We start from the raw sequence: 178,357 nt of genomic DNA, 5'->3' as shown, positions 1-178,357 counted from the left end.
ACGCTAAATCGATGAAATCGATTTATGCCTCACCTCATCAAAAATGAGGCTAACAATCTTCTCTGATCGAATAACGGCCCAGGCCGTGTTACAATAGGCCGCTCACAAGCGGCCTTTGTCGCTTCTGATAAGCAAGCAATTATCCCCTTGCCAACCTGAAATAACAGGCCAAGGGGACACACGACAAACCCCAAGGGTTTGCTCGGGCGCGATAAGCCGCAAAGCGGCTTACGCTGGTAACGCGGGGTGGAGCAGCCCGGTAGCTCGTCAGGCTCATAACCTGAAGGCCGCAGGTTCAAATCCTGCCCCCGCAACCAATTCCTACGCTACAGTATCCCATAATAGCCCAAAACTGCGATCCACTGCGCCAAAGCACTGCGAACAGTCGCTAAATTCCCGACATAAAACACAAATCCCGAGATCAACAGGTGCAAAGCGGGACGTTGTCTCAGCCCAGGCGGTGCATCGATGATGCCATCACCGGCACCAGTGATCGCTCCAAGGATGGGTTGCTCAGGTCTGTGTGGGCGGACCATCCGCTCCTCGTCGGCGCCCGCGCGCAATGAGCTGTGGCGTAGCCGAAGATCGTTGCGACACATACGGCGATGCCGTATCATGTAACGTGATTCGGACCACAGGTTCAGATTGTAAAAGGGGGGTGTCGTGATTGACGTACGTTCCGTCAGGCAGGAGCGCGGCATGACGCAGAAGGCGTTTGCCGATACGTTTGGCTTCACTGTCGCTGCTGTGAGGGACTGGGAGCAGGGACGAAGACAGCCGGATCGTGCCGCCAAGATCCTCCTGGCGGTAATTAAATCGTCTCCACGTGTTGCGGCAGATGCGGCTGCGTTCATCAGGGGTGCTGGCGAGCTATGAGCAGGACAATCTGATGGATATTGTTTCCTCCAGCAAGCGTTCCGAGATGATGGCCGGCATAAAGGGTCGCAATACGCGGCCCGAAATTGCTGTACGCCGTATTGCCCATCAGCTGGGTCTGCGCTTTCGCCTACACAGAAAAGACCTTCCCGGATCGCCCGATCTGGTTTTTCCCCGGCATAAGACAGCTGTATTCGTTCATGGTTGCTACTGGCATCGGCATCCCGGATGTCGACTAGCCTATTCACCGAAGTCAAATATCACATTCTGGACGGCAAAGTTCGAAGGAAATGTTGCCAGGGATATTCGGGATAGGCGCGAGCTTGAAGAAGATGGCTGGAAGGTAGTTATCATCTGGGAATGTCAAAGCAAAAACGTGGATGCGATCACATCGATACTGAAATGCGAGGTTTGTAATGGTGGCCAGTGAGAGATCGGAGCTCTGGCGTTCGAAGGCGCTGCGCCTCGGTACGGGTGCTGCCCCCAGGGTACTCGAGATCTGCTCGGGTTGTGGGGGGTTGTCCCTCGGGCTCGCGTCGGCCGGTTTTGAACTTTCGGCCCATGTCGAGATCGATCCTGAAGCGGCGGCAAGCTATGCTCTCAACTTTGGCGGTGATCGTGAGCCGGACGATCCATGGTCCCGGTCACGGGACATGGTTGATAGCTCTGCCGATGAAATAGTCAGTGAGCTGAAGCTCGGTACGCCCACTGGGGAATCTTTCGACATACTGGCAGCCGGTCTGCCCTGTCAGGCCTTTGCAAGGATTGGGCGGTCAAAGTTGCGTGCTGTAGCAGGCAAGGAAGATGCATTTCAGACAGACCCGCGTGCTGCTCTTTACCGCCGGTTTCTAGACTACGTGCGCGATACACAGCCCCTGGCGATCATCATCGAAAACGTGCCCGACATCCTGAATTTCGGCGGTCACAATGTGCCGGAGGAAATCTGCAGCACGCTCGATGAGGTCGGCTATCGCACCGCCTATACGATTCTCAATGCAGCATATTTCGGCGTCCCCCAAGTCCGCGAACGCCTGTTTATCATAGCGATTGCCGAGACACTGCAAGTCGATCCGCTTTTCCCCGACCCTACGCACTTTCTTGATCTTCCGCGTGGCTATGAGAGCTCTCGGCGTGTCGCGCTGAAGCACGTCGACACGGGCAGTCCGCATTTCCACGGTGTGCACAGACCATCCGAAACTCTGCCGTCGGCCGTTGGAGTACAGGTTGCTCTGGGAGACCTGCCCGAAATCCACGAACATCGGCACGCTCCGCGAGCAATGCGTCGGCGCCGGCTCGATGACATGTTGCCCTACCGCATGCCGGTGGATCGCCTGTCGGATTATGCGCGGCTCATGCGGCATTGGCCTGGTTTTTCGACCGGCAGCGCATCCGGAGGTCATCTTGTTCGCATTACTCCAAGGGATTTTCCGATTTTCGAGGCGCTGCCGCATGGTGCCGATTATCCACAAGCGCGGAAGCTTGCTGAATCCATGTTCCGATCAGCTGCTCTTCAGAAGGGATTTTCGAACATTGACGAAGGGTCTGAGCAATGGGAGGCTCTGTGGAACTCGATCGTGCCACCATATGACCCGGGCAAGTTTCCAAACAAGTGGTGGAAACTTGAGCCAGCGAAACCCAGCCGGACACTGACCGCGCATATCGGCAAGGATACTTATTCCCATATCCACTATGACAGTGGGCAGAGTCGGACAATCTCCGTTCGTGAGGCCGCGCGCCTGCAGTCTTTTCCGGATGGCTTCCGTTTTGCTGGAGCCATGAACGCAGCATTTCGACAGGTAGGAAATGCGGTACCGCCTCTCCTTGGAAAAGCCGTTGCAATGGCACTCAAGCAACAGATCGACAGTGGCCTGAAGCTAATCGACAAGGCAGCGGGGCGCGAAGCTGCCTGACATGACAGGACCGATCGCCGATGAACTGCCCTACGATCCAGCCCCCCCGGGAGCGAGCGCGATGCTTGAATCTCTCCGGGGAATTGGCTACTCGCCCGCCGCTGCGATCGCCGATCTGATCGACAACTGCATAGCAGCGGGAGCTAGACGAGTCCGCGTGGATTTCGAGTGGCGGGGCCCATCTTCAATTGTCCGCATCATCGACAATGGTCGGGGCATGGATCGTGCGGCTCTCATCGAGGCCATGCGTCCAGCCGGGCGCCATCCCCTTGCGCCAAGACCGCCTGATGACCTTGGCCGTTTCAGCCTGGGGCTGAAGTCTGCCTCTCTTTCTCAGGGCAGCCTTCTGGCCGTCGCCTCAAAGGTGGAGGGCGGCGGCCTGGAGGCTCGTTACTGGGATCTGAAATACATCGAAGATGTGGACAGCTGGAAACTGCTTCGCGGGATGCCGCCCGAAATCGCGAGCGACGCCGACATTCTCGGGAAGCAACGGCATGGGACCGTCGTCGTTATCGCCCGTCTGGACCGCATGCTCGCTGGGAAGCTGAATGATGATCCGATCGACCGGGACCGGTTTCTGAAGCTGGCCAGGACGGTAGAGCACCATCTGGCAATGACATTCCACCGTTACCTGGAGGGTGTCGACCCCCGCCTCATCATCACCATCAACGGCGAAGATGACGCACAGAAGATCCGGCCCTGGGATCCATTTATCTCGGATCACAGGGCAACAACGCCGACGCCCGTGGAAACCATCGAGCACAGTGGAGGATCTGTCGAGATTCAAGGTTTCGTTCTCCCCCATCGCGATCGAATGACGAGTGCGGAATTTGCGAAGGCAGAAGGGCCTGGCGGGTGGCAGGCTCACGAAGGATTTTTTGTCTATAGAGGCAGGCGGCTGCTGGTCGCAGGCGGGTGGCTGGGGCTTGGGCCGGGCCGTGGCTGGGCCCAGACCGGTGTCCATCGTCTTGCACGTATCCGGCTGGACCTTCCCACGAGTGGAGACCTGGACTGGAAGGTAGATATCCGCAAATCAATCGCCGTACCGCCGCCATCTCTGCGTGGTCGCCTTCAGTCGCTGGCTGAAAATGTGCGACGTGACGCGAGGGAAATTTTCGCGCACCGGGCCGGCGTGTCCAGGCGCAAGCCCGGACAGCCGGTTGTCCGAGCCTGGACCCCGATTCATACGAGCAGAGGAGTCACTTATCGCGTCGACCGTTCGCATCCATCCGTGCGCCATGCACTCGACGCAGTGGGCGACAGACGCCATCTCATCGAGGAGATGCTGGCCGTAATCGAGGCCACGGTGCCCGTGCAGCGGATCTGGATTGACGTCAGTGAAACGGCGGACTTTACTGCACCGAAAGCTGCCGCTACCCCTTCGGTTGAGGAGAACGCTGCTCTCACGTCGCTTTACCATCACATGCGCACAGAGTTGAAGCTTGGTGCGGATGAGGCCCGGGCAAGGTTGCTGGGGTTGGAGCCGTTCTCTTCCTACCCCGATGCGGTTCAGAAACTTCCTGACGAGATCGGGACCTGACATGCCCGTCAACCCGCATTTCCAGTCCGAACTCGTTCAGATGGCCCAGCTCCGTCTTTCGCAACGCGCCGGTGATACGCCGATTACCCGGCAGGAGATCGGCGAGACGATCGACCGGTTGCTGGCGGCCTTTCCGGAATGGCGCGAAGAAACTTCCCGGGATGCCGCCACCGCACATCTTGAAATGATCTTCAGCACATTCATCGGCAATGCTTCCATCCTTCTTGCGGAGGATGGTCATGTTCCCTGGCTCAATGACCGCCAGGAAAGCATAACCTGGAGATACTGGGAGCGGTATCGCGCTCTTCTCATACGTCAGCAGCTGCCACAGCCTGCAATCAACTTCCTCAACCGGATTACGGACCGGATTCTCGAGTTGTGTGGCAATCCGGCAGAGAAAGGAAAATTCGATCGGCGCGGAATGGTCGTAGGAGATGTCCAGTCTGGCAAGACCGGCAACTACACCGGTCTGATCTGTAAGGCCGCGGATGCCGGATACAAGGTGATCATTGTCCTCGCTGGACTTAACAACAACCTTCGAAGCCAGACTCAGATCCGCTTGGACGAAGGGTTCATCGGCAAGATCAGTGTCCCTATTGGAGAAAGCGGCTCGCGTGTCATCGGTGCCGGGCAGATTGATCCTTCTGCGGTGGTTGACTGGGCGACCAACAGAACCGAGAAAGGCGATTTCAACTGGAAGGTAATGTCGCAGTTCGGCGTGCATCCAGGTGGCCATCCGCTTCTTCTCGTCGTCAAGAAGAATGGCAGTGTCCTTGACAGCGTGCTCAAATGGATCGACGTGACAGCCAATTCCACCGAGGGTGGCCTGAAGCGATTCCATGCCATGCCGCTGCTTGTGATTGATGATGAGGCAGACAACGCGTCCGTGGATACCCGCCAGCAGAAATTCACCAACGGCATTGCTGACCCGAAACACAAGCCGACATCGATCAACGCGAAAATACGCCAGATCCTGCGCCGGTTTGATCAGGTTTCCTATGTCGCCTATACCGCGACCCCCTTTGCCAACATTTTCATCCATCCCGACGCTGAGACAAACGAGGAATTTCAGGATCTTTTTCCTCGCGACTTCATTGTGAACATGCCTGTTCCGGAAAACTATGTTGGCGCCTCCAAGATCTTTGGATACTCCGGCGAAGTCGAGGAAGAGGAAGTCTCCGGGCTTCCAGAACTTCTGGTAACCGTCACCGATCACGCGGACAGCCTGGCGAGGAAGGAAACGCAGGGCTGGATGCCGCCGGTACACAAAGTGGTCCATGTACCGCTGTTCAACGGCGAGGACGTTGTTCCCCCGTCACTCAGAAAGGCGATACAAAGCTTCATGCTGGTAGTTGCGGCCCGACGCGAACGTGGCCAGCTCCGTGTCCATAACAGCATGCTCATACATGTTACGCGGTATCAGGCCGTTCAGAAGCGGGTTATCGCGCAGATTCAGGAAGCTCTAGATCAACTCGTCAACGAAGTGCGCTATGGCGGTGAGGAAGGACTGAAGTCATTCAAGCATTTGTGGGAGAACGAGTTCGAACCCGTCACGCAGAACCTGGGGTTGGAGGATTGTCCGGAGGTTTCGTGGAGTGCTCTGGAAACCTCTCTCAGGTTGACTGCGAGCTCGATCAGCGTGCATGAGATCAATGGCAGCTCGGCCGATGTGCTTGACTATGAGCTCAACAGGGAACGGGGCCTGAACGTCATTGCTGTCGGAGGCGACAAGCTGGCTCGTGGGCTGACTCTCGAAGGCCTTTCCGTCACTTATTTTCTGCGGGGCTCTACCATGTATGACACGCTCATGCAGATGGGGCGCTGGTTTGGATACCGGCGCGGCTATCTCGATCTCTGCAGACTGTTTACGACTCAGGACCATGTGGACTGGTACGGTCATATTGCCCAGGCAAGCGACGAACTGCGTCGCGAGTTTGACCGCATGGAGGCAACCCATGCCACACCCGGTCAGTTCGGCCTTCGCGTGCGCAGACACCCGGCTCTCACCGTAACGTCGCGGGCCAAGATGCGGCACGGGACGGAACTCCAGGTGTCTTTCGCGGGAGACATTTCGGAAACAACCGTCTTCTCGGTCAATCCGGATGTCCTGCGGCAGAACCACAAGGCAGCGCTGGAATTCGTCCGCCAGCTGTCGGATATAGGCATCAGGCAGACTCCGGATCCTTCACAGCTGCGGCCCGGCGGACGAAGCCATCGCTGGAAGGGTTCGCATCTCTGGTCCGGTGTACCCGTCGACACTGTTCTCACGCTTCTCGACCGGTTTTCGACCCATGAGGACGCCGCGCGCGCCAACACGGCAATTCTCGCCAAGTACATAAGAACCCAGGTCAGGAAAGGCGAATTGCAGGAATGGGAGGTCCTGCTGGTTGGTGGTGAGGGCAGGGACAGGGTAACATTTGGCCCCATCTCGGTGAATACTGTTGTCCGTCAACCCAAGGGCGGTTACGGCCAGGATCCAAGAAAGCCGAGAGTGATTGGACCTGAAGATCGTTACGTCATACGTCGTCTTGTGAACCCACGCGATGAGGCTGTAGATCTTGATTCCGGAGCCTATGAATCTGCCTTCAGGAAGACTCTGGAGAACCCGTCCAAACGCCGGCGCAGGACGGACAAGGATCCAGAGGCACCAAGCGGCGTCTATCTTCGACAACATCGACCCGCGGAGCGTGGCCTGCTGATGCTCTACCCGCTGGCGCGCACTCAGGAGCTCGAACATCCGGATGGCGGAACGTTCCATCACACCTTTCTTCAGGTCGATACGGCTCCTCTGGGACTTGCCATCAGTTTTCCGCACAGCGGCAACGCAGGATCCGTGAGTTACATGGTCAACAGCATCTACGGTGTTGGCGACGACGACGAGGGAGACGCATGAACGTCGTCACCGAAGCCTGGGAGGCGCTTGCGGGTGAGAGACGGGATGAGGCGGGATGGCATCTGCGCCGGATTCTACGGGAAGCTCCGTGTGAAATTTTTGCCGGCCTTCATCAACCCGGCGCAACGCCTAGCCTGCTGATCGAAGCGCCAGTTGCGGCGATGCCCAGAGTTCAACGTCTGCCCGGATCACAGGGGTTTCGTGTGGAGGCCAGCCGGCCGGGGCTAAGTCAGACGGGTCGGGGCCGAATACTGCTATCCCTCGCCGACCGAGCGTATTCCACTGTCTTTGCGGTTCTCTGCCTGGATGTAGCTCAGATTGCTGCCACCCAGTCTGACCCTGCCTCCGCACTTTCGACGTTCATTGACCGTCTCCACGTGTGGCAGTCCTTCATGGCGCGCTTCGGGCCGGATGGTCTCTCCGAGGAGGCTGTAATCGGCCTGATGGGCGAATTGCTTGTCCTCAGCGAGTATCTGGCACCCCTCATCGGCCTGGAGAGGGCAGTCGGGGGGTGGTCGGGACCTCGCGGCGAGCCTAACGATTTCAGCCTCGATAACGGGTATCTCGAGATCAAGTCGACGATACGGCAGGCCCCCCAGAGCATGGCGATCGCCAACTCTGCACAGCTCGATCCGGCTCGTGGCCGAATTGTGCTTGCTCATCTTCAGTTGCACCAGTCAACTGTGGGAAGAACACTTCCGGACATCATCATGGCAATAAGGAATCGGCTGATGGACGAAGCGCCAGCCTCGCTTCCAGAGTTTACGGCACAGCTGCTGGCTGCCGGATATGTTGATGTCCACAGCGACAACTATATGCTCCGGCTGGAGCTGGCGGCTATTCAGTTCTTCGATGTGACCGCCGATTTTCCTCACATTGCCCGAAGCGAACTGCGAACGGGCATCCGTGAATGCACCTACAGCATTGATCTCGCCGCCTGTGCTCCCTGGTCGGTGCCAAGCACGATGCTGTCCATGCTTGCTGGAATTGTCGATGGCTGAAGATCAGGAACTCCAGAAGTTCGCAGACCACCTGAGATCGGAAATCGGAGATCGCGCTCTTGGCGATGCTGACGGTGGCGATTTCAGCGAGAACGCTTTCGTCAACGTCGTCGGCGAACACCTTGCCGAGATCGGCATCGTCGAGGACCCCGTCACATGTCACTTCCAAACGAAGGTTGGAAGCGGGGTTGCCCGGCTTTCAGGATTTGCAATTCCTGATGATGGTGAGCGCATCGACCTGATCGTTGCAAGTTTTGCCGGATCGCGGGAACCCGCCACCCTTCCGGCAGCCGACGTTACGCGCCTAGCCCGTCAGGCTGCGCGAGCGCTGCTGGCGGCAAAACGCGAAGTTCATCTGGAGCTCGAAACAGCCAGCGACCGTTACGCAATGATGGAGCGAATTCATGAAGTGCTTGCAGCCGGTACTGCACAGGCGCGAGTGGTTGTGATCACCGATGGGCTGAGCTTAGCCCGTACGATCGATCCTGAAACCATAGCCGGCGTCGAAGTAACGTTCGAAATCTATGATCTGCGCCGGCTGATGAGGACAATGCGCTCAGGGCAGACGCGGGAAACCATCGACGTCGAACTTTCTGTGCTAGGAATGCCTCCGATCCCCTGTGTCCCCATGCCATCCGGGCCGGAACCTTATGAAACCTACCTTGCAATCATTCCGGGGGACACGCTTTACGAACTCTACGAACGATATGGACCCAGCATTCTGGAATACAACGTGCGCGCCTTTCTTCAGGCGGCTGGCAAGGTTAACCGCGGGATCCGTGACACAATCCGGGATCGGCCCGGCTACTTCATGGCATACAACAACGGAATTTCCGTAACCGCTGACGAGGTCCGGACCCAGATACGTGACGGGACCACGGTGGTAACCGGAATCCGGGGGCTGCAGATCGTCAACGGAGGTCAGACAACTGCATCCATCCATCGCGCCCGCAAGAGAGACCGGCTCGATCTTTCGCGGGTTCACGTCTCTGCAAAAATTACGCGTTTGCCGCTGGAAAGTGTCGAGGAAATGGTCCCTCAGATCTCGCGTTTCGCGAACACACAGAACGTGATCCAGGAGGCTGACTTCTCATCGAATGAACCATTCCATATCGTCCTCGAACGCCTTTCGAAGGATGTCTGGGTGCCTGGAGAGCGGACGCGTTGGTTCTATGAGCGCTCACGGGGACAGTACCAGACCGCTCTGAACATAGAAGGGACCACTGACGCGCGCGTCCGCGCGTTTCGTGAGCGGACCCCTCCAGCAAACCGGATCTCCAAGACCGATCTTGCCCGTTACCTCAACAGCTGGAGCCGTTTCCCGTACGTCGTCAGCGGAGGCGTTCAGAAAAACTTCATCGCGTATATGAAGCGCATGCGCGATAATCGCGGCAACAGATGGGAGCCCGATGAGGCTTTTTATCGCGATGCGATCGCCCAGGCCATCCTGTTTCTTGCTGCGCAGCGGATTGTCAGGCGTGAGGGATTTCCGGCATATCGCATTAATATTGCTACCTATCTAGTATCATACTTGTCGCACAGGACAGGTGGCCGGCTGCGTCTGGATCACATCTGGCAGCGACAGTCGCTCTCGGAAGAACTCGAAGAGCTCCTGCGCGTCTGGTCCTACGCGATAGACAGACAGATTCAGACCAGTGCTGCAGGTCGAAATATTACGGAATGGGCCAAGAAGGAAGCCTGCTGGGCAGCCATGAAACAGCTGGACCTCCCGATCGAAGGAAGCCTTCCAGACGAGTGGGGCAGCGAAGACCTGGCGCCTTCCGGCGAATCTGCCGAACTGCCACGTGACAATCATGAATCTCTTGCAGTCTGCATGCGCCTTTCGGCAGAACAGTGGTTTGCCATTCATCTCTGGGGGACAAGGACGGGAAATCTTGCAACCTGGCAATGCGGAATAGCGCACACCCTCAGCAGTTACGCGGGGGCAGGATGGCAGCGTGTACCGACGATCAAGCAGGCCCAGCAAGGCATCAGGATTATCGAGCTTGCCGCGAACAAAGGCTTCGAGGGAAACATTGGGCCAGCTCAGACCTGATGTTTGATTAATCGAGTGAAGCGTTGAGCTCGAGAAGGCGGCCGAGGATTTGCAGGTCGCTGGCATCGACCGGAAGCTCGTAGGCCCCCAGGACGAATTCATCGAGATGATGCCAGCCGGCATTGTCCTGAGCAAGACGGTGGGCCTCGCGCCAGTTCTCCGGCGCAAGACCAGAGAGGACCCTTTCAACGTGCTGGTCGATCTGCTCCACGGCCTGGCGCAGTGATGATGGTGCCTGTTCGGCGACGAGCGCGGAAGTGTCTGCTCCCAGTCGGACAATGCGGAAGGGTTCCGGAATGGGAAAACCTCCGAACGTGCTGGTCACTGAGAACCGTGACATCCAGCTGCTTGCCGGAGGCAGTGTCGCCCGTGCCCACACCGCAAACACCCGCGATCGGAACAGTGCCGGGACAGCGACATCTCCATCTATCACGAACATTTCCTGAGACGGAATTTCCCCCGGCTGAAGCTCAAGAACGATGCCCGGGACGAGCCCGTCTATCAGGGCATATCGCTTGAACTCTCGAGGATGCGCCCAGCATTTTTCAAGATCAGAAGACCGTTTCATCGGGCGGGCGACCGGAAACCGGCTGGGGTGCGAACGCAGAATATCAATCAGCAACCGGGCGTCCTGTCGGTCACTCAGAACAAACTCGCGACGTAGAAGATGATCGCTCGATGCATCGCCATACGGACGGCTCCCGGTTCGCAGAGGTCGAACCTGTTCTCTCGCAAAGGCCCGATCGCTCTCCGGCAGCCTGTCCAGCCATTCGGAAAGGACGTCAAAGCTGACGCGGACGACGTCTCTGAGATCAACTCCCCGCGCGGCAAGATTCCTGTTCACTTCAACGGAACGGATGGATCCGATGTCGATCTCATCTGGAAAAGTTGAGGGGCCTGATGCGGTGAGAACGCGCCTGAGTGTCGGGGAATCCGTGTACCGAGCAATTTCCCATTCCGAGCGCTGTGCAAGGTGAACGGCCTCTAGTGTAGGCGTCTCGCCTGTAACCAGCAGGCTGACAACAGATCTCCCGGTCGAGATCTGCAGAGCCGCAACATGGTCCTGCGATCGAAGGAGACTGCCCACAGTAGTAGGAGGTGTGCGTCGCTCCTCTATGCCGATGCCGAAATCTGTTGTCCGCCGCCGGCCTCGATTGACGAGCGATGCGATCACCGCAATCGCAAACTCCGAAAATCTTGTCTCCGGCCGCCGTCCCTCCACAACGATCTGCTCGCTATCTAACGGACCGTCGAGTTCACCGGGGTTGAGACGAAGCGAAAACAAGATGGAACGATCGTTTCGCTTCGGATCGGCTGAAACCCAGCTTGCCTCCGATCCCAGCGGTAGTTCATCCATCTGATCAGGTCGCGATGTCTTTGGTCGCTGAGATGGAACCGTACCCACTGAAAGAACGACAGCCTTGCCACCGGATGACGCGAGTAGTAGTTCACGACGTACAGCCAGAGAGCGTCCAGCAGAGATCGCAAGTTGAATAACGTCTGAGACTCTCCGGTCAAGGGATCGTTTCGGGTTGCCCCACCAGAAGGGTGAGCGGGCTATCGAGGTATCAAGAACCGTGTGGCCGGAGGCCAGGCCCAGGATCCGATGTTGATGAAACAGTTCCGATGGGCGCTTCAGTGGAAGTGCGGGAACGATCATCACGAGCGCTCCTGTCGCGGCCTGTCTTTCGAGAAAGCGCCTCGCGTCTGCAGGCAGCTCGTGGCCGGGATTTTCATCTTCGTCCAGGACAAATGCAACTATAGACCTGACGCTGCTGTCGGCAATGTCGGGAAACTGTCCGGGACGTGTCGTGAGAATCTCTATGCCGGAAGCGGGATATGGGGTGGCAGTCTTCAGGTGGCGGACAATCTCTCTCGCACGCTTGCCGGATGCGACAATCAAAACCGGCCCGTCACCGCGAAAAGCAGTCTCTTCTGCCGGCGAGAACGAAGGCATGGCCGCCGTCGGCAACGGTTTCGGCTCCGCAGGCCTTGCCGCAGGTGCCAGGTCGATAGATGCACCCATGAAGGCGGCCAGCTGAGACAGGGCCGATATCGACGCATTTGTCGGGCTATTCGTCGACAAATTTCTCAGATCGGGCGCAAGAACAAGGGAAAGGACATTGGCTTCCTCTTCCTCAATGCGGATTTTCTGGAAGATTTCGTCCGCCAGTTTCTCGCTTTCAAAGTCGCGGCGGAATGCAGTCTCGGCCCGCTCACGCAAGAATTGACGCCGCCAGCTCCTGGCCCTTGCTTCTCCGAAGCGGTCGCGCAGGAACGACATGGCCTCGCCGCCGAGAACAGAAACTTCTCTGCGACGCGCATTGACTGCGAGATCAAGCAGACTGAGAGGTGCCCGCGACATGACGTCGGCGTGAAAAGGGATCAGTTCATCCCAGAGTTCGTTAGGAGTGCCCACATAGGCAGTGCCATTCCAGATGAATACATCCCGCCAGGGTTCACCGACAGCAACAGGCAGAGATTCTCCTGGCGGCAGGCGTCGCTGGTCATCGACATCGATCAGTTCGAAAGCAACGATAGGTGAAGAGTGATCACCCGGAACAGCGGGCTGCGCGACATAGAGCGTGTTCGCTCCTTCGCTTTGGCCATAAAGCGGAAGTGCGTAACCGTGGTCAACACAATGATAATAGGCTATCAACGATAGCCGCAGCTGTGCATCGTTCATATCTGACCGCACCCCGCGAGATGTTCGCGAACACGCCTGTTTATCTCTGTGTGGAAATCAGCAGGCGCGCGGTTCGGTCGCCATTGATACGTCTCCCAAGAAATTCCTGCAGCATTTAGCCGGTCGATCATGTCCTGATTGTTTCCATTGGGACTTTCGAGAAACTGTTGAGGCAAAATCGCAAATTTCACTTCCTCAAGCGGGATGTGCCGACTGTAGGCGAGTTCGACCGCTGACGCCCGCCGGTCTGGCTTGTTGCTTCCCTCCGACGCGAGCCTCGAAATTTTCGCGAAGGTTTTCGGACCCGTGTCCCAGTCGGGTATAGTGTTGCCAAAATCCCGCCGGACTTTGCCGTCGTAATAGCTTCCGGAGGAGCCAAACGCCCATTCAATGTGATCGTTAACGGCTTGGAGGGTTTCTTCGAGTGCATAGTCCTCTAGAAATACTGCCGGACTCGCGCCATCATCAAATGCGCCATCGAGAGCGCCGCCAGTGTCGAATGGATAAACATGATACGGCGCCCCGAGATTGCTGGTGTCCACCAGGAAAACGAAGGGAAAATAGTCGAGAATATCCTGCTTCTGATCAGCGCCTTTCAGCTTGTACGCTGGCCGCATGGCAAAAAAATAGACCAGATCGTGATTGAATACCTTGCAGAAGCGAGCTTCAATCTGGCCTTCCCGGATTATCTCCCTGGCAAAACCAACCCCCGTGACATGGACGAGATAAAATTCCCTGGTAGCGCCTTTGGCGCGGTTTTGAAGGGTTTTTGCGGGATGACCACTCTTGCGGCGGTTGATTATTGACATGCGGTATCTCCAAGGAACCGTCGCGGTGGCACTCGAAATTTATATTTTCGCGCCCTTCAGAGATTTCTACAACTATCACGTCAGTGACGATCAGACCAGTTGTTCCATTCCTGTATCTTGCGAAGTCAACAATGTTTACAATGGCATGAACGGATCTGCGACAATGAAGCGCCATGTCCACTTCGGCGAAGGCTTCGCACTCGTAGTTCTCAACCCCCAAAGTCTACGAGGTGGGCTAATATCAATTCCTGGCAGATCGCGACGCGGCAGTTCACCTGAGACGACTTTCGTTCTCCTTCGTGAAACATACCCCTCATAGCCTGTGGCGTCGTGCGCATAGGGCCGCGACATTTCAGGAGAACGATCATGACACAACAGCAGCAAATGCCGCTGGCTGGAAGCATTCGCACATGGCTCAACGACGGTTCTGCGATGCCGACCTGGGTTTGTGACAGAATAACGGAAAACAGATCACCCAATGGATCTTTCCTGATCCCGACACCTCTCGGCACAACTCGCGTTCACTCTGGCCATGTTGTCATCGAACATGGTGGCAAGTTATGGTGCCGTGAACCGGAGGAAGTTCCTGAACTTCTAGCAGGTTTCACTGCCGAAATCGTTCCGGAAATCACGGCTATCGGCCCAGGAAAGTCCGCTCAGTTCGGCACTAAAAGTAAAGCCGGTTCTGGCGGAAAGCGGGGAAGCGAACGGAAGATAGCCTTTGGTGCGCCGCGTGGCACCATGCCAAGTATCGAGTGGGTGCATGTTGCCGCCCTTACGGTCGACAGTTCTTATCAGCGATCTATCGACAACGACGGATCGCGCCGCCTTATCGCTAGTATCGCCGCAAACTTCGATTGGCGGCTTTGTGCGCCTCTGGTGGTATCGCGACGACCTGACGGTTCAAAGGTAATCATCGACGGACAGCATCGCTGGGCTGCAGCGACGCGTCGGGGAGATTTGCCGCAGTTGCCTTGCTGCCTCTTCACCTATGGCAGTCCGGAGGACGAGGCACGTATGTTTATTGTTGCGAACAGGGCGCGCAAAGCGATGAACCGTATGGATGACTTCCACGCGGCCCTTGCTGCCGGTGATGAGGATGCCCTGGATATTCGGCGGCTTGTGTCTGAGGCAGGATTGGCTATTGCCCGGAACACTTCGTCAACCGCATGGAAGCCAGGAGATGTCACTTTTACGTCTTCGATTGCCACTGCGCTTCGCAGACATGGTGATGCAGTCGTTTCCGCTGCTTTGACCTGCATGGCTGAAGCATACAAGGATGAACCACTTACACACGGCGCTTCGATTTTCGGTGCGCTCGTGCGCATTTTTGCCAATCCCCCCGAGGGTTTTGATTCTGACGACCTCGTACCAACGCTGAGGCGATTCCCCATGGCAGAATTGAGCGAGATGGTCCGAAATCAAAAGGGAGGTGATGCCCGAGCATTCGCCTTGTACAAGGCGCTGATCAAAACTTTGAACGGGACAGACGAATGATTGTTTAATGCTCATCTGCCGCGCTCAATGAAGAGCGTGGCAGATGGTTTCAAAGAGATAACATTTTATGTTGCCTGAGCGATTTTGTGCATGCACCGCATTCTGCGATCCGCAGAAAGTTTAATAAGTGGTCAGCAGCGATCATAACCCTTTGAGGACTTGCGGAATTTTGCTTCGCCATGTTCGTGTTGGCTTGGGGGTTCCCGAGGCGAATTAAGAGGATAAATCACTTCGATATTTCCTCTTGATATAGTTTGTATGCTGTCCGTCTTGCGAGAAGTCTGGCTAAAGTAGCCAAAGCCTGCTTCACCTCGGGTTTTGATGTATCCAGTGTCAGTTCTTGGATGTGCTCAAGTGAAAGGAAGCTGTCGGTTTCAGCGGGCATAGGTCCGTGAATGAAGTGCGGAGTTTTAATCATGATATTGCCAGTATGACTTTATGATAGAAACAGATAGGGAGGCCTTGTTGACTGCAAAAGATGACAGGAGTACCGCGATGCCTGTTGATCATATTCCGCATAAGACTGCTCTCGACTCCAATATGATCGCGTCTGACGCGGGAGAAATCGGAGATGGTGTGCAGCTCGATGTTGGCATCGTGGCTTCTGAGAGAATTCTGGTTGCTCTGCGTCGGTCGCCACTGGTTGGATCGAAACTGCGCATCGGGCGTAGTCGGGAAATAGGACGCTCGCTTAAGTTTTAGGAGCATATGGCAGGCGCAGGGGCGTTTGCAGCGAGCATTGCGAGCCGCACAATCTACTACGCTGCGCTGCGAAACAGGCCGCTTTTAGCCGCTATGGCCATCTGTCGTAGTAAGGGGTAACCATTTGTAAAATAACGCAAGTTTAGATAGTTGCATGCCCCCGCAACCAATACAAAAAGGCCCGCATCAAGCGGGCCTTTTTGTATTGGTAACGGGTCGAGGATTTAACGCCTCATCAGGGGCCTGCAAGGAGGCAAAGCCGACGCCGCGGGACAGAAAATAACAAATTCTGCCCCCGCAACCAATCCTTCCCACCACCAAACACAAATATCCCCCGCGCTAAGGCATAAGCCATCGCTGGTAATCGTAGCTCCTCGTTCGCTAGATCACCTTAACCAGAAGCCGAACGAAAGAAAATTCCCCAAGGAAATCAAAGGCAGCCGCACACGCCAGCTCAAACGCGAAAGGCTAGACTCTGAGCTATCGCGTGCCCCAACTCTGTCGGGCTAGGCCTTCTCACGCACTGGCCCCACTGACCCGTTCAGCGGTGATGATCCATGCGCGGGAGTCGAAGAGTACGCCTTCGGAGGTCATATGAGCTTCCAACAAATCACGCAGTCGCTGCAGTGCTTGATCGGGCGCCTCATCGGTGTGCGTCAGCGCGTCCTTGACCATATAGAGACCGCCAAGAGCATCGAGGGCGGCGTCGACATTGGCGCCATAGAACACCGGTTCGTCCACCTCGACAAAGTCGATTGAGGTGAAGCCGGCGGCGCTTAGCAGCTCTTTGGTTATGATGGGATCGCCAAGCGAGAACGGCTTGCCGGCATTTTCTGGAATTGCGCCTCCTGGAGCCAGCGCATGCCTGATGGCGCCGGACCATTCGTTGCGCTTCTGGCTTTGCCATACCATCCAGGCGAGGCGTCCGCGCGGGCGCATTGCATGGGCGATATTGGCAAATGCCGCCGGCGGATCGGCAAAGAACATAACGCCGAACCGGCTGATACATAGATCGAAACTGGCAGCTGGAAAGCTGTGGCTTTGTGCGTCGCCCAGTTCGAAGCCGACGTTGCGCAATCCCGCGTCAGCGCAACGTTGTCGCGCAATCTCGAGCATCTCGGCGGAAGTGTCCACACCGACCACGCCGCCTTCTATTGCGACTAGGCCTGCTTCCCGGGTAGTTTGTCCAGCGCCGCAGCCTATATCGAGCACCCGATCGCGCCTTCTGACGCCGGCGATTGCCCGCAAATGCCGGTTATGCCGTGAGAGTTCAGCGTCGTAAAAATCGGCACATTGCAACACTACAAGCCTCCCTCATCTTGTCTCAATCGCCATCGCGGTTCAGTTCTCGCGGAACTCCGAACAGCTCTAACTCATGTTCCTTACATGGTTCTGGATGGAACACCGCTGGGTGCTTTCTGGATTTGCTCTAATGGAAATCGGTTCCCGTATTGCACCTTCTTTATAAACTGATTGCATAACAGGATCGGTCATGCAATATGGATTCCAGTTGCAATTTGCAATCGGATGGATTTTATCATGGAACGAAAGGGATCATTCGTCGTCACCGAGACGTCAATCGAGGCCAAGGGAGCAAGACTGCAGACCCAGGCATTCGGTGATCCCTCCGGCCGGCCCATAATATTGATCATGGGAATGATGGCTTCGATGCTATGGTGGCCGGACAGGTTCTGTGAGGCGCTCGCCGCCCGCCAACGCTATGTGATCCGATACGACCAGCGCGACACGGGCCTCTCGACACATTATCCGCAAGGCGAACCCCGTTATTCGTTCAGCGACCTGGCCGACGATGCCATCGCCGTTCTTGACGGCTACGGATTGGAAACGGCGCATGTGGCGGCCATGTCGATGGGCGGCGCCGTTGCACAAGAAGTCGCGTTGCGCCATCCCCGGCGCGTGCGGACGCTCACGCTGATCAGCACATCACCACTCGGCGTCGAGGGCTTGCCCTCCTCGACAAAGGCCTATCAAGAGCATTCCAGGTCGGCTGAAGCAGTCGACTGGTCGAACCTCGAGGCCATTGCCGATTTCCTGCGTCGCGAGACGGCGATGCTTGCTGGCACCCGGCATCCGCACGATCCTGACGCTGCAAGTGCCTTGATCGCCCGCGACATGGCTCGGTCGCCATCATTTGCAAGTGCTACGAACCATTTCACGCTCGTGAGTGAGGAAAGGCCTGCAAGGCTTCAGGCCTCCGATATCAAACTGCCGGTCCTTGCGATCCACGGCACAGCCGATCCACTGTTTCCCATAGAGCACGGAGAGGCCTTCACCAAGGTCGTCCGAGATGCCCGGCTGCACCGGGTCGAAAGTGGAGGACACGAAATCCACGAGCGCGACATTGACGAGATCGCGCAGGCCATCATCGATCACACGGCCTGACAGACGACCGGAAAGCCAGGCATGACCTCGCTTTCCGGCCCGTGAGAGATCAGCTTCTCGGCTTCAGATTCTCCGCATCGTAGAGCGGCTTGTAGCCGACGCCTGCGACTTCGACCGGGTAGGTCTCGCCGAAATATTCGACCGTCAGCTTGCGACCCTCCTGGGCATAGGACCAGGGGAGGTAGGCGAGTGCGATATTCTTGCCGATCGTTGGGCCGTAAGCGATCGAGGTGGTGAAGGAGCGGCGGCCGAGGTCATCGACCAGGGTTTCGCCGGTTTCGGGATCCATGACCGGCAGGATGCCGACCGGGTAGCGGGCCACGCCGTTCGAGTCGATATTATCGGTCACAACGAGCGTGCAGAGCATGGCTGGCTGGTGCTCGCGGGCGCGATATTCGAGGTGCTTGGCCTTGCCGCGGAAATCGGCCTCCTTGACCTTCGGGCGGGCGAGATCGGCTTCGAGCAGATTATATTCCGTCAGCAGGTCGGCATTCTGCAGGCGCAGGCTCTTTTCCATGCGGCGGCTGTTGGCATAGGTTTCGACGCCGACGGCGATGGCGCCGGTCGAGCGCAGCGCGTCCCAGACCGCCAGCGCATCGCCATAGGCCATGTGCAGTTCCCAGCCCTGTTCGCCGACATAGGAGATGCGGAATGCCGTGACGTTCTTGCCGGCGATGCGGATCTGCTTGATCGCGGCGAAGGGGAAGTTCTCGTGCGAGAGATTTTCCGGATTCTCGACCACCTTTTGCAAGTTGACGCGGGCATTCGGTCCCCAGATGCCGATCGTGACATAACGCTCGGTGACGTCGGTAATGGTGACGTCGAAGCCCTTGTCCTCGGCGACGCGGCGCATGTAGTGGAAGTCGCGCGGGCCGGCATCGGCGCCGTCGATCAGGCGGCAGCGGTCGGCCATACGGATGACGGTGAAGTCGGCGCGCACCATGCCCTCGTCGTCGAGGAAGTGGGTGTAGATGCCCTTGCCGATATTGGCATCGCCGCCGATCTTGGCCGCGCAGAGCCATTCCAGCAGCTCGACATGATCAGGGCCTTCGATGTCGTACATGGCGAAATGCGAGAGGTTGATGATGCCGCAATCTTCGCTCAGCGCCAGATGCTCGGCATTGGAGACGCGCCAGAAGTGGCGGTTGTCCCATTCGTTTGCACGCACCGGGATACGGTCGCCGTATTTTTCCAGCAGGTGCTCATTGGCGGCATAGCCGTGGGCGCGCTCCCAGCCGCCGAGCTCCATGAAGTAGCCGCCAAGCTCCTTTTCACGCTCATAGAAGGGCGAGCGGCGGATGTTGCGGCCGGTCGCGTAGGGTTCGCGCGGATGGACGGCGGGATTGTAGATCTTCTGGGCAGCCTCGGTGCAGCGGCCTTCAATGAACTTCTCTTCCAGCATATGCGGGTAGAAGCGGGAATAATCGATCCTGTTGTGATCGATGGGCGTGCGGCCGTCGGTCATCCAGTCGGCGACGAGCTTGCCGAAGCCGGGGCCGTCCTTCACCCAGATGGCGACGCAATACCAGAGACCGCGAACCTTCTGGCTTTCGCCGACGGACGGGCCGCCATCTGTGGTGACCTGCAGCAGACCGTTGAAGGAATGGCCTTCATTGTAACCGAGTTCGCCGAGGATCGGCGTCAGTTCCATGGCGCGCTCGAGTGGCTCGATGATCTGCTCCATGTCGAGATCGCGCTGCGAGGGCGACAGACGTGCCTCATGCTTTTCGAGCAGGTCGCGCGGGTGGCAGAGGCGCGGGTTCTTCTCTTCGTAGTAACCCCATTCGATCTGCCCGCCTTCGGCCGTCTTCGGATCGCCGGTGTCGCGCATATAGGCTGAATTGCCTTGGTCGCGCATCAGCGGGAAGCCGATTTCCTTGCCGGTATTGGCAAACTCGTTGTAGGGGCCGAAGAAGGTCAGCGGGTGATCGACCGGCATGACCGGCAGGTCTTCGCCGACCATTTCGGCGATCAGGCGGCCCCAGAGACCGGCGCAGACGATGACATATTCGGCTTCGATCGTGCCGCGATGGGTGACGACGCCGGAGATGCGGCCGTCCTTGACGATCAGGGATTGGGCGGGCGTATTGGCGAAGGAGAGGAGTTTGCCGCTCTTTTCGCCTTCATCGATCAGCTTGCCGGCAACCGTCTGCGAGCGCGGGATGACGAGGCCGGCATCCGGGTCCCACATGCCGCCCTGCACCATGCTTTCCTCGATCAGCGGGAATTTTTCCTTGATCTCGGCTGCATCGACCAGGCTCACGCGCGTGCCGAAGGCCTTGCCCGAAGTCACCTTGCGCTTGATCTCGGCCATGCGGTCATCATCGCCGACGCGGGCAACTTCCAGGCCGCCGACGCGGGCGTAGTGACCGAGCTTCTCGTAGAAATCAATGGAGTAGAGGGTCGTCCAGCAGGAGAGGAAATCATGGCTGGTCGTATAGCAGAAATCTGATGCGTGCGCCGTCGAGCCGATATCCGTCGGGATGCCTGATTTGTCGATGCCGACAATATCGTCCCAGCCGCGCTCGATCAGATGGTGGGCGATCGATGCGCCGACGATACCGCCGAGACCGATGATGACGACCTTCGCCTTTTGAGGAAATACTGCCATTGCGTGCGACCCTGATTGATACTGGAAACGGATTTTATGATGTGTGCGTCGGCGACCAGAGCCTGTCTACGACATAATCAAGATGCTTGCACGACGACCGTCACGCTGTCCCATCCAGAAATGGTTGGGTTTGTTGCCGACATATACTCGGCGGAGATGTCGCAAAGGCGACTTTATGACAGCTGGTGAGCTGTCGCCGCATTATTGCGGGATGGATTGCATCATGATCTCGCGGCGCAGGATCGGGCTTTCCTCGCCGAAATAGGAGGTCAGCAACTTGTCGAAATCATCCGATTGATAGGTTGCAGTCAGTGTCTGGTCGACGAGCAGGCGGAAAGCGGAATCGTCCTGCCGGAGCGCGATGCCATAGGGTTCATGCGTGAAGAGGCGGTTGCCGATGACGAGTGTGGCGGGCTTGCGGGCATGCGAGGCGAGGTCGAAAAGCAGCGCGCGATCGGCGAAATAGGCATCGATCTTGTGGTCTTCGAGTGCGTTCAGGCCATCCTGATGGGTGGCGAAAGTCGCAATCCTCGTCTTCGGTATGTTGGGGCCTAGCGCTTCCCGCAGTGTCGCGTCCGTGGTCGTGTCGGCACGCACGCCGATGGCGCTCGTTGCGGGGGCAGGCTTGGCCGAGACCTGGGTCGTTATTCTGTCGAGGAAGAGCGCCCTTAGATAATCGGGCGAATCCTTGCGCAGCAGGGCGCTTGCACCGGTCAGGAAGATCGGCTGCGAGAAATCGACGCTTTGACGCCGAGCGAGATTGATGGTCAGGGCGCCGCAGAGAAGATCGATCTGGCCGCCCTTCACGGCATCGAAGCCATCGGCAAGCGTGGTCTCGACATAGTCGCGCTTCAGATTGGCGACCTTGGTCCCGACAGCATCGGCAATCTTGCCGCAGAGGTCGATGGCATATCCCGAGGGGGTGCCATCCTTTCTCTTGGAGGAGAAGGGTTCTTCGTCGCTGATGTAGCCGATGCGGATCGTACCCTTTTGCGCGATCGCATCGAGCGTCTGCGCGGCCACCGCCGTATAGGCGGATATGCCGAGGATAATGCCTGCCAGAACCAGTCGTCTCATGCAGTTTGCCGGCATGATCCTGCTCTCCAAAAGAAAATTGGGCAATCGCAAGGGCTTAGGCGCAGATTATGGGCTGGCAGGTTTTTGTCAACGACGGATTGTCCCCGATGGTTAGCGATCGAGCAGGAGTGGCGGAAAGCTCCTGCTCGAAAGCGGGAGCCTATCTGGTCAAGGCGTGACGATCCGCCCAGTCGGAAATCGCTGCTGCGATCATCTCTGGCTGATCTTCCGGCGCATTGTGCCTGGCCGGTCCGCAATTCCTGATCTCGAGATCGGCGATGTTTTCCCGGCACCATGCCGTCATCACCTCGCCAATCAGCAACGTCTCCGCCGGTCCTTCGAAAGTCAGCAGCAGCTTCGGGACGCCGGCGCTTTCCGCCAGCCAGGCGTCATAGACCTCAATGCGCTTGATCACATCGGCCGGTTCGCCCTCGATCGGCATCGAGCGCGGCCAGGCGAGCAGCGGCCGGCGGCTTTCGCGCGTCGGATAGGGCGCGGCATAAATGGTGTGATCCTTTTCGCTGAGGCCGTTGAGAACGGTGAGTTTAAGGGCCTGCTCGATGAAGAAATTTTCGTCCAGCACCTTTGTCTCACCGATACCGGGCGATCGCAGCGCTTCAAAGCGAGGGCGCGCGCCCGGGAAGTCGTCCCAGGTCATCGGCCGCACGATCGTTTCCATGAAGGCGATACCGCGCACACGTTCGGGATGGCGGGCTGCCCAGTCGAAGCCGAGGGCGCCGCCCCAATCATGGCCGACGAGCACGACGTCGTCCAGCGCCAGCGCGTCAAACCAGGCGTCGAGATAGCGGGAATGATCAGCAAATGTGTAGGCGATATCGGGCTTGCCGGACTGGCCCATACCGATGAGATCGGGCGCCAGCCGGCGGCCCGGCGTGGTGATGGCAGGCGACACATTTCGCCAGAGGTGAGATGAGGTGGGATTGCCATGCAGGAACACGAAAGGCGTTCCCGTTCCGGTGTCCTGATAGAAAATGGTTGAATCCAGCACGTTGAGCGAGGGCATGTGGGTATCCTTTCCTTGAGGAGAATGGTAAGGTACCTGTCTATCTATCATAATAGTCAGGTGCCTGTCTATATCCATGAAAGACTCTGTCACTCCCCATCTGTCGCTGGGTCTGCTGTTGCGGCTCGTTCATCAGCAATATGCACAGGCTGTCGATGCCGCGCTGGAGGAGGCGGGCTTCCGCGACATCCGCCCGCCGCATTCCAACGTCTTCACTTTCGCGCGTCCGGAGGGAATTCAGGTGAGCGAGCTCACCCGGCTTGCCCATGTGCGTAAGCAGACGATGACGCAGGCGGTGGAGGAGCTGGAGCGCCTGGGTTATGTCGAACGCCGGCCCGACCCAAACGATCGGCGTGCCCGGCTGGTATTTCTGACCGAGCGTGGCAAGGGCGTGCGCCCAGTCGCCATGGCCGCGGGCAAGATGGTGGAACAGCGCTGGTCCGACATGGCAGGCTCGAGCGAAATCGAGGTGATCAGGCAGGGATTGCAAAACTTGCTGGAGACCCTGCGTGGTGGCGAAAAAGGTAGCGAACAGCCGTCGAGCGATGCCGGCGCCTAGCGGCTCCATGTCGCCCGCTGGGATTTGGGCGGGTGGCGCATCACGAAGAGTTTCGATGCTCCGCCGGGATTTCTAGCCTATCTCTTTTCCACCACCGTCAACCCAAGGGGACGTCGATGCAGGAGAGGAACTCGATCAGAAACACAAGCGGCAGGGTTCGGAGGGCTGGCTTTGCCTTTGGAGCTGCATTTGCAGTCCTTTGCGCGATGCCTGGTCTGGCGCTGCCCACGCCCGCCGCCGCTCAGACGATCATCGAAGACTGGCAGAAGGTGAGGCCGCCGGCACCGCCGGAGCTGAAAGAGGCCACGGTCGATCCGAAGACGACGGCGCTTTTGGTCCTCGATTTCAATGGCGCGCAGGACCCGACCAAGGGGCCATGCAATGCAAAGACCAAGCCGCGCTGCCTTGCTTCCGTCCCCAAGGTCAAAACCTTGCTCGATCGGGCGCGCGCCAAGGAAATGCTCGTCGTCTTCAGTCTGGGCGGTGCTGGCGAGGCTCCGGATATCGCCACGGCGCTGGCGCCGCTGGCAAGCGAGCCGATTGTCAAATCGGGACCGGATAAATTCATCGGCACCAATCTGCGCAGCATTCTCTCCGACAAGGGCATCAAGACTGTCATCGTCACGGGTACTGCTTCGGAGGGAGCGGTGCTCGATACGGCAACGGATGCCGCATTGAATGGTATGAATATCGTGCTGCCCGTCGACGGCATGTCATCGACAGAGCTCTATGGCGAGCAATATGTGGCCTGGCACATGGTCAATGCACCCGGCGTCTCCCAGAAGACCACGCTGACCAGCATCGACAAGATCAAGTTCTGATCTCTGGATCGGATGGCGGCATCCCGCTTGTGATGGCAATGGGGTGCCGCCATCAATCGACTACACCAAGGCTTCTTCGAACAGGTTCAACAGCCGCTTCCAATGCCTTTCGGCGCCGATCTCGTCATAGACGCCGTGATCAGGCACCGTCCAGCCATGCGCCATGCCGACATAGTTTTCGATCGCGTGGTCGACGCCGCCGGTGCGGAGTGCCTCGGCAAGGCGCGCCGACTGCTCCGGCGGAAAGCTGTTGTCGATACCGGCGACGCCGACATAGACGCGCGCCTTGATATTGGCGGCGAGCCGGTGCGGGCTGTCTTCCGCCTCGCTTGCAAGATTGCCGCCGTGGAAGCTTGCGGCTGCCGCGATGCGATCGGGATAGGCGGCAGCGGCGGTCAGCGCGCGGCCGCCGCCCATGCAATAGCCGACTACGCCGGCCGCACCCCTGGCGCCGGCGGCCGAGAGAGCGTCGAGGAAGGCGGCACTATCGGCCTTGGTCATTTCCTGCGTCGTGCCGCGCAGCATCGCCATGATCGTTTCGCGGGAGGCCGGATTGCCGAAGGCGCTGCCGTCGAAGGGGCCATAGGCGCCGAAGCGATAGAAGAGATCGGGAAGCAGCACGACATAGCCGGCATCGGCCAGCCGTTGCGCCATACCATCCAGTGCTGCGCGGGGTCCCATGGCGTCCATATAGAGGATAACGCCATGCTCGGCAGCCGCGCCATTATCGGGGCGGAAGATGGCGGCTTTGGCGGTGCCGTCGGCCGTCTTGATTTCGATATCCTGTTTCATCGTCGTTCCCCTTGCGCTCTCTTTATCGGCTCATATCTCGATTCGGTACGGCACTTTGACAAAGCGGTCATGGGGCCTCAAGGCTTCTTCCGTCAAAGCGGCGCGGTCATCGATCAACATCTCTTGAGTTTGGATGCTCGTCGTCTGTGACATAGTACGGTCGCCGTTGACATCTATGTGATGAACCTTTGGAGCACGCGATTTCATGTCTTTTCGCAACATGGTTCCCGGCCTGGTGCTGGCCCTTTCGCTGATATCCGCAACGGCTTCGGCCGCGCCGCCCGAGCAGGCGCATGGTGGGTCCGGCGGCGGAGGTGGCGTGCTCTCGCTCCTGCCGCCTGATGCGGTGAGCGATCATGTGCTGAATGCTGATGGCAAGACCATTCCCTACACGGCGACAGCCGGGACGCTCGATCTCTTCGGTCAGGATGGTCAGCGCAGTGCTGCGATCTTCTACACCGCCTATGTCGCAAAGAACCGGGATGCGAACCGGCCCGTGACCTTCGTGTTCAATGGCGGGCCGGGCGCGGCTTCGGCCTTCCTCAACCTCGGGCTTGTCGGTCCGCGCATCGTCGATTTCGGCACAGATGGACGTGATGGCGCCAATGCCAAGCTGGTCGATAATCCGCAAAGCTGGCTCGAATTCACCGATCTCGTGCTGATCGATCCGATCGGCACCGGCTGGAGCCGCACTGCCAAGCCGGACGACCAGAATGATTTCTATAGCGTCGACAGCGACGCCGAAAGCCTCGCCAAAGCGATTGCCCTCTATGTCACCCACAGCAGCCGTGCTGCATCGCCAAAATATATTCTCGGGGAGAGCTATGGCGGCTTTCGCTCGGTCAAGGTTGCCAACAGCCTGCGCGAGGATCAGGGCATTCTGATTTCCGGCATCGTGATGCTATCTCCCCTGCTGGAGGGCCGGTTCGTCTTCGGTGGCGGTGAGGATGCGCTTGGCGCTGCCCTGCAGCTGCCGTCGCTGGCTGCGGCCGAGCTGGAACGTCGAAACGCCTTCAGCGAGAAGGCGGTCCAGGATGCGGAGGCTTTCGCTTTGAACGAATATTTGCCGACCCTTGCCGGGCCACCGCCCTCGGGAGATGCCGGTCGGGCCTTCTATGAGCGCGTGGCGAAGCTGACGGGCATACCGCAAGACGTCGTTGCCAAGAACCAGGGCTTTCTCGGCGGGGTCTATCGCAAGCATTCCGATGGCGATGGCGCGGATGTGGCGAGCGCCTATGATGCTTCCTTCCTGGCGCCCGACCCCTATCCGCAGTCGGAGGCCGAGCATGGCGGCGATCCGGTTTTGGATGGCTTCGTCCGCGCCTATGGCGGTGCCTTTTCAGGCTATGCCCGCGACGAGCTGGGCTTCCATACCGACATGACCTACACGCTGCTGTCGACATCGGTGAACAGAGAGTGGAAATGGGGTGGGCGCAATGGCGGCTCGCGCGGAACCGCAGGCGCCAGCGACGATCTCAAGGAGCTGCTGTCGCTGACGCCATCTTTCCGCGTGATGATCGGGCAGGGCTACAGCGATCTCGTCATTCCCTTCGGCGTCAATCAATATGTGCTCGATCATATGCCGCCCGCCTTTGCGGATCGCATGGAGATGAAGCTCTATCGCGGCGGCCATATGTTCTATACGCGGCCGGCATCGCGCGAGCAGTTCACGAGCGATGCCAAGGCGTTTTATGCCGGGCAGGTCAAGGCAGCGCCGTCAACGCAATCGAACTGACCGCCGTCCTCGAGGGCTCTACCTGGAATACGGCGGCGTTGCGAGACTGGCCTTCATCTGTTTCTCGCAACCATAGCCTTGATGGTTTCGAAGAGTTCGTCCTTTGCCTGCTGCGGACTGATGTCGCCCGTCGTCGCGGCATAGGACAGGGCTTCGGCCGCACCCAGCATCGCCCAGAGGCCGGCCGATGCAATCGAGCCGGTCGTGGCGAAGGGGGCAAGCAGCGCACGGCACTTCTCGATGAAGGCCGTCTCATATTCGCGCTTGGTCTTTTCAAGCTCCGGCGAGCCCGCGAGTGCGGCGATGATGCCGGGTATTTCGCGCCCCTGCAGCAGCACGCAATCGACATAGGAGGCTGCTATCACCTCCGCCCGGCCTGACAGCGTCGGGGTGCTTGTATCAAGCGCCTTGTCCATCACCTCCGTCTGCCTGATATCGAACTCACGATAGAGTGCGGCCAGCAGGCCGGAGCGGGTGATAAAATGGTCGTAGACGACGGGTTTCGTCACGCCGGCGCGCTCCGAAAGCCGTCCTAGCGTCAGGGCTTCCGTTCCTTCTTCTCCGACGATCTGCCAGGCAACCTCGATGAGCTGCCGGTATCGCTCCTCCCGCGTCAGACGGTTGCGGGACTCTGGTTTCTTTGTCTGCATGCTTGACATCGATATATACCAAAAGTAACTTACTAAAAGTATATAGGACTGAGCCGCCGCTCACAATGTGTCATCAGGAGTTTTTCACATGCATTCACTTATCGTCGTCACCAATCCGAATCCCGGTTCCTTTAGCCACAGCGTCGCGGCCGAAGTCGCTGAAGGTGTCACGGCTTCAGGGGCTACCTTCGAAATTGCCGATCTTGCGGCGGAAGGTTTTGATCCGAGGTTCAGCGCCGCCGACATTGCGGCTCATCTCAGAGAAGGACCATCGCCCGAAGATGTGGTTGCCGAGCAGGCGCGGATCGATCGTGCGGATGCACTGGTGCTCGTCTATCCCGTCTATTGGTGGTCCATGCCCGGGCTTCTCAAGGGATGGATCGACCGGGTGTTCAGCAATGGCTGGGCCTATGACGAAATGTCCGCGGAGAAGACGATCAAGAAGCTGAGCCGCCTTCCGATCCATCTGGTCGCTATCGGCGGCGCGACCATGCGCACCTATGCGCGCCACGGCTATTTCGGCGCCATGAGGACGCAGATCGATCATGGAATTTTCGGATATTGCGGCGCACCTGTCATGTCCTCCGAACTGCTTCTGACAGAAGCACAGGATATGGCCTCTCATCTCGATACCGCCCGCGGCATCGGACAAAATCTCTTTGCGGCTCCACCATCGCGAAAGACGGCGGATGCGGCCTAGTCATGCTGCTGCAGCTGAAAGAGATGCTTGATGCGCGAGCTTAGCGAGGTCACGTGAGCGCCATGGCCGAGCATATCGGCATTGGCGAAGAGATGCTGCTCCGCCTCGATGCGTTTCGCCAGGATGGCGCCGAGCTCTTCGGCAAGGGTCGGCCGGTCGTGCAGTAGCGGTGCGAGACATTCCTCGCCGATTTCGTAGGTGACGACGAAGGTCAGGGCGCGAACCGTACCGACCTCGCCCGACCCCATCAGCAACCCGTTTTCCCCGAAATAGTCCCCCGGCGCGAGGCGCGTCAGCTCGATCTGACGATGCCCTTCGCGGCGGGTGATGCTGACGACGCCCGAGCGGACGATCGTGAGCGCCCGGATGCGGGCATCCTGTTCGGCGATAACGGCATCCTTGCGATAGGTCCGACGTTGCATATGCGATGCCAGATGTTCTTTTTCATCCTCGGTCAGCGAAGAGAACAGAGGGATATTGCTGACAAGCCGCCAGGGCGTTCCGGGTGCATGTTGCTTCTCGTCGCCCGTCTCAGGCTTTTGCTCCATCGGAAGCATGATCGTGCCGGGAGGATCGGCGAATTTCAAGCTTGCCGCTTTGGCGTGACGAAATAGCAGATCGTAGATCTCGTTCTTTGCGGCTTGCGTCAGCGATATGTCGCGCACGCGAAAAGACAGCTGCAGTTCGATCGCCTGCCCATCGATGGAATTGATGGCGACACTGGGTTCCGGGTTCTTTTGGATCGAGTTACAGCTGATCAATACGTTTTGCATCACATCGGCGATGATGCGCGGTAGGGCGGTGGGCTGAATCCGAACGGTGACGGTGGCGCCGTGGCTCTCATCGGGCGCGGAAAGATTGGTCAGTCGCGTCTTGGCAAGGATGCTGTTCGGAATGACGACAAGATCGTTGGTGCCGCTCAGCAGTTGTGTGGCGCGCCAATTGGTTTCGACGACGCGGCCCTGAATATCATTTTCGAGGACGATCCAGTCGCCGACGGAATAGGGTCGGCCGAGATTGAGAGCGATGCCGGAGAAGACGTCGCTCAGCGTGCTCTGCAGAGCAAGACCGAGAATGATGGCGAAGACGCCCGATGTCGCGATCAGCGTGCCGATCGGGACGCTGAAGACATTACCGACGATGGAGAGAATGGCGCCGAGATAGATGACGCCGACGATCAGATCCTGCAGCAGCCGGCCTTCGCGGGGCTTGCGCTCGAAGATCAGGAACAGCCGCACGCAGGCGATCAACACCCAGGCACCATTAACCCACCAGACGATCTTGGCAAAGCCCGTGAAAGTGCGCAGCGTCACCGAGTCCTGCGGCGGACTCGGCTCATAGGGGACTATGCCGTGATAGAACAAAAGTGCGGTCAGGCAGACGAAGAAGGTGATCTGACCGATCAGACGGCCGGCCCGCTGACGACGCAGCATGACGCGGCTGACGAATGTGCCGACGACAACCAGAATGAAGAACTGGACGATCGGATCGCCAAGAAGTGCAATGGACATGGGGGACTTGGTCGCACTCGGTCTTTCGGATGGGCGCTAAATTGGCATGAAAGAGGCCGTAGCGCCATATGCAGATAAAGTATGATTAATTGACGCTGACGCCTTGATCTCAGGACTTGTACCTTGATAATTAGATGACGATTATCATCTTACATCTGTCATCCCATCCTGCTATCTGCTCTCGCAGCGCATCTCCTAGCGCTCCGACCTCATCAAGGAATACCCATGACACAGTCTTTCGAGATTCGCGGCGATCTGCTGATCGGCTCAGATTCCACCGGCGACAACAGAACCGTGCGTGCCGTCAACCCGGCAACCGGCGCAAACCTGGAACCGGCCTTTGCGATCGCCGGCGAGGCCGATGTGGCAAGGACCTGTGAGCTGGCAGCCGAGGCGTTCGACACCTATCGCGCCACCAGCCCGGAGCAGCGTGCTGCCTTTCTCGAAAAGATTGCCGACAACATCATGGAGATCGGCGATGCGCTGATCGAGCGGGCGACGGAAGAGACCGGCCTGCCGGTGGCACGTCTTCAGGGCGAGCGCGCCCGCACCGTCGGCCAGCTCAGGCTGTTCGCACAGGTGGTCCGCGCCGGCGAATGGCTCGATCTGCGCGTCGATCCGGCCTTGCCGGAGCGCAAGCCGCTGCCGCGGCCGGACCTGCGCCTGCGCCAGATACCGCTCGGCCCGGTCGCCGTCTTCGGCGCCAGCAATTTCCCGCTCGCCTTCTCGGTTGCCGGCGGTGATACGGCATCGGCGCTTGCCGCTGGCTGCCCGGTCGTCGTCAAGGGTCATCTTGCCCATCCGGGCACGGGCGAGCTTGTTGGCCGCGCCATCCGCGCAGCCGTTGCCGCATCCGGTCTTCCGGAAGGGACATTCTCGCTGCTGACCGGTGCCAATGAGACCGGTGCTGCGCTGGTGCGCGATCCCCGCATCAAGGCTGTTGGTTTCACCGGCTCGCGCGGCGGCGGCCTGGCGCTTGGCGCCATTGCCGCGGCCCGTCCGGAGCCGATCCCCGTCTATGCCGAGATGAGCAGCGTCAACCCAGTCTTCCTGTTCCCGGCAGCACTCGCGGCACGTGCCGAGGCGATCGGCACGGGCTTCATCGACTCGCTGACGCTCGGTGCCGGTCAGTTCTGCACCAATCCTGGCCTGCTTTTTGCGATCGAAAGCCCGGATCTCGACCGTTTCGTCCAGGCCGCCAGCGGTGCGCTGACCGGCCGCGCGCCCGCACCGATGCTGACGCCGGGCATTCACGCCGCCTTCGACAAGGGTGTTGCCGCATTGGCGGAGCATGAGGCGGTGAAGACCGTCGCCCACGGCGCGCCGGCCGAAGGCGTCAATCGCAGCCCCGGCATCTTCTTCGAGACCGATGTCGAACAGTTCCTGGCAGACGAGCGCCTGGGACACGAAGTTTTTGGCGCGGCAAGCCTTCTTGTACGCTGCAAGGATATCGACCAGATGATCGCCGTTGCGGAAAAGCTCGAGGGCCAGCTGACGGCTACGCTGCAGATCGAAGCGGAAGATTATTCGACGGCCGCCAAGCTGGTGCCGGTGCTGGAACGCAAGGCTGGCCGCATCCTCGCCAATGGCTGGCCGACCGGCGTCGAAGTTTCCCATGCCATGGTGCATGGCGGGCCTTTCCCGGCAACCTCGGACAGCCGCACGACCTCGGTCGGCACGCTTGCCATCCGCCGCTTCCTGCGTCCGGTTTCCTATCAGGATCTGCCGGAAGGTCTACTGCCGTCGGAGCTTCGCGACGATGGGGTGAAGTCGCTGCCGCATCTTCTCGACGGCGTGCGCAAAGGCAATTGAATGGGATAATATACGTCCGGAATCGAGAGAGATGTATTTTGGAAAGCGGGCCAAACGGCCCGCTTTTTTCGTATTGGGCACAATAGACTCCCTCTCCCCGCTTGCGGGGAGAGGGCTGGGGTGAGGGGCCGCGGGCTATCGATTTGATTGGGAGTCATGATTTTTATTGAGCAGGAGGAACTGTAGGCCGGATGCCTGCGCCACTTCTGCGAGTCCCCATTGCAATTGACAACGATGATTTCTGGAACCGACAGCAATGTTATTAAGGCAGCGATAGAACCGCGCAATTACCGTTTTCGAGAAAGCCCCTCGCCCTAACCCTCTCCCCGCAGGCGGGGAGAGGGAACTGTTCCGCGATTGCGGGAACTCCGGGGCAGGGAACACAACTCAAATTCAACGCATCTAGCCTTGACGCATGGCATTATTGCTTTCCTTTATCAGCCTATGCGGCCGCATCTTGCTGGCGCGCCTCGAGATGTGCCTTGTAGACCTGGAGCGATAGCTCCGCGCCGAGGTGGGAAAGCTCGGTTGCGACGGCTTCGGCGGCGTGTTCCGCCGGCTCGATGACGCGCTCGAACATCTCTAACTCATAGGCTTTGACGGCATTTTTCCAGTCGTCGTGTTCGAGAAGCAGACGGCCAAGCTCTGCAGCGTCCAGCATCGCCATGTTCACGCCTTCGCCGCCAAAGGGCGACATCACATGTGCAGCATCGCCCAGCAGTGTTATGCCGATGCGGTTCTGCCAGTGGTGGCCGACCGGCAATGCGTGGATCGGTCGGGAAACGATGTGGTCGTTGCTGGCTTCGATGAGGCGCAGGATCTCCGGTGCCCAGCCCTCGAACTCGACTATCAGCCGCGCGCGGGCTTTTGCCGGGACTACAAAGTCGAAGGTCTTGTCTGCCCAATCGGCCGGCACGCGGAAGATCGCGTAGCCTCTGAGATGAGCGTTGCCGTTGCGTTGGACGATCATGGCCCGCGCATCGGCCTCGACGCCGATCTTGCCGCGTCCGACGAGGGCGGCGAGATCGGGATGGCTCGTGTCGACATCGTCGATGCCGAATTCGATGAAGGTGATGCCGCTATATTGCGGTCGGTAGGAGGATACGAGCGGCCTGACCTTGGACCAGCTGCCGTCGGCGCCGACGACGAGATCGAAGGGGCCAGCCGTTCCGTTTTCGAAGACCAGATCGTATGTGCCGTCGTCACGCGGGCGAACTTCGCGCAGGCCATGATTCCAGCGGATGATGTCTTCCGGCAGGGAGGCGAACAGGATGTTGCGCAGCGCCGTGCGGTCGACCTCGGGCCGATCGGAATCGTCGGCGTCGTCATCGGCAAAGAGCAGCGTGCCGTGCTTGTCGTAGAGCCGGCTTCCCTGGTCTTCGTAGCGGGCGATCGTCAGGAATTCCTCGTAGAGGCCGGCTCGGCGCAGTGCGAGCTGGCCGGAGTCCACATGAAGATCGAGCGTGCCGCCTTGTGGCCGGGAAAGCGTATGTTCCTCACGTTCGAAGACGGTGGTCGGCACACTTGCCTGATGAAGGATGCGCGCCAGCGTCAAGCCTCCGGGGCCGGCGCCGATAATGGCGATGCGGGGGTAGGATGTCATGGACAGAGTTCTCATAGTTTTGTACATAGGTACCTATATAGATTAACATAGGTACCTATTCAAGCGATCAGAATATGACAGATTGGGATTTGTTCGATACGCCCATACCGCTCATCAACATGGCGTCGCGTGCCTTTTCGCGCCTCGGCGAGCGGCGGGTGAAGGCCCTGGGCTTCAACATCGGCCAGTTGCCGGTGCTGTACATGCTCCGGAATGGGGCGCAGATGTCGCAGAAGGATCTGGCGAAATTTGCCAAGATCGAGCAGCCGTCGATGGCGCAGATGCTGGCGCGCATGGAGCGGGATGGCCTGATCCGTCGCGTACCCGATCCGGCCGATGGCCGCAGCAGCCTCGTATCGTTGACGGAAGCCGCGATTGCGAAGCTGCCGGCCGCGCGACAGGCTCTGGAAGAGGGCCGGGAACGCGTTCTTTCGGGCTTCAGCACCGATGAAGTTCAGACGCTGGTTCAACTGATGCGTCGGCTGAATCAGAATCTGGATCGGATGGTGGCCGAGGAGGATGGATCTTAGGCGCGCTGGTGCGCGCCTAAGATCTCCAGCATTCAGATTTCGGCGTAAACAATCCCCGTGAACGAGCCGGCATGGTGCAGGAGTTCGCGCTCGCTCGAGCCATCGAGGCTGGCGGAGTAGAGATTGCCGCTGATGTCGGTGAAGAACATGCGATTGTTCGGCAGATCGAGCGAGAGGCCGATGCCTTCGTCCAGCCCTTCGAGGACGACTTTCGACGTTGCGGCGATATCGTCCATCTCTGCGCGGTTGACGGTATTGCCGCGCGGAAGATTGCCGCGATCGGTCCAGTAGATCGTGCGGGTCGCGAGATCCAGTTCGAGGTCGATCGGTTCCGGCAGCTTGTCGAGCAGGGTTTCGATGTCGCTGCGGTTGGTCGCTGTTTCGCCGGCCGGGATATCGATGCCGGCGCGGAAGATGCGGCCGAGGCCGGCATCCGGCGGTCCCTTCTGCGTCCAGTAGATCTGGCCACGCGGTAGGTCCAGCGCGATGCCGACGCACCAGCGCTCGATCTCGGCGCTGTCTTCCGGGCCTTCGCCGTTCTGCACCAGGGTTTCGATGTCGCTGCCGTCGATATTGGCGCGCATGACGCGCATGCCTTCGCGGTCGCACCAATAGAGCTTGCCGTTGTCGCGGTCGATCTGGATCTGCTTCGGCGTGACGAGCGTGCTGCCCGGCGGGATCAGGGTAACGTGATTGCCGCCGTCGAAATCCATGCGCTCGATCGAGCCGTCATGGGCGTTGTAGTCGTTGCCCATCTCGGTCCAGTAGATCCAGCCGTTCTCACTGTCGACGAGAATGCCGTCCGGGCTGCGGCCCGAGCGCTGGACGATGAGCTTCAAATCGGTGCCGTCGATGGCGGAGGAGAGAATTCGTCCGTCGTTGATGTCGAGGAAGAACAGTCTTTCGGTCTTGTCGGCGGAGGTGGCAGGCGTCCGTGCTTCTGCTTCAGACATGAGAGCATCCTTTCGAAAGGTCGGATCTGCGGATCACAGCGCGGCAATCATGGCATCGGTTGATGACAGCATCATTCGCCGCTGGGATCCCGTTGAACATCTGCTGCATCGCAGCAAAGTCAAGGGTGCGGATGTCGCAGGCAGATCGGAGCCTCGTCAAATAACTGTCATCGGTCTGATATAAATCCCGGCCATTCCCACAGGTGATGGTCAACCCCAGGTCCGAAGCCCCAAGTCGAAGGTGCATGAGATCGTGTCGACTCTCCAGCAAGTCGCTTTTCGGGCCGGTTGTTCGGTCGCAACCGCGAGCCGGGTGCTCAATCGCAACGGTCCGGTCAGCGATGAGATGGTGCGGCGCGTGCGGCGTGCGGCGGCAGAGCTTGGCTATCGCGTGGGTGGCCGGAGCGGCGGTAGCCGGCCGGCGATCGGCGTGCTTATTCCCAGCATCACCAACCCGGTGTTTGCGGCTTCGCTCTCCAGCATCCAGAACAGGGCGCTGCATGCCGGGCACAGCGTACTGATCGCGCAATCGAACTACGATCCCGCCCAGGAGGTCGATGCCGTCGCCTCCCTGCTTCAGCAGCAGCCGACCGGTCTCATCCTGACGCTTTGCGACCCCGAACGCAGCCTGGTTTCATCATCGAGCTTGCCGCCGACGGTGCTGCTCGGCAACCTGCCGACGGCCCGCTTTACGGCCGGTGTCGCGACGGACAATTTCGGTGCAGGGAGGGAGCTGACCGATCACCTCCTGTGCAAAGGGCATGATCGTATCCTGTTCATCTCCGGGCACTTCGCCGGGTCCGACCGGGCGAAGCTGCGCTATCTCGGCTATCTGAAAGCCATGGAAGCGGCAGGACGGCAGCCCCTTGATGCCCTGGAAATTTCCTTCGTGAACAGCCTGGAGCAGCTCGATCTTTCCGATGCCGTCTCGCGGTTCGCTCCGACGGCAATCATCGGCTCCAACGATCTGCTCGCGCTCGGTGTGATGGGAGCGCTTCGACGGCAGGGGCTTTCGATCCCCCGCGATATTTCGGTCGCGGGTTTCGACGGGATCTCTCTCGGCTTTCTGGGAGAGGTTCCTTTGACGACGGTGGAGATACCGGATGGAACCATGGGGGCGGCAGCAGCCTCGTTGCTGCTTGACATGGCCGAGAATGCCGCACCACCACGTCGTCTGATCGTGCCTTACCGGCTGCGCCCCGGTGGTACGGTGCGCAATCTCGCCGCTCAATCCTGATCCGCTTTCGCATAGAAAACGCCGCCTTCGTGAAGAAGGCGGCGCGAGTTCTTCAGGCCTGATCGAGAAATCAGCTGCGCGGCAGCAGGCCTTCGACGTCGGAAGCGGCGTCGTCGAGTGCTTCCTTCGGTGCAGCCGAGCCGTCGACGATGCGCGAGAGGTTGTCGACGATGGTCTGCGTGACCTTGACGCCGTTGGAGCCCGGGAAGGCGTACCAGGGAACCATGATCGACATCTGGCTGAGGCCAGCCTGGAACAGCGGGTTCTTCTTGTAGAAGTCACCGAGATATTCGGCCGACTTGGCGGCGAGTTCGTTGTTCGGAACATAGCCGGTGCCGGGAACGACAACCGAGGCGCCGTAAGGACCGGCGGCGAACTTGGCGAACTTCCAGGCGGCTTCTTCCTTGACCGGGTCATGCGTCAGGATGACGACGGCATTGCCGCCCGTCGGGAGGCGACCGTTGACCGGGTCGATCAGTGGCAGCTTGGCGGTGCGGAGATCGAACTTCGTGCCGACATTCTTGATGGTGTTGACGAGAGCGCCGGTGGTCTGGAATTCAAAGCCGACCTTGCCGGCTGCAAAGGCCTGTTCGCCAGCGGCCTTGGTGAAGACCGGCATGCCGCCTTCCTTGACGAAGCGCTGGATCATCTCGACGGCCTTCTGGCCTTCGGGACCGTTGAAGGCGACCTTGCTTTCGTCGTCGCTCAGCATCTTGCCGCCAGCGCCGAAGAGGAGGGCGGAGAACATCCAGTCGTCGCCCTGCCAGCGGAAGTCCATGCCATCGACGCCGTTGCCGAGCGCCTTGATCTTGCCGGCGAGCGCGATGACCTCATCCCAGGTCTTCGGCGGGTTGTCCGGGTTGCCGCCAGCAGCCTTCACCAGGTCGGCGTTGTAATACATGATCGGGTTCGAGGTCGCGAAAGCGAGGCCGACCTGCTTGCCCTTGACCTGGGCGAGCTTCAGGATCGTGTCCGAGAAGCCCTGCTCGGCCATGTTGCCCTCTTTCTTGACGAGGGGGCCGAGGTCGACGGCGACGTTGCGCTCGTCCATCATGCGCAGGCGGTTCAGACCGATGAAGGTGACATCGGGCATTTCGCTCGTGCCAGCCTGACGCAGGATGGTCTGAATGCCTTCCTCATAGGTGGCCGAAGGAGCGGCGAACTGGATCTTGATATCGGGATTTTCTTCCATGAACTTCTTCGAGATCGTGTCCATCACGTTCTTGAAGAAGCCGGGCATGGGATAGTGGACCGTCAAGGTGGTTTCGGCATAGGCCGGGACCGACACGACCATCGAAATGGCCGCGGCGGCGAGAATCTGGGTGATATGCTTCATCGCTCGTTCTCCGTTGTCGAACCGGTCAGCCCTTGAGACCGGTCATGGTGATGCCCTCGACGAAACGCTTCTGTGCCAGAAGGAATGCCGCGACGAGGGGAAGGGTAATGATGAGGGTCGCCGCCATCAGCGCGCCGTAGTCGTCGCCGGCTTCGGCGGCGCGGAAATACATGAGGCCCAGCGGCGGCGTGAAATATTCCTGCTTGCTGATGACGATCAGCGGCCAGTAGAGGTCGTTCCAATGCGCGACGACCGAGAAGATCGCAAAGGCTGTCACCGCCGGCCAGGCATTCGGCACGATGACGCGGGCAACGATGCCGATTTCCGACATGCCGTCGAGACGGGCGGCGTGGATCAGATCGTCTGGCATGGCGCGGAAGAACTGCAGGAACATGAAGATCGCGAAGACCGAGATCGAGAAGGGCGCGACCAGAGCGGCGTAGCTGTTCAGCAGCGACAGGCTGTTGAAGCCGACATAGAGCGGAAGCGCCGTCGCATGGATCGGGATCAGCAGCCCGAGCATGACGAGAACCATCATGATGCGTGCCGCCGGGAATTTCAGCTTCGCCATGGCATAGGCGCAGGGGATGGCGATCAGCACCTGGAAGAAGAAGATCAGGCCGCAGACGAGAACCCCGTTGAACAGCAGCGTTCCCATCGACACTTTGCTCAGCGCCTTGGCGACGTTCTCGACGTAATAGAAGTGCGTCGGGATCAGCTTCAGTGCCGATGTGAAGATATCGTCCTGCGCCTTGCCGGCGGTCGAGATCATGAAAATGTAGGGCGCCAGGAAGATGAGCGAGCCGAGGATCAGGATCGCGAGGCGCAGGATGCGGCCGGGAGTGAAGCCTGTCGAGGTCATGTGTAATGCACCTGCCGGTCTTGGACGCGATATTGCAGGAAGGTCAGCACCACCAGGATGGCGAGAAACACCGTCGTCATCGCCGAGGCATAGCCGACCCGGAGATAGACGAAGCCTTCCTGGTAGATGCTGAAAAGCAGCACCTCGGAGGCATGGTTCGGGCCGCCGTCGGTCAAAGCCTTGACGGTGTCGAAGACCTTCACTGCATTGATGATGCTGATCGTGGTGACGAAGAGCGTCGTCGGTCCGAGCATCGGCCAAGTAACGAGCCAGAAGCGGTCGAAGGACGATTTCGCGCCATCGACTTCGGCAGCGGCATAGAGTTCACGCGGAATGGCGGTGAGGCCGGCGAGGAACAGCACCATGTTGAAGCCGACCGACTGCCAGACGCCGATGATCGACAGGCTGTAGAGCGCGGTTGCCGAGGAACCGAGCCAGTTCGGGCCGCTGAGGCCGATCTCGCCGAGCAGCGCGTTGATCGGACCGATCGTCGGATGGAAGAGATATTGCCAGACGGTCGCCATCGCCACGATCAGCGATGCCACGGGAAGGAAGTAGGCCGTGCGGAAGAAGCTACGGCCGATGCCTTCGCTCTCGATCAGCAATGCGACGCCGAGGCCGAGTACGATCGAAACAGGCGCGACGATCGCGGTATAGACCGTCGTGTTCCAGAGCGACTTCTGGAAGGCGCGATCGCGCAGTAGATGTGCGTAGTTTTCGAAGGCGACGAAGCGCAGGCTCTTGTCGCCGAGCTGGAAGTCCGTGAAGCCGAGCACGACGACGGCAATGATCGGCACGATGATGAAGAGCACGATGAGGATGATGGCGGGCAGGGCGAAGAGGAGGGCTGTGCGGGCCTCGCTTCTTTCGCGCGCCGCCGCCGATTGCATCGGCAGGGATGTGGCGGCAACGCTAGCCATGCGCCTTCTCCCGTGTCGCGTCGACGGCCGTGGGGCTTGCGCGCAGGCGGCGGCCGTCTTCGGCGAAGACCATGGCCTGCTCCGGCGAGAGGCTTAGCGCCACAGGCATGCCCGACGAAAGGCCGGCGACTTCGGCCGGTGCGAGCTTGACGACCATGGTCTCGCCGATGGCGTCGAGCTTGGCATAGAGGATGACCTCGGAGCCGAGGAATTCCATGCGCTCGATGTGGGCGGCAAGCGCATCCTGGCGGCCCTGGGAGAGCTGCACGAATTCCGGACGGATGCCGATCGTGACATTCTTGCCGGTAAAGGCGCTGTCATCGAGTGCAAGCCGGATGCCGCCGAAGGCGACGATGCCGTTTTCGGCCAGTGCCGGCAGCAAGTTGATGCGCGGCTGGCCGACGAAGCGAGCGACCTCGATATGCGAGGGATCGTCATAGATCACCTGCGGCGAGGCCAGCTGCAGCAATTGCCCGCCGATCATGACGGCGACGCGGTCGGCCATCGATAGTGCCTCGGCCTGGTCATGGGTGACGTAAACTGTGGGAACGCCGGCGCGGCGATGCAGGTCGACGATTTCGCCACGGGCGTGGACGCGCAGGTTGGCGTCGAGATTGGAGAGTGGCTCGTCCATGAGGAAGACGCTTGGGCGGCGCACCATGGCGCGGGCAAGCGCCACGCGCTGGCGCTGACCGCCGGACATCTGGCCGGGCTTGCGGTCGAGCAGGTGGTCGATCTTCAGCGAGACAGCCATTTCGCGGACGTCGCGGATGATGGCGGTGCGGGTCGCGCGCTGGCCGGGGATCAGCGAGCCGATGAAGGGCAGGCGCTGGACGCGCGACAGGCGGCGCATGGCCAGCGGCACGGCGATGTTTTCCGAGGCCGTCAGATGCGGATAGAGCGCGTAGGACTGGAAGACCATGGCAATGTTGCGGTCCGCCGCTGCAACGCCTGACACGTCGCTGCCGCCGAGGACGATTTCGCCGCTATCGGCGTGGTCGAGGCCGGCGAGGATACGCAGAAGCGTGCTCTTGCCGCAGCCCGAAGGGCCGACGAGGGCGATGAATTCGCCCGGCTGGACATCGAGATCGACGCCCTTGAGGATGGCGTTGCCGCCGAAGGATTTGGCGATGCCGCGAAGCGAGAGTGCGCTCATTCAGTCGGCTCCTTCTGTGCCTTCGGTGCTGCCTGTGGGTAGACTTCCATGACGACGTCATCGAGGAAGTAGGCGGTCATGCCGGGGACAGCGACAAGTTCGGTCGTGACGCTCTCGCCGAGTTCATGGATCGCGGCGCCGATCAGCCGTTCGCCGGGCATTTCGCGTTCCATCTTGTCGAGGATGAAGGCGCCGGGCGGTGCCCAGACGAGGCTGGTGTCGTTGAAGCGGCCTTCCCAGGTCCAGTGCAGGTGGCCGCTGCCGAAGAGGGCGACGTCATGGGCCGCGATCAGATCGTAGAGCCGGCGGCGCTGGGCTGGGCGGACGCTCCAGTAGCCGGTATCGCCTTCGTCGGGCGCATCGACGAAGAGCGGCTTATGGGCGAAGAGGGCAATCCGACGATCGCCACGGCTTTCGAGCTTGTCCTGCAGCCAGTCGAACTGTTCCTGCTCTTCGGCATCCTCGAAGCCCATCAGCAGGCTGTTGAGGCCGATCAGCCGCCAATTGTCGACGTCCTTTGCCCAATAATCGGGACCGACGAGGCGGCGCCAGCGCTCCAGCCGCTCGGGATTGACGGGCTGATAGGAGCCGGGCAGATGGCCGACATCGTGATTGCCGGGTACGATCAGCATCGGCACGGAGACTTGCCGCATCATCTCCATGGAAAAGATCAGATCTTCATCCTTGTCGGCGCCATCGACGCTCAGATCGCCGGTATGGACGACGAGATCGGCGCCGCTTGTCTCGATCCATTTCACCAGCGGCTCCCAGTTGCCGTTGAAATGCGGCTTGTTGGGGCTCAAGTGGGTGTCGGTGATCTGGATGATCTTCACGGCGCTTCTCCGAAGTCTTCAGAATGGTGCGCCCTGCAGAGGGAATTGCCTTCCAATGGGCGCGTCTATGCGCTCTCTTTAGAAGGCCCCCATGTCAGTCAGGTAACAGGTCTTTTCAGCTGTTTTTCAGTTTTGTCATATCGCCGTCAAACGACGCAGGCCCCACGTTGCGCCGACATCAGGGACTATACGCAGCCGGTGCGGTATTATAGATCGTTGCGAAAGGGATCAGACATGTCAGACGAACAGAGCCGCATCACCAAACTCGAAGAGACGGTCGCGCATCAGGCGAAGACGATAGAGGAGCTTTCCGACCAGATCGCCGAGCAATGGAAGGTCGTCGAGATGGCGAGGCAGAAGCTTGACCGGCTGACCGAGCGGTTTCTGACGCTGGAGGAGCAATCGCTCGAAGCGCCCGCCATTACCAAGCCGCCCCATTACTGAATAAGACCCCACGTCGTTCACGTTTCGGTGTTACACGCGGCCGTGTGTAACATTGAGGCTTTCCTTCCCGTATCTCCTTGTGACCGAAAAGTTTAGAATGGCGGTCGAGAGGAGAGTGTCATGAAGACTTTATCGAAAGATATGATCCGCATTGGCTCCGCGCGGGTCGCGCGCCTTGCCGGCGTCACGGCGGCCGCGGTGCTGGTCGGCGCCGTTGCGCTGCAATTTGTCGGCCGTGCTTCTGCCGAGGATGCGCGCGTCATCCCGCCGCCGAGCGTGGACGAAAAGGCTCCTTCAGCTGGCACGGAGACAGCGGTGCTCGCCGGCGGCTGCTTCTGGGGCGTGCAGGGCGTCTTCCAGCATGTCAATGGCGTCATCAGCGCGACGTCAGGCTATACCGGCGGCAGCAAGGATGCGGCGCATTATGAAATGGTGAGCACAGGCGATACCGGCCATGCCGAATCCGTGCGCATCGTCTTCGATCCGCACAAGATCAGCTACGGGCACCTGCTGCAGATTTATTTTTCGGTGGCGCATGATCCGACGGAGCTGAACTATCAGGGGCCGGATAGCGGCACGCAATATCGTTCGGCCATCTTCCCGACCAGCCAGTCACAGGCCGATATCGCCAAGGCCTACATCGAGCAGCTCAACCATGCCAAGGCCTTCGATGCGACTGTCGTGACCAAGATCGAGCCGGCGCGGCAGTTTTATGCAGCCGAGGATTATCATCAGGATTTCCTGACGACGCATCCGACCTATCCCTATATCGTCATCAACGACCTGCCGAAGGTGAAGAACCTGCAGCATCTCTTTCCCAGGGATTATCGCGCCGACCCAGTTCTGGTGACGGCAAGCGCCAGCGCGAACTGATCGACGCCCGTTTAAACGACCGGCGAGCGATGCCCGCCGGTCAGATCGGCCTTGCAAGAAATGCTCGTTACTCCCGGCCTGTCTGGTGTATTGCTGCCGCACCAGATAGTCATCGAGAGTGCGTTTCGTCATGATCGTTCGCGACCGGCCGAATCTTTTCCAGCTGTTCTTCATCGTTCGCGGATCGATCATTCGGCGCATCCTGCCGCAGATCGTCGTCATCTTCCTGATGTCGGCCCTGATCGTCTGGGGTCACGAGGAGCGGCCGAACCTCGTCGTTTCCTTCAATGGCTCCTCGCTTTCACTGCTCGGCATCGCGCTTTCAATCTTCCTCGGCTTCCGCAACAATGCCGCCTATGACCGCTGGTGGGAGGGGCGCCGCGATTGGGGGCAGCTCGTCTATGTGGCGCGTGGTTTCGCCCGCCAGACGCAGGTCCTCGAGGTGGCCGGCGAGGCGGGTGTCGAGGCGCGCAAAAACCTGCTGCGCCTGACGATGGCTTTTGCGCAGGCGCTGGTCTGTCTCCTTCGGCCCGGCAGCGACGAGAAGAAGGTGCTGAGCTTGCTGACGCCAAGCGAGGCAGAGTTCTATCATGCGGCCCAGAACCGGCCGGATCTCATCCTGCGTCTGATGTCGGCCGATCTCGCTCGATCGAAGGCGTCAGGAGCGATTTCGGATATCCAATATCAGATGCTGGATATCAGCATCGGCCAGATGGGAGCTGTCCAGGCTGCCTGTGAGCGGCTCCGCAACACGCCGCTGCCCTTCGGCTACACGCTGCTTCTGCATCGTACTGCCTATCTCTTCTGTTTCCTGCTGCCTTTCGGCTATGTCGATACGCTCGGCTGGGGATCGCCTTTCGTGACTGCCCTCATCGCCTATACCTTCTTCGGTCTCGATGCGCTGGGCGACGAATTGGAAGACCCTTTCGGCCATCGCCCCAATGCGCTCGCCATCGGCGCCCTTGCCGATACGATCGAGATCAATCTGCGCGAAGCACTGGGCGAAACCGACCTGCCGCCGCTGCCGCAACCCAAGGATTTCGTGCTGATGTAAAAAAATCAGCAAAAAATTCGTTGGGCGATGGAATAGAATCCGCAGTGCTTCCGTATATAGGTGTATGGAACGCAAAGGACGCACATTCGATGTTTTGGGGCAGCTCGGCTCGCTGAGACGATACGCCCGCTCGCTCGTGCGCAATGCGGACGAGGCTGAGGATCTGGTGCATGACGCACTGGTCAAGGCCTATGAGCGCAAGTCATCTTTCCGCAACAGCGGCAATCTGCGCACCTGGCTGCTGTCGATCCTGCACAATGTGCATATCGACCGCCTGCGCCAGAAGAAGTCGCTGAACCGCCGCCATGAAGAAGCGGCGGCCGAGCTGGAAGTGGCGTTGCCGGCATCGCAAGACCATACGGTGCGTTTGAGCCAGGTCCGCGAAGCCTTCTTCAATCTGCCCGAGGAGCAGCGCGAGGCGCTGCATCTGGTGGCGATCGAGGACCTCTCCTATCAGGAGGCGGCATTGGCACTTGGCATTCCTGTCGGCACGCTGATGTCCCGCATTGCGCGGGCAAGGGCGAGCCTGCGCCATTTCGAGGAGGCTGCCTCCAAGGTTTCACATCTGCGTGTCATCGAGGGAGGCGGCAATGAAAATCGTTGATCCGATCATCGATACCGATCTCGACGCCTATGTCGATGGCGAGCTCACGCTCGCGCGCCGTGTCGAGGTGGAATCTTACCTCTCGGAGCATCCGGAAATCGCCGCCAAGGTGATGGCCGATATGAGCATCCGCGGCGAGTTGCGCATGGCGTTGGCCGGGGAAGGCCATGTGGTCCGGGCCGAAACGCGCGAAGCCGCACGGCGGCTGGAGCGCGGGCTGGTCTATGGCCGCATGCTGGGTTCCTTCCAGCGCGTTGCCGCCATCGCCGTTCTAGTCACGACCGGCTGGGTCGCGCATACGTCCTTCGGCGCCTTTACGGCGAGCGAGGTCAGTGCGTCCACGCGGCCGCCGGCCTTCGTCGACGATGCGGTGCGCGCCTATAAGACGACTGCCGTGCGCGAGGAGATCAAGCCGCAATCGGCGGCTGCGAGTTACAATCCGGAAGAAATCCGTGCTTCGACGGCAATCGTATTGCCGGAACTGCCGGGCGACTGGCGCGTCACCGATGCGCAGATCTATCCGTCCGAGTTCGGCCCAAGCATCGAAATGATGGTCGATGCCGGAGAAGATGGACATTTGTCACTTTTCGCCGTCCGCCCGGGCAATTTCGCCGTCCAGGACGTCAGTCACATCAAGCGTGACGATGTCCAGGCTGCCTATTGGCAGATCGGCGAAGTTGCCTATGCGCTGATCGGCAATGGCAAGGCAGGCCAGCTGGACGGCGATGCCGAAAAGCTTGCCCGCAGCCTCTACTAGTTTGGATTAAAGGAGAACGACCATGAACCCGACCAATCCGCGATACGGCTTCGGAGCCGCCGCCGGCTCTCAGGCGCTCTTCGACGAGGGACTGCGCCGGCATATGCTGCGCGTCTACAACTATATGGGCATCGGCCTTGTGGTGACGGGCATCGTCGCGCTGATCGTCGGCACGACGCCGGCGCTTTACGTGCCGATCTTCCAGAGCCCGCTGAAGTGGGTCGTCATGCTGGCGCCGCTCGCCTTCGTGTTCTTCTTCTCGTTCCGCATCCAGTCGATGTCGGCAAGCACGGCGCAGATGATGTTCTGGGCCTTCTGTGCGGTCATGGGCCTGTCGTTGGCCTCCGTCTTCCTGGTCTTCACCGGCACGAGCATCGCGCGTACCTTCTTCATCGCCGCGACCATGTTCGGCGCGACGAGCCTCTACGGCTATACGACGAAGCGTGATCTTTCCAACGTCGGCTCGTTCCTGATGATGGGTCTGTTCGGCGTCATCATCGCCAGCATCGTCAATATCTTCCTGGGTTCGAGCGCGCTGCAGTTCGCCATCTCGGTCATCGGTATCGTCGTCTTCGTCGGCCTGACCGCCTGGGACACGCAGAACATCAAGGAACAGTATGCCGAAAACCATGATCAGGAATCGCAGCAGAAGCTCGCCGTCTTCGGTGCCCTGTCGCTCTACCTGAACTTCGTCAACATCTTCCAGCTGCTGCTGAACTTCACCGGCGAGCGGGAGTAGTCTGAAATTGCCTGCTTGAGCATGGTCCGAGCTAAAGGGCACTCCACGCCTTTGGTGATCATGCTCCGGTAATGCGTCTCCCTGGGGGCTTGTTGAGACGCATGACGCGCCTGCAGTATCTGCGCCGATACTGCAGGCGCAACTTTTTTGGGCGATGCCTTGGTCCGAATCCGGAGCATCCAGCCGCCAGGATTGCCCCTTGCGATGTCAAAGTTGCCAATTCTTCCCGTCATGGTTTGATTTTCCCAGCCACCTTTGCCAAGTTGCGCTATCGACTTCGAATACGGACTTGAGCGGTGGCAAGATGGTGGCAACGACTATTTCTCGCATTGGGGATCGTCCGGTCCGTGGCGATGCAGTCCATGGCCAATGAAGCTCCCAAAGAGGTGGCCCGGCTGACGGAGGCCGTCAAAGCCATACCGGGCATCACGGACGTCGAGCTCGGCAAAGTCTATCTGCCCGATGTCGCTGTCTCGGATCTTTCTCTCCCCGGCGCCTATGCGGATCTGCCCGCCGCCGCCTTGCGCAGAACGAAAGGGGCTTTGCCGGACGAATTGCTGCTTTCGATCGGGTTCTCGATCGAAAGGGATGAGAAGGGCCTGAAAGCGCTGGAGTTTCTGGCGTGGTGGACGCGGGATCAGGCCCGTGGCGGCGAGAACATGCAGCTGCGCGCTCTGGCGCTGCCGCCGATGGCGGGAAATACCAAGCAGCTCGGCCAGACGCTGCGCTTTACCATCGACTGGTTCTACAGCAATCCGTCGCAGGATATCGGTGTGGTGATGAAAGCCCTCGATGAGACTGCGGCATCATTGGAGCTGGCAACACACCTATATCGCCCCGCCTTTCAGTAGGATCGCCCTTCGCCGGCTGCGTGTTCGGCAACTCATTGTTTCATGAACGCTCCAAAAAACGGCCGGCAACCGCGATGATGCGATTGCCGGCCGCTTTGGCTGGATTTGCCGTCCTTCGCCCTCAGGTAGCGAAGGCTATCATCTTACCATTCGGCGACGCTGCCGTCCTCGTGACGCCAGACCGGGTTGCGCCAGCGATGGCCTTCCTTGGCACGCTCGATGACATAGGCTTCGTCGACTTCGATGCCGAGGCCGGGTCCTTGCGGGATGGAGACGAAACCGTCGGCATACTGGAACACCTCCTTGTTGGAGATGTAGTCGAGGATGTCGTTGCCCTTGTTATAGTGAATACCGAGGCTCTGTTCCTGGATGAAGGCATTGTAGCTGACGGCGTCGACCTGAAGGCAGGCGGCAAGCGCGATCGGGCCGAGCGGGCAATGCGGGGCGAGCGCCACGTCATAGGCTTCGGCCATGGCCGCGATCTTGCGGCATTCGGTGATGCCGCCGGCATGGCTGAGGTCGGGCTGGAGGATGTCGACATAGCCGTCCGACAGGACCGACTTGAAATCCCAGCGCGAATAGAGGCGTTCGCCAAGCGCGATCGGGGTCGAGCAATGGTTGGCGATTTCCTTCAGCGCCTCGCGGTTTTCCGAAAGCACCGGCTCCTCGATGAAGAGCAGCTTGTAGGGTTCCAGCTCCTTGGCGAGAACCTTGGCCATCGGCCGGTGGACGCGGCCGTGGAAGTCGACGCCGATGCCGATATAGGGGCCGATCGCCTCGCGGATGGTGGCGATGGTTTCGACCGCCTTTTCCACCTTGTCGTAGGTGTCGACGATCTGCATTTCCTCGCAGCCATTGAGCTTGATCGCCTTGAAGCCACGCGCGACCACGTCCTTGGCGTTGTTGGCAACGTCGGAGGGGCGGTCGCCGCCGATCCAGGAATAGACCTTGATCTTGTCGCGCACCTGGCCGCCGAGCAGCGAATGGATCGGCTGGCCCAGCGCCTTGCCCTTGATGTCCCAGAGCGCCTGGTCGATGCCGGCCAGTGCCGACATGTGCACGGCGCCGCCGCGATAGAAGCCGGCGCGATACATGACGTTCCAGTGATCCTCGATGAGGAAGGGGTCCTTGCCGATCAGATAGTCTTCCAGCTCGTGCACGGCTGCCTGCACGGTCAGCGCACGCCCCTCGACCACGGGCTCACCCCAGCCGACGATGCCTTCATCGGTCTCGATCTTCAGGAACAGCCAGCGCGGGGGAACGATATAGGTCGTCAGCTTGGTGATTTTCATGGGAATGATTCCGTTTGGCTTTGGGTTGGGTCAGCGGCGCGAGGCCACGGATCTCGGGGTTTCGGGATTTGCTTTCCGGCCTTTGTCCAGCCGTCGTTCGACGGCAAGATCACGGGCGGCAAGATCGAGCATGCGGTGGGTACAGGCGCGCGCCGCATCGCGGTCGCGCATGCGCAGTGCTTCCACGAGCTCGCCGTGCACGGCGATCGCTTCGTCACGGCTGTGGGCGGCGACGTTGGAGGCGTGAAGCGCATATTTGAGGCCGGCATGCATGGCGCTGGAGAGGCGCCGGAACACCTGGTTGTGGCTGGCGCCGAGCAGCAGCTTGTGGAACGTCACGTCGGCCTCGGTAAAGCCCTCCGGATCATCGCCGCTGTCGCGCATCTGCTGCCATGCACTCTCCAGATCGGCAATTTCACGAGCCGTAGCGCGCTCGGCCGCATATTCCGCGGCGGCGGGTTCAATGGTGCGACGCGCTTCGAGGATGGAGCCGAGAATATCGAAATCGGCGATATAGGGCCCCATCCATGCCAGCACATCCTGGTCGAGAATGTTCCAGTCGTCCTTGTCGCAAACGGTGGTGCCGATGCGCGGCTTGCCACGCACGAGCCCCTTGGACTCCAGCACCTTGAGGGATTCGCGGATGACCGTACGGCTGACGCCGTACATTTCGCAGAGATCGTTTTCGCGCGGCAGCGTCGAGCCGGAAGGATAGCGTTCTGCGCAGATGTCTTCGGCGATGGATGCCGTCACGTTTCTGCGCACGCGCGGACGACGCCCGGGCTGAGCCGATGAGTCGTGCCCCTGTCTTTCGAGTGATTCCACCCTATCTCCCCCACACCGTTTCGCATGTTTTCCCGAATATCTCTCGATCAGAGACATGCGGGTCTTTCATGCAGGCGATGCCCGGCCGCGTTTCGTGACCATATTGAAATCATGATACGATAATCATCATACATTGGCAATATTCTTGTATGATGATTTGAAAGGCTGCGCAATCGCCTTTCGGGATCGACGCCGCTTCTGTTACCGCGGCGTCGTCTTCGGCGGATAGAAGAATTATGGTGACGGTGCAGGTGGCCAAGCCGCTTGCCGTCGATCATCAACGGGAGACGGTTCCGCTCCCGAAATTCATTCAACGACAAGGAGGACGACATGCAGATCAATCGCACAGGTTCGGCTCAATGGTCCGGTGGCTTGAAGGACGGCAAGGGTCAGATCTCGACGCAGAGCGGCGCGCTCAATCACTATCCTTACGGTTTTGCCAGCCGCTTCGAAGGCGTTGCCGGCACCAATCCGGAAGAGCTGATCGGCGCGGCGCATGCCGGCTGCTTCACCATGGCCCTGTCGCTGATCCTGAATGAAGCCGGCTTTACCGCCGAAAGCATGGAGACGACGGCCAAGGTGACGCTTGAAAGCGTCGAAGGTGGCTTCGCCATCACCGCAATCCATCTGACGCTGACCGGCAAGGTGCCCGGCGCCGATGAGGCCACCTTCACCGAGCTTGCCAACAAGGCGAAAGCCGGCTGCCCGGTTTCCAAGGCGCTTGCTTCCGTTCCGATCTCTCTGGAAGTTCACGCCGCTTAAGCGGCCTTTTGGGCCTTCGCGTCGCGCTGGCTGGCGCGGCGCGTTTCATATATATTCCGCATTCGGGCATTGGGCTGTCATTTCCATCGAAATGCAATGCCCACTTGGAGGGGCGAATGTCTGGAATTCTCTTGATTCATGTCGTCATCAGCTTGATCGCCATCATCAGCGGCATCGTGGTGGCCTACGGGTTCCTCACGGCCGACCGCCACAACCGGTCGACGCTGGTCTATATGCTGACAACGGCTCTCACGAGCCTGACAGGTTTCCTATTCCCGTTTCACGGCGTTACGCCCGCGATCATCGTCGGCATCATCTGTCTGCTGATCTTCATTCCGACGGCGCTGGCGCGTTACACATTTCACCTCGCCGGCATCTGGCGGTCGGTTTTCGTCGTCGGCGCACTGGTGCTGCTCTTCTTCAACTGTCTGGTGCTGATCATTCAATCGTTCCAGAAGATACCGGCTCTCAATGCGCTGGCGCCTACCGGTAACGAACCGCCGATTCTCGCGGCGCAGGTGGCGCTGCTGGTGGTCATTGTCTTCGTCGGCTTTTTCAGCCTTCGACGTTTTCATCCGACACTCTTGAGCGCCTGACAACGCAGCGGCGGCGTCGCGATAAAATTTCGGACACTTTCGGCTTCGTTCCGCGAGGCCGTTGTCGATCGTTTAACTCTTGCTTCAAGTAGTTCGGCGCATCCTCGGTTTATTCAATAGCATCTAAAAGCCGCCCAAGTTGTGGTCGGTTTCATTGACATCGGCGCTCTGATGGTTTACGAGTGACGAAAATTGAAAATCGTCACTCGTAAACCATCAGGCCTGCTTATGCTCGATCTTTCCGACGTTAGCGCCGATCCTGCCCGCCAGGAAAACATCACGCGCATTCTCGATGCCGCCGAAAAGCTGTTTCGCCACTATGGCTACAGCAAGACGAACGTGGCCGATATCGCCCGGGATCTCGGCATGTCGACGGCAAATATCTACCGGTTCTTCGGCTCCAAGACGGAAATTCATCAGGCTCTCTGTGGGCGCATGCTTGGCCAGAGCTACCAGATGGCGCTTGCCATCCGCAATCAGCCTATCAGTGCGACCGATCGGCTGCGGGCCTATACCATGGCCCAGTACAAGATGACGATGGAGGCGATGCTCGACGAGCAGAAGGTTCACGAGATGGTCGTTATCGCCATCGAGCGTGATTGGCACGTCATCGAAAAGCATATCGATCGTATCCACGATCTGATCGCCGAGATCATTGCGGAGGGCATCGCCGCCGGTGAGTTCTTCGAGCAGGACCCCTATGTCGCGTCCAAATGTTTCGGCGCGGCGACCATCAATCTTTGTCATCCCCAGATGGTGGCCCAGTGCCTCGCCAAGACAAACCGGGCCGAACCCGAGGATCTCATCGAATTCGCCATCAGGGCTTTGAAGAAATAGCAATGCGCGCTCCGGATGGCCGGCGTGTTCCCACTTTTTTGTTCGATTTTAGGAGAGCGACATGGTTTCGCTGACGACTAACACTCTACGGGCCGCTGCCGGTGCGGTTCTTCTTGCAGCCTTGGGGCTTGGACTCTCGGGCTGCAATGAGAAGAAGGAAGAGACGGCGGAGGTGATCCGGCCGGTCAAGGTCGTCGAAATCGCCCAGGCCGATACGACGCGCAAGCTCGACTATTCCGGCGCCGTGCGTGCGCGGACGGACATGAATCTTGGCTTTCGCGTCAACGGCAAGATCGTCGAGCGCAAGGTGGATATCGGCCAAAGGGTAAAGCCCGGCGATGTGGTGGCCCGCATGGACGCAACCGACTATGTTCTCGCCGTGCGCCGTTCGCAGGCCGATCTGGATGCGGCCGAAAAGCAGGTGCAGACGACCGAGCTTGCCCGCAATCGCGCGCAGACACTCTTCGACAAGAATGTCACCTCCAAGTCGCAGCTCGAGCAGGCCGAACTCTCCTATGAGCAGGCCGTTTCGACGCGCGATTCCGCGGCTTCGGCATTGACTGAGGCCAAGAACCAGGTCGCCTATGCCGACCTGACCTCCGACATGAACGGCATCGTGACTGCAATCAATGCCGATGTCGGCCAGGTGGTCAGTTCTGGCACACCCGTCATCACCGTTGCCGTCGATGGCGAGAAGGAAGTGCAGGTCGCTGTTCCGGAAATGGACATCGCCCAGTTCAAGGTCGGCAAGGACGTCAAGGCGCGCTTCTGGTCTGATGCGGCTCTCGTGCTGGATGGAAAGGTGCGGGAAGTGTCGGGTAGCGCCGATCAATCGCGCACCTTCGCCGTGCGTGTGAGCGTGCCGAACGATCCGCGCGTTCTGCTTGGCATGACCGCGACGATCGAGGCGCTTGCCGACAATACCCAGCCCTATGTTTCCATTCCGCTGAGCGCGCTTGCGCAGAGGGACGGGCAGCAGATCGTCTGGCTCGTCGATCGCAGTGCCGGCACCGTGCATTCCCGCGCCATCAAGGTCGCAGATTTTTCAGATGACGGCGTGCGCGTGGCCGATGGCCTCAAGACCGGCGATGTCGTCGTTGCCGCCGGCACTCAGTTCATGAGCGAAAACATGAAGGTCAAGCTTTCTGGTGCCACAACCCAGCAAGCTTCCGCAGACACCAAAGCCGCCTCGGCGGATATCGTACGCTGACCCGGATCGAGGGGGACGAGATCATGTCCATCAATAGCACCTCCGGCGAGAGGAAGCGTTTCAACCTGTCGCGTTGGGCGATTGCCCATCCGAGCATCGCGCGATTCCTGTTCGGGCTCATCATCATCGCCGGCGCGCTCGGCCTGACCCATATGGGCCAGAAGGAAGATCCGGATTTCACCTTCCGCGTCATGGTCGTGCAGACCGTGTGGCCCGGCGCCTCGCTGCAGGACATGGAAGACCAGGTGGTCAACAAGATCGAGCGCAAGCTGCAGGAAACGCCGCATCTCGATTGGGTCAAATCCTATACCCGCGCCGGCTTTGCCATCACCACCATCCAGATCAAGGGCGACACCAATACCGCTGAGGTGAAGGACGCCTTCTACCAGATCCGCAAGAAGGTGGGCGATATCGGCAACGAGCTGCCATCCGGCCTGCTCGGCCCCTATTTCAACGATGAATTCGGCGATACCTTCATCACGCTGCATTCGATCAGCGGCGACGGCTATACCTATCCGGAGCTGAAGAAATTCGCCATCCAGGCCCGTGACATGTTGCTTTCGACGCCCGGTGTCGAAAAGGCGACCATCATCGGCGACCAGGCGGAGCAGATCTATATCGATGTCTCTTCCAAGGTCCTGGCCGAGCGCGGACTGACGCTCACCGACCTGAAGAACGCCATCGTTGGCCAGAACAATGTCGATCCGGCCGGCACGGTCGATACCAGCACGCGCTCGGTGCGCATTTCGGTCGAGGGCGATGTCAACAAGATCGAGGATATCAAGAATCTGCGGCTCAACGCCGGCGGCCAGGTGACTCGCCTCGGCGATATCGCCACCGTCACCGCCGGGCTGCAGGATCCCTATACCGCCAAGTTCCTCTTCAACGGCCATCCGAGCGTGCAGCTCGGCGTTGTCATGGCTCCAGGCTTCAAGGTGACCGATGTCGGCAAGTCGGTTGAGGAAACCTACAAGCGCTTCGAAGCCTCGCTGCCGGTCGGCGTTCAGGTCGATCAGATCGCCAATCAGCCAGATGTCGTCACCGACGCTATCAGCGAATTCATGCATGCGCTCGGCGAGGCCCTCGTCATCGTGCTGATCGTCTCGTTCCTGTCGATCGGCTGGCGCTCCGGTCTCGTGATCGCCATTGCCATCCCGCTGGTGCTGGCGGCGACCTTTGCCATCATGTACGAGCTCGGCATCGACCTGCAGCGTATCTCGCTCGGCGCACTCATCATCGCGCTCGGCCTGCTGGTCGACGATGCCATGATCGTGGTCGAGCTGATGGAGCGCAAGCTGGAAGAGGGGCTGGTGAAGCTCGATGCCGCCAGCTTCGCCTATTCCTCGACTGCCTTCCCGATGCTGACGGGCACGCTGATCACCACAGCCGGCTTCATTCCGGTTGGCTTTGCGGCATCGACAGCCGGCGAATATGTCCGCACGCTCTTCTACGTCGTCGGTATCGCGCTCGTGGTCTCCTGGTTCGTGGCCGTCTATTTCACGCCATGGCTCGGCTACATGATCCTCAAGCAGCGCCACCATGCCGGTGAGCATCATGATGTGTTCGACACGCGCTTCTATCGCCGCCTGCGGTCGTCGGTCACCTGGGCCGTGCGCCACCGCGTCATCGTACTGCTCCTGACGCTTGCCGCCTTCGTCGGCAGCCTGTGGTCGTTCCAGTTCATTCCGCAGAATTTCTTCCCGCAGTCGTCGCGTCCGGAAATTCTTGTCGATCTCTGGCTGCCCGAGGGCACCAGCATCAAGGAAGTCGAGCGTCAGGCTCAGGCACTGGAAGCCCGTATGGCCGATGATCCGGATAAGCGCTTCATCGCCACCTATGTCGGTCAGGGCGCCCCGCGCTTCTTCCTGCCGCTCGATCAGCAGCTCACCAATCCGAACTATGCCCAGATGCTGGTCATGGCCAAGGACGAGCCGGCCCGCGAGCGGCTGATCACCAAGATGCGTGGCATCCTGGCGGCGGATTTCCCCTCCGTCCGTGGCAAGGTCGACCGTCTGTTCCTCGGTCCGCCCACCGGCTGGCCCGTGCAGCTGCGTGTCATGGGTCCTGACCGGCAGGAGGTTCGCCATATTGCCGACGAGGTGAAGCAGCGCTTCACCCAGAACCCGCTGCTCGGCGCCATCCATGACGACTGGCTCGAGCCGGTGCCTGCCATGAAGCTGGTCATCGACCAGGATCGTGCCCGTGCTCTCGGCGTCACCTCGCAGCGCATCCGCCAGATGCTGCAGGCCTCGATGTCCGGCTTCACCCTCGACAATTATCGCGAAGGCGAGGAAACCGTGGGGATCGTTGCCCGCGAGCCGGAGGCAAGCCGCCACCTGCTGACCTCGGTGAATTCGGTCTACATTCCGACCGATAGCGGCGGGTTCGTGCCGCTGTCGCAGGTCGCCAAGATCGTGCCCGTCATGGAGCAGAGCATCGAGTGGCGCCGGGATCGTCTGCCGACCATCAGCGTACGGGCAACCTTGCCCGACAATGTGCAGTCGAACGACGTGACCGCCAAGCTCTACAGCGACATGGCCGATCTCAGGACCAGCCTGCCGGCCGGCTACAAGATCGAGATCCAGGGCGGCGCCGAGGACAGCGCCGAAAGCCAGGCCTCGATCGCTGCCAAGGCGCCGATCATGCTCGTCATCATCGTCGTGCTCCTGATGGCGCAGCTGCAGCATTTCGGCAAGGCGATGCTGGTGCTGGCGACCGGCCCTCTCGGCATCATCGGTGCGGCCGGTGCTCTGCTCATCAGCGGCGCGCCCTTCGGCTTCGTCGCGATCCTCGGTGTCATCGCGCTACTCGGCATCATCATCCGCAACTCGATCATCCTCGTCGACCAGATCGACCAGGATATCGCGGCGGGCATGGACCGGAAGGAAGCGATCATCGGCTCGGCCGTGCGTCGTTTCCGTCCGATCATGCTGACGGCGCTGACGGCCGTGCTGGCGCTGATCCCGATCTCGCGCGGTGTCTTCTGGGGGCCGCTCGCCTACGCCATGATGGGCGGCATTCTGGTTGCGACCGTGCTGACGATCTTCGTTCTGCCCGCCGGCTATGCCCTTTTCTTCGGCCGCGAGCCGAAGCACAAGTCGGCGGAGCCGCCGGCCAAGCAGCAGACCGACGAGGAGGAGCAGAATACGATCCAGCTGCCACCGGCCGTGGCGGCGGAGTGAGGCACCCGAAAGAAACAAACCCCGGTCTAAGGCCGGGGTTTTGCTTGGGCCGTTAGAGCATTTCCGATTTTCCTCGAATCGCGAAAACGCCCTATCTTCTTATTTCCCAACGCATTCTGGACGGAAACCCGCTGCGCACTTTTCCTGGAAATGCTCTAGATCGGCGGCAGGATCATCGGCCTGCCATCGGCGATCTTGAGGATTGTCAGGCTTCCGCCCATGGAAACCGCCGTATCGATGCCGATGCGGCCTATGCCGAAAATCGGATGGGAGCCAGGCGTGTGGCCGTGGACCACCAGAAGCGGCAATTGCGGCCCCTCCGACAGGAAGGGTTCGCGGATCCACATCAGATCTTCGTCAGTCTGATAGCTTAAGGGAATGCCGGGCTTGATGCCGGCATGGACGAAGAGCGTCGAGCCGAATGTGATGGCTGCGGCGAGCGACCGCAGCAGATCGACATGCGCTGGCGGCATGGCGCTGAGTATCATGTCGCGCAATTGCTGGACGCTGTAGCCAAGGTCGAAAAGAATGTGCCTGGCATCGACGCCATAGGAGGCGAGTGTCGGCAGCGCGCCGAATTCGAGCCAATGGACGTTGGTATCGGGATCATCGAGAAAGCGCAGGAAGACATCGTCGTGATTGCCGCAAAGCGCGTAGCGGTCGAAGCCTTCCGGCGGCGGGGCGCTGAGATGGGTGAGCACGTCGCTGGAGCGCGGGCCGCGATCGACATAATCGCCGAGAAACAGCAGAAGCTTTCGGCCGGGAAGGGTGCGGGCGTCGGCAATGATGCGTCTTTCAGCCTCCGCCATCTCGTCGTAGCAGCCATGGATGTCGCTTAGGGCATAGATCGCTGTGTAATCACGTCCGGTGAGATCGATACGGTCTCGTTGATGCTGCATGAAATCGACCGTTTCCTGCCGGGTCGTGTCTGAACGGCCGCGGCAGTCCAATTGCTTGACATGGTGTCGAGAAACCCGCCTTTGGCGAGCCTATATGGGACGGTATTCCAAGCATCGATCCGCCGCAAGTCTTACGGGCGTAGGCATTGGTCTGAACCGTTGAAATTTCAGAGAGATTCAGCGTAGTCTTCGGGAGGCCGCGCCTTGTGCAACCTCCCAAAAGGCTACGATGCTCAGCCGCGATAGGCGGCTTCGAGCCCGGCAATGTCGAGTTTGACCATCCTCATCAGGGCTTGCATGACGCGGGCGGCCTTGGCCGGGTCCGGATCGGCGATATACTTGCGGAGCACCGCCGGCACGACCTGCCAGGAGACGCCGCAACGGTCCGTCACCCAGCCGCATTCCACTGGCGCTCCACCATTGCAAAGCCCGTCCCATAAGCGATCGACTTCGGCCTGATCGGCACAGTCAATCTCCAGCGAAATCGCATGGTTGAACTCGATGTGGCTGCCGCCGTTCAGCGCCATGAAGCGTTGGCCGGCAAGCGTGAAATTGACGACCAGAACCTCATCCGGTTTACCGGCGGGCGTGTCGATAATGTTCTTCTGCACATGATCGATCCGGGAATCCGGGAAAAGCGAGACATAGAAATTCGCTGCTTCCTCGGCTTCCCGCGCAAACCACAGGCATGGGGCAATCTTGGACATTGGGTGCTCCTCTCTCGTTGGATGCTCGAAGGACGAAAGAGGAGCGGTAGGGCCGACAGGGTTGCGAAAATTTTTTCGAATTCTTGCCGGCCGCCGAGCAGCTAGACCAAGCGACCGCCGCCATCGATATGCAAGACCTCTCCCGTCATGAAACGGTTCGCCATCAGGAAGAGGATCGCCTGGGCGATATCGTCCGGCCGGCCGATATTGCGGCTGGGGAGCATCGAGGCGGTCTGTTCGAGCACCTGTCGCTTGGCCTCGCCCATCAGGCCATCGAGCAGCGGCGTATCCACCCATCCCGGCGAAACCGCATTGATGCGCATCGGCGACAATTCCAGGGCGAGGGCGCGAACCGTGCTTTCGACCGCGGCGACGGCAGCTGCCACAATGGCACCGATGGCGGCGGGGCGGGAGGCGAATTGGCCTGAGGTCATGGTAATCGAGCTTGCAGGATGCAGAAGCGGAAGGGCCGCTTTGATGGCAAGCAAAGGGCCGATCACTCGTTCGTTCATCACCTTCGAGAGATCTGCTTCCGATTGCTCCTTGAGCGGCTGTAAATGCACCGTTCCAGCCGTGATCAGCAGATGATCGATCCTGTCGATCCCTGCGAACATTGCCGGTTGCGGGGCCGCAATGTCCGCGACGATCTGGGCCGCGCCGCCGATCGCTTCGGCAGCCTCCCGAAGACGCTGAGGATTGCGGGAAATCAGGAAGAGATTCGCGCCGGCATCCTTGGCCTGTTTGGCGGTTGCCAGGCCGATGCCCGAGGAGCCGCCGATGATGACGATGTTCTGGCCCTGGAACGACTGAGCCTGTGTATTACCCGCTTGAATGGTGTTGGTCTGCAAGACTGGTTCTCCGATTGGATTGTTGACCAGCCTCAAACTCGTCGATCGGCATATGCTTTAGAAGAGAGCGAGTGGCGATGTTATTTATCGTAAAAGACGATAGTATGCGGCCATGGATATGCTTTCCGCCATGCGCATCTTTACCCGTGTCGTCGAACGCGGCAGCCTTTCGGCCGCTGCGCGTGATCTCGGCCTCGGCCAGCCTACCGTCAGTGAACGCGTCGAGAAGCTGGAGAAGCATCTGGGGGTGCGGCTCCTCTACAGGACGACGCGTTCGGTGCAGGCGACCGATGCGGGCGCGCGCTTCTACGACCATGCAAAGCGCGCCATCGAAGCCGCCGAGGAGGCGGAGGCTTCCGTCGCCTCGACCGAGACATCGCTGATCGGAACATTCCGGATCGCGGCGCCGCATGGGCTTGGCGAGATGACCTTGCCGCGGCTGCTCATCGAATTTCAGAGACAGCATCCGGCTTTGGTCATCGATGTGACCTTGAACGACCGCTTCGTCGATCCGATGACGGAAGGCGTGGATCTCTCCATCCGAATCGGCGAGATCGGCAGCGGCAGTTTCATTGCCCGCCGGCTGGGGACGCTGCGGCGGCGGCTGCTGGCAGCACCCGGCTATATCGAGCGGCACGGGATGCCGCGTGAGCCGGCGGAGCTTGCGGCACACCCTTTCATCCGCTTCGCCGGCTTTGCGGCGGATGAGCGGCTGCATCTGATCGGTCCCGACGGCGGGCCGGTGGACGTGCCCATCCGTACCGCATGGCGCGTCAATCACTGGCGGCCGCTTATGGAGGCGGTGTTGGCGGAAAGAGGAATAGGCTCCTTGTTCGCTGCCGTCTGCGCCCGGGAAATCGCCGAAGGCAGGCTCGTTCCCTTGCTGCCGTCCTATGAGTTCAGGCAAGTGGACGTCCATGCGATCTATCCGCCGGGGCTGCGGCCGGCTGCCCGGACGAAAGCTTTCCTTGCGCTGCTCGCTGAGCGCACCGATCAGCTCTTTGGCGAGACGCCGGCTGCTCCCTGAGGAGCCTATCGGCCGGCCGCCAGCCTTTCGGCGAATTCGATCGCCTCGATCAGGCTGCGCTCATTGGCGATGCCTTTGCCGGCGATATCGAAGGCGGTGCCGTGATCGACGGAGGTGCGCACGATCGGCAGGCCAAGGGTGATGTTGACGCCGGAAAGATCCATCCATTTGCCCGTCGCTGGATCGATCTCGAAGCCGAGCAGCTTGACCGGGATATGCCCCTGGTCGTGATACATGGCGATGACGGCGTCATACTGGCCGGCGCGCAGCTTGACGAAAACGGTATCGCCGGGAACGGGACCGACGATGTCGAACCCGTCGGAGACGGCCTCGGCGATGGTGGGCGCGGAGATATCGATATCCTGCCGGCCGAAGAGGCCGCCTTCGCCGGCATGTGGGTTCAGCGCAGCGACGGCGATCTTCGGGCTGGTGATGCCGAGGTTCTTCAGCGCCTTGTAGGTGAGATCGATGACAAGCCGCAGCCGTTCCGGCGTCAGGCGCTTCGGCACGTCTTCCAGCGCGACATGGGTTGTCACGTGGCTGACGCGCATGTTGCCATGGGCAAGCATCATCACTGAGCCGCGAGCGCCGGTCAGTTCCGCCAGCAATTCGGTATGGCCGGCATAGTGAAAGCCGGCCTTGTTCAGTGCTTCCTTGTTCAGCGGTGCGGTGACGATGCCGCCGACCTTGCCAGCCATGGCGAGCTGAACACCCCTTTCGATCGCCTTGAAGGCCATGCGGCCGCCATCGGCGGAAAGCTGGCCCGGCAGGATTGGCTCTCCCTCGGCATCGGCCTGGATGAAGCAGAGGTTCGGCCACTCTCCCTCCATCCGAGCTTCCGGGATCTCGATATCGAGACCGAGTTGCCGCTCGGCGAGCCGCAGGGCAGGGCCGCTGCCGATGATCGTCAGCTTCAGCTTACCTTCATCGAGCCTGCCCTTCAGCCGAGCGGCAGCCTTGACGATGATTTCAGGGCCGATGCCGGCGGGGTCGCCCATGGTGATTGCGAGATGCCGCGTCATGGTTCTTCTCCTCCGGCAATCAGCCCGTTTTCACTCAAGAGGTCGCGCCACAGGGTTGGGCCGCCGAAGGCGCCCGACTTCGAAATGACCGTGGTGCCCTGCCAGGGGCCGCCGACGATCGTCGAGCGGGGTAGGCCGGGTGCCGCTTGGCCGGTGATGCTGAGGGCCGACACGTCGAGCGCCGAGCAGAGATTGCGCAGGGTCTCGCCGCCGGCGACGATCAATGTGCCCGGAGCCGGCAGCGTCTTGGCCATGCCGCCAAAGCTCGCCGCGATGCGCCTTGCGGCATCGTCGCGGTCTAGCCCGGTCGGCAGGTCGAGGCTGACCATGGCGACGCCGCTTTGCCGGATCTGATGATCGATGGCTTCGGCATCCGTACGCTCGCCAAGCTTCAGCCAATTGGGGCCGCAGGCCTGGAGTTGCGCCAGCGTAATCGGCTGATCCGAGCCGAACAGGCCGAGCACCGGCCTTTGCAGCCTGCGCGAGATGGGAACTGATGGCGTCGGATGGTGTTCGCCTTTGTCTTTTTTGCTGCGCTGCAGATGATGGGTTGCCAGCTCGATATTACGCGCCAGAGCGCGGGCGAGGCCGCCGGTGCCGCTCCAAAGCACCGGTCCCTCCAGCTGCGATGATACCCATGCGATGATGGCATCCAGATCCTCATCCGTATGCGCATCGAAAATATGGATGCCATCCGGTATGGGCTGGCCTTCGAGAGCATCGATGGCGATCTCGGCGAGCGGCGTGTTGAAGGCCGGCAAACCCTCGGCGCGCAGATGTGCTGCTATATCGCCGCTGACATCGCGCCAGGCGTCCTTGCCGGCATAAAGCACCTGCCGTCCGCCCCGCGTGTGGCGCCCATGATGCGGAAAGGCCGGCGCGAGAATGCAATGCCGCCAGTGGCCGAGCCGGAAGCAGGCCGCGAGCTCCACCGCCCAGGGGCCGCGAAACAGGCTGTCCACTTTCTTGAAGGCGAGATCGGCGCCCTCCAGCAACGGCGCGATGCCGCCGACGATCACCTCTGCTTCGGCCGCCGTCTTCTCGCGGGTGCCGCTGTCGATCGCGAGACAATCCGGCAGCTTCTCGGAAAGCGCATCGCTGCGCTCCACCGCGATCGGCCCGTAGACGCCGACGAATTCGACGGCGGTATCGAGCGCGCCGGTCAAGTCATCGGCAATGAGGCGGAGGGTGGGCATGAACTTCAGGAGCCTTCAGCGGCCTTGCGAATAGCGGATGTGGATGAAAGCCAAGCCTTACGGCTGCTTGAGCGAAGCGCAATCTTCAGCTTTCCATTAGGGATGTCAACGGGTTGCTTTGTCACCGAGTCATTGATCCCGGCTGCGACGTCTGCCCGCGTTTACCCACTGGCACATATGCGGATATGCTTGTAAGTGAACGGCGCGGCGGATCGCTTCAGCCGCATCAAGGAGGGCAGGGTGAGCTACGATTTCCATGTGGGCCAGAAGGTCGTCTGCATCGACGACAAGTTCAAGCATGTCAGCATCGATCAGCTGATCCGCAAGGGGACGATCTACACCATCCGCTGGGTCGGCGAATACACGCATTATGTCGACGGCACCTTCATCGGCGTGAAGCTCGAAGAAATCCATCGCGGCAATGATGACGGCCCGGAAGGCTATGGCGCTGCCGACATGCCCTATCGCGCCAGCCGCTTCCGCCCGCTGGTGAAGGACAAGATCGCCTCGCTGAGAAAATTGCTGGCGCCGACGCCGGATGCGCCTGTCGAGCCGAAGGTGAAGACCAAGAAGACGGAAAAGGTCTGAGGGCAGGCGGCATTGAAGCCTGCCACCCTTTGCTGTCCGTTTTGACGCAATTCCGGACGGAAAACCGCTGCGCACTTTTCCTGGAATAGCTCTAGGCCTGCCGCGCCCGCGCAAGACCGTGCTCGATCAGGCGGCTGACCAGCTCCGGATAGGAAATGCCCGAGGCGCCCATGGCCTTGGGATACATGCTGATATTGGTGAAGCCGGGCATGGTGTTGATCTCGTTGATGACGACACTCTGATCCGGCCGCACAAAGAAATCGACGCGCGCCAGCCCTTCGCAGCCGAGCGCGCGAAAGCCATCCGCCGCCATGCGCTTCAACACATCCGCCGTGTCAGCCGGAATATCCGCCGGCACGGTGACGACGGCGCCCTCCTGATCGAGATATTTCGCCTCGTAGGAATAGAAGCCGTGGGTCGCGGCCGTCGCGATCTCGCCCGGCACGGAGACGAAGAGCGAACCGTCAGGCTCTTCCAGCACGGCGCATTCGATCTCGCGGGCGCGCACGAATTCTTCCACCAGCACCTTGCGGTCGTGCCGGAAAGCTTCGGCAAGTGCAGCTTCGAACGCCACGGCATCCTGCACCTTGCTGACGCCGACCGACGAGCCCTGGCGCGTGGGTTTTACGAAAACGGGCGAGCCGAGCGTGCCGGCGATCTCATCGAAATCTGGCTTTTCGCCGCGCGTCAGTGTGACCGAGCGCGCCACTGGCAGGCCAGCCTCGCGCAGCAGGCGCTTTGCCATATCCTTGTCGATCGCGTTGGCCGAACCGAGAATGCCGCAGCCGACGAGGGGCAGGCCGACGATCTGGGCAAGGCCCTGAATGGAGCCATCCTCGCCGTTCAGCCCATGCAGCACCGGAAACAGCACGTCGACCGTCGGCAGCTCACGCGCGCCAGCTCCTTCCAGCGCCAGCAGCCGGCCCTTGCCGCCTGGAACCAGGCAGACTTCTGTGCCCTCGTAGGCAACCGGCTCCGGCAGCGCGCCGCCCTTTTCCTCCACCAGCAGCCAGCGCCCGGCGCGATCGATCAGGATCGGCACGATCTCATATCTGCCACCATCGATCGCCCTGACGACATTGCGGGCCGACATGACGGAAACCTCATGCTCGCTGGACTGACCGCCAAACAGAACGGCGACGCGTAGTTTCGACATTGAGGCTTCTCTCCCGGGCCAGGATGGATGTGATGGGAGAAGGGTTTAAATGGGGGATTGCAGCTAAATTGGGGTGGGGTGAGGTAGTTTGCTAGCGTGTTCGACGTTAGCAAGGATGTCTTTGCGCGAACGGATAACGGAGCAGATCGCAGGCGACCTCACGGCCAAATAGCAGATCGATCACTATTTAGTCGGATCGCTAGTATAGGCAATCAGGGGTTGGGCGTCTCTCTTTGATCTTGGCATCTGTCAAAGATAATTTTTTGAAAAATCGACCCAAACATTCAACAGTGCAATAAATGATGGTATCATTGCAAGAATTATTCCTAATGAGAAAAGCACAAAAACGGTAACTCTTAGAGAGAATCGTGATCTATCTCTCAAATCAAAAAAACTACGAAGTACAAATGCCTTTATGGACTGTTGCGGCTGCGCGTTAATTCCTACCGAAATTGCGTTTTTATACAAAAGCGCTTCTCGTGATATAGCTGAATTAATTTCAGATTTACTCAAAATAAATTCCAACTTTGATAATAATTCTGAAGGTGTTACCAAAGTTTGGAGTCGTTCTACATAGTCGTCCGCTGATTTAAAACTCTTCGCTGTTTCTGGCGAGGCGATATGAAATATAAATGATCCCAAACCAAAAATGAAAAGTCCGAAATACAGAAGATAGAAGCCAATGCTGACCTTAAAATCGGAACCATCCCGAAAGACTAATGGAGTTGCAAGTCCCACAAACTTTTCTTGTAGTAGAATAAGGTAGCCAATAAAAGGCATTAGGATTGACAATTTCGAAATCGATGATCGACCAATGGTGCCAAGAACGGACCAAGTAACATCTTGAAGTAATTTCATAAGTCGAGCGCGTCCAGAATTGAATTGACATTCTCCGGCTGTAGCGCCCATCGATAAGCAGGGTGTATTTCCCAACCGTAACCAAAATCGATAATTTCATGACCGAGAAAACGAGATTGTTCAAAATACTTTCTATCAACGTTTCCGCTTGGGTCGGATTTTCTCGCGGTTATAAAGTCTATTTTATACATGAATTGAATTAATGATCGCGCACTTACGATTTTACCGTTTGTAAATTGAAAACTATTCTGTTGTATTATGTTTGTTAGTTTGGACGACAATTGATCTGTGGTAAATGTGTAGTTTGTTGCAGCTTTCCTTTCAATCTTATTTGGCTTCATTCCAAGCAGCAAACGCTCAATTTGTGGTAGCTCACTCTTAAATTCATTTATGATGTCCTGTAATCGGTCTTGCGAATACATTTCAAAAATACCGTTAAGGTCTTGCGAGGATATTGTGTTCGCATTTCGCTTATTGGCGCTCTTCGCGGCGAGCCGAAATAGCTTCACCAGATCACGCGGCCTTGCTCGTGTCAGCGAGAGCAAAATCTTATGTACCGGTCGATCCTCCCACTTCCCTTTTCCCGAGAACCTGGGTTCGATAACGTGCTTTAAAATAAGGCTCGTAATCTGGCCTTGGTCGAGGTTGTCAATGGCTTGTTGGGTATAAGGTAGCTTAAAGAAGGTCGCAATTCTCTTGGCTAAAACCCTAAGAATATCGTCGTTGATCCAGCGCAACCAGATCACGTTTCCTTCAATTTTGTCCGTAGACTCATCAGAGGTTCGAACCAGAAAATAGACGTCGCTCCTTAGGCCAATTCTAAACCGAATGCGTGGGTGCTTTCCTCCTATATCTCGGATAGCGTTTAGCAGAGCAGATATGTTGGTTATATCCTCAGGATTGGCCTTCCAGCCACGGTCGATGTCATCGATGTATATGTTAATAGACCGAGGATTACCGTTTTCTAGCGGCTGCTCATCGAGCCATTTCACGATAATATCTGCCAATGAGTTCGCCGATGCCTTGTCCAATTCGGGGACCTGGGCCAGCATCGCTTTGTCAAAAAAAGCACCCAGTACTTCCCTTAAGATACCGCTTTTCCAAACAGCGATTCTATGGACAAACTGATCAGAAGGCCCGGTATCCGATTGGACGTTTAACAGCGCATCAGGTTGTAGCCAAACGCAAGGCGTTTTTGTCTCGGCGTCCGACAAATATGCTCGCTTTAGCAGAGCGCTTTTTCCCACGCCTTTATGGCCGACGAGAACACGTACCGGCAAACTCGACGTCAAAGAGTCGTATGCCATATTTCTATAGAAATACTCCTTTAGCCGTTCGTCATTTTCGTTCTCAGCATCATCAGCCCCAAAAATTTGTTGTATCGTCACATCGTCGAATTTGTGCACGTAATAGCCTCGAATTTATTGCAGGAGCTGCTGGCTGTATTTAGCCTGAATCCTTTATACTATACAACTATTTTTGACGGAAAAGCTCTATCTTTTGGTGTATCTAGGTAGAAGCTTTGCTGTTTCGTTGAGGCTTCGTGCTCAAGCAAAATCGGGTGAATCAAATACTTGATAGGAGAGGAGATCGGAAAGCCTTGCTGTTTACACCTCATGGCAGATGCGCCGGAGGAGTTATCATGAAGTCGGCCCCAAAAAGATGAGTGACGTTCAATAACATTGTAAATTTGACTGCTGTCGCTTGATGCAGGTAGCAGTTTTAGGAAACAAGATTGCAGCCTGTGGGACGGCGCGTGTTCGGTTTGAATTTCACTTTCTCCTGCCGGCAGCGGAGCGAAGATCATTAAAAGCCTTTTTCGAAGCCGGCAAATTGCATTGCATTCGATAGATTAGGCCATTTGGGGAGCTAGGAGCTATAAGATCGGTGGTTGCCCCGGCTTATCAGCCAAAAAACGAGCATTACCTAAGATAAAACTGGTGCTGCTAGAGAGATTTGAACTCTCGGCCTCTCCCTTACCAAGGGAGTGCTCTACCCCTGAGCTATAGCAGCATTCCGTGGCGCGATTGAGTGCGCCGTATTGGGCGAGGCGGCTATTGCCATAGGTCGGGGCGGAGTGCAAGCCGCAAATTGCAAGTTCTGTGAAAGTTCGTTGGAAAAAATGTGTCGGTCTTTTGAAGGCCGGGGTTTTCGGCTATCAGAAAACCATGGCTGCGGACAAGACGAAAATCGATGAAGGGCAGGCTTTGCAGGGCGGTTCGGCCCCCGGCGGGGTCGGCGGCGAGGCGGGCGAGCCGGCGGATGCCCGGCAGGTCACGGAGGCGGACCGGCGGCGCGAGCGTGCGGCGCAGAAGCTGCGCGAGAATCTGGCGCGGCGCAAGCAGCAGGTGCGGGCGCGGCGTGCCGGCCAGGCCGACGAGACGGATGGGCTGCCGGGCGCAAAGGCTGGGGATAGCACCGATTCCGCCGCAAAAAGGGACGAATCGCAATGATTGATGTCGTCCATCATCAAACGAATTGATGCGTTAATCTATTTCGTCTAAAGAGCGCGTTTTACCAGGTGCACGAAACTTGGCGCCCGCGACTTGAGGCGCCCGGAACTATCAGGAAAGGCGGGCCTCGCCCGTATAGCATATATGGATCGTATCAGGATTGTCGGCGGTAATGAGCTCAACGGTATCATTCCGATCTCCGGCGCCAAGAATGCCGCCCTGCCGCTGATGATCGCCTCGCTGCTAACAAGCGATACCCTGACCCTCGAAAACGTGCCGCATCTCGCCGATGTCGAGCTCCTGATGCGCATCCTCGGCAATCACGGCGTCGATGTCGCCGTCAACGGCCGGCGCGAGCGCCAGGAAGACGGCTATTCGCGCACGATCCATTTCACCTGCCGCACTATCGTCGATACGACCGCGCCTTATGAACTGGTCGCCAAGATGCGCGCGAGCTTCTGGGTCATCGGGCCGCTGCTTGCCCGCGAGGGTCAGGCGCGCGTGTCGCTGCCCGGCGGCTGCGCCATAGGCACGCGCCCGGTCGATCTCTTCATCGAAGGCTTGCAGGCGCTCGGCGCCACCATGGAAATCGACGCCGGCTATATCAATGCCACGGCGCCGAAGGGCGGCCTCATCGGCGCGCGTTATGACTTCCCGAAGGTTTCGGTCGGCGCGACGCATGTGATGATGATGGCGGCCACGCTTGCCCGCGGCACCACCGTCATCGGCAATGCGGCCCGCGAGCCCGAAATCGTCGATCTCGCCAATTGCCTGATCGCCATGGGCGCCAAGATTTCCGGCGCCGGCACCAGCACGATCACCATCGAGGGTGTCACCTCTCTTTCCGGCGCCCGCCATCGCGTGCTGCCCGACCGTATCGAGACCGGCACCTATGCCATGGCCGTTGCCATGGCCGGCGGTGACGTCACGCTTGAAAATACCGATATGGCGCTGCTCGACACTGCGCTCGAAAGCCTGCGCCGCGCCGGCGCCACGGTTTCGCCGACCAACAACGGCATCCGCGTCATGCGCAATGGCGGCGGCATCCAGCCTGTCGACGTCGTCACCGATCCGTTCCCCGGCTTCCCGACCGACCTGCAGGCGCAGTTCATGGCGCTGATGACCCGCTCGTCGGGCGTTTCGAACATCACCGAGACCATCTTCGAAAACCGCTTCATGCATGTGCAGGAGCTCGCCCGTCTCGGCGCCAAGATCTCGCTTTCCGGCCAGACGGCCCGCGTCGAAGGCGTGCAGAAGCTGAAGGGCGCGCCCGTGATGGCGACCGACCTTCGCGCTTCCGTGTCGCTCGTCATCGCCGGCCTTGCCGCCGAAGGCGAGACGCTGGTGTCGCGCATCTATCACCTCGATCGCGGTTTCGAGCGGCTGGAAGACAAGCTGACGCGCTGCGGCGCCGTAGTCGAGCGCATCAGCGACTAAAGCGCATCGCGATATCGCGGAACTACTCCGAAGTTTTGCGCATGCCGCTGTCGCAAAGCCGCGACAGAATTTTGTCGGGCATGTCTCAATTCCGTCAGATGATGCCAGGAGAGCGGGCAAGCCCGCTTTCTTCGGTTGCGTCTTTTGCGCTCGCATCCTATGTCCAGAATGGAGAAACGCCGGCAACAATGTTTGCCGGGCGTTTCAATGGCGCGATCGGGGATAAAGGACGAATGAGCGATCTCAAGCTAATGGCACTCGACACCGGAGACCTGGATGTCATCTCTGCCTATATGCAGGATAGCGTCTTCAAGGTCGGCGACATGTCCTATGCGCCGAAGCAGGAGCAGTTTTCGCTCGCGGCCAACCGTTTCGTCTGGGAACAGTCGGATCAGCGCAGCAAGCCTTACGAACGCCATCGTTCCGCGCTGGTGTTCAAGCGCGTGCAGGCGGTGCGCTCCAACGGCTTCGACCGGCGCAAGCGCGATGAAGTGCTGTCGCTGCTGGCGATCCGTTTCGAGCAGAAGGGCGAGGGGCCGGACGGCACGATCGAGCTTGCCCTTGCCGCCAACGCCACCATTGCGCTCGATGTCGAATGCATCGAGGCGCAGCTTGCCGATATCGGCGGCGCATGGGAAACGGTCCATAAGCCTCGACATCCGGACGCCGGCGAATAGGCTTGTAACGGTTGCATTTGGCCGCTGAAAGCGGCCGCGATGGAAGGAAATATCAGTTTGGCTATCTGGCTGGATCAGGCGTCGGAAGGGTTCGAGCAGCAGTTCGCCGCATTCCTGACGACGAAGCGGGAAGTATCCGAAGACGTGAATGCCGTCGTGCGTGGCATCATTGATGATGTGCGGGCGCGGGGCGATGCGGCTCTTGCGCACTATTCGAAAAAGTTCGATGGCGTCGATTTCGCCGCGACGCCGATGCGCGTCAGCGAAGCGGAAATCGATGCCGCTATTGCCGCCGTTCCGGCGGAGGTTCTGGGCGCGCTGAAGGTCGCGGCCACCCGCATCGAATCGCATCACCGCCGGCAGCTGCCGAAGGATGATATCTATGAAGACGCTCTCGGCGTCGGCTTGGGGTCGCGCTGGACGGCGATCGAAGCGGTCGGCCTCTATGTGCCCGGCGGCACGGCGAGCTATCCGAGCTCGGTGCTGATGAATGCCGTGCCGGCCAAGGTCGCCGGCGTCGAGCGCATCGTCATCGCTGTTCCCACAATGAAGGGTGCGGTCAACCCGGCCGTGCTTGCGGCTGCCCGCATGGCCGGCGTCGAGGAGATCTACCGTATCGGCGGCGCGCAGGCGATTGCAGCGCTTGCCTATGGCACGGAAACGATCGCGCCGGTCTACAAGATCACCGGCCCCGGCAATGCCTATGTGGCCGCCGCCAAGCGTCATGTATTCGGCACCGTCGGCATCGACATGATCGCCGGCCCGTCGGAAGTGCTCGTCATCGCCGACAAGAACAACGATCCGGACTGGATTGCCGCCGATCTTCTGGCACAGGCCGAGCATGACGAAAGCGCGCAGTCGATCCTGATCACCGACGATGCCGAGTTCGGTAGGGACGTGGAAGCGGCCGTCGAGCGGCAACTGAAGCAGCTCAGCCGTTCGCAGACCGCGGCAACGAGCTGGCGGGATTTCGGCGCTGTCATCCTGGTTTCCGACCTGAGACAAGCCATTCCACTCGCCAACCGCATCGCGGCCGAGCATCTGGAACTGGCGGTCGACGATCCCGAGCCGCTGTTGTCAGGCGTGCGCAATGCCGGAGCGATCTTCATCGGCCGTCATACGCCCGAAGTGATCGGCGATTATGTCGGTGGCTCGAACCACGTGCTGCCGACGGCCCGCTCCGCGCGTTTCTCCTCAGGTCTTTCCGTGCTGGATTTCGTCAAGCGCACCTCTATTCTCCGGCTGGGATCGGAGCAGCTTCGCGCACTCGGGCCGGCGGCGATCGCGCTTGCCAATTCCGAAGGGCTGGATGCACATGCGCGGTCGGTTGCGATCCGCCTCAATCTCGAGGGGTAAGGCATGGCGAAGGGCGTCTTCCGGCTGAGCGATGTGGTCCTCGACGACACGATCGGCCGCTCGACGCCCGATGTCGAGCATGAGCGCGCCGTCGCCATCTTCGACCTGATCGAGGAAAACACCTTCACGCCCGTGGGGCATCAGGGCGGACCCTATCTGCTCAATCTCTCGCTGGTCGAGCAGAAGCTGGTCTTCGATATCCGCACGGAAGATGGCAGCGTCGTCGCCACCCATATATTGTCGCTGACGCCGTTTCGCCGGATCGTGAAGGACTATTTCATGATCTGCGAGAGTTATTACGAGGCGATTCGCTCCGCCACCCCCAGCCGCATCGAAGCGATCGACATGGGCCGGCGCGGCATCCACAACGAAGGCTCCCAGACGCTGATGGACCGGCTGAACGGCAAGATCAGCGTGGATTTTGATACGGCGCGGCGGCTCTTCACGCTCGTTTGCGTGCTCCACTGGCGGGGTTGACTGTCATGGAGCAGGTGCATGCGGTCCAGCACAGTGGCAAAGCGCCCGGCGCCATCCTCTTCATGTGCGGGCTGAACGCCATCCGCTCGCCCATGGCCGAGGCGATGGCGCGCCACATGCTGCCGCAGGGCACCTATATTGCATCGGCCGGCGTGCGGGCCGGCGAGCGCAATCCTTTCGTCGATGTGGTGCTTGCGGAAATCGGCCTGTCGCTCGGTCGCCGTCAGCCGCAGACACTGGAAGAGCTGGAGGATGATTTCTTCGACGTCATCATCACGCTGTCGCCCGAGGCGCATCACGCCGCGCTCGAGTTGACGCGGGCGAATGCCATCGAGGTCATCTACTGGCCGACCATGGACCCCTCCGCAACGGATGGAACGCGCGAGCAGGTTCTGGATGCTTACCGCGGGGTGCGGGACTATCTTCTCGGCCTGATCGAGAGCAGGCTGGTGGAACATCGCGGTTCGCTTTAGGGTCGCAAACGAAACAAATGCAGAAACCCTTATCAACGAGGTTCACAAAACCGCGATGATTGTGTAGTTTCCGCGCAAATTTCCGGCGACCCCCGCTTTTTTGGCATGGGCGCCGGCCCCAACCGACAGGAAAAGAAGCTTTAATGCCGAAAGAAGAAGTCCTCGAATTTCCCGGTGTCGTCACCGAACTCCTGCCGAACGCGACCTTTCGCGTGAAGCTGGAAAACGAGCACGAGATCATCGCCCACACCGCGGGCCGCATGCGCAAGAACCGCATCCGCGTTCTCGCCGGCGACAAGGTGCTGGTGGAAATGACCCCCTACGACCTGACCAAAGGCCGCATCACCTACCGTTTCAAGTAATCAGCCGCTCTTTAGGGCTGATGAACTTGGATCATCATGCTCTAGAGCCGGTTCTCATTCCCGCATGACAGGTCGAGGTCTGATGGCGTTGAAACACAAGCTGATATTGGCCTCCGGATCGCCACGTCGCGTCGAGCTCCTGCATCAGTCAGGCATCGAGCCCGCGCGCCTGATGCCGATGGATATCGACGAGACGCCGAAGAAATCGGAGCATCCGCGCTCGCTGGCGCGGCGGCTTTCGGCTGAAAAGGGCGATGCGGCTTTTTCGGCGATCAAGAGCGATGCCGCCTGGCAGGGGAGCTACATCCTTTCGGCCGATACGGTCGTCGCCGTCGGGCGGCGCATCCTGCCGAAGGCGGAGTTCGTGGATGAAGCGTCCGCGGCGCTGCATCTGCTCTCGGGGCGCGGGCATGTCGTCTATACCGGCATCTGCCTGATCACGCCGGATCGCAAGGCCCGCCAGAAAGTGGTGGAAACCAAGGTGCGCTTCAAGCGGCTTTCCAGCCGCGATATCGAGATGTATCTTGCCTCCGGCCAGTGGCGCGGCAAGGCGGGGGCCTATGGCATTCAGGGGCTTGCCGGCTCCTTCGTGCAGAAGCTCGTCGGTTCCTACACCAATGTCGTCGGATTGCCGCTTTATGAAACCATGCTGCTGCTCGCGGGCGAGGGATTCGATGTCCACGCCGGATGGCAGGAAGGATAGTTCGTCATGACGAAGGCTGAAGAAATCAAGGTCGGTTCGAAAGTCGAGCCGCTGCGAAAGACGCGTCCCTGCCCGGAATGCGGCCGTCCTTCATTGCGTGAGCATTATCCCTTCTGCTCGGATCGCTGCCGCTCCGTCGATCTCTCGCGGTGGCTCAACGGCTCCTACGCCATCCCCGTCACCGAGGACGAGACGAAGGCTGACGGTTCCGACCAGGACTGAATGCGCTTTTCCAAAAGGGTTCGACCTTACGAACCCCTTCATTTTGTTCGTGAATTGCCAAAATTCGATTTCCTGTCAAAAAAGAGTCATTTGCGGCTGGACATGGCCGAACAAGATGCTATAACCCCGCTCGCTTCCGGGGCGAACCAACCGCCCAGCGCCTCTCAAGGCTCTTCCCTCGACGCGAAGCTCGGATGCCCAGATAGCTCAGTTGGTAGAGCAGCGGATTGAAAATCCGCGTGTCGCTGGTTCGATTCCGGCTCTGGGCACCATCTTTTCTCCCCAATCATGCGGACAATGAAGCTTGACGCTGGCTTCGACCAATTCTTCGCCGAGATCGTGTATTTGCAAGAATACGCGGGCGATGTGTTGACTGAGGTTGCATAGCTCATTGCGTGTGGTGCATGACCGCAACAATCCTAGGGTTGCGTTTCATTAATTCGGTGCATGACCCCATCAAGATATTGATGACATTTGGAATCAGGCGTACGAATTATTGACAGATCACCTATTGATTCGAAGCGAGTCATACCGCACTTTAGATACAGCGGGATAAAGTGATCTCGTAAAAGCCGGCGTTTATTGCAATAGCAAGCTATCGAGGCGCCATGTTAAACAACGATGTTCTGTTCAACACGTTCGCCCGTACTTTTGAAGCACGGCGCGAAGTCGAGATGTCATTCTCAGAATACCTGGAAGCGTGCCGGGACGATCCGCTCATGTACGCAAATGCGGCAGAGCGGCTGCTGGCAGCCATGGGCGAACCACTGCTGATCGATACGGCCAAGGATACAAGGCTTGGGCGTATTTTCATGAACCGGACCATCCGGACTTATCCGGCTTTTTCGGGCTTTTTCGGCATGGAAGAGACGATCGAACGCATCGTCGCCTTCTTCCGCCATGCGGCCCAGGGGCTGGAGGAGCGCAAGCAGATCCTCTATCTGCTCGGACCGGTCGGCGGCGGCAAGTCCTCGCTTGCGGAGCGGCTGAAATCGTTGATGGAAGTCCATCCGATCCATGTGCTCAAGGCCGGCAACGAGCTGAGCCCGGTCTTCGAAAGTCCGCTCAGCCTGTTCGATCCCGTCACCATGGGACCGATGATCGAGGAACGCTACGGCATTCCGCGCAGGCGCCTGACCGGGCTCATGAGCCCGTGGTGCCTCAAGCGCCTTGAGGAGTTCGAGGGCGATATTTCCCGCTTCAAGGTCGTTCGGATACAGCCCTCCAGGCTGCGGCAAATCGCCGTCGCCAAGACGGAGCCGGGCGACGAGAACAACCAGGACATCTCCTCGCTGGTCGGCAAGGTGGATATCCGCAAGCTCGAAAGTCTCGCGCAAAACGATCCGGATGCCTACAGCTACTCCGGTGCATTGAACCGCGCCAACCAGGGCATTCTCGAATTCGTCGAAATGTTCAAGGCGCCGATCAAGATGCTGCATCCGCTGCTGACGGCGACGCAGGAAGGCAACTACATCGGTACGGAAAACATCGGTGCGATACCCTTCTCCGGCATCATCCTGGCGCATTCAAACGAGTCGGAATGGCAGACATTCAAGGCCAACAAGAACAATGAGGCATTCATCGACCGCATCTGCGTCGTGAAAGTGCCTTATTGCCTGCGGGTCACCGAAGAGCAGAAGATCTATGAGAAGCTGATTGAGGAATCCGAGCTCAGCGACGCGCCCTGCGCGCCGTCGACCCTGGAGACGCTCGCCCGCTTCACGGTTCTGACGCGGCTTTCCAAGCACGAGAATTCGACCGCCTTCTCCAAGCTTCGGGTCTATGACGGCGAGAGCCTGAAGGAGACCGATCCGAGAGCGCGCAGCGTGCAGGAATATCGTGACACGGCCGGTGTCGACGAGGGCATGGATGGAGCCTCCACCCGTTTTGCCTTCAAGGTGCTGGCGGCGACCTTCAACTACGATACGACCGAGGTCGGCGCCGATCCGGTGCATCTGATGTACATGCTGGAGCAGGCAATCCGCCGGGAACAGCTGCCGCTTGAAACCGAGAAGCTCTATATCGAGTTTATCAAGAGCGAACTCGGGCCACGCTATGCGGAGTTCATCGGCAACGAGATCCAGAAGGCCTATCTGGAATCCTACGCGGATTACGGCCAGAACCTTTTCGATCGCTACGTCGACTATGCCGACGCCTGGATCGAGGATGTCGATTTCAAGGATCCGGATACCGGCCAGCTTCTCGACCGCGAGCTTCTGAACCAGGAGCTCACCAAGATCGAAAAGCCGGCAGGCATCGCCAATCCGAAGGACTTCCGCAACGAGGTGGTCAAGTTCTGCCTGCGGGCACGGGCGAGCCACGGCGGCAAGAACCCGTCCTGGACGAGCTACGAGAAGATCCGTGAAGTCATCGAAAAGCGGATGTTCTCTCAGGTCGAGGACCTTTTGCCCGTCATCTCGTTCGGATCCAAGAAGGACGGCGAGACGGAGAAGAAACATGGCGAATTCGTCGAGCGCATGACGGCGCGGGGTTATACCGAGCGCCAGGTTCGGCGGCTTGTGGAATGGTACATGCGTGTGAAACAGGCGGGATGAGCCACCAAGGAAGAAGGAATGCACATTGTTGACAGACGCCTGAACCCAGGCGGAAAAAGTCTAGAAAATCGTCAACGATTTTTGCGAAGAGCAAAAGCGCTGGTGCAGAGAGCGGTCTATGAAACCTCTCAAAATCGCGACATTCAGGATATTCTGAAGGGTGGCGAAATCAGCATTCCCCTAGATGGAACCGAGGAGCCTCGGTTCCATCGCGGCCCAGAGGGCCTGAAGGAACATATTCTTCCCGGTAACAAGGACTTCATAGAGGGCGACATCCTGCCGCGCCCCGAAAGCGGTGGTGGCAAGCCGCGCGCCGGCGGCGATGGGACCGGCGAGGATGCCTTCCGCTTCATCCTGACGCGAGACGAATTCCTCGATCTCTTCCTCGACGATCTCGAATTGCCCGATCTCGCCAAGCGCCGCCTGATGTCGGCGGACCAGATCAATCCGGTGCGCTCAGGCTATTCGGTCACGGGATCGCCCGCCAATCTTGCCATCAACCGCACGATGCGGCTTGCCATGATGCGCCGCGTCGCGCTGCATCGCCCGAAGCCGGAAACGGTCGAAAAGCTGATCGAGGAGGCCGAGGAGTGCACGGACGAGAAGCGCCGCGCACAGCTCGAAGATGAGATCAAAAGGCTGGAATCGAAGGTCCGGCGCATTCCCTATATCGATCCGATCGATATTCGCTATCGCCGTTTCGAGAACGAGCCGAAGCCGGTGGCGCAAGCCGTCATGTTCTGCCTGATGGATGTCTCCGGCTCGATGACGGAGCACATGAAGGACCTCGCCAAGCGCTTCTACATGCTGCTCTACATCTTCCTGACCCGGCAATACCGCCGCGTCGAGATCGTCTTCATCCGCCATACCGACGTAGCGGAAGAGGTGGACGAGGAGACCTTCTTCCGCAGCCCGGCGACCGGTGGCACGCAGGTTTCGAGCGCGCTCGAGGCCATGCGGCGGATCGTGCGGGACCGCTTCCCGGCGTCCGACTGGAATATCTACGCCGCCCAGGCGTCGGACGGCGACAACGCCTATTCCGACAATGCGACGACGGCAGCGCTGATGACGAGCGAGATCCTGCCCGTCTGCCAATATTTCGCCTATCTCGAAGTGGGGGAATCGCGCAGCGTCGCGATCTCTTCCGGCTCGGCGATCTGGTCGCTCTACGAGCGGATGCAGGCAGGATGGCCGGTGCTTTCCATGCGGCGTGTCAGCGATCGCAGCCAGATCTACCCGGTCTTCCACGATCTCTTCCAGCGCAGGACGGCGGAAACAAGGAGCGGATAATGGCAAAGAAGGCATCGATGGAGCGGCTTTTCGAAGGCGCGGACTGGGATTTCGCCACCATTCAGCGAATTCACGATGCCTGCGAGAAGATCGCCGTCAACGAACTCGGGCTCGATGTCTATCCCAACCAGATCGAGATCATCACTGCCGAGCAGATGCTCGACGTCTATTCCTCGATCGGCATGCCGCTCTTTTACAAGCACTGGTCCTTCGGCAAGCATTTCGCCCATCACGAGGCCTTCTACCGCAAGGGCTTGCGCGGGCTCGCCTATGAGATCGTCATCAACAGCTCGCCCTGCATCTCCTATCTGATGGAGGAGAATAGCGCGACGATGCAGGCGCTGGTCATCGCGCATGCCGCCTTCGGCCACAATCATTTCTTCAAGAACAATTACCTCTTCAAGCTCTGGACCGATGCCGAAGGCATTCTCGACTATCTCAATTTCGCCAAGAGCTATATCGCGCGCTGCGAGGAGCGCTATGGCCACGCCGCCGTCGAGCGCACGCTGGATGCCGCGCATGCACTGATGTCGCATGGAGTTCATCGCTATGCCGGCAAGAAGACGCCGGATCTGCGCGACGAGGAAAAGCGCGAGCGCGAACGGCGCGAATATGACGAGAAGATCTTCAACGATCTCTGGCGCACGGTCCCAGCTGGACATGGCAAGAAGACCCTCGACCTCGATCTGGAACGTCGGCGTTCGCTGGCGGGCCTGCCGCAGGAGAACATCCTCTATTTCCTGGAAAAAATGGCGCCGCGCCTGAAGCCCTGGCAGCGCGAGATCATCCGCATCGTGCGGCATGTCGCACAGTATTTCTATCCGCAGAGCCAGACCAAGGTGATGAACGAGGGCACCGCGACCTATGTGCACTATCGTATCATGACGCGGCTGCACGAGCTCGGCGGCATCGGTGACGGCGATTTTCTGGAATTCCTGAAATCGCATACCAACGTGGTTTTCCAGCCGACTTTCAACGATCCCCGCTATTCCGGCCTCAATCCTTACGCGGTCGGTTTTGCCATGATGCAGGATATCGAGCGCATCGTGACGAAGCCGGAGGAGGAAGATCGCCAATGGTTCCCCGAAATTGCCGGCACCGGCGATGCCATGGCGGTGTTGCGCGATCTGTGGGCCAATTATCGTGACGAGAGTTTCGTGGCGCAGTTCCTCAGCCCGCATCTGATGCGCAAGATGCGCATGTTCCAGCTGACCGACGATCCGGAGGAGGAAGAGGGGTTGAGGGTTGCCGCCATTCATGATGAGCGCGGCTACCGGCGCATCCGCCGCGAGCTGTCGCGGCAATATGATGTCGGCTGGATCGATCCGCATATCGAGATCGTCGATGTCGATCTTGCCGGCGACAGGCGGCTGCTGGTCAAGCATACGGTGCTGAACGGCGCGATGCTTGACGATATGGATGCCAAGCGCGTGTTGCAGCATCTGGCCGATCTCTGGAGCTACGACGTGCTGATGCAGGAAGTCGACCGCTCCGGCGCGGTGCTTCGCGATCATCTCGTCCATCCGCGCGCCTCGGCGCTTGCGGCTTAGCCCCTACGTCTGCTTTTTCGACTGCCGCTGATGGCCGCTCACTTGCGCGCCGTCTTCCGGCCGCAGCTTCAGGAAGCCGGGTATGCCGAGCAGCGGAATGACCGACATCAGCAGGAACGCCAGATGGAACTTGTCCGGCGTCAGGGGCGATCCATCCAAAGTCACCAGCCCGAGCAGCATGGCGGCGACGGAAACGCCGAAGCTGACGCTCAATTGCTGCAGTACGCCGCCAAGACTGGTCGCGCGGCTGAGCTGAGCCGCCGGCGTATCGGAATAGGACAGAGTGTTTGACGTCATGAACTGTCCGGCCCGTGCCAGCCCGAAGATGAAGACGTAGACGATGATGAACCAGTGCGGCGTGTCGGGGGTGATCAGCGCGAAGCCGGCGACGACGGCAGCGCCGAACACGGCGCTCCAGGTCAGCATGCGATCGAAGCCGTAAAGCTTCAGCAGCTTTGCCGAGACCGGGCGTACTGCGAGTGCGCTCAAGGCGCTGACGAAGGTCAATGTGCCCGAGACGATCGGACTCAAGCCGAAGCCGACCTGCAGCATCAGCGGCAGCAGGAAGGGCACCCCATTCAGCCCGACGCGGCAGATGCCGCCGGCAAGCGTGCCGATGCGGAAGGTGCGCAGCTTGAAGAGCGTAAGATCCACGGCTGGAGATTCTGCCGTTCTTGCATAGCGGATGAAGCCGGCCAGCAGCAGGCCGGCGGCGGCAAGTGTGAGGAAGATGGCCCAGACCGGAATTGCAGGGCGGCCGATATTCTCGATGCCATATTGCAGCAACACGCAGCCGAGACCGACCATGACGAAGCCGGGAAAATCGAATTTGATGGTCTCGTCGCGTTCGGTATCTTCGACATAGCGCAGCGCCATGGCCATGCCGATCAGGCCGAAGGGCAGGTTCACCCAGAAGATCCAGCGCCAGGAAAGATAGGTCGTCAGGAAGCCGCCGAGCACCGGGCCGATCACCGGCCCGATGACGGCGGGCAGGGTCATGTAGGTCATGGCGGTCACGAGCTGGCTGCGCGGGAAACTGCGGATGAGGATAAGGCGCCCGACCGGCGTCATCATCGCGCCACCGAAGCCCTGCAGCGCACGCGTGGCGATGAGCATCGGCAGACTGGTCGCCAGGCCGCAGAGAATCGAGCCGATCGTGAAGATGAAGAGGGAAAGCGCGAAGATGCGCCGGGCGCCGAAACGATCAGCGAACCAGCCGCTCACCGGAATGAACATGGCAAGCGTGAGAATATAGGTCGTGACAGCCAGATTCATGCGCACTGGCGTCGTATCGAGGCTCTTGGCGATATCCGGAACGGCGGTGATGAGGATGGTCGAATCCAGCTGTTCCATCAGGAAGGCGACGGCGACCACGGCGGGGATGATGTAGCGCAGGCGGGGGTTGCGTTCGACCGCAAAAGTCTGGCCCTGCGGATTGGGATCTATCGAATCCATGAAATGAAATGGCTTTCCAACGCCCGGCCGGGGACCGGCGCGTTTGACGATTTGCATGAATCCCTTCGGAAACCGCCTCGTGCTCTCGGGAGACATGGTGCTGGCGGCCGGTGATCCGCCGACCTTCGGAATCGTTGCCTATATGAGCACCATCCATGGCGCAGCGCAACAAAAACCGGAATGCTCAAATGTTAGGGCTGCCGCGTTTAGTTGGTCGATGGCGGAGAGGGCAATGTCCAGCGCGCCTTGTCGAAGACGATCGCGGTACGGATCTGTTCCGGCGCGGTTCTGCGCAATTCCAGCTGAAGGTTGAAATTGTTGTTGCCCTGGAATTCCTTGAAGAAGCTGAGCTTGGCGCCGAAAGCCTGCAGCGTCACGTCCTGCAATCTGCCGATCGCATCGAGCGCCGCCTGAAAATCCAGCCAGTGCGTCTCGTTCAGCAACAGGACGACGGTGTCGACGAAGGTGCCGGCGATCGCCTTGCCGTCGTCATTGTCCGGCATGATGACCTTGATGCGGATGGTTTCGATTTCGCCTGATGGTTTGCCGCGGGCGATGATGAAGAAGGATGCTGCCTTCGCATCGCCATAGGCGCCCTTCTGGATGGCATAGCTGCATTCCGACGTGCCCGCGCCCAATTCGCTTTGCCGCCACTCCCCGACGGGCAGGCCGAACTTCGCGAGATCGGCACAAAGCGTCTCGCCGGATATGCGCCAGCTGCGCACGAAGGCACTCAGAAGCGCATCGACGGGCTCGTCGAGCAGATGGGATCTTTTCTTGATGGACGGCTTGGCGGTGACGCTCGCCGGCTTGACGCGGACGTTCCTGGCTGCGGGTGCCGATGTCGTCGGCGACGCCGCTGGAGGCGCGGCCGCATGGACCGGCTGCTGTCCCTGTGCAGGTGCGGCGGGTGCTGCGGCGTGTTGTTCCGGCTTCGGAAACAGATTGAGATGATAGCGGCTATCCAGCGCTCTTAGATTGCGCATATCGTTGGCAAGGAGCGCGGTTGCCAGGATGATCGAACCGATGACAACAGCTGCAATCCAAAAGACAGCCCTGCTTTTCTTGCGAGGTGGCGCCACCGACATGATTCAGATCACAGCTACTCCCGAGGAAACACGCTTGCTGCAATAACTGTATGTTGCGCAGCCCGTTCATGGCTACAGCATATGCGTTTATGAACGATTGATCATTCTAATGTTTCTTTGTCAATTCATGATGTTGCTCAAAGCAGATTGCAATCTTCCGCATCCGGTTCCCGCGGTCCGGGCTTCCGGCTTTTCGCGGTCCTTGTCGCAGAGCCGTTGCACATCCCGGTGCAGTCTGCTCTAGGCGAAATACGCCTTGAGTGCCCGGACGGTGGCAGCATCCGTGCGGCGGACCGATGGTGCCGAGAAGCCGAGGGCAATGACGCGCTCATCCGTCTCGGAGGCGGTTGCGGAGCAGGAGGCGTGGATCTCGCTGATGTCAAGCCGCGGCCATAGCTGGTCGACGGTCGCCACAGTCACGCCGGAGCCGGGCATGATGGAGATGCGGCCGGCGGCGGCTGTAATCGCCCGTTCGAGCATGGCAACACCTTCGGCCGCGGTCCTTGCGCCGCCGGAGGTCAGGATGCGCTCGAAGCCGAGCGAGATAGCGGCATCGACGGCTTCCTCGACGTCGGGCACGAGATCGAAGGCGCGGTGCAGCGTCTTGCCGAGACCTTCCGCATGGGCGGTGAGGGTGGTGAGTGCGTCAATATCCAGTTGGCCGTCCGGCTGGGAAGCGCCGAGCACGACGCCCGGCAAGCCGGCAGCTCGTGCCGCATCGATGTCGCGCTTCATGATATCGAGCTCATCGGCTGAATAGACGAAGCTGCCGGCACGCGGTCGGATAATGGCATAGGCCGGGACGGGCATTCTCGCCGCTGCGGCCATCAGCCCGGCACTCGGCGTCAGCCCGCCGAGAGGAAGCGCGCTGCAAAGTTCGATGCGATCGCCGCCGCCTTCGACGGCGGCCTTGAGGCCGGCAATGTCCTCGACGCAGACCTCAAGCAGCATGGGGGCGCTCTCCGGCATATTGCAGGCCCAGCAGGGCGGCGCCGATGAGGCCCGGTTCCAGCTTGCACTCACTGGGCACCACGAGCGGCCGGCCGAACTTGCGCAGGATGCGGGTGCGTACCGCCTCGTCCAGACGGGCCAGGAGCGGTTCGACATTGGAAAGGCCGCCGCCGACCGGCACGATGGTCGCGCCGGTTATGTTGACGGTGAGGGCAAGCGGCGAGGCGACCAGATCCACCATCACATCGATCGTGCGTTCGGCACGGTCTTCGCCCTTGAGCCACTGGCCGATGATCTCCTCGCTGGAGAGTTCCAGCCCATGAAGCGTCTTGTGCAGGCGTTCGATGCCGCGTGCGCCGCCGACGGTGTCGACGCAACCCTTCTGGCCGCAGCCGCAGGCATAAGCGGGAATGGCGACCGGCGGATTGCCGGCGGAGGACGCGATGATCGGGCCGTGGCCCCATTCCCCGGCAAAGCCGCCGGCAGCATTGACCAGCCGGCCATCCGCGACCAGGCCGCCGCCGACGCCGGTGCCGAGAATGGCGCCGAAGACGATACGATGGCCACGGCCCGCGCCGGACATGGCCTCGGCCATGGCGAAGCAATCGGCATCATTGGCGATCAGCACGGGATAGCCGAGTTCCGCTTCCAGATCGGCGGCAAGATGCCGGCCGTGAATGCAGGGAATATTGGCGCAGGTGAGCGCCTGCGTATCGGGATCGACGACGCCGGCGATAGAGAAAGAGAGGCAATCCGGCTTCTCGCCGGCTTCGGCAATCACCTCGCGCAGGGCAGCGACGAATTCGGCGAAATCGTGCCTGGGCGTCGGGCGCCGCATCAGCGGCACGATATCCGTCATGGAGCGGGCAATGCCGCCTTTGATGGCGCTGCCGCCAATGTCGAAGGAAACGATCATGGATACCGACCTGCTGGAAACATGGCGCACTTGCTCGCACCCTTTGCCGGTCTTTGCAAGATCAATCCTCTGCGAGACCAATCCCTGACGGGTAGCGCGTCATCAGCCGGACGGCAGGGTGATCCTGGCTTCAAAGCCATCGGTCCTGCCGGTCGCCGGGGACAGTAGATCGAGATGCCCGCCGATCTGGCCGACGATGCGCTCGACGATCGAAAGTCCGAGGCCGGAGCCCGCCGCTTTCGTCTTGCCGCGCCAGAAGCGCTTCTTCAGTCCGGCGAGGTCATTTGTTGAAAGCACGGCGCCGCCATTGATGACGCGCACGGTGCGGTCATCGATCCGGACGGTCACTTCGTCATCCACGGGCCCATGGATCAAGGCATTTTCGATCAGATTGCGCATGACGATCGCAAAGGCATCAATATCGACATTACGCATCAGTTTCTCTGCCGTTTCGTCCTCCAGCAGGACGCGGCCAGCGGTGCCGGTATCGCGGTCATAATCGCCGATGACGGTTTCGATGACGGCCACGAGATCGGCGGGTTTGTCACCCGCGCCGATCCCGGCCTGGGCGCGGGAAAGCTGTAGCAGCTTTTCCGCCAGCCGGCCGAGATTGGAGAGCGACGTCTCGATGCGGCCTGCGCGTTCCGTCAATTGCCCCTGCGGCAGTTCGGCGATCAGCCTTTGGGTCTGCGCAAGAGCGCCCGCAATCGGGGTGCGCAGCTCATGGGCGCTATTGGCGGTGAATTCGCGTTCGGCTTCCAGCGCCAGGCGCAGGCGCTCCAGCAGCAGATTGACGGAGCGGGCGATCGGCTGCAGTTCGAGCGGCAGCGTCTCGCTCACAAGCGGCGCCATGTTGCCGCCATCCTTGGTGGCGATCTCAGAGCGCAGACGGTCGATCGGCCGCAGCGATCGGCCGACGATGACGCCGATGGCGATTATGCTGGCGGGAATGAGGGCCAGCAGCGGCCAGAGCAGGGCAACGCCACTTTCGCGCGATGCCTCGCGGCGATTCTTGAAGGCATCGGCGACGTGCAGGAAGATCGTGCCGTCGGCCGAGGATTCGGTATAGATGCGGTATCGCGCCGTGTTGTGGAAGCCGATTTTCAGCGGCACGTCATAAGCCGTTGCCGGGGCATCGTGGGAATGCAGGATGACCTTGCCGTTCCCATCGAGCACCTGATAGGTCAGATATTCACGGTTCAGCCCCTTGTTGAGCTCTTCCAGGCTCTGAGGATCGCCGGAATGGTTGCGGTTGGCGAGATCGTCGAGCACCAGCGGCAGCAGACGCTCGGCGGTTTCCTGCAATGCGCCGTCGAAGGTTTCTGAAAGTTCCTTGTTGACGACATAGACGCCGATGCCGACCGCAATCAGCCAGAAGACGACGACAGTGCCGGTCAGCGCGGTGATCAGGCGCCGGGTGATGCTGGCACGGCTTGGCTCTTTGCCTTCGGTCATCGCTCACCCAGGCAATAGCCGACGCCGCGGGCCGTCCTTATGCGGTCCTTGCCGATCTTCTTGCGCAGGCGACTGACATAGACCTCCACCGTGTTGCTCTCGATTTCGGAGCCGAAGGCGTAAAGCGCTTCCTCTATCTTGTCCTTGGAGACGATAGCGCCCGGCCGCGTAATCAGCAGGTCGAGCACGGCCCATTCTCGTCCCGTCAGGATCACGTCCTTGCCCGCCAGCTTGACGCGGCGCTGCGGCTGGTCGATTTCGAGGTCGTCAAACCGGAGCGTCGGCTGTGGACTGCCGGCATAACGGCGGGCGACCGCCAGGATACGCGCCGTCAGTTCGCCAAGATTGAACGGCTTGACGAGATAATCGTCGGCGCCGCTGTTCAGGCCTTCGATGCGGTCGGAGATCTGATCGCGAGCTGTCAGGATGATGACGGGCGTTTCGTCGGGTTTGCGGCGCAGCCGCTTCAAGAAATCGATGCCACTGCCATCCGGAAGCTGCAGATCCAGCAGGATGAGGCCGTATTGCACGGCGCTGGTAACCTCCTCCGCATCGGTCAGGCTCTTCACCCAATCGACGGCATGAGGCCCCGCCGCGATATGGTCGCGAACCGCGCTGCCGATCGTGTCGTCGTCCTCCACCACAAGAATGCGCACCTGCACCTCTCAACCGTTGAACGTACTTCAGTTAATGCCGACGAACCTATCGGGTCAATAACGGCTGAAATAAGCCGCGGCGGGATGCACAGTTCATGGATGGACTACCCGCCGAAAACGTTCCCGGCGCCTATGGACAGACAGGAATGCGATGGTTACTTGTTTGCGCGGAGAACGCAGCGGCCGCGAAGTGGCCGCCATAGGCTATCGGAGGATCGTTCATGCTGAAGGGAATTTCGCCGCTGTTGAATGCGGACGTGCTCTATGCGCTGAAGTCGATGGGGCATGGCGACATGCTTGTCGTCGTCGACACGAATTTCCCGGCGGAGGCCATTGCGAGCCAGACGGTCCTGGGCGAGGTGCTGCGCATCGATAACGTGCCTGCTGCCGATGCGGTCGCGGCTATATTGTCGCTGATGCCGCTGGATACCTTCATCGACGATGCGGCGACACGAATGGAAGTTGTGGGTTCTCCAGAGGAGGTGCCGCAGGTCCAGCAGGAGGTTCAGGCGGTGATCGACAAGGCCGAAGGCAAGCATTGGCCGCTGATGCCGGTCGAGCGTTTTGCCTTCTACGAGCGTGCCAAAGATGCCTTTTGCGTCATTCAGACCGGCGAGCGCCGCTTCTACGGCTGTTTCACCTTGACCAAAGGTGTCATCCCGCCGGAAGCTGAGTGATCCGGACTGAATGATCCGGCACGGATAGTCCGGATCATCGCGGGCAAGGGCGCTGTTTCGGTAAAGGAAGGCGATGGCGAAGAAGCTGGATTCCCAGGGGCGGCTTGATGATGCGGCGCGGGCCGGATGGCTCTACTACGTCGCCGGCCGCACGCAGGATGAAATCGCCGTCGCGATGGGAATATCACGGCAGTCGGCTCAGCGGCTGGTGTCGCTGGCCGTCGCTGAACGGCTGATCAAGGTCCGGCTGGATCACCCGATCGCCGCCTGTCTGGAATATGCAGCGGAACTCAAGAAGAAGTTCAACTTGCGGCATGTCGATATCGTGCCGAGCGATCCGGACAGCACATCCTCCACCATTGGCATCGCCGAAGCGGGCGCCGCCGAAATCGAGCGCTGGCTACGGCGCCCCGATCCCATCGTGCTGGCGATCGGCACGGGCCGCACGCTGAAGGCTGCGGTCGACCAACTACCGGCGATCGAATGTCTACAGCATCGGGTGGTGTCGCTGACGGGCAATATCGGCCCGGACGGTTCGGCCGCCTATTACAACGTCATCTTCAGCATGGCCGACGTCGTCAAGGCGCGGCACTTTCCGATGCCGCTGCCGGTGCTGGTGTCTTCCGCGGAGGAACGCGAGCTCTTGCATGCACAGGCCTTGGTGCGCTCGACGCTCGATATCAGTGCCCAGGCCGACGTGACCTTCGTCGGCATCGGCGAGATGGGGGTGGAAGCACCGCTCTGTCTCGATGGCTTTCTCGAGAGGGACGAGATGCTGGCATTGATGGACCGGGGCGCTGCCGGCGAGATCTGCGGCTGGGTTTTCGACGGCGATGGCAAGCTCATGCCCGACGATGTCAATGAGCGCGTCGCCAGTGCCCCCTTGCCGTCGCGCGATACCTGCAGCGTCATCGGAATCGCCAAGGGCCGGCGCAAATTCCAGGCAATCAAGGCCGCCGTCGTCGGTCAGCAGATCAATGGTTTGATTACCGACGAGGCAGTTGCCGAATTTTTGCTCAAGGTGTGAGCAAAAAATTTAACTCATAGAAACAAAAGGATAGGTTGCTTGCTCGGCAATGCAGCAACGAATCTGCATTGACATTTTGTCGCAAGAAGTGAGTAATTGCCCACGAGCAAAGCGAATGCTCATTTTTAATCTTCTGGGAGGAAGATATGAAATTGAAAACTTTACTGCTGGGCGCCTGCTCGGCTCTGATGTTTGCCGGCCTGGCGTCCGCCGAAACCCTCACGATTGCGACGGTTAACAATGGCGACATGGTCCGTATGCAGAAGCTTACGGACGATTTCAAAGCCAAGAACCCCGGTATCGACCTGCAGTGGGTCACGCTTGAAGAAAACGTATTGCGCCAGAAGGTTACGACCGACATCGCTACCAAGGCCGGCCAGTACGACGTGCTGACCATCGGCACCTATGAAGTGCCGATCTGGAGCAAGCTCGGCTGGCTTGCCTCGCTCGACAAGCTTTCCGCCGATAAAAACTACGATGTGGATGACCTTCTCCCGGCCATCCGCAGCGGTCTGACGACCGACGGCAAGCTCTATGCGGCACCGTTCTACGGCGAAAGCTCGATGGTGATGTACCGCAAGGACCTGTTCGACAAGGCCGGCCTGAAGATGCCTGATGCCCCGACCTGGGACTTCATCGGTGACGCTGCCCGCAAGATTACCGACAAGGACCATGAAGTCTACGGCATCTGCCTTCGCGGCAAGGCGGGCTGGGGCGAAAACATGGCCTTCCTGACGGCGATGTCGAATTCGTTCGGCGCCCGCTGGTTCGATGAGAAGTGGAAGGCACAGTTCGACCAGCCGGAATGGAAGGACACGCTCGACTTCTACGTCAAGCTCATGAAGGACGCCGGCCCTCCGGGAGCCTCCTCCAACGGCTTCAATGAGAACCTGGCCCTGTTCCAGTCCGGCAAGTGCGGCATGTGGATCGACGCCACGGTTGCAGCCTCCTTCGTTTCCGATCCGAAGGAATCGAAGGTCGCCGACAAGGTCGGCTTCGCTTTGGCGCCGGACAAGGGCCTCGGCAAGCGCGGCAACTGGCTCTGGGCATGGAACCTCGCCATCCCGGCTTCCTCGAAGAAGACCGAAGCTGCCGAGAAGTTCATCTCCTGGGCAACCAGCAAGGACTACACCAACCTGGTCGCACAGAAGGAAGGCTGGCTGAATGCACCTCCCGGCACCCGTACGTCGCTCTATGCGAATGCGGACTACCAGAAGGCAGCGCCTTTCGCCAAGATGACGCTCGACTCGATCAACTCGGCTGACCCGACGCATCCGACCGTCAAGCCGGTTCCCTATGTCGGCGTCCAGTTCGTGGCTATCCCTGAATTCCAGGGCATCGGCACGGCTGTCGGCCAGCAGTTCTCCGCTGCTCTCGCCGGCCAGATCTCCGTCGATCAGGCTCTGAAGGCTGCACAGCAGCTGACGGAACGCGAAATGAAGAAGGCCGGCTATCCGAAGTAAGGGCCTTCGAAGCTAAGGAAAGCAGCGCCCCCTCTCGAGCACTGCTTTCCCCTAGGCCGCCGAGCGCCGAACTGCCCTTGGCGGCCCTTTTGTTTCAGCCGGTCCGCGGCCACCCCTCCTTTGAAAAGATAGGTCGGTACTTGCCATGGCAACGTTGCACACCCGTTCCACCGCACGCGTCATGATGGCGCCATCGGTTCTGCTTCTCTTTGCGTGGATGATCGTCCCGCTCGTGATGACGATCTATTTCTCGACGCTGAACTACAATCTGCTGAACCCCGGCTCGCATGACTTCATCGGGTTTCTGAACTACGAATATTTCATCAGCGATCCGGCCTTCCTGAGCTCGCTGATCGTGACGCTGCTGCTTGTCGGCGGTGCGTTGCTGATCACCGTCGTCGGCGGCATTGCGCTGGCTCTCCTTCTTGATCAGCCGATCTTCGGCCAGGGCATCGTGCGCATGCTGGTGCTTGCGCCCTTCTTCGTGATGCCGACGGTCGCAGCCCTCATCTGGAAGCATATGTTCATGAACCCGGTGAACGGGCTCCTGGCGCATCTCTTCCGGTTCTTCGGGCTTGATCCGCTGACCTGGCTGGAGACGGTTCCACTCCTGTCGATCATCATCATCGTCGCCTGGCAGTGGCTGCCTTTCGCCACCCTCATCCTGCTGACCGCTCTGCAGTCGCTGGACGAGGAGCAGAAGGAAGCCGCCGAAATGGATGGCGCCGGTCCGGTTTCGAAGTTCATTTACATCACCCTGCCACACCTGGCGCGTGCCATTACCGTGGTGATCCTGATCGAGACGATCTTCCTGCTCTCCGCTTTCGCCGAAATCCTCGTCACCACCAATGGCGGACCGGGCACGGCGACGACGAACCTCACTTATCTGGTCTATTCGCAGATCGTTCTGTCGCAGGATGTCGGCGGCGCATCGGCGGGCGGCATCATCGCCGTTATCCTCGCCAATATCGTCGCGATCTTCCTGATGCGCGCAGTCGGCAAGAATCTGGAGGCTTGAGATGGCACGCAAAGTCACCACGCAACGCAAGATCGTCGTGTCGATCGCCGCCTGGATCGTGGCAATCCTCATTTTCTTCCCGATCCTGTGGACCATCCTGACGAGCTTCAAGACGGAAGGCGATGCGATTGCCTCGCCGCCGCAGTTCCTCTTCTTCCATTGGACGCTGGAGAACTATTTCGAGGTGCAGTCGCGTTCGGATTACTTCCTCCACTTCGGCAACTCGGTGATCATCGCTTTCGGTTCGACCATTCTCGGTCTGCTCGTTGCGGTGCCTGCCGCCTGGGCCATGGCATTCTCGCCGACCAAGCGGACCAAGGACGTCCTGATGTGGATGCTGTCGACGAAGATGATGCCGCCGGTCGGCGCCTTCATCCCGATCTACCTGCTGTTCCAGAGCTTCGGCCTTCTCAACAACCAGTTCGCCAGCCGCGTGGGCATGGTCGTCGTGCTGATGCTCATCAACCTGCCGATCATCGTCTGGATGCTCTACACCTACTTCAAGGAAATCCCCGGCGAGATCCTCGAAGCCGCCCGCATGGACGGGGCGACGCTTGCCAAAGAGATCATCTATGTGCTGACGCCGATGGCGATCCCCGGCCTTGCCTCAACGATGCTGCTCAACATCATCCTCGCCTGGAACGAGGCCTTCTGGACGCTCAACCTCTCCGCCGTCGACGCGGCGCCGCTGAGCACCTTCATCGCCTCCTATTCCAGCCCGGAAGGCCTGTTCTATGCGAAGCTTTCTGCGGCATCGACCATGGCGATCGCTCCGATCCTGATCCTCGGCTGGTTCAGCCAGAAGCAACTCGTTCGCGGCCTGACCTTCGGCGCGGTTAAGTAAGGAAGAGAAACATGGGTAGCATTGTTCTCAAAAAAGTCTCCAAGGTCTTCGGCGAAGCCAAGGTCATTCCTTCCATCGATCTGGAGATCGACAACGGCGAGTTCGTCGTCTTCGTCGGCCCCTCCGGCTGTGGCAAGTCCACGCTGCTGCGCCTGATCGCCGGCCTCGAAGATGTCTCCGGCGGCCAGATCATGATCGACGGCAAGGATGGCACTAATCTCAAGCCATCCGACCGCGGCCTTGCCATGGTGTTCCAGTCCTATGCGCTCTATCCGCATATGAGCGTGCGCAAGAACATCGCCTTTCCGCTGAAGATGGCGAACATGCCACAGGCGGAGATCGACAAGAAGGTCGCGGATGCCGCGCGCGTCCTCAATCTGACTGATTATCTGGAGCGCAAGCCGCGTCAGCTTTCCGGCGGTCAGCGCCAGCGTGTTGCGATCGGCCGCGCCATCGTGCGCCAGCCCGCGGCCTTCCTGTTCGACGAGCCTTTGTCGAACCTTGATGCGGCGCTGCGCGTCAACATGCGCCTCGAGATCAGTGAACTGCACCAGCAGCTGAAGACGACGATGATCTACGTGACGCACGATCAGGTCGAAGCCATGACCATGGCCGACAAGATCGTCGTGCTCAACCGCGGCAATATTGAGCAGGTAGGCTCGCCGCTGGAGCTCTATCGCAGTCCGCGCAACCTTTTCGTCGCCGGCTTCATCGGTTCGCCGAAGATGAACTTCGTCAAAGGGGCCTATGCGCAGAGCCTCGGTGCCGACACGATCGGCGTCAGGCCGGAGCATGTGCTGCTGTCGACCACGTCGGGCGACTGGCAGGGCAAGGTGACTGTCGCCGAACATCTCGGTTCCGACACCTTCCTGCACATCGACGTCGACGGCATCGGCATGGTGACGGCGCGCGGCTCCGGGGATTTCCCCGCCCGGGCTGGAGAGACCGTGTATCTGACGCCGGACAAGACGCATATTCACAGATTCAATGCCGAGGGGCTGGCGATCTCGGCCTAAAGAGCTAAGGCGGTGCGCGATCGAGGCGCACTGCCAATGCATTTTTCCCGGTCAGCAGCCAGCGATCTTCGCGGACCGGCAAGCATACCAGCCGGTGCGGCTTTCCCGAGCCGTCCGAAGCCAGAGACCTTCAAAAGGACCAGAGACATGACGTGCAAATTATCGCTCGCAACTCTCCAGGAGGCGGCTGCAAAGGCGGCCATTCCTGCTTATGACCGGAAGTCGCTTTCGGCGGGCATCGTGCATTTCGGTGTCGGCAATTTCCATCGTGCCCATCAGGCCATCTATCTCGATGACCTTTTCAATACCGGCGAGGCCCATGACTGGGCGATCATCGGTGCCGGCGTATTGCCGTCGGATGCGGCCATGCGCGAGAAGCTGGCTGCCCAGGACTTCCTGACCACCGTCGTCGAGCAGGATAATAATCGCACGGCTGCGCGCGTCACCGCGCCCATGATCGACATCCTGCCGGTCGGCGATGCCAAGGCCATCATCGCCAAGCTCGCCGACCCGACGATCCGCATCGTTTCGATGACGATCACCGAGGGCGGCTACTTCATCGACGCCTCTGGCAAGTTCAATCCCGCTCATCCCGCGATATCAGCTGACGGGCAGCACCCGGATGCGCCGAAGACGGTGTTCGGCCTGATCGTCGCCGGCCTCAAGGCACGACGCGCTGCCGGCCTGCAACCCTTCACCGTCATGTCCTGCGACAACATTCCGCACAATGGCGGTGTGACCAAAGCTGCTGTCGTCGGCACGGCGCGGCTTTCCGATCCGGCCTTTGCCGACTGGATCGCCGCCAATGTCGCCTTCCCGAACGGCATGGTCGACCGCATCACGCCGGCAACGGGTGCACGCGAAATCGACCTCCTGAAGGACGTTTTCGACATCGAGGACAACTGGCCCGTCTATTGCGAAGAGTTCAAGCAATGGGTGCTGGAGGACAATTTCCCGGCGGGCCGTCCGCCGCTTGAAAAGGTCGGCGTCACCTTCGTGCCCGACGTCACCCCTTACGAGCACATGAAGATTCGCATCCTCAATGGCGGCCATGCGGCGATCGCCTATCCGGCGGCGCTGATGGACATCCATTTCGTGCATGAAGCCATGGAAGAGCCGCTGATCCGCGCCTTCCTCGCCAAGCTCGAAAACGACGAGATCATCCCCGTCATCCCGCCAGTACCGAATACGGTGCTTGCGGATTACTTCAAGCTGATCGAGCACCGCTTCGCCAATCCGAAGATTGCCGACACCATTCCGCGTCTCGCTCAGGACGGCTCGAATCGCCAGCCGAAGTTCATCCTGCCGTCGACGGCCGATCGCCTCCGTCGCGGCGAGGATATCGTCGGCCTCGCGCTCGTCTCGGCGCTCTGGTGCCGCTACTTCGCCGGCAAGACCGATAGCGGCAAGGAGATCGTCTTCAACGATGCCAGCGCCGACCGGCTGCATGAAGCCGCCCTCAAGGCAAAGGACGATCCGAATGCCTTCCTGGTCTTCGACGACATCTTCGGCGATGTCGCCAAGTCCGATCTCTTCCGCAAGCGCTTCGCGCATGCACTGAAAACGCTGTGGGAAAAGGGTACCCGCGTCACCCTGCAGCTATACTTGGACAACAAACTCGCGGAATAATTTTCGAACGGCCGGACCTCTCCTGTTCCGGCCGTTTTCCATTGGCGCGCCGGCATTTCCGGCGGGCAGGACAGCAACAGAATTCGGGTTGGATCTGTGATGACGGGTGCGGGAACAGGGCTCGTAATCTTCGATTGCGATGGTGTGCTTGTGGACAGCGAGCCGCTGTCGGTCGGCGTGCTCATTCAGGCGATGCACGATGTCGGCGTCGAGATGAGCGAGGAGGATGTCTATAGCCGCTTCCTCGGCAAAAGCCTGGCGACGCTCGTCGATACCATGCAGACGGAATTCGATGTCTTCATCGATCAGGCATTTCTCGATCGTATCCGCAACGATCTCTACGAGCGCTTCAAGCATGAACTGAAGCCGATCGACGGCATTGCCGCGACGCTGGATGCGCTTCAGCTGCCGCGCTGCGTCGCCTCATCGAGCCAGCTGGAACGCATCCGTCTCTCGCTCAGCGTCACCGGCCTTCTGGAGAAACTGGAGCCGAATATTTTCAGCGCCACCATGGTCAAGCGCGGCAAGCCGGCACCGGATCTTTTCCTCTATGCGGCTGAAAAAATGGGAGTGCCGCCGAAGGATTGCATCGTCGTCGAAGACAGTCCGGCAGGAATCACGGCAGCGCGTGCGGCCGGTATGACGGTCTTTGCGTTTACCGGCGGTTCGCACGCCCATTCGCCAAGTTACCGGGCAGAGCTGGAGCAGCTTTCGCCGGAAGTCGTGTTTGACGCGATGCCGGAATTGATACAACTTGTCCGCAACATGAGATAAGTGGTCGGGACCTCTTTTGCATGCGTGATCACGTGGTTGCGGTCGATATCGGCACAGGCAGCGCGCGCGCCGGTGTCTTCACGGCGAGCGGCTCACTGCTGGGAAAAGCCGAGCATCCGATCCTGATGAATCGCCCGCGCGAGAACCACGCCGAGCATGATTCCGAAGACATCTGGGCTGCCGTCTGTACTGCCGTTCGCATGGCCGTGAAGGCCTCCGGCGTCGATGCATCCGTCATCGGTGCGATCGGCTTTGATGCCACCTGTTCGCTTGTCGTGCGCGATCGCGATGGCGGACAACTCACCGTTTCCACCGGCGGGGAGAAGAGGTTCGACACCATCGTCTGGCTCGATCATCGCGCGCTTGCCGAGGCCGATTACTGCACGGCGACCAAGCATGCGGTTCTCGAATATTCCGGCGAGTTCATGTCGCCGGAAATGGAAATGCCGAAGCTGATGTGGCTGAAGGAGAACCTTCCGGAAAGCTGGGCCGAGGCCGGCTACTTTTTCGACCTTGCCGATTTCATGACCTGGAAGGCGACCGGCTCGCTTGCGCGGTCGCGCTCGACGCTTGTGGCGAAATGGAATTATCTGGCGCACCGCCAACCGGGCTGGCAGGCCGATTTTCTCAACGTGATCGGCCTTGGCGATTTGCGGGAGCGCGGCGGCTTGCCCGAGGAGAGCGTCGCGGTCGGCAGGAGCATCGGCACGCTGACGGCGGAGGCGGCGGAGGCCTTGGGCTTGGATCGCAGCTGCCATGTCGGCGCGGGCATGATCGACGCCTATGCGGGCGCGCTCGGCGCGCTTGCAGCCCATGCTGGCGATGCCGCCACGTTGGAGCATCAATTGGCGCTGATTGCCGGAACATCGAGCTGCGTGGTTTCCTTTGCGCGCGAGCGCAAACGCAGCACGGGCATGTGGGGACCGTATTACGAGGCGGTCTTCCCGGGGATGTGGCTTGCCGAGGCCGGGCAGTCGGCGACGGGCGCATTGCTCGACCATATTGTCAGCATGCATGCAGCCGGCGGGCCGCCGACGGCGGCATTGCATGACCGTATCGTCCGGCGGATTGCGGAGCTCAGGCTTGCGGAGGGTGATTCCCTTGGCGGGCGTATCCATGTGCTGCCCGATTTTCACGGCAATCGGTCGCCGCTCGCCGATCCGCATGCATTGGGCGTCATCAGCGGCATGACGCTGGACGCCTCTTTCGACGGCCTCTGCCGGCTATACTGGCGCACCAGCGTCGGCATTGCGCTCGGCATTCGCCATATCCTAGAGCGGATGCGGGATTACGGCTACGTGCCCGACACGCTGCATGTCGCCGGCGGCCACGTGAAGAACTCGGTGCTGATGGAACTCTACTCCGACGTGACCGGCTGCAAGGTCGTGATCCCGAAGATGAATGAGGCGGTACTGCTCGGCACGGCAATTGCCGCCTCGGTCTCCTGCGGTCTCCATGAAAGCCTGGGTGCGGCCGGTGCCGCAATGTACCCTGGCGGTCACGAGCGGCTGCCGAATGCCGAAAAGAAAGAACTCTACGATCGCGATTACCGGCGCTTCCTCGCCATGTACCGCCACCGCGCGGAACTGGACGCCATGGAATAGGCGGCTTACCGAAGCGGCGCCTGGGCGAATATACCTTGAAGTTCTTCTATGCGGCGGGTCCTCATTTCCGCCGTTTCACCCGCGGCGTGAGCAACTGAAATCGCCAGATATTCGAGCAGCGCCATTATGGCTGAAAGGTTTTCGCGGCTATTGGCCCGTTGCGGCGGCAGCGACAGCGTGATGTTTGCGAATTCATGCGCCCATTCTGTGAATTGACCGGTTACCAGCAATACCTTGCAGCCCGCGCGACGAGCCGAGCGCGCCAGAAGGCGCGACGTGACGAAGCCGGGGGAGTCGATGACAACGAGCAGACCATCCTCGGATGGCTCGCCGAACAGCTCGATATAGCTGCCATTGGCGCCGTCGAGGAAAAGGACCTGATCACGGGCAAAGGTCAGGCGGTCGCGGAAATAGCGGCCGATCCCCGCGAGACTGGGGTGGGATGTGATGAAGACATTGCCGGAGGACAGAATCGTCGCAACCGCGTCGTGCCATTGCGGCTGGCCGGCGAGGTTGTAGATATGCTGCAGCATCTCGACCTGTTCGGCAATCTGCGTTGCAAGCGGACGGCCTTCGCTTGCGTCCTTCTGAAGCTGTTCGAGGATATTAGGCAATTGCGACGTGAGGCTGGGCGCGTTTTCCTTGAGGTGCACCTTTATCCCATCGAGACCGTGATAGCCGAGCGACCGCAGAAATCGTCCTACCGTCATCGGGCTCAGTTCCAGCCTGTCGGCAACGGAGGAAGCCGTCTCGAACGGTAGTTCATTTAGATGCTCGGAGAAATACTTAGCAATTCTTCGTTCGGCCGGAGTGCCGATCTTTATATATTGTCTAAGTTTCTGACTAAGGTCTTCCAAGTTTTGCGCCTCTTTGGTGGTCTTTTCGATGTTCTGTCGCGCCAATTTCTATGTCAATTGGCCATTCAATTTCGATCGGGTCGCCGATCTTGTTGCGGTTGTTGTTCTTAATGTGGCGTACAGAATATATTAGTGCAAACTGTATTACAATAATTCAAATTTTTAATTGACACATTCATATATTTGCACGGGATATTGATATCGATGCAACTGCGTCTTAAGTGTCCGGTTACCACCAAAAGAGGTAGACCGAATGATTGGCCTTGCTGCCCGCCGCTCCTTCGAAAATCTCTTTGCGCCGGAGACGCGCAAGGTTTTCTGGAAGGTCCTGGGCCTCACATTGCTGGCGCTTCTCGTGCTCTGGTTCGTCCTGCGCGGCGCCTTCAATTCCTTGGTATTGCCTTGGCTGCAGGGCTTCATGCCGTCCACCTCGGATTGGACGGGTTGGCTTACGCTCTTCCTTGCCATCTTCGCCGGCATCGCATTGGCATTGGCGATGGCGCTGCTGATTTCGCCGGTCACGGCCCTGATCGCCGGGCTCTTTCTCGATGATGTCGCTGAAGTTGTAGAAAAACGCGACTATCCGGGCGATGCGCCCGGAACGGCGATGCCGATCGTCGCTGCGATGAAGAGCTCCGTGCGGTTTCTCGGCGTCGTCATCGTCGGCAATATCGTGGCGCTGTTCCTGCTGTTCATCCCGGGCGTCAATCTGATCGCCTTTTTTCTGGTGAACGGTTATCTGCTCGGACGGGAATTCTTCGAATTCGCCGCCATGCGCTTCCGATCGCCGGACGAGGCGCGGCAATTCCGCGTCAAGCACGCCTTCACGGTCTTTCTTGCTGGCCTGGTCATCGCGGCCTTTCTGGCAATCCCGCTTCTCAATCTGCTGACGCCGCTCTTTGCCGCCGGCATGATGGTGCATCTGCACAAGCTGATCTCGCACCAGGAAGCGAACCCGCGCCTTCGATAGGTTCAGCCTGCCGCTTCAGCCCCGATGATCTGCGCCGGAAGTTCGACCAGGGGAGCGGGGATGTCCCAGGTCTTTTCCGGCGAGCGACAGAGATCCGCGATCACGCAGCGTTCGCATTCGGGCTTGCGCGCCTTGCAGCAGTAGCGCCCGTGCAGGATCAGCCAGTGATGCGCATGGTAGAGATATTGGTCGGGGATGATCTGCATCAACCGCTGCTCGACCTCGTCCGGCGTCTTGCCGGGAGCGAGCAGCAGCCGGTTGGCGATGCGGAAGATGTGCGTGTCGACCGCCATCGTCGCCTGGCCGAAAGCCATGGAGAGCACGACATTGGCAGTCTTTCGGCCGACACCTGGCAGGGTTATCAGCTCCTCGCGCGTCCGCGGCACCTCGCCGCCGAAATCGGTAATCAGCTTTTCCGATAGTGCGACGACGTTCTTCGCCTTGTTGCGGTAAAGGCCGATCGTCTTGATATAGTCGCGGATGCGCTCCTCGCCGAGATCGAGCATTTTCTGAGGAGTGTCGGCAATCGCGAAGAGGGCGCGTGTCGCCTTGTTGACGCCGGCATCGGTCGCTTGCGCTGAAAGTGCCACCGCAACGACGAGCGTGAAGGGATTGACGTGTTCCAGCTCACCCTTCGGTTCCGGCCGCTGGATCGAGAAGCGGCGGAAGATCTCTTCCAGGTCCGCCCTGGAATAGAGGCTTTTGGCCGCCGGCTTGCGGCCTGCGGTCGCATTTGACTTTTTCGCGGTTTGGGCGATGGATTTGATCTTTGGATTTGCCATAAACGACCTATACTCAAGTCCCATGACGGAACGCAACGCCGATACGGCTACAGACGGCAACAGGCCGGTTTTTGCCGCCGAATTGTTTCCCCATCGCTCGCTGCCGCGAAAGGGGTTCAAGATCATGCTGGCCTTGGCTGGCACCTTCTGCCTCTTTTACAGCATCTTCTTCATCACGCGGGGAGCCTGGCCGATCGGCTTCTTCTTCGGCGCCGATTTCTTCCTGCTCTATGGCGCCTTCTGGCTGAACTACCGGTCGGGCCGTGTGCGGGAAGAGGTGACGGTGTCGCGCACCAATGTTTCCATCCGCAAGTTCTCGCCGACGGGCCGTATGGTGGAGCACGAATTCAATCCGTTCTGGACGCGCTTCCTCGTTCGCCGCCATCGCGAAATCGGGGTCGTATCGATGCATGTGCGTGACAGAAGCCACGACACCGATGTCGGCTCCTTCCTCAATCCTGAAGATCGCGAGAGTTTTGCCAAGGCCTTCAAGCGGGCGCTGGCAACCGTCACGCAACGAATATGAACGGCGGATCGGGACACGCCAGATCACATTTTCGCAGAGAGGCCACTTGCGCAAGAAACGGGTGGTTTTAGCCCTCTTGCCGTGGTTTTCTCCTTTCCAAGGAGAAAGATCATGAATGCGATTGCACAGCTGAAGAAAGACATTACCCCGGAAGGTCAGGACTACGAGACCGTGCGGGAGGTCATCGAGCTCATCACCGAGGAATATCGCGACCAGCCGTCGCTGGAAATGCTTGCCGATCGGCTCGGCCAGTCGCCGACTCAATTGCAGAAGACGTTTACGCGCTGGGCTGGATTATCACCCAAGGCCTTCCTGCAGGCCGTCACGCTCGATCATGCCAAGCGGCTCCTCCGCAGGGAGGATCTGCCACTGCTCGAAACCTCCTTCGAGGTCGGCCTTTCCGGCCCGAGCCGGCTGCACGATCTCTTCGTCACGCATGAGGCTATGTCGCCAGGCGAATGGAAGGCGAGGGGCAGCGGCCTGGTGATGCGCTATGCGTTCCACATCTCGCCCTTCGGCCTCGCCTTGATCATGGTCACGGATCGCGGCCTTGCCGGTCTCGCCTTCAGCGATGTCGGCAATGAGAAGGCCTGTCTTGCCGACATGACCTGCCGCTGGCCGAATGCAGAGTTTATCGAAGACCCGAATGCAACGGCACCTTACGCAGCGCGCATCTTCGAGCGCTCGAACTGGTCGAGCGACCAGCCGCTGCGCGTCGTGCTGATCGGCTCGGATTTCCAGCTTCGCGTCTGGGAAAGCTTGTTGAAGATACCGATGGGCCGCGCCGTCACCTATTCCGACATCGCGAGGGATATCGGCCAGCCGACGGCGATGCGTGCCGTCGGCGCAGCTGTCGGCCGCAACCCGATCTCCTTCGTCGTGCCTTGTCATCGCGCGCTTGGCAAGAATGGACAGCTCACGGGCTATCATTGGGGGCTGACGCGCAAGAGGGCGATGCTCGGGTGGGAATCGGGGGATGCTTGAGGGTTCGCATCGAAAGTTCAGTGATTGCTGAGGCTCTGATACCCCCCTCTGTCACTTTCGTGACATCTCCCCCACAAGGGGGGAGATCGTTGGGAGTTTTGGGCTCGCCCTGATGAATTGCCTAGCTGTTGCAGGTTCAGCAGACTCGATGTTTGCTTTGAAGTAAGAGGCTGTCTCGCATTACCAATCTCCCCCCTTGTGGGGGAGATGTCACGAAGTGACAGAGGGGGGTATGCACCCTCCGCATCCTCAGATGTAGTTGCTCAAGCCGCCTTCGCCATCGCCATCTGCAGCAGCGCCTTGGCGGCACTTTCGTCGGTAATCAAGGTATTGCAGCCGATGCGCTTGATGGTGGCGCTGATCGCCTGGGCGCGGTGCGCGCCGCCGGAGGAGATCACGATGTGCTTGGCCTTTTTCAGCGTATCGAGATCGACGGACATGACACGCTTGTTGATCGGGTGATCGACGGAATTGCCGTCGGCGTCGAGGAAGTTGAACATGGTGTCGCAGACGCAGCCCATGTCGATCAGCTCTTCCAGCTCGCGCTTCGAGATGAAACCCTCCGACAGCGATGTCGAGTGCGGGCCGATGTCGCCGCAGCTGACGATGGCGAGATCAAGGTTTTCCGCCAGCCGGTAGATGGTCTCGAGGCCGCATTTTTCGATGAGATTGCGCTTGGTCTCGACGGAATCGACCAGCAGCGGCGCCAGGAACATGTAGCATTCTGCGCCGAGTTGGCTGGCCAGGCGCCAGGTATAATCGATCGGGTTGGTCTGGTGGACGGCGACGATGCCGCCGAGCAGGGAGACCACCTTGCAATTGTCACGGCGGGGAGGGCGGAAGCTTGCGAGCGAAGCCGTCATCGTCCGGCCCCAGCCGACGCCGATCGTGTAATTGTCGGGGATGGCTTCCGTGAGGAACTGGCCGAGCGCCAGGCCGACGCTCTTTGCCTGTGCGTTCACATTGCCGCCGGCCGGCTCGGGAACGACGATGGCTTCATCGAGCCCATAGGTGCGCTCGAGCTTGATGGCCAGCTCCACGCAGTCATCGATGCCTTCGGTGATCCAGATCTGCACTTCGGCGCGGCGCATGGCCTCATCAAGCAGGCGGATGACGGTGGTGCGGCTGATGCCGAGCTGCTCGGCGACGTCCTTCTGCGTCAGGCCCTGATTGTAATAGAGCCATGCGGCGCGAAGCCTCAGGGAGGAGGTTTCCGAATAGGCGGTATGGGTTCCGCGTCTCAGTTTGGCCACAGGTCCTCCGGCAAGATTGTCGCATGCGCCTTTTAGGATCATGATCACCCCGGAAAGCGAAAATGGGGCAACGGCGGATGACAGGAGCAGGCGAGATCGGCTCTTCTGCTGCCGATATTCTATGACATGAAACTTATGTCAATCGAATTGCACAAATGTCCTTGACTTTTCCGTGCGAGATTGCTGATAGTCAGCGCTGAGGAATTCGGTCTTGTCCAGTCGAGGAGGACAATGTGCGAGTGCTGCTGCGAGCAAGTGCCAGACCGGACGGGGAGCCATATAGGGCGCCCGGTGCCGGTGGAAAGCTTGTTTTCGCAAGGTTGTCTCCTCATCGCTCGGCCGTTCACCGGAAATGGAACTTTCGCTGTTTTTATCCCGTTACCGAAACATAGGAGAAGGAAGGCTGCATCCCTGACGCCTCCACGTCCCGTCCGACGAAAGACCGGATCTGCCGCCCGATATCTCCCATCCAAATGGGCCTCATTCAACAAGGATACCTGTTATGACTTCCAAGCTTGATCAACTCCGCGCCATGACGACGGTCGTGGCCGATACCGGCGATATCGAGGCAGTCGCTCGCCTGAAGCCGGTGGATTGCACCACCAACCCGACCATCGTCTTGAAGGCACTCGGCACGCCGATGTTCGCCGATGCGATCAAGGAAGCTGTTGCCTGGGGCAAGAAGCAGGGCGGCGCCTCGGAAGCCGTCGTGCATGCCGTTGCCGACCGCCTGGCCATTTCCGTCGGTGCAGCGCTTTCCGGCCTCGTTCCCGGCCGTGTCTCGACCGAAGTCGACGCCGACCTCTCCTTCAACACCGAAGCCTCGCTCGCCAAGGCCCGCGCCATCATCGCTTCCTACAAGGAGCGCGGCATCGAGCGCGACCGCATCCTGATCAAGCTCGCTTCCACCTGGGAAGGCATCCGTGCAGCCGAAGTGCTGCAGAAGGAAGGCATCGACTGCAACCTGACTCTGCTCTTCAGCAAGGCCCAGGCGATCGCCTGCGCCGACGCCAAGGCCTTCCTGATCTCGCCCTTCGTCGGCCGCATCCTCGACTGGTACAAGAAGTCGACCGGCAAGGACTACACGGCTGAGGAAGATCCGGGCGTTATCTCCGTTCGCGACATCTACCACTACTACAAGGCCAATGACATCAAGACGATCGTCATGGGCGCCTCCTTCCGCAACACCGGCGAAATCGAAGCGCTGGCTGGTTGCGACCGCCTGACGATCAGCCCGAACCTGCTCGATGAACTCGCTGCCGATCAGGGCAAGCTGGAGCGCAAGCTCTCGCCGGAGCCCAAGGGCTCGGTCGAAAAGATCGCCGTCGACGAAAAGACCTTCCGCTGGATGATGAACGAAGACGCGATGGCAACCGAGAAGCTCTCCGAAGGCATCCGCGCCTTCGCCAAGGACCTCGGCACGCTGCGCGCCATGGTCAGCAAGGAGCTGCAGCTCGCTGCTGCTTGAGGCGGTTTGGGTTCTCTCGTCTGAGAGAAGCATTACAGTTGCGAGGGGTGCCGCAGCGATGCGGTGCCCTTTTTATGTTTTAAACCGGGAGAACGAATCTACCGCGCCCACGATACCCCCCTCTGTCACTGTCGTGACATCTCCCCCACAAGGAGGGAGATTGGTAACCCGAGACGCCGCCGTCGCAAAATAGCTTGCCTCGTATCCGCTGACCGTTCGTGCGTCATTGGGAGGGCTGGTGATGCGCCCCAATGATCTCCCCCCTTGTGGGGGAGATGTCACGACAGTGACAGAGGGGGGTATCACGGGTGTAGCAAATGCGAGGCGCGATGAGTTACCGAAGAAACTCCGCCCTGACCTTCTCAGATTGCCCACCGATCGTCGGCGCCGCCAAGTCATTCTTGGCTCTAAGACCATTTACCCGGATCGGGCTTGCCGTCGTGCGCACGGACGTTCCGTCGTCGCGGCTCACCGTCTGCAACATATCGAGCTTACGGAAAGCAGCGCTTTGCAGCAATTTCGGCCAGTCGAGCACTTCCGCCGCCCAGATATCGGCGGGTTCCAACATGGCGAGCCATTCTCGAGCGGTCTTTTCCTGCAGGCGGCTCGCGATCATGGTTTTGATCTCGTCGCGGCGCTGGAAGGCATCATCCGGCGTGTAGTCTGCAAGCGCGGGCAGATCGAGCAGCGGCGCGAGTTTTTCCAGCGGCATCATCGCCAGTGCCAGCCAGCCGTCGGCGCAGTGATAGACGCCGTAGGGGGCGGCGAGATAGGCATGGGCATTGCGCACGGCGGATTTTTTCGGCAGGCGGCCGCCATCGTTCAGATGCGTGGTCAGCACTTCGAACTGAAAATCGACAAGTGCCTCCAGAAGGCTCGTCTCCACATGCACGCCGCGGCCGGTGACGCCGCGGCGTACCAGTCCGGCGAGGATCGCCTGGACCAGAAGGTTGCCGGCCAGCATGTCGGCAACCGCAAGTCCGAACGGCACTGGGCCGTCATCCGCTTCGCCGTTCAGCCACATGACGCCGGAGCGGGCCTGGGCCAGCAGATCCTGTCCGGGGAGGTGGCGCCATTCATTGTCGGGGCCATAGCCGGTGATGCTGCCATAGACGATGCGGGGATTGATTGATGTAACCGTGGCGTAATCGAGGCCCAGCCTTTCGATGACGCCGGGGCGGAAATTCTGGATGATGACGTCGGCCTTGGCGATCAGCGCGCGCAGTTCCTGCAGATCGCCGTCATCCTTCATATTGACGGCAAAGCTCTCCTTGCCGCGGTTGATGGCGTGGAAGAGCGTGGAATCGCCGCCGATCTCGGTGTCGCTGAGATAGAGCCGGCGGCAAAGATCGCCGCCATCGGGCCGCTCGATCTTGATGATCCGCGCGCCGAGATCGCCGAGCCTGAGGGCCGCCATCGGTCCGGCAAGGAACTGGCTCATATCAAGCACGAGAATGCCGGAGAGCAGACCCTCTTCGTTATTCGTATTCATGTCAGACTTTCAGCGGCGGCGCGTCCGTCGGCCGGCCATTCTTGTAGCGCACCGTCTGGATATGCTCGCAATAGAGCACCAGCTCACCTTCGCCCTTGAAGACTTCATAGGAGGAACGGATCAGGCCGAGTTCGGCATATTTCGGCTGCTTATCGAGATTGGTGCGGATGGTGTAGATGCTGTCGCCGATGAAGGTGGGCTTGATGAAGCGCAGCTTGTCGTAGCCATAGGAAAAGGCGTTGACGCAATTGGTGGCGACGAGCCCGAGGCCGGCGGAAAAGACGAAGGCGCCGGCAACTAGCCGCTTGCCGAACAGACCTTCGGTTTCAGCGAAGATCTGGTCGCTGACATAAGGGTGCATGTCGAGCACCAGCGCATTGAACTGCTGCGACTCGCCTTCTGAGATCGTGCGGCGCAGCGAGCGGATCTTGTGGCCGACTTCGAAATCCTCATAGAACCAGTTTTCCGAATTCCAGACGGGGATTTCGGCGTGATCGGCCGGCATGGTCTTCGGATGGGTGCTGGATACGCCGACGGTGGCGGTCATGGCATTATCTTTCAGTAAAATACGCCGGCCTCAGAGAGACCAGAGGCGCTTGGCATTAAGGTGGTAAAGGCTGTTGCGTTCGTCGGCGCTTACGCCTTGCATCAGTGCATGGGTGGCGGCGACCCAGGTGGAGAGATTGCCGCCGAGCGTGCAGACCGGCCAGTCGCTGCCCCAGATGACGCGGTTCCAGCCGAAGCTTGCAATGCAATGTTCGACGAAGGGCCGCAGCGTTTCCGGCGACCAGCTGTCGGGATCGGTATAGGCGACGACGCCGGAGATCTTGACGATCACGTTCGGGCGTTTGGCTATGTCTGATATTCCGGCAGACCAGACTTCGCTGAGCTGCTTTTTGACAGCGGGCACGCCACAATGGTCGAGGATAAACTGGACGTTCGGATTGAGATCGGCGAGCGCGATCGCCTTGGAAATCTGATGCGGGAGCACGCAGAGATCGAAAGTCAGTCTCGTATTGCTGAGTCTCTTCAGGTTCTCGCGGAAGAGGGCGCTCTCGGAGACATCGTCGGGCACGACATGCAGCACACGGCGGAAGCCTTTGACGAAGGGATCGGCAAGTACGCGTTCGAGATAGGCGGGAAAATCCGGGCTCTCCGGGCGGCAGGCGGCGATGGCGCCGCGCAGCAGGCTGCCGGGCTCGCGGCTCAAGCCTTTGACGTAGTCGGTTTCCCGTTCAATATCATCCTCGGCGACGTCGACCTCCATGTGAAGCGTATCGGTGATCCCAAGCCGCTTGGCCTCGCGGGCATAGTCTTCGTAAAGACTGTCGCGATTGAGCGCGCCGGCACTGGCTAGCCAGGGATAGGCGAGACGTTTCCGGTCGACGATATGCAGATGGCTGTCGAAAAGCATGGTGTTCCTCCCATACCTGCTTGCTCAACATATACTCACAGAAGAATAGTTTATTCAAATAAAAATTATAACTCGGCCTTCTCGACCGTACCGGCCACGGTTTCGGAGATTTGCTTCGCTGCTTCCCGCACATATTCGACCACCTGCTCGCGCGTGGGCGCCTTCGGGTTGACGGGCTCGATATAGGGGCAGGTGAGGGCGGCAAGTGCGTTGCCGTCCATGGCCAGCACAGGCGCGGAAATATTGTGTACGCCGCTCGTCTGCAGGCTGCTCATGGTCTCGAAGCCCTTTTCGCGGATTGCCGAGAGCTTTTCCTCGAGATCGGCCGGCGGTTCCTCCGCATCCTGCTCCTGGCGCCGCTGCTCGTTGATCATCATCTGGCGCTGCTTTGCATCCTTGAATGCCAGAAGAATATGGCCGGAGCCGGTATTATAGAGATTGATCTGCGCGCCGACGCGGATCGAGATGCCCCAATAGGTCGGCGAATCCTGCTGGGCGATGACGACGACGGAGCCGCGATCGTAGATCGCCAGATGACAGGCCTGCTCGGCGCGATTGGAGAATTCGCGCATCAGCGGCGTGGCGAAGGAAACGAGGCGGCGTACCGGCGCATGATAATGCGCAAGGCCGAAGAGCTTCAGCGTCAGATAGAAGCGATCGCCATCCTGCCGCTGCACATAGCCGCGCCGCACGAGGCGATCGAGCATGCGGTAGAATTCGTTCGGGCTCTTGTTGAGCGCCTTGGCGATTTCGGCTTGCGTCAATCCACCATCGATCGTCGCCAGCAGCTCTAGTATGTCGAGCCCCTTGTCCAGCGCCGGAGCGCGGTAGCGATCACTGTCGTCTTCTATGCTCATCAATACGTCCCCCATGCGAAGAAACATGAATCATCATTCATATATGAATGAAGGCATTTTACAAGCGCACGATCGCGGCTTGACGGCCAATGAATAAGATGTTTACTTATAAATCATTGATCCATATTTGGGTCGAGAGGGCAATCGGACAAGGGGTCCGATTTAAAGGGAGGAATTTCGATGAGGAACTGGAAGGCCGGTCTTGCTGCCGGCATGATGGCATTGCTTGCGACCACTTCGGTCTTCGCCGCCGATCTGCCGGGCAAATTTCCGGGCGTGACGATCGATGCCAAGCTCATCGGCGGTCAGCAATACGAGCCGCTTTACGCGCGCATTGCCGAGTGGGAGAAGGAGACGGGCGCCAAGGTCAACATTCTGTCGAAGAAGAACCACTTCGAACTCGACAAGGAAATCAAGTCGGACATGGCATCGGGCAGCATTTCGTGGTGCGTCGGCTCGAACCACTCGTCCTTCGCGCCGCAGTACCCCGACCTCTACACCGATCTCGCCAAGCTTCTGCCCAAGGAAGAAATCGCGCAGTTCGTCGATTCGACCATCCAGGCTTCGACCATCGACGGCCGCCTGATCATGCTGCCACGCGCCCAGTTCGACGTTTCGGCGCTCTACTATCAGAAGAGCCTCTATAATGATGAGGCCAAGAAGACGGCCTTCAAGGCGAAGTACGGCTACGACCTCGCGCCGCCGAAGACCTGGAAGGAAGTTTCCGACCAGGCGATCTTCTTCTCCAACCCGCCGAATTTCTTCGGCACGCAGTTCCCCGGCAAGGAAGAGGCGATCAACGGCCGCTTCTATGAAATGCTGGTCGCAGAAGGCGGCGAATATCTCGACAAGGACGGCAAGCCTGCCTTCAACTCCGAAGCCGGCGTGCGCGCGCTCGACTGGTTCGTCAACATGTACAAGGCCAAGGCCGTTCCGGCCGGCACGACCAACTATCTGTGGGACGACCTCGGCGCCGGTTTCGCTTCCGGCTCCATTGCGCTCGATCTCGACTGGCCGGGCTGGGCGACTTATTTCAACGATCCGAAGTCCTCGAAGATTGCCGGCAATGTCGGCGTCGTCGTGCAGCCCGTCGGCTCCTCCGGCAAGCACACCGGCTGGTCCGGCCATCATGGCTTCTCGGTCACCGAATCCTGCGCCCACAAGGATGCAGCCGCTTCTCTCGTCTGGTTCCTGACCAACGACGATTCACAGAAGCTTGAAGCCGCCAACGGCACGCTGCCGACCCGCAAGGCCGTATGGGACTGGGATATCCAGCAGGCCGCTTCCGATCCTTACAAGAAGGAAGTGTTGAGCACCTTCCAGGAATCGATGAAGTATGCCTTCCCGGTTCCGCGCACGCCGCAATGGATCGAGATTTCCAACGTCGTCTATCCGGAGCTTCAGGCTGCCATCCTCGGCGACAAGACCTCAAAGCAGGCGCTTGATGCCGCTGCCCAGAAGGCCACCGATGTCCTGAAGGACGCCGGCGCGCTCTAAGCGATGCAATCGAAGTCCTGCGCTCGGGAGAGGGCGGGACTTCCGCAAACTGAGTTCGAGAATGGTTTTCGATCGGCGCCTTAGGGAACCGGTCCGCCCTGCCGGTTTGCTGCCGGCATCTCGGTCCCAAGCAATCCATTCCACGCAGTCCGGGCCACGCTGCCGAGGAATGCCGACAGGTGCAAACCATGCTCAAAAGAATATCTCCACCGGTCCTGCTTCTTCTGCCGGCGATCATCGTCCTTGTGGCCGTGGTTCTGTTTCCGCTGCTTCTGTCCTTCTATTCCAGCTTCACGCCGTTTCGCCTGACGCGGCCGGCGACGCTCTTCACTTTCATCGGCCTGCGCAACTACATCCGCATCCTGTCCGATCCGGTGTTTCTGGCCGCCTTCGTGCGAACCGTCGTGCTTTTGACGATCGCGCTCAATCTGGAAATGCTGCTTGGTCTCGGACTGGCTCTTCTGGTCAACAAGGCGACCCACGGCAAGCGCGTGCTGCGCACGCTGATGATGTTTCCGATGATGTTCTCGCCCGTTCTCGTCGGCTTCCAGTTCAAATTCATGTTCAACGACAATGTCGGCATCATCAACAATGCCCTGCAATCCCTGGGCATTACCGAGACGGCCATTCCCTGGCTGATCGACGGCAATCTGGCACTGTTTTCCATCGTCATTGCCGAAGTCTGGTCGTCGACCTCGGTCTTCGCGATCCTCATCCTTGCCGGCCTGCTCGCCATGCCGCAGGAGCCGGTCGAGGCCGCCAAGGTAGACGGCTGCACCAGCTGGCAGACCTTCCGTTACGTCACCTGGCCGTTCCTGATGCCGTTCGCCTTCATCGCCATGACGATCCGCTCGCTCGACGTCGCGCGTGCCTACGACATCGTCAAGATCATGACGGATGGTGGGCCGGCGCGGCGCACGGAGCTGATCTGGACGCTGGTCGGGCGCACCGCCTACGCCGACGCGCAGATGGGGCTCGCCAACGCCATGGCCTACGTCTCGATCTTCCTGTCCATCGCCTTCACAGTCTATTTCTTCCGTAAGCTGGCGCTTGCCCGCACCCAGATCGGAGCGGAGTGGTAATCATGGATCGCAACGCTCAACAACGCCTGCAGCGCCGCCTCTGGAAGGTCGCCTATCTCATCGGCCTTTTCCTCGCGATGCTCATCATCTGCCTGCCCGGCTTCTGGATCGTCATCAGCTCGCTCCGGCCGACCGTGGAAATCATGGCGAAGCCCGCGGTCTGGATACCGCAGGAGCTGTCGCTGGAAGCCTATCGCGCCATGTTCGGCGGTGTGGGGCAGGGCGGCATTCCCGTATGGGATTATTTCCGCAACTCGCTGATCATCTCCATCACCTCGACCGCCATTGCGCTCGTCATCGGCATGTCCGGCGGCTATGCCTTTGCCCGCTTCCGTTTCTCAGGCAAGTCGGCCGTGTTCCTGGGGCTGATGCTGACGCGCTCGGTGCCCGGCGTGGCGCTCTCGCTGCCGCTGTTCATGGTCTATGCGCGGCTCGGCATCATCGACACGCATTTCGGTCTCATCCTCACCTATGTCGCACTGAACGTGCCCTTCACAATCTGGCTGATCGACGGCTTCTTCCGGCAGGTGCCGAAGGACCTGGCGGAAGCAGCCCAGATCGATGGGTGCACCCGCTGGCAGGCTTTCTGGCAGGTGGAATTTCCGCTTGCAGGCCCCGGCATCGCATCGGCCGGCATCTTCGCCTTCCTCACCTGCTGGAATGAATATGCTCTCGCCTCGCAGCTGACACGCTCCGTTGATTCCAAGACGCTGCCCGTCGGTTTGCTCGACTATACGGCCGAGTTCACCATCGACTGGCGCGGCATGTGCGCGCTGGCGGTCGTGATGATCATTCCGGCGCTCGCTCTCACTTTCATCATTCAGAAGCATCTGGTGTCGGGTCTGACATTCGGTGCGGTCAAAGGTTGATCTCAATGGCTCAGGTTTCCCTCAAAAAACTCGTCAAGCGCTATGGTGCGCTGGAAATCGTCCACGGGATCGATCTCGATATTGCGGACAAGGAGTTCATCGCCCTAGTCGGCCCGTCCGGTTGCGGCAAGTCGACGACGCTGCGCATGATCGCCGGCCTGGAGGACGTCTCGGACGGCACGATCGAGATCGGCGACACCGTCGTCAATGATCTGCCGCCGCGCGATCGCAACATCTCCATGGTGTTCCAGTCCTACGCGCTCTATCCGCATATGACGGTGCGCGAGAACATGGGCTTCTCGCTGAAGATCGCCAAGCAGCCGCAGTCCGAGATTGACAGACGCGTCAATGAGGCAGCGACCATTCTGAGCCTCGACGCGCTCATGGATCGCCGTCCTGCACAGCTCTCCGGCGGCCAGCGCCAGCGCGTCGCCATGGGCCGCGCCATCGTGCGCCAGCCGGAGGTCTTCCTTTTCGACGAACCGCTGTCGAACCTCGATGCCAAGCTGCGCACGCAGATGCGCACCGAGATCAAGAAGCTGCATGCCAAGGTGCAGTCGACGGTGGTCTACGTGACACACGACCAGGTCGAGGCCATGACTCTGGCCGACCGCATCGTCATCATGCGCGACGGCCATATCGAGCAGGTCGGCACGCCGGACGAGGTGTTCAAGCGGCCAGCCACGCGCTTCGTCGCCGGCTTCATCGGCTCGCCGCCGATGAACATCGAAGAGGCGACGCTGAAGGGCGGTGAGCTGGTCTTCAAGAATGGCGATCGTCTGCCGCTGCCGGGCCAGTTTGCCGGCAGGGTCCGGGAAGGCGAAACGGTCGCCTTCGGTCTCAGGCCCGACGATATCTTCCCGACCGGCCACGGTCTGCATTCCGGCGCGGAATCGGCTGTCTACGAACTGACCTTGCCCGTTGCCATCACCGAACCTCTCGGCAACGAGACGCTCGTCTTCGTCGAATTTGCCGGGCGCGAATGGGTGACACGCATGCTCAATCCGCGCGCGCTGAAGAGCGGTGAACAGCTGAAGATGAGCTTCGATCTCAGCCAGGCGCATCTCTTCTCCACCGAAACTGGCAAGAGCCTGGCAATCTGAGGAATAGCCCCCATGGCACGTATTGAGAAAATTGAATTGCGCATGGTGGACCTGCCGCCGAAGGTGAAGCGGACGGATGCGATCCAGAGCTTCGTCAGCCAGGAGACGCCGATCGTCACCATCACCGACAGCGACGGGGCTGCCGGCACCGGCTACAGCTATACGATCGGCACCGGCGGCTCGTCCGTGATGCGGCTGCTGTCCGATCATCTCGTGCCGCTCCTGATCGGCGAGGACGCAGACTGCATCGAGGCGATCTGGCACAGACTAGAGTTCGCCACTCATGCGACGACCATCGGGCCTATCACCGCACTGGCGCTCGCCGCTGTCGATACCGCGCTGTGGGACCTGCGGGCCAAGAAGCAGAACCTGCCACTCTGGAAGCTTGCCGGTGGCGCCAAGGATCGCTGTCCGCTCTACACGACGGAAGGCGGCTGGCTGCATATCGAGAAGGAAGCGTTGGTCGAGGATGCGCTGCAGGCAAAGGCCAGGGGCTTTTCCGGCTCGAAGGTGAAGATCGGCAAGCCGCACGGCTCGGAGGATTACGACCGATTGGCCGCGATGCGTTTGGCGCTCGGCTCCGGTTTCGAGATCATGACCGACTGCAATCAGGGCTTTACCGTCGACGAGGCGATCCGCCGGGCAGCGCGTCTGAAGGAGCTTGATCTTGCCTGGATCGAGGAGCCGTTGCCGGCCGACGATCTCGATGGGCACATCCGGTTGACGCGATCGACGCCGACGCCGATAGCGGTCGGCGAATCCATGTATTCGATCCGGCATTTCCGCGAATATATGCAGAAGGGCGCCTGCTCGATCGTGCAGGTCGACGTTGCTCGCATCGGCGGCATCACGCCCTGGCTGAAAGTGGCGCATGCGGCGGAAGCCTTCGACATCCCGGTTTGCCCGCATTTCCTGATGGAGCTGCATGTCAGCCTCACCTGTGCCGTGCCGAACGGCAAATATGTCGAATACATCCCGCAGCTCGACGACCTCACCACCAAGGGCATGGAGATCGTCGACGGCAAGGCGCTGGCGCCCTCCGAGCCCGGCATCGGCATCGCCTGGGACTGGGAAGCGGTGAAGGCGCGCTCGATCGGCGAATTCACCCGGGAAATCCACGGCTGAGGAGGAACTGGCCATGCAGCGGATGGGTATGGTGATCGGCCTCGAGCCGGCCAAGGTCGCGGAATACAAGGCGCTGCATGCAGCCGTCTGGCCCGAGATCCTGGCGCTGATCTCAGACTGCAACATTACCAACTACTCGATCTTCCTGAAGGAGCCGGAAAACCTGCTCTTCGGCTATTGGGAATATGTCGGCAAGGATTTCGAGGCCGATATGCGCAAGATGGCAGCAAGCCCGAAGAACCAGGAATGGTGGTCCGTGTGTATTCCCTGTCAAAAGCCGTTCGAGACCCGCAAGGAAGGCGAGTGGTGGGCCATGATGGAGGAGGTGTTTCATTATGACTAATCTCCAAGAGCAGCCCCTCACCCTAGCCCTCTCCCCGCAGGCGGGGAGAGGGGACGATCTTTCTCGGAGCAGCCTTTCGGTGCTTGCAAGAGTGAGAAACGACAGAGGGTGCGCCCATCGCCTTCTCCCCGTCAAAACGGGGAGAAGGTGGCCGACAGGCCGGATGAGGGGCATGTCGCGGAACGTGCGGGTGAGAGTGACCACCTCGGCGCATAAGATTGTATTTCTCATCCGAGGAGGGATCACCCTGCCCCGGACCTTTGGTCCGACCCTCCCCCTCAAGGGGAGGGTGTCATGACCTTCGACCCCGCATCCCTCCGCCAATGGTGGCTTAAGCCATCGAAGCCGCGCCCGATCGTGATCTTCGGCGCCGGCAGCATCGTCGGTGACGCGCATCTTCCGGCTTACAAGCAAGGCGGCTTCCCGGTCGCTGGCCTTTACGATCCGAATGCTGATAAGGCAGCGGCGCTGGCCGCACAATGGGGCATCCGGGCTTTCGCCTCCGAGGCCGAAGCGCTTGCCGTCGAAGGCGCGATCTTCGATCTGGCGACGCCGCCGGCCGCACATGCGGCGATCCTTTCGAAATTGCCGCGCGGCTCCTTCGCGCTGATCCAGAAGCCGATGGGCAGCGATCTTGCGGGCGCCACAGACATCCTGCGGGTCTGCCGCGAGCGTGACATCAAGGCGGCGGTCAATTTCCAGCTTCGTTTCGCGCCGATGATGCTGGCACTCTATGATGCGGTGAACAAGGGCTATCTCGGCGAGGTCGTCGATTTCGACGCGTGGCTGGCGCTGGCCACACCGTGGGGCCTGTGGCCTTTCCTGAAAGGCCTGCCGCGGATCGAGATCGCCATGCACTCGATCCACTATCTCGATTTCATTCGCGGGCTGCTCGGCAATCCACAGGGCGTCCACGCCAAGACCATCGGCCATCCCAACCATGATGTCGCGCAGACGCGGACGGCGGCGATCCTCGATTATGGTGACAAGGTGCGCTGCGTGCTCTCTGTCAATCACGACCATGATTTCGGCCGCAAATTCCAGGCCTGCGAGTTTCGCATCGCCGGCACCAAGGGCGCAGCCTATGTGAAGCTTGGCGTCAATCTCGACTATCCCCGTGGCGAGCCGGACGAGCTCTGGATCCGCCCCGAGGGCGGCGGTGATTGGGTCGAGGTCAAGCTGGAGGGTGCCTGGTTCCCGGATGCGTTCGTCAATCGCATGGCCAACCTGCAGCGCTTCGCATCCGGCGAGGATCAGGAACTGGTCGGCTCCGTCGAGGATGCCTGGCAGACCATGGCGCTTGTCGAGGCCGCTTATCAATCGAGCGCCGCACCTGCGACGCCGATTGCAGAACTTCCGAAGGCTTGAGGAATGGCAGAGCAAACCATCTATTTCGAAGACTATGAACTCGGCCATTTCAGGGTGACCACGGGACGGACGATCACCGAGACCGATTTCGTCGTTCATGCCGGCCACACCGGCGATTTCTTCCCGCATCACATGGATGCCGAGTTCGCCAAGACCTTGCCTGGCGGCCAGCGCATTGCGCATGGCACGATGATCTTTGCGATCGGCGTCGGGCTGACGGCCTCGCTCATCAATCCTGTCGCCTTTTCCTATGGCTATGACCGGCTGCGTTTCGTCCGGCCGGTGCATATCGGCGATACGATCCGCACGCGCGTCACCATTTCGGCGAAGGAAGATGATCCGAAGCGCCCGGCATCCGGCCGTGTGGTCGAGCGCTGCGAGGTGCTGAATCAGCGCGATGAAGTCGTGCTCGCCGCCGATCACATTCTGATCGTCGAGCGCAAGACCGGTGCGGAGAAAGCCTGATGGTGACGTTGAAGGGAATGACCTGGTCGCATCCGCGTGGCTACGATCCGATGATCGCCTGCTCGAAGGCGTGGCAGGAGAAGACGGGCGTCGAGATCAGCTGGGAAAAGCGGTCTCTGCAGGATTTTGAGACCTTTCCGGTGGACGAGCTTGCCGCCCAATATGATCTGATTGTCATCGATCACCCGCATGTCGGCCAGATCACGCGCGAGAATTGCCTGCTGCCGCTCGATGATGCTGAACATACGGATGAAATCGCGGCGATCGCGGCCGGCACCGTCGGGCGCTCCTATCCGAGCTATAACTGGCAGGGCCGGCAATGGGCGTTTCCGCTCGATGCGGCGACACAGGTGCAAGCCTATCGGCCGGATCGGCTGAGCGCGCCGGTCAAGGATCTCACCGAATTCGTGACGCTGGCCAAGGAGGGCAAGGCGATCCTGCCGATGCGGCCGCCGCATTCGTTGATGACCTTCATCTCGCTGGCGGCGCATTACGGCACCCCCTGCGTCGTCGAAGGCCCGGATTTCATCGCCAAGGCCGATGGCGAAGAGGTGCTCGACTGGATGACGCGGCTCGTCTCGGGAATGGATATCAGCTGCTACGAGATGGACCCGATCGCCGTGTTCGACCTGATGGGCCAGCCCGACAGCCTCTATGTGGCGTCGCCCTTCATCTACGGCTATGTGAACTATTCCTTTGCCGGATTCAGGCCGGCACGGATCGCCTTTGCCGACATGCCGGTCATCGCCGGTCGCCAGCTGAACGGCTCTGCGCTGGGGGGCACCGGCATTGCCGTCTCGGCGCGCACAAAGGCTCCGGAAGAGGCGAAGGCTTTTGCTCGCTGGATTGCTGGCGGGCCGGTGCAGGCGAGCATTTATGCGATTGGAAACGGTCAACCCGGCCACGCCGACGCCTGGGTCAGCGACGCCGTCAATGCGCCGGCGCTCGACTTCTACCGCAACACGCGCGCGACGCTCGAGGGTGCCTATGTCCGGCCGCGGCATGATGGCTACATGGCATTCCAAAGCGATGCATCCGAGATGATTAGCGATGGACTGCGAAGCGGCGAGCGGCATACAGTCCTCATCGACAAGCTCAACCGGCGCTTCGCGCAATCGTTCGAACGGTAAGGCAAAGGCTGCGCCATCTATTTGTTATTGCATGATCTTATCCTCTGTCGGCTATACGGCCGGAATGGATGGGATCATAGTCCCCGAGGAAAGGATCAGGATTATGGGTCACGGGTTGGAAGGCAAGAAGGTCGTCATTACGGCGGCGGGGCAGGGCATCGGCCGGGCATCGGCGGAGCGCTTCATCTCGCTTGGCGCGCATGTCTACGCCACCGACATCAACGAGCAGACGCTCTCGACGCTGGATGGCGCCACGAAGCATGTATTGAACGTGCTCGATGGCGCGGCGGTCAAGGTTTACGCCGAGGAACTCGGCCCGATCGATGTGCTCTTCAATTGCGCCGGCTTCGTGCATTCCGGCACGATCCTCGACTGCGAGGAAAAGGACTGGGATTTCTCCTTCAATCTGAACGCAAAAGCGATGTACACGACCTGCCGGGCCTTCCTGCCGGGCATGCTGGAAAAGGGCAAGGGCTCGATCGTCAACATGTCCTCGGTTGCTTCCAGCGTGAAGGGCGTGCCGAACCGTTTCGCCTATTGCGCCTCGAAGGCTGCCGTCATCGGGCTCACCAAGTCGATCGCCGCCGATTTCGTTGCCAAGGGCATCCGCGCCAATGCCATTTGCCCCGGCACCGTCGACAGCCCCTCGCTGCACGAGCGGCTGAAGGCAACCGGCGACTATGAGAAGGCGATGAAGGATTTCATCGCCCGCCAGCCGATGGGCCGTATTGCGACTGCCGAGGAGATCGCCGCGCTGGTGACCTATCTTGCCGGCGACGAAGCGGGCTTCACGACTGGCCAGATCCACGTCATCGACGGCGGCTGGACGGGCTGAGGCTTCTTTTCTGATCGGAGCCCCGTATTGCGGGGTCTCCTTTTATTTGCCACTCTCGTCGGCGAATCGTTGTTTTGAAAGACGATTTGCGATCGGGAGAGCCGCCATGGATGCGCAGGGACATTTGCATCATTCCAGATGGCTCGTTCTGTGGCGCAAGCACCATGTCATCGTGATTTCGGTGCTGGCCGGCATCGCCGTCTTCCTGCTTCTGACGTCGCGCGATTTCAATGCCGGCAACCTGTTGGTCGCCTGGGATACGACTGCGGTCGTCTATATCGTCTACAGCCTCTACCGGATGCTGACGGCCGACCCGCAGCGCATTCGCAAGCGCTCGGCCGATCTCGATTTCTCGGATGGATTCCTGCTGTTTCTGTCGATTGCGGCGGCGCTCGCGAGTATCGGCGGCATTGCGCTGGACCTGCTTGGCGTCAAGGACGCCTCACCCGAAGTCGCGTTCTACCGCGTGATGATGGCGATCGTGACGATCCTGATATCCTGGACCTTCCTGCACACGCTATTCACCATCCACTATGCACACCGGTTCTATAGCATTCCGGGCAAGGGGCAGGGGCTGAAATTCGCCGAGCCTTTGGAGGAGCCGATCTATTGGGACTTCCTCTACTTCTCCTTCACCATCGGTGTTGCCGCGCAGACCGCCGATATCGGCATTTCCACGGTATCGATGCGTAAGCTGGCGCTTCTGCACGCGATCCTATCGTTCCTGTTCAATACGACGATCCTGGCGCTTGCCATAAACGTCGGGGCGAGCCTGATCTAGGCCCGCCCCGATGCGCCGATGATCCCTGCCGTTAGACGACGGCATTACCGGCCATGACGGCCAGGATCAGGAACACCAGGAAGATGATCAGGAAGATGGCGAACAGAACGCGCGCGATGGTTGCCGTTGCCGCGGACACGCCCGAAAAGCCGAAAAAGCCGCTGATCAAAGAAATTACAAAGAAAATGAGAGCCCATTTCAGCATTTAGCAATCTCCTCTGCGTTGTACTTCTTAAAGACGCGGGAGAGGGGTGAATTGTTCCGAAGGCGTTTTGGCACGAAGATGTATTGTCGTCGTTGACTGACACTATGGGATGTGTGGAGGGTGCTTCACCCCCCTCTGTCGTTGTCGCGACATCTCCCCCACAAGGGGGGGAGATTGGTAACTCGCGGTAGCCTTTTGCATTCAAATCAGCATCGTATCTGCTGAAGTTAAGACCTATGGACTTCGCAGAGTGTGCGGCAAACTCCCAGCGATCTCCCCCCTTGTGGGGGAGATGTCCCGAAAGGGACAGAGGGGGGTACAGCGCTACCCCAAAACTCGAGAAAGCCGACTGTCATCGACAGTCGCATCTCACCCATGATTGATCATCACATGCCGCACCGCCGTATAGTCTTCGATAGCGTAGACTGACATATCCTTGCCGTAGCCGGATTGCTTGAGCCCGCCATGCGGCATTTCGTTGACCAGCATGAAGTGGGTGTTGATCCAGGTACAGCCATATTGCAGGCGGGCTGCCGTCTGCATGCCGCGGCTGATGTCCTTGGTCCACACCGAGGAGGCGAGGCCGTAGTCGCTGTCATTGGCCCAGGCAACGGCATCGTCGGGGTTGGTAAAGCGCGTCACCGAGACGACCGGGCCGAAGACCTCGCGGCGGACGATCTCATCGTCCTGCGTCGAGCCGGCAACGACGGTCGGCGCATAGAAGAAGCCGCGTTCGCCGGAGATTTTGCCGCCGGTGGTGATTTCCATGTGCTTGTGTTCGGCGGCGCGGGTCACGAAGCTTTCGACGCGGTCGCGCTGGCGCTTGGAGATCAGCGGGCCGATCTCGTTTTCGGTGTCGTCGGCAAGGTTGAACTTGATGCTCGACACGGCCGAGGTGAGGTCGGCGACGAAATTGTCATAGACCTTGGCATCGGCATAGATGCGGCAGGCGGCGGTGCAGTCCTGGCCGGCATTGTAATAGCCGAATGTGCGGATGCCCGACACGACGGCGTCGATGTCGGCGTCGTCGAAGACGATGACCGGGGCCTTGCCACCGAGCTCGAGATGCGTGCGCTTCACGGTCTTGGCCGCGGCCTGCAAGACCTTCTTGCCGGTGGCGACATCGCCTGTAATGGAGACCATGCCGATCTTCGGGTGGTTGATCAGCGCGTTGCCGACGCTCTCGCCACGGCCGAGGATGACGTTGACGACGCCTTCCGGCAGCACATCCGCGAGCAGCTTTGCCATCTTGAGCGCCGTCAGCGGCGTCTGCTCGGAGGGCTTGAAGACGACGGTGTTGCCGCCTGATATCGCCGGCGCCAGCTTCCAGGCCATCATCATCATCGGATAGTTCCAGGGCGCGATGGAGCCGACGATGCCGATCGGATCGCGGCGGATCATCGAGGTGTGGCCGGGCAGATATTCACCGGCGACCGGGCCGTGCAGGTTGCGCACCGCGCCGGCAAAGAAGCGGTAGCAATCGACGATTGCCGGGATTTCATCGTTGAGCACGGCGTTGATCGGCTTGCCGCAGTTCAGCGCCTCAAGTGCTGCGAAACCTTCGGCATCGCGCTCGATCGCGTCGGCGATCTTGAGGAGATAGGCCGAGCGCTGGCTTGGCGTCGTCTGCGACCAGCTGGTGAAGGCCTTTTCGGCGGCATCGACGGCGGCATCGATCTGGCCGAGCGAGGCCTCAGGCAGGTCGAGCACCTTCTCGCCGGTCTTCGGGTTGAGCACATGCTCTTCCGTTTCCGTGCCGGCTTCGAAGCGGGAGCCGATCAGCATTTGGGTATCCATTATTCTCTCCCTTTCATTTGCCGCCGCCGGCGATCTGGTCGCCGTCGCGGGTAAGATAGTAGGCTGCCAGGATCGGCAGGAAGGTGACAAGCACGACGACCATGGCGACGACGTTGGTGACGGGTCGCTGGCGCGGGCGGATGAGTTCCTCCAGCATCCAGATCGGCAGGGTCATCTGCTGGCCGCCGGTGAATGTGGTGACGATGACTTCATCGAAGGACAGCGCGAAGGCAAGCATGCCGCCGGCAAGTAGCGCCGTGCCGATGTTCGGCAAGACGACATGGCGGAAGGTCTGGAAGCCATCGGCGCCGAGATCCATCGATGCCTCGATCAGCGAACCGGAAGTGCGACGGAAACGGGCGACGGCATTATTATAGACAACGACGACGCAGAAGGTGGCATGGCCGAGAACGATCGTCCAGACCGAGAAAGGGATATCGAACAGGCTGAAGGCCGAGCGCAGCGCGATGCCGGTGATGATGCCGGGCAGCGCGATCGGCAGGATGACCAGCAGCGAGATCGCCTCGCGGCCGAAGAATTTCGTCTGGCTGACGGCGGCAGCGCAAAGCGTGCCGAGGATCAATGCGATCGCGGTTGCGACGGTTGCCACCTGGACGGAGAGCGCCAGCGCCGACCAGACATCCGGCCTGTTCCAGGCGATGCCGAACCATTGCAGGGTGAGTCCCGGCGGCGGCCATTGATAGCTCTTCTCCTCCGTGGTGAAGGCATAGACGAAGATCAACAGGATCGGCAGGTGCAGGAAGAGCAGGCCGCCGGCTGCTGCGATCTTCAAGGGGAAGGAGGCGCGTTGGCCACGATCAGAGCGCATCGAAGGCTCCCTGCTTTTTGGCGATCCAGAGATAGATGGCCATGATGACAATCGGCACGACGGAGAAGGCGGCGGCCAGTGGTACATTGCCGGCGGTTCCCTGCTGCGTATAGACGGCCTGGCCGATGAAGAGGCGCGAGGACCCGATGATCTGCGGGATGATGTAATCGCCTAAGGTCAGCGAGAAGGTAAAGATGGAGCCGGCGACAACACCCGGCAAAGCGAGCGGCAATAGCACCGTGCGGAAGGTCTGATTCGGCGTTGCGCCGAGATCGGAGGAGGCTTCCAGCAGGTTTGCCGGCACACGCTCGAGAGCGGCCTGCGTCGGCAGGATCATGTAGGGCAGCCAGATATAGACGAAGACGAGGAAGGTGCCGATATAGCTCACCGAGAGCGAGTTGCCGCCAATAATGGGGAGGGCAAGCACGCCGTCGAGCAGCCAGCCGAGATGCAGTCTGTCGAAGATCCAGGTGAGGATGCCTTCCTTGGCAAGGATCAGCTTCCAGGCATAGACCTTGACGAGATAGCTCGACCAAAGCGGCAGCATGACGCCGAGATAGAATAGCGCCTTCCATTTGCCCTGCGCATAGCGCGCTGCGTAATAGGCGATGGGGAAGGCGACGAAGGCAGAGGCGAGCGTGACGAGTGCGGCCATGACGACCGTGCGGACGATGATGTCGAAATTCGCTGTATTCAGCAGCTGCGCATAGGTCGAGAGCGTGAACTCGTAGTTCACCATCCCCGAGAAGTCGTCGATCGAGAAGAAGCTTTGCAGCAAGAGCGCAATCAGCGAGCCGATATAGATGATGCCGAGCCAGAGCAGCGGCGGCGTCAGCATCAGAAACAGCAGCAGCTTCGGGCGGCGCCAGAACAGATCCGAGAGGCGGCCGAAGACGCCGCCGCGGCTCGGCAGGATCGAGGCCGGCGCCTGTTGCGACGAAGCGGGGAAGGCTGCGGCGTTCATGCGGCGTCATCCATATAGTGGACATCCGCCGACAGCCAGGCGAGGCGGACGGAGGCGCCGGTATCCGGAGCCGATTGGCCGGCGGGTACGGTCACATGCAGGCGGGCGCCATTTGCCTCCACCGAGAGGCGGGTAGCAGCACCGAGAAAGCTTGTGGCCTTCACGGTCGCTGCCACGCCGCTCTCCTCAGTCAACCGGATGGCCTCGGGGCGCAGGCTTGCCCAGCGCCGCTCGCCGCCGAGCGACGACATGGTTTCAGGCGCAATGACATTGGAGGAGCCGACGAAATCGGCGACGAAGCGGGTCTTCGGCCGCTGATAGATGTCGTGCGGCGTGCCCTGCTGCACGATGCGGCCGTCGTTGAAGACGGCGACGCGATCGGCCATGGACAGGGCTTCGCCCTGATCATGGGTGACGAAAACGAAGGTGATGCCGAGCGCCCGCTGCAGGCTCTTCAGCTCCTCCTGCATCTGCTCGCGCAGCTTCAGGTCCAGCGCGCCGAGCGGTTCGTCGAGCAGCAGCACCTTCGGCTTGTTGACGAGGGCGCGGGCGAGCGCCACGCGCTGGCGCTGGCCGCCTGAGAGCTGGCCGGGGCGGCGGGCGCCATAGCCCGGCAGCTTCACCAGCTCCAGCGCCTGCTCGGCAGCGCGCTGCCGCTCGACTTTGCCGATACCCTTGACCATCAGCCCGTAGGCGACGTTGTCGAGGATGTTGAGATGCGGAAACAGGGCGTAATCCTGGAAGACCGTGTTGACGTTGCGCCTATAGGGCGGCACACCTTCGGCCGTCTCGCCGAAGATTTCGATATGGCCGCCCGTGGGCTGCTCGAAGCCGGCAATCAGCCTGAGGCAGGTGGTCTTGCCGGAACCGGAAGGGCCGAGCATGGCGAAGAATTCGCCGGGCGCGATCTCCAGATCGACGCGGTCCACAGCGCGGACCTGGCCGAAATGGCGCGACACCTGCTGGAAACGAACGGCGTTCATTGGTTTCTCCAGGGATATGCAGAATGTTTGATGTTGGTCAGCAGGACCGGCTTCGAGATCTGGTCTGCTGCTGATGCTGGCGCCTCAAGGTGCCAACGGGATCGCCGCTCCGCATTCGGAGCGGCGAGGGCCGATGCGGTTCGCTATCTGCCGCCGATCACGCCGATATAGTCGGAAACCCAGCGATGGTACGGCACGCACTCGCTCTGGCTCGTGCATTTTGCGACAGGCGTCTTCCAGAAGCGGATCTTGTCGAAGTGGTCATAGCCATTGGTGGCGCAACCGCTGTCGGTCAAAAGTTCGTTGCCTTTGCACGCTGCCGGAACCGAAGGCACGGCGCCGAACCAGGCGGCGGCATCGCCCTGGACCTTGGCCTGGAGGGAATGTTCCATCCACATATAGGCGCAGTTCGGATGCTCGCTGTCGGCATGCAGCATGGTGGTGTCGGCCCAGCCCGTCGTTCCCTCATCTGGGAAGGTGGAGGCGATCTTCTGCTTATCGGCCTGCAGCAGGTTCACCTGGAACGGCCACGAGCCGGAGGCGACGACGCCTTCATTCTTGAAGTCGTCGGTCTGGATCATCGCGTCGTGCCAGTAGCGGCTGACGAGCTTGCGCTGGCCGCGCAGCAGCTCCAGAGCAGCCTTGTACTGGTCTTCGTTGAGTTCGTAGGGGTCCTTGATGCCGAGCTCAGGCTTGTGTGCCATGAGGTAAAGAGCGGCGTCAGCGATATATATCGGGCCGTCATAGGCCTGGACGCGGCCCTTGTTGGACTTGCCGTCAGGCAGGTTCATTTCTTCGAAGACGACGTTCCAGCTCTTTGGCGCCTGATCCTTGAAGGCGGCAGTGTTGTACATCAGCACATTCGGCCCCCAGAGATAGGGCACGCCGTAGTGGACGCCGTTGACGGTATGCCAGGGGGCATTCTTCAGGCGTTCGTCGAGGTTCTTCCAGCTCGGGATCAGGTCGGTATTGATCGGCTGGACGCGCTTGCCGGCAACGAGACGCAGCGATGCGTCACCGGATGCGGTCACGAGGTCGAAACCGCCTTCGTTCATCAGCGCGACCATTTCGTCCGAGGTCGCCGCAGTCTTGACGCTGACCTTGCAGCCGGTCTCCTTTTCGAAGCCGGTGACCCAATCGTAATTCTTGTCGCTTTCGCCACGCTCGATATAGCCGGCCCATGCGACGATGCTGACGGCGCCTTCGCCCTTGCCGAGCGTCTTCAATGGCTCGGCGGCAATGACCTGCGTGGCGAAACTTAGGCATGCGAGTGCGGCCGTGCATGATTTCAGCAGATGCTTCATCGGACTCTCCCGGTTTTTGAGCCTTGATTGTGCGGAGCCAGTGGCTGGCTTCCTGTTCCCGGAAGAAAAGGTGACGCGATTTCGCCGCATTCGCAAATTCATTTATCAGAAAGTCGATATCGGAAATTCCGATTTCAAGTGAAGCGATCGATTAGCAATCGGACTCGCTTCTCAAGAACGGGAACAGAAGGATCGTCCCCAATCTGACCGTCTAACGACTTCATAAATACATCAGCCGCGAGTTCATCCCCTAAAATTGCCGATATGCACTCGAATGCTATTTTGTGATGGAGCGCATCGATTTCTGGGTCTAGCCGTTCACAAACTTCATAGAACTCGCCGGCCATAGGCGCTCCAACCATGTCCGCCCAAGGCTCGATTAGCATTATCCGGCAAACCTCGAAGAGGCGTTCCCGCTGCGTGCCATCACCCGCAACGGCCGCCTTCGCAAGCGGGTGCCGTGATATGAGCCAATGCCGAAACACGGCGGTATAGATGTCCTCTTTGTTGCTGAACGTTTTGTAGAGCAGCGTGCGCGAAATGCAGGCGCGTTTGGCGATATCGTCCAGCGACGTTTTGGCAAAGCCAAAATTGAGGAAGCACCATTTTGCGGCGTTCAAAATGGTGTCACGGCGTGAAGCAACTTCTTCTGGGGTTATCCTAGGTGCCATAGCGATTTGTGACAAATTGAATGTTTTTTGTCAAGTTGTTGCGTTCTTCCACTTGACCTTCGGCTCTTACTGAATCATTTTGACATAAAGAGTTAATTTTGTCACGATGCATCGCTTTACGGAAGCAAGGTTGCAGCGCGCCAATTTCCAAGGACAGAAGGCAACGAAAATGAGCAATGCTTGGACCCCGGCAGAAATCCCCCCGCAAACGGATAGACGAATAATCGTTACAGGCGGGAACAGCGGAATAGGGTGGCATACCGCGCTCGAATTGGCTCGCGCCGGCGCACAGGTTACGATCGGTGCGCGTAGCAAGTCCAAAGGCGAGGACGCGGTAAAGCGCATTCGCGACATTATTCCGCGCGCCAATGTGCGCTGGGGTGTCCTGGACCTTTCCAATCCTGTGTCCCTTCAAGCATTCGCCGACAGCCAGCTCGAAGATGGCCGCCCGATTGATATGCTGATCAATAATGCTGGCATAATGGGCCTTCCGCGGCGTGAAGTTAGCGTCGACGGCCACGAACTGCAGTTCGCGACCAATGTCTTCGGGCCTTATCGGTTGACTGGTTTGCTTTTGCCGGCGTTGCTGCGCACAAACCGCCCACGTGTCGTAACAGTCGCGTCTGGCACACATAAGATGTTCGAGCCCGGGCCGATTACTGATTTTGAGGCCAAGGACAGCTACGTGCCGATGCGGGTTTATGCCAAGACGAAGCTTGCCAACGTCCTCTTCGCTCGTGAGTTACAGCGCCGCGCGGGCGACCGGCTGCTATCTACCATTAGCCATCCTGGCGGCGCGCGAACCAATCTCTTTGCCGCAACAACCTTGAGCACCAAGATTGCCGGCATCTTGACGTATCCTCTACTGCAAAGTTCGGAGAAGGGCGCGTGGCCGACGCTTATGGCTGCAACTTTGGAGAATGCCCGACCTGGCGGTTATTACGGACCTGGCGGCTTCATGGAGTTGCGCGGCAATCCTGTCGAGGTGAAAACGGCTTCCTATGCAGATGATCCTTCCGCTTGGCGCGCTCTGTTCAATGACCTGGAACGGATTACCGGCATCACTTACGCTATTTAAAACTGGAAGACCCAGAGAAGCTTTTTGGCTCTCTGCCATTGCTACCACATGGGAAATTCCGATTCTTATCTCTGTATGCGGGCCAGATCGAAAGCCTCTGGCCGCAGCTTTCCAGCCTTCAGGAGGTGTTGCAGCGCGTAGGAGAGGGAAAGGGCATCATCAAGCGCATCGTGTCCCCGGAGTGGTGGATGCTGCACGCCATAGTAGTGAGAAAGCTCGTTGCTTGGCGTCTTCGCCAGATCCTCGACAGGCATTCCCGCTGCCAGCAGAAGCTTGACGGCATTGTCGAAGCGATGCGCGGGAATGGAGGGCTGAATTCCAGCGACATAGCAGCTGATCGCCATCATATTCAGTTCGTCCTTGCCCCAGGACCAAAAGCGGGCGCCACTCGAGAAGAGATCCAGGCCGGCAAGGGCATCCTGCAGCGATATGCCTTCTGTGTTGAGGCTCTCCTCGGTGATGCCGGTGAGTGTGGTGAAAAACGGATCGAGCGCATATTGATCGCCAAACCTGTCGATCGGGCGCACATAGGCCTTGTAGCTGTCCAAGATCGGGAAGCCCTCTTCGAGGCTAAGCTTGACGGCCCCGAGCTGCGCGATGACCGGATCGGGATCGTGGGCGGCGCACCAGAACCGGCGTTGCGACCCTTCGAGACAGAGGAATTCACAGTCGAATATGATTGTGGTCTTCATACCTGGCCTCACCGGATGAACAATCTTCGATTGCATTCTCCACGTAGCGATGGAGGGCCGCGCTTGCTAGCGCTGGCGGCCCGAGCGCATGCTTTCGGCGACGCCGACGAAATCGCGGGCAGCCTGCGGAAGGCTCGATCCCTTGCGCCAGACCATGCCGACCTGCACCACCGGCAGCGAACCGGAGACGTCGCGGCTTTCGATGCGGTCGCCTTCCAGCGACCAGGGACGATAGACGAGATCCGGCAGCAGCGCGACGCCGGCGCCTGTCGCAACCAGGCTGCGCACCGCCTCGACGGAGCGTGTGCGGAAGGCGACATGCGGGCGGGCGCCGAGCGCCGTCAGCAGCTTGCCGGTATTTTCCTCAATTTCATCGATGGTCAGCATGATCAGCGGCTCGCGGCTGATATCGGCGACGCTGATGATATCGGCCGAGACGAGGGGATGGCCCATGGGCAGCCAGAGGCGATAGGGCGAGGTCTCCAGGATCTCGGCCTGCAGGGCCATGCGGTCGCGCAGATTGGAAATGACCATGACCGCGACGTCGAGTTCGCCACCAACCAGAAGATGTTCCAGATAGCCGCCATTGTCCTCGATGGCGCTGACCTCAACCCCGGGGCAGGCGCGGCGATAGCGCGCCAGAAGATCAGACAGCACATAACCGGCGACAAGCGATGTCACGCCGATATTCAGCGTGCCGCCGGCCTCGTTCTGCTTGCCGGAAAAGCTGGTGCGTGCGTCGGAGACTGTCGCCAGGATCTTCGTTGCGTGGCGCAGGAATTGGTGGCCGTTATGGGTGATGGACAATCCGCGCGGATGGCGCTCGAACAGTTCGACGCCGAGATCGCTTTCCAGTTCCTTGAGGGCCTCGGTGACTGAGGATTGCGAGATGGACAGGTTCTGCGCGGCGCGCGTCACGGAGCCTTGTTCCGCCACGGCGACGAAGTATTGCAGCTGTCTCAAGGTGAAGGCCATGCCAAGGTTAGAGCATGTTCGCGGCACGGAAGGCAAGCGCCCGTCATAGGTGTGAAAGTTTGGACCTTTTTTGGTAACGATGTTGAGGACAGCACAAGTTTCACCTCAGTTTTAAGTATTCCGAAACGCCAATTCCCTAACGTGAGGGTTGATCATTTTTGTCGGCTTGGAGTGGTCTATGCTGGAGCAGTTGGCGTGAGCGCCTTACTGCACATTTTCCGGACACCCCGGAAATTTGTCGTCATGATCGGCGGAGTGGCCTTTCTCATAGGCTGCTCCGGCGTATTGGCGCTTTATGTCGGCAAGGACAGGCTGCTCGGTCTCGCCTCCGCATCTCCCAACGGGCTTCAGTGCACCGATGTCAATCTTGTTACGATCCGCAAGGATAACCGTTTCTGGGTTCGCAAATATATCCGCACCGAGCCGACGGATGGGCTGACGCGCGTCAAGACTGCGCTCCGGGTTGCCAAGGCTGTCTATCAGGAACAGAAACCGGATCTCGTCCAGGTTGTGGTTCTCGACAAGAACGGGCCGACGCTGCGTTCCGATCTGCGTGGCCGGGCGCTTGGCGCCGATGTTGTCTATGTGGCTCATCCCGACCGGCTTGTCGACGGCAGCTCCGAGGCACCGCTGACGGCACGCTACTATGATGGCGGTGCGAGCAATGCCGGCCTGTTTTATGGCGAGCAGATTACCATGCTGCCGCAGGATATCGATGCGGCGATCGCCGGATTGAAGAATCTGGCCGACTGCGACAACGCGCTGGCGGCAGACAATGGCGGCGACGCCAAGAAGGACAAGATGAAGGCGGCGATCGCCGCGGAAGAGAAAGCGGCCGCAAATCAAGCGGAGGGCCACGATGCCAAGCCGCAGCTGCCTGAACCGAAATCGACCGGCAATGTGCAGCCGGGCTATGATGCAAACGGTGATTTCATCGGTGCCGATGCCGGGACCAAGGGAAAAAACCCGTCACCGGGATTGGATCCGACCATGACGGGTGCCGCCGACCGCCGCTCGCCCGTCACCAACTGATCAAAACCGGCTTTGCGCTATCGGGCGGAAAGGCAATAGCCTCATTCCGCCAGATGTTTCTCGCCGATTGCCTGGTAGAGCGCGAAGAGGGCTTCGTGAATTTCGCCCGCAAGTCGGTAAAAGTCGGGATTCGCCAGGATGGCCGGGTGCTGCAGCAGCTGGTCGTCGGTCATGTCGAGCATGATCGATGCCGTGTGCATCGCTTCGTGGCAGCCGAAAGTTCCCGGTGCGTATTGCGAGAGATCGATATCGCCGATCTCTGCAAGATCGGCCAACCGCTGCTGCTCGCTGTCGGCATCCGCGGCTGATGTCTCTTTATCCGTCATGGTACGCACCTTTTCTTTTCGGGCGACGAGGCCGTCTCAATCCGCCTTGTTGCGGCGAGCCGGGAAGAGGATGATGTCGCGGATCGACGGCGAGTTGGTCAAAAGCATGATGAGACGGTCCACACCGATGCCGAGACCGCCCGCCGGCGGCATGCCCTGATCGATCGCGTCGAGGAATTCCTCGTCGAGTTCCTTCTGCTTTTCGCCGCGGGCATGCGCCTGCTCGAGCTGCTCGACCATGCGGGCGCGCTGCTCTTCCGGATCGTTGAGTTCCGAGAAGGCGTTGCCGAGTTCCCAGGCGTTGCAATAGGTTTCGAAGCGCTCGACGAGGCGCGGCTCGCCCGGCACTTCCTTGGCGAATGGCGAGATGTCCTTCGGGAAATGCGTCACGTGAGCCGGCTGGATCAGCGTGCCCTCGACCTTCTCTTCGAAGATGAAGGCAAGGCATTCGCCCCAAGTCGCGTCTTTCTCGACGGCAAAGCCGGCGGCCTTGGAGGCGGCGCGGGCTTCTTCATCGGTTTTGATCGCCAGGAAGTCGATGCCGGTCGCCTCCTTGACGGCGTCGGGCATCGGTACGCGGCGGAACGGACCCTTGAAGGAAATCTGCTTGTCGCCGAAGGCGAATTCCGTGCTGCCGTGGATCGAGATCGCGAGCGTCGAGAACATGCGCTCGACGAGGTCCATGATGTCCTCGTAGTCGGCATAGGCCCAGTAACATTCCATCATGGTGAATTCAGGATTGTGCCGGGTGGAGACGCCTTCGTTGCGGAAGTTGCGGTTGATCTCGAACACCTTGTCGGTGAGGCCGGATACCAGCGTGCGCTTCAGGAACAGTTCCGGCGCGATGCGCAGGTACATGTCGAGCTTCAGCGTGTTGTGATGCGTCTTGAACGGCTCGGCGGTGGCGCCGCCGTAAACCGAATGCAGCATCGGCGTCTCGACTTCCATGAAGCCGTCATTTTCCATGAAGCGGCGGATGCCCGAAACGATGCGGCTGCGCTGCTGGAAGCGGAGCTTCGATTCCTCGTTGGTCATGATGTCGAGATGGCGCTTGCGGTAGCGCAGCTCGATATCGGAGAGGCCATGCCACTTTTCGGGCATCGGTAGCAGGGACTTGGTCAGCATGGTGATCTGCTGGGCGTTGATCGTCAGCTCGCCGCGCTTGGTGCGGCGCACGACGCCGGTCACGCCGATGATGTCGCCGATATCGATCATCGGCAGCAGGGAGCGGGCCTCTTCCGAGGTCACGTCCTTGTGGCTGAAGATCTGGATCTTGGCCGAGGCGTCATGGATATCCATGAACATGCCGGAGTTGCGCGAGGAGTAGACGCGGCCGGCGACGGTGACGACGTCGGCAGTTTCGGTATCCGGCTCCAGGCCCTCGTATTTCGCAGCCAGCTCGGCATTGGTCATCGTGCGGTGGAAATGCGCCGGATAGACGTCGCCGATCTGCTCGCGCAGCAGCTTCAGCTTCTGCGCGCGAACTTCCGTTGCGTCGGAGGAGAGGGTGGCGTTTTCGGTCTTGTCGTTCATGGTTCTAAGTCCGGTTCAGTTCTTCGGGCCGACGAGGGTCGCAACGGTCTGCGCGGCCAGTTTCAGCCGCTGGCGGACGACGGAGCGGCCGAGGATCGCCATGCTATCGAAAAGCGGCAGGGAGCGCGAGGAGCCCGATACCGCGACGAAGAGCGGGGCAACGATGACCTTCAGCTTCTTGCCCATGCGGTCAGCGATGGCGCGCAGCTCGGCTTCGATTGTCTCGACATTCCATTCGAGGATCTTTTCGAGGTCCGGCTGGACGGTGTTCAGGATTTCCAACAGCTCTTCAGGTGTCGACTTGATCTTGGCGAAAGCGGAGGGATCAAGGTTGAGATCGGACTTGAACAGGAAGCCGGCGAGATCGGGCAGTTCACCGAGCTTGGTGATACGCGACTGCGACAGCTTCAGGCCTTCCTGCAGGCGGCTGTTTTCCATTGCCCAGGTCAGAACGCGGTGCTGGAACTCTTCTTCCGAGAGCTTTTCGCGGATCCAGCGGCCGTTCAGCCAGTCGAGCTTCTGAATGTCGAAGATCGCGCCGGCCTTGGAGAGGTTTTCCGGATCGAACTTTGCGGCAAGCTCGTCCATGCTCAAAAGCTCTTCGCCTTCGGCGATCTGGATGAAGAACAGGCCGAGGAAGTTCATCAACGCTTCGGGGATATAGCCGAGAGCCGTGTAATAGGAGATCGAGGTCGGGTTCTTGCGCTTCGACAGCTTCGACTTGTCGGCATTGCGCATCAGCGACAGGTGCATGAACACCGGCGGCTCCCAGCCGAGATACTGATAGATCAGGATGTGCTTCGGCACCGATGCGAGCCATTCCTCGCCGCGCGCGACATGGGTGATCTTCATCAGGTGGTCGTCGACGACGTTGGCCATGTGATAGGTCGGCATGCCGTCGGCCTTCAAGAGGACCTGCATGTCGACGGCGTCCCACGGGATTTCCACGTCGCCGTAGACGCCGTCATGGAACTTGCAAGAGCCTTCGGTCGGGATCTTCATGCGCACGACATGCGGCTCGCCGGCGGCGACGCGCGTCGAGACTTCCTCGGCCGAAAGGTTCAGACAGTGGCCGTCATACTTCGGCGGCAGGCCGGCGGCGCGCTGCGCCTCGCGCATCTTCTCCAGGCGCTCGGGCGTGCAGAAGCAGCGGAAGCCGTGACCGGCCGAAACGATCTGCTCGACGTAAGGCTTGTAGAGGTCCTTGCGGTCGCTCTGGCGATAGGGGCCGTAGGGGCCGCCGATATCGGGACCTTCGGCCCATTTCAGGCCACACCATTTCAGCGCATCGAGAACCTTGGTCTCGAATTCCGGGGTGGAGCGGGTCGCGTCGGTATCCTCGATGCGCAGGATGAACTCGCCGCCGTGTTTCTTGGCGAAGAGATAGTTGAACAGCGCGATGTAAGCGGTGCCGACATGCGGCTCGCCGGTGGGGGAGGGTGCGATGCGGACGCGAACGCCTGAAGTGGTCATCTTGTTTGCCCGTCATAAAAGGCCGGGCCGCGCTTGGGACAAGCGCCGTCCAGCCGAAAATGTCTATCTGGATCAGGAAACCGGCCGGAAAAGGGCGTCTTGCCGCTTCTATCAGCGTTTTCCGTATGGCTGGCCTTAGGCCATATTCAGGGGGTGGCGTCAAGGGAAACTGCGCCGCAAGAGCGGGCGACGACGCCAAGAACGCTGTGCTGCATCGAAAAGAGCCGGCCTTTCAAATTCACGAAGCGTCTTTACCCTTCATAAGGGTTTCGGCAGAAAAGCCTTATGCTTGCCGAATTTGATTTGCAATTTTCACGGCAGTGGCGAAATAGGTCTTCAATCGTTCACCGCGAGGATACTATGAAGAAATTGCTTTTGAGCTTGTTATTGACGGTCTCGATAGTCGACGCCGCCGCGGCCCAGTCGACCATCACGCGGGACGGTTCCGCCCGACTGATCGAGTCCTACCGCGCCTATATCGGCAATGACGACCTTTACAATTCCAAGGGCGAGCGCCTGACGCTACCCTGGCAGATCATCCGCCAGGACCGCGCCAACTATCACGCCTATCGCCGCCGTGACCGTGGCGACCAGGGCGACAGTTTCTTCTCGCTGCCCTCCAATCGCCAGAAGCTGGAAGCCATGCTGGCAAACGGCAATATTGCCGACGATGCCGGGAACTACATCGTTCGCGGCAACGTCTGGATCAAGGTCGACATTTACGGCCGCGGCGACATCGGCGAATGGGTCGACGTGCACGTCCAGGATTGATCCAGGCGATGAAGGCCGCGCCCGTTCGAAGGCACGGCTTTCCCGATCAGTGACCGCCCGAGGTCTTTTTCCGGCGGTTGCGCGCCATCATGTTCAGCACTTCCACGAGGGCGGAGAAGGCCATGGCGGCGTAGATGTAGCCCTTGGGAACATGCACGCCCATGCCTTCGGCGATCAACGTCGTGCCGATCATCAGCAGGAAGGCGAGCGCCAGCATGACGATGCTCGGGTTCTTCTCGATGAAGTTCGCAAGCGGGTTTGCTGCGACCAGCATGACCGTGACTGCGGCGATAACGGCGACGAACATGATCGGCAGGTGCGGCGTCATGCCGACGGCGGTGATGATGCTGTCGACCGAGAAGACCAGATCGAGCAGCAGGATCTGGCCGATCGCTGCGGCGAAGGTCGATGTCGTCGATTTGGCGATGAAGTCTTCGCCCTGTTCCTGGGGATCGACATTATGATGGATCTCCTTCGTCGCTTTCCAGACGAGGAAGAGGCCGCCGCCGATCAAGATCATGTCCTTCCAGGAGAAGCCTTGACCGAAAATTTCGAAGACGGGCTGGGTCAGCTGAACGATCCAGGCGACGGTTCCGAGCAGCGCAAGGCGCATGACGAGGGCGAGGCCGATGCCGATCTTACGGGCTCTGTCGCGATGTTCCGGCGGCAGCTTGTTGGTGAGGATCGAGATGAAGATGAGGTTGTCGATGCCGAGGACCACCTCCATGACGACAAGGGTGATGAGTGCCACCCATGCGGCGGGATCCTGCAGCAACCCAACAATATCCATAGACGATTTCCCCTTTCGTCAGCATTCGCCGATGCTGACCCCCAGCTCCGGCCTTTCCAGAATGGCCGTAATGTAAGGAGCGCAGTCGTCCGTACAAGCGGTGCCGTCAATTTCGTGGCGGCGGCGCATGTTTCCTAAAGCGCGTCGCGATCCTTCATATTCGCTTCTTGCGCTTTAGGTTTTTGGTTTTACGCATGTCGTTATCGCAAAACCGCTGCACAGTTTTGCGCGACATGCTTTCAGGCTTTCAGGCTTTCAGGGGTATCCATATCTCCGTCACACCCATGCCGGTGCGTGGGTCGAAGCGGTCGTCATAGCGTTCCATCATGTCGGGCGTGCCCGCGTGCTGATGACCTGATTGCGGCAGCCATTCGCCGAAGATCTGGTGTACCGTGGCGGAGATGCCGGAGATATGACCGCGATGCGTGAAGACCGCATAACGCTGCTGCGGCAGTTTTATGGTGACGAAACCTTCGGGCAAGTCATCCGTGCCGGTGACTTCGGCGGCCGACATATAGCGGAAGTCTTCGCTGTTGCCGTCGACCTGGGTACAGATGCCATAGGCGGCATTGCCGATCTGGCCTGGAATATGGCCGAAATGCTGGTTGAATTTCTGCCAGAGCGAAGGGATCGCCTGTGTGGCTTCATGGGCATAGATTTCCGCAAGGCCGGCAAGCAGCATTGCGGGATGGGTCTCGAAACGTGGGGCATCGAGTTTGGGAAGGCGGGTGTCATCCATTCTGATCGGCTCCCGTAGAGCGAGGTTGCGAACGTGCCCTTGCTTGCGCAGGCTTTCCGGCGTCATGCCGAATTGATCGCGGAAGGCACGGGTGAAGGCCTCGTGCGAGCCGTAGCCGGCATCGAGGGCAACCTGGAGAATGGAAGAAGAACTATCGACCAAGGCAAGAGCTGCCCCGCTGAGGCGGCGACTGCGGATATAGCTGCTGATCGAGTGGCCTGTGGTCATACCGAAGACGCGCGACAGGTGATAGCGCGACAGCCCGGCGGTCTCGGCGATTTCATCGAGCGAGATGTCGGACGCAAAATGGCTTTCGATAAACCATATCGCTCTTCCGATCGCGCTCATCTTCAACTCCCCTGGTTGCCGGGCCAGTCATAGGCGACCGGCCGCTGCACCGCTTGATCGCTGTTGCGGAGTTGGACCGCTAACCGCTTCATCGGCAACAAGGGAAGGGCATTCAGTCCCGGCTCTGGCGATCGGTGCCGTAAGCCGCGAGGAAGACGCGGACGGCGCCGCGCACGACATAGTCGATTTCCTCTATCGAAGGAGGGGCCTCCATGTCGCCGAACAGCCGCAATTTGAAGTAGCCGCCACTGGCCATTTCAAGGAACTGACGCGCAGCCAGGTCGAAATCCTGTATCTCCACGCTGCCTACTTCGGCCTTGCGCTCCAGAAAGCCGCGCAACACGGTGCGCAGGTTGTCGGGACCGGTAAAGAAGCGCTGACAGAGCGATGGCATACGTTCGCGCACACCGACGACGGTCCGCATGGCGCTGATGGTCTTATCCGACGTGACGTGCGTCGCAAACACCTTGCCGAACTCAAGAAGGCTGGAAGCAATATCGGCGTCATCGACAAGAGCGGCACGCACGATTTCGACGAAATGCGCGCGTTCACTGTTTACGATGGCGGCAAACAGATCTTCCTTGTTGGCGAAATAGACGTAGAGAGTGCCCTTGGAAACGCCCGCCTCGCGGGTGACGTCGTTCATGCTCGCCGCATCGAAGCCCATTTTCATAAAGACGCGCTTGGCGCCTTCGAGAATTTGATGACGCTTGGCCGGATCTTCGCCGGCCGCCCAGCGTCCACCGGAGCCTGGTGCGGGCGCGTTCAATACAGCGGCATTTTGCGGTTCGTGTTTCATCGTCTCCTTCAATCGATCACTTTTTCTGATTCTTCAACATATTCGACAACTAAATCGAACCGTTCAGTTCGATATCTCTTGATATGGAATGAAAAAGGCTCTATGTCAATTGAACCGAACCGTTCGGTTCGATTAATTTACCAAGATTTTCGGTGGTAGGGAAATGTCGTCAAGTCATGGAAACAATGTAGCGCGCATCGTGGACGAGCCTGCAGATGCTGAGGTGGAAGCCCGCGAAGCCGGCGTGTCTGCTGAGGCTCCTGCGGCTGAAACGCGCGGCAATCCCGCCCCCGCCCAGGCTGCGCCCACTGCTCCGGCCCCTGCGGCCCCACCGCCGCCAGAGAAGAAGCGGCGCAGCCTGGCCCTCCCGATCATTGTCGTCATCGCTCTCGCAGCCGGCGGCTGGTACGGCTATGACTGGTGGACGGATGGCCGCTTCATGGTCTCCACCGACGACGCCTATATCGGCGGCGATATCGCGACTATTCAGCCGAAGGTGACGGGCTATGTCGCCAAGGTGAACGTCGTGGCCAACCAGCAGGTCAAGGCCGGCGACGTGCTCGCCACACTCGATGACGGTGACTACAAGCTGGCGCTCGGCCAGGCTCAAGCCTCGCTCGATACCGAACAGCTTTCGCTCCATACCATCGATGCTCAGATCGCTGCCGGCCAGGCAGCCCTTGCCCAGTCGCAGGCGCAGAAGGTTGCCCTGGAAGCCACGGTCCGCGGCGCCCAGATCACCCAGACGCGCGCTGCCGAACTGCAATCGAAGTCGGTCGGCACCACGGCCGCTTTGGATAGCGCCAATATCGCGCTTGATCAGGCCAAGGCCAATCTGGTCGGCGGCGACGCCGCCATCGCATCCGCACAGGCCAACATCAACCTGCTGCAGGCCCAGCGCCGGCAGGCCGAAAGCACGATCAAGGGTCTCGAAGCCGCCCGTGACAAAGCTGCCCGCGATCTGTCCTTTACCGTGTTGAAGGCGCCTTACGACGGCATCGTCGGCAATCGCTCGGTGCAGGAAGGCGATCTCGTCTCTCCCGGCCAGAAGCTGATGGCGATCGTGCCGATCCGCCAGCTCTATATCGATGCGAACTTCAAGGAAACGCAGATCCAGCACTTGGTTCCCGGTTCCAAGGTCAATGTCCATGTCGATGCCTATAGCGATCATCCAATCGTCGGCACCGTAGAATCGATCTCGCCGGCCTCCGGCTCGGTCTTCTCGCTGCTGCCGCCGGAAAACGCGACAGGTAATTTCACCAAGATCATCCAGCGCGTGCCTGTCCGCATCGCACTGCCGCAGGATGCGCTCAATACCGGCCGTCTGCGCGCAGGCCTCAGCGTCGTCGTCGACGTCGATACCCGCACGGCACCGGACAAGTAAGCGATCTAGCTCGGGAGAGACGCGCCATGTCGTCCGCCAGCACTACAGCCGGGTCGCCCCCACGCGCGGCCGGTCCCGCCGCGCCTGCGGCCGATCACATCGACACGAGAAAGCTCATCGCCTTCCTGGCGATGGTGCTCGGCATGTTCATGTCGATCCTCGACATTCAGATCGTTTCCGCGTCGCTCAGCGAAATCCAGGCCGGCCTCAGCGCCGGCTCGGATGAAATCGGCTGGGTGCAGACGGCCTATCTGATCGCCGAAGTCATCATGATCCCGCTGTCGGGAACGTTGGCACGCATCATTTCGACGCGCTATCTGTTCGCAATCTCGGCCGCCGGCTTCACCGCGGCGAGCGCGCTTGCCGCGACCGCCACCAACATCGACCAGATGATCATCTACCGCGCCCTGCAGGGCTTCATCGGCGGCGGCATGATCCCCTCGGTGTTTGCGGCGGCCTTCACGATCTTCCCGCCGTCGAAGCGCAACGTCGTTTCGCCGATCATCGGCCTGATCGCCACGCTCGCGCCGACGATCGGCCCGACCGTCGGCGGCTATCTGTCCAACGCCTTTTCCTGGCACTGGCTGTTCCTGGTCAATATCCCGCCGGGTATCGTCGTTGCCATCGTCACCTGGAACTTCATCGATTTCGACAAGCCCGAGCTGTCGCTTTTCAAGAAGTTCGATTGGTGGGGCCTGATTTCGATGGGCGTTTTCCTTGGCGCGCTGGAATATGTGCTCGAGGAAGGCAATACCAACGACTGGTTCAACGACAATTATATCGTTGCCGGCGCCATCGCCTCCGCCATCGGTGCAGTCATCTTCTTCTACCGTGCCTTCACGGTCGAATTCCCCGTGGTCGATCTCAGGGCCTTCACGAACAAGAACTTCTCCTTCGGGTCGATGTTCTCCTTCGTCATGGGCATCGGCCTCTACGGCTTGACCTATATCTACCCGCTCTATCTCGCGCGTATCCGGGGCTACGATTCACTGCAGATCGGCGAGACGATGTTCGTCTCCGGCCTCACCATGTTCTTCACGGCGCCGCTTGCCGGCTTCCTGTCGAGCAAGGTCGACCTGCGCATCCTGATGATCATCGGCTTCACCAGCTTCTCGGCCGGTACCTACATCATGATGCATCTGACGGTGGACTGGGATTTCTGGGAGCTGATGATCCCGCAGATCCTGCGCGGTTTCGGCCTGATGCTCTGCATGGTGCCGATCAACAATATTGCGCTGGGAACCATGCCGCCCGCCCGCATGCGCGGGGCGTCGGGCCTGTTCAACCTGACGCGTAACCTCGGCGGCGCCGTCGGTCTCGCAATCATCAACACGCTACTGACGAACAGGCAGGACCAGCATTATTTCAACCTGCGCGACCATATCCATTGGGGCAACCAGGTGGCTGTCGATCAGCTGAACAACATGGCCGCCAGCTTCAATGCCGCTGGCCTGAACGGTGATCAGGCTGCGCTCCGGCAGATGGTCAACATGGCGACACAACAGGCTGTCGTCATGTCCTTCGGGGATATTTTCCTGATGCTGACCGTGCTGTTCCTGGCGATGATCCTTGGCGTGCTGATGCTGAGCAAGCCGGGTGCGCCAGGTGGCGGCGGTGGCGGAGGCCACTGATCCCGCCTCAAAGATTGCTCCCAAGGCATGGCCCCTCCTCGCGAGGGGCCTTTTTTATTTGCGGTCGTAGACGGAAAATCCAGCGCTTCGAAATTTTTGATTTACGTACATCAAAAATCGCAGTAAGGATTTTGGCAGGAGGAGCCGATGAGACCGACCGTGCATGACATTGCCGCCGCTGCGGGCGTCAGCCTCGCCACCGTGGACCGCGTCTTGAACCAGCGGCCGGGTGTGCGGCTGGTGACGCGGGAAAAGGTCGAGGAGGCAATCAGGCAGATCGGCTATATCCGCGATGTCGCTGCCGCCAATCTGGCCAAGGGTCGCGTCTATCCTCTCGTTTTCATTGTGCCGACTGGCGACAATTCCTTCATGCATGGGCTTCGCTTCGAGGTGCATCAGGCAATCTTGCGGGCCAGCATAGAGCGTACGGACATCCGCATTGTCGAGGTGCCGGCTTTCGATGTGCCGGCGCTGGTTTCGGTGCTGGATGCATTGCAGGGACAGAAAGTCGCCGGTGTTGCGCTGGTGGCGACCGATGCGCCAGCGGTTGTAGCCGCGGTCGACCGGCTCGTGTCGGACCGTATTCCGGTCGTTACGCTGGTCTCAGATCTCACCGATTCCACTAGGCATCACTATGCCGGCATCGACAATATTGCCGCTGGGCGCACGGCCGCACGGTTGCTTGGGCGGTTCCTCGGTGGTCGCGAAGGTGATCTCACCGTGCTTGCTGGCTCGATGCTGGTGCGCGACCATCGCGAGCGCCTGCAGGGCTTTTCCGCCGTGATGGCCGAGGAGTTTCCCAAGCTGCGACTGCTGCCCGTGCTGGAAGGGCGTGACGATCCCGAGCGGACGAAAACGCTCGTTTCCAAAGCGCTCTCCGCAAGCAAGGATATCATCGGCGTCTACAGCCTTGGCGCCGGTAATCGGGGCCTGATTGCGGCCCTGAAGGCTATCCGGCCCGAGCGCGAGCTGACGGTGGTCGTGCACGAGCTGACGCAGCATACGCGCGCGGCGCTGTTGGACGGTACGATCGATGCTGTCCTTAATCAGGATGCCGGCCATGAGGTGCGCAGTGCCATCCGCGTCATGAAGGCGACCGCCGACGGCCAGGCCGTCATTGCCGATCAGGAGCGCATTCGTCTCGACATTTTCTTGAAAGATAATCTGCCCTGAGCATTCGAACATGGCAGCGCATAGGGAGTAACATCTGATGTATTTGGGTCTCGATCTCGGAACGTCCGGCGTCAAAGCGATGCTGATCGACGGCAATCAGAAGATCATCGGGTCTGCCCATGGCGACCTTGATGTCTCGCGCCCGCATCCCGGCTGGTCGGAGCAGGATCCGGCACACTGGATTCGCGCGAGCGAAGAAGCCATTGCCGGGCTGAAGGCGGCGCATCCGAAGGAGCTGGCGGCCGTGCGCGGCATCGGCCTGTCCGGCCAGATGCACGGCGCGACGCTGCTTGATACCGACGACAAGGTGCTGCGTCCCTGCATTCTCTGGAACGACACCCGCAGCTACCATGAGGCTGCAGCTCTCGATTCCGATCCTCGCTTCCGTGCGCTGACCGGCAATATTGTTTTCCCCGGCTTCACCGCGCCCAAGCTCGCCTGGGTCGCAAAGAACGAGCCGGAGATATTCTCCAAAGTGCGCTGGGTGCTGCTGCCGAAGGACTATCTGCGTCTTTGGCTGACGGGCGAGCACATGTCGGAAATGTCCGATTCCGCCGGCACCTCCTGGCTCGATACCGGCAAGCGCAAATGGTCGTCCGAGCTGCTGGCGGCGACCAATCTCGATGAGAAGCAGATGCCGACGCTGGTCGAAGGCACCGAGGCAGCCGGCAAGCTGCGTGGCGAACTGGCCTCGAAGTGGGGCATTGCCGGCGATGTCGTCGTGGCCGGCGGGGCAGGGGACAATGCCGCTTCGGCTTGCGGCATGGGTACGGTCAGCCACGGCGCCGCCTTCGTTTCGCTTGGCACGTCAGGCGTTCTCTTTGCGGCCAACGGTTCCTATCTGCCGAAGCCGGAAAGCGCCGTGCATGCCTTCTGCCACGCGCTTCCCAACACCTGGCATCAGATGGGCGTCATCCTTTCGGCAACCGATGCGCTCAACTGGCATTCGCATGTGACGGGCAAGTCTGCCGCCGAACTCACGATCGAGCTAGGCGATACGCTGAAGGCGCCGACGAGCGTTACCTTCCTTCCCTATCTTTCGGGCGAACGCACGCCGCACAATGATGCGACGATCCGCGGCGCCTTCATCGGTCTCGGCCATGAAAGCGGCCGCGCGGTACTGACGCAGGCCGTGCTCGAAGGTGTGTCCTTCGCCATCCGCGACAATCTGGAAGCGCTGCGCTCTGCCGGTACCGACATTGCACGCGTGACGGCCATCGGCGGCGGGTCGCGCTCGCGCTATTGGCTGGCCTCGATCGCGACTGCACTCGGCGTGCCTGTCGACTTGCCGGCGGACGGCGATTTCGGTGCGGCCTTTGGTGCCGCGCGTCTCGGACTAATTGCCGCCACCGGCGCAGACCCGGTCGCGGTCTGCACCCCACCGCAGACGGCTGGAACGATCGATCCCGTGGCGTCGCTGACGGATGCCTATACGGATGCCTACAAGCGTTACCGGGCGGTTTATCCGGCGATCAAGCCGCTGTCGGCGCATTGAAATACTGCGGCTCAAAGCCCCTCATCCGCCCTGTCGGGCACCTTCTCCCCGTTGGTACGGGGAGAAGGGGATGGGCGCACCTCCACCGTCCCTCTCGCCTCTGAAGCGCGCGAGGGTATGGAGGTCGTCCCCTCTCCCCGCGAGCGGGGAGAGGGCTAGGGTGAGGGGCAACGCCGCACGGTACGAACAACAACATACGAATACCAAAACCCAAGGAGACAAGACATGAGCACCGAATTTTTTGGTGACATCAGCAAAGTAAAGTACGAAGGCCCGGACAGCACCAACCCGCTGGCCTTCCGCTATTACAACAAGGACGAAGTTGTTGCCGGCAAACGGATGGAAGACCATCTGCGTTTCGCCGTTGCCTATTGGCACACCTTCACCTGGCCGGGTGGCGACCCCTTTGGCGGTCAGACCTTCCTGCGTCCCTGGTTCAACGAGACGATGGAAGCCGCCAAGCTGAAGGCAGACGTTGCCTTCGAATTCTTCACCCTGCTCGGCGCTCCCTACTATTGCTTCCACGATGCTGACGTGCGTCCGGAAGGCAAGAATTTCGCGGAGAACACCAAGAACCTCAACGAGATCGTCGACTACTTTGCCAAGAAGCAGGCTGAGACCGGCGTCAAGCTGCTCTGGGGCACGGCAAACCTCTTCTCCAACCGCCGCTTCATGTCGGGCGCCGCGACCAACCCCGATCCGGATGTCTTCGCCTTCTCGGCTGCGACCGTGAAGACCTGCATGGATGCGACCCACAAGCTCGGCGGCGAGAACTACGTTCTCTGGGGCGGTCGCGAAGGCTACGAGACGCTGCTCAACACCGACCTGAAGCGTGAAATGGACCAGATGGGTCGCTTCCTCAACCTCGTCGTCGAGTACAAGCATAAGATCGGCTTCAAGGGCACGATCCTGATCGAGCCGAAGCCGCAGGAGCCGACCAAGCACCAGTATGACTACGACGTAGCCACGGTTTATGGCTTCCTGAAGAAGTACGGCCTCGAGAACGAAGTGAAGCTCAATATCGAGCAGGGCCATGCGATCCTTGCCGGCCATTCCTTCGAGCACGAGCTGGCGCTTGCCAACGCGCTCGGTGTCTTCGGCTCGATCGACATGAACCGCAACGACTACCAGTCCGGCTGGGATACCGACCAGTTCCCGAACAATGTTCCGGAAATGACGCTGGCCTACTACCAGGTTCTGGCGGGCGGCGGTTTCAAGTCGGGCGGCACCAACTTCGACGCCAAGCTGCGCCGTCAGTCGCTCGATCCGGAAGATCTGCTCATCGGCCACATCGGCGGCATGGATTGCTGTGCACGCGGCCTGAAGGCAGCTGCCAAGATGATCGAGGACAAGGCGCTCTCCCAGCCGCTCGCAGACCGTTACGCCGGCTGGGATTCGGCTGAGGGACAGAAGCTGCTGCGCGGCGAATATTCGCTCGACCAGATCGCCCAGTGGGTCGAGACGAAGGACGTCAATCCGCAGCCGAAGTCCGGCAAGCAGGAACTGCTCGAAAACATCGTCAATCGTTACGTTTGATCGATAGCTCCGGGAGGCGGTGTTCCATCGCCTCCCGATTTCAGCCTGAAGGCGCGGCTGGAAATCGCTATAGGGTTTCCAGAGGGGTCCTTGGCATTGGCAAAGACATAACCGTCTGCCTGATGCAAAGGTCCGAACTCCAGTCCCTCTTCAGCACACTTAGCGCGGAAAGCTTCGACATGCTCGACGTCGAAGACCAGCTTTACCAGCACCTGGCCCATTTTCTGCGCCTTGCCTGCCGGATGGATCATCAGATTGGCACCGCCATCCTGCGCGAGCAGCTCAACAATCCGATCGCCCTCCAGGCGGAGTGGCTTGAACCCAAAATGCTTTTCGTAAAAGCTGACGGTCGCCTCGACATCGCGGACATAGAGCGTGATTCTGCCGAGCGGCATCGTTGTGCCCACTTATCGTCGGGCGCGCGATGGTGCGGAAACCGTGTTTCGCACCACCAGATCCGGCCGCAGCAGGATCTCCGTCTCAGGCGGTTCGCCATCCGAAAGCAGTTCCAGCAGCAGCGCCATCGCATGCTTGCCGATGGCGGTGCGCGGTTGCCTGATCGTCGTCAGCGACGGCGTCATGAACACCGCCTGCGGCACGTCGTCGAAACCGGTGACCGAAAAATCCTCGGGGATATCGTAGCCGCGTGTCTTCAGGCCGATCATCACGCCGATCGCCGTTTGGTCGTTCACGCACATGAAGGCTGTCGGCAGCGTATCGCGCATGAAGAGCTGCTCGACGGCCAGCCGCCCGCTCTCGATGGTGCCGTCGCCTTCAAGCACGATGCGCAGATCATGGCCGATGCCAGCGGCATCCAGCCCGGCTTCATAGCCCATACGCCGGCGGCTATAGGCGAGCCGGGTGCGGGAATCGCCGATGAAGGCGATCTTGCGATGGCCCTCGGCGATCAAGAGGTCCACGGCCTTGCGTGCGCCGGCGATATCGTCGACGCCGACATAGGGAATGCCGCCATTGAAAACCGGTTCGAAAACGCCGACGCTTGGCGGCAGCCGTGCCGTCATGGTCTGGTGGCCGAAGGGCAGTATGCCGGTAAAAAGGATCAGCCCCGCCGCCTGGTTGGAGTTCAAAAACTTCAGATATTCCAGCCCGCGCTGCGCGTCGTTTTGTGTGTGACCGATGAGGATGCCATAGCCGTGCGAACGCGCCTCATTCTCCAGGCCGATGAGAATATTGGAGAAATTCGGATCGCCGATATCGGGGGCGACGACGAGAATCATGTTCGAACGGCCGAGCCTCAGGCTGCGCGCCATGGCATTGGTCGTATAGCCGGTAACGGCGATCGCCTGGTTGACTTTCAGCCGCGTGGAATTGGCGACTTTTTCCGGTGTGTGGATGGCCCGCGAAACCGTTGCTATCGAAACATTGGCAATGCGGGCGACGTCTTCGATAGTTGCGGGCGTGGAATTCGACACTGCGCTCTGCCTTGGGGTCTCGTCTGGGGCCGGAGACTACACAGACTTACGTTGAGGTCAAAGGTGACTGCGGAAAATAGTGCGATATCCAATGATGTAAACCTTTACACAGGATATGTAAAGGTTTACATACCTTCGAAAGCGGGTGGGACCGCAGGGAGGATTCAATGAGTTCGGAAGCCGTCGACGGTACTGTCGTGCTGTCTGCGAGAGGGGTATCCAAATCCTTCAGCGGCGTGCAGGTGCTGTTCAGCGTCAACTTCGATCTTCGGGCCGGCGAGATCCATGCGCTCATGGGCGAGAACGGCGCCGGCAAGTCGACGTTGGTCAAGGTCCTGTCCGGTTTCGAGCAGCCGACCTCCGGCGAGATTTTGCTCGATAGCAAGCCGGTGAAGCTGCCGCCGAATGGCGCCGCCGAGGCGCTCGGCATCGTCATCATCCACCAGGAATTCAATCTCGCTGAGCATCTGACCGTTACCGAGAGCCTGTTTCTCGGCCGCGAAGTTACCCGCTTCGGCGTGCTCGATCGCAAGTATATGCGCGCCGAGACGCGGCGCGTGCTCGATCTGCTCGGCTCGCATGTCGACGAGAACGCCATCATCAGCACGCTCTCCATCGCCGACAAGCAGATGGTGGAGATCGCCAAGGCGATCAGCCGTGATGCCCGTATCGTCTTCATGGACGAGCCGACCGCCGTTCTCTCGCGCGAGGAGACCAATTTCCTGTTCAAACAGGTGCGCAAGCTGCGCGATCAGGGGACGAGCTTCGTCTTCGTCTCCCACAAGCTCGATGAGGTCATGGAATTGACGGATCGGGTCACGGTACTGCGCGACGGCCAATGGGTGAAGACATCGCCGACCTCGCTGCTCGATGGCGAATCGATCGCCCAGCTGATGGTCGGGCGCGAGCTCTCGAGCCTCTATCCGGCCAAGAACGAGCCCGATGTCGACGAAAAGGTGGTGCTGAGCGTCACCTCGGTTTCGACGGGCTATGTCCATGATGCGAGCTTCGAGCTGCGCAAGGGTGAGATTCTCGGCTTTTCCGGCATGATCGGCTCCGGCCGTACCGAGCTGATGGAGGCGATCGTCGGTCTGCGCTCGCGCGCCGCCGGCGAGGTCGTCGCCAACGGCCAAACGGTGCCGCCGCATGATGTGCATGCGGCGATCGGCGCCGGGCTTGCCTATATGACCAAGGATCGCAAGTCCAAGGGGCTTCTCCTGAATTCGGGCATGGTCGTCAACCTGACCCTGCAGTCGCTCGACCTGCACGGCAAGTTCGGCTATCTGAGCGCCTCCAGCGAGGCCGATGCGCTGGCACGGGCGCGCCGCCGCTTCGACATCCGGGTGAGGGACGGAAATATCGTCGCCGGGCGCATGTCGGGCGGCAATCAGCAGAAGCTGCTTCTGGCGAAGGTCATGGAGACCGAGCCGCAGATCATCATTATCGACGAGCCCACACGCGGCATCGATGTCGGCACCAAGCAGCAGATCTATCATTTCATTTCGGCGCTGGCGCGCGACGGCCATTCGATCATCGTGATCTCTTCGGAAATGCCCGAGGTTATCGGGCTTTGCACGCGGATCGCCGTCATGCGCGAGGGCCGTATCGTCGGCGTGCTCGAAGGCGACGAGATCTCCGAGCAAGAAATCATGCGTTATGCGGCAGGCCTGAAGAAAAAGACCGCCGCCTGAACGGGCGGCACAGGACAGGGCGAATTCCCAGCAATCATGGGATGGGAGGTTGGTTTTGGTTATGAGCGTGGGCGAAGACAGCAGCGGCAAGACAGGCCGGCGCGGGCGTTCCTGGCGGGATGTCGATCTTAGAGCCGTTGCACCGTTTGCAGCGCTGGCTCTGCTTTTGATCGTGGGCGCATTGGTCAACCCGAACTTCATTGGCATTACCAATCTCACCAATGTCGCGACGCGGTGTGCCTTCATCGCCATCATTGCCGTTGGCGCGACCTTCGTCATTTCGGCCGGCGATCTCGATCTGTCCGTCGGCGCCATGGTCGCGTTCGTTGCCAGCTTGATGATCCTCTTCATGAACTCGGGCGTCATCGCCGACCCCTCTATGATGCTGGCGGCTGCCGTGTTGTTCTCGGTCGTTGCCGGTCTCCTTTGCGGCCTCGCCAATGGGCTGATTACCACCATGGGCAAGATCGAGCCGTTCATCGCGACGCTCGGCACGATGGGCGTCTATCGCGGCTTGACGACCTGGCTGTCGCAGGGCGGTGCCATCACCTTGCGGCCGGCGGATATTCAGGCGCTCTACAAGCCCGCCTATTATGGCTCCGTGCTCGGCGTGCCGGTGCCGATCGTGGTCATCCTCGTCGTCACCTGCATCGCGGCCTTCATTCTCTACCGCACCCGCTATGGACGGCATGTGATTGCTGTCGGCTCCAACCGTGACGTTGCGCGTTATTCCGGCGTAGCGGTCAACCGCGTGCGCACGGTCGCCTTCGTCATCCAGGGTCTTTGCGTGGCGGTCGCCGTGCTTCTCTATGTGCCGCGGCTTGGTTCGACCTCGGCGACGACGGGCAGCCTGTGGGAGTTGCAGGCGATCACGGCGGTCGTCGTCGGCGGTACGGCGCTGAAGGGTGGGGCGGGCAGGGTATGGGGCACGATCTGCGGCGCCTTCATTCTCGAACTCGTCGGCAACATCATGCTGCTTTCCAATTTCATCAGCGAGTATCTGCTCAGCGCCATCCAGGGTGCGATCATCATCATCGCCATGCTGGTTCAGCGTTCGCTTGCTCGCAAATAGCGAATAACCGGGTTAGGGGGCGCCCGGTCGTCAGAACAAGGCCCTGTTTCTTTGTGGGAGGATAAAATGCGAAAAAGACTATTGGGCGTGGCTGTCGTAATGGCGGCTCTGGCCGGTACCGTGCATGCCGCAGACAAGAAGGTGACCATCGGCGTTTCCATTCCGGCCGCCGACCATGGCTGGACCTCGGGCGTGGTGTTCCATGCCGAGCGCGTCGCCAAGCTCTTGATGGCGGAACATCCGGGGCTGAACGTCATCGTCAAGACCTCGCCGGATGCCGCAAGCCAGGCAAACGCCGTGCAGGATCTGGAGACGCAGGGTATCGACGCCCTGGTGATCCTGCCGTCTGATCCGGACCCGCTCGTCAACGCCATCAAGGAAGTCAAGGACAAGGGCAAGTTCGTGACGCTCGTCGACCGTGCGCCGAGCAACAACGACAATTCCGTCCGCGACCTCTATGTCGCCGGCAACAACCCGGCGCTTGGCCAGACGGCAGGCGAATACATCAAGGCCAACACGCCGGACGCACAGGTCGTCATAATCCGCGGCCTGCCGATCCCGATCGATCAGCAGCGGCAGGATGGCTTCGACAAGGGCATTGCCGGCTCGAACGTCAAGGTTCTCGACCGTCAGTACGGCAACTGGAACCGCGACGACGCCTTCAAGGTCATGCAGGACTACCTGACCAAGTTCCCGAAGATCGACGTCGTCTGGTGTCAGGATGACGACATGGCCGTCGGCGTGCTGCAGGCGATCGAGCAGGCCAAGCGTACCGACATCAAGTACGTCATTGCCGGTGCTGGTTCGAAGGACATGATCAAGAAGGTCATGGATGGCGACAAGCTGATCCCGGTCGACGTGCTCTATCCGCCGGCGATGGTCGGCACGGCCATGGCGCTGACGGCCGCCAACTTCTACGATCAGGTTCCGGTGCGTGGCAATTACATCCTCGACGCAACGCTCGTCACCAAGGACAATGCCAAGGACTTCTACTTCCCCGATTCACCATTCTGATCGGTCATTCGGTTGATTTTTCAAGGCGCCCGCCGGTTTCGGCGGGCGTTTTTTAAGTGTTCCATCAGCCCGGTTTTGCAGCGGATGGAAATTTTGCGGCACGTACCTCTTGCCGTCTGCGGCGTGCCGTGATTAGGTCGCAAGGCATTCGACTTTCAGCCCGACGACCCTATAGTTTTTGGAGGCTACGGCACCTTAGCCGCCTCGGATATGGGTCCGAAAGGCATCGGAAACGTTTACAGAACGCAATTTGGGAGGAATTACAGATGAAGACGATCAAGGGACCGGGCTTGTTTCTCGGCCAGTTCGCCGGCGATGCGGCGCCGTTCAACTCATGGGATTCGATCACGAAATGGGCTGCCGATGCCGGCTATATCGGCGTGCAGGTTCCGACCTGGGCAGGCCAGCTCATCGACCTGAAGAAGGCTGCCTCCTCCAAGGATTATTGCGACGAATTTGCCGGTGTCGCCCGCGCCAACGGCGTCGAGGTTACCGAGCTTTCCACCCATCTTCAGGGCCAGCTCGTCGCCGTGCATCCGGCCTATGACGAAGCCTTCGACGGCTTTGCGGCGCCGGAAGTGCGAGGGAATCCGAAGGCGCGTCAGGAATGGGCCGTCGAGCAGGTGAAGATGGCGCTGACCGCGTCGAAGCATCTCGGCATCAAGGCGCATGCGACCTTTTCCGGCGCGCTTGCCTGGCCCTTCATCTATCCCTGGCCGCAGCGCCCGGCCGGCCTCGTCGAAACAGCCTTCGAAGAGCTTGCCCGCCGCTGGACGCCGATCCTCAACCATGCCGACGAAAACGGCGTCGACGTCTGCTACGAAATCCATCCGGGTGAAGACCTACATGACGGCATCACCTTCGAGATGTTCCTGGAGCGCGTGAAGAACCATCCGCGCGCGAACATGCTCTACGATCCCTCGCACTATGTCCTGCAGTGCCTCGACTATCTCGAGAACATCGACATCTACAAGGACCGCATCAAGATGTTCCACGTCAAGGATGCGGAGTTCAACCCGACCGGGCGCCAGGGCGTCTATGGCGGCTATCAGGGTTGGGTCGAGCGCGCCGGCCGCTTCCGTTCGCTGGGCGATGGCCAGGTCGATTTCGGCGCCGTCTTCTCGAAGATGACCGCGAACAATTTCGATGGCTGGGCCGTGGTCGAATGGGAATGCGCGCTGAAGCATCCCGAAGACGGTGCTCGCGAGGGCTCCGAATTCGTCAAGGCGCACATCATCCGTGTGACGGAAAAGGCCTTTGACGATTTCGCCGGCAGCGGCACGGACCAGGCGGCCAACCGACGCATGCTGGGGCTGTAATCCAAAGCCTTCTCCCCGCACGTGCGGGGAGAAGGTGGAGGCCACCCTCGTCCTTCGAGGCTTCACTCCTTCGCACGAGCTCAGGAGGCTCCGCACCTCAGGATGAGGGCGGAGCGGCCGCTCGCGAAGCTCCACAAGAGCCATCTTCGGCATCGTCAGGCGGAAGGACGTGGTGTTGGCGTAATAGATCAGCCTCACCCTGAGGTGGCCCGCAGGGCCCTCGAAGGGCGGGGCGGGTGGCTTGGAATTGCAGGCACCAAGAACGCGAATTTTAATTCATTCAGGAGGACAAAATGGCAATCGAAGGATCATCGGAACAGACGCGGGAGCCGCGCATTCGGCTTGGCATGGTGGGCGGCGGCGCCGGTGCCTTCATCGGCGCGGTGCATCGCATCGCCGCGCGCATTGACGATCAATTCGATCTTATCGCCGGTGCGCTTTCGTCTTCGCCGGACAAGGCTGTTGCTTCTGGCCGCGATCTCGGTCTCGATCCCTCGCGCACCTATTCCAGCTATCGCGACATGGCGATCCGCGAAGCCAAGCTGAAGAACGGCATCGAAGCCGTTTCGATCGTCACGCCGAACCATGTCCACTATGACGCCGCCAAGGAATTCCTGCGCCGCGGTATCCACGTCATCTGCGACAAGCCGCTGACCTCCAATCTTGCCGACGCCAAGAAGCTAAAGAAGGTGGCCGACGAGAGCGGCGCGCTCTTCATCCTCACGCATAACTACACCGGCTATCCGATGGTCCGTCAGGCGCGCGAGATGGTTGAAAATGGCGAACTTGGCGATATCCGCATCGTGCAGGTGGAATATCCGCAGGACTGGTTGACCGAGAATATCGAGCAGTCCGGCCAGAAGCAGGCGGCATGGCGCACTGATCCCTCGCAGTCCGGCGCTGGCGGCTCCACGGGCGATATCGGCACGCATGCCTATAATCTCGCCTCCTTCGTCACCGGTCTTGAACTCGACAGCCTTGCCGCCGATCTCGACAGCTTCGTCGAAGGTCGCCGCCTCGACGACAACGGCCATGTGCTGTTGCGCTTCAAGGCGAAGGGTAAGGAAAAGCCGGCCAAGGGCATGCTCTGGTGCAGCCAGGTGGCGCCCGGCCATGAGAACGGCCTGAAGCTCCGCGTCTACGGCACCAAGGGCGGCATTGAGTGGACGCAGGCCGATCCGAACTATCTGTGGTACACGCCATTCGGCGATCAGAAGCGGTTGATCACCCGCAATGGTGCCGGCTCCGGCGCTGCCGCCGCTCGCGTCTCGCGCATCCCGTCGGGCCATCCGGAAGGCTATCTGGAAGCCTTCGCCACGATCTATACCGAGGCTGCGCGTGCCATCAATGCCCGCAAGAAGGGCGTGGCGGTCGATCCGGCCGTGATCTACCCGACCGTCGATGATGGCGTGAAGGGTGTAGCTTTCGTCGAGGCTTGCGTCGCCTCCTCGAAGCGCAACGGCGCCTGGGTCAAGCTCTAGGCTTGAAAGAGGTTTGAGGCGGTTTCGCCGCCTCAAACCTTGTCATCTCAGGCGGCAGCTTGCTGTTTGCGCTTTGTCAGCGCATCGAGGCTCAGCGGGCCACCACCGGCGCTGGCGAGAAACAGGAAGATGAAGCAGAAGAGGATGGCGGAAACGCCGCCGTTCTGCGCGGGGTAAAAGCTCTTCGGCGCGTGGGCCAGGAAATAAGCGAAAGCCATCAGGCCCGACAACACGAAGGAAGCGACCCGCGTCTGGAAGCCGATCAGGACAAGGAAGCCGAGAGTAAGCTCAAGCAGGCCGGCAATCCAGGACAGCGAGCCCACGGGCGGTACTGTTTCAGCCGCCGGGAAATGCAGCACCTTCTGCGTTCCGTAGCTGAACAACACAAGCGAAGCGACGATACGCAAGAGGCTCAGCAGGTGAGGGTGGAGGGCGTGGAGCGCAGGAAGCATTTGTATCCTTTCGTTGTCAGGTTTCAGTGCTACCCTCAATTGATCCCTCTCAAAAAGACAAGTCACGACTGTTGACATTGATGTTATCTGGCCGTGCGAAGATCGCTGCTGCTGCCGGCGGATTTTTCGCGAATGCCCTTAGCCGGCTTGGTTTATCGGCACCTGCAACGTTGCAGTTTTCCTGTGTGGCCCCTGTACTTTGAGAGGCAGCTTGGTTAAACCGCAGCCAACGAAGCCTATAACAGACGGGATTTTCATCATGATCGATCCGAAGCTTCTTGCCGATCGCTTCCCCGGCGATTTCACATTCGGTGTTGCCACCGCCGCCTTCCAGATCGAAGGCGCCACCAAGGCCGATGGCCGCAAGCCTTCCATATGGGATGCCTTTGCCAACATGCCCGGTCGCGTCTATCAGCGCGATAATGGCGACGTCGCCTGCGACCATTATAACCGGCTGGAACAGGATCTGGATCTGATCAAGGAGATGGGCGTCGAAGCCTATCGCTTCTCGATTGCCTGGCCGCGCATCATTCCCGACGGTACCGGCCCGGTGAACGAAGCCGGTCTCGATTTCTACGATCGCCTCGTCGATGGCTGCAAGGCACGCGGGATCAAGACCTTTGCGACGCTCTACCATTGGGATCTGCCGCTGACGCTTGCGGGCGATGGCGGCTGGACGGCGCGCTCGACGGCGCATGCCTTCCAGCGCTATGCCAAGACTGTCATGAGCCGCCTCGGCGACCGGTTGGATTCGGTTGCCACCTTCAACGAGCCCTGGTGCATCGTCTGGCTGAGCCACCTCTATGGCGTCCATGCGCCGGGTGAGCGCAATATGCAGGCAGCACTCTATGCCATGCACTATATGAACCTTGCCCATGGTCTCGGCGTCGAGGCAATCCGCTCCGTGGCGCCGAAGGTGCCCGTTGGCATCGTGCTGAATGCTGCTTCGATCCTGCCGGGCTCGGATCGTCCGGAAGATGCTGCCGCGGTCGAACGCGCGCATCAGTTCCACAACGGCGCCTTCTTCGATCCGATCTTCAAGGGCGAATATCCGAAGGAATTCGTCCAGGCGCTCGGCGATCGCATGCCCGTCATCGAAGACGGTGATCTCAAGACCATCAACCAGAAGCTCGATTGGTGGGGTCTCAACTATTACATGCCGATGCGAGTCTCCGATGACGCCTCCAAGAGCGGCGATTTCCCCTGGACGATGGAAGCGCCGCCGGTCAGCGACGTGAGGACCGATATCGGCTGGGAGGTCTATTCACCGGGCCTGAAGCATGTCGTCGAGGATCTCAACAAGCGCTACGAGCTGCCGGAGTGCTACATCACCGAGAACGGCGCCTGCTACAATATGGGCGTCGTCAACGGCGAGGTCGATGATCAGCCGCGCCTCGATTATTATATCGAGCATCTCGGTGTCGTCGCCGATCTTATCAAGGATGGCTATCCGATGCGCGGCTACTTCGCCTGGAGCCTGATGGACAATTTCGAATGGGCGGAAGGCTATCGCATGCGCTTCGGCCTCGTGCATGTCGATTACGAGACCCAGGTGCGCACGGTCAAGAAAAGCGGCAAGTGGTACAGGGAGCTTGCCTCACAGTTTCCGAAGGGCAACCACAAGGCGGATTGATATAGTTTTACCTCCCCCTTGAGGGGGGAGGTCGCGCGGAACGCGCGGGTGGGGGTGACATACTGTGTCCGCAATGGTCGCCCCACCCCGGACCTCTGGTCCGACCCTCCCCCTCAAGGGGAGGGTGGCTATCGCTCGAATCGGCGCGGCCTGATAGATATCGAGCATGATCCAGCGGCCGATTTCCCTTTATGCCCTTTGCGGAAGCCAGCGGCAGGCTTCGTCTAACCGCCGGCTGCTGGAGGCTCTGCAGCTTGCCTGCCCTGACGGCGTCACCCTGGAAATCTGCAACTTGATCGGCGAATTGCCGATCTTCAATCCGGACAATGAGGGTGAGAAAACGCCATCCGTCGTTCTGGAATTCGCGGCGAAGATCGGCCGGGCCGATGGCCTTATCGTGTCGTGCCCGGAATATGCCCATGGCATACCCGGCGGCTTCAAGAATGCGCTGGACTGGCTGGTGTCGCGCGACGAGGTGCCGTTCAAGCCGCTGATGTTTGCTCATGCTTCGCATCGCGGCGATCTCGTATTGGCACAGCTCACCGATGTCTTGCAGACCATGTCGCTGCATATCGTGGAGGACGCTTTCTTGCGTCTGCCGGTTGCGGGCAAGAGCGATGAGGTGCAGGCGTCAATGCTGCGGGAAGCGCGCGAAAGCGGCCTTTTATCCGCGAATCTCAGTCGTTTCGCGCGGGCGATCGCGAGCAGGACGTGAATTCTTTCGTCTTCGGCAAATTTGCAACCCCTTCCTGTAGGAATCTCCGATTCGCCTTAACCGTTTATTGAAGACCTGACGTCAGACTTCTCCGTCAAGGAGAAAAAGGTGTTGGGAGCATTTTTCAAGTCACTGCGGAAGAATGCGCAGATCGGTCGTCATTCCATTGTGACGGCCGTTTTGATTTGCTTTGCATTGATCGTTGCCGTCGTGACCTTGATGGTTCTTACCGCGATCGGCCGGGTTGCCGATTATTCCAACAAGCTGGATGACGAGCGCTCCTGGGAAACGACTGTCGGGGCGTTGAAAACCTTTCAGGGGCAACTGGAAGCGACACTGCATGACCATTCCGCCCGCAACGATGCGGCGCGAAACGTTTATGGGACCGATAATCAAGGTTGGATCGTCGGCAATTATGGCGACATTTCCTCCAACGGCGCGCTGTTCGACACTGCCGTCATCGTCGACGACAACAACAAGCCGATCGTTGCTTACCACGATGGCCAGCCATTGACCGAGAATATCGAGGATGTCCTCGGTGCCGCCATCTGGGCGCTTGTCGATCAGGCGCGAACAACGCGTGTGACGGGGGTGCCGGAAGCCTCGGGCTATATCATGACAAGGGATGGTATTGCCGCTGCCGGGGCTGCGACGATCCGCGAAAGATCCGGCCGCATTCCGGTGCCAGAAGGTCACCGGCGGTATCTGATCCTCGTCCGCTACCTTGACGCCGATCGGATCAAGATGCTCTCGAACACCTATGTCATCAGCGGCTTGACGCTGGTGCCGCCGGATACCATCGCCCGATACGCCGTTTCCATTGTCGATCCGCTCGGCAAGTCGCTGGGACGGCTGGTGTGGAGCTCGCGTCAGCCGGGGGACATGAGCTATCAGCAGGTCCGCCCGCTGGTGCTTGGCGCGCTTGGTCTGGTGGGTCTGTTTTTCGTCGTGCTTTTGATCCTGGGCTCGCTGGCGGGACGCCGGTTACGGGCGGAGGAAGTTCAGGCACGTCAGGTTTCGCTTCGCGACCGGCTGAGCGGGCTCCTCAATCGTGAGGGATTACGGCTCGACATGGATCGTCTGGTCGACCGGGCACGCTCCGACGGCACCAACGTCCTGCTTCTCTACCTCGATCTCGATGGCTTCAAGGAAATCAACGATGCCTATGGGCACGGTACCGGTGATCAGCTCATCCGTGCTGTTGCCGCCGGGCTCAAGGTGCTTGTGCCGCCGCAGGCGGCTTTGGCGCGCCTTGGAGGCGATGAATTTGCCATCGTCTTTCCGACGAAGGAACTCAATGACGCTCCGGCTTTGCGCCTGGCCGAGCAGATCCTGGATTTTCTTGCCGAGCCTCTGGAGATCGGCCGCCGGGTGGTCGTGGTCGGCGCCAGCATCGGCATCGCAGGCTCGCCTGAAGGCCGCATCGACCGCGAGGAGCTGGTGCGCCGCGCCGATCTTGCCATGTACAAGGCCAAGGAAGCCGGCCGCGCCCGGATGACCTGCTACGAAACCGCCATGGATGCGCATCGCGAGGAACGCAATGCGCTGGAGCTCGATCTGCGTCGCGCGATCGAGATGGAGGAACTGACGCTCGCCTACCAGCCTCTGGTTGATGCATCGAGCTGCGAGATGATTGGCGTCGAAGCGCTGGTGCGATGGAACCGCCCCGGTCACGGACCGATTTCGCCGGAGGTCTTCATTCCCATCGCCGAGACCAGCGGCCTGATCGAGGCGCTGGGCCTGCTCGTGCTCCGCAAGGCCTGCGAGGCGGCACGGCAATGGCCAAACCTGCGGGTCGCCGTCAACGTTTCTCCCGGCCAGTTCCGCAATCCCGCCTTTGCGGATTATGTCCGCAGCGTCTTGAACAGCACGGAGATCGAGGCCGAGCGGGTGACGCTGGAAATCACCGAAGGCTACATCATTCAAAATCCCGAGCGCACCCGCCAGTCGATCGAGCGGCTGAAGAGGCTCGGCGTCAAGGTGGCGCTCGACGATTTCGGCTCCGGTTTCTCCTCCATCGGCTATCTGCGCCAGTTCGGTTTCGACCGCATCAAGATCGATCGTTCGCTGACGATGAACGTGCTGGAAGACAACCGCGCCCGCGAGATGGTCAAGGCGACCGTGGCTCTTGCCCGATCGCTCGACATTCCCGTCACGGCCGAGGGTATCGAATCCGAGGCGCAGGGAAGGGCGCTGGAAGATTTCGGCTGCGACGAGCTGCAGGGCTATTTCTACGGCAAGCCGATGCCGGACGCCGAGATCAGCAAGCGGCTGGCGGTGCAGATGGCAACCACGCTGGACGAAGAACACGCCGCTGCCTGATGTGCCTGGAACATTCGCGCATTCCCGAGGGAAGGCGGCAGCGCTGCTCTTCTGAAAATGCTTTAGCCGATATGCTCGTGACCACGCTTGCGGGCGAGCGCAATCTGGCGCTGCCTTTCGCGATAACGCTCGCGATCCTCCTCGCTGCGCTCATGATAGCAATGGCTGCAGGAGACGCCGGCCTCGTAGAAGGGTGAGGTTACTTCCTCGGCCGTGATGGGGTTGCGGCAGGCGTGGCAGAGCTTGTGATTGCCTTCCTTCAGGCCGTGTTCGACGGAAACGCGTTCGTCGAAAACGAAGCAGGCGCCTTCCCAGAGGCTTTCTTCCGCCGGCACTTCCTCGAGATATTTCAGGATGCCGCCCTTGAGGTGATAGACTTCATCGAAGCCCTGCTGCTTCATGAAGGCAGTCGCCTTCTCGCAGCGGATGCCGCCAGTGCAATACATGGCGATCTTCGGCTTGTTGTGCAGGCCGGTATTGTCACGCACCCAATCGGGAAATTCGCGGAAGGTCTTGGTCTTCGGATCGACCGCGCCCTTGAAGACGCCGATGGCGGTCTCGTAATCGTTGCGGGTATCGATGACGATGGTATCGGGATCGGAGATCAGCGCGTTCCAGTCCTTCGGCGCGACATAGGTGCCGACGACTTGCGTGGGGTCGATGTCCTCGACGCCCATGGTGACGATCTCTTTCTTCAGCTTCACCTTCATGCGCACGAACGGCATTTTCGACGCACGGCTTTCCTTGTGCTCGAGGCCGGCAAATTCCGGCTGTGCGCGCAGGAAGGCGAGGACGGCGCCGATGGCGGCATCCGTGCCGGCGATGGTGCCGTTGATCCCCTCATGCGCGAGCAGCAACGTACCCTTCACGCCGTTCTGCTCGCAGAGCGCAAGCAAGGGCTCGCGCAGGCTTTCGAAGCGCGGAAAGGAAACGAAATGATAGAGCGCGGCAACGAGGAATGCGCCGGTCGCGTCGCGCCGTGGATTTGAAAGCATGTCGGTCATGCCGGGGAAATACAATTTTGTGGGCTTTCAGGCAATCGGGATTTACGCCGCAGCCCCGCAACCTCGGCATTCTGCCTCTGGCGGTGCGATGGAAGACGCCGAATGCCGCTGCCGGCAAACTGAAATGTTGCTCGCGAGAGGCCTTCAAAAGAAGGCCTTTCCAAAGGCGGCTTATCGTGCAGCTGGCGCATCATCCTTGATGTCGTCGGCAAACCTGCGCATGAGCCGCACAAGGTCCTCGATATCCTGGTTATCCCATTTGGCGAAAATGGACCGTGCGATCCGCTCGCGCGCCTGATCGATGCGATCGGTCATCGCCTTGCCTTGCTCGGTGATGACGGCTTCGCGGAGGCGGCGGTCGACCGCGTTCTCCTGCCGGCTGATCAGCCCAAGCCCCTCCATCTTCGCAACCTGCCGGCTGACGGTGGTGTAGTCGCGCCCGACGCGGTCAGCCAGTTCGACGACACCGATGGGGCCGAGCCGTTCCACCAAAACCAGGAGGGAAAACAGCGCGCGCTCGAGGGAGATGCCCGCCTCCTTGATCATCGCCTCATCGCGTTGAGGCCGGTTCATGACGCCGACGATTTCGACCAGCGCGCTATGGAGTTCGCGTAGCTGGCCGCCAATATGTGTATTTTGCAAGCTTTCTGTTGACACTGAGTCATCCTTCTCTTAATATGTGCATATTACACATATGGAGATAGAAATGACAGAGCAATTTACAGCCGATGTGCTGATTTGCGGTGCGGGCGCGGCCGGCCTGGCGCTGGCCATCGATCTGGCGCGAAGAGGCATTTCCTTCCGTCTGATCGAGAAGATGGACGGGCCTTTCCGTGGTTCACGCGGCAAGGGCATCCAGCCGCGAACCCAGGAAATCTTCGAGGATCTCGGTATTCTCGATCGGATCGTAGCGACCGGCGGCATGTATCCGCCTGAGCGGCGATATCGTGAGGATGGCAGCTTTACAGAGGCCGAAATCATTGAGCATCAGGACCCGACACCCGCCGAGCCCTATCATCTGCCACTGATGATACCGCAGTTCCTGACCGAAAAGGTGATGCGCGAGAGATTGCTCGAACTTGGCCATAGTCCAGAATTCGGCTGCGAGTTGGTTGGCTTTGAGCAAGATCCGAACGGCGTGACGGCGCGTCTCGCGGGCAAGGCTGGAGAGGAAACTCTTCGCGTGCGCTGGCTCGTCGGCGCCGATGGCGGCCGCAGTTTCGTCCGCCATGCCCTTGGTATCGACTTTCCGGGCAAGACCCTCGGCGTTCGCGCCATCGTGGCCGATGTTATTTTGACCGGTCTCACGCGCGATGCCTGGCATCGCTTCAACGAAGACGACATGACACGGCAGATCATGTTCTGCCCGCTTGCCGGGACCGAGATGTTCCAGATACAGGGGCCGATCCCTCTCGAGGGTGATATCGACCTCTCTGCCGAAGGGCTGAAAGCCATGGTGGCGGAGCGGACCAAGCGTGACGATATCCGTATCCAATCTGTCTCGTGGGCGTCAGCCTACACCATGAACGCCCGATTGGCCGATCGATACCGTGTCGGCCGCGTGTTTCTCATCGGTGATGCCGCCCACATTCATCCGCCGACCGGCGGCCAGGGCCTCAATACCAGCGTGCAGGATGCTTATAATCTCGGATGGAAGCTGGCTGCGGCCGCCAATGGAGCCGACGACCAGCTGCTCGACAGCTATGAAGAGGAGCGCCAGCCGGTCGCAGCAGGGATGCTCGGCCTGGCAACAAAACTTCTCGATGCTCAAAAGCAAGGCAATATGCGTCGCGGTCGCGAGGTGCGTCAGCTCGATATAGGTTATCCTTCGTCCTCGCTCGCGCTCGAAACGCTTGGGCGCAGCGGCCGTCTGTCTGCTGGCGACCGAGCTCCGGATGCGCCGATCCGCGGCGTTGCCGGCCAGCCGAAACGACTGTTCGACCTCTTCCGAGGCGCGCATTGGACATTGCTCGGCTACGAGGTGCAGCCAGGATCGGTGTCGCCGCGTGCAAGCTTGCATATTCATACTTTCGGCCGGTCAGGCGACATGGTCGACGCCGAGGGCTATCTTCGCGACATCTATGCTCTATCCCCCGGCGAGTGGGTGCTTGTCCGGCCGGACGGATATATTGGCGCGATCGCTGCGGCTGACGGTATTGCGATGCTGGAAGGTTATTTCGCGCAAGTGGGGCTTGGTTCGGCGGATGCGTGGCGTGCCTAAAGTGATGGGCGGGTCACGCTGATTGAACTCTTGAGCCGTGCGTGCGGGCTCCGTCAGCCCGCTGTCTCCAGCCAGAGGTGCTTTATGGTTCGCGCCTCGTTCTCCGGCTTGTCGGCAAAGACCCAGCGAGCTCGGCTCAGCGCTTCCTCGCGCGCGGTCTGCTGCCGGGCAATGATCGCTTCCAGCAGGCGGGCGTGATCGTCGCTTCTGTCGAAGAGATGCGGCTCGCGGTCCGCAACATCGGCCAATATCGACATGTCGAGATAGCGGCCGAGCACGTCGACCAAGGCCTTGGCCTCCAGCTGCTTGGCATGCATGGCGGCCGGCCAGACATCGCGCAGCAGCATGTGATGCATCCAGTAGTCCTGGCTACGCTTGCGCAGGTCATGAAAACTCTCGACATGCGCCGCTTCCGCATGGCATTCGGACAGCGCCTGCATCGCCTTGCGGGCATTCTTGCGCCAGCTTTTCTGAAAAAGACGGGCCGTGTCGCGCCGGCCGCAGTCGAAGGATACCTCCTTCAATGCCTCGCGCGCTTCGGCACATGTGGCGATTGCCGCCTTTGCCTTGTCTTCGAGATCGGTTTCTGCCGCCGCGAGATGGTCGCGCCTGGTGGTCAGCAGATCGCTGACGCGGGTCAGCGCATGGAGTTCTTCGGCGGATGCGGCGGTTGCCTGCAGGTAGTGGCTAATCTCGATCAGCGCGGTCGCGTCGCGAACGCCGGAAAGCGTGCGGGCCATATCCCGAAGCCGGTCATTTTCCCGCTGCTGAAATTCGCGCGCGATCGGAGCTATCAATCGATAGAGCGCCCGCACGCGCTTGATGTTCTTGCGGGCGGCGTGAACCGCTTCGTGCAGGCCCTGCGGTCTATCGGTCAATTCGGCCATTGCCTTGCCGAGTTGATGCGCGGCGGCTTTGTGCACCTCGTCATCAAGCGCCCGGTCAGGCCGTATGCGATAGCTCATCGTACTCCTGCTCGAACTGCGTCGCGAGGGCCTGATTGGAATAGCGGTATTCGCCAGTTACCTCGCGTCCGATCCAGTCCGGCAGTTCCGGATTGTCGCTTTCTTTCCCCATCTCTACCTCGGCAATCACGAGGCCGCGATGGGCACCGCGGAAGACATCCACTTCCCATGTAAATCCCTTGAAAGGCACCTTGTGGCGGGTCTTCTCGATGACGAGACCGATCGACGTTTCCAGCAGTTCCTCCGCCTCGTCGACCGGGATCTCATATTCGAACTCGTCCCTGGTCATCGCCTTGCCGATCTTGATCGTCAAGGTCGCCTTCGTATCGTTCGTCAGCCGTATGCGCACGGAACGGCCTTCCATGGAGGCAATATATCCCTGTCGCAGGATCAGCCGCTCCGAAACGGAATCACGCCAGTGATCGCCGCGCACCAGAAACTTTCGCTCGATCTCTTTTGCCATGCGTTTGACATGCTCCACCGGCACAGATGACACTAGACTATCGTATGTCAGGACGAATTCCTACCCGTCGTATCCAAAGCGTGCTTTTGTCTCGACAAGCACCTTCGGGAGGGCTATTCGAAAGTCGGATTTCAATCGTTTTAAGGAAGTGTGCCAACCATGGGCGAGAAAACCGAGAAGCTTCTTTCCATCCTGAAACTGCAGCCCGTCGTTCCGGTGCTGATCGTCGACGATGCGAAATCGGCCGTGCCACTCGCCCGGGCGCTTGTTGCAGGTGGTCTCAAGGCCATCGAGATCACGCTACGTACCGCCGGTGCGCTCGACGCCATCCGCGCCGTGGCCGATGAGGTCGAGGGTGCCGAAGTCGGCGCCGGCACGATCCTCAATGTCAAGCAATGGGACGCGGCTGTCGAAGCCGGCTCCAAGTTCATCGTCAGCCCCGGCACGACGCAGGAACTGCTCGATGCTGCGCGCTCCTCGCACGTGCCGCTGCTGCCGGGTGCCGCAACCGCAAGCGAAGTCATGGCGCTGCGCGAGGAAGGCTATACGGTGCTCAAGTTCTTCCCGGCAGAGCAGGCCGGCGGCGCTTCTTATCTCAAGGCCCTGTCGTCACCGCTCGCAGGCACGATCTTCTGCCCGACCGGCGGTATCTCGCTGAAGAATGCGCATGACTACCTTTCGCTGCCGAACGTCATCTGCGTCGGTGGCTCCTGGGTCGCGCCGAAGGAGCTGGTTGCTGCCGGTGATTGGGCTGGGATCACCAAGCTTGCCGCCGAGGCTGCCGCGCTCAAGGGCTGAGCGACCGTTTCCAGTCGATTTCGAAGGCGCGCAGGCTTCTGCGCGCCTTTTTGCATTCTGCGGATTGGTATTTGCGGTTGCGCTTCCTATCTCCCTCTCACCATCACAAGGACGGAGGACCATCCATATGATCGACGCCCGCAAGCTTCTTGACCAATTCCTGGGATCGCAGGTTCCGGGAGTACAGGGAACCGTGAAAGACAGGGCAACCCAGGCCATCAATCTTGCCAGGGACAATCCGATGGCAACGAGCGCGATTGCCGGCGTGCTGCTTGGAACGAAGACCGGACGCCAGGTTGCAGGCAATGCGCTGGCACTCGGCGGCCTCGCAGCCATCGCCGGGCTCGGCTACCAGGCCTACAAGAATTACCGCGATGGCAATCAGCCGCAGCCGGCGCCGCAATCGGCCCCGCAGGCCGAGCCGCAGTTCCTGCCGCCGCCAACGGATTCCGGTTTCAGCACAGCGCCGGCCGTTGCGAGCAATGATTTTACGCTTTCTCTCGTCCGGGCCATGATCGCGGCTGCCCGCGCCGACGGCCATATCGACGATATGGAGCGCCAGCGCATTCTCGGAAAGGTGCAGGAGGCCGGCGTCGGGTCCGAGGCGGAAACCTTCTTCCAGCGCGAACTTGCCAATCCCGTCGATCTCGATGCCATCGTCGCCTCGGCGAAGACGGAAGAACAGCGCGTGCAGGTCTATACTGCATCGCGGTTGGCGATCGAGCCGGATTCGCGGGCTGAGCGTGGTTATCTCGATCTCTTGGCCGGACGGCTCGGTCTGGCCGATGCTCTGGTCGATCATATCGAGGCGACGGTTGCCGGCGCCAAAGTTCAGCTCTGACGGATAGGCCGGTTGCCTTTCCTCGGCAGCTGGCCTAAGCCTTCGCCTGAACTCATGTCAGGGCGTCAGGGATGGCTACATTGACGGATAAGAAAAGCGAAACCCGCTCGGCGGCGATTGCAGCCGCTGTTATCTTGCTGGTTGCGACAGCCGTGCTTTATCTGATGCCGAGCGTCATCGTCCGGCTCGGAGATATTTCGCCGTGGCTCGGCACCGGCTTTGGCGTGCTCGTCATCCTGGCCTTCTTCTTCGTCTTCTGGATGCGGGCGCGCTATCAGCGGCGCAATGGGCCGTAAGCTCTCCCGAACCTTCGGAAATTGCTCAGTTCTGCAGTGAGGCGCCGAGCAGGATGATGCCCGTGCAAATGACGAGCAGCGCGCCGAGAATTTCGATACTGTTGCCCACCCAAACCGAAAGTCTGGAGCCTTTGCCGGTAAAGCGGACGGCGGTGCCTTTCGCGAAGACAGCGATGATCGCAAGCAGCGAGACGGTCAGCGCCGTGCCGATCGACATGGCGAGGACGGATAGCAGGCCGCCAAGATAGAGCCCGTTCAGCATCGAGAAGGTCATGACCAGCAGCGCGCCGGAGCAGGGGCGCAGCCCGACGGCGGCAATGGCAGACCAGGCCTCGCGAGCACTAAATTTTTCGTTCGACAGCATCTTCGGATCGGGAAGATGGGCGTGGCCGCAAGTCTCACAGTAGGCGCCGTCGCCGGTCGCATGAGCGGGATCGTAGCATTGATAGCCGCCGGCAGCGGGCGTGACGGCGCCGCTGCGCGCAAAACCTCTCGCCGAATCCGTGCCCGTCGCGGCCCCCTCGAACAGCGAGAGGCTGATTGGCCCTGCCGATGTCGCGAGCTGCATTTCCTGACGTTGCGCCCGATCTTGCATCATCGCCCGCAGCTTGCGGAACAAAAGCCAGCTGCCGAACAGGATGACCATGACGAAGCTCGTGATCTCCATGGCGTTGGTGGCCATCGTCATGGTGATGCCGGAGCCGCGCAGAATGAAATAGGCGACGCCGACGACGAGAACGGCGACGAGGCCCTGGATGAGTGCGGAGACGAAGGAGATGCCGATGCCGCGTTTCAGCTCGATCTCATTGGCGACCATGTAGGAGGAAATCACCGCCTTGCCGTGGCCGGGGCCGGCGGCATGGAAGATGCCATAGGCGAAGGAGAGGCCGATCAGCGTCCAGAGCTGCCATGGGTCCTGGCGCATGGCTTCGATGGACTTGGTGAGTGCGCGATAGAAGGCCTGTTGCTCGTAATTCACGTAGAGGAAGATCGGCGCAAGCGGCCCGCCCATCGGCTGGAAGCTCGGCTCGGCGGTGCCGATGCCAAGTGGCGAGCCGGCAGCATGGGCAAGACCGGCTGCCGCCAGAAGGGCGATAGCTGCGGCCGGCACGAGCACCCTCATTCTCGAAGTCAGCATTGCACATCTATCCGCGTTGCGAAGAGTTTCGACATGGTCGTCCCCGTCGGATCGTTGAAGAAGGCATCCGTCAGCGTCGACCTGTTCTCGGCAATCACCTCATCCGGATTGGGCCGCACGACCTTGTGCGTACAGCTTTTGAAGGCATCGCCCTCGGTCACCAGCTCGTTGTCGCTCGGGAAATCGATCGAGGTATAGAGCGTCGGGTCGTAGATGCCGAAGCTCAGCTTGTTGCCCTTGGCAAGAGGCATCGGTTCGGCCGGCTTGACGGCGAAGAACATCAGGAGCTGGCCGTCGCGAAAGTCGACATTGATGACGTCAGGCTTCTCGACCTTGATGGTTTTGCCATTGAGCGTCAGGTTCGCATAATAGTCGTAGTCCGCCAGCGACTCGCGCACGGTCTTGCCGACCTCTTTCAGCTCGTCCGGATCGAGCTTCAGATTGGTGTTCTTGTCGAAGTCCATGAGCACCGAGGAGGAGAACACCTCGTCAAAGCGCCAGACGTTGCGCAGCTCCTGTACATTGCCATCCGCGCCGGCGAGCACTTCCAGACGAGCTTCCACGAAGATATGCGGATGCGCCGAGGCCGCGGCCGGCGCAAGCAACAGGCCGCCGGTCAGGGCAACAGCGTAGACAGTCGTGGATTTTCTCATGCGTCCGATGTGTTTCGTGAGCATTGATTCACTTCGTTTTCTGGTCAGGAAATGAGACGGAATTGGGACCGGTCGGCCAACCTCGGGCATTCACCCGTTCTTGCGGAACCAGTTGTGCAGGTAGTCCACAAAGATGCGCACCTTTGCCGGGAGATAGCGCCGGTGCGGATAAACCGCATAGATGCCACGGTCCGTCGGCAGGTAGTCGTTGAACAGCGTCAGCAGCTGCCCGCTTTCGATCGCCTTGCGGCCGATGAAATCCGGGACGATGGCCACGCCGAGATCGGCGAGTGCTGCGCGTAGCGTCGCATGCGGGCTGTTGACCTCGAGCGTGCCGTTGATGGCGACATTGAAGGTGGTGCTGTCGGCATCGACGAAGCGGATGTTACCCTGCGAACGGGTGTTGGTGTCGATGATGAAGGGCACTTGAGCCAGATCGGTCGGATGCTCCAGCGTCGGATAGCGGTCGAGAAATGCCTGGGTCGCACAGAGATGGATGCGGAAGTCGGAGATCTTGCGGGCGATCATGCCGGAATCCTCGAGCTTCGTGATGCGCACGGCGACATCGAAGCCTTCCTCGATCAGATCCACGAAACGGTCGTCGGCGGAGATTTCCAGCGCGAGATCGGGATTCTCCTTGGCGAAGTCGATCAGCGATTGTCCGACGTCGGCATCGACGAAGGTGCGGGGTACGGAAACGCGCAGCCGGCCTTTAAGCTGCTGATTGTTCTCGCGCACGAGATCGGCAAGGTTGTCGATCTCCTTCAGGATATCCGAGGCGGTGCGATAATAGGTATGGCCGGCCTCCGTCATCGAGAACTGGCGGGTTGTGCGGTTCAAGAGCAGCGCGCCAAGCTCGTCTTCCAGCTCACGGACATATTTCGACAGCAGCGCCTTGGAGCGGCCGGTCTTGCGGGCGGCTGCCGAAAATCCTTCGGCTTCGACCACGTCGATAAAGGCGCGAATCCGGGTCAAAGTATCCATGGCGAAGCCTCCCGCTAACTGTTTCCGGATGTTGAACAAAATGCTTTGATTTGTTCAATTATTTTTTTGGGGCATGGCTGAAAAATTTTCTTGATTATTACGGCGAATATTCCTATTTCCCGAACAGCCCAAAGTCGCACGTGCCCGTGGGTGTCCGCCGACCCTCGATTAGGTGAGGTCATCGGTAAGGTACCTGGAATTAACCCCTCCAGTCGCTATTCCGGCCAACCGGAAAATGCGAGGACATCTGAAGCAACGACGGTGCGGGCCTTTTTGTTCTCTCCCGGCTTTCCATCAGCCGGGGTTACTGAAGAGGCACACCTTCATTGCCGGAAGTGCGGTTGGGATATTCCCTCCAATCCATGGCAGACAAAGCGAATTAGCGCCGCTTGCGGCACTCGTTCATTATCTGCGCTTCGCGCATTTGCACGGTACCGGGGTCTCCACCGGCTGGTTCCTGAGCGAATGAGTGTCGCCCTTTGTCCTCTGGGTCTTCCCCGGAGCTTTTGGAATTTGAAAGGGAATTGACATGACCACGCAACGTATTCGCGATTTCCTCGCTACCCGACGTCCGGATGGTCCTTGCCTGGTGGTCGACCTCGACGTCGTCCGCGACAATTTCCGTGCCTTCCGTCATGCCATGCCGGACAGCGCCATCTACTACGCCGTCAAGGCTAACCCGGCTCCGGAAGTGCTGCGCCTGCTCGCAAGCCTCGGCTCCAACTTCGATTGCGCGTCCGTCGCTGAAATCGAAATGGCGCTCGATGCCGGTGCGACCGCTGCCCGTATCTCCTACGGCAACACGATCAAGAAGGAGCGTGATATCGCTCGTGCGCACGCACTCGGTATCAGCCTCTTCGCCGTCGACAGCCACGAGGAAGTCGAAAAGATCTCCCGTGCCGCTCCCGGCGCACGCGTGTTCTGCCGTGTCCTGACGGATGGTGAGGGTGCCGAGTGGCCGCTGTCGCGCAAGTTCGGCTGCGTCCCGCAGATGGCTGTCGACGTTCTCGTCTATGCGCATCAGCTCGGTCTGGAATCCTACGGGGTGTCTTTCCACGTCGGCTCGCAGATGACCAAGGTCGATGCCTGGGACGATGCTCTTGCCGATGCCAAGCGCGTCTTCGTCTCGCTCGCCAAGCAGGGCATTCACCTGCAGATGGTCAACATGGGCGGTGGTTTCCCGACCAAGTACCTGCGCGACGTTCCCTCGGCTGAAGCCTATGGCAAGGCTATCTTTGCGTCTCTGCGTGCCCATTTCGGCAACCAGATCCCGCACACGATCATCGAGCCGGGCCGCGGCATGGTCGGCAATGCCGGTGTGATCAAGGCTGAAGTCGTCCTGATTTCGAAGAAGTCGGACAACGACGCCGCTCGCTGGGTCTTCCTCGACATCGGCAAGTTCGGCGGTCTCGCCGAAACCATGGACGAGGCGATCCGCTACCCGATCCGCACGGAGCGCGACGGCGACGAGATGGAACCATGCGTCATCGCCGGCCCGACCTGCGATTCGGCTGACGTGCTCTACGAGAAGAACCTCTATCCGCTGCCGGTGTCTCTCACCATTGGCGACGAGGTCCTGATCGAAGGCACCGGCGCCTACACCACGACCTACTCGGCTGTGGCGTTCAATGGTTTCGACCCGTTGAAGGCCTACATCATCTAAGGTCCGGTCAGGATCTGAAGTTCGACAAAGCTGCCCCCGTAGCCAGCCGGGGCGGCACCCTCACAATAGTTTGTCACCACCGCTGATAACGGTATTGGGCACGGGAGGCCAAGATGGCCGCTGTTCTTGATTCTGTCCGCGCATTCTTTGCGCCGTCCACATTCACTCTCGACCTGGAAAACGCAGGCGATGTCGTTGCGCGCGAAAACCTGCTGGATCGCGCCATGGGTCCTGACCGCCGCAAGAAGTCGTCGGAAAAGCTGCGCCATGGCCGCGTTCCGGCCGAAGGCCTGGCACTCGTCGCGCGCGATCGCGCCGGCCATGTCATCGGCACGGTTCGCCTCTGGAACGTCGAAGCCGGCGTCGATCGCGAGACCCGGCCCGTCGATGCGCTTCTGCTCGGCCCGCTGGCCATCGATCCGGCCTACGAAGGCAAGGGCATCGGCTCGGCACTGATGCGCGCCGCCATCATGGAAGCCAAGAAGCGTGGCCACGGCGCGATCCTGCTCGTTGGCGATGCGCCCTATTACGAGCGCTTCGGCTTTTTTGCTTCCAAGGCCCGCCATCTCGTCATGCCGGGTCCGTTCCAGCGCGATCGGTTCCTCGCGCTCGAGCTGAAGGACGGCTGGCTTGACGGTGCCGCCGGCATTATCGTTGCTAGCGGTCGTAAGCTTGCACAGCCACCGATCGCGAAGGCTGCCTAAAGCGCACGAACAGTCCTGAAGTACCAAAAGGCTTTCGCCCATTCGGGTGGAGGCCTTTTTATTTGGCTGCCTTCACGCTGTCCCTTGCCGGGTCGTATCCATCCGTGAGCGTTTTCAGGAAGGCGACGACGTCGGCGATCTCGGCGTCGTTCAGGGCAGGGGCATCGCCGAGCTTGCGGTTCATCGGCACGTCGATGACGTCGATATTGGCCTGATACTGCGCTGGCAGATCATCATACTTCGTCACCTTGCCGCTCGCATCCTTCGGATAGATCTCCTCCGGATTGGTATCGCGTTTGACATAGAAGCGGGTCACATCCTCCAGCGTGCGGTAAACGCCATTGTGAAAGAAGACGCGGCGGGTGGCGACGTTGCGCAGTGTCGGCGTCTTGAACAGTCCGCAATTCTGCTGCTGGGCGGAATAGGTGTCATTGCGCAACGGGCCGCAAATGCCTGTGTCGTAATAGTGCGCGTCTGCATTGGCTGGAATGGTCTGGTTGCGCGGTGCGCCGAGGGCCTCGAATTCGAAATCGGTAAAGTTCGGCATCTGGCCGTCGCCGGTCATCTTGTCGAGATGGCAGGAGGCGCAATTGCCCTTGTTCGCATCGTCGAACAACTTTAATCCCCTGGCTTCCGCATCCGTCAGCACCGCTTTCCCGCGCAGATAATAATCGTACTTGCTGCTATAGGGATGGAAGGAGAGTTCTTCGACCTGATAGCGGGCAAGCGCGAAGCCGATCTCGGAGATCGTCATGTCCTGATCGTTGAGGATATTGTCGCCAAAAAGAGCCGAAATATCCTTGCCGTAACCCTTCTTGAGCTTGGCATAGACGGTGGCTGCATCGGCATTCGCCATTTCGAAGGGCGAGATCATCGGCTGCAGGGCCTGTTCCTCCAGCGAATCGACGCGCCCATCCCAGAACATGCCGCCCTGCGGCACGAGATTTGCTGCGGCTGCCGCATCGGCCTTGACGACGGCCTGGGCGGTCAGCGGACCGGTGACGGCGGCGGGGGCGTTGGCAAGGGCCACGCCCGATGCTTCGGTCATCGGCGATGCCTCTGCGGCCTCGTCGGCAGTACTTTCCTCGCCGATCGAGAAGGACGGCGTCGACATCTTGTAGGCGAGGCTCGGCACTGCGCGGATGCCGGGCTGATCGAGGTGCGGGCCGCCGAGCTGGACGGCAAGATCGTTGGCCGGTGCATAGTGGTTGGCCGGATCGTGGCAAGTGGCGCAGGACATCTGGCCGCCGCCGGACAGCGACGGATCGAAGAACAGTCTCTTGCCGAGCTGAGCCACGGCGCTTAACGGGGCTTGGTCGTCATAGCCGTTAGTGGCCGAAGTGTCGGTGGCCGGTTCGCTTGCCATGCCGGCAGCCGCACCCGCGAGCGAGAAGCCCGCGAGTGCAAGGAGCGGCAGGAGACGGCGGTTGAACTGCAAGGGCATTTCCGCCTCCCTATAGTTTTACGATGCCTGGTTGCCGGTCTTCGGATCGAGGATCAGTTTTGGCGTATCGCCCTTGGACCAATCGAACATGTTGTTCAGCGAGCCTGAGAGCACATCGAAGGAGCCGCCGCCGAGGCGAGCGCCGGCCATCCAGTTATCCTCGATGAAGCGCATGACGGAGGTCTGGTCGGTTAGCGTGTGGTCGACGAAGTTGACTTTGGCGTAGGGGGAGATCACCAGCAGCGGCTGGCGGGTGCCGTAGCCGCAGCGCCCCTGCGCCGGCTGTCCGTTGACGCCGGGGAGCGCCGTGCCGGTGGAGCAGCTGTCGCCGCTCAGCACGTCATAGCCCTTGATCGGAAGCTTCGACGGATTGACGACCGCGTGGGCATGGTCGTACCAGCCGTCGGAATCGTCATAGAGGACGATGATGGCGGTCTCTTTCCAATCCGGCGAATTCTGCACGGTGTTGACCACTTGCGTCACGAATTCCTGCTCGTCGAGCGGGTCGGAATAGCCGGCATGGCCATCCTGATAGGCAGGCGCCTTCAGGAAGCTGACGGCAGGCACGTTGCCGTTCTTCAGCGCCGCATAGAAGTCGGTCATATCATATTCGTGGTTGGCCGCATCGGTCGTGCCGATCGCCGCCACCGAAGACGGGCGTGCGTGCGTCGGGTTGGCGGTCGAGGCGTAGTATTGGAACGGCTGGTGATGCGGGATGTAGTCGGCGCTGTTGACCTTGGTCACAGTCGAAGTGGTTGCGCGCTTGCAGGCCGTCGTGCCGTCCGGATTGGTCTGCGTCAGATCGAAGCCGCCTTCGAAGAAGCCCCAGGTGATCTTGTGCTCGTTCAGCATGTCGCCGATGTTCTTGCCGTACATCAGGGCCGTCTGGCCGACTGAACAGACGTCGCCCGTCGGATCGAAGTCGCTGATCGCGGTCCAGCCGCCACTGCCGTCCGGCACGATGCGGCCCTTGGAATAGGTGCCGTCGCTTTCCAGTGTGTAGCCGGGTGGCAGGATGACGCCGTTGGTCTGGCCGGAAATCAGGTTCAGCGCGCCGGGGGTCGAGGGGCCGAAATTGGTGGAGAAGGAATTGTCGCTCAGCGCATAGTGCTGGGCATAGTTCCAATAGGCTGTGACGGTGTTGCCGTCGTAATAGCCCATGACCTGCCCCTTCGTACCGAAGGCGCCGGCCGCACCCTTGGTGCCCTTGCCGGTATTGGCTGGGAAAAGGTCCATGGCGAAATTGTTATAGGCGGCCTGCTCGGCGGTATAGCCGTGGTTCTGCGACTGGGTTGCCGCCTGCGTGCGGTCGAGCCGGAAAGGGGCTGCGGCATCGGCGCCGTTTGCCGTGTTGGTCTTGTTCGGATTGGTGTCGAGAAGGCCGGCATTGGCGAGCGTGTTGATATCGCTCGGCGTATTGTCGGCTGCCTTGAATGCCGGTTCGCCATCGACGTTCGCAGCCTTGGGGTAGGTCGCGAAATAGTGGTCGAAGGAAACGTTTTCCTGGAAGATAACGACAAGATGCTTGATGGGTGTTGCAGTATTCGGTGCCGGCGCGGTATCGGCGGCGCCGGCGGCGGAACAGAGCAAAACAAGGCTGAGCGCGCTGCCGGTAGCAAGGGCGGCACGACGTGAAAGACCGGTCATGGTGACATCCTCTTCGAGTGGGGGGCATTGCTCCGGCGCTGTTGCGCCACGCCGGGCATAGAGAACCCTTTCGAGCTATCAACGGAGTATGACAGTTCCATGAAGGGTGAGGGGAGGGGATTCTGCTTTTGCCGAGCATGGCGTCGACAAGGGGCTGATTCTGCAGTGAGTGCCGATGGCTTTTTGAGAGCGGCTGTCGGTGAAAGCGGCGATGCTACCTTATGTCACGGGTGGGGCCTCCACCCGCCCTCGTGGTTCGAGACGGCCCTTTGGGCCTCCTCACCATGAGGGCTAGTCTGTGCCGTTTGGGCTGTGGCCTAGGGCGTTGGCCTGCTCCGCCTCATCTGAGGTGCGGAGCGCCCTGAGCTTGCCGAAGGGGGCGGAGCCTCGAAGGACGAGGCGGCCCCGGTCACCCAAGTATGAAAACTAAATATTCTGATCCATCGTCTCGGCCGGGATCTCATCGGCGCGGTGGATGCGGACGACCACAGCCGGTACGCCGGCGACGGTGCAATGCGGCGGCACGGGCTTCACCACGACGCTGCCGGCCGCAACCTTGCTGAAGGCGCCGACCTCGATGTTGCCGAGGATCTTGGCGCCAGCGCCGATCATCACGCCGTGGCGGATCTTCGGGTGACGGTCGCCGCTTTCCTTGCCGGTGCCGCCGAGCGTGACATTCTGCAGGATGGAGACTTCATCCTCGATGACGGCGGTTTCGCCGATAACGATGCCGGAGCCGTGGTCGAGCATGATCGACGTGCCGATCCTGGCAGCCGGATGGATATCCGGGCCGAAGACCAGCGAGACGAGGTTGGAAAGCCAGCTGGCGATTTCCGTGCGGCCCTCGGTCCAGAGCGCATGGGCGATGCGGTGCGTCTGCAGGGCATGGAAGCCCTTCAGGTTCAAAAGCGCATGCAGATAGGTGGTGCAAGCGGGATCGCGGGTGCGCACCGCGACGAGATCGGCTTCGACTGCCTGCAGGATAGCGGGATATCGCTTGAGCACATCGGACAAAAGCGAAAGCATGTCGCCATGTTCGATCCTGACGACGCAGAGACGGGCGGCCAGGATATTAGCGAGGCTTTCGGCATTGGTGCTGCCGGCAAGCAATTGCGCCTGCAGCAACGGAGCGAGCGTCGGCTCGCGGGTCGCAAGCTCGGCGGCCTCGCAACGGATAACGTCCCAGACGTTCTCTGACGGAGCAGGGGAATCACCAGCAACTGCCGTTCCTGACTGGGGCATGATCCTGTCTTTCTGTTTAGAGCGGTCGGCGCGTCATTGAATCGCTCAACCGCTCTATTTGTTTCTACACAATTCCGGACGGAAAACCGCTGCGCACTTTTCCTGGGGTTGCTTCAGGCCGAAATGTCGATGACGCCGCAATCGCCGGCTTCGGAAGCAAAAGCGAGCAGTTTGCCGGACTTGCTCCAGCTCATCGAGGTGATCGCACCCTTGCCGGGCCGGCGCAAGAGCGCTTCCTTGGCGTCGCCGATGCGCACCGCCAGAATCATGCCGTCGATGAAGCCGATGGCGAGGATATCCTCGGCGGGATGGAATTTCACCGACGTCGCCATGATGTTGGCACGCGTACCAAGCTCGAGCGGGGCCTTGCCCATCGGGCCGTCCTTGCCCTGAAAGGGCCAGACGATCGCGGCCGGTGCGCCGGACGAGGCGAGCCATTTGCCCTTGTTCGACCAGGAGAGCGACTTCACCTTGGCGGGATAGCCGGTCATGCGCATGTGGCGGGCTTCGGCGCCGGGCTTCGTATCCAGCTTCCAGCCGTGCAGGGCATTTTCCTGCATGGTGGTGACGATGAACTGGCCGTCCGGCGAGAAGGTGACGCTCGTATGGGCGCCCTTCCATTCGAGATTGACCGGCTGAGCGCTCATGCCGACCCAATGCAGTGACACGCCGTTATAGCGGGCAACGGCAATGCGCAGGCCCTTGGGCGCGAAGCCGATGCCTTCGACGGTGCGCTCTTCCGGAAACTCTTTCGTCGTCCCATCGGAGAGCCGCACGAAGGTGCTCTTGCCATAGGAATAGGCGACGGCGCCTTGCGGTCCGGCAGCAAGCTGGCTGATCCATTTGCGCGGCGCTTCGGCAAGCACCGTGGTGCTTCCATCGGCTGCGATCCTCAGGACCTTGCCGTCTTCGCCGCCCGAAATCAGGCTTTCGCTATGGGGATCACGGATGCAGGTCAGCATCCCCTGATGGGCTTCGGTGACTTTCTGACCGCCTTCGAGGCGATGGACTACGCCGGCGGCGCTGGCGAAGAAGGGGGTGTCACCTAAAAATTCGACGGCCAGAACGTGGCCGTCGATATCAAGCGGAGCGACAGTTGGCATCAGGCAGACGCCTCGCAAGCCTTGAAGCTTGCTTCCAGCTTTTCGCGGTCGAGCTCGCGGCCGATGAAGACGAGGCGGCTCTCAAGCTTTTCGCCGTCCTTCCAGGGACGCTGATGATCGCCCTCGATGATCATGTGCACGCCCTGAACGACGTAGCGTTCCGGATCGTCCTTGAAGGCAATGATGCCCTTCAGGCGCAGGATGTTCGGGCCTTGCGTCTGCGTGACCTTCTGGATCCAAGGGAAGAAGCGTTCCGCATTCATCTCGCCGCCGCGCAGCGAAACCGACTGCACGGTGACGTCATGGATCGGCGACAGGCCATGGTGATGATGGTCGTGATCATGATCATGGTGGTGATGATCGTGGTCGTGATGATGGTGGTGATCGTGATCGTGATCATGGTCGTGATGGTGGTGATCGCAATCCGGGCCGCAGACATGATCCTCATGACCGTGCTCGAGGAAATGCGGATCGCTCTCGAGAGCACGTTCCAGGTTGAAGGCGCCCTGGTTCAGCACGCGGGCGAGATCAACGCCGGAGCGGGTCGTCTTGTAGACGCGGGCAGCCGGGTTGATGGCGCGGACGATATCCTCGATCTGGGCAAGCTCTTCGGGAGAGACGAGATCGGACTTGTTGATGACGACGACGTCGGCAAAGGCGATCTGGTCTTCGGCTTCGCGGCTGTCCTTCAGGCGCAGCGGCAGGTGCTTGGCGTCGACGAGTGCCACGACGGCATCGAGTTCGGTCTTGGCGCGAACATCGTCATCCATGAAAAAGGTCTGAGCGACGGGAACCGGATCGGCAAGGCCGGTCGTTTCGACGATGATGCCGTCGAAGCGGCCGGGGCGGCGCATCAGGCCTTCGACCACGCGGATCAGGTCGCCGCGAACGGTGCAGCAGACGCAGCCGTTGTTCATTTCGTAGATTTCTTCGTCGGATTCGACGATCAGGTCATTGTCGATGCCGATCTCGCCGAATTCGTTGACGATGACGGCGTATTTCTTGCCGTGATTTTCCGAAAGGATGCGGTTCAGCAGCGTCGTCTTGCCGGCGCCAAGATAGCCGGTGAGAACGGTGACGGGAACGGGCTTTTGCGTGGCTGTTTCGGTCATGGGAGCCTCGAAATATGGAAGGTTGCCCCGGGGAGCAGACATTGGTCGGGTTTCATATAAGGAGTTGGAGACGCCAGTTCAAAGGCTTTTATATGTTATAAGATCACATTGGGTTGCGGAGATGCGGATTGATCGCATGGTCACGACAGCGTCGACATGTCGAAGCTGTCGACATCTTCAAGCAGCTCGATGAGGCCCTTGACGGCATGTGCGATCAGCCGCTCGCCTTTTTTCGCCGTGGCCACGGCCGCGTTGCCGGCCACACCCTGGCTGCTCAAATCGGACATCTTCCAGCCGAAGGCGTGAGGGCCGTAGGCGCGCAGATGCTTGAAGCCCTTGATGAACTGCGATTGTCGTGACGGGAAGTTTGCCGCTTTCGACATGTCGACCTTCTCCGGATGGAGGGCGAGCATCACCGATGTCTCGATATCGCCGCCGTGAATGTCGATGGCTTTGTCGTCCGGCGAGATCAGCCCATCCGGCACGCCGAAACGCGTCCAGCTGGTGGCGACCGCGAGCATGTTGAAGCGCACTCGGGCTTCCGTTGCGACGATGGTAATCAACGGAGAATTGCCACCATGGGCGTTCAGCATGACGAATTTGCGGATGCCGATCCCGCTTAGCCGCTCAGCTATGGCAAGCCAGCGTTCGATCGCTTCGTCGAAGGTCAATGTTTTCGTGCCTGTGACATCCATGTGTTCGACGGAATAGCCGACGGGTTCGACGGAAAGGAAGGTGACGGGCAGATTCGCCGGCAAGGCAACCTTGAGGCGTGAGACGATTCCTTCGGCAATGAGTGCGTCGGTTTCGAACGGCAAATGCGGGCCGTGTTGCTCATAAGCGCCAAGCGGCAGCACCGCGATCCATTTTGTTCGCTCTTCAGGCATCAATGTTTCATCATTGTCATCGAAACATGGCAAAGGATGCACCATCTGAGGGTGTGCCTCTTGTTTATGTCAGTAACCTGCGCAATGTCATAGCGTGATGACTTAGCGGCGAAAAGGTCAACGGAATCACGATGGGCAAAAAGAACAAGGTCGGGAAGAAAAGTAAGTCAGGTAAGAAGAAGGATCACCGGGACTACACGCTTGCCGATCTGTCGCCGGCATTGACGCAGGCGGCGCGGTCCATGCGCACGGTGATGACGCGCAGCCTGACGGCGAGTGGCCTCTATGCCGGACAGGACGGTGTCATTCTTGCCCTGGCGGCAAGCGATGGTCTTCCGGCGGGTACGCTGGCGCAAAAGCTCGGCGTCAAGGCGCCGACGATGACGCGCACGATCGGCCGCATGGAGGCGCAAGGTTTCGTCGAACGGCGGCCGGATGCGGACGATGCCCGCTTGACCAAGGTCTATCTGACCGAAGCGGGGCGAAACAGCGTCAGCGAAATCGAAAGTTCGGCGGCAAGCTGCGATGAGCTTGCGACCCGTGGCTTCTCGGAAAAAGATATTCGCTCGCTCGTGCGCCTGCTCAAGACGATCGAGCATAATCTCCAGGCCGGCGACGACGATGAGGATGATGACGAAATCTGAGAATCCTCAAGAATTCGTGTTGCGCGGCGTGATTAAAGCTTTTAATTAAAGATTTTAAATTCCGGAATCGTAAAACGAACGGGATATGTTACGGCTGCGTTTCACGGGGAGGGAGCGCGTGGCGCAAAAGATAAAGCTTTCTACGATTGCGGAAACGCTGGGTATTTCAACGGCAACGGTATCTCTGGCCTTACGCGATAGCCCGTTGGTCGCGGTCAACACCCGCGAGAAGATCAAAGACCAGGCCCGCGCGCTGGGCTATATCTACAATCGCCGCGCGGCGAGCCTCAGAACATCGCGATCGGGCATCATCGGCGTCGTCGTTCACGACATCATGAACCCCTTCTACGGCGAAATCCTGAAGGCGATCGAAAGCGAGCTCGACCGCAGCCGCCACACCTTCATTCTTTCCAACCATTACGATTCGGTCGAGAAGCAGCGAACCTTCATCGAGACGCTGCTGCAGCTCGGCGGCGACGGCGTCATCATGTCGCCGGCGATCGGGACGCCGCCGGAGGATTTCGAGCTGGCGGAAGAAAACGGCATGCCGGCCATCCTCGTTGCGCGTCAGATCGATGCGCTGGATCTGCCGACCTTTCGCGGCGACGACAGCTACGGCATCTCGCTTGCGACCAACCACCTGATCAGCCTCGGCCACCGCACCATCGCGATGATCGGCGGCACCGATCAGACATCGACCGGACGCGACCGCTATCAAGGCTATGTCAATGCGCTGCGCAAGGCGGGCATCGAGGTCGATCCCAATCTGCGCATTCCCGGCGCTCGCTCGAAACAGGGCGGCTTCGAGGCGGCCGTGCACTTCCTGTCGTTGCCGCAGAAGCCGACGGCGGCTGTCTGCTGGAACGATCTGGTCGCCATCGGCCTCATGAACGGCATTTCACGCGCCGGCCTCGTCCCCGGGCGGGACATTTCCGTCACCGGCTATGACGATCTGGAGGAGGCCGCGATTGCGACGCCGGCCCTGACCACCGTCTGGAACGGTCAGGCCGAGGTCGGAAGGCTTGCGGCGCGAGCGCTTTTGGATAGGTTAGCGGGAAGCCATGAGCCGGATGGTATCCATCTTATCAAGCCGGAAATGCGCATCCGCCAGTCCACGGCGCCCTATAAAGCTCGCTAGAGCGTTTCAGCGTTTCACTGAGCCGCTCTTCTCATTGATTTAACGCGATTCCGGACGGAAAGCCGCCGCGCACCTTTCCGGAATTGTTTTCGTCGCGACGAACCGTATCTCAAGAGGAAAGATTCATGTCCGATAACCGCATCGCCGTCCTCGTTCCGGGGAAGATACACCCGCGTGTCCTCGAAAGGCTCGGGAAGCAGTTCGACATCGTTTCGGTCGAACGCGACGGCGGCCCCAAGGTCGATGCGGAAACCGCGGCTCGCATCCGCGGTGTTGCCGTTGCGGGTGGCTTCAATGCCGGCTGGATCGATGCCTTTCCGAATCTTGAAGTCATCGCCAATTTCGGCGTCGGCTATGACGGAATCGACGTCAAGCATGCGGCCTCCAGGGGCATTGTCGTCACCAATACGCCTGATGTCCTGAATGACGAGGTTGCAGATACCGCGATCGCCCTGTTGCTGAACACGTTGCGGCAGTTCCCCAAGGCGGAAAGCTGGCTGCGCGAGGGGCGCTGGGTCAAGGAAGGGGCTTTTCCGCTCTCGCCCTTTTCGATGAAGGGACGCCGCATCGGCATCAACGGCCTTGGCCGCATCGGCCTGGAAATCGCGAGAAGACTGGAGCCGTTCAAGGTGAAGATCGGCTATCACACGCGCTCGCCGCGCGACTCCTTGCCCTATGATTACTATCCGACCTTGAAGGAGATGGCGCAGTCGGTGGATACGCTGATTTCCATCGTGCCGAAGACGCCCGAGACGCACAAGGTCATCAATGCCGAGATCCTGTCGGCGCTCGGGCCGCATGGCGTGTTCATCAATGTCGGCCGCGGCTGGTCCGTTGACGACGACGCGCTGATAACAGCCCTCGGAAACGGTACGCTGGGCGCCGCTGGCCTAGATGTCTTCTACGACGAGCCCAACGTCCCCACGGGCTATCTCTCGTTGCCCAACGTTTCGCTGCTGCCGCACGTGGCCTCCGCCTCGGTGCCGACGCGCAATGCCATGGCCGATCTCGTCGCCGACAACGTCATCGAATGGTTCGCGAAGGGCCAGCCGCTCACTCCAGTACCGGAAACGCCGGTCAAGCCGCGCGGCTGATCAGACAGCCTTCTGCGGATGGGGAGCGGTCGTGGGCTGCTCCTTGCTCGCAGCATAGTCGCGCACGGCATCGCCGAAGGCGGTGAAGAGCTTCAGCGACGGCGAATCCGTCTCGGCCCAATATTCCGGATGCCATTGCACGCCGACGGCAAAGGCCTTCGCACCGATGACGGAAACGGCCTCGATCGTGCCGTCCTCTGCGAGTGCTTCCACCTGCAGTCTCGGCGCCGTATCGGCGATCGCCTGGCGATGCAGCGAGTTGACGCGTACTTCGCCGGGACCGATGACGCGGGCGATGCAGGAGCCATCCTTGACGAAGACGCTCTGGCGGATCGAATACATGGTATCCCGATCGACATTCGGCGGCTTGCGGTGATCCCAGATGCCCGGCTGGTCCTGGATTTCGCTGGCGAGCGTGCCGCCAAGGGCAACATTCAGCTCCTGAATGCCGCGGCAGATGGCGAGCATGGGAATGGCGCGCTCGATAGCGCGGCGGATGAGTGGCAGCGATGTCGCGTCGCGCGCCGGGTCGAAGGGGCCATCGCTGTCCTTCGCCTCCTTTCCATAGAGAGACGGATGCACATTGGTGGCCGAACCGGAAACGAGCAGCCCGTCGACCCGGTCCAGAATGGCGTCGGCATCATTGTCATCCTCAAGGGCAGGGACGATCAGCGCCATCAATCCCGCAGCCTTCACGGCAGCGCGGACATATTGCAGCTGCACCGCATGCCAACTCGTGCCGTCGAACTCACGGATATCGGCGGGAATGGCGATGATCGGTCTGGGCATGCAAGGCTCCGAAGGCTGCAGACATTCGTTCGTTGGACCTCTGGACGATCATAATGTCGATCCGAGGGCGGATTTACGCCTTACGAACTTACGCGAATACGGCCTGGCCGGCAACGCGCAGTGGTTTTCACCAGGCTTCGTTTCGGCTCGTTACGCCGATGTACAGGAATCGCCATAATGCAGTGCGAGAGCAAACTTGAAAGACCGTGTGCGGCATGGTTAGTTCCATCGCTTGCACTGTGACTGGGAGCGCGCCGTTCCCCAGCAATACCGTCCGTATGGGAGAATTCGATGGATCGCCGTTCCTTCATAAGACGGGCAGGGACCGTTGGCGCAGGTGCTGCAGCCTCCGCGCTCGCCAGCCCGGCTCTGGCCCAGGAATATCCGAAGATCACCTGGAAGATGACCTCTTCCTTTCCCAAGAGCCTGGACACGATCTACGGTGGCGCTGACGATATTGCTGCGCATGTCTCCGACGCGACGAACGGCAATTTCGTCATCCAGACCTATGAAGCCGGAGAGATCGTGCCTGGTGCGCAGGCTGCCGATGCAGTCAGCGCCGGCGCCGTCGATGCCGCGCATACCTGCTCCTATTATTTCTGGCAAAAGGATCCGACCTACGCCATCGGCACGGCGCTGCCGTTCGGCCTCAATGCCCGGCTGACCAATGCCTGGTTCTATCAGGGTAACGGCAATAAGCTGATGAACGAGTTCTATGCCACGCAGGGCATCTTAGGGCTTCCCGCAGGCAACACCGGCGCGCAGATGGGCGGCTGGTTTCGCAAGGAAATCAATACGCTCGACGATCTCAAGGGCCTGAAGATGCGCATCGCTGGCCTGGCTGGCAAGGTGATCGAGAAGATCGGAGTCGTGCCGCAGCAGGATATCCCGGTCAACGGCGTTTATGATGCGCTGAACAAGGGTACGGTCGATGCGGCCGAATGGGTCGGCCCCTATGACGACCTGAAACTCGGCCTGCAGAAGATCGCCAAATACTATTATTATCCCGGTTGGTGGGAAGGCGGCGCCGTGGTGCATGCCTTCTTCAATCTGGAAAAATGGAACGCCCTGCCGAAGAACTATCAGGCAATTCTCGGCGACGCCTGCGCCTTCGCCAACACCAATATGCTGGCGAAATACGACGTCAAAAATCCCCAGGCGCTGAAGGACATCGTGCAGCAGGGGGTCACACTCAGACCGTTCAGCCAGGAGATCATGGAGGCTTGCTTCCAGGCAGCTAGCGCGCTTTATGCCGATCTCTCCAAGTCAAACGATTATTTCAAGCGCATCTATGAGGACCATGTCGCCTATAAGAAGGATGCCTATCTTTGGATGCAGCTTTCCGAGTATACTTTCGATACTTTCATGATGATCCAGCAGCGGGCGGGCAAGCTGTAATCGTATTTCATAAGTCTTTTGCGATATATTGTTTTCTTTATTAGTGATTTAAATATTATATCTGTCTCAAGGGGAGCCGGGAATCATTGCGTCAGTGCGTGCTGATCATAATCCAGCTTCAACTTAAGCTGCCGCTTTGATTGGAAAATCTGTCCGAATGGGCTCTGTTCGGGCAAGTAAATTTTAAAGGGTTTCCACTAGGGTGTCCGCCGCATCAGGGGAAGTCTGAATGAAGCCTCCAAGCCCGGACACCGTGCCGACGGATATTTATCTGTCGTTCGTCAGTTCGCTTTTCGGAAACCGCAAAACGCTCTTCACGGGCGTGTTCGTTCACATCCTGACATATGTCCTCGTTTTCCTGGGCACGCATGCCGGCATCTATCTGGCTTTTTGCGTGGCGTTTGCGGTTGTCTTTGGCTTACGCATCCATTTGTTCCGGCTGTTCGACGCCGCGGACAAGAATGATCTTACGCGCGCCGATATTGCCGGCTGGGAAACGCGCTATGTGATCGGCGCGGCGGCGACGGCGACCATCCTCGGCATCGGCAGCGGCTATGCCATCCTCATCCTGCAGAATCCGCTGGCCGAATTCATCTGCATTGCCGTCACGATGGCATCGATGGTGTCGATCGTCGGCCGCAACTATGGTTCGCCTCGGGCGGTCGATCTTCAGATTCTGGCCTGCTGCGTGCCAATCATCATTGCCTGCCTGCTATTGCAGCAGCCTTACAAGGCAATCGCGTCTCTCATGCTCATTCCGTTCGGGCTGACGACGCGCGCAATGGCGAATGGCATGCGCGAATTTCTCTACCGGAACATCATCGCTTCGCGCGAGATATCGCTGATGGCCGACAGGTTCGACACCGCGCTGAACAGCATGACGCACGGGCTGTTCATGCTGGATGCCCAGAACCGCATTCTGGTCGTCAATCGCAAGGCATGCGAGCTCCTCAATTTTGCCGATCCACAGCGGCTCAAGGACTGCGAATTCGATGTCGTTCTACGCTACGGCGCCCGTCACGCCTTCATCGATGGATCGCTGCCCGGACTCATCCAGCGGCAGCTGGCACAGCTTGTCAGCGGCACGCTGTCGCGAACGCTCATTCAATTCAACGAGGATCAGTTCCTTGAATTTTCGGCCAGTCGCCGCGCCGACGGGATCGTCATCCTGATTTTCGAAGACGTGACGGTGCGTATCCGGGCGGAGCGCAAGATCCTGCATATGGTGCGCTACGACCCTTTGACGGGGCTGCCGAACCGCGAATATTTCATGGATCTGGTCAAGGAGAGACTGGTTGCACGCAAGCGGGAAAGCCGCATCGGTATTCTGGTTCTCGATATCGATGACTTCAAACACGTCAACGATACCAAGGGGCATGTTGCCGGGGACCGCCTGCTGGTCGCCATAGCCGAGCGCCTGAAGCAGCTTGCCGGCACCGCAGCGATTGCCGCTCGTCTTGTCGGCGATCAATTCGTGCTGTTCTTTCCGAATGAAGACGATGCCCCGGATATTGATGCCCGCATCCGTACCCTGCATGCGGCAATGGCCGGCACCTACAGCGTCGAAGACAGCAGTTTCCGGATTTCCGTCAGCGGTGGGTACATGACCATGTCCAGCCGGGAATTCCGCCCGGAGGAGTGGCAGATCAAGGTCGATCTCGCGCTCTTCGATGCCAAGTCGCGGATGAAGGGCGGCTGCAGCGCCTTCGAACAGGAGA

At 60.1% G+C, this 178,357-nt stretch carries 164 protein-coding genes and 3 tRNA genes (1 of these 167 cut by a window edge); 95 read left to right on the top strand and 72 right to left on the bottom strand.

Annotation, left to right across the window (positions count from 1 at the left end):
• Nucleotides 1-240: 240 nt before the first annotated feature.
• The 8 genes from GA0061103_RS16260 to GA0061103_RS16225 all read left to right on the top strand — a co-directional run bounded on the left by GA0061103_RS16260 (nt 241) and on the right by GA0061103_RS16225 (nt 10,276).
• Nucleotides 241-317 (top strand) — tRNA-Met (locus tag GA0061103_RS16260).
• 346 nt (nt 318-663) lie between these two features.
• Nucleotides 664-876 (top strand): helix-turn-helix domain-containing protein, encoded by a 213-nt coding sequence (locus tag GA0061103_RS16255; protein ID WP_208603519.1) that lies wholly within the window; start codon nt 664-666, stop codon nt 874-876.
• Between the two features lie 13 nt (nt 877-889).
• On the top strand, nt 890-1,306 hold the full coding sequence (locus tag GA0061103_RS16250; protein ID WP_092712854.1) for a very short patch repair endonuclease: 417 nt from the start codon (nt 890-892) through the stop codon (nt 1,304-1,306).
• Nucleotides 1,293-2,786, top strand: a complete 1,494-nt coding sequence (locus tag GA0061103_RS16245; protein WP_092712744.1) for a DNA cytosine methyltransferase — start codon at nt 1,293-1,295, stop codon at nt 2,784-2,786. Before GA0061103_RS16250 ends, GA0061103_RS16245 begins: the two co-directional genes overlap by 14 nt.
• Nucleotides 2,787-2,847: 61 nt before the next feature.
• Complete coding sequence (locus tag GA0061103_RS16240) at nt 2,848-4,326, top strand: ATP-binding protein (protein ID WP_167376586.1); 1,479 nt, start codon at nt 2,848-2,850, stop codon at nt 4,324-4,326.
• Nucleotide 4,327: 1 nt separating this feature from the next.
• Complete coding sequence (locus GA0061103_RS16235; RefSeq protein ID WP_167376584.1) at nt 4,328-7,219, top strand: Z1 domain-containing protein; 2,892 nt, start codon at nt 4,328-4,330, stop codon at nt 7,217-7,219.
• Complete coding sequence (locus tag GA0061103_RS16230; protein ID WP_092712739.1) at nt 7,216-8,220, top strand: PD-(D/E)XK motif protein; 1,005 nt, start codon at nt 7,216-7,218, stop codon at nt 8,218-8,220. The genes GA0061103_RS16235 and GA0061103_RS16230 overlap by 4 nt, the downstream gene beginning before the upstream one ends.
• Nucleotides 8,213-10,276, top strand: coding sequence for an AIPR family protein (locus GA0061103_RS16225; RefSeq protein WP_092712737.1), 2,064 nt, complete (start codon nt 8,213-8,215; stop codon nt 10,274-10,276). The genes GA0061103_RS16230 and GA0061103_RS16225 overlap by 8 nt, the downstream gene beginning before the upstream one ends.
• Nucleotides 10,277-10,283: 7 nt before the next feature.
• On the opposite strand, the gene GA0061103_RS16220 is transcribed toward GA0061103_RS16225, so the two are convergent.
• Together GA0061103_RS16220 and GA0061103_RS16215 are read right to left on the bottom strand one after the other, a co-directional pair.
• Nucleotides 10,284-12,962, bottom strand: a complete 2,679-nt coding sequence (locus tag GA0061103_RS16220; RefSeq protein WP_092712735.1) for a hypothetical protein — start codon at nt 12,960-12,962, stop codon at nt 10,284-10,286.
• Nucleotides 12,959-13,771 (bottom strand): hypothetical protein, encoded by an 813-nt coding sequence (locus GA0061103_RS16215; RefSeq protein ID WP_092712733.1) that lies wholly within the window; start codon nt 13,769-13,771, stop codon nt 12,959-12,961. Before GA0061103_RS16215 ends, GA0061103_RS16220 begins: the two co-directional genes overlap by 4 nt.
• Nucleotides 13,772-14,137: 366 nt before the next feature.
• Here GA0061103_RS16215 and GA0061103_RS16210 point away from each other — a divergent pair, with 366 nt between their 5' ends.
• Nucleotides 14,138-15,268, top strand: coding sequence for a DUF6551 family protein (locus tag GA0061103_RS16210; protein ID WP_092712731.1), 1,131 nt, complete (start codon nt 14,138-14,140; stop codon nt 15,266-15,268).
• Between the two features lie 1,218 nt (nt 15,269-16,486).
• Here the strand turns inward: GA0061103_RS16210 and GA0061103_RS16200 are convergent.
• On the bottom strand, nt 16,487-17,272 hold the full coding sequence (locus GA0061103_RS16200; RefSeq protein ID WP_092712727.1) for a class I SAM-dependent methyltransferase: 786 nt from the start codon (nt 17,270-17,272) through the stop codon (nt 16,487-16,489).
• Between the two features lie 237 nt (nt 17,273-17,509).
• Between GA0061103_RS16200 and GA0061103_RS16195 the strand changes: the two genes are divergently transcribed.
• Nucleotides 17,510-18,373: an alpha/beta fold hydrolase gene (locus GA0061103_RS16195; RefSeq protein ID WP_208603518.1), complete on the top strand. Its 864-nt coding sequence runs from the start codon at nt 17,510-17,512 to the stop codon at nt 18,371-18,373.
• 49 nt (nt 18,374-18,422) lie between these two features.
• On the opposite strand, the gene GA0061103_RS16190 is transcribed toward GA0061103_RS16195, so the two are convergent.
• From GA0061103_RS16190 to GA0061103_RS16180, 3 genes are all read right to left on the bottom strand, one after another.
• Nucleotides 18,423-20,984, bottom strand: a complete 2,562-nt coding sequence (locus tag GA0061103_RS16190) for a GcvT family protein (RefSeq protein ID WP_092712725.1) — start codon at nt 20,982-20,984, stop codon at nt 18,423-18,425.
• 201 nt (nt 20,985-21,185) lie between these two features.
• A complete protein-coding gene (locus GA0061103_RS16185; RefSeq protein ID WP_092712723.1) occupies nt 21,186-22,076 on the bottom strand; it encodes an amino acid ABC transporter substrate-binding protein in 891 nt (296 codons plus the stop codon).
• A 145-nt stretch (nt 22,077-22,221) separates the two neighbouring features.
• Nucleotides 22,222-23,085: a haloalkane dehalogenase gene (locus tag GA0061103_RS16180; protein ID WP_092712721.1), complete on the bottom strand. Its 864-nt coding sequence runs from the start codon at nt 23,083-23,085 to the stop codon at nt 22,222-22,224.
• Between the two features lie 76 nt (nt 23,086-23,161).
• On the opposite strand from GA0061103_RS16180, the gene GA0061103_RS16175 reads away from it, so the two are divergent.
• Nucleotides 23,162-23,644, top strand: a complete 483-nt coding sequence (locus GA0061103_RS16175; protein ID WP_092712719.1) for a MarR family winged helix-turn-helix transcriptional regulator — start codon at nt 23,162-23,164, stop codon at nt 23,642-23,644.
• Nucleotides 23,645-23,760: 116 nt separating this feature from the next.
• Nucleotides 23,761-24,465 carry a cysteine hydrolase family protein gene (locus tag GA0061103_RS16170; protein WP_092712717.1) on the top strand — a complete coding sequence of 235 codons (705 nt, stop codon included), beginning with the start codon at nt 23,761-23,763 and terminating at the stop codon, nt 24,463-24,465.
• A gap of 60 nt (nt 24,466-24,525) precedes the next feature.
• Here the strand turns inward: GA0061103_RS16170 and GA0061103_RS16165 are convergent, their stop codons facing one another.
• Entirely contained in the window at nt 24,526-25,257 is a 732-nt protein-coding gene (locus GA0061103_RS16165) for a dienelactone hydrolase family protein (RefSeq protein ID WP_092712715.1), read from the bottom strand.
• A 205-nt stretch (nt 25,258-25,462) separates the two neighbouring features.
• Here GA0061103_RS16165 and GA0061103_RS16160 point away from each other — a divergent pair, with 205 nt between their 5' ends.
• The gene (locus GA0061103_RS16160; RefSeq protein ID WP_092712713.1) at nt 25,463-26,992 is read left to right on the top strand and encodes a S10 family peptidase; all 1,530 of its coding nucleotides are present in this window, start codon (nt 25,463-25,465) and stop codon (nt 26,990-26,992) included.
• Between the two features lie 53 nt (nt 26,993-27,045).
• On the opposite strand, the gene GA0061103_RS16155 is transcribed toward GA0061103_RS16160, so the two are convergent.
• On the bottom strand, nt 27,046-27,651 hold the full coding sequence (locus GA0061103_RS16155; protein ID WP_092712711.1) for a TetR/AcrR family transcriptional regulator: 606 nt from the start codon (nt 27,649-27,651) through the stop codon (nt 27,046-27,048).
• Nucleotides 27,652-27,730: 79 nt separating this feature from the next.
• Here GA0061103_RS16155 and GA0061103_RS16150 point away from each other — a divergent pair, with 79 nt between their 5' ends.
• Nucleotides 27,731-28,342 carry an NAD(P)H-dependent oxidoreductase gene (locus GA0061103_RS16150; RefSeq protein ID WP_092712709.1) on the top strand — a complete coding sequence of 204 codons (612 nt, stop codon included), beginning with the start codon at nt 27,731-27,733 and terminating at the stop codon, nt 28,340-28,342.
• Here GA0061103_RS16150 and GA0061103_RS16145 read toward each other — a convergent pair.
• Nucleotides 28,339-29,853, bottom strand: a complete 1,515-nt coding sequence (locus GA0061103_RS16145; RefSeq protein ID WP_092712707.1) for a mechanosensitive ion channel family protein — start codon at nt 29,851-29,853, stop codon at nt 28,339-28,341. The two genes, GA0061103_RS16150 and GA0061103_RS16145, sit on opposite strands and share 4 nt — an antisense overlap.
• 225 nt (nt 29,854-30,078) lie before the next feature.
• On the opposite strand from GA0061103_RS16145, the gene GA0061103_RS16140 reads away from it, so the two are divergent.
• Nucleotides 30,079-31,665 carry an aldehyde dehydrogenase (NADP(+)) gene (locus tag GA0061103_RS16140; protein WP_092712705.1) on the top strand — a complete coding sequence of 529 codons (1,587 nt, stop codon included), beginning with the start codon at nt 30,079-30,081 and terminating at the stop codon, nt 31,663-31,665.
• A 442-nt stretch (nt 31,666-32,107) separates the two neighbouring features.
• Here the strand turns inward: GA0061103_RS16140 and GA0061103_RS16135 are convergent, their stop codons facing one another.
• Entirely contained in the window at nt 32,108-33,268 is a 1,161-nt protein-coding gene (locus GA0061103_RS16135; protein ID WP_092712703.1) for an FAD-dependent oxidoreductase, read from the bottom strand.
• 74 nt (nt 33,269-33,342) lie between these two features.
• Here GA0061103_RS16135 and GA0061103_RS16130 point away from each other — a divergent pair, with 74 nt between their 5' ends.
• The gene (locus GA0061103_RS16130) at nt 33,343-33,798 is read left to right on the top strand and encodes a MarR family winged helix-turn-helix transcriptional regulator (protein ID WP_092712701.1); all 456 of its coding nucleotides are present in this window, start codon (nt 33,343-33,345) and stop codon (nt 33,796-33,798) included.
• A 32-nt stretch (nt 33,799-33,830) separates the two neighbouring features.
• On the opposite strand, the gene GA0061103_RS16125 is transcribed toward GA0061103_RS16130, so the two are convergent.
• Nucleotides 33,831-34,751: an NHL repeat-containing protein gene (locus GA0061103_RS16125; protein ID WP_092712699.1), complete on the bottom strand. Its 921-nt coding sequence runs from the start codon at nt 34,749-34,751 to the stop codon at nt 33,831-33,833.
• 253 nt (nt 34,752-35,004) lie between these two features.
• Between GA0061103_RS16125 and GA0061103_RS16115 the strand changes: the two genes are divergently transcribed.
• Complete coding sequence (locus GA0061103_RS16115; protein ID WP_092712695.1) at nt 35,005-35,988, top strand: LacI family DNA-binding transcriptional regulator; 984 nt, start codon at nt 35,005-35,007, stop codon at nt 35,986-35,988.
• 70 nt (nt 35,989-36,058) lie between these two features.
• Here the strand turns inward: GA0061103_RS16115 and GA0061103_RS16110 are convergent, their stop codons facing one another.
• The 5 genes from GA0061103_RS16110 to GA0061103_RS16090 are packed head-to-tail and all read right to left on the bottom strand — an operon-like array spanning nt 36,059 to nt 41,095.
• Nucleotides 36,059-37,324 (bottom strand): ABC transporter substrate-binding protein, encoded by a 1,266-nt coding sequence (locus GA0061103_RS16110; RefSeq protein WP_092712693.1) that lies wholly within the window; start codon nt 37,322-37,324, stop codon nt 36,059-36,061.
• A gap of 25 nt (nt 37,325-37,349) precedes the next feature.
• The gene (locus GA0061103_RS16105; protein WP_092712692.1) at nt 37,350-38,186 is read right to left on the bottom strand and encodes a carbohydrate ABC transporter permease; all 837 of its coding nucleotides are present in this window, start codon (nt 38,184-38,186) and stop codon (nt 37,350-37,352) included.
• Nucleotides 38,183-39,106, bottom strand: a complete 924-nt coding sequence (locus GA0061103_RS16100) for a carbohydrate ABC transporter permease (protein WP_092712690.1) — start codon at nt 39,104-39,106, stop codon at nt 38,183-38,185. The genes GA0061103_RS16105 and GA0061103_RS16100 overlap by 4 nt, the downstream gene beginning before the upstream one ends.
• Nucleotides 39,099-40,262 carry an ABC transporter ATP-binding protein gene (locus tag GA0061103_RS16095; RefSeq protein WP_092712689.1) on the bottom strand — a complete coding sequence of 388 codons (1,164 nt, stop codon included), beginning with the start codon at nt 40,260-40,262 and terminating at the stop codon, nt 39,099-39,101. Before GA0061103_RS16095 ends, GA0061103_RS16100 begins: the two co-directional genes overlap by 8 nt.
• Nucleotides 40,259-41,095 (bottom strand): metallophosphoesterase family protein, encoded by an 837-nt coding sequence (locus GA0061103_RS16090; protein WP_092712687.1) that lies wholly within the window; start codon nt 41,093-41,095, stop codon nt 40,259-40,261. The genes GA0061103_RS16095 and GA0061103_RS16090 overlap by 4 nt, the downstream gene beginning before the upstream one ends.
• Before the next feature lie 234 nt (nt 41,096-41,329).
• Here GA0061103_RS16090 and GA0061103_RS16085 point away from each other — a divergent pair, with 234 nt between their 5' ends.
• The 7 genes from GA0061103_RS16085 to GA0061103_RS16055 all read left to right on the top strand — a co-directional run bounded on the left by GA0061103_RS16085 (nt 41,330) and on the right by GA0061103_RS16055 (nt 46,417).
• A complete protein-coding gene (locus GA0061103_RS16085; protein WP_092712685.1) occupies nt 41,330-41,539 on the top strand; it encodes a SlyX family protein in 210 nt (69 codons plus the stop codon).
• A 120-nt stretch (nt 41,540-41,659) separates the two neighbouring features.
• A complete protein-coding gene (gene msrA, locus GA0061103_RS16080; RefSeq protein WP_092712683.1) occupies nt 41,660-42,412 on the top strand; it encodes a peptide-methionine (S)-S-oxide reductase MsrA in 753 nt (250 codons plus the stop codon).
• Between the two features lie 130 nt (nt 42,413-42,542).
• A complete protein-coding gene (locus GA0061103_RS16075; protein ID WP_092712681.1) occupies nt 42,543-43,466 on the top strand; it encodes a bestrophin family protein in 924 nt (307 codons plus the stop codon).
• Nucleotides 43,467-43,530: 64 nt separating this feature from the next.
• Complete coding sequence (locus tag GA0061103_RS16070) at nt 43,531-44,070, top strand: sigma-70 family RNA polymerase sigma factor (protein WP_092712679.1); 540 nt, start codon at nt 43,531-43,533, stop codon at nt 44,068-44,070.
• On the top strand, nt 44,057-44,827 hold the full coding sequence (locus GA0061103_RS16065) for an anti-sigma factor family protein (RefSeq protein WP_092712677.1): 771 nt from the start codon (nt 44,057-44,059) through the stop codon (nt 44,825-44,827). Before GA0061103_RS16070 ends, GA0061103_RS16065 begins: the two co-directional genes overlap by 14 nt.
• 22 nt (nt 44,828-44,849) lie before the next feature.
• Entirely contained in the window at nt 44,850-45,566 is a 717-nt protein-coding gene (locus GA0061103_RS16060) for a Bax inhibitor-1/YccA family protein (protein WP_092712675.1), read from the top strand.
• Between the two features lie 362 nt (nt 45,567-45,928).
• A complete protein-coding gene (locus GA0061103_RS16055) occupies nt 45,929-46,417 on the top strand; it encodes a hypothetical protein (protein WP_092712673.1) in 489 nt (162 codons plus the stop codon).
• Between the two features lie 143 nt (nt 46,418-46,560).
• Here GA0061103_RS16055 and dgoD read toward each other — a convergent pair whose 3' ends face one another.
• The gene (gene dgoD, locus GA0061103_RS16050) at nt 46,561-47,709 is read right to left on the bottom strand and encodes a galactonate dehydratase (RefSeq protein WP_092712672.1); all 1,149 of its coding nucleotides are present in this window, start codon (nt 47,707-47,709) and stop codon (nt 46,561-46,563) included.
• Nucleotides 47,710-47,739: 30 nt separating this feature from the next.
• Complete coding sequence (locus GA0061103_RS16045; RefSeq protein WP_092712670.1) at nt 47,740-48,534, bottom strand: FadR/GntR family transcriptional regulator; 795 nt, start codon at nt 48,532-48,534, stop codon at nt 47,740-47,742.
• Between the two features lie 330 nt (nt 48,535-48,864).
• On the opposite strand from GA0061103_RS16045, the gene GA0061103_RS16040 reads away from it, so the two are divergent.
• The 5 genes from GA0061103_RS16040 (at nt 48,865) to GA0061103_RS16020 (ending at nt 55,121) form a co-directional block, all read left to right on the top strand.
• The gene (locus GA0061103_RS16040; RefSeq protein WP_004117925.1) at nt 48,865-49,296 is read left to right on the top strand and encodes an OsmC family protein; all 432 of its coding nucleotides are present in this window, start codon (nt 48,865-48,867) and stop codon (nt 49,294-49,296) included.
• 116 nt (nt 49,297-49,412) lie between these two features.
• Complete coding sequence (locus GA0061103_RS16035) at nt 49,413-49,892, top strand: hypothetical protein (RefSeq protein WP_092712668.1); 480 nt, start codon at nt 49,413-49,415, stop codon at nt 49,890-49,892.
• A gap of 228 nt (nt 49,893-50,120) precedes the next feature.
• Nucleotides 50,121-50,729, top strand: a complete 609-nt coding sequence (locus GA0061103_RS16030) for a TetR/AcrR family transcriptional regulator (protein WP_092712666.1) — start codon at nt 50,121-50,123, stop codon at nt 50,727-50,729.
• Nucleotides 50,730-50,790: 61 nt separating this feature from the next.
• On the top strand, nt 50,791-51,939 hold the full coding sequence (locus GA0061103_RS16025; RefSeq protein WP_092712664.1) for an efflux RND transporter periplasmic adaptor subunit: 1,149 nt from the start codon (nt 50,791-50,793) through the stop codon (nt 51,937-51,939).
• A gap of 23 nt (nt 51,940-51,962) precedes the next feature.
• Nucleotides 51,963-55,121, top strand: coding sequence for an efflux RND transporter permease subunit (locus GA0061103_RS16020; RefSeq protein ID WP_092712662.1), 3,159 nt, complete (start codon nt 51,963-51,965; stop codon nt 55,119-55,121).
• Between the two features lie 155 nt (nt 55,122-55,276).
• Here GA0061103_RS16020 and GA0061103_RS16015 read toward each other — a convergent pair whose 3' ends face one another.
• The 3 genes from GA0061103_RS16015 to GA0061103_RS16005 form a co-directional block, all read right to left on the bottom strand.
• Nucleotides 55,277-56,020, bottom strand: a complete 744-nt coding sequence (locus GA0061103_RS16015; protein WP_092712661.1) for a metallophosphoesterase family protein — start codon at nt 56,018-56,020, stop codon at nt 55,277-55,279.
• A 233-nt stretch (nt 56,021-56,253) separates the two neighbouring features.
• Entirely contained in the window at nt 56,254-56,727 is a 474-nt protein-coding gene (locus GA0061103_RS16010; RefSeq protein ID WP_092712659.1) for a VOC family protein, read from the bottom strand.
• A 101-nt stretch (nt 56,728-56,828) separates the two neighbouring features.
• The gene (locus GA0061103_RS16005) at nt 56,829-57,575 is read right to left on the bottom strand and encodes an SDR family oxidoreductase (protein ID WP_092712657.1); all 747 of its coding nucleotides are present in this window, start codon (nt 57,573-57,575) and stop codon (nt 56,829-56,831) included.
• A 112-nt stretch (nt 57,576-57,687) separates the two neighbouring features.
• Here GA0061103_RS16005 and GA0061103_RS16000 point away from each other — a divergent pair, with 112 nt between their 5' ends.
• A complete protein-coding gene (locus GA0061103_RS16000) occupies nt 57,688-58,602 on the top strand; it encodes a LysR family transcriptional regulator (protein ID WP_092712655.1) in 915 nt (304 codons plus the stop codon).
• 5 nt (nt 58,603-58,607) lie between these two features.
• Here the strand turns inward: GA0061103_RS16000 and pdxA are convergent, their stop codons facing one another.
• Together pdxA and GA0061103_RS15990 are read right to left on the bottom strand one after the other, a co-directional pair.
• Entirely contained in the window at nt 58,608-59,624 is a 1,017-nt protein-coding gene (pdxA, locus tag GA0061103_RS15995; protein WP_092712653.1) for a 4-hydroxythreonine-4-phosphate dehydrogenase PdxA, read from the bottom strand.
• Entirely contained in the window at nt 59,621-60,820 is a 1,200-nt protein-coding gene (locus GA0061103_RS15990; RefSeq protein WP_092712651.1) for a four-carbon acid sugar kinase family protein, read from the bottom strand. The genes pdxA and GA0061103_RS15990 overlap by 4 nt, the downstream gene beginning before the upstream one ends.
• Nucleotides 60,821-61,060: 240 nt before the next feature.
• On the opposite strand from GA0061103_RS15990, the gene GA0061103_RS15985 reads away from it, so the two are divergent.
• Entirely contained in the window at nt 61,061-61,408 is a 348-nt protein-coding gene (locus tag GA0061103_RS15985) for a CAP-Gly domain-containing protein (RefSeq protein ID WP_004117911.1), read from the top strand.
• A 91-nt stretch (nt 61,409-61,499) separates the two neighbouring features.
• Here GA0061103_RS15985 and GA0061103_RS15980 read toward each other — a convergent pair whose 3' ends face one another.
• The 4 genes from GA0061103_RS15980 to GA0061103_RS15970 form a co-directional block, all read right to left on the bottom strand.
• Nucleotides 61,500-62,564, bottom strand: a complete 1,065-nt coding sequence (locus tag GA0061103_RS15980; RefSeq protein ID WP_092712649.1) for a D-alanine--D-alanine ligase family protein — start codon at nt 62,562-62,564, stop codon at nt 61,500-61,502.
• Nucleotides 62,565-62,813: 249 nt separating this feature from the next.
• Entirely contained in the window at nt 62,814-63,422 is a 609-nt protein-coding gene (locus GA0061103_RS34765; RefSeq protein WP_141694436.1) for a hypothetical protein, read from the bottom strand.
• Nucleotides 63,419-64,828, bottom strand: coding sequence for a P-loop ATPase, Sll1717 family (locus tag GA0061103_RS15975; RefSeq protein ID WP_092712647.1), 1,410 nt, complete (start codon nt 64,826-64,828; stop codon nt 63,419-63,421). The genes GA0061103_RS34765 and GA0061103_RS15975 overlap by 4 nt, the downstream gene beginning before the upstream one ends.
• 532 nt (nt 64,829-65,360) lie before the next feature.
• Nucleotides 65,361-65,435, bottom strand: a tRNA-Thr gene (locus GA0061103_RS15970).
• Nucleotides 65,436-65,557: 122 nt separating this feature from the next.
• On the opposite strand from GA0061103_RS15970, the gene GA0061103_RS15965 reads away from it, so the two are divergent.
• The 13 genes from GA0061103_RS15965 (at nt 65,558) to GA0061103_RS15905 (ending at nt 76,977) form a co-directional block, all read left to right on the top strand.
• Nucleotides 65,558-65,875, top strand: coding sequence for a hypothetical protein (locus GA0061103_RS15965; RefSeq protein WP_425349509.1), 318 nt, complete (start codon nt 65,558-65,560; stop codon nt 65,873-65,875).
• 144 nt (nt 65,876-66,019) lie between these two features.
• Nucleotides 66,020-67,312, top strand: a complete 1,293-nt coding sequence (murA, locus tag GA0061103_RS15960; RefSeq protein WP_092712645.1) for a UDP-N-acetylglucosamine 1-carboxyvinyltransferase — start codon at nt 66,020-66,022, stop codon at nt 67,310-67,312.
• A 233-nt stretch (nt 67,313-67,545) separates the two neighbouring features.
• A complete protein-coding gene (locus GA0061103_RS15955; protein WP_092712848.1) occupies nt 67,546-67,989 on the top strand; it encodes a DUF2948 family protein in 444 nt (147 codons plus the stop codon).
• A gap of 57 nt (nt 67,990-68,046) precedes the next feature.
• A complete protein-coding gene (hisD, locus tag GA0061103_RS15950) occupies nt 68,047-69,345 on the top strand; it encodes a histidinol dehydrogenase (protein WP_092712846.1) in 1,299 nt (432 codons plus the stop codon).
• Between the two features lie 3 nt (nt 69,346-69,348).
• Nucleotides 69,349-69,822 (top strand): UPF0262 family protein, encoded by a 474-nt coding sequence (locus GA0061103_RS15945; RefSeq protein ID WP_092712643.1) that lies wholly within the window; start codon nt 69,349-69,351, stop codon nt 69,820-69,822.
• Between the two features lie 5 nt (nt 69,823-69,827).
• Nucleotides 69,828-70,295, top strand: a complete 468-nt coding sequence (locus GA0061103_RS15940) for an arsenate-mycothiol transferase ArsC (protein WP_092712641.1) — start codon at nt 69,828-69,830, stop codon at nt 70,293-70,295.
• Nucleotides 70,296-70,438: 143 nt separating this feature from the next.
• Nucleotides 70,439-70,657, top strand: a complete 219-nt coding sequence (infA, locus tag GA0061103_RS15935; protein ID WP_004117876.1) for a translation initiation factor IF-1 — start codon at nt 70,439-70,441, stop codon at nt 70,655-70,657.
• 82 nt (nt 70,658-70,739) lie between these two features.
• Nucleotides 70,740-71,360 (top strand): Maf-like protein, encoded by a 621-nt coding sequence (locus GA0061103_RS15930; RefSeq protein ID WP_092712639.1) that lies wholly within the window; start codon nt 70,740-70,742, stop codon nt 71,358-71,360.
• Between the two features lie 6 nt (nt 71,361-71,366).
• Nucleotides 71,367-71,582 (top strand): DNA gyrase inhibitor YacG, encoded by a 216-nt coding sequence (gene yacG / locus GA0061103_RS15925; protein WP_075851761.1) that lies wholly within the window; start codon nt 71,367-71,369, stop codon nt 71,580-71,582.
• 196 nt (nt 71,583-71,778) lie between these two features.
• Nucleotides 71,779-71,854 (top strand) — tRNA-Phe (locus GA0061103_RS15920).
• A 336-nt stretch (nt 71,855-72,190) separates the two neighbouring features.
• Nucleotides 72,191-74,137, top strand: coding sequence for a PrkA family serine protein kinase (locus tag GA0061103_RS15915; protein ID WP_092712637.1), 1,947 nt, complete (start codon nt 72,191-72,193; stop codon nt 74,135-74,137).
• Nucleotides 74,138-74,155: 18 nt separating this feature from the next.
• Nucleotides 74,156-75,427, top strand: a complete 1,272-nt coding sequence (locus GA0061103_RS15910; RefSeq protein ID WP_092712635.1) for a YeaH/YhbH family protein — start codon at nt 74,156-74,158, stop codon at nt 75,425-75,427.
• Nucleotides 75,427-76,977 (top strand): SpoVR family protein, encoded by a 1,551-nt coding sequence (locus GA0061103_RS15905; protein ID WP_092712633.1) that lies wholly within the window; start codon nt 75,427-75,429, stop codon nt 76,975-76,977. Before GA0061103_RS15910 ends, GA0061103_RS15905 begins: the two co-directional genes overlap by 1 nt.
• A 3-nt stretch (nt 76,978-76,980) precedes the next feature.
• On the opposite strand, the gene GA0061103_RS15900 is transcribed toward GA0061103_RS15905, so the two are convergent.
• The 6 genes from GA0061103_RS15900 to GA0061103_RS15875 all read right to left on the bottom strand — a co-directional run bounded on the left by GA0061103_RS15900 (nt 76,981) and on the right by GA0061103_RS15875 (nt 83,498).
• Complete coding sequence (locus GA0061103_RS15900; protein WP_092712631.1) at nt 76,981-78,432, bottom strand: DHA2 family efflux MFS transporter permease subunit; 1,452 nt, start codon at nt 78,430-78,432, stop codon at nt 76,981-76,983.
• Between the two features lie 206 nt (nt 78,433-78,638).
• Nucleotides 78,639-79,520, bottom strand: a complete 882-nt coding sequence (locus GA0061103_RS15895) for a DUF6030 family protein (protein WP_092712629.1) — start codon at nt 79,518-79,520, stop codon at nt 78,639-78,641.
• A gap of 240 nt (nt 79,521-79,760) precedes the next feature.
• Nucleotides 79,761-80,471, bottom strand: a complete 711-nt coding sequence (locus GA0061103_RS15890; RefSeq protein WP_092712627.1) for a copper homeostasis protein CutC — start codon at nt 80,469-80,471, stop codon at nt 79,761-79,763.
• On the bottom strand, nt 80,461-81,387 hold the full coding sequence (locus tag GA0061103_RS15885) for an ROK family protein (RefSeq protein WP_092712625.1): 927 nt from the start codon (nt 81,385-81,387) through the stop codon (nt 80,461-80,463). Before GA0061103_RS15885 ends, GA0061103_RS15890 begins: the two co-directional genes overlap by 11 nt.
• Nucleotides 81,388-81,489: 102 nt before the next feature.
• Entirely contained in the window at nt 81,490-82,842 is a 1,353-nt protein-coding gene (locus GA0061103_RS15880; RefSeq protein ID WP_092712623.1) for an ATP-binding protein, read from the bottom strand.
• Nucleotides 82,839-83,498, bottom strand: a complete 660-nt coding sequence (locus GA0061103_RS15875) for a response regulator (protein ID WP_092712621.1) — start codon at nt 83,496-83,498, stop codon at nt 82,839-82,841. Before GA0061103_RS15875 ends, GA0061103_RS15880 begins: the two co-directional genes overlap by 4 nt.
• 221 nt (nt 83,499-83,719) lie before the next feature.
• Here GA0061103_RS15875 and GA0061103_RS15870 point away from each other — a divergent pair, with 221 nt between their 5' ends.
• The 9 genes from GA0061103_RS15870 (at nt 83,720) to GA0061103_RS15830 (ending at nt 93,550) form a co-directional block, all read left to right on the top strand.
• Nucleotides 83,720-84,175, top strand: a complete 456-nt coding sequence (locus GA0061103_RS15870; RefSeq protein WP_092712619.1) for an RbsD/FucU family protein — start codon at nt 83,720-83,722, stop codon at nt 84,173-84,175.
• Between the two features lie 73 nt (nt 84,176-84,248).
• Nucleotides 84,249-85,202, top strand: coding sequence for a sugar-binding transcriptional regulator (locus GA0061103_RS15865; RefSeq protein ID WP_092712617.1), 954 nt, complete (start codon nt 84,249-84,251; stop codon nt 85,200-85,202).
• Nucleotides 85,203-85,348: 146 nt separating this feature from the next.
• Nucleotides 85,349-86,665, top strand: a complete 1,317-nt coding sequence (locus GA0061103_RS15860; protein WP_092712615.1) for an ABC transporter substrate-binding protein — start codon at nt 85,349-85,351, stop codon at nt 86,663-86,665.
• A 145-nt stretch (nt 86,666-86,810) separates the two neighbouring features.
• Nucleotides 86,811-87,683, top strand: a complete 873-nt coding sequence (locus GA0061103_RS15855) for a carbohydrate ABC transporter permease (protein ID WP_092712613.1) — start codon at nt 86,811-86,813, stop codon at nt 87,681-87,683.
• A 1-nt stretch (nt 87,684) separates the two neighbouring features.
• Nucleotides 87,685-88,527 (top strand): carbohydrate ABC transporter permease, encoded by an 843-nt coding sequence (locus GA0061103_RS15850; protein ID WP_075851745.1) that lies wholly within the window; start codon nt 87,685-87,687, stop codon nt 88,525-88,527.
• An 11-nt stretch (nt 88,528-88,538) separates the two neighbouring features.
• Nucleotides 88,539-89,543 carry an ABC transporter ATP-binding protein gene (locus GA0061103_RS15845; RefSeq protein ID WP_092712611.1) on the top strand — a complete coding sequence of 335 codons (1,005 nt, stop codon included), beginning with the start codon at nt 88,539-88,541 and terminating at the stop codon, nt 89,541-89,543.
• 147 nt (nt 89,544-89,690) lie between these two features.
• The gene (locus GA0061103_RS15840; protein WP_092712609.1) at nt 89,691-91,172 is read left to right on the top strand and encodes a mannitol dehydrogenase family protein; all 1,482 of its coding nucleotides are present in this window, start codon (nt 89,691-89,693) and stop codon (nt 91,170-91,172) included.
• Between the two features lie 99 nt (nt 91,173-91,271).
• Nucleotides 91,272-91,946 (top strand): HAD family hydrolase, encoded by a 675-nt coding sequence (locus GA0061103_RS15835; RefSeq protein ID WP_092712607.1) that lies wholly within the window; start codon nt 91,272-91,274, stop codon nt 91,944-91,946.
• Nucleotides 91,947-91,966: 20 nt separating this feature from the next.
• Nucleotides 91,967-93,550: an FGGY-family carbohydrate kinase gene (locus tag GA0061103_RS15830; RefSeq protein WP_092712605.1), complete on the top strand. Its 1,584-nt coding sequence runs from the start codon at nt 91,967-91,969 to the stop codon at nt 93,548-93,550.
• A gap of 5 nt (nt 93,551-93,555) precedes the next feature.
• Here GA0061103_RS15830 and GA0061103_RS15825 read toward each other — a convergent pair whose 3' ends face one another.
• On the bottom strand, nt 93,556-94,407 hold the full coding sequence (locus GA0061103_RS15825) for a MurR/RpiR family transcriptional regulator (RefSeq protein WP_092712844.1): 852 nt from the start codon (nt 94,405-94,407) through the stop codon (nt 93,556-93,558).
• Nucleotides 94,408-94,660: 253 nt separating this feature from the next.
• Here GA0061103_RS15825 and GA0061103_RS15820 point away from each other — a divergent pair, with 253 nt between their 5' ends.
• Nucleotides 94,661-95,377 (top strand): sulfate transporter family protein, encoded by a 717-nt coding sequence (locus tag GA0061103_RS15820; protein WP_092712603.1) that lies wholly within the window; start codon nt 94,661-94,663, stop codon nt 95,375-95,377.
• 2 nt (nt 95,378-95,379) lie between these two features.
• Here GA0061103_RS15820 and nth read toward each other — a convergent pair whose 3' ends face one another.
• Nucleotides 95,380-96,183, bottom strand: coding sequence for an endonuclease III (gene nth, locus GA0061103_RS15815; RefSeq protein ID WP_092712601.1), 804 nt, complete (start codon nt 96,181-96,183; stop codon nt 95,380-95,382).
• Here nth and GA0061103_RS15810 point away from each other — a divergent pair.
• Together GA0061103_RS15810 and GA0061103_RS15805 are read left to right on the top strand one after the other, a co-directional pair.
• Nucleotides 96,182-96,685, top strand: coding sequence for a DUF2244 domain-containing protein (locus GA0061103_RS15810; RefSeq protein WP_092712600.1), 504 nt, complete (start codon nt 96,182-96,184; stop codon nt 96,683-96,685). The genes nth and GA0061103_RS15810 overlap by 2 nt on opposite strands.
• A gap of 111 nt (nt 96,686-96,796) precedes the next feature.
• On the top strand, nt 96,797-97,669 hold the full coding sequence (locus GA0061103_RS15805) for a methylated-DNA--[protein]-cysteine S-methyltransferase (protein ID WP_092712598.1): 873 nt from the start codon (nt 96,797-96,799) through the stop codon (nt 97,667-97,669).
• A gap of 263 nt (nt 97,670-97,932) precedes the next feature.
• Here GA0061103_RS15805 and GA0061103_RS15800 read toward each other — a convergent pair whose 3' ends face one another.
• A complete protein-coding gene (locus GA0061103_RS15800; RefSeq protein WP_092712596.1) occupies nt 97,933-98,922 on the bottom strand; it encodes a sugar-binding transcriptional regulator in 990 nt (329 codons plus the stop codon).
• 502 nt (nt 98,923-99,424) lie between these two features.
• On the opposite strand from GA0061103_RS15800, the gene tal reads away from it, so the two are divergent.
• Nucleotides 99,425-100,390, top strand: coding sequence for a transaldolase (gene tal / locus GA0061103_RS15795; RefSeq protein WP_092712595.1), 966 nt, complete (start codon nt 99,425-99,427; stop codon nt 100,388-100,390).
• A gap of 334 nt (nt 100,391-100,724) precedes the next feature.
• Here the strand turns inward: tal and GA0061103_RS15790 are convergent, their stop codons facing one another.
• The 4 genes from GA0061103_RS15790 to GA0061103_RS15775 form a co-directional block, all read right to left on the bottom strand.
• Nucleotides 100,725-101,882 (bottom strand): CaiB/BaiF CoA transferase family protein, encoded by a 1,158-nt coding sequence (locus GA0061103_RS15790; protein ID WP_092712594.1) that lies wholly within the window; start codon nt 101,880-101,882, stop codon nt 100,725-100,727.
• Nucleotide 101,883: 1 nt separating this feature from the next.
• Nucleotides 101,884-102,429 (bottom strand): MaoC family dehydratase, encoded by a 546-nt coding sequence (locus GA0061103_RS15785; protein ID WP_092712593.1) that lies wholly within the window; start codon nt 102,427-102,429, stop codon nt 101,884-101,886.
• Nucleotides 102,430-102,459: 30 nt separating this feature from the next.
• The gene (locus GA0061103_RS15780; protein ID WP_092712592.1) at nt 102,460-103,296 is read right to left on the bottom strand and encodes an amidohydrolase family protein; all 837 of its coding nucleotides are present in this window, start codon (nt 103,294-103,296) and stop codon (nt 102,460-102,462) included.
• A gap of 65 nt (nt 103,297-103,361) precedes the next feature.
• The gene (locus GA0061103_RS15775) at nt 103,362-104,153 is read right to left on the bottom strand and encodes an IclR family transcriptional regulator (RefSeq protein WP_092712842.1); all 792 of its coding nucleotides are present in this window, start codon (nt 104,151-104,153) and stop codon (nt 103,362-103,364) included.
• Nucleotides 104,154-104,366: 213 nt separating this feature from the next.
• Here GA0061103_RS15775 and GA0061103_RS15770 point away from each other — a divergent pair, with 213 nt between their 5' ends.
• From GA0061103_RS15770 to GA0061103_RS15715, 11 genes are all read left to right on the top strand, one after another.
• Nucleotides 104,367-105,650, top strand: coding sequence for a type 2 periplasmic-binding domain-containing protein (locus GA0061103_RS15770; protein ID WP_425349508.1), 1,284 nt, complete (start codon nt 104,367-104,369; stop codon nt 105,648-105,650).
• A 188-nt stretch (nt 105,651-105,838) separates the two neighbouring features.
• Nucleotides 105,839-106,732 carry a carbohydrate ABC transporter permease gene (locus GA0061103_RS15765; RefSeq protein ID WP_092712589.1) on the top strand — a complete coding sequence of 298 codons (894 nt, stop codon included), beginning with the start codon at nt 105,839-105,841 and terminating at the stop codon, nt 106,730-106,732.
• Nucleotides 106,733-106,734: 2 nt separating this feature from the next.
• Entirely contained in the window at nt 106,735-107,601 is an 867-nt protein-coding gene (locus tag GA0061103_RS15760; RefSeq protein WP_092712588.1) for a carbohydrate ABC transporter permease, read from the top strand.
• A gap of 5 nt (nt 107,602-107,606) precedes the next feature.
• Nucleotides 107,607-108,704, top strand: coding sequence for an ABC transporter ATP-binding protein (locus GA0061103_RS15755; protein ID WP_092712587.1), 1,098 nt, complete (start codon nt 107,607-107,609; stop codon nt 108,702-108,704).
• Between the two features lie 12 nt (nt 108,705-108,716).
• Nucleotides 108,717-109,829, top strand: coding sequence for a mandelate racemase/muconate lactonizing enzyme family protein (locus GA0061103_RS15750; RefSeq protein ID WP_092712586.1), 1,113 nt, complete (start codon nt 108,717-108,719; stop codon nt 109,827-109,829).
• Nucleotides 109,830-109,842: 13 nt separating this feature from the next.
• Nucleotides 109,843-110,172 (top strand): L-rhamnose mutarotase, encoded by a 330-nt coding sequence (locus GA0061103_RS15745; protein ID WP_092712585.1) that lies wholly within the window; start codon nt 109,843-109,845, stop codon nt 110,170-110,172.
• A gap of 294 nt (nt 110,173-110,466) precedes the next feature.
• Nucleotides 110,467-111,540 (top strand): Gfo/Idh/MocA family protein, encoded by a 1,074-nt coding sequence (locus GA0061103_RS15735; protein ID WP_092712583.1) that lies wholly within the window; start codon nt 110,467-110,469, stop codon nt 111,538-111,540.
• A gap of 3 nt (nt 111,541-111,543) precedes the next feature.
• Complete coding sequence (locus tag GA0061103_RS15730) at nt 111,544-112,005, top strand: MaoC/PaaZ C-terminal domain-containing protein (RefSeq protein WP_092712582.1); 462 nt, start codon at nt 111,544-111,546, stop codon at nt 112,003-112,005.
• Complete coding sequence (locus GA0061103_RS15725) at nt 112,005-113,135, top strand: extracellular solute-binding protein (protein ID WP_167376583.1); 1,131 nt, start codon at nt 112,005-112,007, stop codon at nt 113,133-113,135. The genes GA0061103_RS15730 and GA0061103_RS15725 overlap by 1 nt, the downstream gene beginning before the upstream one ends.
• Nucleotides 113,136-113,238: 103 nt before the next feature.
• On the top strand, nt 113,239-113,970 hold the full coding sequence (locus tag GA0061103_RS15720) for an SDR family oxidoreductase (RefSeq protein WP_092712580.1): 732 nt from the start codon (nt 113,239-113,241) through the stop codon (nt 113,968-113,970).
• 106 nt (nt 113,971-114,076) lie between these two features.
• A complete protein-coding gene (locus tag GA0061103_RS15715; protein WP_092712579.1) occupies nt 114,077-114,751 on the top strand; it encodes a DUF1345 domain-containing protein in 675 nt (224 codons plus the stop codon).
• A 31-nt stretch (nt 114,752-114,782) separates the two neighbouring features.
• Here the strand turns inward: GA0061103_RS15715 and GA0061103_RS15710 are convergent, their stop codons facing one another.
• The 7 genes from GA0061103_RS15710 to GA0061103_RS15680 form a co-directional block, all read right to left on the bottom strand.
• Nucleotides 114,783-114,956 (bottom strand): DUF1328 domain-containing protein, encoded by a 174-nt coding sequence (locus GA0061103_RS15710; RefSeq protein ID WP_015341190.1) that lies wholly within the window; start codon nt 114,954-114,956, stop codon nt 114,783-114,785.
• A 369-nt stretch (nt 114,957-115,325) separates the two neighbouring features.
• Complete coding sequence (locus GA0061103_RS15705) at nt 115,326-116,753, bottom strand: gamma-aminobutyraldehyde dehydrogenase (protein WP_092712578.1); 1,428 nt, start codon at nt 116,751-116,753, stop codon at nt 115,326-115,328.
• A gap of 13 nt (nt 116,754-116,766) precedes the next feature.
• Nucleotides 116,767-117,582, bottom strand: coding sequence for an ABC transporter permease (locus tag GA0061103_RS15700; RefSeq protein ID WP_092712577.1), 816 nt, complete (start codon nt 117,580-117,582; stop codon nt 116,767-116,769).
• Entirely contained in the window at nt 117,572-118,546 is a 975-nt protein-coding gene (locus GA0061103_RS15695) for an ABC transporter permease (protein ID WP_092712576.1), read from the bottom strand. Before GA0061103_RS15695 ends, GA0061103_RS15700 begins: the two co-directional genes overlap by 11 nt.
• A complete protein-coding gene (locus GA0061103_RS15690; protein WP_092712575.1) occupies nt 118,543-119,529 on the bottom strand; it encodes an ABC transporter ATP-binding protein in 987 nt (328 codons plus the stop codon). Before GA0061103_RS15690 ends, GA0061103_RS15695 begins: the two co-directional genes overlap by 4 nt.
• A gap of 143 nt (nt 119,530-119,672) precedes the next feature.
• Nucleotides 119,673-120,833, bottom strand: coding sequence for an ABC transporter substrate-binding protein (locus GA0061103_RS15685; protein ID WP_092712574.1), 1,161 nt, complete (start codon nt 120,831-120,833; stop codon nt 119,673-119,675).
• Between the two features lie 134 nt (nt 120,834-120,967).
• A complete protein-coding gene (locus GA0061103_RS15680; RefSeq protein ID WP_245304757.1) occupies nt 120,968-121,453 on the bottom strand; it encodes a TetR/AcrR family transcriptional regulator in 486 nt (161 codons plus the stop codon).
• Nucleotides 121,454-121,634: 181 nt separating this feature from the next.
• Here GA0061103_RS15680 and GA0061103_RS15675 point away from each other — a divergent pair, with 181 nt between their 5' ends.
• Entirely contained in the window at nt 121,635-122,582 is a 948-nt protein-coding gene (locus GA0061103_RS15675; protein ID WP_245304756.1) for an SDR family NAD(P)-dependent oxidoreductase, read from the top strand.
• 65 nt (nt 122,583-122,647) lie between these two features.
• Here GA0061103_RS15675 and GA0061103_RS15670 read toward each other — a convergent pair whose 3' ends face one another.
• Both GA0061103_RS15670 and GA0061103_RS15665 read right to left on the bottom strand, forming a co-directional pair.
• Nucleotides 122,648-123,274, bottom strand: coding sequence for a 3'-5' exonuclease (locus tag GA0061103_RS15670; protein WP_092712573.1), 627 nt, complete (start codon nt 123,272-123,274; stop codon nt 122,648-122,650).
• Between the two features lie 66 nt (nt 123,275-123,340).
• Nucleotides 123,341-124,249 (bottom strand): LysR family transcriptional regulator, encoded by a 909-nt coding sequence (locus GA0061103_RS15665; protein ID WP_069615994.1) that lies wholly within the window; start codon nt 124,247-124,249, stop codon nt 123,341-123,343.
• 243 nt (nt 124,250-124,492) lie between these two features.
• Here GA0061103_RS15665 and GA0061103_RS15660 point away from each other — a divergent pair, with 243 nt between their 5' ends.
• On the top strand, nt 124,493-125,281 hold the full coding sequence (locus tag GA0061103_RS15660) for a hypothetical protein (RefSeq protein ID WP_425349501.1): 789 nt from the start codon (nt 124,493-124,495) through the stop codon (nt 125,279-125,281).
• A 41-nt stretch (nt 125,282-125,322) separates the two neighbouring features.
• Here GA0061103_RS15660 and GA0061103_RS15655 read toward each other — a convergent pair whose 3' ends face one another.
• Genes GA0061103_RS15655 through gltX form a run of 3 tightly spaced genes read right to left on the bottom strand, consistent with a single transcriptional unit; the run spans nt 125,323 to nt 128,613 of the window.
• Nucleotides 125,323-125,607 carry a hypothetical protein gene (locus GA0061103_RS15655; RefSeq protein ID WP_092712571.1) on the bottom strand — a complete coding sequence of 95 codons (285 nt, stop codon included), beginning with the start codon at nt 125,605-125,607 and terminating at the stop codon, nt 125,323-125,325.
• A 36-nt stretch (nt 125,608-125,643) separates the two neighbouring features.
• Nucleotides 125,644-127,140, bottom strand: coding sequence for a lysine--tRNA ligase (gene lysS / locus GA0061103_RS15650; RefSeq protein ID WP_092712570.1), 1,497 nt, complete (start codon nt 127,138-127,140; stop codon nt 125,644-125,646).
• Nucleotides 127,141-127,155: 15 nt separating this feature from the next.
• Nucleotides 127,156-128,613: a glutamate--tRNA ligase gene (gene gltX / locus GA0061103_RS15645; RefSeq protein ID WP_092712569.1), complete on the bottom strand. Its 1,458-nt coding sequence runs from the start codon at nt 128,611-128,613 to the stop codon at nt 127,156-127,158.
• A gap of 360 nt (nt 128,614-128,973) precedes the next feature.
• Between gltX and GA0061103_RS15640 the strand changes: the two genes are divergently transcribed.
• Nucleotides 128,974-129,384, top strand: coding sequence for a hypothetical protein (locus GA0061103_RS15640; RefSeq protein ID WP_092712568.1), 411 nt, complete (start codon nt 128,974-128,976; stop codon nt 129,382-129,384).
• Nucleotides 129,385-129,430: 46 nt separating this feature from the next.
• Here the strand turns inward: GA0061103_RS15640 and GA0061103_RS15635 are convergent, their stop codons facing one another.
• The 3 genes from GA0061103_RS15635 to GA0061103_RS15625 all read right to left on the bottom strand — a co-directional run bounded on the left by GA0061103_RS15635 (nt 129,431) and on the right by GA0061103_RS15625 (nt 132,060).
• Nucleotides 129,431-130,174: a TerC family protein gene (locus GA0061103_RS15635; protein ID WP_092712567.1), complete on the bottom strand. Its 744-nt coding sequence runs from the start codon at nt 130,172-130,174 to the stop codon at nt 129,431-129,433.
• Nucleotides 130,175-130,421: 247 nt separating this feature from the next.
• Nucleotides 130,422-131,261 (bottom strand): GyrI-like domain-containing protein, encoded by an 840-nt coding sequence (locus GA0061103_RS15630; RefSeq protein ID WP_092712566.1) that lies wholly within the window; start codon nt 131,259-131,261, stop codon nt 130,422-130,424.
• 112 nt (nt 131,262-131,373) lie between these two features.
• Complete coding sequence (locus tag GA0061103_RS15625; RefSeq protein ID WP_092712565.1) at nt 131,374-132,060, bottom strand: TetR/AcrR family transcriptional regulator; 687 nt, start codon at nt 132,058-132,060, stop codon at nt 131,374-131,376.
• A 163-nt stretch (nt 132,061-132,223) separates the two neighbouring features.
• On the opposite strand from GA0061103_RS15625, the gene GA0061103_RS15620 reads away from it, so the two are divergent.
• From GA0061103_RS15620 to xylA, 5 genes are all read left to right on the top strand, one after another.
• Nucleotides 132,224-133,444: an HlyD family secretion protein gene (locus GA0061103_RS15620; protein WP_092712564.1), complete on the top strand. Its 1,221-nt coding sequence runs from the start codon at nt 132,224-132,226 to the stop codon at nt 133,442-133,444.
• A gap of 26 nt (nt 133,445-133,470) precedes the next feature.
• Entirely contained in the window at nt 133,471-135,075 is a 1,605-nt protein-coding gene (locus GA0061103_RS15615) for a DHA2 family efflux MFS transporter permease subunit (RefSeq protein WP_092712563.1), read from the top strand.
• A 147-nt stretch (nt 135,076-135,222) separates the two neighbouring features.
• Nucleotides 135,223-136,248, top strand: coding sequence for a LacI family DNA-binding transcriptional regulator (locus tag GA0061103_RS15610; RefSeq protein WP_092712562.1), 1,026 nt, complete (start codon nt 135,223-135,225; stop codon nt 136,246-136,248).
• Between the two features lie 37 nt (nt 136,249-136,285).
• Nucleotides 136,286-137,743 (top strand): xylulokinase, encoded by a 1,458-nt coding sequence (gene xylB, locus GA0061103_RS15605; RefSeq protein WP_092712561.1) that lies wholly within the window; start codon nt 136,286-136,288, stop codon nt 137,741-137,743.
• 225 nt (nt 137,744-137,968) lie between these two features.
• Nucleotides 137,969-139,279 (top strand): xylose isomerase, encoded by a 1,311-nt coding sequence (gene xylA / locus GA0061103_RS15600; RefSeq protein WP_092712560.1) that lies wholly within the window; start codon nt 137,969-137,971, stop codon nt 139,277-139,279.
• Here the strand turns inward: xylA and GA0061103_RS15595 are convergent.
• Nucleotides 139,270-139,674 (bottom strand): VOC family protein, encoded by a 405-nt coding sequence (locus GA0061103_RS15595; protein WP_092712836.1) that lies wholly within the window; start codon nt 139,672-139,674, stop codon nt 139,270-139,272. The two genes, xylA and GA0061103_RS15595, sit on opposite strands and share 10 nt — an antisense overlap.
• Nucleotides 139,675-139,686: 12 nt before the next feature.
• Nucleotides 139,687-140,712, bottom strand: coding sequence for a LacI family DNA-binding transcriptional regulator (locus GA0061103_RS15590; RefSeq protein ID WP_092712559.1), 1,026 nt, complete (start codon nt 140,710-140,712; stop codon nt 139,687-139,689).
• A 167-nt stretch (nt 140,713-140,879) separates the two neighbouring features.
• Here GA0061103_RS15590 and GA0061103_RS15585 point away from each other — a divergent pair, with 167 nt between their 5' ends.
• The 5 genes from GA0061103_RS15585 to GA0061103_RS15565 all read left to right on the top strand — a co-directional run bounded on the left by GA0061103_RS15585 (nt 140,880) and on the right by GA0061103_RS15565 (nt 147,289).
• Complete coding sequence (locus GA0061103_RS15585; protein WP_092712558.1) at nt 140,880-142,403, top strand: sugar ABC transporter ATP-binding protein; 1,524 nt, start codon at nt 140,880-140,882, stop codon at nt 142,401-142,403.
• A gap of 61 nt (nt 142,404-142,464) precedes the next feature.
• Nucleotides 142,465-143,475: an ABC transporter permease gene (locus GA0061103_RS15580; protein ID WP_092712557.1), complete on the top strand. Its 1,011-nt coding sequence runs from the start codon at nt 142,465-142,467 to the stop codon at nt 143,473-143,475.
• Nucleotides 143,476-143,541: 66 nt separating this feature from the next.
• Nucleotides 143,542-144,489, top strand: a complete 948-nt coding sequence (locus tag GA0061103_RS15575; protein WP_092712556.1) for a substrate-binding domain-containing protein — start codon at nt 143,542-143,544, stop codon at nt 144,487-144,489.
• Nucleotides 144,490-144,755: 266 nt separating this feature from the next.
• Nucleotides 144,756-145,808 carry a sugar phosphate isomerase/epimerase family protein gene (locus GA0061103_RS15570; RefSeq protein WP_092712555.1) on the top strand — a complete coding sequence of 351 codons (1,053 nt, stop codon included), beginning with the start codon at nt 144,756-144,758 and terminating at the stop codon, nt 145,806-145,808.
• Between the two features lie 293 nt (nt 145,809-146,101).
• Nucleotides 146,102-147,289 (top strand): Gfo/Idh/MocA family protein, encoded by a 1,188-nt coding sequence (locus GA0061103_RS15565; RefSeq protein WP_092712554.1) that lies wholly within the window; start codon nt 146,102-146,104, stop codon nt 147,287-147,289.
• A gap of 47 nt (nt 147,290-147,336) precedes the next feature.
• Here GA0061103_RS15565 and GA0061103_RS15560 read toward each other — a convergent pair whose 3' ends face one another.
• Nucleotides 147,337-147,741, bottom strand: a complete 405-nt coding sequence (locus GA0061103_RS15560; RefSeq protein ID WP_092712553.1) for a DoxX family protein — start codon at nt 147,739-147,741, stop codon at nt 147,337-147,339.
• A 259-nt stretch (nt 147,742-148,000) separates the two neighbouring features.
• On the opposite strand from GA0061103_RS15560, the gene GA0061103_RS15555 reads away from it, so the two are divergent.
• The 3 genes from GA0061103_RS15555 (at nt 148,001) to GA0061103_RS15545 (ending at nt 152,411) form a co-directional block, all read left to right on the top strand.
• On the top strand, nt 148,001-149,374 hold the full coding sequence (locus tag GA0061103_RS15555) for a GH1 family beta-glucosidase (RefSeq protein ID WP_092712552.1): 1,374 nt from the start codon (nt 148,001-148,003) through the stop codon (nt 149,372-149,374).
• Between the two features lie 166 nt (nt 149,375-149,540).
• Entirely contained in the window at nt 149,541-150,089 is a 549-nt protein-coding gene (locus GA0061103_RS15550) for an NADPH-dependent FMN reductase (RefSeq protein WP_208603517.1), read from the top strand.
• 111 nt (nt 150,090-150,200) lie between these two features.
• Entirely contained in the window at nt 150,201-152,411 is a 2,211-nt protein-coding gene (locus GA0061103_RS15545; RefSeq protein ID WP_092712551.1) for a putative bifunctional diguanylate cyclase/phosphodiesterase, read from the top strand.
• 62 nt (nt 152,412-152,473) lie between these two features.
• Here GA0061103_RS15545 and trhO read toward each other — a convergent pair whose 3' ends face one another.
• Nucleotides 152,474-153,415 carry an oxygen-dependent tRNA uridine(34) hydroxylase TrhO gene (gene trhO, locus GA0061103_RS15540; RefSeq protein ID WP_092712550.1) on the bottom strand — a complete coding sequence of 314 codons (942 nt, stop codon included), beginning with the start codon at nt 153,413-153,415 and terminating at the stop codon, nt 152,474-152,476.
• A gap of 171 nt (nt 153,416-153,586) precedes the next feature.
• Nucleotides 153,587-154,072 (bottom strand): MarR family winged helix-turn-helix transcriptional regulator, encoded by a 486-nt coding sequence (locus tag GA0061103_RS15535; RefSeq protein ID WP_092712549.1) that lies wholly within the window; start codon nt 154,070-154,072, stop codon nt 153,587-153,589.
• Nucleotides 154,073-154,121: 49 nt separating this feature from the next.
• On the opposite strand from GA0061103_RS15535, the gene GA0061103_RS15530 reads away from it, so the two are divergent.
• Nucleotides 154,122-155,636, top strand: a complete 1,515-nt coding sequence (locus GA0061103_RS15530; RefSeq protein ID WP_092712548.1) for an FAD-dependent oxidoreductase — start codon at nt 154,122-154,124, stop codon at nt 155,634-155,636.
• Nucleotides 155,637-155,689: 53 nt separating this feature from the next.
• On the opposite strand, the gene GA0061103_RS15525 is transcribed toward GA0061103_RS15530, so the two are convergent.
• Nucleotides 155,690-156,601: a CHAD domain-containing protein gene (locus GA0061103_RS15525; protein WP_092712547.1), complete on the bottom strand. Its 912-nt coding sequence runs from the start codon at nt 156,599-156,601 to the stop codon at nt 155,690-155,692.
• Nucleotides 156,579-157,064, bottom strand: a complete 486-nt coding sequence (locus tag GA0061103_RS15520) for a CYTH domain-containing protein (protein WP_092712546.1) — start codon at nt 157,062-157,064, stop codon at nt 156,579-156,581. Before GA0061103_RS15520 ends, GA0061103_RS15525 begins: the two co-directional genes overlap by 23 nt.
• A 159-nt stretch (nt 157,065-157,223) precedes the next feature.
• On the opposite strand from GA0061103_RS15520, the gene GA0061103_RS15515 reads away from it, so the two are divergent.
• The 3 genes from GA0061103_RS15515 (at nt 157,224) to GA0061103_RS15505 (ending at nt 158,999) form a co-directional block, all read left to right on the top strand.
• Nucleotides 157,224-157,862, top strand: coding sequence for a 2-dehydro-3-deoxy-phosphogluconate aldolase (locus tag GA0061103_RS15515; RefSeq protein WP_092712545.1), 639 nt, complete (start codon nt 157,224-157,226; stop codon nt 157,860-157,862).
• A gap of 127 nt (nt 157,863-157,989) precedes the next feature.
• Entirely contained in the window at nt 157,990-158,703 is a 714-nt protein-coding gene (locus tag GA0061103_RS15510) for a tellurite resistance TerB family protein (protein ID WP_092712544.1), read from the top strand.
• Between the two features lie 71 nt (nt 158,704-158,774).
• Entirely contained in the window at nt 158,775-158,999 is a 225-nt protein-coding gene (locus tag GA0061103_RS15505; RefSeq protein ID WP_092712542.1) for a hypothetical protein, read from the top strand.
• A 25-nt stretch (nt 159,000-159,024) separates the two neighbouring features.
• Here the strand turns inward: GA0061103_RS15505 and GA0061103_RS15500 are convergent, their stop codons facing one another.
• The 3 genes from GA0061103_RS15500 to GA0061103_RS15490 form a co-directional block, all read right to left on the bottom strand.
• Nucleotides 159,025-160,137 carry a nickel/cobalt transporter gene (locus GA0061103_RS15500; protein ID WP_092712541.1) on the bottom strand — a complete coding sequence of 371 codons (1,113 nt, stop codon included), beginning with the start codon at nt 160,135-160,137 and terminating at the stop codon, nt 159,025-159,027.
• A complete protein-coding gene (locus GA0061103_RS15495) occupies nt 160,131-160,790 on the bottom strand; it encodes a DUF1007 family protein (RefSeq protein ID WP_167376591.1) in 660 nt (219 codons plus the stop codon). Before GA0061103_RS15495 ends, GA0061103_RS15500 begins: the two co-directional genes overlap by 7 nt.
• 90 nt (nt 160,791-160,880) lie before the next feature.
• Entirely contained in the window at nt 160,881-161,774 is an 894-nt protein-coding gene (locus GA0061103_RS15490) for a LysR family transcriptional regulator (protein ID WP_092712537.1), read from the bottom strand.
• Between the two features lie 529 nt (nt 161,775-162,303).
• On the opposite strand from GA0061103_RS15490, the gene odc2 reads away from it, so the two are divergent.
• Entirely contained in the window at nt 162,304-163,437 is a 1,134-nt protein-coding gene (gene odc2 / locus GA0061103_RS15485) for an ornithine/lysine decarboxylase (protein WP_092712535.1), read from the top strand.
• Nucleotides 163,438-163,550: 113 nt separating this feature from the next.
• Complete coding sequence (locus GA0061103_RS15480) at nt 163,551-164,141, top strand: GNAT family N-acetyltransferase (RefSeq protein ID WP_092712533.1); 591 nt, start codon at nt 163,551-163,553, stop codon at nt 164,139-164,141.
• A 58-nt stretch (nt 164,142-164,199) separates the two neighbouring features.
• Here the strand turns inward: GA0061103_RS15480 and GA0061103_RS15475 are convergent, their stop codons facing one another.
• The 6 genes from GA0061103_RS15475 to GA0061103_RS15450 all read right to left on the bottom strand — a co-directional run bounded on the left by GA0061103_RS15475 (nt 164,200) and on the right by GA0061103_RS15450 (nt 171,621).
• Nucleotides 164,200-165,585, bottom strand: coding sequence for a cytochrome-c peroxidase (locus GA0061103_RS15475; protein WP_092712531.1), 1,386 nt, complete (start codon nt 165,583-165,585; stop codon nt 164,200-164,202).
• A gap of 18 nt (nt 165,586-165,603) precedes the next feature.
• Complete coding sequence (locus GA0061103_RS15470; RefSeq protein WP_092712530.1) at nt 165,604-167,232, bottom strand: phospholipase C; 1,629 nt, start codon at nt 167,230-167,232, stop codon at nt 165,604-165,606.
• A gap of 426 nt (nt 167,233-167,658) precedes the next feature.
• Nucleotides 167,659-168,474: a serine O-acetyltransferase gene (gene cysE, locus GA0061103_RS15465; protein WP_092712528.1), complete on the bottom strand. Its 816-nt coding sequence runs from the start codon at nt 168,472-168,474 to the stop codon at nt 167,659-167,661.
• 113 nt (nt 168,475-168,587) lie between these two features.
• Nucleotides 168,588-169,577, bottom strand: a complete 990-nt coding sequence (locus GA0061103_RS15460) for a WD40 repeat domain-containing protein (RefSeq protein WP_092712526.1) — start codon at nt 169,575-169,577, stop codon at nt 168,588-168,590.
• Nucleotides 169,577-170,689, bottom strand: a complete 1,113-nt coding sequence (locus tag GA0061103_RS15455; RefSeq protein WP_092712832.1) for a CobW family GTP-binding protein — start codon at nt 170,687-170,689, stop codon at nt 169,577-169,579. The genes GA0061103_RS15460 and GA0061103_RS15455 overlap by 1 nt, the downstream gene beginning before the upstream one ends.
• 140 nt (nt 170,690-170,829) lie before the next feature.
• Entirely contained in the window at nt 170,830-171,621 is a 792-nt protein-coding gene (locus tag GA0061103_RS15450; RefSeq protein ID WP_092712524.1) for a creatininase family protein, read from the bottom strand.
• Nucleotides 171,622-171,707: 86 nt separating this feature from the next.
• Here GA0061103_RS15450 and GA0061103_RS15445 point away from each other — a divergent pair, with 86 nt between their 5' ends.
• The 3 genes from GA0061103_RS15445 (at nt 171,708) to GA0061103_RS15435 (ending at nt 174,452) form a co-directional block, all read left to right on the top strand.
• The gene (locus GA0061103_RS15445; RefSeq protein WP_092712522.1) at nt 171,708-172,220 is read left to right on the top strand and encodes a MarR family winged helix-turn-helix transcriptional regulator; all 513 of its coding nucleotides are present in this window, start codon (nt 171,708-171,710) and stop codon (nt 172,218-172,220) included.
• 118 nt (nt 172,221-172,338) lie between these two features.
• Nucleotides 172,339-173,358, top strand: a complete 1,020-nt coding sequence (locus GA0061103_RS15440; protein WP_092712520.1) for a LacI family DNA-binding transcriptional regulator — start codon at nt 172,339-172,341, stop codon at nt 173,356-173,358.
• A gap of 125 nt (nt 173,359-173,483) precedes the next feature.
• A complete protein-coding gene (locus GA0061103_RS15435) occupies nt 173,484-174,452 on the top strand; it encodes a 2-hydroxyacid dehydrogenase (protein WP_092712518.1) in 969 nt (322 codons plus the stop codon).
• Here the strand turns inward: GA0061103_RS15435 and GA0061103_RS15430 are convergent, their stop codons facing one another.
• Nucleotides 174,453-175,241 (bottom strand): gamma-glutamyl-gamma-aminobutyrate hydrolase family protein, encoded by a 789-nt coding sequence (locus tag GA0061103_RS15430; protein WP_092712516.1) that lies wholly within the window; start codon nt 175,239-175,241, stop codon nt 174,453-174,455.
• Between the two features lie 291 nt (nt 175,242-175,532).
• Between GA0061103_RS15430 and GA0061103_RS15425 the strand changes: the two genes are divergently transcribed.
• Together GA0061103_RS15425 and GA0061103_RS15420 are read left to right on the top strand one after the other, a co-directional pair.
• Nucleotides 175,533-176,639, top strand: coding sequence for a TRAP transporter substrate-binding protein (locus tag GA0061103_RS15425; protein ID WP_092712514.1), 1,107 nt, complete (start codon nt 175,533-175,535; stop codon nt 176,637-176,639).
• Between the two features lie 229 nt (nt 176,640-176,868).
• Nucleotides 176,869-178,357: the 5' portion of a putative bifunctional diguanylate cyclase/phosphodiesterase gene (locus tag GA0061103_RS15420; protein ID WP_092712512.1), read on the top strand. It continues 827 nt past the right edge of the window; the window shows 1,489 of its 2,316 coding nt (coding positions 1-1,489); it begins with the start codon at nt 176,869-176,871; its stop codon lies beyond the right edge, outside the window.

It is taken from the genome of Martinezella multihospitum (assembly GCF_900094585.1).
GTDB classification, from domain to species: Bacteria; Pseudomonadota; Alphaproteobacteria; order Rhizobiales; family Rhizobiaceae; genus Rhizobium; species Rhizobium multihospitium.
This window is presented reverse-complemented; position numbering and strand designations above follow the sequence as displayed.

What these genes read in the sequence shown, in the direction of transcription:
- GA0061103_RS16250 (WP_092712854.1), top strand. Translation starts at nt 890, where the DNA reads ATGGATATTGTTTCCTCCAGCAAGCGTTCCGAGATGATGGCCGGCATA.
- GA0061103_RS16245 (WP_092712744.1), top strand. Translation starts at nt 1,293, where the DNA reads ATGGTGGCCAGTGAGAGATCGGAGCTCTGGCGTTCGAAGGCGCTGCGC.
- GA0061103_RS16240 (WP_167376586.1), top strand. Translation starts at nt 2,848, where the DNA reads ATGCTTGAATCTCTCCGGGGAATTGGCTACTCGCCCGCCGCTGCGATC.
- GA0061103_RS16235 (WP_167376584.1), top strand. Translation starts at nt 4,328, where the DNA reads ATGCCCGTCAACCCGCATTTCCAGTCCGAACTCGTTCAGATGGCCCAG.
- GA0061103_RS16230 (WP_092712739.1), top strand. Translation starts at nt 7,216, where the DNA reads ATGAACGTCGTCACCGAAGCCTGGGAGGCGCTTGCGGGTGAGAGACGG.
- GA0061103_RS16225 (WP_092712737.1), top strand. Translation starts at nt 8,213, where the DNA reads ATGGCTGAAGATCAGGAACTCCAGAAGTTCGCAGACCACCTGAGATCG.
- GA0061103_RS16220 (WP_092712735.1), bottom strand. Translation starts at nt 12,962, where the DNA reads ATGAACGATGCACAGCTGCGGCTATCGTTGATAGCCTATTATCATTGT.
- GA0061103_RS16215 (WP_092712733.1), bottom strand. Translation starts at nt 13,771, where the DNA reads ATGTCAATAATCAACCGCCGCAAGAGTGGTCATCCCGCAAAAACCCTT.
- GA0061103_RS16210 (WP_092712731.1), top strand. Translation starts at nt 14,138, where the DNA reads ATGACACAACAGCAGCAAATGCCGCTGGCTGGAAGCATTCGCACATGG.
- GA0061103_RS16195 (WP_208603518.1), top strand. Translation starts at nt 17,510, where the DNA reads ATGGAACGAAAGGGATCATTCGTCGTCACCGAGACGTCAATCGAGGCC.
- GA0061103_RS16190 (WP_092712725.1), bottom strand. Translation starts at nt 20,984, where the DNA reads ATGGCAGTATTTCCTCAAAAGGCGAAGGTCGTCATCATCGGTCTCGGC.
- GA0061103_RS16185 (WP_092712723.1), bottom strand. Translation starts at nt 22,076, where the DNA reads ATGCCGGCAAACTGCATGAGACGACTGGTTCTGGCAGGCATTATCCTC.
- GA0061103_RS16180 (WP_092712721.1), bottom strand. Translation starts at nt 23,085, where the DNA reads ATGCCCTCGCTCAACGTGCTGGATTCAACCATTTTCTATCAGGACACC.
- GA0061103_RS16175 (WP_092712719.1), top strand. Translation starts at nt 23,162, where the DNA reads ATGAAAGACTCTGTCACTCCCCATCTGTCGCTGGGTCTGCTGTTGCGG.
- GA0061103_RS16170 (WP_092712717.1), top strand. Translation starts at nt 23,761, where the DNA reads ATGCAGGAGAGGAACTCGATCAGAAACACAAGCGGCAGGGTTCGGAGG.
- GA0061103_RS16165 (WP_092712715.1), bottom strand. Translation starts at nt 25,257, where the DNA reads ATGAAACAGGATATCGAAATCAAGACGGCCGACGGCACCGCCAAAGCC.
- GA0061103_RS16160 (WP_092712713.1), top strand. Translation starts at nt 25,463, where the DNA reads ATGTCTTTTCGCAACATGGTTCCCGGCCTGGTGCTGGCCCTTTCGCTG.
- GA0061103_RS16155 (WP_092712711.1), bottom strand. Translation starts at nt 27,651, where the DNA reads ATGTCAAGCATGCAGACAAAGAAACCAGAGTCCCGCAACCGTCTGACG.
- GA0061103_RS16150 (WP_092712709.1), top strand. Translation starts at nt 27,731, where the DNA reads ATGCATTCACTTATCGTCGTCACCAATCCGAATCCCGGTTCCTTTAGC.
- GA0061103_RS16145 (WP_092712707.1), bottom strand. Translation starts at nt 29,853, where the DNA reads ATGTCCATTGCACTTCTTGGCGATCCGATCGTCCAGTTCTTCATTCTG.
- GA0061103_RS16140 (WP_092712705.1), top strand. Translation starts at nt 30,079, where the DNA reads ATGACACAGTCTTTCGAGATTCGCGGCGATCTGCTGATCGGCTCAGAT.
- GA0061103_RS16135 (WP_092712703.1), bottom strand. Translation starts at nt 33,268, where the DNA reads ATGACATCCTACCCCCGCATCGCCATTATCGGCGCCGGCCCCGGAGGC.
- GA0061103_RS16130 (WP_092712701.1), top strand. Translation starts at nt 33,343, where the DNA reads ATGACAGATTGGGATTTGTTCGATACGCCCATACCGCTCATCAACATG.
- GA0061103_RS16125 (WP_092712699.1), bottom strand. Translation starts at nt 34,751, where the DNA reads ATGTCTGAAGCAGAAGCACGGACGCCTGCCACCTCCGCCGACAAGACC.
- GA0061103_RS16110 (WP_092712693.1), bottom strand. Translation starts at nt 37,324, where the DNA reads ATGAAGCATATCACCCAGATTCTCGCCGCCGCGGCCATTTCGATGGTC.
- GA0061103_RS16105 (WP_092712692.1), bottom strand. Translation starts at nt 38,186, where the DNA reads ATGACCTCGACAGGCTTCACTCCCGGCCGCATCCTGCGCCTCGCGATC.
- GA0061103_RS16100 (WP_092712690.1), bottom strand. Translation starts at nt 39,106, where the DNA reads ATGGCTAGCGTTGCCGCCACATCCCTGCCGATGCAATCGGCGGCGGCG.
- GA0061103_RS16095 (WP_092712689.1), bottom strand. Translation starts at nt 40,262, where the DNA reads ATGAGCGCACTCTCGCTTCGCGGCATCGCCAAATCCTTCGGCGGCAAC.
- GA0061103_RS16085 (WP_092712685.1), top strand. Translation starts at nt 41,330, where the DNA reads ATGTCAGACGAACAGAGCCGCATCACCAAACTCGAAGAGACGGTCGCG.
- msrA (WP_092712683.1), top strand. Translation starts at nt 41,660, where the DNA reads ATGAAGACTTTATCGAAAGATATGATCCGCATTGGCTCCGCGCGGGTC.
- GA0061103_RS16075 (WP_092712681.1), top strand. Translation starts at nt 42,543, where the DNA reads ATGATCGTTCGCGACCGGCCGAATCTTTTCCAGCTGTTCTTCATCGTT.
- GA0061103_RS16070 (WP_092712679.1), top strand. Translation starts at nt 43,531, where the DNA reads ATGGAACGCAAAGGACGCACATTCGATGTTTTGGGGCAGCTCGGCTCG.
- GA0061103_RS16065 (WP_092712677.1), top strand. Translation starts at nt 44,057, where the DNA reads ATGAAAATCGTTGATCCGATCATCGATACCGATCTCGACGCCTATGTC.
- GA0061103_RS16060 (WP_092712675.1), top strand. Translation starts at nt 44,850, where the DNA reads ATGAACCCGACCAATCCGCGATACGGCTTCGGAGCCGCCGCCGGCTCT.
- GA0061103_RS16055 (WP_092712673.1), top strand. Translation starts at nt 45,929, where the DNA reads ATGGCCAATGAAGCTCCCAAAGAGGTGGCCCGGCTGACGGAGGCCGTC.
- dgoD (WP_092712672.1), bottom strand. Translation starts at nt 47,709, where the DNA reads ATGAAAATCACCAAGCTGACGACCTATATCGTTCCCCCGCGCTGGCTG.
- GA0061103_RS16040 (WP_004117925.1), top strand. Translation starts at nt 48,865, where the DNA reads ATGCAGATCAATCGCACAGGTTCGGCTCAATGGTCCGGTGGCTTGAAG.
- GA0061103_RS16035 (WP_092712668.1), top strand. Translation starts at nt 49,413, where the DNA reads ATGTCTGGAATTCTCTTGATTCATGTCGTCATCAGCTTGATCGCCATC.
- GA0061103_RS16030 (WP_092712666.1), top strand. Translation starts at nt 50,121, where the DNA reads ATGCTCGATCTTTCCGACGTTAGCGCCGATCCTGCCCGCCAGGAAAAC.
- GA0061103_RS16025 (WP_092712664.1), top strand. Translation starts at nt 50,791, where the DNA reads ATGGTTTCGCTGACGACTAACACTCTACGGGCCGCTGCCGGTGCGGTT.
- GA0061103_RS16020 (WP_092712662.1), top strand. Translation starts at nt 51,963, where the DNA reads ATGTCCATCAATAGCACCTCCGGCGAGAGGAAGCGTTTCAACCTGTCG.
- GA0061103_RS16015 (WP_092712661.1), bottom strand. Translation starts at nt 56,020, where the DNA reads ATGCAGCATCAACGAGACCGTATCGATCTCACCGGACGTGATTACACA.
- GA0061103_RS16010 (WP_092712659.1), bottom strand. Translation starts at nt 56,727, where the DNA reads ATGTCCAAGATTGCCCCATGCCTGTGGTTTGCGCGGGAAGCCGAGGAA.
- GA0061103_RS16000 (WP_092712655.1), top strand. Translation starts at nt 57,688, where the DNA reads ATGGATATGCTTTCCGCCATGCGCATCTTTACCCGTGTCGTCGAACGC.
- pdxA (WP_092712653.1), bottom strand. Translation starts at nt 59,624, where the DNA reads ATGACGCGGCATCTCGCAATCACCATGGGCGACCCCGCCGGCATCGGC.
- GA0061103_RS15990 (WP_092712651.1), bottom strand. Translation starts at nt 60,820, where the DNA reads ATGCCCACCCTCCGCCTCATTGCCGATGACTTGACCGGCGCGCTCGAT.
- GA0061103_RS15980 (WP_092712649.1), bottom strand. Translation starts at nt 62,564, where the DNA reads ATGTCGAAACTACGCGTCGCCGTTCTGTTTGGCGGTCAGTCCAGCGAG.
- GA0061103_RS34765 (WP_141694436.1), bottom strand. Translation starts at nt 63,422, where the DNA reads ATGAAATTACTTCAAGATGTTACTTGGTCCGTTCTTGGCACCATTGGT.
- murA (WP_092712645.1), top strand. Translation starts at nt 66,020, where the DNA reads ATGGATCGTATCAGGATTGTCGGCGGTAATGAGCTCAACGGTATCATT.
- GA0061103_RS15955 (WP_092712848.1), top strand. Translation starts at nt 67,546, where the DNA reads ATGAGCGATCTCAAGCTAATGGCACTCGACACCGGAGACCTGGATGTC.
- GA0061103_RS15945 (WP_092712643.1), top strand. Translation starts at nt 69,349, where the DNA reads ATGGCGAAGGGCGTCTTCCGGCTGAGCGATGTGGTCCTCGACGACACG.
- GA0061103_RS15940 (WP_092712641.1), top strand. Translation starts at nt 69,828, where the DNA reads ATGGAGCAGGTGCATGCGGTCCAGCACAGTGGCAAAGCGCCCGGCGCC.
- infA (WP_004117876.1), top strand. Translation starts at nt 70,439, where the DNA reads ATGCCGAAAGAAGAAGTCCTCGAATTTCCCGGTGTCGTCACCGAACTC.
- GA0061103_RS15930 (WP_092712639.1), top strand. Translation starts at nt 70,740, where the DNA reads ATGGCGTTGAAACACAAGCTGATATTGGCCTCCGGATCGCCACGTCGC.
- yacG (WP_075851761.1), top strand. Translation starts at nt 71,367, where the DNA reads ATGACGAAGGCTGAAGAAATCAAGGTCGGTTCGAAAGTCGAGCCGCTG.
- GA0061103_RS15915 (WP_092712637.1), top strand. Translation starts at nt 72,191, where the DNA reads ATGTTAAACAACGATGTTCTGTTCAACACGTTCGCCCGTACTTTTGAA.
- GA0061103_RS15910 (WP_092712635.1), top strand. Translation starts at nt 74,156, where the DNA reads ATGCACATTGTTGACAGACGCCTGAACCCAGGCGGAAAAAGTCTAGAA.
- GA0061103_RS15905 (WP_092712633.1), top strand. Translation starts at nt 75,427, where the DNA reads ATGGCAAAGAAGGCATCGATGGAGCGGCTTTTCGAAGGCGCGGACTGG.
- GA0061103_RS15900 (WP_092712631.1), bottom strand. Translation starts at nt 78,432, where the DNA reads ATGGATTCGATAGATCCCAATCCGCAGGGCCAGACTTTTGCGGTCGAA.
- GA0061103_RS15895 (WP_092712629.1), bottom strand. Translation starts at nt 79,520, where the DNA reads ATGTCGGTGGCGCCACCTCGCAAGAAAAGCAGGGCTGTCTTTTGGATT.
- GA0061103_RS15890 (WP_092712627.1), bottom strand. Translation starts at nt 80,471, where the DNA reads ATGCTGCTTGAGGTCTGCGTCGAGGACATTGCCGGCCTCAAGGCCGCC.
- GA0061103_RS15885 (WP_092712625.1), bottom strand. Translation starts at nt 81,387, where the DNA reads ATGATCGTTTCCTTCGACATTGGCGGCAGCGCCATCAAAGGCGGCATT.
- GA0061103_RS15880 (WP_092712623.1), bottom strand. Translation starts at nt 82,842, where the DNA reads ATGACCGAAGGCAAAGAGCCAAGCCGTGCCAGCATCACCCGGCGCCTG.
- GA0061103_RS15870 (WP_092712619.1), top strand. Translation starts at nt 83,720, where the DNA reads ATGCTGAAGGGAATTTCGCCGCTGTTGAATGCGGACGTGCTCTATGCG.
- GA0061103_RS15865 (WP_092712617.1), top strand. Translation starts at nt 84,249, where the DNA reads ATGGCGAAGAAGCTGGATTCCCAGGGGCGGCTTGATGATGCGGCGCGG.
- GA0061103_RS15860 (WP_092712615.1), top strand. Translation starts at nt 85,349, where the DNA reads ATGAAATTGAAAACTTTACTGCTGGGCGCCTGCTCGGCTCTGATGTTT.
- GA0061103_RS15855 (WP_092712613.1), top strand. Translation starts at nt 86,811, where the DNA reads ATGGCAACGTTGCACACCCGTTCCACCGCACGCGTCATGATGGCGCCA.
- GA0061103_RS15850 (WP_075851745.1), top strand. Translation starts at nt 87,685, where the DNA reads ATGGCACGCAAAGTCACCACGCAACGCAAGATCGTCGTGTCGATCGCC.
- GA0061103_RS15845 (WP_092712611.1), top strand. Translation starts at nt 88,539, where the DNA reads ATGGGTAGCATTGTTCTCAAAAAAGTCTCCAAGGTCTTCGGCGAAGCC.
- GA0061103_RS15840 (WP_092712609.1), top strand. Translation starts at nt 89,691, where the DNA reads ATGACGTGCAAATTATCGCTCGCAACTCTCCAGGAGGCGGCTGCAAAG.
- GA0061103_RS15835 (WP_092712607.1), top strand. Translation starts at nt 91,272, where the DNA reads ATGACGGGTGCGGGAACAGGGCTCGTAATCTTCGATTGCGATGGTGTG.
- GA0061103_RS15830 (WP_092712605.1), top strand. Translation starts at nt 91,967, where the DNA reads ATGCGTGATCACGTGGTTGCGGTCGATATCGGCACAGGCAGCGCGCGC.
- GA0061103_RS15820 (WP_092712603.1), top strand. Translation starts at nt 94,661, where the DNA reads ATGATTGGCCTTGCTGCCCGCCGCTCCTTCGAAAATCTCTTTGCGCCG.
- GA0061103_RS15810 (WP_092712600.1), top strand. Translation starts at nt 96,182, where the DNA reads ATGACGGAACGCAACGCCGATACGGCTACAGACGGCAACAGGCCGGTT.
- nth (WP_092712601.1), bottom strand. Translation starts at nt 96,183, where the DNA reads ATGGGACTTGAGTATAGGTCGTTTATGGCAAATCCAAAGATCAAATCC.
- GA0061103_RS15805 (WP_092712598.1), top strand. Translation starts at nt 96,797, where the DNA reads ATGAATGCGATTGCACAGCTGAAGAAAGACATTACCCCGGAAGGTCAG.
- tal (WP_092712595.1), top strand. Translation starts at nt 99,425, where the DNA reads ATGACTTCCAAGCTTGATCAACTCCGCGCCATGACGACGGTCGTGGCC.
- GA0061103_RS15790 (WP_092712594.1), bottom strand. Translation starts at nt 101,882, where the DNA reads ATGAATACGAATAACGAAGAGGGTCTGCTCTCCGGCATTCTCGTGCTT.
- GA0061103_RS15785 (WP_092712593.1), bottom strand. Translation starts at nt 102,429, where the DNA reads ATGACCGCCACCGTCGGCGTATCCAGCACCCATCCGAAGACCATGCCG.
- GA0061103_RS15780 (WP_092712592.1), bottom strand. Translation starts at nt 103,296, where the DNA reads ATGCTTTTCGACAGCCATCTGCATATCGTCGACCGGAAACGTCTCGCC.
- GA0061103_RS15775 (WP_092712842.1), bottom strand. Translation starts at nt 104,153, where the DNA reads ATGAGCATAGAAGACGACAGTGATCGCTACCGCGCTCCGGCGCTGGAC.
- GA0061103_RS15770 (WP_425349508.1), top strand. Translation starts at nt 104,367, where the DNA reads ATGATGGCATTGCTTGCGACCACTTCGGTCTTCGCCGCCGATCTGCCG.
- GA0061103_RS15765 (WP_092712589.1), top strand. Translation starts at nt 105,839, where the DNA reads ATGCTCAAAAGAATATCTCCACCGGTCCTGCTTCTTCTGCCGGCGATC.
- GA0061103_RS15760 (WP_092712588.1), top strand. Translation starts at nt 106,735, where the DNA reads ATGGATCGCAACGCTCAACAACGCCTGCAGCGCCGCCTCTGGAAGGTC.
- GA0061103_RS15755 (WP_092712587.1), top strand. Translation starts at nt 107,607, where the DNA reads ATGGCTCAGGTTTCCCTCAAAAAACTCGTCAAGCGCTATGGTGCGCTG.
- GA0061103_RS15750 (WP_092712586.1), top strand. Translation starts at nt 108,717, where the DNA reads ATGGCACGTATTGAGAAAATTGAATTGCGCATGGTGGACCTGCCGCCG.
- GA0061103_RS15745 (WP_092712585.1), top strand. Translation starts at nt 109,843, where the DNA reads ATGCAGCGGATGGGTATGGTGATCGGCCTCGAGCCGGCCAAGGTCGCG.
- GA0061103_RS15735 (WP_092712583.1), top strand. Translation starts at nt 110,467, where the DNA reads ATGACCTTCGACCCCGCATCCCTCCGCCAATGGTGGCTTAAGCCATCG.
- GA0061103_RS15730 (WP_092712582.1), top strand. Translation starts at nt 111,544, where the DNA reads ATGGCAGAGCAAACCATCTATTTCGAAGACTATGAACTCGGCCATTTC.
- GA0061103_RS15725 (WP_167376583.1), top strand. Translation starts at nt 112,005, where the DNA reads ATGGTGACGTTGAAGGGAATGACCTGGTCGCATCCGCGTGGCTACGAT.
- GA0061103_RS15720 (WP_092712580.1), top strand. Translation starts at nt 113,239, where the DNA reads ATGGGTCACGGGTTGGAAGGCAAGAAGGTCGTCATTACGGCGGCGGGG.
- GA0061103_RS15715 (WP_092712579.1), top strand. Translation starts at nt 114,077, where the DNA reads ATGGATGCGCAGGGACATTTGCATCATTCCAGATGGCTCGTTCTGTGG.
- GA0061103_RS15710 (WP_015341190.1), bottom strand. Translation starts at nt 114,956, where the DNA reads ATGCTGAAATGGGCTCTCATTTTCTTTGTAATTTCTTTGATCAGCGGC.
- GA0061103_RS15705 (WP_092712578.1), bottom strand. Translation starts at nt 116,753, where the DNA reads ATGGATACCCAAATGCTGATCGGCTCCCGCTTCGAAGCCGGCACGGAA.
- GA0061103_RS15700 (WP_092712577.1), bottom strand. Translation starts at nt 117,582, where the DNA reads ATGCGCTCTGATCGTGGCCAACGCGCCTCCTTCCCCTTGAAGATCGCA.
- GA0061103_RS15695 (WP_092712576.1), bottom strand. Translation starts at nt 118,546, where the DNA reads ATGAACGCCGCAGCCTTCCCCGCTTCGTCGCAACAGGCGCCGGCCTCG.
- GA0061103_RS15690 (WP_092712575.1), bottom strand. Translation starts at nt 119,529, where the DNA reads ATGAACGCCGTTCGTTTCCAGCAGGTGTCGCGCCATTTCGGCCAGGTC.
- GA0061103_RS15685 (WP_092712574.1), bottom strand. Translation starts at nt 120,833, where the DNA reads ATGAAGCATCTGCTGAAATCATGCACGGCCGCACTCGCATGCCTAAGT.
- GA0061103_RS15670 (WP_092712573.1), bottom strand. Translation starts at nt 123,274, where the DNA reads ATGAAGACCACAATCATATTCGACTGTGAATTCCTCTGTCTCGAAGGG.
- GA0061103_RS15665 (WP_069615994.1), bottom strand. Translation starts at nt 124,249, where the DNA reads ATGGCCTTCACCTTGAGACAGCTGCAATACTTCGTCGCCGTGGCGGAA.
- GA0061103_RS15660 (WP_425349501.1), top strand. Translation starts at nt 124,493, where the DNA reads ATGATCGGCGGAGTGGCCTTTCTCATAGGCTGCTCCGGCGTATTGGCG.
- GA0061103_RS15655 (WP_092712571.1), bottom strand. Translation starts at nt 125,607, where the DNA reads ATGACGGATAAAGAGACATCAGCCGCGGATGCCGACAGCGAGCAGCAG.
- lysS (WP_092712570.1), bottom strand. Translation starts at nt 127,140, where the DNA reads ATGAACGACAAGACCGAAAACGCCACCCTCTCCTCCGACGCAACGGAA.
- gltX (WP_092712569.1), bottom strand. Translation starts at nt 128,613, where the DNA reads ATGACCACTTCAGGCGTTCGCGTCCGCATCGCACCCTCCCCCACCGGC.
- GA0061103_RS15640 (WP_092712568.1), top strand. Translation starts at nt 128,974, where the DNA reads ATGAAGAAATTGCTTTTGAGCTTGTTATTGACGGTCTCGATAGTCGAC.
- GA0061103_RS15635 (WP_092712567.1), bottom strand. Translation starts at nt 130,174, where the DNA reads ATGGATATTGTTGGGTTGCTGCAGGATCCCGCCGCATGGGTGGCACTC.
- GA0061103_RS15630 (WP_092712566.1), bottom strand. Translation starts at nt 131,261, where the DNA reads ATGAGCGCGATCGGAAGAGCGATATGGTTTATCGAAAGCCATTTTGCG.
- GA0061103_RS15625 (WP_092712565.1), bottom strand. Translation starts at nt 132,060, where the DNA reads ATGAAACACGAACCGCAAAATGCCGCTGTATTGAACGCGCCCGCACCA.
- GA0061103_RS15620 (WP_092712564.1), top strand. Translation starts at nt 132,224, where the DNA reads ATGTCGTCAAGTCATGGAAACAATGTAGCGCGCATCGTGGACGAGCCT.
- GA0061103_RS15615 (WP_092712563.1), top strand. Translation starts at nt 133,471, where the DNA reads ATGTCGTCCGCCAGCACTACAGCCGGGTCGCCCCCACGCGCGGCCGGT.
- GA0061103_RS15610 (WP_092712562.1), top strand. Translation starts at nt 135,223, where the DNA reads ATGAGACCGACCGTGCATGACATTGCCGCCGCTGCGGGCGTCAGCCTC.
- xylB (WP_092712561.1), top strand. Translation starts at nt 136,286, where the DNA reads ATGTATTTGGGTCTCGATCTCGGAACGTCCGGCGTCAAAGCGATGCTG.
- xylA (WP_092712560.1), top strand. Translation starts at nt 137,969, where the DNA reads ATGAGCACCGAATTTTTTGGTGACATCAGCAAAGTAAAGTACGAAGGC.
- GA0061103_RS15595 (WP_092712836.1), bottom strand. Translation starts at nt 139,674, where the DNA reads ATGCCGCTCGGCAGAATCACGCTCTATGTCCGCGATGTCGAGGCGACC.
- GA0061103_RS15585 (WP_092712558.1), top strand. Translation starts at nt 140,880, where the DNA reads ATGAGTTCGGAAGCCGTCGACGGTACTGTCGTGCTGTCTGCGAGAGGG.
- GA0061103_RS15580 (WP_092712557.1), top strand. Translation starts at nt 142,465, where the DNA reads ATGAGCGTGGGCGAAGACAGCAGCGGCAAGACAGGCCGGCGCGGGCGT.
- GA0061103_RS15575 (WP_092712556.1), top strand. Translation starts at nt 143,542, where the DNA reads ATGCGAAAAAGACTATTGGGCGTGGCTGTCGTAATGGCGGCTCTGGCC.
- GA0061103_RS15570 (WP_092712555.1), top strand. Translation starts at nt 144,756, where the DNA reads ATGAAGACGATCAAGGGACCGGGCTTGTTTCTCGGCCAGTTCGCCGGC.
- GA0061103_RS15565 (WP_092712554.1), top strand. Translation starts at nt 146,102, where the DNA reads ATGGCAATCGAAGGATCATCGGAACAGACGCGGGAGCCGCGCATTCGG.
- GA0061103_RS15560 (WP_092712553.1), bottom strand. Translation starts at nt 147,741, where the DNA reads ATGCTTCCTGCGCTCCACGCCCTCCACCCTCACCTGCTGAGCCTCTTG.
- GA0061103_RS15555 (WP_092712552.1), top strand. Translation starts at nt 148,001, where the DNA reads ATGATCGATCCGAAGCTTCTTGCCGATCGCTTCCCCGGCGATTTCACA.
- GA0061103_RS15550 (WP_208603517.1), top strand. Translation starts at nt 149,541, where the DNA reads ATGATCCAGCGGCCGATTTCCCTTTATGCCCTTTGCGGAAGCCAGCGG.
- trhO (WP_092712550.1), bottom strand. Translation starts at nt 153,415, where the DNA reads ATGACCGACATGCTTTCAAATCCACGGCGCGACGCGACCGGCGCATTC.
- GA0061103_RS15530 (WP_092712548.1), top strand. Translation starts at nt 154,122, where the DNA reads ATGACAGAGCAATTTACAGCCGATGTGCTGATTTGCGGTGCGGGCGCG.
- GA0061103_RS15525 (WP_092712547.1), bottom strand. Translation starts at nt 156,601, where the DNA reads ATGAGCTATCGCATACGGCCTGACCGGGCGCTTGATGACGAGGTGCAC.
- GA0061103_RS15520 (WP_092712546.1), bottom strand. Translation starts at nt 157,064, where the DNA reads ATGGCAAAAGAGATCGAGCGAAAGTTTCTGGTGCGCGGCGATCACTGG.
- GA0061103_RS15515 (WP_092712545.1), top strand. Translation starts at nt 157,224, where the DNA reads ATGGGCGAGAAAACCGAGAAGCTTCTTTCCATCCTGAAACTGCAGCCC.
- GA0061103_RS15510 (WP_092712544.1), top strand. Translation starts at nt 157,990, where the DNA reads ATGATCGACGCCCGCAAGCTTCTTGACCAATTCCTGGGATCGCAGGTT.
- GA0061103_RS15505 (WP_092712542.1), top strand. Translation starts at nt 158,775, where the DNA reads ATGGCTACATTGACGGATAAGAAAAGCGAAACCCGCTCGGCGGCGATT.
- GA0061103_RS15500 (WP_092712541.1), bottom strand. Translation starts at nt 160,137, where the DNA reads ATGCTGACTTCGAGAATGAGGGTGCTCGTGCCGGCCGCAGCTATCGCC.
- GA0061103_RS15495 (WP_167376591.1), bottom strand. Translation starts at nt 160,790, where the DNA reads ATGAGAAAATCCACGACTGTCTACGCTGTTGCCCTGACCGGCGGCCTG.
- GA0061103_RS15490 (WP_092712537.1), bottom strand. Translation starts at nt 161,774, where the DNA reads ATGGATACTTTGACCCGGATTCGCGCCTTTATCGACGTGGTCGAAGCC.
- odc2 (WP_092712535.1), top strand. Translation starts at nt 162,304, where the DNA reads ATGACCACGCAACGTATTCGCGATTTCCTCGCTACCCGACGTCCGGAT.
- GA0061103_RS15480 (WP_092712533.1), top strand. Translation starts at nt 163,551, where the DNA reads ATGGCCGCTGTTCTTGATTCTGTCCGCGCATTCTTTGCGCCGTCCACA.
- GA0061103_RS15475 (WP_092712531.1), bottom strand. Translation starts at nt 165,585, where the DNA reads ATGCCCTTGCAGTTCAACCGCCGTCTCCTGCCGCTCCTTGCACTCGCG.
- GA0061103_RS15470 (WP_092712530.1), bottom strand. Translation starts at nt 167,232, where the DNA reads ATGACCGGTCTTTCACGTCGTGCCGCCCTTGCTACCGGCAGCGCGCTC.
- cysE (WP_092712528.1), bottom strand. Translation starts at nt 168,474, where the DNA reads ATGCCCCAGTCAGGAACGGCAGTTGCTGGTGATTCCCCTGCTCCGTCA.
- GA0061103_RS15460 (WP_092712526.1), bottom strand. Translation starts at nt 169,577, where the DNA reads ATGCCAACTGTCGCTCCGCTTGATATCGACGGCCACGTTCTGGCCGTC.
- GA0061103_RS15455 (WP_092712832.1), bottom strand. Translation starts at nt 170,689, where the DNA reads ATGACCGAAACAGCCACGCAAAAGCCCGTTCCCGTCACCGTTCTCACC.
- GA0061103_RS15450 (WP_092712524.1), bottom strand. Translation starts at nt 171,621, where the DNA reads ATGGTGCATCCTTTGCCATGTTTCGATGACAATGATGAAACATTGATG.
- GA0061103_RS15445 (WP_092712522.1), top strand. Translation starts at nt 171,708, where the DNA reads ATGGGCAAAAAGAACAAGGTCGGGAAGAAAAGTAAGTCAGGTAAGAAG.
- GA0061103_RS15435 (WP_092712518.1), top strand. Translation starts at nt 173,484, where the DNA reads ATGTCCGATAACCGCATCGCCGTCCTCGTTCCGGGGAAGATACACCCG.
- GA0061103_RS15430 (WP_092712516.1), bottom strand. Translation starts at nt 175,241, where the DNA reads ATGCCCAGACCGATCATCGCCATTCCCGCCGATATCCGTGAGTTCGAC.
- GA0061103_RS15425 (WP_092712514.1), top strand. Translation starts at nt 175,533, where the DNA reads ATGGATCGCCGTTCCTTCATAAGACGGGCAGGGACCGTTGGCGCAGGT.